The organism is Halomonas sp. GT (genome assembly GCF_002082565.1).
Lineage (GTDB): Bacteria > Pseudomonadota > Gammaproteobacteria > Pseudomonadales > Halomonadaceae > Vreelandella.
On the sequence record NZ_CP020562.1, the window covers coordinates 3,565,466 to 3,796,151 of the forward strand.

The 230,686-nt window shown below is 52.8% G+C and carries 199 protein-coding genes and 2 riboswitches (2 of these 201 cut by a window edge); of the genes, 86 read left to right on the plus strand and 113 right to left on the minus strand.

Going from position 1 to position 230,686, the window contains the following annotated elements; translation table 11 throughout:
• Both B6A39_RS16205 and B6A39_RS16210 read right to left on the minus strand, forming a co-directional pair.
• Positions 1-448, minus strand: the beginning of a protein-coding gene (locus B6A39_RS16205; RefSeq protein ID WP_083007280.1) for a CoA-acylating methylmalonate-semialdehyde dehydrogenase. The gene continues 1,049 nt to the left of window position 1, outside the view; only the first 448 of its 1,497 coding nucleotides appear in the window; its start codon is at positions 446-448; its stop codon lies off the left edge, out of view.
• Positions 449-479: 31 nt separating this feature from the next.
• Positions 480-1,847 (minus strand): aspartate aminotransferase family protein, encoded by a 1,368-nt coding sequence (locus tag B6A39_RS16210; protein WP_009722903.1) that lies wholly within the window; start codon positions 1,845-1,847, stop codon positions 480-482.
• A 197-nt stretch (positions 1,848-2,044) separates the two neighbouring features.
• Between B6A39_RS16210 and B6A39_RS16215 the strand changes: the two genes are divergently transcribed.
• Positions 2,045-3,310, plus strand: coding sequence for a Zn-dependent hydrolase (locus tag B6A39_RS16215; RefSeq protein WP_083007281.1), 1,266 nt, complete (start codon positions 2,045-2,047; stop codon positions 3,308-3,310).
• A gap of 47 nt (positions 3,311-3,357) precedes the next feature.
• On the opposite strand, the gene B6A39_RS16220 is transcribed toward B6A39_RS16215, so the two are convergent.
• On the minus strand, positions 3,358-3,660 hold the full coding sequence (locus B6A39_RS16220; RefSeq protein ID WP_083007283.1) for an antibiotic biosynthesis monooxygenase family protein: 303 nt from the start codon (positions 3,658-3,660) through the stop codon (positions 3,358-3,360).
• A 186-nt stretch (positions 3,661-3,846) separates the two neighbouring features.
• On the opposite strand from B6A39_RS16220, the gene B6A39_RS16225 reads away from it, so the two are divergent.
• Positions 3,847-5,427, plus strand: coding sequence for a cryptochrome/deoxyribodipyrimidine photo-lyase family protein (locus tag B6A39_RS16225; protein WP_083007285.1), 1,581 nt, complete (start codon positions 3,847-3,849; stop codon positions 5,425-5,427).
• A 9-nt stretch (positions 5,428-5,436) separates the two neighbouring features.
• Here B6A39_RS16225 and gabT read toward each other — a convergent pair whose 3' ends face one another.
• Genes gabT through B6A39_RS16240 form a run of 3 tightly spaced genes read right to left on the minus strand, consistent with a single transcriptional unit; the run spans position 5,437 to position 9,616 of the window.
• The gene (gene gabT / locus B6A39_RS16230; protein WP_083007286.1) at positions 5,437-6,708 is read right to left on the minus strand and encodes a 4-aminobutyrate--2-oxoglutarate transaminase; all 1,272 of its coding nucleotides are present in this window, start codon (positions 6,706-6,708) and stop codon (positions 5,437-5,439) included.
• 11 nt (positions 6,709-6,719) lie between these two features.
• The gene (locus B6A39_RS16235; protein ID WP_083007288.1) at positions 6,720-8,171 is read right to left on the minus strand and encodes an NAD-dependent succinate-semialdehyde dehydrogenase; all 1,452 of its coding nucleotides are present in this window, start codon (positions 8,169-8,171) and stop codon (positions 6,720-6,722) included.
• Between the two features lie 29 nt (positions 8,172-8,200).
• On the minus strand, positions 8,201-9,616 hold the full coding sequence (locus B6A39_RS16240; protein WP_083007290.1) for an APC family permease: 1,416 nt from the start codon (positions 9,614-9,616) through the stop codon (positions 8,201-8,203).
• A 235-nt stretch (positions 9,617-9,851) separates the two neighbouring features.
• Between B6A39_RS16240 and B6A39_RS16245 the strand changes: the two genes are divergently transcribed.
• Positions 9,852-11,267 carry an aminotransferase-like domain-containing protein gene (locus B6A39_RS16245; RefSeq protein ID WP_083007291.1) on the plus strand — a complete coding sequence of 472 codons (1,416 nt, stop codon included), beginning with the start codon at positions 9,852-9,854 and terminating at the stop codon, positions 11,265-11,267.
• A 75-nt stretch (positions 11,268-11,342) separates the two neighbouring features.
• Entirely contained in the window at positions 11,343-12,008 is a 666-nt protein-coding gene (locus B6A39_RS16250) for a transglycosylase SLT domain-containing protein (RefSeq protein ID WP_083007293.1), read from the plus strand.
• Between the two features lie 124 nt (positions 12,009-12,132).
• Here B6A39_RS16250 and B6A39_RS16255 read toward each other — a convergent pair whose 3' ends face one another.
• From B6A39_RS16255 to B6A39_RS16275, 5 genes are all read right to left on the minus strand, one after another.
• Positions 12,133-12,684 carry a cupin domain-containing protein gene (locus tag B6A39_RS16255; RefSeq protein WP_083007295.1) on the minus strand — a complete coding sequence of 184 codons (552 nt, stop codon included), beginning with the start codon at positions 12,682-12,684 and terminating at the stop codon, positions 12,133-12,135.
• Positions 12,685-12,876: 192 nt separating this feature from the next.
• A complete protein-coding gene (gene nhaC, locus B6A39_RS16260; protein ID WP_083007297.1) occupies positions 12,877-14,331 on the minus strand; it encodes a Na+/H+ antiporter NhaC in 1,455 nt (484 codons plus the stop codon).
• A 223-nt stretch (positions 14,332-14,554) separates the two neighbouring features.
• Entirely contained in the window at positions 14,555-16,054 is a 1,500-nt protein-coding gene (locus B6A39_RS16265; protein ID WP_083007299.1) for an aldehyde dehydrogenase, read from the minus strand.
• A complete protein-coding gene (locus B6A39_RS16270; RefSeq protein ID WP_083007301.1) occupies positions 16,054-17,430 on the minus strand; it encodes an aspartate aminotransferase family protein in 1,377 nt (458 codons plus the stop codon). Before B6A39_RS16270 ends, B6A39_RS16265 begins: the two co-directional genes overlap by 1 nt.
• Positions 17,431-17,465: 35 nt before the next feature.
• The gene (locus B6A39_RS16275) at positions 17,466-18,272 is read right to left on the minus strand and encodes a gamma-glutamyl-gamma-aminobutyrate hydrolase family protein (RefSeq protein ID WP_083007302.1); all 807 of its coding nucleotides are present in this window, start codon (positions 18,270-18,272) and stop codon (positions 17,466-17,468) included.
• A gap of 266 nt (positions 18,273-18,538) precedes the next feature.
• Here B6A39_RS16275 and B6A39_RS16280 point away from each other — a divergent pair, with 266 nt between their 5' ends.
• Positions 18,539-19,927, plus strand: a complete 1,389-nt coding sequence (locus B6A39_RS16280; RefSeq protein WP_083007304.1) for a glutamine synthetase family protein — start codon at positions 18,539-18,541, stop codon at positions 19,925-19,927.
• A 198-nt stretch (positions 19,928-20,125) separates the two neighbouring features.
• Here B6A39_RS16280 and B6A39_RS16285 read toward each other — a convergent pair whose 3' ends face one another.
• Positions 20,126-21,418 (minus strand): NAD(P)/FAD-dependent oxidoreductase, encoded by a 1,293-nt coding sequence (locus tag B6A39_RS16285; protein WP_083007306.1) that lies wholly within the window; start codon positions 21,416-21,418, stop codon positions 20,126-20,128.
• Between the two features lie 358 nt (positions 21,419-21,776).
• Between B6A39_RS16285 and B6A39_RS16290 the strand changes: the two genes are divergently transcribed.
• The 5 genes from B6A39_RS16290 (at position 21,777) to B6A39_RS16310 (ending at position 26,054) form a co-directional block, all read left to right on the plus strand.
• Positions 21,777-22,967 (plus strand): M24 family metallopeptidase, encoded by a 1,191-nt coding sequence (locus tag B6A39_RS16290; protein WP_083007307.1) that lies wholly within the window; start codon positions 21,777-21,779, stop codon positions 22,965-22,967.
• Positions 22,968-23,173: 206 nt separating this feature from the next.
• Positions 23,174-23,545, plus strand: a complete 372-nt coding sequence (locus B6A39_RS16295) for a hypothetical protein (protein WP_083007309.1) — start codon at positions 23,174-23,176, stop codon at positions 23,543-23,545.
• Between the two features lie 176 nt (positions 23,546-23,721).
• Positions 23,722-24,840: an alkene reductase gene (locus B6A39_RS16300; RefSeq protein ID WP_083007311.1), complete on the plus strand. Its 1,119-nt coding sequence runs from the start codon at positions 23,722-23,724 to the stop codon at positions 24,838-24,840.
• A 124-nt stretch (positions 24,841-24,964) separates the two neighbouring features.
• A complete protein-coding gene (locus B6A39_RS16305) occupies positions 24,965-25,435 on the plus strand; it encodes a TspO/MBR family protein (RefSeq protein WP_083007313.1) in 471 nt (156 codons plus the stop codon).
• A gap of 25 nt (positions 25,436-25,460) precedes the next feature.
• The gene (locus B6A39_RS16310; protein WP_083007315.1) at positions 25,461-26,054 is read left to right on the plus strand and encodes a cell division protein ZipA C-terminal FtsZ-binding domain-containing protein; all 594 of its coding nucleotides are present in this window, start codon (positions 25,461-25,463) and stop codon (positions 26,052-26,054) included.
• A gap of 12 nt (positions 26,055-26,066) precedes the next feature.
• Here the strand turns inward: B6A39_RS16310 and B6A39_RS16315 are convergent, their stop codons facing one another.
• The 3 genes from B6A39_RS16315 to B6A39_RS16325 all read right to left on the minus strand — a co-directional run bounded on the left by B6A39_RS16315 (position 26,067) and on the right by B6A39_RS16325 (position 29,545).
• Positions 26,067-27,656, minus strand: coding sequence for an ABC-F family ATPase (locus B6A39_RS16315; protein ID WP_083007316.1), 1,590 nt, complete (start codon positions 27,654-27,656; stop codon positions 26,067-26,069).
• Positions 27,657-27,739: 83 nt separating this feature from the next.
• Positions 27,740-28,606 (minus strand): sirohydrochlorin chelatase, encoded by an 867-nt coding sequence (locus tag B6A39_RS16320; protein WP_083007318.1) that lies wholly within the window; start codon positions 28,604-28,606, stop codon positions 27,740-27,742.
• A gap of 30 nt (positions 28,607-28,636) precedes the next feature.
• On the minus strand, positions 28,637-29,545 hold the full coding sequence (locus tag B6A39_RS16325) for a histone deacetylase family protein (RefSeq protein ID WP_083007319.1): 909 nt from the start codon (positions 29,543-29,545) through the stop codon (positions 28,637-28,639).
• A 51-nt stretch (positions 29,546-29,596) separates the two neighbouring features.
• On the opposite strand from B6A39_RS16325, the gene B6A39_RS16330 reads away from it, so the two are divergent.
• On the plus strand, positions 29,597-30,184 hold the full coding sequence (locus tag B6A39_RS16330; RefSeq protein WP_083007321.1) for a gamma-glutamylcyclotransferase: 588 nt from the start codon (positions 29,597-29,599) through the stop codon (positions 30,182-30,184).
• On the opposite strand, the gene B6A39_RS16335 is transcribed toward B6A39_RS16330, so the two are convergent.
• Positions 30,175-30,702 (minus strand): HPP family protein, encoded by a 528-nt coding sequence (locus tag B6A39_RS16335; RefSeq protein ID WP_083007323.1) that lies wholly within the window; start codon positions 30,700-30,702, stop codon positions 30,175-30,177. The genes B6A39_RS16330 and B6A39_RS16335 overlap by 10 nt on opposite strands.
• A gap of 169 nt (positions 30,703-30,871) precedes the next feature.
• Between B6A39_RS16335 and B6A39_RS16340 the strand changes: the two genes are divergently transcribed.
• Positions 30,872-31,786 (plus strand): DMT family transporter, encoded by a 915-nt coding sequence (locus tag B6A39_RS16340; RefSeq protein ID WP_083007325.1) that lies wholly within the window; start codon positions 30,872-30,874, stop codon positions 31,784-31,786.
• Here B6A39_RS16340 and B6A39_RS16345 read toward each other — a convergent pair.
• Complete coding sequence (locus B6A39_RS16345; RefSeq protein WP_083007331.1) at positions 31,761-32,054, minus strand: hypothetical protein; 294 nt, start codon at positions 32,052-32,054, stop codon at positions 31,761-31,763. The two genes, B6A39_RS16340 and B6A39_RS16345, sit on opposite strands and share 26 nt — an antisense overlap.
• Positions 32,055-32,206: 152 nt before the next feature.
• Positions 32,207-32,297: riboswitch (glycine riboswitch) on the plus strand.
• 23 nt (positions 32,298-32,320) lie between these two features.
• Positions 32,321-32,428: riboswitch (glycine riboswitch) on the plus strand.
• 55 nt (positions 32,429-32,483) lie between these two features.
• Between B6A39_RS16345 and B6A39_RS16350 the strand changes: the two genes are divergently transcribed.
• The 6 genes from B6A39_RS16350 (at position 32,484) to B6A39_RS16375 (ending at position 38,619) form a co-directional block, all read left to right on the plus strand.
• Entirely contained in the window at positions 32,484-33,734 is a 1,251-nt protein-coding gene (locus tag B6A39_RS16350) for a D-amino acid dehydrogenase (RefSeq protein ID WP_083007332.1), read from the plus strand.
• Between the two features lie 67 nt (positions 33,735-33,801).
• A complete protein-coding gene (locus B6A39_RS16355) occupies positions 33,802-34,728 on the plus strand; it encodes a LysR family transcriptional regulator (RefSeq protein WP_083007334.1) in 927 nt (308 codons plus the stop codon).
• A gap of 126 nt (positions 34,729-34,854) precedes the next feature.
• Positions 34,855-35,901, plus strand: coding sequence for a TRAP transporter substrate-binding protein DctP (gene dctP, locus B6A39_RS16360; protein ID WP_083007336.1), 1,047 nt, complete (start codon positions 34,855-34,857; stop codon positions 35,899-35,901).
• A 157-nt stretch (positions 35,902-36,058) separates the two neighbouring features.
• Positions 36,059-36,550 (plus strand): TRAP transporter small permease, encoded by a 492-nt coding sequence (locus tag B6A39_RS16365; protein ID WP_083007337.1) that lies wholly within the window; start codon positions 36,059-36,061, stop codon positions 36,548-36,550.
• Positions 36,547-37,824, plus strand: a complete 1,278-nt coding sequence (locus B6A39_RS16370; RefSeq protein ID WP_083007339.1) for a TRAP transporter large permease — start codon at positions 36,547-36,549, stop codon at positions 37,822-37,824. Before B6A39_RS16365 ends, B6A39_RS16370 begins: the two co-directional genes overlap by 4 nt.
• 33 nt (positions 37,825-37,857) lie before the next feature.
• Complete coding sequence (locus B6A39_RS16375; protein ID WP_198036729.1) at positions 37,858-38,619, plus strand: M15 family metallopeptidase; 762 nt, start codon at positions 37,858-37,860, stop codon at positions 38,617-38,619.
• Positions 38,620-38,691: 72 nt separating this feature from the next.
• Here the strand turns inward: B6A39_RS16375 and B6A39_RS16380 are convergent, their stop codons facing one another.
• Both B6A39_RS16380 and B6A39_RS16385 read right to left on the minus strand, forming a co-directional pair.
• The gene (locus B6A39_RS16380) at positions 38,692-41,790 is read right to left on the minus strand and encodes an efflux RND transporter permease subunit (protein ID WP_083007340.1); all 3,099 of its coding nucleotides are present in this window, start codon (positions 41,788-41,790) and stop codon (positions 38,692-38,694) included.
• The gene (locus B6A39_RS16385; RefSeq protein ID WP_083007342.1) at positions 41,777-42,937 is read right to left on the minus strand and encodes an efflux RND transporter periplasmic adaptor subunit; all 1,161 of its coding nucleotides are present in this window, start codon (positions 42,935-42,937) and stop codon (positions 41,777-41,779) included. The genes B6A39_RS16380 and B6A39_RS16385 overlap by 14 nt, the downstream gene beginning before the upstream one ends.
• 101 nt (positions 42,938-43,038) lie before the next feature.
• On the opposite strand from B6A39_RS16385, the gene B6A39_RS16390 reads away from it, so the two are divergent.
• Positions 43,039-43,689 (plus strand): TetR/AcrR family transcriptional regulator, encoded by a 651-nt coding sequence (locus B6A39_RS16390; RefSeq protein WP_083007344.1) that lies wholly within the window; start codon positions 43,039-43,041, stop codon positions 43,687-43,689.
• A gap of 64 nt (positions 43,690-43,753) precedes the next feature.
• Here B6A39_RS16390 and B6A39_RS16395 read toward each other — a convergent pair whose 3' ends face one another.
• Positions 43,754-45,886 carry a PhoX family protein gene (locus tag B6A39_RS16395; RefSeq protein ID WP_083007345.1) on the minus strand — a complete coding sequence of 711 codons (2,133 nt, stop codon included), beginning with the start codon at positions 45,884-45,886 and terminating at the stop codon, positions 43,754-43,756.
• 254 nt (positions 45,887-46,140) lie between these two features.
• On the opposite strand from B6A39_RS16395, the gene hemP reads away from it, so the two are divergent.
• The 8 genes from hemP (at position 46,141) to mgtE (ending at position 54,170) form a co-directional block, all read left to right on the plus strand.
• Positions 46,141-46,308: a hemin uptake protein HemP gene (gene hemP, locus B6A39_RS16400; protein WP_009722942.1), complete on the plus strand. Its 168-nt coding sequence runs from the start codon at positions 46,141-46,143 to the stop codon at positions 46,306-46,308.
• 111 nt (positions 46,309-46,419) lie between these two features.
• Positions 46,420-48,393 carry a TonB-dependent receptor domain-containing protein gene (locus B6A39_RS16405; RefSeq protein WP_083007347.1) on the plus strand — a complete coding sequence of 658 codons (1,974 nt, stop codon included), beginning with the start codon at positions 46,420-46,422 and terminating at the stop codon, positions 48,391-48,393.
• A gap of 31 nt (positions 48,394-48,424) precedes the next feature.
• Positions 48,425-49,513 carry a ChuX/HutX family heme-like substrate-binding protein gene (locus B6A39_RS16410; protein WP_083007348.1) on the plus strand — a complete coding sequence of 363 codons (1,089 nt, stop codon included), beginning with the start codon at positions 48,425-48,427 and terminating at the stop codon, positions 49,511-49,513.
• A complete protein-coding gene (locus tag B6A39_RS16415) occupies positions 49,510-50,379 on the plus strand; it encodes a heme/hemin ABC transporter substrate-binding protein (protein WP_083007350.1) in 870 nt (289 codons plus the stop codon). The genes B6A39_RS16410 and B6A39_RS16415 overlap by 4 nt, the downstream gene beginning before the upstream one ends.
• Positions 50,376-51,416: a FecCD family ABC transporter permease gene (locus B6A39_RS16420; protein WP_083007352.1), complete on the plus strand. Its 1,041-nt coding sequence runs from the start codon at positions 50,376-50,378 to the stop codon at positions 51,414-51,416. The genes B6A39_RS16415 and B6A39_RS16420 overlap by 4 nt, the downstream gene beginning before the upstream one ends.
• On the plus strand, positions 51,410-52,183 hold the full coding sequence (locus B6A39_RS16425) for an ATP-binding cassette domain-containing protein (RefSeq protein ID WP_083007353.1): 774 nt from the start codon (positions 51,410-51,412) through the stop codon (positions 52,181-52,183). The genes B6A39_RS16420 and B6A39_RS16425 overlap by 7 nt, the downstream gene beginning before the upstream one ends.
• Positions 52,184-52,310: 127 nt before the next feature.
• Entirely contained in the window at positions 52,311-52,658 is a 348-nt protein-coding gene (locus tag B6A39_RS16430) for a DUF6482 family protein (RefSeq protein ID WP_083007355.1), read from the plus strand.
• A 156-nt stretch (positions 52,659-52,814) separates the two neighbouring features.
• The gene (gene mgtE / locus B6A39_RS16435) at positions 52,815-54,170 is read left to right on the plus strand and encodes a magnesium transporter (protein WP_083007356.1); all 1,356 of its coding nucleotides are present in this window, start codon (positions 52,815-52,817) and stop codon (positions 54,168-54,170) included.
• An 81-nt stretch (positions 54,171-54,251) separates the two neighbouring features.
• Here the strand turns inward: mgtE and B6A39_RS16440 are convergent, their stop codons facing one another.
• The 13 genes from B6A39_RS16440 to B6A39_RS16495 all read right to left on the minus strand — a co-directional run bounded on the left by B6A39_RS16440 (position 54,252) and on the right by B6A39_RS16495 (position 70,112).
• Positions 54,252-55,970 (minus strand): purine-cytosine permease family protein, encoded by a 1,719-nt coding sequence (locus B6A39_RS16440; RefSeq protein ID WP_083007358.1) that lies wholly within the window; start codon positions 55,968-55,970, stop codon positions 54,252-54,254.
• Between the two features lie 137 nt (positions 55,971-56,107).
• Positions 56,108-57,100 carry a Gfo/Idh/MocA family protein gene (locus tag B6A39_RS16445; protein WP_083007360.1) on the minus strand — a complete coding sequence of 331 codons (993 nt, stop codon included), beginning with the start codon at positions 57,098-57,100 and terminating at the stop codon, positions 56,108-56,110.
• A 101-nt stretch (positions 57,101-57,201) separates the two neighbouring features.
• Complete coding sequence (locus tag B6A39_RS16450; RefSeq protein ID WP_083007361.1) at positions 57,202-58,359, minus strand: Gfo/Idh/MocA family protein; 1,158 nt, start codon at positions 58,357-58,359, stop codon at positions 57,202-57,204.
• A gap of 34 nt (positions 58,360-58,393) precedes the next feature.
• On the minus strand, positions 58,394-59,557 hold the full coding sequence (locus B6A39_RS16455; RefSeq protein WP_083007363.1) for a Gfo/Idh/MocA family protein: 1,164 nt from the start codon (positions 59,555-59,557) through the stop codon (positions 58,394-58,396).
• A 70-nt stretch (positions 59,558-59,627) separates the two neighbouring features.
• Entirely contained in the window at positions 59,628-59,933 is a 306-nt protein-coding gene (locus B6A39_RS19000) for a TIM barrel protein (protein ID WP_198036730.1), read from the minus strand.
• On the minus strand, positions 59,881-60,546 hold the full coding sequence (locus B6A39_RS16460; RefSeq protein ID WP_198036731.1) for a TIM barrel protein: 666 nt from the start codon (positions 60,544-60,546) through the stop codon (positions 59,881-59,883). The genes B6A39_RS19000 and B6A39_RS16460 overlap by 53 nt, the downstream gene beginning before the upstream one ends.
• Positions 60,547-60,754: 208 nt before the next feature.
• Positions 60,755-62,257, minus strand: a complete 1,503-nt coding sequence (locus tag B6A39_RS16465; protein ID WP_083007365.1) for a CoA-acylating methylmalonate-semialdehyde dehydrogenase — start codon at positions 62,255-62,257, stop codon at positions 60,755-60,757.
• A gap of 25 nt (positions 62,258-62,282) precedes the next feature.
• On the minus strand, positions 62,283-63,182 hold the full coding sequence (gene iolE / locus B6A39_RS16470) for a myo-inosose-2 dehydratase (RefSeq protein ID WP_083007366.1): 900 nt from the start codon (positions 63,180-63,182) through the stop codon (positions 62,283-62,285).
• A 55-nt stretch (positions 63,183-63,237) separates the two neighbouring features.
• Complete coding sequence (gene iolD, locus B6A39_RS16475; RefSeq protein WP_083007368.1) at positions 63,238-65,088, minus strand: 3D-(3,5/4)-trihydroxycyclohexane-1,2-dione acylhydrolase (decyclizing); 1,851 nt, start codon at positions 65,086-65,088, stop codon at positions 63,238-63,240.
• A gap of 51 nt (positions 65,089-65,139) precedes the next feature.
• Positions 65,140-67,059 carry a bifunctional 5-dehydro-2-deoxygluconokinase/5-dehydro-2-deoxyphosphogluconate aldolase gene (locus B6A39_RS16480; RefSeq protein ID WP_083007370.1) on the minus strand — a complete coding sequence of 640 codons (1,920 nt, stop codon included), beginning with the start codon at positions 67,057-67,059 and terminating at the stop codon, positions 65,140-65,142.
• A gap of 253 nt (positions 67,060-67,312) precedes the next feature.
• A complete protein-coding gene (locus B6A39_RS16485) occupies positions 67,313-68,323 on the minus strand; it encodes a Gfo/Idh/MocA family protein (protein ID WP_083007372.1) in 1,011 nt (336 codons plus the stop codon).
• 14 nt (positions 68,324-68,337) lie between these two features.
• Positions 68,338-69,234, minus strand: a complete 897-nt coding sequence (locus tag B6A39_RS16490) for a sugar phosphate isomerase/epimerase family protein (RefSeq protein ID WP_083007373.1) — start codon at positions 69,232-69,234, stop codon at positions 68,338-68,340.
• 53 nt (positions 69,235-69,287) lie between these two features.
• On the minus strand, positions 69,288-70,112 hold the full coding sequence (locus B6A39_RS16495) for a TIM barrel protein (protein WP_083007375.1): 825 nt from the start codon (positions 70,110-70,112) through the stop codon (positions 69,288-69,290).
• Between the two features lie 392 nt (positions 70,113-70,504).
• Here B6A39_RS16495 and B6A39_RS16500 point away from each other — a divergent pair, with 392 nt between their 5' ends.
• From B6A39_RS16500 to B6A39_RS16530, 7 genes are all read left to right on the plus strand, one after another.
• Positions 70,505-71,359 carry a MurR/RpiR family transcriptional regulator gene (locus B6A39_RS16500; RefSeq protein ID WP_083007377.1) on the plus strand — a complete coding sequence of 285 codons (855 nt, stop codon included), beginning with the start codon at positions 70,505-70,507 and terminating at the stop codon, positions 71,357-71,359.
• 338 nt (positions 71,360-71,697) lie between these two features.
• Entirely contained in the window at positions 71,698-72,615 is a 918-nt protein-coding gene (locus B6A39_RS16505) for a substrate-binding domain-containing protein (protein ID WP_083007378.1), read from the plus strand.
• A 54-nt stretch (positions 72,616-72,669) separates the two neighbouring features.
• Complete coding sequence (locus B6A39_RS16510) at positions 72,670-74,220, plus strand: sugar ABC transporter ATP-binding protein (RefSeq protein ID WP_083007380.1); 1,551 nt, start codon at positions 72,670-72,672, stop codon at positions 74,218-74,220.
• 36 nt (positions 74,221-74,256) lie between these two features.
• On the plus strand, positions 74,257-75,285 hold the full coding sequence (locus B6A39_RS16515) for an ABC transporter permease (protein WP_083007381.1): 1,029 nt from the start codon (positions 74,257-74,259) through the stop codon (positions 75,283-75,285).
• Positions 75,286-75,418: 133 nt separating this feature from the next.
• Positions 75,419-76,582: a carbohydrate porin gene (locus tag B6A39_RS16520; protein ID WP_083007383.1), complete on the plus strand. Its 1,164-nt coding sequence runs from the start codon at positions 75,419-75,421 to the stop codon at positions 76,580-76,582.
• Positions 76,583-76,844: 262 nt separating this feature from the next.
• Positions 76,845-77,648, plus strand: coding sequence for a 5-deoxy-glucuronate isomerase (gene iolB / locus B6A39_RS16525; protein ID WP_083007385.1), 804 nt, complete (start codon positions 76,845-76,847; stop codon positions 77,646-77,648).
• Between the two features lie 106 nt (positions 77,649-77,754).
• A complete protein-coding gene (locus tag B6A39_RS16530; RefSeq protein WP_083007386.1) occupies positions 77,755-78,498 on the plus strand; it encodes a sulfite exporter TauE/SafE family protein in 744 nt (247 codons plus the stop codon).
• A 7-nt stretch (positions 78,499-78,505) separates the two neighbouring features.
• Here B6A39_RS16530 and B6A39_RS16535 read toward each other — a convergent pair whose 3' ends face one another.
• The 9 genes from B6A39_RS16535 to B6A39_RS16575 form a co-directional block, all read right to left on the minus strand.
• On the minus strand, positions 78,506-79,399 hold the full coding sequence (locus tag B6A39_RS16535; RefSeq protein ID WP_009722964.1) for an EamA family transporter: 894 nt from the start codon (positions 79,397-79,399) through the stop codon (positions 78,506-78,508).
• On the minus strand, positions 79,396-80,214 hold the full coding sequence (phnX, locus tag B6A39_RS16540; protein WP_083007388.1) for a phosphonoacetaldehyde hydrolase: 819 nt from the start codon (positions 80,212-80,214) through the stop codon (positions 79,396-79,398). Before phnX ends, B6A39_RS16535 begins: the two co-directional genes overlap by 4 nt.
• On the minus strand, positions 80,214-81,350 hold the full coding sequence (locus tag B6A39_RS16545; RefSeq protein WP_083007390.1) for a 2-aminoethylphosphonate--pyruvate transaminase: 1,137 nt from the start codon (positions 81,348-81,350) through the stop codon (positions 80,214-80,216). Before B6A39_RS16545 ends, phnX begins: the two co-directional genes overlap by 1 nt.
• Before the next feature lie 53 nt (positions 81,351-81,403).
• On the minus strand, positions 81,404-83,098 hold the full coding sequence (locus tag B6A39_RS16550) for a putative 2-aminoethylphosphonate ABC transporter permease subunit (protein ID WP_083007391.1): 1,695 nt from the start codon (positions 83,096-83,098) through the stop codon (positions 81,404-81,406).
• Complete coding sequence (locus B6A39_RS16555) at positions 83,095-84,219, minus strand: putative 2-aminoethylphosphonate ABC transporter ATP-binding protein (protein WP_083007393.1); 1,125 nt, start codon at positions 84,217-84,219, stop codon at positions 83,095-83,097. Before B6A39_RS16555 ends, B6A39_RS16550 begins: the two co-directional genes overlap by 4 nt.
• Before the next feature lie 43 nt (positions 84,220-84,262).
• Positions 84,263-85,312, minus strand: a complete 1,050-nt coding sequence (locus B6A39_RS16560) for a putative 2-aminoethylphosphonate ABC transporter substrate-binding protein (protein WP_083007395.1) — start codon at positions 85,310-85,312, stop codon at positions 84,263-84,265.
• Between the two features lie 167 nt (positions 85,313-85,479).
• A complete protein-coding gene (locus tag B6A39_RS16565) occupies positions 85,480-86,190 on the minus strand; it encodes a UTRA domain-containing protein (protein WP_083007396.1) in 711 nt (236 codons plus the stop codon).
• On the minus strand, positions 86,183-86,911 hold the full coding sequence (locus B6A39_RS16570) for an HAD family hydrolase (protein WP_083007398.1): 729 nt from the start codon (positions 86,909-86,911) through the stop codon (positions 86,183-86,185). Before B6A39_RS16570 ends, B6A39_RS16565 begins: the two co-directional genes overlap by 8 nt.
• 117 nt (positions 86,912-87,028) lie before the next feature.
• The gene (locus B6A39_RS16575; protein WP_083007399.1) at positions 87,029-89,728 is read right to left on the minus strand and encodes a bifunctional diguanylate cyclase/phosphodiesterase; all 2,700 of its coding nucleotides are present in this window, start codon (positions 89,726-89,728) and stop codon (positions 87,029-87,031) included.
• A gap of 218 nt (positions 89,729-89,946) precedes the next feature.
• On the opposite strand from B6A39_RS16575, the gene B6A39_RS16580 reads away from it, so the two are divergent.
• Entirely contained in the window at positions 89,947-91,479 is a 1,533-nt protein-coding gene (locus B6A39_RS16580) for a GGDEF domain-containing protein (protein ID WP_083007401.1), read from the plus strand.
• Between the two features lie 15 nt (positions 91,480-91,494).
• Here B6A39_RS16580 and B6A39_RS16585 read toward each other — a convergent pair whose 3' ends face one another.
• The 4 genes from B6A39_RS16585 to B6A39_RS16600 form a co-directional block, all read right to left on the minus strand.
• The gene (locus B6A39_RS16585) at positions 91,495-92,799 is read right to left on the minus strand and encodes a TRAP transporter large permease (RefSeq protein ID WP_009722974.1); all 1,305 of its coding nucleotides are present in this window, start codon (positions 92,797-92,799) and stop codon (positions 91,495-91,497) included.
• A gap of 23 nt (positions 92,800-92,822) precedes the next feature.
• Positions 92,823-93,386 (minus strand): TRAP transporter small permease, encoded by a 564-nt coding sequence (locus tag B6A39_RS16590; protein WP_083007402.1) that lies wholly within the window; start codon positions 93,384-93,386, stop codon positions 92,823-92,825.
• 163 nt (positions 93,387-93,549) lie between these two features.
• Positions 93,550-94,539 (minus strand): TRAP transporter substrate-binding protein, encoded by a 990-nt coding sequence (locus B6A39_RS16595; RefSeq protein ID WP_083007404.1) that lies wholly within the window; start codon positions 94,537-94,539, stop codon positions 93,550-93,552.
• A 41-nt stretch (positions 94,540-94,580) separates the two neighbouring features.
• Positions 94,581-95,561 carry a LysR family transcriptional regulator gene (locus B6A39_RS16600; protein ID WP_083007405.1) on the minus strand — a complete coding sequence of 327 codons (981 nt, stop codon included), beginning with the start codon at positions 95,559-95,561 and terminating at the stop codon, positions 94,581-94,583.
• Positions 95,562-96,222: 661 nt separating this feature from the next.
• Here B6A39_RS16600 and B6A39_RS16605 point away from each other — a divergent pair.
• From B6A39_RS16605 to B6A39_RS16615, 3 genes are read left to right on the plus strand one after another with little or no spacing between them, the layout of a single operon-like run.
• The gene (locus tag B6A39_RS16605; protein ID WP_083007407.1) at positions 96,223-96,975 is read left to right on the plus strand and encodes a 5-oxoprolinase subunit PxpA; all 753 of its coding nucleotides are present in this window, start codon (positions 96,223-96,225) and stop codon (positions 96,973-96,975) included.
• A complete protein-coding gene (locus B6A39_RS16610) occupies positions 96,972-97,676 on the plus strand; it encodes a 5-oxoprolinase subunit B family protein (protein ID WP_083007409.1) in 705 nt (234 codons plus the stop codon). The genes B6A39_RS16605 and B6A39_RS16610 overlap by 4 nt, the downstream gene beginning before the upstream one ends.
• Positions 97,673-98,602, plus strand: a complete 930-nt coding sequence (locus B6A39_RS16615; RefSeq protein ID WP_083007410.1) for a biotin-dependent carboxyltransferase family protein — start codon at positions 97,673-97,675, stop codon at positions 98,600-98,602. Before B6A39_RS16610 ends, B6A39_RS16615 begins: the two co-directional genes overlap by 4 nt.
• 66 nt (positions 98,603-98,668) lie before the next feature.
• Here the strand turns inward: B6A39_RS16615 and katG are convergent, their stop codons facing one another.
• Positions 98,669-100,822, minus strand: a complete 2,154-nt coding sequence (gene katG, locus B6A39_RS16620; RefSeq protein WP_083007412.1) for a catalase/peroxidase HPI — start codon at positions 100,820-100,822, stop codon at positions 98,669-98,671.
• 441 nt (positions 100,823-101,263) lie between these two features.
• On the opposite strand from katG, the gene B6A39_RS16625 reads away from it, so the two are divergent.
• The 5 genes from B6A39_RS16625 (at position 101,264) to B6A39_RS16645 (ending at position 107,124) form a co-directional block, all read left to right on the plus strand.
• A complete protein-coding gene (locus B6A39_RS16625) occupies positions 101,264-101,734 on the plus strand; it encodes a GspH/FimT family pseudopilin (protein ID WP_083007414.1) in 471 nt (156 codons plus the stop codon).
• A gap of 19 nt (positions 101,735-101,753) precedes the next feature.
• Positions 101,754-102,161 carry a type IV pilus modification protein PilV gene (pilV, locus tag B6A39_RS16630; RefSeq protein WP_083007942.1) on the plus strand — a complete coding sequence of 136 codons (408 nt, stop codon included), beginning with the start codon at positions 101,754-101,756 and terminating at the stop codon, positions 102,159-102,161.
• Position 102,162: 1 nt separating this feature from the next.
• The gene (locus tag B6A39_RS16635; protein ID WP_083007415.1) at positions 102,163-103,179 is read left to right on the plus strand and encodes a PilW family protein; all 1,017 of its coding nucleotides are present in this window, start codon (positions 102,163-102,165) and stop codon (positions 103,177-103,179) included.
• Between the two features lies 1 nt (position 103,180).
• Positions 103,181-103,621 (plus strand): pilus assembly PilX family protein, encoded by a 441-nt coding sequence (locus tag B6A39_RS16640; protein WP_083007417.1) that lies wholly within the window; start codon positions 103,181-103,183, stop codon positions 103,619-103,621.
• A gap of 77 nt (positions 103,622-103,698) precedes the next feature.
• On the plus strand, positions 103,699-107,124 hold the full coding sequence (locus B6A39_RS16645) for a pilus assembly protein (RefSeq protein ID WP_083007943.1): 3,426 nt from the start codon (positions 103,699-103,701) through the stop codon (positions 107,122-107,124).
• Positions 107,125-107,199: 75 nt separating this feature from the next.
• On the opposite strand, the gene B6A39_RS16650 is transcribed toward B6A39_RS16645, so the two are convergent.
• On the minus strand, positions 107,200-108,642 hold the full coding sequence (locus B6A39_RS16650) for an NAD(P)(+) transhydrogenase (Re/Si-specific) subunit beta (RefSeq protein WP_083007418.1): 1,443 nt from the start codon (positions 108,640-108,642) through the stop codon (positions 107,200-107,202).
• A gap of 16 nt (positions 108,643-108,658) precedes the next feature.
• Positions 108,659-110,230 (minus strand): Re/Si-specific NAD(P)(+) transhydrogenase subunit alpha, encoded by a 1,572-nt coding sequence (locus tag B6A39_RS16655; RefSeq protein ID WP_083007420.1) that lies wholly within the window; start codon positions 110,228-110,230, stop codon positions 108,659-108,661.
• A 393-nt stretch (positions 110,231-110,623) separates the two neighbouring features.
• On the opposite strand from B6A39_RS16655, the gene pqqA reads away from it, so the two are divergent.
• The 5 genes from pqqA (at position 110,624) to pqqE (ending at position 114,466) form a co-directional block, all read left to right on the plus strand.
• Positions 110,624-110,695 (plus strand): pyrroloquinoline quinone precursor peptide PqqA, encoded by a 72-nt coding sequence (pqqA, locus tag B6A39_RS16660; protein WP_009722990.1) that lies wholly within the window; start codon positions 110,624-110,626, stop codon positions 110,693-110,695.
• Positions 110,696-110,806: 111 nt separating this feature from the next.
• Positions 110,807-111,730, plus strand: coding sequence for a pyrroloquinoline quinone biosynthesis protein PqqB (gene pqqB, locus B6A39_RS16665; protein ID WP_083007422.1), 924 nt, complete (start codon positions 110,807-110,809; stop codon positions 111,728-111,730).
• A gap of 343 nt (positions 111,731-112,073) precedes the next feature.
• The gene (gene pqqC / locus B6A39_RS16670) at positions 112,074-112,862 is read left to right on the plus strand and encodes a pyrroloquinoline-quinone synthase PqqC (RefSeq protein WP_083007424.1); all 789 of its coding nucleotides are present in this window, start codon (positions 112,074-112,076) and stop codon (positions 112,860-112,862) included.
• A 31-nt stretch (positions 112,863-112,893) separates the two neighbouring features.
• Complete coding sequence (pqqD, locus tag B6A39_RS16675) at positions 112,894-113,196, plus strand: pyrroloquinoline quinone biosynthesis peptide chaperone PqqD (RefSeq protein ID WP_083007426.1); 303 nt, start codon at positions 112,894-112,896, stop codon at positions 113,194-113,196.
• Positions 113,189-114,466 carry a pyrroloquinoline quinone biosynthesis protein PqqE gene (gene pqqE / locus B6A39_RS16680; protein WP_442906260.1) on the plus strand — a complete coding sequence of 426 codons (1,278 nt, stop codon included), beginning with the start codon at positions 113,189-113,191 and terminating at the stop codon, positions 114,464-114,466. The genes pqqD and pqqE overlap by 8 nt, the downstream gene beginning before the upstream one ends.
• A 43-nt stretch (positions 114,467-114,509) precedes the next feature.
• Here the strand turns inward: pqqE and B6A39_RS16685 are convergent, their stop codons facing one another.
• The 3 genes from B6A39_RS16685 to B6A39_RS16695 all read right to left on the minus strand — a co-directional run bounded on the left by B6A39_RS16685 (position 114,510) and on the right by B6A39_RS16695 (position 117,657).
• Positions 114,510-115,106, minus strand: a complete 597-nt coding sequence (locus tag B6A39_RS16685; RefSeq protein ID WP_083007427.1) for a rhodanese-like domain-containing protein — start codon at positions 115,104-115,106, stop codon at positions 114,510-114,512.
• Positions 115,107-115,113: 7 nt separating this feature from the next.
• Entirely contained in the window at positions 115,114-115,800 is a 687-nt protein-coding gene (locus B6A39_RS16690) for a pentapeptide repeat-containing protein (protein WP_009722996.1), read from the minus strand.
• Positions 115,801-115,872: 72 nt separating this feature from the next.
• Positions 115,873-117,657 carry a methanol/ethanol family PQQ-dependent dehydrogenase gene (locus B6A39_RS16695; RefSeq protein ID WP_232318779.1) on the minus strand — a complete coding sequence of 595 codons (1,785 nt, stop codon included), beginning with the start codon at positions 117,655-117,657 and terminating at the stop codon, positions 115,873-115,875.
• A 378-nt stretch (positions 117,658-118,035) separates the two neighbouring features.
• Here B6A39_RS16695 and pedF point away from each other — a divergent pair, with 378 nt between their 5' ends.
• From pedF to B6A39_RS16730, 7 genes are read left to right on the plus strand one after another with little or no spacing between them, the layout of a single operon-like run.
• On the plus strand, positions 118,036-118,527 hold the full coding sequence (pedF, locus tag B6A39_RS16700) for a cytochrome c-550 PedF (protein ID WP_009722999.1): 492 nt from the start codon (positions 118,036-118,038) through the stop codon (positions 118,525-118,527).
• Positions 118,528-118,547: 20 nt separating this feature from the next.
• The gene (locus tag B6A39_RS16705) at positions 118,548-119,387 is read left to right on the plus strand and encodes a quinoprotein dehydrogenase-associated SoxYZ-like carrier (RefSeq protein WP_009723000.1); all 840 of its coding nucleotides are present in this window, start codon (positions 118,548-118,550) and stop codon (positions 119,385-119,387) included.
• Positions 119,384-120,328, plus strand: coding sequence for a quinoprotein relay system zinc metallohydrolase 1 (locus tag B6A39_RS16710; protein WP_083007429.1), 945 nt, complete (start codon positions 119,384-119,386; stop codon positions 120,326-120,328). The genes B6A39_RS16705 and B6A39_RS16710 overlap by 4 nt, the downstream gene beginning before the upstream one ends.
• A gap of 11 nt (positions 120,329-120,339) precedes the next feature.
• Positions 120,340-122,160 carry an alpha/beta hydrolase family protein gene (locus B6A39_RS16715; RefSeq protein ID WP_083007431.1) on the plus strand — a complete coding sequence of 607 codons (1,821 nt, stop codon included), beginning with the start codon at positions 120,340-120,342 and terminating at the stop codon, positions 122,158-122,160.
• Between the two features lie 59 nt (positions 122,161-122,219).
• Entirely contained in the window at positions 122,220-123,383 is a 1,164-nt protein-coding gene (gene ercA, locus B6A39_RS16720) for an alcohol dehydrogenase-like regulatory protein ErcA (RefSeq protein ID WP_083007945.1), read from the plus strand.
• Complete coding sequence (locus B6A39_RS16725) at positions 123,380-125,077, plus strand: PAS domain-containing hybrid sensor histidine kinase/response regulator (protein WP_083007432.1); 1,698 nt, start codon at positions 123,380-123,382, stop codon at positions 125,075-125,077. The genes ercA and B6A39_RS16725 overlap by 4 nt, the downstream gene beginning before the upstream one ends.
• Positions 125,078-125,126: 49 nt before the next feature.
• The gene (locus B6A39_RS16730) at positions 125,127-127,283 is read left to right on the plus strand and encodes an insulinase family protein (RefSeq protein WP_232318727.1); all 2,157 of its coding nucleotides are present in this window, start codon (positions 125,127-125,129) and stop codon (positions 127,281-127,283) included.
• 23 nt (positions 127,284-127,306) lie between these two features.
• Here B6A39_RS16730 and B6A39_RS16735 read toward each other — a convergent pair whose 3' ends face one another.
• On the minus strand, positions 127,307-127,978 hold the full coding sequence (locus B6A39_RS16735) for a response regulator (RefSeq protein ID WP_083007435.1): 672 nt from the start codon (positions 127,976-127,978) through the stop codon (positions 127,307-127,309).
• A 179-nt stretch (positions 127,979-128,157) separates the two neighbouring features.
• A complete protein-coding gene (locus B6A39_RS16740; RefSeq protein WP_083007437.1) occupies positions 128,158-129,096 on the minus strand; it encodes a LysR family transcriptional regulator in 939 nt (312 codons plus the stop codon).
• Between the two features lie 158 nt (positions 129,097-129,254).
• Between B6A39_RS16740 and speB the strand changes: the two genes are divergently transcribed.
• The 3 genes from speB (at position 129,255) to B6A39_RS16755 (ending at position 132,083) form a co-directional block, all read left to right on the plus strand.
• Positions 129,255-130,151: an agmatinase gene (speB, locus tag B6A39_RS16745; protein WP_083007438.1), complete on the plus strand. Its 897-nt coding sequence runs from the start codon at positions 129,255-129,257 to the stop codon at positions 130,149-130,151.
• Positions 130,152-130,347: 196 nt separating this feature from the next.
• Positions 130,348-131,730: an NAD(P)/FAD-dependent oxidoreductase gene (locus B6A39_RS16750; RefSeq protein ID WP_083007440.1), complete on the plus strand. Its 1,383-nt coding sequence runs from the start codon at positions 130,348-130,350 to the stop codon at positions 131,728-131,730.
• An 11-nt stretch (positions 131,731-131,741) separates the two neighbouring features.
• Positions 131,742-132,083, plus strand: a complete 342-nt coding sequence (locus B6A39_RS16755) for a hypothetical protein (protein ID WP_083007441.1) — start codon at positions 131,742-131,744, stop codon at positions 132,081-132,083.
• A gap of 80 nt (positions 132,084-132,163) precedes the next feature.
• Here B6A39_RS16755 and B6A39_RS16760 read toward each other — a convergent pair whose 3' ends face one another.
• From B6A39_RS16760 to B6A39_RS18930, 4 genes are all read right to left on the minus strand, one after another.
• Complete coding sequence (locus tag B6A39_RS16760) at positions 132,164-132,670, minus strand: hypothetical protein (RefSeq protein ID WP_083007443.1); 507 nt, start codon at positions 132,668-132,670, stop codon at positions 132,164-132,166.
• A 139-nt stretch (positions 132,671-132,809) separates the two neighbouring features.
• On the minus strand, positions 132,810-133,787 hold the full coding sequence (locus B6A39_RS16765) for a hypothetical protein (protein ID WP_083007444.1): 978 nt from the start codon (positions 133,785-133,787) through the stop codon (positions 132,810-132,812).
• A gap of 36 nt (positions 133,788-133,823) precedes the next feature.
• Positions 133,824-134,471, minus strand: coding sequence for a hypothetical protein (locus tag B6A39_RS16770; RefSeq protein ID WP_083007446.1), 648 nt, complete (start codon positions 134,469-134,471; stop codon positions 133,824-133,826).
• 39 nt (positions 134,472-134,510) lie between these two features.
• Entirely contained in the window at positions 134,511-134,675 is a 165-nt protein-coding gene (locus B6A39_RS18930) for a hypothetical protein (protein WP_156886234.1), read from the minus strand.
• A gap of 102 nt (positions 134,676-134,777) precedes the next feature.
• On the opposite strand from B6A39_RS18930, the gene B6A39_RS16775 reads away from it, so the two are divergent.
• Genes B6A39_RS16775 through B6A39_RS16785 form a run of 3 tightly spaced genes read left to right on the plus strand, consistent with a single transcriptional unit; the run spans position 134,778 to position 138,165 of the window.
• Positions 134,778-135,308 carry a molybdopterin-dependent oxidoreductase gene (locus B6A39_RS16775; protein ID WP_198036732.1) on the plus strand — a complete coding sequence of 177 codons (531 nt, stop codon included), beginning with the start codon at positions 134,778-134,780 and terminating at the stop codon, positions 135,306-135,308.
• A complete protein-coding gene (locus B6A39_RS16780) occupies positions 135,305-137,104 on the plus strand; it encodes a sensor histidine kinase (protein WP_083007447.1) in 1,800 nt (599 codons plus the stop codon). Before B6A39_RS16775 ends, B6A39_RS16780 begins: the two co-directional genes overlap by 4 nt.
• A complete protein-coding gene (locus B6A39_RS16785) occupies positions 137,104-138,165 on the plus strand; it encodes a response regulator (protein ID WP_083007449.1) in 1,062 nt (353 codons plus the stop codon). Before B6A39_RS16780 ends, B6A39_RS16785 begins: the two co-directional genes overlap by 1 nt.
• A gap of 96 nt (positions 138,166-138,261) precedes the next feature.
• On the opposite strand, the gene B6A39_RS16790 is transcribed toward B6A39_RS16785, so the two are convergent.
• Complete coding sequence (locus B6A39_RS16790) at positions 138,262-139,536, minus strand: O-acetylhomoserine aminocarboxypropyltransferase/cysteine synthase family protein (protein WP_083007451.1); 1,275 nt, start codon at positions 139,534-139,536, stop codon at positions 138,262-138,264.
• 223 nt (positions 139,537-139,759) lie between these two features.
• Between B6A39_RS16790 and B6A39_RS16795 the strand changes: the two genes are divergently transcribed.
• Entirely contained in the window at positions 139,760-140,521 is a 762-nt protein-coding gene (locus tag B6A39_RS16795) for a M48 family metalloprotease (RefSeq protein WP_083007453.1), read from the plus strand.
• A gap of 274 nt (positions 140,522-140,795) precedes the next feature.
• On the opposite strand, the gene B6A39_RS16800 is transcribed toward B6A39_RS16795, so the two are convergent.
• A complete protein-coding gene (locus tag B6A39_RS16800; protein WP_083007455.1) occupies positions 140,796-141,239 on the minus strand; it encodes a universal stress protein in 444 nt (147 codons plus the stop codon).
• Between the two features lie 274 nt (positions 141,240-141,513).
• On the opposite strand from B6A39_RS16800, the gene B6A39_RS16805 reads away from it, so the two are divergent.
• On the plus strand, positions 141,514-142,416 hold the full coding sequence (locus tag B6A39_RS16805; protein ID WP_083007456.1) for a LysR family transcriptional regulator: 903 nt from the start codon (positions 141,514-141,516) through the stop codon (positions 142,414-142,416).
• A 153-nt stretch (positions 142,417-142,569) separates the two neighbouring features.
• Here B6A39_RS16805 and B6A39_RS16810 read toward each other — a convergent pair whose 3' ends face one another.
• The 8 genes from B6A39_RS16810 to B6A39_RS16845 all read right to left on the minus strand — a co-directional run bounded on the left by B6A39_RS16810 (position 142,570) and on the right by B6A39_RS16845 (position 150,246).
• Positions 142,570-143,814 (minus strand): benzoate/H(+) symporter BenE family transporter, encoded by a 1,245-nt coding sequence (locus tag B6A39_RS16810; protein ID WP_083007458.1) that lies wholly within the window; start codon positions 143,812-143,814, stop codon positions 142,570-142,572.
• 58 nt (positions 143,815-143,872) lie between these two features.
• Positions 143,873-144,673, minus strand: coding sequence for a benzoate diol dehydrogenase BenD (gene benD, locus B6A39_RS16815; RefSeq protein WP_083007459.1), 801 nt, complete (start codon positions 144,671-144,673; stop codon positions 143,873-143,875).
• Positions 144,670-145,695 carry a benzoate 1,2-dioxygenase electron transfer component BenC gene (benC, locus tag B6A39_RS16820; protein WP_083007461.1) on the minus strand — a complete coding sequence of 342 codons (1,026 nt, stop codon included), beginning with the start codon at positions 145,693-145,695 and terminating at the stop codon, positions 144,670-144,672. Before benC ends, benD begins: the two co-directional genes overlap by 4 nt.
• A 24-nt stretch (positions 145,696-145,719) precedes the next feature.
• Positions 145,720-146,208: a benzoate 1,2-dioxygenase small subunit gene (gene benB / locus B6A39_RS16825; protein ID WP_083007463.1), complete on the minus strand. Its 489-nt coding sequence runs from the start codon at positions 146,206-146,208 to the stop codon at positions 145,720-145,722.
• A gap of 44 nt (positions 146,209-146,252) precedes the next feature.
• Positions 146,253-147,620 carry a Rieske 2Fe-2S domain-containing protein gene (locus B6A39_RS16830; protein WP_083007464.1) on the minus strand — a complete coding sequence of 456 codons (1,368 nt, stop codon included), beginning with the start codon at positions 147,618-147,620 and terminating at the stop codon, positions 146,253-146,255.
• A gap of 73 nt (positions 147,621-147,693) precedes the next feature.
• Positions 147,694-148,668, minus strand: coding sequence for a catechol 1,2-dioxygenase (gene catA / locus B6A39_RS16835; protein WP_083007466.1), 975 nt, complete (start codon positions 148,666-148,668; stop codon positions 147,694-147,696).
• Between the two features lie 66 nt (positions 148,669-148,734).
• Positions 148,735-149,025, minus strand: a complete 291-nt coding sequence (catC, locus tag B6A39_RS16840; protein WP_083007467.1) for a muconolactone Delta-isomerase — start codon at positions 149,023-149,025, stop codon at positions 148,735-148,737.
• A gap of 102 nt (positions 149,026-149,127) precedes the next feature.
• A complete protein-coding gene (locus B6A39_RS16845; RefSeq protein ID WP_083007469.1) occupies positions 149,128-150,246 on the minus strand; it encodes a muconate/chloromuconate family cycloisomerase in 1,119 nt (372 codons plus the stop codon).
• A gap of 642 nt (positions 150,247-150,888) precedes the next feature.
• Here B6A39_RS16845 and B6A39_RS19005 point away from each other — a divergent pair.
• Positions 150,889-151,065, plus strand: coding sequence for a hypothetical protein (locus B6A39_RS19005; protein ID WP_198036733.1), 177 nt, complete (start codon positions 150,889-150,891; stop codon positions 151,063-151,065).
• A gap of 92 nt (positions 151,066-151,157) precedes the next feature.
• On the opposite strand, the gene B6A39_RS16850 is transcribed toward B6A39_RS19005, so the two are convergent.
• Positions 151,158-152,048, minus strand: a complete 891-nt coding sequence (locus tag B6A39_RS16850; protein WP_083007470.1) for a LysR family transcriptional regulator — start codon at positions 152,046-152,048, stop codon at positions 151,158-151,160.
• Between the two features lie 198 nt (positions 152,049-152,246).
• Here B6A39_RS16850 and B6A39_RS16855 point away from each other — a divergent pair, with 198 nt between their 5' ends.
• Genes B6A39_RS16855 through B6A39_RS16865 form a run of 3 tightly spaced genes read left to right on the plus strand, consistent with a single transcriptional unit; the run spans position 152,247 to position 155,254 of the window.
• A complete protein-coding gene (locus B6A39_RS16855) occupies positions 152,247-152,459 on the plus strand; it encodes a hypothetical protein (protein ID WP_083007472.1) in 213 nt (70 codons plus the stop codon).
• A complete protein-coding gene (locus B6A39_RS16860) occupies positions 152,452-153,936 on the plus strand; it encodes a sodium:solute symporter family protein (protein WP_083007473.1) in 1,485 nt (494 codons plus the stop codon). Before B6A39_RS16855 ends, B6A39_RS16860 begins: the two co-directional genes overlap by 8 nt.
• Before the next feature lie 16 nt (positions 153,937-153,952).
• The gene (locus B6A39_RS16865) at positions 153,953-155,254 is read left to right on the plus strand and encodes an amidohydrolase (protein WP_083007474.1); all 1,302 of its coding nucleotides are present in this window, start codon (positions 153,953-153,955) and stop codon (positions 155,252-155,254) included.
• A 112-nt stretch (positions 155,255-155,366) separates the two neighbouring features.
• Here B6A39_RS16865 and B6A39_RS16870 read toward each other — a convergent pair whose 3' ends face one another.
• Genes B6A39_RS16870 through B6A39_RS16890 form a run of 5 tightly spaced genes read right to left on the minus strand, consistent with a single transcriptional unit; the run spans position 155,367 to position 159,889 of the window.
• The gene (locus tag B6A39_RS16870) at positions 155,367-156,200 is read right to left on the minus strand and encodes a 3-keto-5-aminohexanoate cleavage protein (RefSeq protein WP_156886235.1); all 834 of its coding nucleotides are present in this window, start codon (positions 156,198-156,200) and stop codon (positions 155,367-155,369) included.
• Positions 156,201-156,258: 58 nt separating this feature from the next.
• The gene (locus tag B6A39_RS16875) at positions 156,259-157,065 is read right to left on the minus strand and encodes an alpha/beta fold hydrolase (RefSeq protein WP_156886236.1); all 807 of its coding nucleotides are present in this window, start codon (positions 157,063-157,065) and stop codon (positions 156,259-156,261) included.
• Positions 157,066-157,075: 10 nt separating this feature from the next.
• Complete coding sequence (gene pcaF / locus B6A39_RS16880; RefSeq protein WP_083007476.1) at positions 157,076-158,278, minus strand: 3-oxoadipyl-CoA thiolase; 1,203 nt, start codon at positions 158,276-158,278, stop codon at positions 157,076-157,078.
• 10 nt (positions 158,279-158,288) lie between these two features.
• Positions 158,289-159,056, minus strand: a complete 768-nt coding sequence (locus tag B6A39_RS16885; protein WP_083007477.1) for a CoA-transferase subunit beta — start codon at positions 159,054-159,056, stop codon at positions 158,289-158,291.
• The gene (locus tag B6A39_RS16890) at positions 159,056-159,889 is read right to left on the minus strand and encodes a CoA transferase subunit A (protein ID WP_083007947.1); all 834 of its coding nucleotides are present in this window, start codon (positions 159,887-159,889) and stop codon (positions 159,056-159,058) included. Before B6A39_RS16890 ends, B6A39_RS16885 begins: the two co-directional genes overlap by 1 nt.
• A 295-nt stretch (positions 159,890-160,184) precedes the next feature.
• Between B6A39_RS16890 and B6A39_RS16895 the strand changes: the two genes are divergently transcribed.
• Both B6A39_RS16895 and B6A39_RS16900 read left to right on the plus strand, forming a co-directional pair.
• Complete coding sequence (locus B6A39_RS16895; protein ID WP_083007478.1) at positions 160,185-160,979, plus strand: IclR family transcriptional regulator domain-containing protein; 795 nt, start codon at positions 160,185-160,187, stop codon at positions 160,977-160,979.
• Between the two features lie 333 nt (positions 160,980-161,312).
• Positions 161,313-162,116: an SDR family NAD(P)-dependent oxidoreductase gene (locus B6A39_RS16900; RefSeq protein ID WP_083007479.1), complete on the plus strand. Its 804-nt coding sequence runs from the start codon at positions 161,313-161,315 to the stop codon at positions 162,114-162,116.
• Between the two features lie 130 nt (positions 162,117-162,246).
• Here B6A39_RS16900 and B6A39_RS16905 read toward each other — a convergent pair whose 3' ends face one another.
• From B6A39_RS16905 to B6A39_RS16965, 14 genes are all read right to left on the minus strand, one after another.
• Positions 162,247-164,028: an ABC transporter substrate-binding protein gene (locus B6A39_RS16905; RefSeq protein ID WP_083007480.1), complete on the minus strand. Its 1,782-nt coding sequence runs from the start codon at positions 164,026-164,028 to the stop codon at positions 162,247-162,249.
• An 89-nt stretch (positions 164,029-164,117) separates the two neighbouring features.
• The gene (locus tag B6A39_RS16910) at positions 164,118-164,855 is read right to left on the minus strand and encodes a sulfite exporter TauE/SafE family protein (RefSeq protein WP_083007481.1); all 738 of its coding nucleotides are present in this window, start codon (positions 164,853-164,855) and stop codon (positions 164,118-164,120) included.
• A gap of 153 nt (positions 164,856-165,008) precedes the next feature.
• On the minus strand, positions 165,009-165,599 hold the full coding sequence (locus tag B6A39_RS16915) for a malonic semialdehyde reductase (protein ID WP_083007482.1): 591 nt from the start codon (positions 165,597-165,599) through the stop codon (positions 165,009-165,011).
• A 59-nt stretch (positions 165,600-165,658) separates the two neighbouring features.
• Complete coding sequence (locus B6A39_RS16920) at positions 165,659-166,522, minus strand: intradiol ring-cleavage dioxygenase (protein ID WP_083007483.1); 864 nt, start codon at positions 166,520-166,522, stop codon at positions 165,659-165,661.
• Positions 166,515-167,462 (minus strand): NAD(P)-dependent oxidoreductase, encoded by a 948-nt coding sequence (locus B6A39_RS16925; RefSeq protein ID WP_083007484.1) that lies wholly within the window; start codon positions 167,460-167,462, stop codon positions 166,515-166,517. The genes B6A39_RS16920 and B6A39_RS16925 overlap by 8 nt, the downstream gene beginning before the upstream one ends.
• On the minus strand, positions 167,459-168,844 hold the full coding sequence (locus tag B6A39_RS16930; protein ID WP_083007485.1) for an amidohydrolase family protein: 1,386 nt from the start codon (positions 168,842-168,844) through the stop codon (positions 167,459-167,461). The genes B6A39_RS16925 and B6A39_RS16930 overlap by 4 nt, the downstream gene beginning before the upstream one ends.
• Positions 168,841-169,920 carry a maleylacetate reductase gene (locus tag B6A39_RS16935; protein ID WP_083007486.1) on the minus strand — a complete coding sequence of 360 codons (1,080 nt, stop codon included), beginning with the start codon at positions 169,918-169,920 and terminating at the stop codon, positions 168,841-168,843. The genes B6A39_RS16930 and B6A39_RS16935 overlap by 4 nt, the downstream gene beginning before the upstream one ends.
• 72 nt (positions 169,921-169,992) lie before the next feature.
• Positions 169,993-171,534 carry a sugar ABC transporter ATP-binding protein gene (locus B6A39_RS16940; protein ID WP_083007487.1) on the minus strand — a complete coding sequence of 514 codons (1,542 nt, stop codon included), beginning with the start codon at positions 171,532-171,534 and terminating at the stop codon, positions 169,993-169,995.
• On the minus strand, positions 171,531-172,490 hold the full coding sequence (locus B6A39_RS16945; protein ID WP_083007488.1) for an ABC transporter permease: 960 nt from the start codon (positions 172,488-172,490) through the stop codon (positions 171,531-171,533). The genes B6A39_RS16940 and B6A39_RS16945 overlap by 4 nt, the downstream gene beginning before the upstream one ends.
• A gap of 16 nt (positions 172,491-172,506) precedes the next feature.
• Positions 172,507-173,580: an ABC transporter permease gene (locus B6A39_RS16950; protein WP_232318728.1), complete on the minus strand. Its 1,074-nt coding sequence runs from the start codon at positions 173,578-173,580 to the stop codon at positions 172,507-172,509.
• A gap of 108 nt (positions 173,581-173,688) precedes the next feature.
• Entirely contained in the window at positions 173,689-174,627 is a 939-nt protein-coding gene (locus B6A39_RS16955) for a sugar ABC transporter substrate-binding protein (RefSeq protein ID WP_083007489.1), read from the minus strand.
• Between the two features lie 316 nt (positions 174,628-174,943).
• Positions 174,944-175,120 (minus strand): hypothetical protein, encoded by a 177-nt coding sequence (locus tag B6A39_RS19010; protein WP_198036734.1) that lies wholly within the window; start codon positions 175,118-175,120, stop codon positions 174,944-174,946.
• A 134-nt stretch (positions 175,121-175,254) separates the two neighbouring features.
• Positions 175,255-175,665: a hydroxyisourate hydrolase gene (gene uraH, locus B6A39_RS16960; RefSeq protein WP_083007490.1), complete on the minus strand. Its 411-nt coding sequence runs from the start codon at positions 175,663-175,665 to the stop codon at positions 175,255-175,257.
• Positions 175,666-175,712: 47 nt separating this feature from the next.
• Positions 175,713-176,204, minus strand: a complete 492-nt coding sequence (locus B6A39_RS16965) for a GlcG/HbpS family heme-binding protein (RefSeq protein ID WP_083007491.1) — start codon at positions 176,202-176,204, stop codon at positions 175,713-175,715.
• Positions 176,205-176,339: 135 nt separating this feature from the next.
• Here B6A39_RS16965 and B6A39_RS16970 point away from each other — a divergent pair, with 135 nt between their 5' ends.
• The 3 genes from B6A39_RS16970 (at position 176,340) to B6A39_RS16980 (ending at position 179,721) form a co-directional block, all read left to right on the plus strand.
• The gene (locus tag B6A39_RS16970; protein ID WP_083007492.1) at positions 176,340-177,011 is read left to right on the plus strand and encodes a heavy metal response regulator transcription factor; all 672 of its coding nucleotides are present in this window, start codon (positions 176,340-176,342) and stop codon (positions 177,009-177,011) included.
• A complete protein-coding gene (locus B6A39_RS16975; RefSeq protein WP_083007493.1) occupies positions 177,011-178,384 on the plus strand; it encodes a heavy metal sensor histidine kinase in 1,374 nt (457 codons plus the stop codon). Before B6A39_RS16970 ends, B6A39_RS16975 begins: the two co-directional genes overlap by 1 nt.
• A gap of 179 nt (positions 178,385-178,563) precedes the next feature.
• Positions 178,564-179,721, plus strand: coding sequence for a linear amide C-N hydrolase (locus B6A39_RS16980; RefSeq protein WP_232318729.1), 1,158 nt, complete (start codon positions 178,564-178,566; stop codon positions 179,719-179,721).
• Between the two features lie 158 nt (positions 179,722-179,879).
• On the opposite strand, the gene B6A39_RS16985 is transcribed toward B6A39_RS16980, so the two are convergent.
• The 3 genes from B6A39_RS16985 to ccoG form a co-directional block, all read right to left on the minus strand.
• Positions 179,880-180,695: an alpha/beta fold hydrolase gene (locus B6A39_RS16985; protein ID WP_156886237.1), complete on the minus strand. Its 816-nt coding sequence runs from the start codon at positions 180,693-180,695 to the stop codon at positions 179,880-179,882.
• Between the two features lie 47 nt (positions 180,696-180,742).
• Complete coding sequence (locus tag B6A39_RS16990; RefSeq protein WP_083007494.1) at positions 180,743-182,482, minus strand: sensor domain-containing protein; 1,740 nt, start codon at positions 182,480-182,482, stop codon at positions 180,743-180,745.
• Between the two features lie 321 nt (positions 182,483-182,803).
• Positions 182,804-184,264 carry a cytochrome c oxidase accessory protein CcoG gene (gene ccoG, locus B6A39_RS16995; protein WP_083007495.1) on the minus strand — a complete coding sequence of 487 codons (1,461 nt, stop codon included), beginning with the start codon at positions 184,262-184,264 and terminating at the stop codon, positions 182,804-182,806.
• 309 nt (positions 184,265-184,573) lie between these two features.
• Between ccoG and mapR the strand changes: the two genes are divergently transcribed.
• From mapR to B6A39_RS17010, 3 genes are all read left to right on the plus strand, one after another.
• Complete coding sequence (gene mapR, locus B6A39_RS17000) at positions 184,574-185,983, plus strand: GntR family transcriptional regulator MpaR (protein WP_083007951.1); 1,410 nt, start codon at positions 184,574-184,576, stop codon at positions 185,981-185,983.
• 111 nt (positions 185,984-186,094) lie between these two features.
• The gene (locus B6A39_RS17005) at positions 186,095-186,217 is read left to right on the plus strand and encodes a DUF2474 family protein (RefSeq protein WP_083007496.1); all 123 of its coding nucleotides are present in this window, start codon (positions 186,095-186,097) and stop codon (positions 186,215-186,217) included.
• 102 nt (positions 186,218-186,319) lie between these two features.
• Positions 186,320-187,171: a sensor domain-containing protein gene (locus tag B6A39_RS17010; protein ID WP_083007497.1), complete on the plus strand. Its 852-nt coding sequence runs from the start codon at positions 186,320-186,322 to the stop codon at positions 187,169-187,171.
• A 44-nt stretch (positions 187,172-187,215) separates the two neighbouring features.
• Here the strand turns inward: B6A39_RS17010 and B6A39_RS17015 are convergent, their stop codons facing one another.
• From B6A39_RS17015 to B6A39_RS17050, 8 genes are all read right to left on the minus strand, one after another.
• Positions 187,216-188,532 carry an MFS transporter gene (locus B6A39_RS17015; RefSeq protein WP_083007498.1) on the minus strand — a complete coding sequence of 439 codons (1,317 nt, stop codon included), beginning with the start codon at positions 188,530-188,532 and terminating at the stop codon, positions 187,216-187,218.
• A 356-nt stretch (positions 188,533-188,888) separates the two neighbouring features.
• Positions 188,889-189,095: a cold-shock protein gene (locus B6A39_RS17020; RefSeq protein WP_009723033.1), complete on the minus strand. Its 207-nt coding sequence runs from the start codon at positions 189,093-189,095 to the stop codon at positions 188,889-188,891.
• A gap of 352 nt (positions 189,096-189,447) precedes the next feature.
• The gene (locus B6A39_RS17025) at positions 189,448-189,975 is read right to left on the minus strand and encodes a hypothetical protein (RefSeq protein WP_083007499.1); all 528 of its coding nucleotides are present in this window, start codon (positions 189,973-189,975) and stop codon (positions 189,448-189,450) included.
• 23 nt (positions 189,976-189,998) lie between these two features.
• Positions 189,999-190,838, minus strand: coding sequence for a hypothetical protein (locus B6A39_RS17030; protein ID WP_083007500.1), 840 nt, complete (start codon positions 190,836-190,838; stop codon positions 189,999-190,001).
• Positions 190,839-191,771, minus strand: a complete 933-nt coding sequence (locus tag B6A39_RS17035) for a hypothetical protein (protein ID WP_083007501.1) — start codon at positions 191,769-191,771, stop codon at positions 190,839-190,841.
• Positions 191,768-194,653, minus strand: a complete 2,886-nt coding sequence (locus B6A39_RS17040) for a DUF1761 domain-containing protein (RefSeq protein ID WP_083007502.1) — start codon at positions 194,651-194,653, stop codon at positions 191,768-191,770. Before B6A39_RS17040 ends, B6A39_RS17035 begins: the two co-directional genes overlap by 4 nt.
• Positions 194,653-194,979, minus strand: coding sequence for a hypothetical protein (locus tag B6A39_RS17045; RefSeq protein ID WP_156886238.1), 327 nt, complete (start codon positions 194,977-194,979; stop codon positions 194,653-194,655). Before B6A39_RS17045 ends, B6A39_RS17040 begins: the two co-directional genes overlap by 1 nt.
• A gap of 282 nt (positions 194,980-195,261) precedes the next feature.
• A complete protein-coding gene (locus B6A39_RS17050; protein ID WP_083007504.1) occupies positions 195,262-198,366 on the minus strand; it encodes a sensor domain-containing phosphodiesterase in 3,105 nt (1,034 codons plus the stop codon).
• A gap of 294 nt (positions 198,367-198,660) precedes the next feature.
• Here B6A39_RS17050 and B6A39_RS19160 point away from each other — a divergent pair, with 294 nt between their 5' ends.
• Entirely contained in the window at positions 198,661-201,258 is a 2,598-nt protein-coding gene (locus B6A39_RS19160) for a bifunctional diguanylate cyclase/phosphodiesterase (RefSeq protein WP_083007505.1), read from the plus strand.
• 39 nt (positions 201,259-201,297) lie between these two features.
• Here the strand turns inward: B6A39_RS19160 and B6A39_RS17060 are convergent, their stop codons facing one another.
• Positions 201,298-202,185, minus strand: a complete 888-nt coding sequence (locus tag B6A39_RS17060; protein ID WP_083007506.1) for a LysR substrate-binding domain-containing protein — start codon at positions 202,183-202,185, stop codon at positions 201,298-201,300.
• Between the two features lie 124 nt (positions 202,186-202,309).
• On the opposite strand from B6A39_RS17060, the gene amaB reads away from it, so the two are divergent.
• From amaB to amaA, 3 genes are all read left to right on the plus strand, one after another.
• On the plus strand, positions 202,310-203,803 hold the full coding sequence (amaB, locus tag B6A39_RS17065) for an L-piperidine-6-carboxylate dehydrogenase (RefSeq protein WP_083007507.1): 1,494 nt from the start codon (positions 202,310-202,312) through the stop codon (positions 203,801-203,803).
• 69 nt (positions 203,804-203,872) lie between these two features.
• Entirely contained in the window at positions 203,873-205,330 is a 1,458-nt protein-coding gene (nhaC, locus tag B6A39_RS17070) for a Na+/H+ antiporter NhaC (protein WP_083007508.1), read from the plus strand.
• A 55-nt stretch (positions 205,331-205,385) separates the two neighbouring features.
• Complete coding sequence (gene amaA, locus B6A39_RS17075; RefSeq protein ID WP_083007509.1) at positions 205,386-206,678, plus strand: L-pipecolate oxidase; 1,293 nt, start codon at positions 205,386-205,388, stop codon at positions 206,676-206,678.
• 63 nt (positions 206,679-206,741) lie between these two features.
• Here the strand turns inward: amaA and hglS are convergent, their stop codons facing one another.
• From hglS to B6A39_RS17090, 3 genes are read right to left on the minus strand one after another with little or no spacing between them, the layout of a single operon-like run.
• Complete coding sequence (hglS, locus tag B6A39_RS17080; protein ID WP_083007510.1) at positions 206,742-208,103, minus strand: 2-oxoadipate dioxygenase/decarboxylase HglS; 1,362 nt, start codon at positions 208,101-208,103, stop codon at positions 206,742-206,744.
• Complete coding sequence (ydiJ, locus tag B6A39_RS17085) at positions 208,100-211,228, minus strand: D-2-hydroxyglutarate dehydrogenase YdiJ (protein WP_083007511.1); 3,129 nt, start codon at positions 211,226-211,228, stop codon at positions 208,100-208,102. The genes hglS and ydiJ overlap by 4 nt, the downstream gene beginning before the upstream one ends.
• Complete coding sequence (locus tag B6A39_RS17090; RefSeq protein WP_232318731.1) at positions 211,225-212,505, minus strand: 2-aminoadipate transaminase; 1,281 nt, start codon at positions 212,503-212,505, stop codon at positions 211,225-211,227. Before B6A39_RS17090 ends, ydiJ begins: the two co-directional genes overlap by 4 nt.
• A gap of 424 nt (positions 212,506-212,929) precedes the next feature.
• Between B6A39_RS17090 and B6A39_RS17095 the strand changes: the two genes are divergently transcribed.
• The 3 genes from B6A39_RS17095 to B6A39_RS17105 all read left to right on the plus strand — a co-directional run bounded on the left by B6A39_RS17095 (position 212,930) and on the right by B6A39_RS17105 (position 216,945).
• The gene (locus B6A39_RS17095; RefSeq protein ID WP_083007513.1) at positions 212,930-213,970 is read left to right on the plus strand and encodes a TAXI family TRAP transporter solute-binding subunit; all 1,041 of its coding nucleotides are present in this window, start codon (positions 212,930-212,932) and stop codon (positions 213,968-213,970) included.
• Between the two features lie 156 nt (positions 213,971-214,126).
• Complete coding sequence (locus B6A39_RS17100) at positions 214,127-215,980, plus strand: TRAP transporter permease (RefSeq protein WP_269747997.1); 1,854 nt, start codon at positions 214,127-214,129, stop codon at positions 215,978-215,980.
• 77 nt (positions 215,981-216,057) lie between these two features.
• Entirely contained in the window at positions 216,058-216,945 is an 888-nt protein-coding gene (locus B6A39_RS17105; RefSeq protein ID WP_083007515.1) for a LysR substrate-binding domain-containing protein, read from the plus strand.
• A 224-nt stretch (positions 216,946-217,169) separates the two neighbouring features.
• Here the strand turns inward: B6A39_RS17105 and B6A39_RS17110 are convergent, their stop codons facing one another.
• From B6A39_RS17110 to B6A39_RS17120, 3 genes are read right to left on the minus strand one after another with little or no spacing between them, the layout of a single operon-like run.
• Complete coding sequence (locus B6A39_RS17110) at positions 217,170-218,276, minus strand: mandelate racemase/muconate lactonizing enzyme family protein (protein ID WP_198036736.1); 1,107 nt, start codon at positions 218,274-218,276, stop codon at positions 217,170-217,172.
• Positions 218,277-218,290: 14 nt separating this feature from the next.
• A complete protein-coding gene (locus B6A39_RS17115; protein ID WP_083007517.1) occupies positions 218,291-219,715 on the minus strand; it encodes a YfcC family protein in 1,425 nt (474 codons plus the stop codon).
• Positions 219,716-219,729: 14 nt separating this feature from the next.
• Complete coding sequence (locus B6A39_RS17120) at positions 219,730-220,893, minus strand: M20 metallopeptidase family protein (protein WP_083007518.1); 1,164 nt, start codon at positions 220,891-220,893, stop codon at positions 219,730-219,732.
• Positions 220,894-221,147: 254 nt separating this feature from the next.
• Between B6A39_RS17120 and B6A39_RS17125 the strand changes: the two genes are divergently transcribed.
• The gene (locus B6A39_RS17125; protein ID WP_083007519.1) at positions 221,148-222,029 is read left to right on the plus strand and encodes a LysR family transcriptional regulator; all 882 of its coding nucleotides are present in this window, start codon (positions 221,148-221,150) and stop codon (positions 222,027-222,029) included.
• A 33-nt stretch (positions 222,030-222,062) separates the two neighbouring features.
• Complete coding sequence (locus B6A39_RS17130) at positions 222,063-222,539, plus strand: NYN domain-containing protein (RefSeq protein WP_083007520.1); 477 nt, start codon at positions 222,063-222,065, stop codon at positions 222,537-222,539.
• Positions 222,540-222,569: 30 nt separating this feature from the next.
• On the opposite strand, the gene B6A39_RS17135 is transcribed toward B6A39_RS17130, so the two are convergent.
• Positions 222,570-222,923, minus strand: a complete 354-nt coding sequence (locus B6A39_RS17135) for a hypothetical protein (RefSeq protein WP_083007521.1) — start codon at positions 222,921-222,923, stop codon at positions 222,570-222,572.
• Between the two features lie 213 nt (positions 222,924-223,136).
• Here B6A39_RS17135 and B6A39_RS17140 point away from each other — a divergent pair, with 213 nt between their 5' ends.
• Positions 223,137-224,216 carry an ADP-ribosylglycohydrolase family protein gene (locus B6A39_RS17140; RefSeq protein WP_083007522.1) on the plus strand — a complete coding sequence of 360 codons (1,080 nt, stop codon included), beginning with the start codon at positions 223,137-223,139 and terminating at the stop codon, positions 224,214-224,216.
• A gap of 6 nt (positions 224,217-224,222) precedes the next feature.
• Here the strand turns inward: B6A39_RS17140 and ovoA are convergent, their stop codons facing one another.
• The 4 genes from ovoA to B6A39_RS17160 all read right to left on the minus strand — a co-directional run bounded on the left by ovoA (position 224,223) and on the right by B6A39_RS17160 (position 228,501).
• Entirely contained in the window at positions 224,223-226,370 is a 2,148-nt protein-coding gene (gene ovoA, locus B6A39_RS17145; RefSeq protein WP_083007523.1) for a 5-histidylcysteine sulfoxide synthase, read from the minus strand.
• Between the two features lie 486 nt (positions 226,371-226,856).
• Positions 226,857-227,267, minus strand: coding sequence for a DUF1090 domain-containing protein (locus B6A39_RS17150; RefSeq protein WP_083007524.1), 411 nt, complete (start codon positions 227,265-227,267; stop codon positions 226,857-226,859).
• 138 nt (positions 227,268-227,405) lie between these two features.
• The gene (locus B6A39_RS17155; protein ID WP_083007525.1) at positions 227,406-227,789 is read right to left on the minus strand and encodes a histone-like nucleoid-structuring protein, MvaT/MvaU family; all 384 of its coding nucleotides are present in this window, start codon (positions 227,787-227,789) and stop codon (positions 227,406-227,408) included.
• A gap of 193 nt (positions 227,790-227,982) precedes the next feature.
• Positions 227,983-228,501: an AmiS/UreI family transporter gene (locus tag B6A39_RS17160; protein ID WP_083007526.1), complete on the minus strand. Its 519-nt coding sequence runs from the start codon at positions 228,499-228,501 to the stop codon at positions 227,983-227,985.
• 546 nt (positions 228,502-229,047) lie between these two features.
• Here B6A39_RS17160 and paaX point away from each other — a divergent pair.
• Positions 229,048-229,974, plus strand: a complete 927-nt coding sequence (paaX, locus tag B6A39_RS17165) for a phenylacetic acid degradation operon negative regulatory protein PaaX (RefSeq protein ID WP_083007527.1) — start codon at positions 229,048-229,050, stop codon at positions 229,972-229,974.
• A gap of 42 nt (positions 229,975-230,016) precedes the next feature.
• Here the strand turns inward: paaX and paaY are convergent, their stop codons facing one another.
• Together paaY and paaN are read right to left on the minus strand one after the other, a co-directional pair.
• Positions 230,017-230,631: a phenylacetic acid degradation protein PaaY gene (paaY, locus tag B6A39_RS17170; protein ID WP_083007528.1), complete on the minus strand. Its 615-nt coding sequence runs from the start codon at positions 230,629-230,631 to the stop codon at positions 230,017-230,019.
• Between the two features lie 11 nt (positions 230,632-230,642).
• Positions 230,643-230,686: the final stretch of a phenylacetic acid degradation protein PaaN gene (gene paaN / locus B6A39_RS17175; protein WP_083007529.1), read on the minus strand. It continues 1,633 nt past the right edge of the window; only the last 44 of its 1,677 coding nucleotides appear in the window; the start codon falls outside the window, past its right edge — the gene reads right to left on this strand; the stop codon is at positions 230,643-230,645.

Genomic DNA, 230,686 nt, shown 5'->3' on the forward strand with positions numbered 1-230,686 from the left:
GAAAGTTAAACGGCGTAATGCCCACCACTACGCCCAAGGGCTGGAAATTCGACCATGCATCAATGCCCGGCCCGACGTTGTGGGAATACTCACCTTTTAGTAGCTCTGGTACACCGCAGGCATACTCGACATTTTCGATTCCGCGCTTCAGTTCACCCATCGCATCTTCAGGGGTTTTACCGTGCTCTTCACTGACCAGTTGCACCAAGCGGTCGGCGTGTTCCTCAAGCAATTGCTTGAAGCGGTACATCACTTGGGCGCGCTTAGCTGGTGGCGTATCTCGCCAAGCGGGAAACGCAGCTTGGGCGGCGGCAATAGCCCGCTCTACGTCGGCGGCGCTGGCGTCCGCCACTTGGCGAATCACTTTACCCGTTGAGGGATTGGTCACGTCCAGCGTGCGCTGGCTGTCGATTAATTCACCGTTAATTAGATGGGAAACAACACTCATATTTAAACTCTCTGAAATTTAGGTCAGTCGGTTATGCCAACGAATCCAGGGTGGTGGCAACGGCATCAAACAGCCGCTCTAACTCAGCGTCTGTGGAGCCAAACGGAGGGCCGAACTGCAGCGTGTCGCCGCCATAGCGCACGTAAAACCCAGCTTCCCACAAGGCTAAATGGGCATCCCTAGGGCGAATGGTGGGGTCGCCATCTCGGGGCGCCAATTGAAGTGCACCCGCTAAGCCATAGTTACGAATATCAACAATGTGATTGCGGCCTTTTAGAGCGTGCAGCTTTTGCTCAAAAGCGGGCGCGATAGCACTTACCTGAGCGGGGAAGTTGTCACGCTCCATCATTTCGAGTGCCGCTAAGCCAGCCGCACAAGCGACAGGGTGGGCGCTGTAGGTGTAACCGTGAGGAAACTCAATAGCGTGTTGGGCGCCGCCAGCGTGCATAAAAGTGTCGAAAATTTCACTGGAAGCAATCACCGCGCCCATAGGAATAGCGCCGTTGGTGATCTGCTTGGCAACGTTCATGATATCCGGCGTAACACCAAACGCTTCTGCGCCGGTGGTTGCGCCACTGCGACCAAAAGCAGTGATTACCTCATCGAATATCAGCAAAATATCGTGGGCGGTACAGATTTCGCGCAGCCGATCCAGATAGCCTTTGGGCGGCACAATCACCCCAGCAGAGCCAGACATCGGCTCAACGATCACCGCCGCAATGGTGGATGCATCGTGCAGGGCGATTTGATCAAGCAGCGCATCAGCAAGTTCAGCGCCGGTTTCGGCTTGACCACGGGTGAAGGTGTGACCTGCCTGCAGCGTGTGCGGCAGATGCGTTACGTCCATCAATTGGCCGTAGTGTTTACGATTGCCACCGATACCACCCAGGCTGGTGCCACCAATGTTCACCCCGTGATAGCCCTTGGCACGGCCAATCATGCGTGTCTTCTCGGGCTTACCTTTTAGCCGCCAGTAGGCCTTGGCCATTTTGACAGAGGTATCAGCGGCTTCTGAACCAGAGTTAGTGAAAAACACATGATCCAAGCCAGCAGGTGTAAGGCTCGCCACTTTTTCCGCCAACTTAAACGCCAGCGGATGACCAATTTGAAAGCCTGGCGCAAAGTCGAGGGTACCCAACTGCGCCGCCACCGCTTTCTGGATCTCTTCACGATTGTGGCCCGCGCCGCAGGTCCATAAGCCAGAGAGTGAATCAAACAGCTTACGGCCCTGGTCATCGATGTAATAGCGCCCTTCCGCGCCAGTAATCATGCGCGGGTTGGCACGGAAATCACGGTTAGCGCTAAACGGCATCCAAAAGTGCTGATTAAGCACGCTGGGAGAAGCGTTTTCTTCGTCAATAAACGCCTGAGGGGTCGTGTTGTTTTGTAGGCCAAACATGGTGTCCAGCTCCATCGCTATGAGACATAGCCTCAGCATGCGCCACTGAACATGTTTATAAAATTACGCTTTTCTTGTGTTCACGTTAGAGAATTTATACGTAACAAGCAGACGTTTATCTCTACGCTGGCAGATAACAAATTAATAAAAACGGTCAGCCGCCAGCTTTATATGTGCTAACTCATAAAGGAATGCTCATGAACTCGCTTGTAGAACCGAATACTGTGCTAGCCACTTTACGCACCGACAGTGACCGTCTTTGGCAATCGTTGATGGAAATGGCAACGCTGGGCGCGACGGCTAAGGGCGGCGTTAATCGTCAGGCGCTGACGGACCTTGACCGACAGGGACGTGATCTATTTATCCAGTGGTGTCGTGCAGAAGGCTGCACCATCCGCATTGATAATATCGGTAATATTTTTGCCCGCCGGGAAGGCAGCGATCCAACAGCCAAAACCGTCATGGCGGGCAGCCACTTGGATAGCCAGCCAACTGGTGGCAAATACGACGGCTGTTTTGGGGTGCTTTCCGGTCTAGAAGTGATCCGAACGCTTAATGAACACAACATCACTACAAAATCGCCCATTGAAGTCGTTGCGTGGACTAACGAAGAGGGTTGTCGCTTCCCTCCCTGCATGATGGGTTCTGGGGTGTTTACTGGCGTGCTTGAATTTGACGCCATGATGGCGCGCACCGACGCTGATGGCGTCACAGTGAGTGATGCACTGGATGCCATTCACTATCGTGGTAGCGATGAGGTCTCGCCAAGTGAGATTAAAGCTTACTTTGAACCGCACATCGAACAGGGGCCGATTTTAGAAGATACCGACACCACCATCGGCGTGGTTATCGGTGGGCTTGGTCAAAAGTGGTTTGATTTAACCCTAACCGGGCTTGAAGCCCACGCGGGTCCCACGCCAATGAACCTGCGTCGCGACGCCATGATGGGCGCGGCAGAAGTCACCCAAGCACTTAACAAAATTGCCTTGGATCATCAGCCCCACGGGCGCGGTACTGTCGGCTGTATGACGCTTCATCCTGGTTCGCGTAACGTTATTCCCGGCCAAGTCAAAATGACCCTGGATATGCGCCACTGGGAGCCAGAAGCTCTAATCTCGATGAGCCAATCCTTAGCGAAGGCGGTCGAAGAAATTTGCCAACGTCATGGGCTGGAATATGAATTAACGCCCACCGCAGATTTTGCCCCTGAGCACTTTAATAAAGCCTGTGTTGATGCAGTGCGCGAAGGGGCCGAGCAACTCAACCTATCGCACATGGATATCATTAGCGGTGCTGGTCACGATGCCATGTTCGTCGGTCGTGTCGCCCCCGCTGCAATGATCTTTGTTCCCTGCAAGGACGGCATTAGCCACAACGAGATTGAAAGCGCCACTCCAGAGCATGTGCACGCTGGCTGTAACGTGCTGCTGCACGCAATGCTCAATGCCGCTGAGTTTTCCTAAATGGCTCTGCGCTACCGCACGGGGTTAAACGTGCGGTAGCCCTCTCTTTATAGCACGACGTCGTACCCTTCAAATTTAGGCGGACCAAGGTAGATACCTTCCGGTGCTTTGGCGTTAGCATGAGCCTTGCGGAACGCTTCTGACTTGGTCCAGGCGCGGAAGGCTTCTTCCGATTCCCATACACTGTGGGAGATAAACACGGTGTGATCTTCCTGACTTTCACCCTGCAGCATTTGGAATTGTTGAAAGCCCGGCACTTCATCCAAATGAGAATCGCGGTTGCGCCACACCTCTAAAAAATCCTCTTCGCGGCCCGGGGCAATCCGAAAACGGTTCATGGCGATATACATGCACTCTCTCCTATTGAGTTTGTCTAACACGCTAGCGTAGCGGCCTGCCGCTTACGACGTCTATCCCTTGATGGTAACGTCATGGTTTTATGACGAATAAGCGGTATGAAAAATAAGTTCTATGGCAAATAAGCTCTATGGGAAATAGGCGTTATGCCGAGCAAACCCCAACCATCAGGATACGGCATGGCTAAGGCACCCATCCAGGTCGTTTGGTTCAAACGCGATATGCGCATTCATGATCATGCGCCGCTTTCCAGTGCATCGGCGGCTGGCCCTGTGCTGCCTGTTTTTGCGATTGAACCTGGCCAGTGGCAAACGCCTGATAGCGCCCTGCGCCACTGGCAGTTTGCCGCTGACGCTCTAATCGACCTTTCCAACGCACTGGAGGCCATTGGCCTACCGCTATGTATTTGGCAAGGTGATATTGTCGATTTGCTGAACGCCCTAAAAGCTCACTACGGCCACATTGCCCTTCACTCTCATCAGGAAACGGGCAACGCCTGGAGCTTTGAGCGGGATAAACAGGTGCATGCTTGGTGCCAAACCAACGGTGTAGCTTGGCGGGAAGCCCGCCAGCACGGTGTAGTACGAGGACTTAGCAGCCGCTCTGGGCACCAAACCCGTTGGGAGAGCCACTGGGAAACGCTGATGTCTGCCCCGACCTGCCACGCGCCGCAAAGCGCCCAAGCAGCCCCAGGCTGGGAAGCCTTTCACCACCTTAACGTTGAGCAGCTACCTACCTTGACGCTGGGATTTGATACCACACCTTGCCCCCAGCGCCAGCGGGGCGGGCGCAACGAAGGCCGCGCACTGTGGCGTAGTTTTGTGCAAGCACGCGGGCGGCGTTATCGCGGCTCGCTGTCTAAGCCGCTGTTAGCGTGGGAGTTTGGCTCACGGATTTCACCGCATTTGGCCTGGGGCACGCTTTCCATGCGCGAAGTTGTCCAGTCGTTACGCCGTCAGCGGCAGAAGCATGCCGACGATACCGCCTGGGCCCGCTCACTACGCGCCTTCACCTCGCGACTTTACTGGCACTGCCACTTTATTCAAAAGTTAGAAAGTGAGCCAAACATCGAGCATCAAACGCTGCACCCGGCGCTGCGCGGCCTGCGGGAGCGCGATCCCAGCCACCCCAACCTCATTGCCTGGAAGAACGGCCAAACCGGCGTGCCGCTAGTCGATGCCTGTATGCGTAGTCTTATCGCTACCGGCTGGCTTAACTTTCGCATGCGCGCCATGCTGATCTCCCACGCCACCTTCGGCCTGGGGCTGCACTGGCATGAACCCGCGCTGCACTTGGCACGTCTGTTTACCGACTTCGAACCGGGCATTCACTACCCCCAGGTGCAGATGCAAGCAGGCGCCACAGGCACTAACGCGCTGCGGGTATATAACCCGATCAAGCAAGCGGAAGATAACGACCCCACAGGCGAGTTCGTCGCCCGCTGGGTGCCAGAACTAGCGCCCCTGCCCTTGGAATGGCGCGCTAAGCCCTGGGCACTACCCGAAAGCCTACGCCAGCGGTTCGGCTTTCAACCGGGCGTCGACTACCCCATCCCCAACGATTTTGAAGCCGAAGCGCGGTACTGGAAAAAGATGCTATACGAACTAAGACGCACGCCAGAGGCCAGGGAATCCAGCCAAGCCATTGTGGATAAGCTCGCCAGTCAGCGGCGGCCTCCTGCTAAGCGCGCTAAAAAAACAAAACCCGCCAATCGCCAACAGCTTTCACTGTTTGGCGATGACGGGCTGGGTGATGCCTAGAAGGACGGCTTAACTAAGTGCTTCCAGAGACTCCTCGATAATGCTCAAGCCCTCTTCCAATACTGCAGAAGAGACGGTTAACGGCACCAGAATGCGGATGCTGTTGCCGTAGAAACCACAGGAGAGCAGGATCAGGCCTTTCTCTCGGGCTTTGGCACAAAGGGCGCCGGTGAGCGCTGTATCAGGCTTACCTTCACTGTTGAGCAGTTCAAAGGCAGCCATAGCGCCTAGCTGGCGGCCGTGGGCAACGGCAGGGAAACGCGCTTCCCACACCGCAAAACGCTCGGCCAGCATTTTGCCCATCTGTTCGCTGCGCGCCAGGATATTTTCTTCTTCGATTACCTCAATCACCGCTAACGCCGCTGCGCAAGAGAGCGGGTTACCGCTGTAAGTGCCGCCCAGGGAGTTGGGGCCAGAGGCGTCCATCACTTTGGCACTACCCACAACCGCCGATAGCGGCATGCCGTTCGCCAGGCTCTTGGCGGTGGTGAGGATGTCCGCTTCAATACCGCTATGTTCGAGTGCAAACAGCTTGCCGGTACGGGCAAAGCCAGACTGCACTTCGTCGGCGATCAGCAGAATACCGTGCTCGTCACACAGCGCACGTAGCGCTTTCAGGTAATCCGGTGAGGCGATGTAGAAACCGCCTTCGCCCTGTACCGGCTCAATCACGATGGCCGCCGTACGATGCGGGGCAATATCGGTTTTGAACAGCGTGCGAATAGCGTCTAGCGATGCTTCTTCGCTGATGCCGTGCAGCGGGTTGGGGAACGGCGCGCGGAACACATCACCCGGCATGGGGCCGAAGTCGTTCTTATAGGGCAGTACCTTGCCGGTCATGGCCAGCGTCATCATGGTACGGCCGTGGAAAGCACCATCGAACGTGATAATGCCTGTACGACCAGTCGCCGCGCGGGCGATCTTCACGGCGTTTTCCAGCGCTTCCGCACCGGTATTAACCAGCATTGCTTTACGCTCGGGGCCACGCACCGGCGTCAGTTCACAAAGTTTTTGGCACAGCTGCACGTAAGGGGCGTAGGAGATCACCGCCGCGCTGGTGTGCATGACTTTTTTAAGCTGCGCTTCAACGGCGGCAACGATTTTCGGGTGGCGGTGGCCCAGGTTCAGCACGCCAATACCGCCCGCGAAGTCGATCCAGCGGTTGCCGTCGGCATCCCATAACTCGGCGTTTTCAGCGCGCTCGGCAAACTGGGTTGTCGGCGTGGCGGCACCGTTGGCCACGTAGCGATTTTTCAGTTCGTTCAATTCTTGGTTATTCATCATCGTTTTCCTTATAGACCGCCAACGCAGACGTATTTCAGTTCAGTAAACTCATCTAACCCGTGGTGGGAACCTTCACGCCCCAACCCAGACTCTTTCACGCCGCCAAACGGCGCCAGCTCGGTAGAAATCAACCCTTCATTGACACCAACCATGCCGTATTCCAACTGCTCCATGGTGTGCCAGATACGGCGGTAGCCCGTGGCGTAGAAGTAGGCCGCCAAGCCAAACGGGGTATCGTTGGCCATGGCAATCGCTTCTTCATCACGATGGAAACGGAACACTGGCGCGACGGGGCCGAAGGTTTCTTCATCGGCCACCGCCATCTGGGTGGTTACGTCAGCAAGCACCGTGGGGGTAAAGAAGCGCTCGCCTGCGGCGTGGGGCTTACCACCACAGAGCAGTCGCGCGCCATGATTTACCGCGTCGTCTACGTGGCGCTGCACTTTTTCTACCGCCGCTTGGTTAATCAGCGGGCCGATGGTGCTGCCTTCTGTTAAACCATCGCCGACCTTCAGCGCGCTAACACGCTCGGTCAGTTTGCTGACGAACGCGTCGTAAACACCGTCCTGTACCAGGAAGCGGTTGGTACACACGCAGGTTTGCCCGGCGTTACGGAATTTTGAGGCAATCGCCCCTTCTACAGCAGCGTCCACATCAGCGTCATCAAAGACGATAAACGGCGCGTTGCCGCCCAGTTCCATGGCGGTTTTCTTCACCGTGCTCGCGCACTGGGCGAGCAGGTGTTTACCCACTGGGGTCGAGCCAGTAAACGAGACTTTACGCACTCGAGCGTCGGTGGTGAGCACTTCACCCACCGCTGCCGGTTTTGAGGCGGTAATCACGTTAATGGTGCCGGCTGGCAGGCCTGCTTCAAGCGCCAAGTAAGCTGTCGCCAACGCGGTTAACGGCGTAGCTTCGGCGGGCTTAATCACCACGGTGCAGCCCGCGGCCAAGGCCGGGGCGCACTTGCGGGTAATCATCGCCAGCGGGAAGTTCCACGGGGTAATCGCTGCCACCACGCCGACCGGCTCGCGCAGCACCATTAAGCGCTTGTCCGCGCCGTGGCTAGGCAGGGTTTCCCCGGCCATACGCTTGGCTTCTTCAGCGAAAAACTCAATAAATGAGGCGCCGTAAGTCACTTCACCTTTGGCTTCCGCCAGCGGCTTGCCCTGCTCTAAGGTCATCAAGCGGGCGAGGTCGTCGGCGTGTTCATTGATCAGATCAAACCAGCGGCGCAGCAATGCCGAGCGCTGTTTCACTGGCGTTGCTCGCCAAGCTGGCCCGGCGGCATACGCCGCGGCCACTGCGTCGCGGGCGTCATCAGCGCCTAAGTCGGCAACCCGGGCAATCGTTTCGCCGGTTGCGGGGTTATCGACGGCAAAGGTCTGCTGGCCCTTGCGCCACTCGCCACCCACCAGGGTGGGTACTGCATCGTGTAACCACTTTTCGATAAAGCTCATCGCGTGCTCCTTAAAACGGTTTGAACGGCTTACAGGTCAGCCATCATGTGTTGATCGCTGTAGGCGCGGCCGTAGGTGCGCAGCGCATGGATATAGAGAGCGACGCCAAGCAATGACCAACCTGCAAAAATTGACCACTCAGCACCACTCAGTGCCGCTGGGCTTCCCGGCAGATAAAGGCACGCCATCCCGAACGAAAGTATAATCGCGAGCGTGCCGCACAATTTGCCGTTACGAATACGGAACGGACGCGGCATCTCCGGCTCACGAACGCGCAACACCACAAAGGAGATCGCAACAAACAGATAAGCAATCACGATACCTAGACCACCGGCATTAACGATCCATACCAGTGCCGGACGGCCGAAGAATGGCGCTATACTCGACAGGAAACCCATCAGGAAAATTGCGTTAGTGGGGGTTTTGTAGCGCGGGTGTAGCTTAGCGAACGGTGCTGGCAACATGCCTGCTTTAGCCAAGGCATAAATAGCGCGAGAGCCACCAATGTAGAAGGCGTTCCAGCTGGTGATAATGCCCGCGATACCGGCCAGTACCATTAAATTGCTGGCCCAAGGCGCATTAAACAAGCTGCCCATCGCATCAGGCACACTGAGCGTGCTAGCAGCCAGTTCAGTGTTGTTTAGCGCGAGGCTAGTGGCCAGAATAATCAGCGCATACCACACTACTGCCAGAATGACGGACATCATCAGCACTTTGCCGATAGCCTTGTAAGGCAAGTTGATCTCTTCGGCGGCTTGGGGAATAACATCGAAACCTACGAATAGGAACGGCACCATCACTAACACGGCAACAATACCGGCGACAACACCCGTGTCCGCTTGGGTAAACAGCGGCATCATGTTGATGGTTTCACCTTCAAACAGCGCGCCGGTGATAAATAGAACGCCTACTAGCAGAATTAAGCTAGTCACCACCTTTTGCAGCAAAGCGGCGGTGGTAACACCAAAGTAATTGATAATCATCATAGCGAGAGAGCCGCCCACACCAACGGCTACCCAGGTGGCCTTAACTTCCCACCCGGCGATGGTCCATAAGTGGCCTACCGCATAATTTGGTGCTAGGTGCTCAATCACTGTAGGCAGTGCTACCGCTTCAAAAGCGACGACACTCAAGTAGCCTAAAATAATCGCCCAGGTACACAGAAATGAGGGCAAATGGCCTAAGGCGCGATAGCTGTAAACATGCTCGCCGCCTACCTTAGGCATCGCCGACGCCAGCTCCGCATAGGTAAGACCGACGAGAACAATCGCTAAACCACCAATGATAAACGCTAAAATAGCACCGATGCTGCCAGCTGATTGAATGGCGGTACCGGTGAGTACAATCCAGCCCCAACCAATCATTGCACCAAAGGCAAGGGCTAGTACGTCGCCACGGGCTAGTACCCGGACGAGCTTATCCTGTTCAGAAGAGGGTGTGGTCATAGCACAGAGTCCTGCAAGTTATTGGATGTTGTCATTAACGCTCTGAGGAGCAGTATCCTGATCCCGGCTAACGGAATGGCGACACGCTAGCAGGCGACGTTAAGAATACGAATGCACCACTTTTATGTTCGACTAGACCACTTTTCAAACGCACCAATGAAGTGCGATTTTTATATACTACTTTCGTCCAGACACCCCGCAGTTGCGGACTTAGCGCAAAAGATAGAGGCCCGCCATGGATCGCAAGCAAGTCTTGCACCAATTTGTACAACTTTATGCACTCCAACCTGAGCGGCTGAGTAAACAGGTGCGAATTGAGCAGGCGTTACGCCAAGCCATCACCCACCAGTGGCCTACGGGATTTCGATTACCCTCCCACCGGGCGCTGGCAGAGTCGATCAACGTTGCGCGCCAAACCCTGGCCCTGGCGATAGGTACGTTACTTGACGAGCAGTTATTGAAAACGGCCCATGGACAAGGCACTTGGACGTCGAAGCCGATAGCCCCCAGTGTTGTCAAAACAGATATTCAGCTCTCTCGACGTGCCCAGCGAGTACTACAAGGACCTGGTGCCAGCACCGTGCAAAGCGGTGCTTTTGTACCTGGCATACCGGATATTGCCCAGTTTCCAATGCGCAAGTGGCGTCAGCTCTATGCCAGCGTCACCGTGCCGCAAAATGCCTTACTGCTCTCTTACTCTACCGGTGGCTATGGGCCGCTTAAGCGCGCAATCCGTGAGTTTCTGGCGCGCTGGCGCAATATTCATTGTGATATTGAGCAGATCATCATCACCGATGGTACCCATAACGGCATTGAGCTATGCGCCATGGCATTGGCTGATGTAGGCGATACCGTGGCGATGGAATCGCCCTGTTATTGGGGGGCGCGCAACGTATTCACTGCCACGGGGCTTTCGATTGAGATGCTGCCTTGGTTTTCCGATAGTGGGCATGTGTTTCCGCAGACGACCGGTAATATTGCGCTCGCGTATTTGACCGGCTCTCATCACTATCCGCTTAGCGTGCCCACACGCGCTGCTCATAAGCAGCAGTTCTGTGATGCTTTATCGCCCACCTATGTAGTAGAGGATGACTACGAATTCACCCGAGACGATCACACTAACCTCCTGTTTGATCCAAACTCGGAACGCCATTTACTGGTAGGCTCATTCTCTAAGATGATGTTTCCCGGCCTGCGGCTTGGCTATTTAGTGGTGCCACGCCATTTGGCAGGCCCAATGAACCGCCTACGCAGCGAGCTATTTCGCGAAGGCCGTATGCTTGATCAAGCAGTATTGGCGCAGTTTATTTTTGATGGTGACTTAGACGCCTGGTGTCGCCGCATCCAGCGCGACTATTTAGGCCGCCAGCAGGTGCTGCACGACCAGCTCAGCTCACTACCCAAAGTACGCAATGTGTCCCCCCCGACTAGCGCGATTAGCTTGTGCGTTGAGTTTGAACCTGGGGTTAATGATGTGGCACTTGCCCAAGCATTGCTCAAAGAACACTTGATAGTTCGTCCGCTCAGCCCGGTGTGCGCTGAAAAGGACTCACGAACAGGGTTGGTGATGGGCGTGGGCATGCTATCGGGAGAGACGTTAGTGCGTGAAGCCCAGCGGCTGCGCCGCTGTTTAGAGTTACTACTTCGCTAGGCGGGGTAGGCTTATAACGTGTTCAGCATCACACTGTATGCCTAGTTACAAAAACTTATTCACAAGGATTTTGCCATGCGCCACCCTGTTGATAATTCGGTGCCCCTCGTGACGCTTCGCCTATTGATAGCGCTGTGCGCTGTACTGGTTGTTTCAGGCTGTGCAACCTTTGCTCCTAACCCACCTGAAGATCAGAGCAATATTTGTGAAATCTTTCGTGAGCAGCCGAGCTGGTATGACTATGCCCAGGAATCAGAAGATAAATGGGGCACACCCATTGCCACACAGATGTCATTTATTCAGCAGGAATCTTCATTTCGCAGCCATGTGCGCCCAGACCGCAAATATTACCTAGGCTTTATCCCCGGCCCACGCCCCTCTTCCGCCAAAGGCTATGCCCAAGCCCAAGACCCCGTTTGGGAGGAGTATGAGGATCAAGCGGGCAGCCTGTTTGCCCGCCGAACCCATATGAAGCACGCCACGGATTTTATTGGCTGGTATAACCACCGCTCACAGCAGCAGGCAGGTATCTCGCTGAGTAACCCTGAACACCTTTACTACGCTTACCATGAGGGCGCAGGCGGCTATCAGCGAGGTTCCTATCGCAGTAAACCCCATGTGCTGCGTGCAGGCAGCCAAGTGGCAACCCGCGCTAACCGTTATCAAGCGCAGCTCAACGCTTGCGAAGCAGAGTTTCAGTGCCGCAAGTTTTATCAAGTCTGGCCATTTTGTCGTAGCTAAGATCCCCGCTCATGTCTCTAATGAGTGGGTTGGCAGGGGTGTTAGTGAGTGGTGTGTTTTAAATATCACTGCTGTCTGGCGTGTTTGGCATGGTCAAACAATAACGGTAGCCATGCCAATGATGTCAGAACGCCTTACCGGGCGTAGCACAGCTAATTATCTTACAGGGAGTATCCCCAATATTTCGGAAACGATGTGGAACGCTTGTCTTGAAATAATAAGACTCCCCCGGCCCTAAGCGCCTGGCGGTGCTGCCAACAATGATTTCGATCTCGCCTTCTACGACAAAGCCAGCCTCTTCACCGTAGTGAGTAATCATGGCTTGCCCAGTGTCAGCCCCAGGCAAATAACGCTCAACCATAAACGCCAGCGCACGGTTAGGCCGATTGGCCCCGACAAGCTTGAAGGAAATATCGCCGGATGCGATATCAACCAAGTCATCCGCCGAGTAGAAAATCTGCTCCTGACTATCAAGATCCATCGTAAAAAAATCACCGACGCTCATAGAGAATGCGTTTAGGATTTTCTTCAGGGAACTGACTGATGGGCTAACTTTTCCTTGCTCTATTAGCGAAAGACTTGAGTGAGTGACCCCACACAACTTTGCCAGTTCACGCTGCGAAATCCCTCGCTGCTTGCGCAAGGAGCGCAAGCTCGCACCCACGTCATCCGACATGCTTTTTTCACTCCCTATCAATAAGTAAATTAAATTACGTTGACGGTCTATTGACGGGCACATAATAGCGCAAAAAAAACCCCACGGCTGTGGGGCAAGCTCTCAATTAACGTGGCGTTATGAAAAAATAATCGTCTTAATCAGCCTCAGTCATCATGTTCCGTTCAGGCACTACGGTTCAGGCACTACGGTTCAGGCACTACGGGCACTTGCTAACCCAGTGGCACCTTCCACTGTCTGCGGTTCATCTTCATAGGCGATACGGAAGCCGGTAAAGCCATAAAAAATCGCGAACATCGGACTCAGCAGCGCCAAAAAGGCGTAGGGCGCGTAGCTAAAGGCACTGACCCCAAGGGTGGCAAACATAAAGGCACCGCAGGTGTTCCAGGGAACCAGGGGTGATGTCATGGTGCCTGCATCTTCTACCGTGCGAGATAGGTTTTTCAGCTTGAGCGAGCGACGCTTGTACTCGCTGGCATACATACGAGCAGGCAGAATAATACTCAGATATTGATCGCAACCCACGACGTTAGCGGCCATTGATGTTGCTACCGTGGTAGCAATCAGGCTGCCAGTGGTCTTGGCCAGTTTGAGCAGACTTTCCACGATGGTGCGAAAGAACCCTGCTGACTCAAGAATCCCGCCAAAGCTCATCGCGATAATAATCAGCGAAACCGTCCACATCATGGCGCTAACGCCACCGTTGGTCAGCAGGTCGTCCACCGTAACGTTTCCAGTGTCTACCGCGTAACCTTCCACGAAAATAGTAAAGCTATCGCCTAGTGGGACACCCTGAACCAAAATCGCACAGATAATCCCCATCAGCGAGCCAACAGAAAGCGCGGGAATGGCGGGTACTTTCTTGATCATCATCACGATGACGGCTGCTGGCACCAGTAGCAGCCAGGGGCTGATGATAAACAGCTCATTGAGGCTCTGTTGTAACTCGGCTACTTGTGCTGCGCCATCGCCGGAAGGCGTCATGTTCAGGCCGATAATGGTGTAAAGCACCAGAGCAACCGCTAACGCAGGAACCGTGGTGTAAAGCATATAGCGAATGTGTTCGAACAGATCAACACCAACCACACCGGGCGCCATATTAGTGGTTTCGGAAAGCGGAGAAATTTTGTCGCCAAAATACACGCCGGAGATCACGGCTCCCGCGACCATTGCGGGGTTAAGGCCTAGCCCTTCACCGACGCCCATTAAAGCGATACCAATAGTACCCGCCGCTGTCCAGGCATTGCCGCCAGCCAGCGATACCAAACAGCAGATTAAGCACGCCGCGACCAAAAAGTAATCCGGTGCCAGAATACTCAGGCCGTAATAGATCATCGTGGGCACAATCCCACCGGCAATCCAGTAGCCAATAATGGTGCCGATAATGATCAGAATGACGATCGCCTGAGTCGTCAGGCCAATAGAGCGCATGATGCCCGCTTCAAGCTTTTTCCAGCGGCTACCCGTCGCAATGGCCACCGCGGTCGCCACAATCGCACTTAAAAACAGCGGCAAGTGCGGATCTGTTTCAAAGTAGCCGATAAATACGCCCAAAGATGCTGCCATAAACACAATGGGGATCATGGTCGCTTTCAAACTTGGGCGGGGAGTTTCTTGGTCTTCCTTAGCAGTGTGGTCAGTCGACATAATGTTCTCACTTAATGTTTGATTATTGGTCGTCGTATTTCCGTTAGGAAATCATTGCAGTGATGGCGACTCTGATCATTGTTATGCTTGTTTTTATTGGTTTTTCAGGCACAAGTCCCCCTCAGCGAGGGGGCACGGCATTTGCCGTGACACCTAGCGCTATTGAATCGAGTTCAATAAAGGGTGAAGTACCCAGACGAAGCTCGTTAAGAACTTCGATGGCTCAAACGCTTAGCGACATCCATACCGTCTTCACTTCACAGTATTTCTCCTGCGCGTGAAGCGATTTATCGCGCCCATTGCCGGACTGCTTAACACCGCCGAAGGGAACGGTCTGATCGATACCGGCCCAGTTATTTACGTATACCTGTCCGGATTGCAGCCGCCGAGAGACCCGCATGATGCGGTCAATATCTTGACTCCAAACGCCGGCAGCTAGGCCGTAATCACTGTCATTAGCCAGTGCAATGGCTTGCTCTTCGCTGTCGAACCCAAACACACTCAGTACAGGGCCAAATATTTCTTCGCGGCCAATGCACATGTCGGGAGTCACATCATCGAAGACCGTCGGTGGCAGGAAATACCCATTAGAATCGCTAGGTTCGCCGCCCAGTTTCAGGGTGGCACCTTCGCTTTCGCCTTGGCGAATATACGCCAGTACGCGTTGATACTGCGCTTCATCCACCATAGCACCCATGAAACTACCCGGATCGAGCGGGTCTCCAGGCTGCATATGCTCAGCAGCTTTTACTACGCGGGCCACAAAATCCTTGCGAATACTGTTTTCCACCAACAGGCGCGAACCGGCAATACAGACTTCGCCTTGGTTGTGGAAAATAGCTTCCGCCGCGCTTTTAGCGACGGCATCAAGGTGTTGGCAGTCGGCGAAAACGATGTTGGGGCTTTTGCCGCCGCACTCCAGAAACACGCGTTTCAGGTTGGATTGTCCCGCGTACTGCATCAGCTGTTTGCCCACACCGGTGGAACCGGTAAACGCTAGGCCATCAACCTGCATGGAAAGCGCCAACGCCTTGCCCACCGTATGGCCGTAACCTGGCAGCACCTGAAAGACGCCATCGGGAATACCCGCTTCCTTAGCAAGGTGGGCCAAGCGCAGCGCTGACAAAGGTGATTTTTCCGACGGTTTGAGAATGACGCTGTTACCCGCCGCCAGTGCCGGAGCAATCTTCCACGACGTCATCATTAGTGGGAAATTCCACGGCACAATGGCAGCGATAACGCCCATTGGCTCACGCAGTACCAGCCCTAGCGCACGATCGCCAGTAGGTGCTACTTCGCCGTAAAGCTTGTCGATACATTCCGCCTGATAGCGTAGGCAAGCCACTGTGCCTGCCAAGTCACCTAGCGAACTGGAAATCGGCTTGCCCATGTCCAACGTGTCTAACAGCGCCAGTTCATCGCGATGTGTCTCTACCAGCTCGGCTAGACGCAGTAGCACCCGCTTGCGCTTACTTGGGTGGCAACGTGACCAGACACCACTGTCAAAGGATGCACGGGCTGCTTGCGTCGCAAGCTCAGCATCTTGAGCATCGCAGCTGGCCACTTCAGCAATAACATTGCCGGTGGCGGGGTTAATGCTGGTCAGCTTGCTGCCATCGGCGGCAGCGACAAACTCACCATTAATGAAAGCGCGCGTTTCAAAGCTCAGTGATGCGGCTTTTGATTGCCAGTCGGCGAGGGTTTTCGGTGTATCTGCCGCCATTATGCACTCTCCATAGGGTGTGTTATCGCCAACTTTTCAGCGGTTTTATCCAACGCCAAACGCGCCTTGTTGACTAATTCATCAATTTCATCGCGGGTGATAATTAGCGGCGGAGACATCACCATGGTGTCGCCAACCGAGCGCATCACCAAGCCACTCTCAAAGCACAAATCACGACATAAATTGCCAGCGGAAAGAGACTTATCGAAGCGTTCACCGGTGTTCTTGTCGGCGACTATTTCTAGTGCACCAATCAAGCCTAATGAACGGGCTTCGCCCACCAGCGGATGCTCAGCCAGTTCCTGCCAACGCTTAGCCAGATAGGGCCCCAGTTCATCGCGGACTTTCTCGATCACCTGTTCACTTTCCAGCAATTCGAGGTTTTTAAGCGCAACAGCCGCACAGACCGGGTGACCGGAATAAGTAAAGCCGTGGAAGAACTCACCGCCGTCTTCGATCAGCGTATCGGCCACGCGATCTCCCACCAGCACCGCGCCAATGGGCAGATAGCCCGACGATAGCCCCTTGGCAATCGGCATCAGGTCAGGTTTTAATCCATAGTGAGTACTGCCAAACCACTCGCCTAAACGCCCAAAGCCACAAATGACTTCATCGGCAATCAACAGAATGTCGTACTTGGCCAACACCTCTTTCACCGCAGGCCAATAGCTGTCCGGTGGAATAATCGCACCACCTGCGCCCTGCACCGGCTCAGCGATAAAAGCCGCCACTTTATCTTCACCCAACGCCAGAATTTGCTCCTCCAACGCTTGGGCACACTGCTTGCCAAAGGCTTCCTGGCTCATGTCGCGCCCTTCACCAAACCAGTAAGGCTGGCAAATATGGGTAATCCCCGGCACACATGGGCCACCTTGATCATGCATTGGCGCCATACCGCCAAGACTCATGCCCGCGACAGTAGAGCCGTGATAACCATTTTCACGCGAGATAACCCATTGCTTTTCCGGCTTGCCTTTAATCGCCCAATAGCGTCGCACCATACGCAGCACGGTATCGTTGGCTTCAGACCCGGAACCCGTAAAGAACACATGATTGATATGCTCGGGTGCCAGCTCACTCAGCTTGGCGGCCAGCTTCACTGCCGGTGGGTGGGTGGTTTTAAAGAAGTTGTTGTAATACGGCAGTTGCTGCATCTGCTCGGTGCCGGCATCAACCAACTCCTGACGCCCGTAACCGAGATTGACGCACCAAAGACCCGCCATACCATCAAGAATACGATTGCCTTGGCTGTCGTAAATGTATACCCCATCGGCGTGGGTGATGATGCGGCTACCCTCTTCGCCAAGTGATTTAAAGTCAGTGAATGGATGAAGGTGATGTTGGCGATCCAACGCCTGGTAGTCCTGGGTCTGCATAGGTCAGTTCCTGTTCAAGTCGTTGCAACAAGCGTTCAGCTAGCAGCAAGCTGGGCGGCGCGTTGGGTACGATGCTGACGGCAGGCCGCCGCAAACCCCTGAAACAGTGCGTCATAGAAAGGATGTTCTTTAGGACGCCACTCCGGATGCCACTGCACAGCTAGGGCAAACGCAGCAGCGTCGCGCACGGAAATCGCTTCAACTAAGCCATCAGGCGCCCAGGCTTCTGCATCCAGCGCTGGTGCTAACTGATCAATCCCCTGCTGGTGAAGTGAATTCACCTCGGTATGCTCGCTGCTATAGAGCGCCGCCAGGGCACCATCCGGGCGAATCTTTACCGTATGAGAGGGTGCATAATGGCCCGCCATGTCGTCAGCGGGCGGCTCACGATGATCGAGCATGTCTGGTAGCGTTTGAACTGCCTGATGAAGCGTGCCTCCTAAGGCGACATTCATTTCCTGAAAGCCGCGACAAATGCCAAACAGAGGCAACGCCTGACGTAACGCCTCGTGCACCCAGCAAAGTGCCGCTTCGTCGCGCCGTGCGTCAGCACGAGTATTCTCTGGGGCGCGTTCAGCACCATATCGGTCAGGAGCGACGTTGGTATAACTGCCCGTTAGAAGCAAGCCATCCAGGCTGCCCAACAGAGCAATGGCCTGTTCCGCACGCTGCTCGGGCGTCAACGTATCGGCGGCTAACACAGGAAGAATCACCGGCGTGATGCCGTAGTGGTAAAGCGCCTGCAGGAATTTATCGGTCACTATCTGCGCAGGATGGCCTTCCACTTCTCGACAGCAGGCGATAACACCCACCAGTGGGCGTGGGGAATGCGTTGCTTGCATAGTCAAACCACTTTGTCAGTTGTTATGTTTTATTCAACAGTCACTTCAACATAGCGTGGCTTGTTTTATTTTCCAATAGCAAAATAGAATTTTTATGAAAAAACACTATAACTAGCTGATAGAAAAGATATTAAAAAACAAAATTGTTATCAGCTAAAAATAATACAACCATTTTTGTTATTAAATATTTGACACGAACGGCTACCGAAGCAAGGATACTGTTAGCAGAAACACAACTAAAACGGCATAAAAATAAGGTACAACGTATGTCCTCTGCCAATAACACAGACGCTCAAAACGTAGCCTCGGACTTTCTTGACAGTCACCCAGAGATCACCAGCATTGACCTGTTAATCAGTGATCTTAACGGCGTCATTCGTGGTAAACGCATTCCTAGCGATAACCTTGGCAAAGTGTTTGAAAAAGGCATCTATTTGCCTGCTTCGGTATTTGCGTTGGACATCAATGGCAACACCGTTGAAGAGACCGGACTTGGACTTTCCAGCGGCGACGGCGACCGGGTATGTCGCGCCATTCCCGGCACGCTCAATCCGGTCACCTGGATGAATAACAGCCAGTATGGCCAGCTATTGATGACCATGGAGGAGATGGATGGCTCGCCATTTTTTGCCGACCCTCGCCAGATTCTGCGGCGCATTCTTGAGCAGTTCTCCGACCGTGGCTTAACCCCCGTTGTCGCCCTTGAACTAGAGTTTTATCTGGTTGATCGTTTACGCGACGAAGAAAACTTGATTCAGCCACCGCAATCGCCTTGCAGCGGTGAGCGCGCCACTCAAAGCCAGCTGTATTCGGTGCTGGAACTAGACGAGTACGCTGAGTTTATCAATGACTTGCAGAGTGCCGCCCAGGCGCAAGGCTTGCCGCTGGATACGGTATTAAAAGAGTGTGCGCCCGGCCAGTTTGAAGCCAACCTTATTCATACAGATGATGCGTTAAGCGCCTGCGACCATTCGGTACTACTCAAGCGACTGATCAAGGGCGTTGCATTAAAACACGGCTTTGAAGCTACCTTTATGGCCAAGCCTTACGGCTTAGAAGCAGGTAGTGGCACTCATGTTCACGTCAGCCTGGTAGATAGCAACGGACATAATATCTTTGCCGAAAACGGCGACGAGCCGCTGGAGAGCTCCGCACTGCAACACGCGGTAGGTGGGCTGTTGGAACTGATGCCAGACTCCATGGCACTGCTGGCCCCCAACCTCAATTCGTTCCGCCGCTTTCAGGAAGGGCTCTATGTGCCCATGGCACCTACCTGGGGATACGACAACCGCTCTGTGGCCATACGCGTCCCCGCTGGACCAAAAGAAGCGCGGCGCATAGAACACCGAGTGGCGGGTGCCGATGTTAATCCCTACCTGTTACTGGCCACCGTGCTGGCCTCTATCCACCATGGCCTAACTCAGCAGATTGCACCTGCGGAGCCAATCATCGGCAACGCCTATGACCAAATAGCACCTCAGTTGACTAACAGCTGGACCCAAGCGTTGCATCTGTTGAGCAACAACCGTGTACTTGGCGAACAACTTGGCGAAGACTTTATTGAAGTGTTCATTGCCAACCGTCAGGCAGAGCGCGCCGAAACTATGCGCGAAGTTAGCGCCATGGAGTATGACTGGTACCTGCGGCACGTATAAGCTGATAAACCACTAATAGAACAGAGAGAGGCGCTGCTCAGCGTCTCTCTCTTATTACTTCTGCCTATCTTATGCTGCTCCCCCATCCTTCTATTAGCTTTTTATTCCGTGTTATCTGTGAGCATCCGTGGCAAATAAAAACGGGCTAACGAACGTATTCGCCAGCCCGCTTCCAAGCAACCATCAAACTAATCAGCGCTAAACAGCCAGCCGGTCACGCATGGCGTAGAACCACGCCCCCATTGCGGAAAGCGGAACACGTAACAGCCGTCCGCCGGGCATTGGCAGATGGGAAATCTGAGCAAAAGCTTCAAAACGTGTTTCTTCACCACTGATCGTTTCTGCCACTAACTTGCCAGCCAAATGAGAACACGTCACCCCGTGGCCAGAGTACCCCTGAGCGTAGTAAACGTTGCTATTAATGCGGCCGAACTGGGGCAGGCGGTTGAGTGTCAGCAAAAAGTTTCCGCTCCAGGCGTAATCGACGCGGACATCGCCAAGTTCTGGAAAGGTAGACAGCATTTTCGGCCGAATAGCTGCCTCAATACTGGCGGACTCCTGCCCGCCATAGTTCACCCCGCCGCCATACAGCAAACGGTTATCAGCGGTCAGGCGATAGTAATCCAATAGATAATTACAATCCTCTACCGCTTTATCGTTAGGTAGTAATCGTGCAGCTAACTCTGCAGGCAACGGCTCAGTAGTAATAATCTGGGTGCCGCACGGCATCGCTTTGCTTTCCAGCTTGGGTAGCAACCCTTGCAAATAGGCATTGCCAGCCATGACAACCCGCTGAGCGGTCACGCGCCCCTTGGGCGTATGCAGCGTCACCGGCTCACCATGCTCTACACGAGTCACGGGGGAGTGCTCAAAAATCTTGCCACCCAACGACTCCAACGCCGCCGCCTGCCCCAGCACCAAATTGAGAGGGTGAAGATGCCCACCAGAGTGATCCACCAATGCCCCCACATAACGGTCGCTGCCTATTTCTCGTTTGACCTCTTCACCTTCCAACAGCTCAAGTTTCTGATGGCCATAGCGCTCCCATAAGGCTTTTTGCTCCTTTAAGCCTTCCCACTGCTTCTTGTTACAAGCGGCAAACAAGTTGCCTTCTTTTAGGTCGCAGTCGATCTGATACTTTTCAATGCGCTGACGGATAATCTGGTTACCCTCAAATGCCATCGCACCCAGCGCCCGAGCGGTTTCAGCGCCGTTTTGTTTCTCGATAACATCCATATCACGGCTATAGCTATTAACGATCTGGCCACCGTTGCGCCCGGACGCCCCAAAGCCAATCGCCACGCTTTCCAGCACCACCACACGGTGGCCACGCTCCGCCAAATGTAGTGCTGCAGAGATGCCCGTAAACCCAGCCCCCACGACACAGACGTCACATTCAACATCCCCCTCCAGCATGGGCCTTTGAGATGTGGAGTTTGACGATGCCGCGTAGTAAGACGCGACATGACCAGAAGACGCTTGAGGTTGCATTTGCCACCTTCCTTTTGTTGATTATTTTAACCAACTCGATCATATAGACCGACGTACGAATGCGCAAGCAACAGCATTCAATGGGCTTACAGAGGAGAACAACACCTTTTTCCATAAGATAAATGTTATTAAAAAAGCAACACTCGGACATAAAACACACGTTCATCACGCTGAAAATAATCACCGCACGTTTTTATGCACCGCTCCCATTGAGGGTGAGGCCACGTGCTTCCTGTTTGTGTCGTATTACCGGGTACGATTGAGGCACAACTCGCTGCTATTGCTAGCGTTGATAACCGCAGCAGCGTAACGCTAGAGCAGCTGCCTATACTCACCATAGCCCCCACCGGAGACCGCTATGGATTATCAACACTACCGCACCGCCCTTGCCGAGACGCTTGCCCAAAGTGAGCTGCCCTTTGCGCCTGCCGAATACCAAACGCGCCTAGAAAAAGTGCGCCATGCAATGACACAACGCGGGCTAGATGCATTACTGCTCACCGACCCTGCCGACATTAACTACTTAACCGGCTATCACACCTTCGAGGTATCGGTACACGCCTGCTTAGTGTGCACACCTACACAGTTGGTACTGCAGGTGGCATCCATTGAAACAGGGGCGGCAGTGGTCACCGTCCGTGTCGACGAAATCATTGGTTACCGATGGGAAAACCTGGATGAGATCATCACGCCGCTCGCGGACTTACTAACTTCTTGCAAGCAAATTGGCATTGATGGCTGGAGCAGCGGTTTACGAGTGGGCGTGATGGACGCGCTGGCCCGCTCAGTAGGTAAGGAGCGCTTCTGTGAAGCAGGCGACCTGCTCGATACGATTCGCATTGTTAAAAGTAGCGCCGAAATTGAAATGCTCAGCGAAAGTGCACGAATCACTGCGGCAGGTTTAGAGGCTGCGATGGCCGCTATTCGCCCAGGCATGACTGATAACGATATTGCGGCCATCGGCGCTAAAGCACTGCTAGAGAACGGTAGCGAGTTCATGAGTTTGCAACCTATCGTGACCAGCGGGCACCGTATCGGCGTGATTCACGTTAACCATAAGCGTCGCGTAATTCAGCCCAATGAACCGATATTTTTAGAATTCGGTGCCGCTTACCAACGCTATACCGCCCCGATGATGCGCACAGCGGTGACAGGAAAGCCTAATACCGAGTTAACCGCTACCCGCAACTTGTGTCGCTCGCTGTTCGAGACACTGTGCAGTCATATGAAACCAGGCAACACCTTTGATAATGCCGCGAAGGCAGCGGATGCATTGCTGGCACCTACCCGTGATCAACTGTTCTTCTCGGGGGTGTTTGGCTACGCGGTGGGTGCGCAGTTCCCTCCTAGTTGGGTTGAAGGCACCGGCTATATTGCCCAAGGCCTACATCGTCCCTTCGAAGAGAACATGGTCTTCCACTTACCGCTCTGCCTTCGCGTTCCTGGCCAGTGGGGCGTAGGGATCAGTGATACCGTGGTGGTCACTCAACACGGTGCTGAGCCACTGACCAACAACGATTGGCAGCTCTATCAGGCAATCGATAAATAGTGAATAGATAACCGCGCGAATAACCTAAGATTGACAGTATGGTTAACCAGCGCTATCTTCACCAAAGATGCAAATGAGAAACACTATCTTTTAAGTTATCTCATTTATCTGAGGTGACGATCAGTTGAGGTAACGATAAGTACTGTGATGTGAGCAAGTACTGTGATGCGAGTAAGTACGATGGAAAAGTCCTATGGAAAAGCACCATGACTAGTGAGCAGCGCCAGCTTCGTCAAACGTTGATTTTTTTACGCACCTCTTTCGAAGCAGTGCAACACTCGATTGCCGGTCGGCTAGACGACCCGCTGCCCTGCTGGCTAGACACCAGCATGCTCACCCTACTGTCACGGGAACTAACCCGCTGCAGCCAGCAAGCGAAGCCGCTCTTCGCCCCTCCCGTCACCGAGCAAATATTCATTGCCTCACAGCAGTGTGACTTACTCCTTAAGCAGTGCCCCGGCGTGCTGAACAGCGCCGTTTGCCACCGCCAGTTAAGCGCCATCATGCTGGCGCTGACCAACGCTATTGAACACATCAACACACCAGCCAAGCGCCGCTGGCCTTGGCAGAAAGCCTAAGCAACCATTTACCAAAACCCTGGTTTAATGCGTTGCCGGGGCTTTGTTTTGCCTTCAAAAACCTCATTCCATGACTGCTTCATAATAGTAGGCAATTACTGAGTTAGCATTTCCTAGTAAACTGGTCTATTCTGTTCGCCACGATGTAATTGACCGTTTCCAAAAGGAGTTTGCTCATGGCGTATGAAACGCTTTTCACCCCTCTTCAATTGGGTAGTTTATCGCTCCCTAACCGAGTCATCATGGCTCCTCTGACACGCTCGCGCACCCCAGACAGCGTGCCGGGCACCTTGCAGGAAGCCTATTACGGCCAGCGGGCAGGCGCAGGCCTGATTATTAGTGAAGCCACCAATATTTCCCCCACTGCCAAGGGTTATGTGTATACACCAGGCATCTGGACAGATGAACAAGAATCAGGCTGGAAAGGCGTAGTGGATGCGGTGCATGCCAAAGGCGGCCGTATCGCGCTGCAGCTGTGGCACGTTGGGCGCGTATCCCATGAAATGGTGCAACCAGATGGTCAACAGCCTGTTGCCCCTAGCGCGTTAAAAGGCGAAGGCGCTCAGTGCTTCGTTGAGTTTGAAGATGGCACGGCTGGCCAGCACCCTACCAGCACACCCCGCGCACTGGAAACCGATGAGATCCCCGGCATCGTCAATGACTACCGCCAAGCGGCGGTTCGCGCCAAACGCGCAGGCTTCGATATGGTGGAAGTTCACGCGGCTAACGCTTACCTGCTTAACCAGTTCCTGGCCACCGGTACCAACCAGCGAACTGATCAGTATGGCGGCTCGTTGGAAAACCGCGCCCGCTTCCCGTTGGAAGTGGTCGACGCGGTGGTTGAGGTATTCGGTGCAGAGCGTGTGGGCATTCGCTTGACGCCCTTTATCGAACTGTTTGGCCTAACGGATGATGAGCCTGAAGCCATGGCCTTCTATCTGGCAGATCAGCTGTCCAAACGCGGCTTGGCCTACCTGCATTTAAACGAGCCTAACTGGATCGGTGGCGACATCACCTTCCCTGATGGCTTTCGAGAGCAAATGCGCGAGCGCTTTAACGGCAGCCTGATTTACTGCGGCAACTACGACGCAGAACGCGCGGAAACGCGCATTAACCAAAAAACCGCGGATGCCGTGGCCTTTGGCCGCCCTTATATCGCCAACCCCGACTTGCCGGAACGCTTCCGAGTGAATGCCCCCCTTACCGAGCCGAACCATGAAACGTTCTACGGCGGTGATGAAAAGGGCTACACCGATTATCCGTTTATGGATAACGGCTACGATCGTATTGGCTAGATTTCTTGTTAAGCCGGAACCCTTATGAACGAAAAGCATCACTTAGGTGGTGCTTTTTTTATGTCTGAACGCGTCAAAACGCTGCTAGGCTATTGATTCTATCGTTTTAACATACTGGTGAGTCATGTTCGGTTCGCTAATCGCCCTGCTGGTGTCACTCCTGCTTGTTGGCCTTACTGCCACCACGGGAGCACGTTTCCGCCCTGATGGCTGGTATCGCGAGCTGCGCAAACCCAGCTGGACACCACCTGATATCGCCTTCCCGATCGCCTGGGGCATCCTTTATTTATTGATGGCCATTGCGGCGTGGCGCATTTATATGGCCGATGACTCTCCGTTTCGCACCGCTGGTCTGGTCGTATATGGCCTGCAATTACTGGCCAATGCGGCGTGGTCATGGCTGTTCTTTGGGCGAAAGCAGATCACCGCAGCGCTGGCAGATATCGTGCTCCTGTTGGGGTTCATTACACTAGCCATAGTGCTATTTGCTAATGTGAGCCTGTTGGCTGCTTGGTTGATGGTGCCTTACTGGCTTTGGGTGGCGCTTGCGTTAACGCTGAATGCCGCTATTTTACGATTAAATAATAGGGCCTAAGCGCCGACAGATAGGACTCAATGAGATGGATATCACTTCACTTCCGTTCTTGCTCGCTATTGCATCATTAGTGCTTGGGGTCGTGGCTGCGGCTATTTTCGTTTATGTGGTGATGCCCAAACAACGCCGCGCCAAAGCAAAGGCTGCCACGCCGCCGCCAACACCGAAAGCAGAGCCAAAGCCTCTTTCGGCTGAACCAGCAGACCCAGTGCCTGCAAAGCGCTCCGAGAAAGTAAAACAACACTCTCTATTTGTCATTTTTTCTCACCCCGATGCGACGACAGACGAACGCCTGGCCGAATGGCTACGGGGAAAAGAAGCCAGTTATGATGCAATCAAAAAGGTTTTCTTCATCAAAGGCAAACAACCCTCGAACCCGATCACGATCGCCAACGCCTTTCCACCTGGAGAAATGCCCGATCTACTGAAAGGGGAAACCCACGAACCCATTCGTGGGATTAGCTTGCTGGTTAAGCCGCCACTACATAAACGTCGCAATCAGCAGATGTACGTTTATGTAGAACTCGCTAAAGAGTTAAACGATGCCTTTAGCGGCAACTTACTCGATGCCGAGCAGCAGCCCGCCTCAGAGTCGACTTACGCACACATTATTGGTTGACCTGGTTAGCTATCAAACAACGCCTTGGCTACGTAGGTAGTCGTCGTAGCTACCGCTAAAGTCGACAAGACCTTCGGGCTGCATGTCGATAATGCGCGTGGCCAGCGACGAAACAAACTCGCGGTCGTGGCTGACAAATATCAGCGTACCTGGATAGTTCTCCAGCGCTAAGTTCAGCGCCTCAATTGATTCCATATCCAGGTGGTTGGTCGGCTCATCCATTAGCAGCACGTTAGGATTAGTGAGCGTTAGCTTGCCAAACAGCATACGCCCTTGCTCACCACCTGAAATCACTCTGACAGATTTATTAATGTCGTCGCTGGAAAACAGCATCCGTCCCAATGCACCGCGCACCACCTGCTCGCCGCCTTTGGTCCATTGGCTCATCCACTCAAAGAGCGTGGCATCGACAGGAAAGTCGTCGGTGTGGTCTTGGCCAAACATGCCAACTTCAGCGGCGTCGGTCCACTTCACTTCACCGGCATCGGGGTGCAAATCACCCGCCAGGGTTTTGAGCAGGGTGGTTTTACCAATGCCGTTGGGACCAATAATAGCAATGCGCTCACCCGCTTCTACGGTCATCGAGAAACGCTCGAAGAGCGGCTTCTCATCGTCGTAGCCTTTGGTAATTGCATCTACATTTACGGCATTGCGGTGAATCTTTTTATTCTGCTCAAAGCGGATAAACGGACTAACCCGACTCGAAGGCTTGATATCTTCCAGCTTGATTTTGTCGATCTGGCGCGCCCGTGAAGTGGCCTGTTTGGCTTTGGAGGCGTTGGCCGAGAAGCGGCTAACAAACTGCTGAAGCTCGGCAATTTGGGCTTTTTTCTTGGCGTTATCCGAGTGCTGGCGCTCACGGGCAGCAGTGGCGGCTGTCATGTAGTCGTCGTAGTTCCCGGGGAACAGGGTAATTTCCCCGTAATCCAGATCCGCCATGTGCGTGCACACGCTGTTCAGGAAGTGGCGGTCGTGGGAGATGATAATCATGGTACTGCTGCGCGCTTTGAGAATATCTTCCAGCCAGCGGATAGTATTGATATCCAGGTGGTTAGTCGGCTCATCGAGCAGCAGCACATCCGGGTCGGAAAACAGTGCCTGGGCCAGCAGCACACGCAGTTTCCAGCCGGGAGCAACTTCACTCATCGGGCCGGTGTGCTGTTCAATGGGAATACCTAGCCCCAACAGTAACTCCCCGGCGCGAGACTCAGCGGTATAGCCGTCAAGCTCAGCAAAGCGTACTTCCAAGTCGGCCACCGCCATGCCATCCGCTTCACTCATTTCTGCCAGGGAGTAGATCCGTTCGCGCTCGGCGGCCACTTTCCAAAGTTCAGCGTTCCCCATGATGACGGTGTCAATAACCCGCTCGTTCTCATAGGCAAACTGATCCTGTCGCAGCTTACCCAGCCGTGTGCTGCTATCCAGCATGACCTGCCCGGAAGAAGGCTCGAGCTCGCCACCCAAAATCTTCATAAAGGTGGACTTACCGCAACCATTGGCGCCAATCAAACCGTAGCGATTGCCGTTATTAAATTTGACGGAAACATTTTCAAACAGGGGCTTGGCCCCAAACTGCATGGTGATATTGGCGGTTGCGATCAAGATGTGAGCCCTGGTTAACAGTGTAATTACGCGTTCAAAAGCTCGCGATTCTACGCGCCTTTGAGCAGCGTTACACCTCCCACCTAGTGCGCGTTGTCTAGCGTCGCCGGAAGCTCGAGTAGAAAACGTTCACCATCAAGCGCTTGGCGCAGCCGTGCATGCAGTATCTCGACGATGCCAGGGTGTTCGCCAACCAGCGCGGTGGTTGTCACACTCAAACCTGGGTGGCGCTGTTCAGCGGCGGCACAAATCTCGGCGATATCGCCACCTTCCCCCGCATGACGCCCAGGCGAGAGAAACAGCATCGCTAAGATGACCGGGCCTGCTTGGAACTCCTGCGTATCCAGCAAATGTTCTAAAAGCGGCTCGTTAAAGCGATATTCGTCACCTTCACGGCGTTCCATGGAAGCCGCCGCTACGCAGCTAACCTCATCTGCCAGTAGCACGCTTAACTGCCCCGCTAAGCGGTTGCGCACGGCTGTCACTTCAGGAATCGGGCTACCGTGATCTACCAGCGCCACATGCGGCGTCGTTCCCGCCTGGTACTTGTCGCGCACGTTGTCGGCCAGCAACTTGGCTAAACGCAGGTCGTTATTACCCTGCTCATCTACTAGTGGCTGGGCGACACGCACGGTCACCTGGGGAAACCGCGCCTGCAGTGCTGCCATGCGCTCTGGCAAGTAGCCTGTCAGTGCTTTGCTTGGCCCAAAGAAGAACGGCAACACAATGATCTCTTTCGCCCCACTTTCGGCACTGCGTTCAGCAGCCGGCCCTAGAGTAATCGCAGGGATGCCGTCGACCTCGTCGGGAGGGATTTTATTGGAGTGCAGCAAGGAAGCCGCCTGAACGGTTTCTCCTAACCGCTGGCTGAGCGCAAACGCTACGCGGCGCAGGTTATGGGTTGCCTGAGGCCGTAATGAGCCGTTATCGACGAGAAAAATAGCACGCATCGTTTCCTATCCTTTTTCTGAATGAGGGCGTTACATCATCAGCACATCCGCAGCGGCCCGGTGCAGCTGGGCATGCCGTGTAGCGAGAGCGATAATATCGCGGTCGTAGCCGCCGCCAATCACCGCCGCCACGGGAATTTCAGCATCGCGACAGCAGCTAAGCACATAATGGTCGCGGGCATACAAACCTTCGCTGCTAAGCGCTAAATAACCCAGCCGATCATCTTGATGAACATCAACGCCCGCGTCATACAGCACTATGTCTGGCTGATAAGCTGCCAAAAGCCCAGGCAACCGGGAGGCAAGCTCGGCCAAATAAGCGTCATCACTCATACCATTAGGCAGCGCAATATCTAGGTCGCTTATGGCTTTGCGCGCTGGAAAATTACGCGCGGCGTGCATGGAAAAAGTAAATACCCCAGGCACTCCGGCAAACAACCGGGCAGTGCCATCGCCTTGGTGAACATCGCAGTCAACGATAAGAACTCGCTCAGCCCAGCCGCAAGCAAGGGCGTGGGCCGCAGCAACCGCTAGGTCATTAATTAAGCAATAACCGCTTGCAGCATCGGCATGAGCGTGATGAGTACCTCCAGCGGAATTACAGGCAAGTCCGCTGGTCAGCGCTGCCTCGAGGGTTAATAGCGTGCCTCCTGTTTCTAAGCGAACTCGATCAACTAACTCAGGCGACCATGTAAAACCGCTACGCCGTTGAGCGGCGCGCTCTAAACTGCCCTGCAAAAATGCATTAAGGTACTCTCGAGTATGCACTCTAGAAAGGGTATTGATAGGCGCAGGCTCAGGCGTTAGCCATTCAACGGGGCACGCTAGCGACTGCTCACCAAGTAGCTGCCTGAGCACCCGAAATTTTTCCATAGGAAAGGGGTGGTTGGCTGGTAAATCAATCGTATAACCAGGATGATGCACGATCTTTAACGCCATTGGTGCGTTGCCACGTTGTTAATTAACCTTGGTAATTGACATAGATGCCTTATGTTGCTTGATACCACCACTCTGAACCAGCAAAGAAACTTCTTCGATGGCCATACCGATATCTGGCTTTTTGGTTATGGCTCACTGATATGGAAAGCCGACTTTGCCTACCTAGAGCGTCAGCCCGCCTACATTACCGGCTGGGCGCGGCGTTTTTGGCAAGGCTCTCACGATCATCGTGGCACGCCTGACGCACCGGGTCGCGTCGCGACGCTGATTCGCGCCCAGGGGGAAGTGTGTCACGGCATGGCGTACCGCATTACACCCGACGTCCTGGCACCGCTGGATATACGTGAAAAGAACGGCTACCTGCGTGAAAAAGTCTCGCTCACTTTTCGAGGGCAACATGGCAATGCCCAGACAGCAAAGGCAGCAACGGAAGGGCTAATTTACTTAGCTACCGAAGATAATCCAGCCTTTCTGGGCGAGGCACCATTGGATGATATTGCCCACCAAATTGCTCATTCCCACGGTCCTAGCGGCTCGAATAAAGCTTATTTATTGAACTTAGCCCGGGCGTTACGCGAATTAGGCACAGACGATGCGCACGTTTTCGCCATTGAGAAGCAGCTACTTCGCTACCAATAGCGCGGGTATCGACGGTGGCGCGCTAAATTATTCACCAAAATGGCCACTACCAGCATGACCACGCACCCAGCACCAATAGGGATCAGCGGATACCACCAGCCCAGCTTGTGGACACTCGCCCCGCCCGCTACCGCAATCAGCGCAGCGGCAGCCCCAGGTGGATGTACGGTGTGTGTTAATTGCATCACCAGGATGGAGAGCGACACCGCTAGCGCCATCGAGATAGGCGTCGCACCCAATAGTTGGTAGCAACCTACTCCCACCAGCGCCGACAAAACACTGCCAAACAGTACATGGCTTGGCTGGGCAAACGGGCTTTCAGGTGCTGCATAAATCAACACCGACGTTGCCCCAAACGAGCCCACGATTAATAACTGCTGCGAGAGCCAAGCGGCGCTTAGCCAGCATATGACGGCCATACCAGTAAATGCGCCCAGCCATGACCAGCAGGCATCTTTCCAGCCGACGGGGCGGCGCGCCGTTGGCTCTCCTCGCATCTTGCCAAGATAAGCTTTCATTGCACTCTCTCTGCACAAAAAGAGTGCAGATGATGGCAAAATGCACCAGATAAGCAAATGACAATCCGTCATACGCTGATGAAGCACTTTCAAGAACGCGTTAAAAAACGTCCCTAAACGCACTTTCAAATACATTCTCAAACACACTTCCAGGATGATTAAGCAGCTAATGTCTAACGCCAGCAGTACCCCGTTAAACGTCACCCCCTCTAGTTTATTGCTTGCCGTGGTGGCAGCTATCGGCATGGCAACCATCGGCGTTATTTCGCGCATTACCGGGCTAAATGCCGAAAGCATTACGTTTTATCGTTTAGGCCTTGGGGCGGCGTTTCTGCTGGCGTATTTAGTGCTGACAAAACGCCACGCCGCACTCAACGCACTGCCTGGACGGCAGGTAGTCATTAGCGGCGTACTTCTGGCGTCATTTATCCTCTTTTACGTTCAGGCCATGAACTACACCCAGATGGCCAACGCTATTTTGATGATCTACCTAGCACCAATTATCGCCGCCGTGGCAGCTCACTCCCTCTATAGTGAACGCCTTACCACTGAACAAATTGGATTGATTGGCTTGGCGCTATTTGGGTTCGCGATGATGCAAGAGTTTCGTTTGAACCTTGATGATCACCAAGACATTATTGGGATGGGCTATGCCTTAGCCGCCATGTTTGCCTATAGCGGCTTTATGCTCACTAACCGTCGTTTGCCAAGTCATTTAGACGACAGGGTCTGCGCGTTTTGGCAGTTGCTAGTAGGTGCGCTGGTCATATTACCGTTTGCTCTTTGGCAGCCAGAAGGATTAACCGCCGCATCCTGGCAGTGGCCTTGGCTATTATTGGCTGGCTTAGTCCCTGGCTTTTTAGCATTGCTGTGTGCCGTGATGGCGATTAACCGACTGCCCACCGCCCTGTATGGAACCCTGGCTTACTGCGAGCCGGTGGCAGTGGTGATCTTTGGTTGGAGCCTATTTGGTGAAGCGTTGTCACCTCTGCAGCTAAGCGGATGCGCACTGATTGTTGTCTGCGGCATCATGCAAGCTTCGACGGGCGGGCGCCAACCTACATCATTAGCCACGACAGGATAAACAGCGCCAGCACAATACGCACGATGGCTCCTAGCAGGGAGCCTCGCAGCAGCGCCCGAAAGCCCCGCCATAACAGCCACAAGCCAATTACCAGCACCAGAAGGCTAAAGAACGACGCATTGATACCCAGGGAGCGAGTAAGGCCATCAATAAAGTCATCGAACGCGCCGAAAAAATTGGTGAAAAAGCCCAATAAAAACTCCACCACCACGCGAATAGCATCGCCAATGGCTTCGCCAATACCATCAAAAAATCCGTTTGCCTGCATGCGTCTCGTCCATCGCTAAAAGGTTTTCGATATTGTCAGTTAAAACTACACCATTGCAAAGCATGCCGATAAAGCAGCGTGCTCTTCCCTTTTACGCCCCTTAAGACGTTTACCCTATTTCACTTTTTCGACTGACGCGTTAAAACATTGTCAAAGCAATAGCGGGAGAGACTGGTGCTAGCCACCAGCGCCGAAGGAGCAACGACCCCGGAAACTCTCAGGCCACCGGACCGCTATTGTTATGGTATTTACTAGAACAGTAATTACTAACACTTTCCGAAGAGCGGTTGATGACTGCGTCACTCAGCCCACCGAAGGAGCAAGCGCCTCAATGGATGCGTGAATCTCTCAGGTTCCATGACGGAAGGGGTACGCCTAGCCAATGTTGCTAGGGGTATCGCTTGACGCTCATACAATCTGGAGAGACACATGCAACACATTGCTATTATTGGCGGTGGGATCACCGGTATTACAAGTGCTTATGCCCTGGCGAAGCGCGGCTTTGATGTGACAGTTTTTGAAAAACACCGCTATGCGGCAATGGAAACGTCTTTTGCCAACGGCGGACAGCTATCGGCCTCGAATGCTGAAGTCTGGAACCACTGGCCAACGGTGCTTAAAGGCCTGCGCTGGATGCTAAAAAACGATGCGCCGCTCTTGGTCAACCCTCGCCCTAGTTGGCACAAACTCAGCTGGTTTGCAGAGTTCATCGCCGCCATTCCCCGTTATGCTGACAACACCACAGAAACCACTCGGTTAGCGATTGCTGCCCGGGAACACTTATTCCAGTGGGCGAAAGACGAGCAGATTGATTTCGACCTCAAACAGCAGGGCATTTTACATATATACCGCGACAAAGCTGGCTTTGATCACGCAGCACGCGTGTCGCAGTTGCTAGCGAAAGGCGGCCTTGAACGCAGATCAGTAACCCCCGATGAAATGCGCACCATCGAGCCAACGCTGGCAGGTAGTTACTATGGCGGTTTCTATACCGAAAGCGACGCCACTGGCGATATCCACAAATACACTAACGGCCTCGCTAAAGCAGCCGCCAAACGTGGCGTACAGCTTAATTATGGCCACCACATTGACGATATTGGCGCTGACGATAATGGGGCTTGGGTAAGCGCCACGGTAGATAACAACAGCATGAGCCAACGCTTTGACAGCGTGGTCGTTTGCGCGGGGACTGGCAGCCGCGCCATTGCCGCCAAATTAGGCGATCGCGTTAATATCTACCCCGTAAAAGGTTACTCCATCACCGTACAGCTAGATGACGAGGCCTCTCAGCAAGCCGCGCCAACCGTCAGCCTGCTAGATGATGAAACCAAATTGGTGACCAGCCGGTTGGGGCTCAACCGCTTCCGCGTGGCTGGTACCGCTGAATTTAACGGCGCGAATCGCGATATACGCAACGACCGTATTCAACCGCTGGTTCGCTGGGTAGAAGAGTGCTTCCCTGGCGTGAGCACACAACGCGTTGTGCCCTGGGCTGGCCTGCGCCCAATGCTACCTAACATGCTGCCCAAAGTTGGGCCTGGCCGTTTGCCCACTGTTTTCTATAACACCGGCCACGGCCACCTAGGCTGGACACTGTCAGCCATTACCGCCGAAATGCTGGCGGACGCGGTGGAAGAGAAAAATATCCTCCGCGAGCCAGCCCCCCAACCGCTTAGCTAGTTCCAACCATGACAAGTCCGGGCTGGCTTCCGGTAAGATATAGAACACCCCAACATAGGCGTGTTTTATGCTTAACCAGCGTGCATTAACCTACCTCAATGAAGTGATTCGGCGCGGCTCGCTCAGGCGTGCCGCCGCCCACCTGAATGTCGATGCCTCTGCCGTTAGCCGCCAACTAAAAGCATTAGAAGAAGAACTGGATACCCAGCTATGCGAGCGGCACGGAAGAGGGATGCGTGCCACCGCAGCGGGCCAGCTACTGGTGCACCATTTTCATGCCCAGCGGGCTTCAGAAGAAGCGGTGCTCTCCCAACTAATGGCACTTCAAAGTCTAGCGAAAGGGGAAGTTCGCATTGCCGTGGGAGAAGGGTTTATTGCTGACCTGATCGCCGCACCGTTAGGCACTTTTATGTCAGCGTTTGACGGTATCAAAGTTGAAATCCGCATGGCGGGTGTCAACGAAGCGATGTCGTTACTCCAAGATCGCGAGGTGGATATAGCGCTACTTTATGCACCGCCGGTAGACCCGCAACTTTTCTGCCACGTGGAAACGCGCCAGCCGCTCGATGTCATTGTACCCCCCAATCACCCACTAAGTGATCTTAACCGCCCGGTAACACTGCATGACTTAAAGGAGTGGCCTCTGGCGTTAATGGACAATCCTTTTGGTATGCGGCAAATGGTTAATATGGTGGCTCACCAGGAGCGTATTCATCTTGAAGCACGCCTGCATACAAACTCTGTTTCGGTGTTAAAGAACTTCGTCCGCTCAGGCATCGGCGTTACGTTTATGCCCGAACTCACCGTAGCGGATGAGATTGAGCGCGGTGAGATCTTCACACTCCCCATGCAGTACCCGGTGATGAACGGTACGCGGGCACAAATTGTTAGCCTGAAAGGACAGGAACTCCCAGTCGCTTCAATCACTTGCATCAATCATTTGCACAAAGGCATGCGCTTTTTCTCCGCCGACGCACCACGACTGTTGCAATAAAAGCCACAGTTTAGGTATTGCATAGTCAACACCTCAATACATAGTCTTCTAGTAGGCACTCCTTATAAATCTAATAACGCGCCCATAGCGCCCCGTAGCTCACGACAATAAACCAGGAGACTGACTATGTACCCACCAAAATTGAGCCAATACTTTTCGCCTAAACAGCTTATTTCCGCGTGCCTAGTAGGCTCTGCTTTGATGGCAGGGAACGCGCTTGCAGCGACTACGATTAATCTAAGTTACAACGGTGCCCCAGACCCCGAAAAGAATGCTGTCCACGTCTTTGCAGAGAATCTTAAAGCGTTGGTAGACGAAAAAACTGACGGTGAGATCCAGCTCAAGCTCTATCCGAATAGCATGCTCGGCGAAGAAGAGGAGCGCATGGAACAAACCATGAATACGCCCATGCTCAATGTGGCGTCATTTGCGGGTGTCTCTCCTCTTGTTGATGAAATCTTCGTTAGCGCTATTCCGTTTCTGTTCGACGATTTTTCTGCAGCTCACACTTTCTTCGATGAGGGTGAGTATTGGCAGGAAGTCAGCAACGCTCTGCAGGAGCGTGCCGGTATCGATATGCTAGCCGTTGTGGAAGAGGGCGGCTTTTTGGCGTTCACCAATAACGAAAGGCCGATCAGCCACCCTGACGACTTCGAAGGACTCCGCTTCCGCGCCATGGACCCTAGCCAAGTCGCTCTGTATGAGGCCTTCGGCGCCTCCGGCACTCCCATCCCCTGGACAGAGACCTATATGGCACTGCGCACCGGGGTGGCAGACGGCCAAATGAACCCGCCGATGTATATCATCTTGGGCAGCCTTTACGAAGTGCAGGACTACCTGACCCTTGCCAATATCCAGTACTCCGACCAGTTCCTGGTAGGCAACAGCGACATGATCGCGGGTTGGGATGATGAGCTTCGCAGCGCCTTTATGGAAGCCGTCTCCGAAGCTAATCACAATGCCCGTGAGCACAATGAGGAGCAAGTAGAGGCGCGTATCGCCTATTTGGAAGAGCAAGGCATGGAAGTAATTCGCCCCTCTGAAGAAGAGCTGGCCGCTTTCCGCGAAATCGGCCAGCCTGCCTACCTTGAGTGGCTTGGTGAGCGTGATATCGAGCAGCGCTGGATCGATATGGCGTTGGAAGATGCAGGCATGAGCGAACTGCTCGACTAACGGCTGTTAACAACAGGGGCTGGCATCATGCTGGCCCCCTATTTCCAGTACTTAATACTCCAGTACTTAATACTCCAGTACTTAATACCCAAGTACTTAATACCCAAGTACTTAATGTTCAAGTGCTTAACGTTTCTGTGCTTCATGGAAGGCTGCCATGTTTAATACGCTTCGATCCCGTCTTTTAGCGATCAGCCGCCCTGTTACCTTAACCCTGGCGGGCGCACTGTTATCGCTCAATGTTGCGGCCATTCTGTTTGGGGTGTTTGCACGCTACATCGCTGGTGGCGCGCCTATCTGGACAGATGAGCTTTCACGTTTCTTAATCATCGCCACCGTGATGCTCGCGGCTGGCGCTGTCTGGTCTGAAGGAGAACATATGCGCGTTGGCCTGTTAGAGAAACGACTGCCCGCCCCCTTTGCTCGCTTGCTAAACGTGTACCAATGGTTACTCACCCTGCTAATTGCAGCGGGGGGTGCATGGGTTAGCTATCGCTATGCGCTATCGGTCAGCATGTTTACCACCTCTGGGCTCGGCATTAGCCGCACGGTGCCACTGCTCTCGCTACCTATTGGCTTTTTGCTACTAGCTTGGCATGTGCTTCTCTATGGCCCTGCGCCACTCAAGACCATCGAGGACGACCTATGATTGTCACTATGCTGGTTGTTTTCCTGGGCCACGTCTTGCTTGGGCTTCCTCTGTTTATCGCCCTGCTTACCACCGCAATAGTCGGCTTTTTGTTTGTCGACCCCTCAATGATTCCACGCATGCTGCCCCAGCAATTCTTTGGTGGTATCAATGTATTCTCCTTGATGGCGATTCCGTTATTTATCTTCGCTGGCAACCTGATGAACGTCAGCGGCTTAACCGAACGCTTGATGGGGCTCGCCCGCCTGATGGTAGGGCATTTGCGGGGCGGCATGGGTCACGTCAATGTGGTGTCGAGCGTATTCTTCGCGGGTGTTAATGGCTCAGCAGTGGCGGACACCTCGGCACTTGGGTCGCTGTTAGTGCCTGCCATGGAGAAAGAGGGCTACTCACGAGCCTTTGCCGCTGGGTTGACCGCAGGTAGCTCGTTGATCGGCCCGATTATTCCACCCAGTATCTTTATGATCCTCTACGCCTCACTGACCAACACCTCAGTCGGCGATCTATTTCTGGCGGGCGTTGTGCCAGGGCTACTGCTGGGGGTTGCCTTTATGGGCATGAACGCTTGGTATGCCTGGCGCCATCGGTTACCCAAAAGTGGCCAGTTGCCCCCGCTCAGCCAACTTGGCGTAGCCTTCGTAGCCGCTCTGCCTGCACTTATTGCCCCTTTTATTATTGTTGCTGGCATCGTGCTGGGCTTCGTGACGCCAACAGAGTCAGGCGCATTAACAGCGCTGTACGTCGCGTTGTGCGGGGTCGTGTTGGGAGGATTGCGTTTTAAAGAGTGCTGGAAAGCTATCGTCGATACGGCACGCTTAACCTCGGCGATTTTTCTGATTATGGCCGCCTCAGCGACAATTAGCTGGTTACTCTCCTATGCGCAAGTGCCCGCGCAATTTGTCTCGCTGTTATCTCCTTACATAGACAACGCAGTAGTGATTCTACTGTTACTGAGTGCCATTACCTTTATAACGGGCATGTTTATGGAAGAGGTGTCAGCGTTGATGCTACTGACGCCTATCTTTACGCCAGTGGCTATGATGGCGGGTATCGACCCCATTCACCTGGGCGTCATCATCACGCTTAACATTACCATCGCGTTAATCACTCCGCCGCTGGGTGCATGCGTGTTTGTCGCCGCCGCGGTCAGTCGGCTTGAGATAGTGTCGCTGTTCAGAACCATTTGGCCCTTTGTACTGACAGCGATTGCGGTGCTTATTCTACTCATCCTGTTTCCGCCACTAACGCTTTGGCTTCCTACACAGTTTAGATAGTGCTCTTCTTGAATAATCCTTTGCTTGGATAACATGATGCCTTTGAACACACTATTGAAGGCCTTGCCGCCTCTACCCAGCCACCTAGCTCCAAACTGGGAACAGCTACGCCGAACATCTATTGAAGATAACGGTGAGCGCTTGGTGCCAATGAGCCTCGCCCCCGCACCGATTAGCGTATTCCCCGCCTATGCTCGGCTGGGCATTCCCGGCGCGGTACCGGAGTGTTTCGTTCGGGAAAGCGTTTATCGGGCGCTACTCGCCGCAGCACGCAGCTTACCCGAAGGGATCGGTTTAATCGTACTCGACGGCTGGCGTCCATGGCGGGTGCAGCAGTACTTATTTGATACCCTGCACGAAGCTATCCAGCAGCATCAGCCCGGCCTCAGTGAAGCGGAGCTACTGGAGCGCACACGGGAGTTTGTCTCAGTCCCCAGCCGCGACCCATTAGCACCCAGCCCACATCTCACCGGTGGCGCCGTCGATGTCACGCTATGCGATGCCGATGGCCTGCCACTGGATATGGGGACGCTGTTTGATGAAGCGATACCTGCCTCTCATAGCGACTATTTCGAGCGCCTGGAAACGCTAACGCCGCAGCAAGTCAACGCCCGCGATCATCGCCGCCTGCTGTATCACACCATGCAACAGCAAGGCTTCACTAACCTGCCTAGCGAGTGGTGGCACTTCGATTACGGCGATCAATTATGGGCCTACTACGGGTCACATCAGCAGGCGCATTACGGCCCGGCAGAGTTGGACACCATTGAGAATCGCTGGCGCCGACAGCTGTAGTTGACTAGGCACGATGCCACTCCAGGTAAAGGGCATCGTCGCCTAGAACTCACACCACCTTATCAAGGATGCTCAGATTGCGTTTCCCGCTACCGCATGCTTGCTACCGATAGACGAGCTTGCTCTTGCTACCCAAAGCCGATAAAGCGCTGGGGTAAAGAAAAACGACACCAGCGTTGCCAAAAGCAGCCCAAACCCGACGGTTTGCGCAAAAGGTGGCCACAATCCACCTGCCGCCATCATCAATGGAATTAATCCGGCGAAAGTGGTGATCGTCGTTGAGACAATATGACGACTGGTGGGGCCGCTAATCACCGCTAACATGGCATCGATATCGCCTTGGCGTGCAGCCTCATCGTCGTCAAACGCAGCAATGATGATAATAGTGGCATTAATCGCCACGCCCACTAGCCCCATAATGCCGACAATAATGACAAAACCGAAGGCATGGCCGCTTAATAACAGCGCCACAATACCCATGCCCATCGCCTGAGCCCCAGCAATAAACACGATGGCTGCGCGGCGAAAGGAATTAAACGCCAGCACGACCGTTGCCACCATGGCAATTACCAGCAGTATCACCGAGGCCAGCAGGTTACCCACGGCTTCGTCACGTTCAGCGGCCTCCCCACCGGTTTCAATGCGATAACCAGAAGGGAGATGAATCTCTCCTGCTGCTAGCGCGTTTTGCAGAAAGTCTTCTAGCTGCGCCATGGAAACCGCCGGCAACGCATCGGCCACCAAGTAGCCTTGCACCAACTGTACCCGTTCAGCATTACGTCGAGTAATCACGCTCCAGGCTGGCGTTAGCGATACCTCCGCTACTGCCGCTAGCGGCAATCCCTCGGCGACGCGATCACTGACTAAGCGCAGCGCAGCAAGCTGTTCCGCATCGGTACGCCATTCACCAACATAACGCACTCGAACGGGTAACTGCTGGGTATCTTCCAGCAGCATGCCGGCAGACTGACCCGACAGTGCTGCGCCAACTTGTTCCGCTAGGCGTTGTGGCGTTAGGCCTGCATCGTTAAGCGCCGTTTGGTTGATATCTAACGTTAACCTGGGCAGGTCGCGCTGCATGCCTGCGCGCACATGGGTCACCTGAGGCAACTGGTGCATTAGATTCGCTAGTTCGAGCCCCAGCGATGACAGTACGTCCAAGTCATCACCGTAGACCCGTAGCTCAATCGGGGCTTTAAACGGAGGCCCCTGTTCATACTTACGCACCACGCTTTGCGCCTGCAGAAAGTGCTGATCAAGTACCTGCTGCAGCATTGGCACTCGCTGATTCGTCACCGCTAACGACTCGGCATCGACAATCAAGTGCAAAAACGCGGGGTTGTTATCCTCATTGGTCAATACGTTGTAGTACATCATGGGGGCACTTTCGCCGATAAATGCCGACACCCGCTTGATTCCCGGCAGCTCTCGGATAAGGGCCTCGGCTTCGTAGGCCAACGCTGCGGTATTGGCCATGCTGCTAGCCGGTGGCAAGCGTACTTCAATGTGGAATTGATCACGGTCTGCCGGTGGAAAAAACGCGACGTCTAGCGTTGGCATTAGCGCGATGCCGCCCACAGGCACGCATAACGTTATGATCATGGCAGCCACCGGATGACGCAGCGCGCTGCGTACGGTACGGCGAAAACCACGCTTGACCACGTTATCTTTTGACCCTGACAGCTTATTCGCCACATTGGCTAGCAACATCGGAGATAGCGCGGGCACTAACAACAGCGATACCAGGTAAGAGCTCACCAGCGCTACCATAACGGCCATGGCTAGCGGTCCGACGAACTCTCCGGCAGGCCCCGGCATTAGCACAATTGGCATAAACGCCAAGATTGTTGTCAACGTACTGGCAAGTAGCGGCACGGCTAAATGACGCAAGGCATCTCGGGTAGCAGCAATCACCGAATCCCCTTGCAATAAGCGCTCGCGAAGGGCATTGGTCATGACGATGGCGTTATCCACCATTAATCCCAGCGCCACAATAATGCCGGTAATGCTCATCTGGTGGATATCAATACCCAGTGGTTTGAAGAACGCCAACGTGAGCAGCGCCGTGGCGGGAATCGCTAGCCCCACGGTGATCGCCGAGCGCCAGCCCATGGTTAAAAATAGAATAGCCACGACCAGTACTAACCCCATCAGCAGGCTGCTAGCGACATCGCTTAAGCGCTGATTGGTATAACTGGCCTGTTCAAATACCTCCTCAACATCAAGGCCCACGGGCAATTCGTCAGCAAACGCCATAAGTTGTTGCTGAGCCCGTTCAACCCAAACATCGATACGCTGGCCGGGGGCCATACGGGCACCAACAAACACCGCTCGTTCGCCGTTAAGCAGTGCCATGGCGGCAGGCGGATCCTGAACGCCACGGCGCAGCTGTGCAATCTCACCTAGCCTAACCGTCTGGCCTTGCCGGATAGCCACGTCGATATCGCGCAATCTGTCCAACGTATCAAACTCACCGCTCAGCCCGACCGTTAGCCGATGGCCTTGAGTGACCACTTCGCCTGCCGTGCGTCGGCCATCACTTGCTTCAATAGCGGCGGCCAACTGGCCAACAGAGAGCCCCAACGCATTTAGCTCTAAGGGATCGACCATGACCTCGACCTGTTCCCCAGCGACACCAAACAGATGCGTGTACTCCGTGCCTGCAACACGCCTAAACTGGTCTTCTAGGCGTTCAGCATAGCGCTCCATCAGTTGCGGGTTGGGCGAAGAATCCAATGTCCAGCGCAGGGCGGCCACCATGCTAAAGGCGTAACCGCGGTCATCCAGCAGCTCTGGCGTTTGCACACCGGCTGGCAATGTTGGTGCGATATCGCCTAACTTATCTCGTACCCGGCTCCACACCGGAGTGACATCAAAAACCGCGTCTTCTAATTCAAGACTGATAACAGCGATGCCCTGGCGCGACGTAGACTCAAGCACTTGGATTTCTGAAATAGTGCGCAACTCGTTTTCAATGGGCCGCGCTACCAGCGCTTCAACCTGCTCAGGCGTAGCACCAGGAAACGGCGCGAGCACGGTAGCCATACGCGCAATCAAATGAGGGTCTTCTGCTCGAGGAAGCGTTTGAATAGCCGACAGCCCAGCAACGACCAGCAACCCCAAGGTTAATGCCACTAGACGTCGGTTAAACAACCATTCAATGCGCTGCATAAGCCACATCCTCGCTGAGGGTGACTTGCTGCCCTGGGGTGATGCGGTGAATACCGCTAGTTATTAACCTTATTCCTGGTTCGAGGGTTCCGCGCACGAAAGCTTGATCGCCCTCGGTATGCAACAACTCCACACTCGCCCTAGCCACACGAAAACGCCCCTCTTCTAGCGGCTCTGCCACCAGTACGTTCCACAACCCTCGGTCGGCAGCACGCAAAGCATCTAGCGGCACCCAATAGCCACTGGCAGACTCTGAAATTGCGTAGCGGAGTTCAGCGAGATCTCCTGGCACAACATTGCTTGAAGCGTCAAGCGATACCACCAGCGTCTGTGTACGGCTATCGCTGTCAATGTGAGGTAGCCGAGCGCGCACCTCACCGCCAATAGTATGCTGATTAACATTGAGTGTGACCGTCTCGCCTGGGGTAAACGTCGCCGCTAACCGAGCAGGCAAACCCAGGTGCGCTTCGAGCTGCTCAATATCGATAAGCTCAAACGCGGCGGTGCCGCTAGCCACTAAACTGCCAACACTGACATAACGTTCAATCACGCGTCCGGCGAAGGGCGCTTTTAACGTGCTATCTTCAAGATCTGCGGTAAGGCTGTCTCGTTCCGCCGCCAGTGCCGCAAGGCGGGCTTGAAGTGTTAGCCGATCTGTACGGGCCTGATCCAGCGTTGTGCGGCTAGCAAAGTTACTTTGATTAAGTTGCGCTTCACGCTCTTCTTGGCGCTGGGCAAAAGCAAGGCCAGCGCGGGCTTCTTCGCTGCGTGCAGCTACTTCTGCCAAACGGCTTTCAAGGCGTCGGGTATCCAGTGTCGCCAGCACATCGCCCTGTTCAACCGCATCCCCCCTATCAGCCAACACTTCGCTAACACGCCCAGCGGGCTCAAAGGCAAGCGACACAGACTGACGTGCAACCACTCGACCCGTTAAACGCACGTCCCGCTCCAGCTGTTCGGAGTGGGCAAGAGTCTGCGTAGCCACTTGCAACAAAGCGTTATCAGCCCCTTGCTGATCAGCCAGCTGGGCTCGACTGTGCTGGCTACTAAGCGTAACCACCGCGACTGCCGTAATGCTAATCATGATTAAGGCAGCCAGCGTGCCACGACGTCGGTGCCGCCAGGAAGTATTGAAGGGGGTGCCCATAATGGCCTCGAAATGGTTTATTCTTGAACGATACGGTTCACTATAATATGTGTACGCCAGCGTTCAATATTTATTTATTCGATAGGCACGGATTTTACCGAATGACTGACTCGCAACCTTTACTGCCTGACAAAAAACGCAGCGCCGGCCGCCCCAAAGATATGGCTAAGCGCAACGCGATGCTAGACGCGGCGGCCTGCCTATTCTTTCGCTTTGGACTCGAAGGGGTGACCATGGAAGCCGTTGCCCGTGAAGCGGGTGTTTCCAAAGTGACCGTGTACGGCCATTTTGCGACCAAAGAAGCGCTATTTGGCAGCGTCATTCAGCGTGAAACCGCCCTCATTCGTCATGGACTAGAACAGCTCCCCGACACTCACGAAGCCGTGCGTCAATCACTGATTGAAGTCGGCACAGGGCTCGTGCGCTTTTTGTTGGAGCCTCACGTATTAGCCGTTGAGCGTGTTATGAGTACACAGGGGAATCAGTACCCTGAACTGCTTCTGGCCTTTTTCGAAGCTGGCCCCTGGGCCACTAAAAAGTGGCTGCAGGAAAAGCTTGAGGGGCTAGCCTGCGCGGGGCATTTAACGCTTAACGCACCCACGCTAGCCGCTGACCAACTCTGTAGCATGTGGCAAGGCATGTTAGTTATGGAGGTGCGCATGGGGGTACGCCAGCCCCCAAGTGATGAAGAACTTCATCATCAGATTAGTCGCGCCGTAGATGTGTTTTTGGCGGCGTATGGAAACCATTGAGCGCACCACTAGTATGCAAAAAAGCCCCGTATCAACGGGGCTTTCGCAACGCTTAGGTTTTGATTTAAACGCCCACTGGCCCGCCATCGCGCTTCTGAATAACAACGGTAGATGCCCGAGGACGTACTTGGCCACTGGTCTCAGTGGTAGCATCTTGGGTCAGTGCGCCACCATCCGCGGGCCAGTTGCCGGGGTGCTGAATATTGATAAACAGCGCCGTTTTATCTGGCGTCGCAAAAATACCGGTCACTTCACAGCCGTTCGGCCCAACAGCGAAGCGTTTAAGTTGCTGTTGATTGCTGTTGTTAATCACCGGACCGGTACCCTGAAGCTCGTCTAGGCTGTTAGGTACCACGGCTAATAGCTGGTCGTTGGTGTGCTCGGTAATGCCTTCATAACCATTATCGGTCTGAATCCAGAGAATGCCCTGACCATCATCACGCTGGTCAAACCACAGACCATCGGGGCTGGCAAATTGGTTCATTTCAGTCAGGCCGGAATGATTGCCTTCATCATTAGTGGCGGCACCAAATACAAACACTTCCCAGCGAAAGGCATTCGGCAGGCGACTTTCACGCCAGCGGATAATGTGACCGGCTTCGTTATTAGCGCGTGGGTTAACGGCGTTGGCCGGGGCTGTCTCGTAGCCCACTCCTAGCTGAGCAATGTCATCGCCTTGATTGGTGAAAGTAGCCGCAACGGCATCTTCGCTACGCTTCGAATTATTGGTCAGCGTTAGATACACCTCGCCAGAGGAAGGATCCACGGTTGCCCACTCAGGGCGGTCCATCGGTGTCGCTCCCATTAGATCCGCTGCATCACAGGTGTTAATAATCACCCCAGCTAAATCATTCTCTGCCAACCCCAAAGCCGTTGCCAACGAGCGGCCATCGCGTGTTTGCGCGCTAGGCGTTAGTGGCAACCACTCACCGCTACCATCGGCATGGAAACGGGCCACATAGAGGGTGCCGTTATCCATATACTTACTACCAATAGCGAGACGGTCATACGCCTCGCCTGGGCGATTGGCATCGGCAGGATCCCAGGCAGCGTCAGAAACGTATTTATAGACGTACTCGTTACGTGCATCGTGACCAGAGTAATAAACCACCGGCTGACCGGCCTCTAGCTTGCCTAACCAACACCCTTCATGGCGGAAACGGCCTAGTGCTGTGCGCTTAACCGCGAGGGCATCACTATAGGGGTCGACTTCTACTTGGTAGCCAAAGGTGCGCGCTTCATTGCGGTAGTCATCTTCGGCACGCTCGCCCCGTGGCGTGATATCGAAACGGGCAAACTCATCATTTTCTTCAGAGGCATCACCCGCCGAGGTATCCCAACCATAGCGGCTTTTGTCGGTAGGAATACCTATCCGCGCGTCGTCCTGGAAAAGCTGGCCGTGATTAACAAACACATTGGGCCAGTTCTCTTCGCAGGCGATATAGGTGCCCCAGGGCGTTAACCCATTACCACAATTATTATTGGTGCCACGGGTTTGTGTACCCGCTGGTGAGAAGCGCGTTTTCACATAGTCACTGCCCGCCACTGGGCCTGCTATTTCCATTACCGTCGCGCTGGTAAGACGGCGGTTATAAGATGAACCTGGCACATGCGACCAATGGCCGTTAGCGTCTTTCTCAATTTCCACAATGGTAACGCCATGAGCATTGATTTCGGTGCGTGACTCCTCTGCCGGTCGTTTTCCCCTGGCATTTGTGGGGCCACCCTGGGGGGCCCAGAGCGCATCTTGTTCGATATATTCGTTGTTGAGTGCCAATAAAAATCGCCGCGAGGCGTTATCAGCATCCAAGGCAAAACCAGCCATTCCATCGTGGTTCATACCCACGCTAGCGGCTTGACGCTCGGCGGTCATTGGCTGGTCGGGCTGCCAGTTGTCACCAGCGCTCAACGGTGTTCCCCAAGGAACCAGCACTTGGGCAATATAGCCTTCAGGCACTACGACAGCATCCGTTAGCGATCCTTGAACCGCCTCAAACGCCAGCGTCAACGGCGTTTTTTGCGCCCCGTTTGAGGCCAATGCTTGAGCGGCACCGCCAAAGCCAAGCATTGAAGCAGCGGCCAAGCCTAGGCCGCCCCGCATTACCGCACGCCGCGAAACATGCTGCGCTAACACATCCGCAAAAGGCTGGTTGCTGCTCTGGTTAAACAGGCGATGATCTTCAATTTCCTTGCTCATAACGGTCCCCTTGTCACGGTTAACACGCGCTAGTTTTAAGTTAAGGAGACACTAATCAATTTAAATGACAGGGTAATGACGAGCACTCTACTGTTATATGAACGTTCATTAGCAAGCTTTCACCGACTATTAAACCTTTAGTGAAGCGTCTGCACGTTAGTTGAGAACGGTGGTTGAGAGTGATGGTTGTGAGCGAGGGGGAAGTCTGCTAAATTAATGCTAATAGTTATCATTACCACAGGACATAACCTCTCATGCAGCCTAGGAAAAAAGATGTTTCGCCAGAAGGCTCACCTAGCGCATCTCGCGAGGTGACAAGTCAGGCGCTGCTTGATCAAGACGGTCAGTTGGTTATTCACCATGAACAGCGACGCTATGTGCTGCGCCGCACGAAAAGCGGCAAGCTGATCCTAACAGCATAAACCTTTTAAAAATAACCACTTACCCACTACCACCCCTTTTAGCCAGCCAGGTAGCCCATCGCACCCAGCCAGCAACATTATCCATCACTTTCTGTTGGAACTGTCTGGCCCATGAAACCAACTCACACGTTAGGCTTTTGCCTTACCTTACTCCCTCTTCTACCTGCCCACGCCAATGAGTCGGACTTAGACCCCGTCACGGTCACAGGTACCCGAGCACCGACGGACCTGTCCCGCGCACCACTCATTATCGACATCATCGACCGCCAAGATGCAACGCTTGCCACCGCAAGCCGCGTTGAAGACGTGCTGAGTCGCCAGCCTGGCCTCCATGTGGCTGGCCAAGGACGCCGTAACGGCCAAACGCTGAGTATGCGTGGCTTCGGGAGAAATGGTGTACTGGTGCGTCTGGATGGCGTTCGCCAAGATATTTCTACCGGCCATGTGGGCAACTTTTTTCTAGACCCAGCGCTGATTCAAGAAGTGCAGATTGCCCGTGGCTCGCTTTCCAGTCTGTACGGTAGCAACGCCATGGGCGGCGTTGTTAGTTTTACCAGTGTAGAGGCCAGCGACTTATTAGCCCCAGGTGAAGATAGCGGTGCACGTCTTTCCCTAGGTGGGGCGACGGCTAACAACGAGCTACGCGGCAGCCTGACCGCGTTTGGCCGCCGCGACACAACTAATGGGCAAGTGGATGGGCTATTTTCTGTGGGCCGTAGCGAGTCAGGCGATATTCGTCGCGCGGGCGGTGATGAAGCAGTAGAAGATGCCAGCCTCAATAGCCTGCTTTTGAAAGGCGGCTGGAAACCAAGCGACGACCAACGGGTGTTTATTAGCTGGCAGCACTATGATGAGCGCGCCACCCAACCCGCTAATCCGCAGCAGCTATCAACCAGCGCTAGCAACCCATTACGCGACCGTGATGTTGAGAGCAATAACGTACAACTTGGCCACCGCTGGCAACCGAGTGGTGCCACTGAAATCACCTCGAAGCTTACCTTTAGCCAACAGGATATCGACGAGCCACAGGCTAGCCGTACCCTTGAGCGGATCGGCCTGCAGAGCGATGGCTATCACAGCATCGACCATGGCTGGCTTTCACAAACGCTAGTGTTTGGTGCAGAGCTGGAGCAGGCTCGCCAACGGCCTGACGGTGAAGCGAATGGTTTCCCTAAGGCTGATATCGATACCCAGTCGGCCTATCTTGATACCACGCTTACTGCGGGCCGCTATTTAGCAGAGGGCGGCGCGGGGCAGTTTGACGTCGGCATTGGCGCTCGCTATGACCGCTATGACGCCAGCGGTCAAAACGATGCCGACAGCGTGCACGACCAAGTGTCGCCGCGCTTCCGCCTTGCCTGGCGACCCGACGGCTCCTTGATGCTTTTCTCAGGCTACGCCGAAGCCTTCCGCGCGCCCAGCCTTTCCGAGCTTTACGCTAACGAGCGCCACTTTGCGGGGTTCTGTGCAGGACCGTTTTTCTGTACGCCCGACAACTACTGGATTCCCAACCCTAGCCTTTCCCCCGAAACCAGCCGCACATGGGAAAGCGGTGTGGTGTGGCATCAAGGCGACTGGCAGGCGCGCGCCAGCTACTTCGACACCCGTGCAGACGACTTCATCGACACTCAGGTCGATATCATGGCGGGCACAACTCAAGCCGTAAACGTGCAGCGTGCTCAGCTATGGGGTTATGACGCCCGACTTACTTGGCAACCTAACGCATTCCCTCTGTTGACAAGCTTTGTAGGTCTTTCAGAGGTATCTGGCAAGGATCGCGACAGCGGTGAGGCTCTGGGTAGCCAAACGCCCCTGGAAATGACACTGGGCAGTGACGTCGCGCTTTATAACAGCGCTGTACGGGTCGGCTGGCAAGGCCGTTTTGCTCAGGCGTTCGACAAACAGGGCGACGATGAACGCCTGCCAGGCTATGGGCTGCACGATATACACCTTGCCTGGCAAATCACCCCCGCTATTGATACCGCGCTGCGCCTCGCCAACCTCGGCGACAAAGTGTGGTATCGGCCTGATGGCAGCCTGGGCGACGGGCGCAGCCTGTTCGCCACCCTCAACTGGCAGTGGTAACCCGCTGCAATGTTAAGTCTAGAGGTGACGTATGATTGAGTCCCAGCAGATCGCAATTCTTGAAGCCTTTGACGCAGCACGAGCAGCACAGCCTCGCCTGCCAGCGATTGATATTGCCGAGCGCTTATCCATCAGTGAAGGCGAACTTCAGGCCGCGCGCTTAGGCCGCGACGTATGGACGCTGCCCCTAGCGCCGAAAGACCTTGCGGCTCGCCTCCCCCTGTTAGGCCGAGTCAAAGCACTCACTCGTTCTCTTTTAGCCGTGCTTGAGCAAACTGGCGATTACCCTGACCTCGATGGCGGGCCGCAAACCGGCTTGCTGCTTGACCCAGGTGGCTTAGATTTACGGCTGCTGTATTCCCATTGGCATTGGGCTTGCCTAATCCGCGACCCTATTCATGCTCCTATCCATGGCTCTAACCGCGCCCCCCTGCCAACGGAGAATGAACAAGGCCAGTGGCGCTGGAGCCTGCAAATTTTCAATCAGCATGGCTGTGCCATTCACAAAAGCTTTGCGCTGGAAAATCCGCTGCCCCGATCATGGGGCGCATTAGCCGCTCTAGGCACCCTAGATACCCCCGCGTTTACCCAAAGCGTGCCTCGCTTAAAGCGTGCGCTTCCTGAAGCGCCGACACTCGCCAGCGAGTGGGCGGCGATGCGTGATGTGCACCAATTCTTCGCCCTGCTTCAGCGCCACCATCTAGAACGCTTTGAAGCAAACCAGCTAATGGAAGGCCGATATACTCGCGTGTTGCCCGTCGATGCCCTAGAAAATCTGTTAACCAAAGCAAGTCAGCGCGCACTGCCTCTGATGCTGTTCGTGGCCAGTCCTGGCTGCGTGCAAATTCGCACTGGCACGCTACCTGAACCTCAGCGCGCCCGCGGCTGGCTGAACCTGTTTGGCGAGCAGTTCACGCTGCACCTTAATGACACCGCCATTGAGCAAGTGTGGCAGGTCAGCAAGCCTAACCGTGACGGTGGCGTCACCAGCGTAGAAGCCTTTGATGCAGAGGGTTCTTTGGTGCTGCAAATTTACGCTGAGCGCCAGGAAGGCCGCGTGGAGCGCCCAGAATGGCGACAGTTGCTAAATGAACTCGGCAGCCAAGAGGCCGTGGCATGAGCGCCACACGCTTCGCACGCCAGTCGCTTGCCGCGCTACTGATTGGCTGGTTAACCACTGGCGGGGCGCTAGCCAATGAACGCTGGGTCATTCTGGGCGGCGATATAGCTGAAACTATCGCCGCGCTTGGCGCGGATATCGAGGTCGTTGCCCGCGACGATACGGTGCTCCACCCGCTCGAAATGGCCGCACTGCCCTCGGTAGGCTACCTGCGCCAGCTGTCGGCAGAAAGCGTGCTCTCAGTGGCACCGGACCGTGTGCTGGCAGCAGGACACTCCGGCCCTAAAGAAGTGTTGGAACAGTTAGAGGCCGTGGGTGTAACGGTTGATGTGATTGATGCCCCTGCTGATCTTTCCTCGATTGCCGAAAAAGTCCGCACAGTGGCTCAGCACACGCAACGCCAACAAAGGGGTGACGAGTTGGCAACCTCACTCACCGCCACCCTTGAGCGCTTGGCAGCCCTGCCCCCGCTGCCTGATACGCGAGCGATGTTTATTCTTCACCACAGTGGGCTAACACCGCGAGTTGCCGGCAGCGACACCGCCGCTCATATAGCCTTGGATGCCGTTGGCCTCGACAATGCCTTTGGCGATATGGCGGGCTATCAAAGCGTTGCGGCAGAAGCACTGGCAAAAGAAGCACCCGCACTGGTGATTATGTCCCAACGGGGGTTAGACGCGTTGGGCGGTGAAAACGCGCTATGGCAGTTACCGGGGATGCGCTTAACGCCCGCAGGACGCGAACAGCGGCTTATTGTGATTGATGATCAGGCACTGCTCGGTTTTGGCCCCCGCACGCCTGACCAGCTATTTACCTTGCGTCAGGACATTGAAGCGCTGCTTGGCACAGAGCAGGTCAGCCGATGATCACCAGCGCTTCCCATGATCGTTATCGCCCCTTGTTACCGCTTAGTCGAACAGCACGAGTGTTAAGTGGTTTTACCCTGGCGTTATTGATCGCCCTTGGCTGGGGTGCTGCTTCAGGCGCGTTAGGTGTGTCGCCCTGGGCACTCATTAATGGCAGCGCAGATGAGCTCAGTGTCCAAGTGTGGTGGCAGCTACGCCTACCGCGCCTACTTCTGGGGGTTGCCGTGGGGGCGATGCTGGCGGGCAGTGGTGCCGCCATGCAGGGGCTATTTAGAAACCCATTGGCCGACCCAACGCTATTAGGCCTTGCCAGTGGTGCAGGGCTATTTGTAGCACTTTGGATTGTGCTATTTCAGGGCAGCGCTGCCGGTAGCCTCTATGGCCAGTTTGCGGCTGGGTTCCTAGGGGCACTTAGCGTTTGCTTAGTGGTATTTGGCATTGCCAAGCGCCAAGGGGGTGGCAGTGCCGCCGTCATGTCACTGCTACTAGCAGGCTTAGCAATCAACACGTTAGCAGGCGCTGGTGGCGGCGTACTGGCGTTTATTGCCAGCGACGATCAACTTCGTCAGCTCAGCTTATGGGGAATGGGCACGCTTACCAACGCTCTGTGGCGTACCACCGCCGTAGCCCTTGCCCTGATTGCTGTTGCCCTATGGCTGTTAATACGCAGCGCTCGTGAGCTTGACCTACTTCAGCTAGGCGAATCTACCGCCCATGCGGCAGGCCTGGATGCAACGTGCTTAAAACGCCGCGTGGTCGTTGCTACCTCGCTGGGTGTAGGGCTGTGCGTCGCGCTGACCGGTGTGATTGGCTTTCTTGGTTTGCTCGTACCCCACTGCCTACGACTTTGGCTCGGGCCTGGCCATCGCCTGCTGCTACCCGCTTCTATGCTAGGCGGTGCACTACTGCTAGTGGTGGCCGATACCCTGGCGCGCACCCTCGGCGCGCCCGCCGAAATCCCCGTCGGGCTGTTAACCAGCCTACTGGGTGGCCCCTATTTTCTTTACCTGCTAATGCGTCGGAACCGGGCATGCTAACCCTACATCAGGCGGGTTTGACCACCACGCCCTCAATTGCGCCTCTGGACGGCACCCTTCGCCCTGGTGAGCTACTCGCCATTGTTGGCCCCAACGGCGCGGGCAAAAGCACACTACTCAGCATGCTGTCAGGGTTTCGCCCCTGTGAACAGGGCGAGCTACATCTGGATGGCAAACGTCTAAGTGAGTGGCCAATCAGCGAACTTGCCAATCGCCGGGCGCTGGTCGCCCAGCAAGAATTGCCCGGCTTTGATTGGCAAACCTTTGAGCTGGTGAGCTTAGGCAGCAACCCCAGCAATGCACTGATTGCGGAACTGCTGCATGACCTAGACCTGATACATTTAGCCAAACGCAGCGTACTTTCACTCTCTGGCGGCGAACGCCAACGGGTAATGATTGCACGAGGTGCCTGCCAGCTACTCTCACGGCGCTCACCTACCGCCAAAGATGGCGGCCTTTTACTGCTGGATGAACCCACTAGCGCACTCGATATCGGTCAGCAGCAGCGCTTAATGCGTCAACTGCGCACCTGGGCAGAACGACATCATATGGCGATTGTCTGCGTGCTTCACGACCTCAACTTAGCTGGCACCTACGCCGACCGAGTGTGGCTGTTGCATCAAGGTCAGCGTATTGCTCACGGCTCGCCCGCTGAGGTACTTGATCCGCAACGCATAGCGGCTATCTATCATGCCGATATTACTGCACTGAGCCACCCCACATCACACCGTACGAACGGTACCCCCTGGCTAGCGCTAGAGCATTGATCAACAGGGCATCACAGCAGGCTAGCCTCATAGAGAGGCATACGAAGCAGTATAAAACAGCTGTACAAAAGCATCACAAACCTTAGACTTAAACGTATATAAGTTTATCGTCTAGTGAGGTGATGCCATGTCCTCAACGCTCCCTGCGCGTCTTACCCTTGAAGAACTCTCACAACGCACACACACCTCCTCGCCACTTCCAGAGGTAGAGCTGCTTGGGCTCGATATGGGCTGGTATATCGTGCGGTTGCATCACAATGATTCGGTTAGCCTACTGGTCGACACCCAGGGTGAAACCAAGCGCTTTAGCGGTACCCAATGGGTCAGCCGCGCACTGGCGCCACTTGGCTTTACCCACGGCGTTCTCACTTGGGCAGATGCCGTCGACGAAATGATCGGCAACGACACCCCGCCAGTTTCGGCTCAACAACGCATGGCTTACGGCGTTCGCGTTGCGTTTGAGACACGGCACTGATTGCTAACCCAACCACCGTTTCAGTGAAGCCAAAAGCCATGCTGGCATTAAATACCGACATGGCTTTCAACCCAGCCTATCGATAAGATTCATCATGAGCCATCAAGTGCTTTCTAGTAGTTGTGTTAAAAACTAATTTTCCAAAGGATGGACTCTATGCGCGATGAGGAAAAATACACCCATTCAGAGGAGCAACTGCTCTATCTTCAAAAACGGTTAGATGAGGAAGATACCGCCGCCCTGAGCGAGCTGTTTACTGAACTCGATATTTTATCGATTGCGCGCACGCTGGAGTCTTTCCCAACCAAAACTCGCGACCGATTGTGGGAGTACATTCCTGAAGCACTGCTCGGTGAAGTGCTTGCCGAAGTCGATGAAGATATTCGTGCCGACTATATTGAAGATCTTTCAGCCAGCGATGTAGAACAAATCGTTAAAGGCCTGGATGCCCAGGAAGTAGCTGAAGTTCTCGACGTCGCCGACGAAGAGATCAAAACAACCGTCTATGCCAGCTTGGATCAGGAGATCCGCGCCCAGGTTGAGAACCTGCACTCTTATGAAGATGACGTGGTCGGTCGTTACATGGACCCAGAGACGGTCAATGTAAAACAGGGGGTATCACTGGAGGCTGTACAGCGCTATATCCGCATTCATCACCTGCTAGATGATGAGTCACAGCAGATCATGATTACCGATAAGGATAAGCGACTGCTGGGCACGCTGACGCTCATTGATCTAATCAAACAGCCTCAGGAGAGCATCGTTGATGAGTATATGGATGACCCCTTCACGCTAAATGACCAGATGAAGGTAAGCGAGGCTGCCGCACTACTCCGCTCTAAAGAGCTGCCTTTTGTTCCCGTTTGCGATAGCGACGGTTTGTTAGTGGGCCAGTTGAACGCCGCTGATGTATTAGAAATCACCCAAGATGATGCTGATATGACGTTAAAACACATGTCAGGCGTCAGCGATGAGGAAGAAGTCTTCACTCCGATACTCCGCAGCGCAAAGAGCCGCGGCATTTGGCTGGGCATTAACCTGCTCACCGCTTTTTTAGCAGCCTTCGTGATTGGGCAGTTTGAGGAGGTACTGGATCAAATTGTAGCGCTGGCCATCCTGATGCCGGTAGTCGCGAGTATGGGCGGGATTGCGGGCAGCCAAACCCTCACCGTCGTCATACGTGGTTTAGCGCTCGGCCAACTGGCCGGTAATAACAAACAGTGGCTCTATAACAAAGAGCTGTGGGTAGGAATGAGTAACGGCTTGGTGTGGGCACTGGTCGTTGGCGGTATTTCTTATCTGTGGTTCAGCGACCCGCTGATTACGCTGGTAATTACGTTGGCCATCTTTGTGAATATGAGCCTAGCTAACTTATCGGGCGTGCTGATCCCCTTAGTGTTGAAAAGATTGCAAATAGATCCCGCATTATCAGGCGCCGTCATTTTAACCACCGTCACTGATGTGGTCGGCTTCCTGTCGTTCTTGGGACTCGCGACAGTGATTATTTTGTGATCTTGTATCGGGACTGATGTAGAGCGCCACATAACGCGGCGCTCTACCTATCCCCCTAGGGCGTCGTATCACTTCGTCCCTCTATCGAGTCCGAGGCGCTCGCCTTTTTTTCATCCACAGGGTCGCAGCAATAAAGTAGAGTACGGTTGGTACCACAATGAGTACTTGGAAAGTGTCTAAGTGCGCCGTGGCATCCACACCCTGGAACCAAGACCAGCCCGCTATTCCCAAAATAGCCACTAAACACGCCACCGCTATAAGGTACCAAGAATTGCGCCTCTGCACTGGAAAGCGTTCCGGCGTATCTGCACCCGGTTGCTCAGGTGGATTACGTGGCCCATATGCCGCCTGATAGAAATCGATCTCCTCTTTTACAATATCTCCCTGAAAACGGCACAGCAATGGATAGGCAATAAAGCTTGTCAGCCATACGGGGATAAAGAGCGTAAAAAGGTGTAGCGAGCCTTCAAACAAAAGTGCCACCCCAACCAGAATACCCATGCCCCAGGCCATAAACGCTGGCCGATTGTTGGCAAACCCCAGATGTTCACGCCAGAATGGGCGGATCTTCATTCGGGGCAGTAAAAAGTGCTCCGCCGCAATGATGGCACCCACCGGGGCAATCAGCATGATGAAGTAAGAGAGCACATTGAGCCACTGAGTAAACACAAAGGGGAAGCAGGCAATTAGTGTGGTTGCAACACCTGTAATAGCGGTAACCCGTACGCGTGAATGCTGAGTAAAAACCGCCTGAAAAGCGAGCCCCGCACGGTAGAGACTTGGGATCGACGTGGTCCAACCTGCGATCACTACCGCAATTAACCCCATGGCACCAAGAATTCTAAAAGAGACACCACCTGGATCCATTTGGGTAAGCTGAGAGCCTGCCAGAAGCGCCGCTGTTGCCCCCATTAAACCTGCGCATACCCACGCCATATAGTGACCAATATACATACCGGCGGCAGAGAAGTAGCCATACGAGGATTTGCGGGCAAAACGCAGGATAGACATATCACTCATCCCCAAGTGCATCGGCAGGTTAGCGCCCCAGGCCCAGGCCGCAATCACCCACACCGATATACCAGGGGCTCCCTCTGGCGTCTCTCCCGTCCAAACAAAAGTATCAACAACACCTGCCAGAGTGGTCAAACCGTCTAGCTCTCCCATGTGTAGCAGAACGGGAATCGTCACCACCCCACTGGCTAAAAACATGGTTGCCATCCAGGGAGAGCAGACGGTTGAAAAATTAGCTATTAGCTTGAACCCCTTAAGGGTCATCCACACGGTAATAGCGCCCACAAACAGCACCAGCGCTACGAAGCTAATGCTCTGGGGATACCAGGCGGTTTGTGGCGGTATCGTCGTTACCACTCGGAAAGCGGAGGCTGATACGGTAATCATCGCCCCCGAGACCACGGCAAAAATCAAACCATTCAGAAGGTTATAAATGAGAGAGAAGCGCTTGCCAGCCAACCGCTCAAGATACCAGTAGATGGTCATTCGTGAACGTACGGCTACCGGGCTACACACCCAAGCCCATGAGAGCACAGCCAAAAGATTACCAATTAGCAGCCCCCACAATAGATCACTGGTGCTAACACCCAGCGCAACTAAAGAAGCACCGATCACAAACTCAGTTCCCGCCACGTGCTCCCCTGCATAAGCGCCAAGAAAGTATTTACCACTCAGTTGGTGGCTAGCGGGAATTCGCTGATGTTCAAATTCGCCTGTTTGGCGTGATGTTGCCGGTGGGGCGCTGCCACTTTCTGCCGCCGACATTGCTGGCGTGTGGGTGCTCATGCGCATCTCCTCTTGTTGTTGGGGGCTATAAGCACTGAGAGTTTTGCAAAACGTAAACAATCAGATTTAATGGAATGTATATTCTATAATATTTAATATCAAATATTTAATTCCATACTTTGGTCGACCTCTAATCGTTAAACCCACCTCAGTGCGACTGGCATACAGGCCTGAAGCGATTCGGTGGCAGCATCAGCAATACGTTGGGCACGTAGTGCTGCATCGGCATTTGGGAAATCAACCAGTTCGCCATTAAGCCTTCGTAAAAAGGTGTCTAGCGCTTCGTAGAACGTAGATTCAATGCGCTTGAGCCAGTCAGCATGCAGACCATCATTGGTCTGCTTATCCCCTTTGTAGATTGAAAGATGGCGATGGGGCTGACGCCGCGATTCTGCCATTCCCTCAGCCCCAAACAGCTCTACGCGCTCGTCATAGCCGTAGCCAGTGCGCCGCGTGCAATCGATCTGTACCAGAGCACCGGAGGCCATGCGCAGTGTGGCAATGGAGGTGTCCACATCACCGGCTTCCCCTATGCGCGGGTCAGAAAGTGCCTCTCCCATAACATGCACCTCTACCGGCAAATCCTCGGTGAGCCAGCAGAGCAAGTCGAAAAAGTGAATGGCCTGATCACGCATCTGTCCGCCAGACGCTCCAATATAGGCCATCAGCGGGGTTTCCTGGGAGCGACAGGTCATCTGCACCAGCTCGATTTTGCCCAGCTCGCCTCTGGCCACCACTTCTTTTAGGGCTGCATGGCTGGGGTCAAAGCGACGGTTAAAGCCAATCATCAATAGTACGCCTGCCTCGCGAACGGCAGTAACCGCCTGCTCGGCCCTGCGAGTATCCAGGTCGATAGGCTTTTCACAATAGATTGCTTTGCCAGCCCGGGCTCCCTGCTCGACGAAGTCGGCATGAGTTGGGGTCGATGAGGCGATCAGCACGGCATCAATATCGGCGGTGAACACGTCTTCGATAGCGAAAGCCTGAGCGCCATACTCAGCCGCCAGTACCTGGGCTTTAGCTAAATCGATATCTGCCACAACATCGAGCGACACCTTAGGGTGACGAAACAGGTTGCGAGCATGCAGCGAGCCGATGAGCCCAGCACCAATAAGAGCAAAGCGTTGCATAAGTGTACCTCTTGTTTTTCAAGTTCAGGGATTTCAAGGCCAAGCTTTCCAAGGCTAGGGTCTTTTAGAATCTAAGCTTCCAAGTCTCTGTTTATACAAGGCTAGAACGCGATGGTGACCCACTGGCCTTGTATGTTGTGAGAGGTGTAAACGGCCTTAACAAAGCGTACGCCCAAGAGTCCATCACGGCTGTTTGGCAGCGGTCGATGTTGGCAGGCGGCCTGGCCGGTATCGCGATAGCGCTCGATAACATCGGCAATATCGCTATAAAGATTGACAAAGGACTCGATAAACCCTTCAGGGTGGCCCAGCCCTATCCGCGTCAACCGGGCTTGGTCATCGCTTTGGCTATCATGCCCCTGCACGCGGGTTTCACGCCGGCCATCGGGGTATTTCAAGATGAGGTAATGCGGATCCATCTGGCACCACTCCAGAGACGCTTTTTCACCGAACAGGCGGAAACGTAAACCGTGCTCGTGCCCCGTGGCGGCCATGCTGACCCACAGTGACCCACGTGCGCCATTGGCCAGACGTACCTGGATCTGCGCATCGTCGAAGACCCGCCGCCCCGGCACGCAGGTGCTAAGTTCTGCGGCCACCTCGGTGACTTCCTGACCGCTGACAAACCGTAGCAGTTGGTGGGCATGGGTACCCAGATCAGAAATCAGGCTGGTAGTGCCGGCCTGAGCCGGGTCGAGACGCCACGCTGCCTGCTTGTTACTTGCATCGTCCTCTACTTTTACCCATGCCCAGCCGGAGGCGTGCTCCACCATGGCGATACGCAACTCGCCAAGCACCCCTTCGCGTACCAAGTGTGCCGCTTCGCGCACCATGGCGTAGGCACTGTAGTTATGGGTTAAGGCGAAAACCAACCCGCTTGCTTCGGCCAGAGCGTGCAGGCGTTCCGCCTCACCCAGATCACCCGTCATGGGTTTATCGCAAATCACGTGAATGCCTGCTTCCAGAAAGGCGCGCGCCACCGGGTAGTGACTGTCGTTGGGCGTGACGATCACCACCGCCACGATGCCTTCTGCCCGAGCACTCTCTTTCTCCGCCATCTGCGCATAATCTTTATAGACACGATCAGGGTCGATCCCCAGCGTTGTCGCGGTCTGGTGAGACTTCTCCAGTGAACGTGAGAAAGCGCCGGCCACCAAGTCATAACGGTCGTCCATCCGCATGCCCATTCGGTGCGCTTTGGCAATACCCGCGCCAGGGCCACCGCCGATCATACCAACGCGTATTTTTGTTGATGCCATGTTGCTCTCCTTATCGCCAGGGCGTCTTTAGGGTTTAGATGCGTACCCACTGACGGCTATGGGCGGACTCATCCATGGCGGTGATGATGCGCTGATTGGCGCGGCCAAAGGCAAAGTTGGGAAAGCAGTCGTCGTGGTTCGCGATACCCTGGATCAAGTCGTGCACCTCGATCACTTTGGCGTCGAAAAAGCCGAGCCCTCCACCGGCGAAGTCAAAGCCAAAGAAGGCGCGGTACTGCGGCACCTGGGAACCGGCCAGCAGGGTTTTGAAACCGCGGTCATGCTTATCGTCATTAAAGCGGTATACCTGCAGCTCGTTAAACCGCTCACCATCCATATATAGCGTGCCCTCTGTACCGGAAATCTCCCAATACACGCCAAACACTCGGCCAGCCGCGAGGCGTGAACTTTCAATCACCCCGGCCGCGCCTGAAGTAAACTTAACCAGCGCCTGGGTCTGATCATCGTTTTCCACTCGGCGCATTTCTGCGTTTTTATCGACCTTGCTGGCATAACCAGCATCGCTGGTCGGCACTGGGCGCTCGGTAATTTGCGTCTGCGCTTGGCAGTTAACCTCTTGCAGATCGTCCATTAAAAACTGTGCCACGCTAATAATATGTGCGCCTAGATCCCCTAGCGCGCCGGTTCCCGCGCCTTCACGAGAGCAGCGCCACGACCAGGGCAGACCCAAATCATTAAAGAAGCCCTGATCAAACGTCCCTCTGAACCGAATGGGGCGGCCAATTTCACCGGCATCAATCAACTGCTTGGCCAACAGCGCGGCCGGTGTTTTGATGTTGTTAAAGGCCACCATGGTTTTCACACCCGCCCGCTCGGCCGCCTCGTGCATTTCGCGAGCCTGGTCATCACTCATGGAGAGCGGTTTCTCACAGTAGACATGCTTGCCTGCAACGATAGCGGCCAGCGCCATTTCATGGTGCAACGCGTTGGGGGAGGTAATATCGACCACATCCACATGGGGGTCATCAATGAGCTGGCGCCAATCTCCGTAACCTTTCTCGAAACCGAGACGTTCCCGTGCGGCTTCAGCCACGTCTGCCCCTTTATCAGCAATCGCATATAGCCGTGGCGTTAATGGAAGGTCACGGTAGAGCATCCCCGCGCGGTGATAGGCGTCTGCATGCGCTTGGCCCATAAAACCGCTGCCGATCAAGCCAATATTGAGCGTCTTAGCCATGATAAAGTCTCCTGAAGGTAGTCGTGAGCGCCGCTTTTTGCACTCCGCTAAGAGGTGGTGATGCACTGAGTCAGCGGTTTTCAAACAGCTGTGCCATATGGCGATAAGCAATACCGGCCATCTCTTTTGGGGGTGCTTTACGCGGGTCTTGCTCTGCCTCCACGATCAGCCAGCCTTGATAATCAGTGTTGGTGGCAAACTCAATCAGGGGCGAAAAATCCAGGTAGCCATCACCCGGCACGGTGAACATGCCATCGCGCACGCCTTGGTTGAAGCTGATGTCCTCGCGGCGCACTCGGGCCATGACATCACCCCGGATGTCTTTACAGTGCAGATGATTGATACGCTTGCCATGGCGTGCCAGCAGACCTGCCATATCCCCCCCCGGCTACCACATGGCCTGCATCGAACAGCAGCCCCACTGCCTCGCCCGTATGAGCCATTAGCAAGTCAATCTCGGCTTCATTTTCCACCACCATCATCAGATGGGCGTGATAACTCAGCGCAATGCCATGGCGCACTTTAAGCGCCTCGGCAAAGCGCGTCAGACGCTCGCCATAGGCCGACCAATCGTCTTTTGCTACGCTCGGCGTTTTCGACAGCGGCGCGTCGAATGGCGTATCACCCGGCATCAGGCCACACTCGCCATACACCATCACCTGGGCACCGCAAGCAGCCAGCAGCTCTGCATGCTCGGCCACCACCGCCAGTTCTGACTCGACATCGCGTTCGGCTAAAAACCCGGAGTACCAACCGCTCGCCAGAGCCAAGTCGTGCTCCGCCAATAACGGTTTGAGCACTGATGGGGCGCGGGGGAACTTGCGGCCCATTTCGACCCCTTGGTAACCGCAGGCAGCGGCCTCGTGCAGGAATGTCTCGACAGGGGTATCGTCACCAAACTCGGTGATCACATCGTTTGTCCAACTTAGCGGATTAATGCCTAACCGCAGCTGATGGGGTGCCAGTAGGTTAGCTGTCGTATTGGCCATGTTGACCTCTTTTCGCTGTTGTTTGAGCGCTTTAATTATCGACGGCACGCTCGGTAGACGGCCCACCCTGTCCCGCTGGGAACGGATCGAGCAAACGAGTGCTGCCGAGGAGGGTTGGCTTATGAGGGGTGAGAGGACTCGGTTCATTTGCAGGCACCGGCGCCCTAGCCGCCGGTGCTGTCAGAATAACGTCAGGTGTTATTGACGCTTAAAGCGTAGGCATCGTGAAGTGGTTAGTCTCTTCGCGAATACCGCTGGGCCAGCGCTGGGTAATTGTCTTCATGCGTGTATAGAAGCGGACGCCATCGGGGCCATGCATATGTAGCGGGCCAAACAGTGAGCGCTTCCAGCCACCAAAGCTATGAAACGCCATAGGAACCGGAATAGGCACGTTGACGCCGACCATCCCGACCTGAATTTGCTCACAGTACTGGCGGGCTGCATCGCCGTCACGGGTAAAGATCGCCGTGCCGTTACCATACTCATGGGCATTGATCATGCTCACCGCTTCATCGAAGCTGGCCACGCGAGCAATCGCCAGCACCGGACCAAAGATCTCTTCAGAGTGAATTCGCATGCTCGGTTTAACGTGATCAAACAGCGTACCGCCAATAAAGAAGCCGTCGCCAGCGCCATCCACCGCCGTTTCGCGGCCATCTACCACCAACTCAGCCCCTTCATCTACGCCGGCTTGGATATAACCTTTTACTTTCTCCAGATGCTCCCGGGTCACCAACGGGCCCATATCATTATCGGGGCCATCGACTAAACCAGGGCCGACTCTTAGGTTAGCCAGCTCTGCCTCAAGCTTTTCACGCAGCCGATTGGCGGTCTCTTCGCCAACGGGCACGGCCACCGAAATCGCCATGCAGCGCTCGCCCGCTGAGCCATAAGCAGCGCCCATTAACGCGCTAACCGCTTGGTCGAGATCCGCGTCAGGCATGATGACCATATGGTTTTTGGCACCACCCAGTGCCTGAACGCGCTTACCATGGGCGGAGGCGGTGGCATAGATATACTCGGCAATGGGCGTGGAGCCCACAAAACTTACTGCCTGGACACGCTCATCGGTCAGCAATACATCTACCGATTCTTTATCACCGTTTATCACATTGAAGACGCCATCTGGCAGGCCCGCTTCTTTCAGCAGTTCGGCTAAGCGCATGGGCGTTGAGGGATCTTTCTCCGAGGGCTTCATGATAAAGGTGTTGCCACACGCCAACGCGATGGGGAACATCCACATAGGCACCATCGCCGGAAAGTTAAACGGCGAAATACCGGCACACACCCCCAGCGACTGCATCATAGAGTAGCTATCGACGCCTGTGCCCACGTTCATGGAGTGTTCGCCCTTTTGCAGGTGGGGAATGCCACAGGCAAACTCAACCACTTCTAGGCCACGGGTCACTTCGCCTTTGGCATCCGAAAACACTTTGCCATGTTCGCTTGAGATCAGACGAGCCAGTTCATCGGTATGCTCTTCTACCAGGGCCTTGAACTTGAAAAGAATACGGGAACGTTTCAGCGGCGATATTTTTGACCAGGTGGCAAAGGCTTCATCCGCAATGCGCACGGCTTCCCGAGTTTCATCAGCGGATGAAAGCGCCACTTGCTGGCTCTGCTCTCCGGTCGCGGGATTATAGACAGTCGCAGTGCGTCCGCTTTGGCTCGCAACGGCTTGGCCATTGATAAAATTACCTAAGATACTCATTGATGCCTTCCTTTTGGTATTCGGGTTACGCGTCCACAGTCAAACGGGCTTCCGCTAAGAAGCGGCGTAAATTGTCATGCCCTAAGCAGGCGTAGGTTAGTGGATGCGACACTGCAGGATCTTGCTCTGCTTCCACCACCACCCAGCCTGAATAGTCACTCTCTCGAAGCCCTTCAAATAAGGTGGTGTAGTCGATATAGCCATCCCCTGGCACAGTGAACATGCCGTTCAAAACGCCATCAAGAAAACTGAGATCCCGATTACGCACATCCGCCAGTACGTCTTTGCGGATATCTTTGCAGTGCACATGATTGATGCGATCCGAGTACTTCCTCTGCAATAAAACCGGATCGCCGCCCGCCGCCACTAGGTGTCCAGTATCCAGTAGCAGCCCAACCGAGGGAGAGGCTTCGGCCATCAGCCGATCAATCTCATCAGGCGTTTCAATCACTGTGCCCAAGTGGTAGTGGTAGGCGATTTGCACCCCCTGCTCCAGGCAGTAATCAGCTACCTGATTAAGTCGTGGTATAAATGTCTTCCACCCTTCCTCACTCATGCGCGGCGAGTGAGAAAGAGGCGTTTCACGCTCGCCGTGTACGCAGTGGGTCACTTCACAGAACACCATGACGTTGGCACCCAGCGATTTGAGCAGGTGCAGGTGCGGCTTGAGCGCTTCAATCTCGTCCTCGGCACTGCGGGTTAATAATTCGCTGCTGTACCAGCCTGAGACTAACGAGAGACCGTGCTTCTCAAGAATGGGCCCAAGTTTTTCAGGCACCCGGGGGAACTTATGGCCTAGCTCGAAGCCCGAAAAACCTGCCTGCTTACCTTCGGCAAGGCATGTATCCAACGGCGTATCACCGCCTAGCGCGGGCATATCATCGTTAGTCCAGGTCAGTGGGTTAATACCGAGTCTTACGCTCATGGCGGTCTCCGTTACTGTTGTTATTTAAAGTTCAAAATAAGTAGGTGCTAAAGCCTTAAAGATTCTGGAATTGGCGCGCTTTGTACGTCTCATAGCGTTCGCGTGCCGTATTCACTTCGGCGCGTTCGGAAACCTCTGGCACCGCCACGTCCCACCAGGCACCACCGTCTTGGGTATCGGTCGAGCCATCGGTATCGATAGCAATCACGTAACTACGGTCAGCGGCCTTGGCACGCTCAAGTGCTTGTTCTAATTCCTGGATATTGCCGACCTGCTCGCTGAGTGCGCCCAGTGCGGCCGCATGCGCTGCGAAGTCTGTCTTGGGGGCGCCTTCGTCAACGCTCAAGCAATCCTCCAGCATGTTGTTAAAGCCGGGCCCACCGCAGAACTGCTGCAGACGATGGATACAGCCATAGCCGCGGTTATCCAGCACCACGGCGATGATCTTGTGACCCAACATGACGGAGGTGGCGATTTCCGAGTTGAGCATCAGGTAAGAGCCATCGCCCACCATCACAAACACTTCGGAGTCGGGTTTAGCCATCTTGACACCAACACCGCCAGCTAACTCGTAGCCCATGCAGGAGTAGCCGTACTCCATGTGATAACCGCGATCAAATCGCGTGCGCCAGAGTTTTTGCAGCTCACCCGGCAAGCCACCCGCCGCGCACACCACGATGTCGCGCTCGCCTGCCGCGCGGTTAACAGCGCCGACCACTTCTGCATCGCAGGGTAGATTGGTTCCTCGGTCGGTGGTCACCTTATCGACGGTCTGGTTCCAATCAGCGCGAAGTCCAGCGGCTTGCTCAATCCAGCTATCCTCTGGCTGCCAACCCTTGAGCTCAGTAATCAGCTCCTCAAGGGTCAGCTTGGCATCGCCTACCAGCGCCTGCCCCTTGTGCTTAACCGCATCGAAAGAGGCCACATTGATGCTTAGCAGCTTGGCATTCGGGTTAATCATGGCGCGCGAGCCAGAGGCGAAATCCCCCAGCCGGGTACCAACGGCAATAATCAGATCCGCCTCGGCCGCCAAGGCATTGGCAGCCGCGCCGCCGGTGACGCCAATTGTGCCGACGTTCTGGGTGTGATCCCACGGTAGCACCCCTTTGCCCGCCTGGGTCTCTCCGACAGGTAGCTGGTAGCGAGAAACCCACGCATCAAGGGCGGTTATAGCCCCTGAGTAGTGCACGCCGCCCCCTGCCACCACCAGTGGCTTTTTAGCCTGGCAGATAAGCTGAACCGCACTCTCCAACTCATGGCGATCTGCTGGCTGGCGACGCAGCCGGTGTACTTTCTCGGCAAAGAAGTGCTCGGGATAATCAAAGGCGAACGTTTGGATATCCTGAGGCAGCGCCAGCGTAACCGGCCCGCACTCTACCGGATCTGTTAGTACTCGCACCGCTTGGGGCAGGGATGTGAGCAACTGCTCGGGGCGGGTAATACGGTCAAAAAAGCGGCTGACCGGTTTGAAACAATCATTAGAGGTCAGCGTGTGATCGTGAAAGTTTTCCACCTGTTGAAGAACCGGGTCAGGCATGCGCGTGGCAAACGTATCTCCAGGCAGAAATAGCACCGGCAGGCGATTGACATGCGCCACCGCCGCCGCTGTCACCATATTGGTAGCGCCAGGGCCAGCAGAGGCAGTGCAGGCCATTACCTGCTGACGGTTTAGCGTCTTGGAGTAGGCAATGGCGGCGTGGGCCATCCCTTGCTCGTTATGAGCGCGATAGGTGGGGAGTTGCTCCCGCGCCTGATAGAGCGCTTCGCCCAACCCGGCGACATTACCGTGACCAAAAATGGCCCAAACTCCCGGAAAGAGCGGTTTAATCTCGCCCTCAATGTCTACTTTCTGGGCCAGCATATAGCGCACGACCGCTTGCGCCATGGTGAGTCGAATCGTGTTCATAGCCTTGTCACTCTTGTCATAAACTGGAATGCACTTGTCATAAAATGGACGCTAGGCTGCGCGCTGGCGCATCTGCCAGGCATCAACCAGGGTCATATAATTGGCCAGCACCGCTTCAATTAGCTGCTCATCGTTATAATCGCCACGCAACCAGCGGCGGCTTGGCTCACCAAAGATGGTGCGACCAACGGCAAAGCCTTTACACACATCGACGCCAGCACTATCCATTAACCCTTTTTTAAGCTCATCCAACGGTGCATCCAAGCCCAGCATCACGACACCGCGGCAGTAAGGGGCACGGGCTTTAAGTAGCCTGGCAATACGCTGCCAGCCGTCTGGCGTTTGCGGTGGGAGTTTCCACCAATCGGGCTGCACGCCCAGATTGTAAAAACGCTGCATCGCATTGATGAACATATCGTTATCAGCAGACAGGTCTCGCGGCGGGATAATTTCCAGCAATAATTCATTGCCCGACTCAGAACAGGCGCGGTAAAGCTCCATCACTTGTCTTTCCTGCGCGCGCCGCAAAGCGGCCTGATCTTCGGGATGATAGAAAACAAGGCACTTAACAATATGTTCCTTGGGCCACTGTTGAAGACGTGACCCAATACTGCGCCCGCCTTCCAGCTCGATGGGCCGGGAGCTAGGCAGCTCCACCGGTCGGGCGATCCACCAGCCTCGCCCGGTGACATCGTTAAGCGCATCCTGACCGTAGGTATCGTCGATCAATACCCCCACGTGGCTGTTGCCCAATTGCTCGCTACCACGCTCTGTCGCTTTCACCAGCAGCTGCTTCAAGTAGGGAATCCTTGCAACATCAGCTCCCTCTTCGCGAGCCATGTCGAAGAGCTGTTTGCGGTGATCGAACGCCATAATGCAGAGATCATCCCACTGCTGTGGGTTGCGCTGGGTGGTCACGCGGTGCAGATAGTTAAGCCGAGCATCCAGATCGGGGCGGGCAATGGACTCAGCTCTGGAGAGGTAATCGTCAAGCTCTTCGGCACTGGGGATCGCTGGCGCGCAGCCGTGGCGGGAGACCACCAGAGCACCACAAGCGTTGGCATATGCGCAGCTGCGTTCATGAGGCTCATTACGCAGCCAGCCTCGCAAGAAGCCGCTCATAAAGGCATCGCCTGCACCCAATACATTCAGTACATCGACGCGTACCCCAGTGTGCACCACGAAGTCTTCTTCGCTATCGGGGATAACCCCGTCGAGCACCGTACACCCCTGAGCCCCCAGTTTGAGCACGATGATGGCATCCGTGAGTTCGCGAATACGCTTCAGTGCGGTAAGAGTATCGGTACTGTTGCCCGCGATATGCACCTCTTCTTCGGTGCCTACCACTAAATCGAGGTCGGGAAGGATGGTCTGTAAATGGCGACTCACCCCTTCATCGGAAATAAACCGGGTTTCACCATCGCCCAGCGTAGTCAGCCCCCACAGCACCGGACGGTAGTCGATATCCAGAATGACCTTTGTACCTGCCGCTTTGGCGTACTCGATCGCCGTTTTGCTGGTCTTGTAGGTTTGTTCGGTAGAGAAGTGCGTGCCGGTAATCAGTAGCGCGTTACTAGAGGCTATAAATTCGGGCTCGAAGTCACCACTGTCGACGGCCATATCGGCACAGTCATTGCGATAGAAGATCAGCGGAAACGTATCGCGATCTTTAATACCGAGCACCACCATTCCCGTTAGCCGCTCTTTATCCGTGACCACGTGACTGGTATCAACGCCAGCACGGGCCAGCTCTTCACGTACGAAGCGGCCCATATGTTCATCACCCACGCGGGTCAGCATCGCTGTTTTCAGCCCCATGCGAGCCGTTCCATAGGCGATATTGCCCGAAGAGCCCCCCAGGTACTTGGCAAAACTGCTCATATCCTCCAAACGGCTACCCACTTGGTTGCCGTATAAATCAACAGCCGCTCGACCGAGGCAGATTAGATCCAGTGTCTTGGTCTTATTCATGGCATCACATCCTACGTGTAGCCAGTCCCTAACCCAGCGTCACTTGTAAAGAGAAGCAGCGTTGCCGTGGATTTTCAGGAATAGGCATTGTTATTAGCGTGTGTTCGACTCAATATAGAATTTATATTCCAAATAATCAACATTTGAAACTTTCAATCCGTAATGCTTTGGTTGTACATTCGACAAAATATGACGTCTCAAAAAAAATGGCTCCGTGCAGAGCAGCGGAGCCGTGTATGAGGAGATTGAACCGTTAGGCGTAGAACGCCGGTCGCTCTGGCATCTCAATTTGTTCGATACCGCCGCTTTCCTGTGCTTTCACACACACATCGCCCGCGATGGCGGCCGCATAGCCGTCCCAGGATGAGGGCCCCTTCAATTCACCAGTGGCTACGCCATCAATGAAGGCTTGCAACTCGACATCAAATGCCTCACCGAAACGTTTTTTCCAATCCATGAGAATCTCATTGGAGCGCTGGCCAGCCTGGCGCAGCTGCAGTGATTGAGGTTCTGGCAGTCGGGCAATACCCTCTTCACCCACAACGTCACATTGAATGTCATAACCGTACTTGCAGTTCACAAACACTTCGACGTCAATTCGCACGCCTTTGACGGTCTCAAGCAGCACGATCTGAGGGTCTTCAACCTTGCTGTGAGCATGGCGCGTCTTGCGGGGGAAGAGTACCTGAGCACTTTTGTAATCATCGTCCAGCAACCAGCGGAACGTATCCAATTCATGAATCAGCGTATCGTGAATCGCCATGGGGGTAATGTAACGCTCCGGCACGTCCGGGTTGCGATGTGCAGCATGAACAATCAGAGGCTCACCTAGACGATTGCTATCAATTGCATCCTTCATCAACCGGTAACCGCTGTCGTAGCGGCGCATAAACCCGACTTGAACAAGTCGCTTATCGGCCTTTATTTCCGCAGCAATGATATGGCGACAGCCCTCAGCGGTGGTCGCCAAAGGTTTCTCGCAAAAGACCGGCTTACCAGCTTTAATAGCGGCCAACACATACTCTTCGTGGGTAGGGCCCCATGAAGTAACCATCACCGCATCAACATTGTCGGCGCTAATCAGCGCCTGACCATCTTCATAAACCTGCGCTTCGACGCACAACTGTTCCACCACTGCACGGGCTTGATCGAGGTTAACGTCAGTGACCGCGACAATCTGGCCGCCGGTCAGCTGCTGGGTAATACGGCGTGCATGCTCTTCACCAATCATGCCGGTGCCAATAATTCCAATGTTGACAGACATTGTTGTTTTCCTTGTTATTTCCAGTATTTGTCGACGTAGCGCTGAATCTCGCCACGCATAAAACGATTGGAGGCTTCAGCTCGCTCTTCCCAACCGAATACACAGCTGGAGAGCACACCATCAAAGCCAATTTCGTGCAGGGTTTTGAAGAAAACGTCCCAGTCTATTTCTCCCTCCCCCATATCCAGGTGCTGATGGACTCGGGCAGTAGAACCAGGGGGGTTAACGATATAGCGCAACTCCGAAGAAGCTTTGTGGTTAAACGTATCAGCGACACGGGCGTGAACTAACTCACCCTTGGTGGCACGGATGGTGGTCGCCAAGTCGTCACCGTAAAAAAAGCTATGGGGGGCAATATAGGAGCTTTTAATAGCAGGTGAGTTAATGGTTTTAATGATTTCCACCGCCGGCTCCATTGTCTCAATCCAGTCTTCAGGATGAGGCTCAATGCTCAGCGTTAATCCTTCGCGCTCAAGAATGGGTACCAATACATCCATCGAGCGCCAAAAGGCGTTTTCGCACGCTTCCGGAGTATGGAGCCCTGCTCGGTCTGCCTGAGAACGCTCCACTGAACCGCCGCGCCCAAATTCGGAAATCAGCAGTGGATTATCAAGCTCTACCGCCACTTCGATAATTCTTTTCCAGTTATCCATGGCCATTTCCCATTCATCGCGATAGGGGCTAGACCATCGATACATCGGCTGCATGGTGGCAAGGCCAACATCATGCTCTTTCATGGCTTTTTTAAATGACCTAATAGCATCAGGATAAGCACGTGGCCGGGTCCACCACACCATGAAATCGGGGCGGGGAGACAGTTCTATATAGTCGTAACCAAGCTCTTTAGTGAGCCGACAAATTTCTGGCAGTGAGAGGTGCCGGTGCATGTGCGGATCGAGGGCGATTTTCATTAAATTCTCCTTGTCTTTATTATTGCGCTTGCAGCGCGATAACAGAGCCAGCGCTAGCCCAGCTGATGCTGAATAAATGCCATACTGTCTCGCAGTGCTGCCACTGGATTTTTCTGCTGATGTACCGATGCGGCAAAAGGCTCAAAAGAGACATACCCGTTGTAGCCACCGCTTAACAAACGCTTAAGTTGTCCTACGTTATCGAGACGATCTTGAGTGCTTACTAGCACGCGATGCTCATCTAACATACCTTCAAAGGTGACATCGGGATCTTCAAGTCCAGAGATATGTACCAACCCTGTCATATCAGCAAAAACATCAGACTCACTGGCGCCTTGATGATGGAAAGTGTCGTGTACTAGTGAAAAACGCGATGACAGGTTAAGTGCATGGATGACCTCTATCGCTTCGCCTTTAGCCCGCAACGAGGAGATGGGGAATCCAAGGGGCTCAACAAACCCCTGTAGGTCGTAACGACCCAATACTTTATCCAATGCCGTTAGCGCTTGCTCCAGGCAAGCCTTACGCTCTTCGGCACTGGCTCGGCTCTCGGCGTCTACTAGCGGACAGAGTACAAGCCCTCGCCCACCCGCCGCATGAACCCACTGAGCCAGCGTTTCTGCCTGCCTCTCCCTCTCTTCATTCCAGATATTGAAGGGGTAAAGCGCGTTAATGCTCAAAACCTCAATGCCTAATTCTCGTGCTCGCTGACCAGCACTGCTTGCAGTATCAAGATCAACGATACTGTTGCCACCCACGTCGTTGCGCAATTCTACTGCACCTACGCCCATTTCAGCGGCGGATTCGATAAGCTGCTGAGGCGTCCAGCGCGGGTTAACCATATGATTCAGCGCGAATTTAATAGAGTTTTGCGCCATGAAAATCTCCAATAGAATGGTTTGGTTGTTTTTCTTAAATAGGACAAAAACGAGCTCAGCTGTAGGACTAGCCAAGCAATGATGACCAACGTTAAAACGAGGATAGAACATACATTCCAAACAAACAACATACAGAATATTCGATTCTTTTATTGTTTGGCATCAACTCAAGCCATTGGTAATAAAATCAATAGTTTATTGTTTTTATTACGCTAATCCTAGACCACACATTCGACCAAAGCAGTACCGTTAAGCTCAAAAATTCTCTTATATGAATTTGTGATGATTTACTTGGTGCTATCGAAAAGCATTTATAGAATTTATATTCCCATTTAACTACGCTATGAATCACATATACGATGACAACATTAAATGTGACTAGCAGGCGCCCTATGAGCCAAGTACCACAAAGTTTTACAACACTAGAAGAGCAGATCACCGCTGATTACCCTACTCTTAGCCGACGTTTGCAGCAGACAGCTCGGTTTCTTTTAGATCATCCTCAAGAGGTGGCTTTCGCGACGGTTGCTCAGTTGGCTCAACAAGCTGGGGTGACGCCCTCAACGCTCATTCGGTTTTCTAATAGCTTTGGGTTTTCAGGCTTCTCAGAGATGCAGCAGCTGTTTCGTGCCCGTCTGTTTGATGAATTACCCAATTACAACGAACGCATCCGAGCAGTACGCACAGCCACAGGTGAAACACCGGACAGCACTCAACTGCTATGGGAATTTGCCAGTGCCAATCAAGAAGTACTCCAACAGCTCCCTGATCGGATCAACCCTGATCACCTGGAGAATGCGTTGGATATTTTCGAAAAAGCTCAAGCCATTCATTTAATGGGCGCACGCCGCAGTTTTGTGGTCGCTAGCTATATGACCTATGCCCTTCACCACATAGAGAAACCCGCATTTCTTATGAACGGTATTGGCGGTATGTACAGCGAGCAGGTAAAAGCGGTGGCTACTCATGACGCACTGCTAGTTATCAGCTTCGCCCCTTATGCTCAAGAATCCCGCGATGTCGCGGAGGAGGCTCACCGAAGAGGCATCCCACTAGTGGTTTTGACAGACTCAAGTCTCAGCCCACTAGTGCGCTTGTCTGACGTAGCACTGATAGTGCACGAAGCGGAAGTAAAGAGTTTTCGCGGACTGACCGCCTCGCTTTGTCTTACTCAGACACTTGCTATTTCACTCGGCGTTCGCCAGGACAAAGCGTTGGATCTGAAAAAAAAGCCGCAATCAACCTGACCCGCCTTAATCACTACCGCTATCGATACCGACCACTCCCCGTTCTCCCACTTTAAGAGTGCCTGCTTAGCCAGATGCAGCAGGCCTGTCAGTCCTCGAAGCTCTCTCTTCCTTGGCTTTTTCACCACGGCTACACAGCGGAAATATTTAGCTTTTTTAGGATTCGATCACTCTCTTGGCGAAAGAAACAAGTATTCCATTTATACCAAAGTATGGAATTAATATTTTGCTTTTGTCGAAAATAGAATCTAAATTCCATACATAGGGTATGCGCACTCTTAATTGCCGCATCCGAAATGGTGATCACAATCACAACAATAATACTCAGGAGAATACCTATGAAACGCCTTCTACTTGGCGCCGCTCTCGCAGCCACTTGCACCACTGCTATGGCTCAATCTATCGGCGTCTCCGTCGCTTGGTTCGATGACAATTTTCTAACCTCCATGCGCCAAGCGATGGCAGCTGAAGCTGAAGCCCAGGGTTACGAGATTCAGTTTTTAGATGCTCAAGGCGATATTGGCCGTCAACTTAGCCAAGTACAAAGCCTTGCCGCTCAAGGAGTGGATGCCATCATTATTAACCCCGTCGATACTGCAGCCACATCGCGCATGACTGGAGAAGCCGTACTGCAGAGCATTCCACTAGTGTATGTAAACCGCGAGCCGGAAGGAAACGACTTGGAACAGGACGGTGTCGTCTTCGTCGGTTCGGATCAGAAGGTGTCTGGTGAGATGCAGATGAGAGCGCTGGCCGAGCAACTCAACGGAGAAGGCAACGTTGCCATCATGCTGGGAGAACTTTCTTCAGGTGCCACTCACCAACGGACCGAAGGGGTCAAGGAAGTCGCAGCAGAGTACCCTGGCATCGAGATCATCGCCGAGCAACCCGCCGATTATCAGCGCACTAAAGCCATTGACCTGATGACCAACTGGGTAGTGGGTGGCCAAGAGATCAATGCCATTGCTGCCAATAATGACGAAATGGCCATTGGTGCCCTCAACGCCATGCGTCAATTGGGCATCAGCCCTGACGACATCATCGTCGGCGGCATCGATGCAACTCGCGATGCGATTGAGTCCATGCAAAGCGGTGAACTGGCCGTCACCGTCTTCCAGGATCCGGTCGGCCAGGGCGGCGGGGCGGTGAAAGCAGCCATCGATCTAGCCGAAGGCAATGAGGTCGAGAAAACCACCATGGTGCCTTTCCAACTGGTTACCCCCGAAACGCTTGAAGAATTTCTTGCCAATCAATAAGGCGTTCGGCTCGCCTAACGGCGAGCCAGCCTTGATGTTTCAGGAGAAACCAGCATGGCGTCAATGACCGCAGAAGACCTGACTCCCGATAGCGCCGAATTCATTCTTGAAGTAGCCGATGTCCGCAAGGCATTTCCCGGGGTAGTAGCACTGGATAACGTCCAACTGAAAGTTCGTCCGGGTAGCGTTCATGCCCTAATGGGTGAAAATGGTGCAGGCAAGTCGACCCTGATGAAGATCATCGCCGGCGTCTATATTCCCGACCAAGGCGAAGTTCGCTTAAAGGGCCAGCCGTTGGCGCTACAGGGCCCGTTGGACGCACTGGAAGCCGGGATTGCCATGATCCATCAGGAACTTAACCTGATGCCATTTATGACCATCGCCGAAAACATTTGGATTCGTCGTGAGCCTCTCAGTGCGTTTGGCATGATTAACCACGACAAAATGAACCAGATGACCGAGGCGCTTTTTGAGCGCCTTGGCATCGACATGGATCCAGAAATGGAGGTGCGAAAGCTCACCGTCGCGGGCCGCCAGATGATTGAGATTGCTAAGGCAGTCTCCTTCGACTCCGAAGTGTTGATCATGGACGAGCCCACCTCGTCTCTTGCCGACAGGGAGGTGGAACACCTGTTCCGGATTATTAACGACCTGCGCGCCCAGGGCAAAGGCATCATTTACATCACTCACAAGATGGATGAGGTGTTCGAGATTGCCGATGATATTTCGATTTTTCGTGATGGCCAGTTTATCCACTCCGCTGCGGCAAGCGACATAACATCTAATGAAATTATTAAGCTGATGGTCGGACGTGAAGTCACTCAAATGTTTCCCAAAGAAGAGGTGCCGATCGGTGATGTAGTGCTATCGGTAGAAAGCCTTTGCTTGGAAGGCGTATTTGAGAATATTAGTTTTGAGGTGCGTGCAGGCGAAATTCTCGGCTTCGCAGGCCTGGTGGGATCAGGTCGCACTAATATCGCCGAAACGCTATTTGGAGTAACGCCTCCCACATCAGGCAGCATTTCCATTGATGGTAAAAAAGAAATTATCAGTTCTCCCCATCAGGCCATGCTTCGCGGACTAGCGCTACTTACCGAGGATCGCAAGGAAACCGGCTTATTCCTCGGCCTTTCGGTCATCGAAAACATGGAACTGGCGGTGCTGCGTGATGGCTATACCCGAGCCACCTTCGTTGAACAGAATCGCCTCGACCATGAGTGTGATTCGATGAAGGAGAGCTTGCGAGTCAAAACCCCTTCTATGGAAGAGCGTATCGGCAATCTTTCTGGAGGCAACCAGCAGAAAGTACTGATTGGCCGCTGGCTTTTGACTAAGCCACGTATCCTCATTCTCGACGAACCTACTCGTGGTATCGACGTAGGAGCCAAGGCTGAAATTCACAAGCTGATCACCGAACTGGTCAAGCAAGGCGTAGCAGTCATCATGATCTCTTCCGAACTGCCGGAGGTGCTGGGTATGAGTGACCGAATCATGGTGATGCATCAAGGCAGAGTGACAGGGTTTCTGAATCGAAGTGAAGCTAATCAAATCAATATCATGGAGCTTGCCTCATCACCGGTGGAAATGCCGGTTATCGAGGACTGACCTTCCCGGTTACGGGCATTAATGAGGTAGAAAACAATGAACAATACAGTTGAAACCACCGATCAACTGGAGGTGGTCAAGAAGCGTAAAAAGAAGATTCCTACCGAGGTGAGCATCTTCTTAGTGTTGGTCGGCATCGCACTTCTTTTCGAGGTTCTGGGATGGGTCGTGCGCGGTGACTCCTTCTTGATGAATCCGCAACGCTTACTAATCATGATTCTACAGATGTCGATTATCGGCATCATCGCCATCGGTGTTACCCAAGTGATTATCACCGGCGGCATCGATCTCTCATCGGGGTCAGTACTCGCCCTAACGGCGATGGTAACCGCCAGTTTTGCTCAACAGTCAGACTATCTCCGCGCTGTCTACCCAGCACTCACCGATCTACCATGGATATTACCCTTATTGGCCGGGCTCTTGATCGGTGCATTGGCAGGCTTGATCAATGGCGCCTTAATAGCTTTTGCCATGATTCCCCCCTTCATCGCCACCTTGGGCATGATGGTGAGTGCACGGGGTATGGCTCGCGCTTATACCGATGGCCAGCCGGTGAGCATGCTTACCGATCAATTCACTTGGATTGGCTCAGGGGCCAACCCTGTGATCATCTTCCTGGCGGTAGCAGTGCTCTTCCATATCGCGCTGAAGTACACCCGCTATGGCAAATACACTTACGCCATCGGTGCCAACCCTCAGGCAGCTCGCGTCTCTGGCATCAATGTTCGTCGGCACCTCATTATGGTCTATGCCATTGCTGGCCTACTGGCGGGCCTGGCCGGGGTTGTGGCATCTGCTCGTGCAGGTACAGGCCAAGCGGGTATGGGCCTAATGTACGAGCTAGATGCCATAGCCGCAGCAGTGATCGGAGGGACGAGTTTAGCGGGTGGTGTCGGGCGTATTGCAGGCACTGTGATAGGTGCACTGATTCTTGGGGTAATGCTCAGTGGCTTCACCTTTTTGGGGGTCGATGCTTACTACCAGGACATCGTCAAGGGAGCCATCATCATTGCAGCCGTGGTCATCGATCAATATCGCCAACGCCGTCGCTTAAAAACCGCCTGAGAGCAGCCCACCATTGCATTTAAGGGGTATCAAAGATGCCCCATCTCATCCTTGCATCAGCGTTATTCAAGAACTTCAGCTCATTATTAGTGATAAACATAAAATACAACAACCATAAAAAGGAAAACTTAACATGCCTGTAGCCCAATATAAAAAACTCTTGCTAATAGCGGCTATCTCAATGGGAATGACTACATCGACGATGGCAGCTGTAACTTATGAAGATGAGCGAGGCTCGCTAAGTTTTGGGGGCGATGTAGAGCTAGATATTAATGCCTATAACGAGCATGAAGGGGGCGTTTCTCTTTTTCGAAGCCAATTAGGTGAGCCCCTCGATCGCGATGATCGCTTCAATCAAGATGGGCGAATACTGTTAGATATTAGTGGTGAGCGCCATCACCAAGGAAACTTTGCACGGTTCAAGTTACAGCCGCTCTGGGGTACCAGTGGTAATGCAGGTTTGGATGACGCTTGGCTAGCGGTTGGTAGTGAGCGAGGAACCGAGATTAAAGTGGGTCGCTTCGAAGCCTTTGATTTATTCCCGCTGGGGCATGATATTTTTATTCAGTACAGCGGAACGACTTCGGATAGCCTCTACAGTGACGGCCAGAGCTATGTCTATCAGGCCCGTGAAGGGCGAGGGCGCGGTGATTCAGGGCAGATTGTGCTCAGCCATCGTTTTGGTAATGACTTCTACGCTGAAGTCGCCACACTGATGGGCGATCGGTCGGGCCTTTTTGATGGCGATACGTACCATGGCTACCGCATTGATGATGATACTAAGAGTGCCGCTATCGTTCGCCCGGTCATTGCTTGGCAGCCTGGCGACTGGTCATTTGCGCTGGGTATGGAGACCAATGTGGTCAGCGACTCGGTAGTTGACGAGCGGGGAGCCGATATTGGCGACCGTACGGGTTATGGTGCCACAGCCTCTTACAATGGAGGTGGTTTAATCGTCAATTTCAGTTTGGCCCATCTAGAGGCTCACGAAGAGAGCAATAGCTCCATTGGAGTAAATACCATCTGGAACAATATTGGTCTGGGATATATTTATGCGCGCAACCAGATTGATAAGGTAAATCCCAACATCGACGTCGACCAAGACATGTTAACCCCCGCAGGGCGCAATGAGTCGAATACGGTTTATACGTCCTACCGCTTTGCCAATGTGCTGGGGTTGAATGACTTCGATACTTATATCGGGGCTTACTACAGCTACGTTGATCATGAGAATGATATGAATAGCAGCGATACTGATCGCTACGGTGCTCGAATCCGCTTGAAATACTTCTTCTAACCAGTTCGAACGTTCGCTCTGTTCTGATCTTCGCGCCCAGCTATTGGGCGCTTTTTACTTTTTACACTGATGATTGAATGGCTAATGGTTTACCTCACCATATAAAACTAAAAATTCCAAAATTAAGTATCTGTGGAATTTTAATTCCACAGGTATTAAACTCTTGAGTATTGTTACTAAGATCCGTGCCGGATGCTCTTTTGAGCAGTGTCATCCCGGCAACATCAAACGCAGTGGATTACCCTAAAAGAGGAGTGCAGGCATGTCATCACTACTGGTACGCCCTACCGCCCCAGATGCCCAAGGCACCGTGATTGACGTTACCCCAGAATCCGCTGGCTGGACGCATGTTGGCTTTCGGGTGCATAAACTCGCCAAGGGCCAGCGCCTGGAGGCCAGCAGTGATAACCAGGAAGTCTGCTTGGTGCTGCTCACCGGGCAGGCCACAGTGACCTGCGGCGAGCACCGCTTTGAAGACATCGGCAAACGCATGGATATCTTTGAGCAGATCCCTCCCTACGCGGTTTATCTGCCTGACCATGTTAGCTACGCGGTGGAAGCGACCACGGACTTAGAGCTAGCGGTGTGCGCTGCCCCTGGGCATGGCAATCACGCCCCAAGGCTGATTTCCCCCGACGACATCAAGCAGAGCACCCGTGGCCAGGGCACTAATACCCGCCATGTTCACGATATTTTGCCGGAAACCGAGCCCGCCGATAGCCTGCTAGTGGTTGAGGTATTCACACCTGCGGGTAACTGGTCTAGCTACCCGCCACATAAACACGATGTGGATAACTTACCCCACGAATCATACCTGGAAGAGACCTACTACCACCGGATTAACCCTGAACAAGGGTTCGCATTTCAGCGGGTTTACACGGATGACCGAAGCCTTGATGAAACCATGGCGGTGGAAAATGGTTGCTGTGTGTTGGTTCCCAAAGGCTACCACCCTGTGGGCGCCTCTCATGGCTACTCGCTCTACTACTTAAATGTCATGGCGGGGCCTAAGCGGGTGTGGAAATTTCAAAACGACCCCGACCATGAGTGGTTAATGAACGCTTAACAGGGCAATACTTCGCCCGCTAACATTTAACCAATGCTATGATATTGCGCCCCGCCTGTGCGGGGCTTTTTTATGTTGCCCGTTCCCCCTATTGATAGAGGTCCACATGCTCCCCGATTACTCTGTCATCGCGTGGGTGTTGATCGTATTTTCTGTTTACCTGACCGGCGTTTCAAAAGGCGGCTTTGCAGGCGGTTTTGGTACGCTTTCGGTACCGCTGATGGCACTGGCGATTAGCCCTACCCAAGCAGCAGGCTTGTTACTGCCCCTCTTGCTAGTCATGGATGTATTTGCGCTAAAAGCATGGTGGGGAAAGCAGGCAAACGCCGAGGTGTGGCGGTTTGTGCCGGGGTTAGTCATTGGCGTGACGGTTGGCACACTGCTGTTTGGAAGTTTAAGTGATGAAGGCGTGCGATTGGTGCTAGGCGTGATCTCTGTGGTGTTTGCGGTGTATATGTTGCTGAAGCCTGTCGCGAAGAAGCCGATTTCCACCCGCTGGGCGCTGCCTGCCGCCAGCGTTTGTGGGTTTACCAGCTTTATTGCCCATGCAGGTGCACCGCCGCTGAACATTTACTTGATGCCACGCAAACTCTCTAAAGAGACCTTTATAGCCACCTGCACGGTCATTTATGCGGTAGTGAATGTCATCAAGCTCGGCCCGTATATGTGGCTTGGCGAAGTCAACGTAACAAGCGCTTGGGCCTCGCTGCTGTTGGTACCGGTAGCCTGGATCGGCGTGCGCAACGGGCTGTGGCTGCAAAGCCGCGTCAACGAAGCACTGTTTTACCGACTTGTGATTCTGGCCATGTTCTTGGTGGGAATCAACTTAGTTTGGCAAGCGGTAGGTTAGTGCGTGCTTACAGTGCTACCAGCAGAAGCCCACTCAACATGATCAGTGTGCCAGCGGCTTTTGCCGTAGAAGCGGGCTCTTTTAGCCACAGCACGCCCATTAATACACCTACAGGAATGGAGAGCTGGCGTAGCGCCACGACGTAACTCACTTCGTCGGTTAGTGCGAGGGCCATTAGTACCAAGCCATAAGTGCAGGTCATCATCAGCCCTGTGACGACCAGCATCACTAGCCCTTGCTGGCGGATGGCGGGCAACCGGCGACGTTCCGTGGGTAGCAGCATCAGCAGCGGAATCGCCCAGGTTAAGGTCATCAATGCCTGTAGCACCATAAACACCGCGCCTGCGGTTAAACTGCTATGGCCTACTATCTGCATCAACGCCAATGCCTGCTTATCTATCAGCGAATAGCCCACGGTGCCAGCTGCTGCCAATAGTGCAAACCCCATGGCTGGTGTTAAATAGGTAGCTAGCCTACGCGCCTCTGGGTGGCTTAGCGGCAGGCAGAGCGCCCCCGCCACCACCAAGGCCATGCCAATGCCATCCCCCACATCCAGCGCGCGGTTACCGAGCAGCGCAATGGATACGAGCGGTACAAGCACCACCGGCAGCGCCCGTGCGATGGGATAAAGAACGCTGACCTCCCCACGCGCATAAGCCCAGGCTAAGCCACCCATATAGAGCATTTGGCACAATCCAGAAAGCGCCAACCATCCCCAGAATGTGTTGGGTAGCGCCGCCAACGATGGCCCAAGCCACACCAACGGCAACAACAGCACACCGCCAGCCCCGTAAGCCAAGGCAAAAAAAGCCAGCGACGGTGCATTACGCTTACCCAACACGTTCCACCCAGCATGCATACACACCGAAAACAGCACTAACGCTAAGGCGGCTGGGCTCAAGGCCGCTCTCCTCGCTGTAATCGGGCATTAATGGCATCCACAACGCTTGGCAGTTCGGCGATGGTGGCAATGCTGTAGTGTGGTTTTGAGGGGGCAAATTGAGCGGCTACGCGCTCGTGGGCTGCACGGCGTTCGCTATCGCTCAGTACTTGATACTGATCATAACGAAGCCCCAAGGCATTGCCTGAACAGGTGAGGGCGACCGTCCACATTCCAGCACGGCGCCCTTCTAGAATGCCGGGTGTGGTGTCATCTACTTTGATGCAGGCAGCGACATCGCTAATACCTAAGGCAATCACATTGGCTAGCGCCTGGGCGGGGTGCGGTCGGCCATTGGGCACCTCATCGGTGGCTACCACGTGATCCACCTTCAGACCATTATCGACGGCTAGCGCCACCACCTTTTCCATCACCACGGCTGGATAGCCAGAGCAGGAACCTATTTTCAGCCCCTGCCCTCGCAACCAAGTGAGCGTATCAAGCGCCCCAGGAATCACCGCCGAGTGATCGGCAATTTTGGCGATCTGCAGTGGCATAAAGCGTTCATAAAGCGCCGTCACATCGGCATCAGTCGGCAGGTGGCCAACTGCCAGGAGAAAGCGCTCGGCTATCTCAGCCTGATTGCACAGCGTGCGGATATGATCCCATTTACCCATGCCCATCGGGCCGCGGGCTTCTTCTAGGCTGATCGCTATACCCAGTTCGGCAAAGGCTTCGACAAATATCTGCGTCGGTGCGAAGGAGCCAAAATCGACCAGCGTGCCCGCCCAGTCACAAATCACTGCCTGAAGGCATTGAGGAGATTGATAGTGCATCAGGCACTCCTTGATTCAGTGAAGAGAGAAACACCCATATTCGTTAGGGTGTCTTGAATAACGCTGAGTAATTGTTCAATCACCGCCGCATCCAATTGGCCAATGCAGCCGATGCGAAAGCTTTCAACGTCGGTTAATTTGCCCGGGTAGATCAAAAAGCCACGAGCCTTCAGCGCCGCATAGAACGTCTTAAATTCAAACGCAGGGTCGGTAGGGCTCAAAAAGGTGGTGATGATCGGCGATAACCATTTATCTTCTAAAAGCGTGCTGAAGCCTAACGCTCGCATGCCTTTTACCAGCATATCACGATTGTGGGTATAACGTGCGCAGCGCCCCGGTACGCCGCCCTCTTCCCGGTGCTGAGCAAGCGCCGCTTGGAAGGCCACCACCGTATGCGTGGGCGGGGTAAAGCGCCACTGGCCAGTGCGTTCCATGTAGTCCCACTGGGCGTGTAAATCCAGGCTCAGCGAGTGGGCACACCCCTTACCAGCAGCAAGTAGCGTCTGGCGAATGATCACAAAACCAAAGCCCGGTACGCCTTCGATGCACTTATTGGCTGATGAAATCAGCACATCAATAGGCGTTTTTGTCAGACTGATCGGTATGCCTCCAAACGAGCTCATGGCGTCCACGATCAGCGTTTTCCCGTGGGCACGCACCACCTCAGCGATGGCTTCTAGCGGGTTCAAAATGCCAGAGCTGGTTTCGCAGTGAACTAGAAACACCGCGGTAATGTCAGCATCTTGCTGTAGCAGTTCCTCCACTTCGTCGGGGTGCGGCGGTAAGTAGTCCCCTTTGTCCAACGTCACATAACGGCGGCCCATCATATCGAGCAGTTGAGCAGCCCGCTTGCCGTAAGCGCCATTCATTAACACCAACACCTTGCCGTTGGGGTTGGTTGCGCAGGCCAGCGCACTTTCAACGGCGAACGTGCCGCTGCCTTGCATCGGCACGCAGGCATAGGCGTCGCTTGCCGCCTCGGCCATGGCAAGCAGTTGCGCACGCACGTCCGCAGTCACACGGTTAAAGTCGTCATCCCAGGAGCCCCAGTCACGCAACATGGCTGCTTTGGTCGCGTGGGAGGTGGTTAGTGGCCCTGGGGTTAAGAGGTAAGGCACTTGTGAATGATTCATCATTTTGGTCTATACCAGATTATAAGCACACATTGGCCGCTGGCGTAGCGGGCTGTTTAGCCCGCCTGGCGCCAACGCTGAGCGTTGTTTAAGAGAACGTGGGTAAGCGCAGTGTGGAGCAGTTTAACCACCAGCGAGGTCAGGAAAATCAGCACAGCCATGGCCGCGGCGCTAGCAAAATAGCCCGCCTCATCCAGATGCAGCACCGCCACTGAAGCAAGCCGCGTATCGCTGTTATAGAGGAACACCACCGCAGACACTGTCGTCATCGCATTGACGAACAGGTAGACAGAAATATCCAGCACGGCAGGTAGAGATACCGGCAATGTCACGCGGCTAAATGTGGTCCAGAACGGTACTTTTAACGAGGCCCCCACGGCTTCAAACTCCGGATCGAGCTGTTTCAGCGCGGTGACAGAAGTAAGGTGACACACCGTATAAAAATGCACTAGCGTGTTGAGAACCAGAATCGCCATAGTCCCGTAAAGCCAGTTAAGGGGGTTACCTGCCTGGTTGAAAAAGAAGATATAAGCCAGGCCCAGCACCATACCCGGCACCGCCATGGGGAGCATGGCCATAAAATGCAGGCCTTGGCGCAGTGGGCGATAGCCTTCACTTTTTTCAATCAGCCACGCATTAAAGAAAATAACCAGTGTACCCACTAACGCGACGCTAAATGCCAGTTTGAGGGAGTTAAACCAAGCACCCCAGCCACCGCCTGCTAAGCCTTGGAAGGTGTAATGCTGCAGTGTGAACGACAGGTTATAAGGCCAAAACTGTATGAGCGAGGCATACACCGCGGTACCAATGACCAGCAGAATAACGCCCGCGACCGAATAACACAGCAGCGCAAACGTCCAGTCTCTCAGCGGGTTAGGCGTTGGTCGCCATGGCACTGCTCGGGCCGAAAGCTGAGCCACTTGGCGTTTCTGTATCCAACGGTCGACGATAAACGATAGCACTGCAGGCATCAGTAGAATAACGCTAACCACCGCGCCCATTTGGAAGTTCTGCTGCCCCACCACTTGGCGATACACATCGGTGGCGAGCACGCTGAATTGGCCGCCAATAATTTTCGGCACACCAAAGTCGGTAATGGCCAGCGTAAAGACCACGAACAGGCATGAAATCAGCCCGTAGCGCACCCCGGGCAGCGTAATCGTCAAAAACGTACGCCACTTCGGCGTGCCCAGTGCTTCTGCTGCTTCATAGAGGCGTGCATCGCTATTGGTCAGCGCAGTGGTTAGCAGCATGAGCGCATGGGGGAAAATCCAGAAACTCATGCCCATCACAATGCCAATCGGCCCATAAATCGAATGTCCAGCCAGCACGTCGTTCAGAAACCCCTGGTTACCAAACAGATACACCAAGCTAATGGCGGGTAGCAACGAAGGCGCCAAAATGGGCAAAATCGCCAACATTCGAAAGAGCCGCTTACCTGGCATACAGGTACGGGTAATGCCGTAGGCGCATAAAAAGGCGAGCCCAGCGACGACCACCGTCGTGGTGAACGCAACGCGCAATGAATTGGCAATCGAATTGACCAGCGCTGGCGTTTGAAAATACTGCACAAAGTTAGCTAGCCCAATAAAGTCGCCACTGCGGTCTTGCAGGCTTTTTACCAACATCGCAAATAGCGGAAACAGCAGGCCGAACACTAGCAGCGCCACGCCCGCTAGCAGCACGATCAGGCGTATCAATGCTTCCAGCGAAGGCGTTGATGCAGGCGCTGAAAATATATTCGCCTTCATGACTGGTTGCTCCCTGCCGGATATAAACGGGCAGCATCGGCAGGCAAATGGATACCCAAGGTTTGCCCTAGCCGTAATCCTAGCGTGGCGCTATCACGGCTGGGAACATCAGCCAGTAACCATTGCTCGGTACTGTTAAGTCGCAGTGATACCCGCTGAAACGCACCCAAAAACTCAATACCTATGACATCACCCCTCAGCCCAGTGGTGCTGGCACTAAGCGCGACTGCTTCGGGGCGAATGGCTAGTTGAGCTGCTTGGTCTTTCGCGTAAGTATGCGGCAAACAAGGGCATGAAATAGTGCCTAGCAGCGCGTGGTTATTCGCCTGGGCGGTCACCTCTAGAAAATTCATGGTGCCGATAAATGACGCCACAAAAGCGCTGGCGGGCTGGTGGTAAATCTCGGCAGGCGTACCCACTTGTTCGATCACCCCGTGATTCATCACCACGATACGATCAGCCATGGTGAGCGCTTCTTCTTGATCGTGGGTCACCATAATGGTGGTCACGCCAAGGCGCGCCTGTAGGGCTTTGATCTGATGTCGCAAATGGCCGCGCACCCTCGCATCCAGCGCGGAGAGGGGTTCATCCAGCAGTAACAAGCCGGGTTCAGTCGCCAGCGCTCGTGCCAACGCAACCCGCTGCTGCTGCCCGCCAGAAAGCGCGGCAGGATACTTATGTTCGCTACCGCTAAGATCCACCAGTGCAAGCAACTCCGCCACGCGGGCATCAATCGTCGCTCGATCACTGCGACGGTTGCGTAACCCGTAGGCAACGTTATCGAACACGGTCAGATTGGGAAACAGCGCATAAGATTGGAACACGATGCCAAAATCCCGCGCCTGCGGGGGCAGTGTGGAAATATCTTTGCCACGCTGAATTAAGCTACCTGCTGTTTGCTGAGCTAGGCCTGCAATAGTGCGCAACAGGGTTGTTTTGCCACAGCCAGAAGGCCCTAAAAAGCATACAAACTCGCCTTCCTGTATCTGTAGCGCAATATTGTCCAGAGCGGTAAAGCTACCGAAGCGCTTGGTGACGCCATCGATGCTTAGGTGCGCAGAGGGTAAGTGGGGTTTCGCCGCCGAGTGAGCCGTCAGCGGCGATGTCAGTGTGGTCTGCATAACATCTCCAAGCCCCGGCCATGGCCGGGGCAGCTGTTCGTGCTTACTGTTCGGTTTTACCGTCGTAGCGGCGCTGCCACTCTGCCAGCACGCGCTCGCGATTAACCGCCGCCCACTGGAAATCGGCATCAATCATGCGATCCGCAATGTCAGCGGGGTAGTTTTCAATCGGCTGTGCCACACCTGGGTAAGCCACGACGGCGTAGCCTTCGTTATAGAGTTCGTTAGCCTCGCGGGAAACAGCCCAATCCATCAGCGTTTGTGCAGCTTCCTGTTTAGCTGTACCCGCAACGATGGCGGCAGCTTCCATATCCCAGCCAAGCCCCTCTTCTGGGAAGATCACTTCAATTGGTGCGCCTTGGGATTTTAACCGTGCACCACGGAAGGCAAACGACACACCGACTGCCGCTTCACCGGTGGCCGCTAAACTGCAAGGAGCAGAGCCTGAGTGGGTATAACGGGAAATGTTGTTATGCAGACGGTCCATATAGTCCCAACCTTGCTCTTCGCCCCACAGCTGCATCCAGCTGGCTACATCCAGATAGCCGGTACCGGAGGAGTTGGGATTAGGCATGATCACATGCCCCTCAAACTCAGGCTGGGTCAGGTCTTCCCAGGAGGTCGGCATGGGCACACCCTGTCGCTCGCCTTCAATGGTGTTGTAGCAAATGGCTGCTACCCAGGCGTCCATGCCTACCCACGCGGGGTCTTCACCGTTACGGTAAGCAGCATCAATAAATTTTGGATCGAGGTTTTCAACGCCAGCAGGGGCGTAGCGTTCCAGCATGCCTTCTTCTTCAAGCACCAGCAGGCTAGTGGCTGCTAAGCCCCAGATAACGTCTGCCTGGGGATTATCTTTTTCCGCCAGCAGGCGCGCAGTAATTACGCCCGTCGAATCTCGCACCCAGTTAATGGTGATATCTGGGTGGGCAGCATTGAAGCGTTCGGCGTATTTTTGCAGATCATCTGACTCAACGGCGGTGTACACCGTCAGCTCAGTGGCGCTAGCCACAGAAGTGAAGGCAACGGCAGCCGTTGCAAGCAGAGCAGTTGCAATCTGATTAGGTTGGAACAAACGGCGAAGTTTCGACATGGTAGGCTCCCAGCGTTTTGGTATAGACCAGGAGTTTGCCGCCGTTAAATGACAGTGCGATGACGCTTGTTTGACCGATTTTTTAAGTTGTTGTGTACGCTCAAGCGTAGGTTCTTGTGAGGGATCTTGTGAGGATTCTCTCGAGCGTCCCTGTCTTCGTAACCTTGTTACTGCTGGCCCGATAGCTCAACACGGATGCATAACGAATCGTGCAACCAGTGCTCTTCGTCATATTCGATGGGACGTTGTTGACCATCAAAAATGGCGCGGCAAATGTTTAACCCTGCTGCACCTGGGGCAACGAGTAATTCTTCTGCATCTAATGGCGACAGCGCTTCGGACACCATGCGTATCGAGCGATTGGCCAAATGATGCCCCCACCGCCCTCTTAACAACCCCCAGAGTGATTGTCCGCTGTAGATGTCTAGCAGCTCTGGCGCACGCTCTGGCACCACCCAAAGCGATTCCACCAGCACAGCGCGATCATCTACGTAACGGCGACGGCGAATGTGGTGAAACGGCTGGTCATCAGGCAGCTGCAGGGCACGGGCAGCCGCCAGATGTGAGCGAGTTTCCAGCTTAAGAACCGCCGTGCGTGGTTGCCGCCCCTGAGCGCGCACATAGTCGTTAAAACCTGCGTCCCGGGTGGGGTCATACACCAGCCTAGCCGGTGAAATAAACCAACCACGCCGATTACTGCGGTGAATAAGCCCCTCCCCCTCCAGTTGCGCCAAGGCTTGGCGCAACGTAACGCGGGTCGTACAGAAGCGCTCTGCTAACGCTCGCTCCGCGGGTAACTTGCCTTCCCACTGCGTGGCATGCTGAGTGATTAAATAACGAAGCTGTTCAGTTAACTGTAAATAGTAAGCATCAGGCATGCGCCGATTTTCCTGATAGATCGTTGGCCAATGAAGCGTCTGAGGACGCTGCCATCCGCCAGTCTAAGCGCCGCCATCCTTCTACACTAGCGACCTCCGCCAGCACGGGGTCAGGGTTAACCGCCACCGGGCAGTCAACATACTGAAGCAGCGGGATATCGTTGCGGGAATCTGAGTAGAACGTGGTATGACTGGGGATGATTTTTTGCTCAGTTAGCCACTGCTGAAAACGCACTACTTTACCCCCTCGGTAAGAGAGCACGCCTCTGCTATGGCCAGTGTAGCTTGCCCCACTTCCCGCTTGTTCGACACTTAGCTCTACCGCCAACACATGCTCAATCCCTAGCATCGTTGCAATCGGCGCGACCAAGTGATGCGATGATGCAGAAATGAGGACTAGGATATCGCCTGACTGACGGTGTGCTTCCAAGCAGCGCCAGGCTTGATCAAAAATACGGGGCTGCAAATGGGTAGCGACAAAGCGATCAACTTCTTTTTGTACATCCACCACCCGGCGGCCCCGCAGCGGCGCCAAGGTCATTGCCAAGTACTCCTCTAGCTTTAACTTACCGGCGTGATAAGCCTGCTGCATCTGCTCGGCACGGGCTATAAATATTTCGGGGTCACTGATCCAACCCTGCTCGATCATCCATAAATTCCAGCGGTCGCTGCAGTCTCCGTCCAGGAGGGTGTCATCAAGGTCAAACAGAGCGAGGCGCATGAGGCACTCCTTTTTTCGCGAGTTCGGCGGCGCGTAGGGTATGCCAACGTTGATGACAGGACGATGACGCCATTACTGAGAATGGATATTGCTCGCCTTACCTATCCATAAAATGGCTTAAGGGGTTAACCACATTGAGGCAAACTCATCGGCGGGTAGCGGGCGGCCAAACCAGTATCCCTGAGCTTCGCTGCAACCCATTTTTGCAAGCAAATCGGCCTGGGCAGGGCTTTCAACTCCTTCTGCAAGGGTTTTCATATCAAGCGTGTCAGCCATGGCGATAATGGTTTGCACAATCGCCCGATCATGGTGGTTATCAAGCATGTCTCGCACAAACGAAATGTCTATTTTTAACGCGTCCGCAGCAAAGCGCCGTAAATACGAGAGCGATGAGTAACCCGTACCAAAGTCATCAATAAACAGCGCGTAACCAGCCTGACGCATAGCCTGGGTAATTGTGACCGCCTGATCGGGATCACGCATAAAATCACTTTCAGTGAGTTCAAGCGCAATGGTGCCCGGAGGTACACAGGCGGTTAGCTTAGCCACATGCGCGGTTAGCTGAGGGTCGGCAAATTGTTGAGCTGAAATATTGATTGAGAGCCTACCTGGCAGTGGCGTATTGCTGGCCTGCCAAACACTTAACTGACGTGCCGCTTCTTCTAGCACCCAGTCTCCCAGCATACGGATCAAGCCACGCTCTTCCGCCAAAGCAATAAACTCGCCAGGGCTTACCCAGCCCCACTCAGAGTCAAACCAGCGGCACAGCGCCTCAGCACCCGTCAATGTTTTGCTCGTAAGACTGAACTGCGGTTGAAAATAAAGCTGTAAGCGCCGCTCAGTAATGGCTTGATGCAGGCGCTCGGTCATCCATTGCCGACGCTCCAGCGTCTGACGCATCGCTTGTGTATAGGGGCATACGCTGTTATCACGGCGTTTTGCGTGATGGAGTGCGATACTGGCCGCGTTAAACAGCTCACCAGCCTCCGATACATCGCTTGGATAGCTAGCAATCCCGATACTGACATCGAGATTAAAAATACGATGCCCCAGCTGGATGGGCCGTTTGATAATTTCGCATAATTGAAACACCACCTCTTGAAGGCAAACATCCTCAATGCTGGGCAACAGTATTGTAAATTCATCACCGGAAAGTCGTGCGACAGCGCTTTTAGATAGACTAGTTTTCCGCAAGCGCTCAGCTACGGTTGCGAGTAACTGATCTCCTACCTCGTGACCATGTAAATCATTTACCTCTTTAAAGCGCCGAATATCCAGCAGTAGAAGTGAAAGTGAGTCATCCCGACTAGATGCCTCTTTTCCCATACTGGCCAACAGCTCAATAAAGCGCGCACGATTAGGCAATCCTGTTGTGTTGTCTGTGTAAGCAAGACGTTGCATGTAACGATGATCACGGCGACGTTCAAGCTCACCGGCAGCGCCAGTAGAGAGAATTTTCAGCACGGAAGTAGCAAACGCATTGGTCGTCAGTGGTGTTTGGTAAAACACCATCATCACGCCAATGGCATCGCCCTTAGCATTATCCAAGCGGCGGCCTATCCACGCCTGGGTGCTGAACGAGGTTCCTGGCAGCGTAAATGCATGGCCATTTTGCACAACGCTCTCGCCTTCAAACACGACTCGTTCAGCAGGCGTTCCCTGCAGCATAAACGTTTGGTTATCTATTAACTGACCGTTCGCAACTAAACTAACGGTATGAGCTGCTGTGGCGGGTAGCAGCGCGTTTTTCTTATTAGATGTTCCCAAACGCTGTGGAACGGGCTGATCCAGTAACGCGATAAACCCGGCATCTGCTTCTAATAACGTGGCTAACGTGACGATCAACTGGTGAAAATAATCGTCTCCTACACGTGAGGTAACTGTCGAGGCGACTTGTACCACCGCATCTTGTACGCGTTGTGATTCGTGCTGATCAGTCACATCTGAGATAAAGCCCTCAAGATAGGCCACCTGACCATCATCATCGATAACAGCTTGCCCTTGCTCCCACATCCAACGGTAGCTGCCGTCCCGGTGGCGTAATCGGTACACCACGCGATATGGCTGACGCTGTTGAATTGCCTGCTGTGCTGCTAGATGAAGGCGGTCTTGATCGGCTTCGTGTATGAGAGAGGCAAAGCTTATGAGTCGATTATCTTGTAATTCGTCTGGATGATAGCCCGTGAGCGCTTCAGCCCCTTGGCTGACCAGCTGCATCGTCCAGTGTTGATCATTCAGGCAACGGTAGGCCATGCCAGGAAGGTGATTAAGCAACGTGTTTAAACGCCGCTCACTCTCTCGAGCCAGTTCTTCACTTTGACGAAGCGCTTGTTCGGCTTGGCAGCGGCCTAGCTCTGCCCCCGCTTGAGCGGCCACAATGCGCAAGATTTCGTTTTCAAGTCCATCGAGCTGCATCGGTTTATTGCTTAACACCGCTAAGATGCCAATGGCCGAACCATCGGATGAAAACAGAGGCAACCCCATGTAACTCTCTGCACCCAGTTGGCCGAGCAGCTCGTCTTTAGGAAAGCGCGCCTGAACATCGCAGGCATACAAGCAAGGCTCTCTACCTAAAACGGTTTCACAAGGCGTTCCAGTGAGAGAGTAAGCAATATTATCCTGATGACAATTATTTGACCAAACGGCCAACGTTGTGGCCATATGAGGCTCGGTGACCACAGCGATCAACGCATGATCAATCCCAAGCAGATGGGCAAGTTGCTCAACAAGCGTCGTATAAAAGTCGGGTCTTCCGCTGCGTCCTAAACCTTCCGCCAACTGACGGAAAATCTCCGACGCTTCGTTTCTGGTGTGCATTGGCGCACTCTCTTTTGTCATCGTAGAGCAGCTGCCCACAGAGCACTGTTGCAATAAGCTGTTGCAATAAAATGCAGCGGGCTACAGCATAAACAGCTATTTTACTGATTTACAATGCCTACATATGACACTGCTAACACACGCAGACGCTGTGATGAATCATTTAGCATATAACTTAGTGGCTGCTCGCTACGCTGGACAGCACGTTGGGAGATAACATGACGAGCCTTTCAGCCGTAGACGAAACACTTTATGCCTCGCTTACTAATGAGCTTCCCAGTTTTCTTAGTAATACGTTATTACAGACGGCTAACCTGCCTTCGCTACCTACTGTCGCCATGCAAGTGCTTGAAGTGGCGCGTTCCCCCCAGGCTCTTCTCAGTGACTATGCTCGCGTAATTGAACGCGATCCAGGGTTAACAGCCCGCCTTATTGCTGCCGCCAATAGCGTGCACTATCTTCGTTCAGCCCACCCTGCACAAACGAGCTTAGAAGCAACCCAGCGACTGGGGCTGGACGCAACGCTCGCCACCGCCTTGAGCTTCACGCTGTTTCCCTGGCCTCCCGCAGAGGATGTCGCTCTACAAACATGGCGACGCGCCATTATTGCCGCCGTGGTAGCAAGCAAGCTGGCTCACCAACTCTGTCCCGCACAAGTTGGCAGCGCATTCACGCTTGCCCTACTACAAGATATTGGCATTTTGGCAATTCTCACCACCTACCCAGACGAGGCTGAAACGCTATACGCTGAACGCCAAATGTCTCACGCACAGTTGGTCAACGCTGAACGTGCCCGCTTTGGCAGTGACCATACACTGATTGGCGCTTGGTTAGCCGCCAAATGGGGGCTACCGTCACCAATCGTGCATGCTATTTACCAAAGCCATGATGGCTTTTTCACAGATGACATGGCGACACTCTGCCTGCGTTTATCCGGTCCAATCGCCGATGCTTGGCTCAGCCCTGAACCAAGCACCACGTTAGCAATGTTGCTTAGGCAATTAGCCGTCACAGAAACACTACCTACGAATATCATTGAAGCACTTTTCCATCAGTTGCCTGAACAAATCGATTTACTGACAGATATTCTGGATCTCACCGCACCAGCGCCTGTGGATAGTCAAACACTGCTGGCGGACGCACAGCAGTTGCTCTATCAACATGCTTTAACGCTTACAGCACGATTAGATGCCCAGCAACAGCAGTTGGATACACTACAGCTGTATAATTCTGCATTAGAAGAACGCAGCCGTATTGACCCACTAACTCAATTGGCTAACCGTGCGTGGTTAGAGCAGCAACTCCAGGAACGTTTTGCACTTTGCAATGAACAAGGCCGCACGATGTCAGTGGTGTTTATCGATTTAGATCACTTCAAAGTGCTTAACGACCGATATGGCCATCAAGCAGGCGACTTAATTCTGGAACGTTTTGGTAAAACGCTAGCGTCATTAACTCGCTCAGGCGATTTAGCAGGTCGCTATGGCGGTGAAGAGTTTTTAATTATCTTGCCCGATGAGACGGCTCACACCGCGAGACAGTTAGCCGAACGCATTGCACTGTATTTAAATGAGCAACCTATGCTGAAAATCGACCAAGAAGCCCTATATGTAACCGCTTCTATGGGCATTGCGTGTTTAAGCGATGGTAATTTCAGCAATGAACGAGAACTGATAGATGCCGCCGACCAGAGCATGTACATCATCAAGCGCTCTGGCCGCCGGGGCATCTCCGTACATGGCCAAGATTGACCATTAACCCTTTTACTATCTGTTCATTGCCTGAGGCAGGTATAAAGCGATCTCAGGGAAGAGGTGCATAAAGGCAATCGCCAGCAGCATCAGCAGGAAGAACGGCAGTGTGGCTTTCGTGATAGTGACAATATCTTTACCAGTAAGCCCTTGAATGACAAAAAGGTTAAAGCCCACTGGCGGCGTAATTTGCGACATCTCAACCACAATCACCAGATAGATACCAAACCAGATCAGGTCAAATCCAGCAGCGCTAACCACAGGCATAATAATGGCTGTTACTAGCAGAATCAGTGAAATACCATCCAAAAAACAGCCCATGATTAACAGCAGTACCGTTAAAGCCACTAACAGCATCGTGGGGGATAGCCCCATTTCGCCAATCGTGCGGGCTAGCTGCATAGGCACTTGAGTAAAGCCCATCGCAGAGGTCAGAAATGAAGCGCCAGCAATAATAAAGGCGATCATGCACGCGGTACGCACTGCAGCAAATAACGAGCTGGTAAAGATGTCTCGATTAAAGTGGCCATTAAAATGCGCAATGACCATCGACAGCACAACGCCCACCGCCGCAGCTTCTGTAGGTGATGCAAGGCCCCCATAAATCGATACGATAATACCGCCAATCAGCAGCAGAATTGGCACCAGCGACCAGGTATTGCGTAGCTTTTCAACAAAGCTCATACCCGACTCATCAGCACCGGTTAAGCCGTTTCGATTACCTTTCAACAGGGCCCACAGCACCAAATAGGTCATAAACATGGCTAAAATCATCAGCCCTGGCCCAATCCCTGCCATAAATAGCCGGGTAATGGACTGCTCAGTCACCACGCCATAAACAATCAGCACGATGGAAGGTGGAATCAGCAAGCCCAGCGTTGATGCGCTGGCCAATGTACCAATCGCCATGTTGCTGTCATAGCCACGGCGCTCGAGTTCCGGCAGGGTCATTTTACCCACCGTTGCACAGGTCGCCGCTGAAGAGCCACATACGGCGGCAAACATGCCGCTGCCAATGATATTGGTGTGGAGCAAACGTCCCGGCAGGCGATTTAACCAGGGCGATAAGCCACGAAACATATTGTCGGCAAGACCTGAACGAAACAGAATCTCCCCCATCCAGATAAACATCGGCAACGCCGTTAAATCCCAGCCATAGCTTGCTCCCCAAAAATCCGAGGCAAGAATAGGGCCGGGGTCGAAGGGACTAAAAAACTGAAGGGCAACCCAAGCCGTTCCAATTAGGGCAAAGGCAATCCAGACGCCACTGCCTAACAGCACCACAAGGGTAAAGATGGTAGCCAAACTGAGTAATAGCACGAGGGTGTCTCCCGGGTAGCGTCTTAATGCGCTTCGTTGTCGTCGATGGCGGTTGCTTCACGGAAGCTCGCAGGGTCCTGGATAGCGATACGCAGCGCTATCCACAAGGCTTCCAAAAGTGCCAATGCCAAGAGCCCTACACCAACGACCAGTACCGATTGAGGTATCCACAAGGGAATAGATAAAAAGCCTGACGATACATCGTTATATTGAAGGCTTTCTCTTGCCAGCCCAATCAAGCCATAGGCCAGCAAAAGGCTGATCACTACTGCAATGAGTAACCCAAACACCTCAAACCAGACGCGGATGGCAGAAGGTAGGCGCGAGATAAGCAGTGTTACCCGAATATGCGCATGGTGAACAAAGGTGTAGGCAAGCCCAAGAAACGTTGCCCCAACTAACAGATACGACGCCATCTCAGAAACGCCGGTGATGCTCACGCCGAGTCGGCTAAGGCCAACCAAAATAAGCAGTGCATCTACTAACCGAAACGTAACCTGCAGTGCGATAAGTGCACAAATAGCCACCATACACGCGGCTGCACCCCAGGCACCGAGGCGGTAGAGTTTGTCGAATTTAAACATCATGTTCGCAGTCTCATTGAGCGCGTGAGTGGTAAGGGCGGCCCGAACAGCCGCCCTTAAAGCCAGCATTAGTTATTAAGACTCAGTTATTAAGATCTAGCTATTAAGACTTAGCTATTAATAACCAATTATTAAGGACTAGTTATTAATGATTAGTCATTAATACTCAGTTACCGCGTTGTTCGCGATAGCTCTCTAAGGCTTGTTTTGCATCGTCGTCAGCACGGGATTCCCAGTCGGCAAATAGCTCATCACCTGCCGCTTGCAGGGCAGCAGAAACCGCTTCATTAGGCTCAGAAACCGAAATACCATTTTCCTTCAGTGCTTCCAGGCTAGCCTCATTATTCTCGCGACTCATTTGCCAACCACGCTCTTCGGCACGAGCCGCGGCTTCCATCAGGGCATCTTGGGTAGCTTCATCTAAACGATCAAAGCTGCGCTGGCTCATAAACACAATGTTCTTAGGTAGCCACAAGTTGGCATCGGTGTAGTCGGTCACATAGTCCCAGGCTGCCATTGAGTTACCGGTAGAACTAGAAGTAATCATGGCATCCACACGTCCGGTGCTAAACGCGGTAGGAATGTCAGACTCTTCGGTTTCCGTTGGGCTGCCACCTAAATTATCAACGAAACGCTGAGTATTAATATTCGGCGCACGCACCCGCAAGCCATCGAACTGCTCGGGATCCGTTAACGGCTCCGCGGTGTAAATGCCCTGCGCTGGCCAAGCTACAGCATACAAAGGCACCATTCCTTCATAGGCAAATAGCTCAGTAATCATCGGCTTAGTGGCTTCCCACAAGGCATAGGCATCTTCATAGCTACCGGCTACCCCGGGCAGTGTATCGACTTCGAAAATAGGATCGTCATTTGAAAGAATGGAGAGGAACACTTCGCCAGCATCAATCGTGCCGCGGCGCACCGACGGTTTAATTTCACCATGAGAGACCAGAGAACCACCGCTGTGCACCGTAATGGTTAAGTCACCGTTTGTGGCCTCAGCCACATCCTCTGCAAACTGTTTATTGTTCTGAGTATGGAAGCTTGCATCGCCATAAGGCGTTGCCATGGTCCATTCAGCCGCATGAGCGGTCGCCGCAGCAGCAAGGCTGCAAGCGGTCACTAACAGTAGCGGCGTTGTTATACGTTTATGCATGGGGACGTCCTCTTATTCATATTAATGGAAGTTCATGTTGATCAAGATGCTGCTTCGGGAGTGGCAGGGGTTGCACTAGGGCGCACCCAGCGGCCGGTAAAACATGTATTTGCCATATCAGCGCGCCGCTCTCTGGCATAGTTAACTGCACATTCTTGGGCGATCCGGCCCACACTGCGACAAAAACGAGGATGATTTGCACTGCGCCATATCACATCATAGTTCATAGGCGGCAAAGGAACGGGTAGCGCTAAACGGTATAAATCACCCCGTCGCCACTCATCTACTACAGTAGCGACCGGAAGCGCACCGATTCCCAACCCTTCCATCGTCATCCGTGCAATGGTCATCAATGTGCTTACGCTATGGATACGAGGCTGACGAACGCCCACGTCAGAAAGGTAACGGACTAGTTCTTCGTAGGGGCGAGCCTGCCTGCCAAAAGAAATAAACGGCAACGACTGGCACCAAGCGTTGGGGTGTTCGTTTAGCAACGCAGCATGACGAGGTGAAACAAACATACCCATCTCATAAGGGCTTAACGTATCGCACTCAATCTGCTCTGGGGCCAAGTAACCATTCATTGCCAGCAAAATATCAAGCTCGTTGCGCTTAAGCCGATCATTAAGGACCGGCGAGTAATCGACTGTTAGTTCAATGATGAGCTCTGGAAAGCGCTCAGTAAGCTGCTGAATAAACGCGGGAAACCAGCTATGTGCAATGGTTTCAATGGTGCCGAGCCTAAGGGGCGCAGAAAAGGTCTCGGCGCTATCAAACAACTTCAGCGCCTCATCACGCTGGTGCAGTATGCGCTCAGCATGCAAAAAGAATTCGCGGCCACGCATAGTTGGCTGAATCGGACGTGCTGAGCGCTCAAGCAATAGTTCACCTACGGTGCTTTCCAGGCGCGAGATACGCTCAGAAACGGAAGGCTGCGTAATATGTAGGCGTACCGCCGCTTTACGAAAAGAACCCAGCTTTACCGCCCAAACAAAGGCGTCTAGCTCTTTGAAATCAAGCATACATTTGCCTAACCAACGGTTGCAGTAACATCGACAGGGACTCCTACACCGCACAGGTAACGTCGCGCGCAGTGCCGCTCCCGAACACAATGTATCACTGGGTGAAATGGTCGCATTGCTGTGTAATGCAATCTTGGGGCCAGCATAGTGAAGTTATCCACGATAACAGGCTGAACGCTGACAAGCTGACCCATGGCCGACATTTGCATGCTTCACTCCTCAAAACCACTCACTGTCCGCCGATTATTGTTGAAACTGCAGGTATTCGTTAGGGCTGGCGTGAGCGTTTTTTTATAATCTTTTATCGAGTCGCTTTATTTATTTGATAATCGTATTCCCCCCTAGCGTCAACCATTTTCCCAATAAATAACAGCATGATAGGAAGCACCGATACTAAGTATCGCTAAAAACGATTGGAACTTAACAAGATAGGTTCATATATTGGTTTTAAGACGTCACAGTGATAACCAAGCTAATTATTTAAAACAGACATTCATAACAAGCACTGACAACCACAACGTCACAAGAGACTTTCACAAGAGACCCTTTAATATTAGCACTCCATTATTAAATTAAGCGTTCTTTGCCAACGCTGTTAACTAATAACCCACTGTTAACGAACACGTTATTCTAATAAATTAAAAACAGGCTAGGAGACAACATGGCAATCCCACTGCTGAACTGCGATATGGGCGAAAGCTTCGGTAATTGGTCCATTGGCTTAGATGCCGACGTAATGCCTTATGTCGATTGTGCCAATATCGCCTGTGGCTATCATGCCTCAGACCCCCATGTAATGCGGCGCACGGTCGCCTTAGCCAGTCAGCATGGCGTTCGTATTGGCGCCCACCCCGGCTACCCTGACTTAATGGGATTTGGTCGTCGCTCCATGGCCTGCTCGCCCGCCGAAGTAGAAGATATGGTGCTCTATCAAGTCGGCGCGCTGGCTGGGATTTGCCAAGCAGAAGGCGCAAGACTCAGCTATATCAAGCCCCATGGAGCGATGTATAACGACATGGCGGCGAATCTCGAATTATTGGAAGGTGCTATGCGCGCGGTACGTGCTTATGATGCCAGCCTTCCGCTAATGGTCATGGCAACTGCCGATCCAGAGCCTCACCGCCAGTTGGCGAAAAAAATGGGCATTACCCTGTGGTTTGAAACATTTGCTGACCGCGCTTATGAAGCAACCGGCCACCTCGCTTCTCGCCGCCTGACAGGTGCTGTCCATCATGATCAAACCACTATCGTTGCGCAAGCCGTGGCGCTCGCCAAGGGCGAGGCGCTGACCGCCCGTGACGGTAGCGCGCTGCACCTGCCTTGCGACACCCTGTGCGTGCACGGCGACAACCCTGAGTCAGTCGCTGCCGTGCGCGCTATTCGTGATGCCTTTACGGCGCTGGAGTCAGTGTGAAACTGCGTTTAGAAACGGCGGCGATGGACGCCCTTACGATACGGTTGTTTGACACTATCGATGAATCCAATATGGCGTGGATCATCGCGGCCGATCAAACCCTACGCAAGGCGCTGGGCGAGGCACTCATTGACCTTATTCCCTCCTACACCACGCTGCTGGTGCACTACGACAGCCAACAATTGACATTTAGCCAGGCCACTACGCTGATTCGCAATTCCCTATGCCACTTAACACCCGTTGAATCTCAGGACGGCCAACTGCATGAACTCCCCGTGTGGTACGACGAAAGCGTTGGCCCTGAGCTTCCGTTGGTGGCAAAACGTGCGGGGCTCAGCGTTGATTCTCTGATCGAGCGTCACTGCAGCCATGATTATTGCGTATTCGCGTTGGGCTTCGCCCCCGGCTACGGCTTTATGGGTTTAGTAGACGAAGGCATCGCCACGCCTCGCTTGAAAACACCCCGTCGCAAAGTCGCGGCAGGCAGTGTGGGCATTGCCGATCGACAAACGGCTATCTACCCGCTCCTTTCCCCAGGAGGATGGAATATTTTAGGTCGCACCGCCGTGCCGCTATTTGAATACGCTAAGCGGGGTGAACCGCTGCTGCGCCCAGGTGACAAAGTCCGCTTTAAAGCGATTAGCAAGAAGGAATTCGAAGCAGCAGGAGGCGATACAACGCCGATGGAGGAGCGGTCATGAACCAAGCAATGCTGACCGTTAAGCAGGCCGGGCCGCTGGCACTCATTCAAGATACCGGTCGGTTTGGTGTGGGACATTTGGGCGTTACCCAAGGAGGCCCCGCCGACTGGATTTCATTTCGCTGGGCAAACTGGCTCCTTGGTAATGCACCTGATAGCGCGGCGCTAGAAATTGTCATGGGTGGTAACCTCACCCTGGTCGCTACTATCGAGGTGCGCCTAGCACTCACAGGGGCCGACCTGGGTGCTACCATTGATGGTCAGCCATTAGCCACCAACACAAGCTTTCTGCTGCGTTCCGGTCAAACACTCATTTTCAGCCAGCCTCGGCGTGGCCTACGGGCCTATCTGGCGTTTCCTGGCGGATTAAACGCACCAACGATTCTGGGCAGCCGTTCCTGCACTGCCCGCGAGCAAATTGGCGGGCTCCGTGACGACGGCAAACCGCTACAAACCGGCGACCAGCTCACCTGGCAGGGTAGCTCACCCGGCGAGCGCAGCTTGCCTGAAGGAGTAGCCCCCGCCATGCCGGAGAAAAGCTGCCAACTCAGCATGGTGCTTGGCTCGCAAGCTTCACATTTCGCCGGACGTAGCCTGTACAACGCTTTTAACCAGACTTGGACGGTAGATAACCGCGCTGATCGCATGGGTATTCGTCTCACCGGTCAGCCTCTGCATTGCACGCTCGGAGGCATTATTTCTGAAGGAATTCCCCTTGGCGCCGTGCAAATCCCACCCGACGGCCAGCCGATTGTGTTAATGAATGACCGCCAAACCATTGGCGGCTATCCACGCCTAGGTGCACTTACCCCGATGGCTTGTGCGCTGCTTGCTCAATGCGTACCGGGGACCGAAGTGCGTTTGAGCCCTGTCAGTGCCAGCCAAGCGCAAATTGCCTATCGGAAACAATTAAGCCATTGGCATTAAAAAACCCGCATCTATCGATGCGGGTTAGAACAGGGAAGTTACTTAGAGCAAGCGTTGCTTTGACGTTTATGCAACGTCGAAGCGGTCCGCGTTCATCACTTTTGCCCAGGCAGCGACGAAGTCTTTGACAAACTTCTCGCCGTTATCATCCTGGGCATACACCTCTGCATAAGAGCGTAGCAGTGAGTTAGAACCAAACACTAGATCAACGCGAGAGGCTGTCCACTTAACCGCGCCCGTTTGACGGTCGCAAATCTCGTAAACATTATTGCCCACCGGCTTCCAGCTGTTGCCCATATCGGTCAGGTTGACAAAGAAGTCGTTGGTCAACTGACCTTCTCGGTTAGTGAACACACCGTGCTTGGTACCACCATAGTTGGTGCCCAGCACACGCATTCCACCTAACAGCACGGTCATCTCCGGTGCAGTGAGCCCCATTAACTGGGCACGATCCAGCAACATTTCCTCGGGTTTGACGATGTAGTCTTTCTTCTGCCAATTACGGAAGCCATCGGCCAGTGGCTCTAAAGGCTCAAAAGAATCTACGTCAGTCATCTCATCAGTAGCATCACCACGGCCTTTAAGGAACGGCACACGCACCTCATAGCCCGCTGCTTTGGCCGCTTTTTCAATACCAACACTACCCGCTAAGACAATCACATCGGCAATGCTGGCACCCGTATCAGCAGAGATCTGCTCGTATACGTTAAGCACATCGGCAAGACGCGCTGGCTCATTGCCTTGCCAATCTTTCTGAGGAGCCAAACGAATGCGTGCACCGTTGGCGCCACCGCGCATATCGGAACCACGGTAAGTGCGCGCGCTATCCCACGCGGTGCTTACCATGTCGCTAATGCTTAAGCCGCTCTCAGCAATTTTCTGCTTGACCACTTCTTCGCAGTAATCAGTGCTACCTGCGGGCACTGGATCTTGCCAGATTAGGTCTTCAGCCGGTGCTTCTGGACCGATATAGCGTGCTTTCGGGCCTAGATCACGGTGGGTTAGCTTAAACCACGCTTTAGCGAAGGTTTGCTTGAAGTACTCGGGATCGGCCATGAATTTTTCGCAAATGGCGCGATACGATGGGTCCATCTTCATCGCCATATCCGCATCGGTCATGATGGGATTGTGACGAACAGAGGGGTCGGTTGCATCAACCGGCTTATCCTCTTCTCTAATATCGATAGGCTCCCACTGATGGGCACCAGCAGGGCTTTTTCTCAGCTCCCACTCGTAACCGAACAGCAGATCGAAGTAGCCCATATCGAACTTGGTTGGATTGGTAGTCCAAGCGCCTTCGATACCTGAAGTCACGGCATTGCTCGCTTTTCCATCCATGGTCGGGTTGCCCCAACCAAAACCCTGGTTCTCAACGTCAGAGGCTTCGGGTTCAGCGCTCAACGCACCGGCATCACCATTACCATGACACTTACCCACGGTATGGCCGCCCGCTGTTAGTGCGGCTGTTTCTTCATCGTTCATCGCCATACGGGCAAACGTCAAACGTACGTGCTCTGCCGTCTTCAGCGGATCTGGCTGGCCGTTTACCCCTTCCGGGTTAACGTAAATAAGCCCCATTTGTACCGCTGCGAGCGGGTTTTCCATGGTGTCCGGCTTGTTAACATCAGCGTAGCGCTCATCAGAAGGCGCTAACCACTCTTTCTCAGCCCCCCAGTAAATATCTTTTTCGGGGTGCCAAATATCTTCACGACCAAACGAGAAACCGTAGGCAGGCAGCCCCATAGATTCATAGGCTACGGTGCCGGCCAATATCATCAGGTCAGCCCAGCTAATTTTATTGCCGTACTTTTTCTTAATTGGCCACAGCAGACGACGCGCCTTGTCCAGGCTGACGTTGTCCGGCCAGGAGTTCAACGGTGCAAAACGCTGGCTACCCGTACCACCGCCGCCACGGCCATCGGCAATACGATATGTTCCCGCAGAATGCCACGCCATGCGGATCATTAGGCCACCGTAGTGCCCCCAGTCGGCTGGCCACCATGCTTGGCTGTCAGTCATCAAGGCATGAACATCGTGCTTGAGGGCGTCAAAATCGAGTTTTTTGACCTCTTCCCGATAGTCAAAATCCGAGTCCATCGGGTTAGTTTTGCGATCATGCTGATGCAGGATGTCTAGGTTCAATGCCTCTGGCCACCAATCTTTGTTGGAGGTACCAGTTGAGGTATTACCACCATGCATTACAGGACATTTACCACTCATATTTCTCTCCCCTTCTTGCTCTTTGCCTTGGACTTGCCAAGGAAACAGATGGCCAGCACTCTTACTCATTTTGCTGCATTGAATGCAGTCAAGCGTGCGTCATCGACATATCACTGTTTTAAAGCACCTAATCGATAGCTACAATTTGCTTTTTACGACCAAATTTATAGCTTTTAGCTATCTGTCAGCATGGGTGCTTAAGTAATGTCTCTCAGAATGGCCTCCAGCGGTCTGCAAGGACGATTGTTAAAACCCAGCTTGGCACACATATCCGCTAGCGACCTCTTTCTTAAATATCGCCCGTCAAAATAGCGCTTATTTGTGACGATTATTTTTAGTTGGACGCATGCCACATTATGATATTTTGTTAAATCAAAGTAGCTTATTTAGGTAATTCTAGCGGCAGATTCCAACAGAGAAATACTATATGTTGACGGCAAAATGTTGACGACAAAGCACTCCGCCCAGGGCTTTACCTTGTTAGAGCTGCTTGTTGCGCTGGCACTGTTTGCCACCCTCGCCACTATCGCCATTCCTAATTTTGCACGCATTATTCAAGAAAATCGGGTTATTACCACGGCAAACGACTACAAACTCGCCTTAAGCTTCGCACGCAGCGAAGCCGTTAGGCGCAACCAATCTATTCGCCTACAGCCTGTTAGCAACGGCTGGAGCGCTGGCTGGGAGGTCGTCGATGACACAACACCACTGCGCATATGGCCACAGTCCCAGCGCGATATTTCAGTGAGCGGTGCGCCTGCGTCTTTTACTTTTAATAGCCAAGGCCGCTTGGTAACAGCAAGTTTTGCCTCGCAAGACGTATCGGTCACGCTGGACGAGCGAGGCCGCTGCATTCGAGTGGAACCAAGCGGTATTTCCCGCGTATTAACGCGTCGTCAAGCCTGTGATTGATTCAATGTTGGGCCTTGCTATGCCTAAACCACAACGCGGGATTTCTCTGCTGGAGTCGTTGATAGCGCTACTGGTGCTATCCATCGGTTTATTAGGGGTTGTTGGATTACAAACACAGTCGCTCGTACATAACCGTGCCGCCTATTTTGAAACTCAGGCAACCAATATGGCCCAAGATATGCTGGACCGAGTGCGCGCCAACCCCGATCAAGCAGCCGCATACGAACTGAGTATCGGTAGTACGGTGCTTGGCAGTGGGCTTCCCGCCAACGACCAATCCGAGTGGGTGGATGACCTTGCTAGCGCGCTGCCTAATGGTGAAGGGGGAGTTGCGATCAACAACCGGCGTGTCAATGTCACGGTGCGCTGGGCAGACGCCTCTGCCCCTGAAAATACGCGTCAGATTCAGCTTGTGTCGGAGCTGTGATATGGATGACCAAACGCCTACAACTCGCCGCTGCCCTAGGCCCCAGTCAGGGTTTACCTTGGTAGAATTGCTTGTTGCGATGGTTATCGGTTTGCTGGTAATGGCAGGCGCCACACAGCTATTTATCTCGTCTCAGCAAAGCTATCGATTTCAAACCGCACTGGCGAACATGCAGGATGCTGGCCGGTTCGCGTTGGATACGGTAGCTCAAGAGCTTCGCCAAGCAGACTTCAGCGGCGGCTGCGCGTCGTCTCAAACGACCAATCATTTACGCAATATTGACGGTACTGAAAACGCCCATAACGCTATCCAAGCATGGAGTGATACAAGCAGCACCAACTTTGCATCGCGATTACTCAACCCTGTGGAAAGTCAGCACAGCGTCTTGTTTCGTGGTGGACTCATTGCGCGCACCGGCTTTGCCAATAACTCCCTGACCATTAGCAATACGTCCCCCCTCACTCTTAATCGAAGCGTAGACGGCCTGTATCGCAATCAGTTGGTGCTTCTTCAAGGCCTGCAAACCTGCGATGTGTTTTATAACGTCTCAAACAGCGACAGCGTGCTTCAAAAAGCGGTAGGCGCGGGATGGCTGGGCAATAGCGAGGCTGGCAGCCTCTCTTACAGCGTGGGCCAGAACGTTTCGCTTAGTGCACTTAACAGCGCGCTTTACTATGTTGGCCAAGACCCAGAGAACGATGTCCCCCCTTCGTTGATGCGTTTAAATCTCAGCCAAAGGACACCGCGCAACGAAATAGTTGCCAGTAACGTTGTCGCCTTGCGTACCGCTTTCTTAATCGATGGCGCCTACCTTGCCCCCGACCAGCTCAATGAAGCTCAGTGGGCGGAAGTACGTGCGCTGAGAATCAGCATAATCGTACAAAGTGATCACGCCAATTTACGTCGCACGCCGACAACGATTGCTACGGGGAACTTTCGCGACGATAACGTTTTCAACGCAGATGATGGACGCATTTATCAAGCATTTACCACCACTATCTCGTTGAGGAACCGTTAGCATGGAAGGTCCTGGCGTTTCTCAGCAACGTGGCATGGCGCTTGTTCTAAGCCTTATTTTTCTCGCCATCATCACGATTCTCAGCCTCTCCTCTATGCAAGGGGCGATTACACAAGACCGCATGGCAGCCAACCAGCGAGACTACACTGTCGCTTTTCAAGCGGCGGAAGCCGCCCTGCGTAACGCTGAAAATCAGCTTCAGAACGATATAGTTTTTAGTAATGGCTGGCGTACTCATCAAATGAATATTGATGAATTGTCTCGAAACCCGCGCTATCGCGTGCAGCCAATGACACCGTTGGGCTCACGCCCCAACAACGCAGGCGTAGAACTGGTTGAAATGCTCTATCGCATTGAAGCGCAGGGCTTTGGTCTAGGAGAAGATACCAGCGTTACGCTGGAAGCTCTCTATGTTCGCCAGCAGCAAGTGGAAGCGCCATGAAAACAAAATCCATCAAAGCTAGTTCTATAAAAACCAGGTTTATAAAAACCAGGTCTATAAAAATTGAGCTCTTCCGCTTGTCGACCGCCGCGTTGGCACTCGTGCTATCGCTTGGCTATACCACCCCAGCGTCATTAGGTGCTGGTATTTTCCCGCCTGACCCGCCACCTGAAGAGCCGTCTCCAGACCCTCCTGGAGAGCCTGATCCAGATCCGGAACCTGAGCCTGAACCAGAGCCTGAACCACCGATTGGTGGAGGTGGAGATGGCCCCATTGACGAAGACTATGAGATACCCGAAGAGCAAACCGGGATCTCATCAGCGCCGTTAAACGTGGTTAGCCGTGTTCCACCTAACGTGCTGCTGATCTTGGATAACTCAGAAAGTGGTCAGGAAGGCTTAGATGGCCGCGTGGCTGTGGGTCGTGAGCTAGGTGATAGAGAAACATCCCTCTGTCAGGGAAGCAGTTTGAATCCAACTAACTGCCCTGCAGGGGCACGCTCGCCTCTCAGTAAATCGAGCATTATGAAGCGCGTCGGCGATGATCTAATTGAGCGCTATCGCGGCGATATCAATATGGGCCTGATGGCCTATCAGCAGAACCCCGCCTCTAGAACACGAGACAACGCCTTTAGTGGTAGCACCGTTGTATGGCGCCTGACTGAGCGAGCACTTGAGCCACGGTACTCTACCAATGCTAACCCCAGTTGGTATAACCCTGACTTTGAAGGCGCGTGGAATGCGACCACGAAACGCTATCGAGCACGCTTACCAGGACTCAACATTTACGCCTTTTTTAATGTTGGCGTACCCGGCTATATGTTTGAAGAGAGCTTCAGCACCGGCCTACCTACTAACGATATCACCGAATACTGGCGGCGTATTTCCAACCCAACAGCAACGTCTGATCAATTATCAGAGCGTTACCGTAGCCTTACTAGCGGGTCTTCAGGCTCACCCTTTATTGGCGACGGTATTTCCTATAGCTCCCCCGTCAGGTCTAACTTCACCTTACCGCTGGTCGACAGCTTACGCCAACGGGGGATTCCTAACTGGGGGTCGCATACTGCATCAATACAGCTGAACCAGTGGGAATGGCGAACCACCTCTTCGCCGGGCTTAGGCTATTTACACGTACCGATTGGTGGATTAAACGCCGATGGGACGGTTAACGACGCGCACTGGGAGGCGATCGAAACAAAACTGGGCGCTCAGCGACATGAGTGGAATGGCTCAGGCAACCCCATGACAGACCCGAACTGGCCGCTGATCGCGACGGGCTTAACGCCTATCGAAGGCACCATGTATACCGCTCGAGATTACTTTTTAAATAATACGGGGAGAAATAGCGCGTTTCGTAGCGATCAAGGACAGCGTTCAAACATCGCCATTCCTAATATCAATAACCCCGATGCCCAGCAGTGTTTGGTCAACGCCAACATTTGGCTAACCGATGGTCTACCTTCGGTTGATCGTAATGGTAATTCGCTGGGCAATAATGTGAGCGTTGCGCTGGCCAGTGCTGAGGCAGCTATTCAGCGTCTTTACGACGACACTAATGCGCAGCTGTCCAACCCCGTCAAAACCTACGTTGTTGGTTTTAACTTACCGCCAGATATCGCCAACCTACCCAACGTATCTGACGACCCGCTGGGGGATCTAGCCCGCGCAGGTGGAACCGAGCGCGCCTATTTTGCTAACAACGAAGCGTCGCTTAACCAAGTAATGCAGCAGGTATTGGGTAATATTATTGCTGCCTCTCAGTCCAACACCTCTGCGGCAGTCAACAGCGATGCGTTTGGGCTTGAAGGCGGTAATTTACTGTTTACCGCTGGCTTTAGAAGCGACGATTGGTCAGGCCGCCTAGCGGCATCGGTGATTCAGCCAGATGGCAGCCGCAGCGAACGTTGGAATGCACAAACCACACTTGCTCAGCAGGTGGGTAACCGTCGCCTATTAACGTCTAAACGCTTAGACGATGGTCAACGCGTGGGCGCTCTGTTAAGGCCTGAAAATAGTGGCTTCACTAGCGCCGAAATCAGTTGGTTACAGGGTGTCAATGTTCAGGGACTTCGTCCTCGCACCAACGCGCTATTGGGCGATGTTATCAACGCCAGCCCGGTGGTTTTGCAGGGTAACGAAACACGTGCATCGCTACTGCTGGTGGCGGCCAACGACGGAATGCTGCATGGTTTTAACGCTTCCAACGGCCGTGAGCTATTTGCTTACCTGCCTGCCGAGCTTACCCAAGGTGATACGCCCGCCCTACGTCCACTAACCCGCGAGGACTATAACCACCGCTACTTTGTAGATGGCACGCCTGCCGTGCGTGAGGTCAATATCCAGGGCGGCCCGGATGCCGTGGCCGTGGGCACTATGGGAGCTGGGGGCCGCACGGTATTTGCCTTAGATGTTAGTGAGCCCAGCAACATGAGCACAACCGACGTACTGTGGGAGTTTCGTCACCCAGAACTGGGTACCGGGGTTAGCGAGCCCACTATTACGCAGCTGACTGATGGCACCTGGGTCGCCATTTTTGGCAACGGCTACAACAGCACCGGTTATCAGGCGTCGCTATTTGTGGTGCGTCTCACCGACGGTAAACTCATTGCTCATTTAAAAACCAATACGGGCAGTGGAGAGACACCTAATGGTTTGGCCACACCAACAGTAACTGCTTGGCCGAGTTTTTCAGGTGCCCGCTTCGCCTACGCAGGTGATTTAGCAGGTAATTTGTGGCGTTTCCCGCTTACCAACACCGGTAGCGTGAACGCGCTATATACCGGCCAGCCTGATCAGCCAATTACCTCGGCTCCTGCCGTGACGCTAAGTAACAACTCGCCTGATACGCTGATGGTACTATTCGGCACCGGCAGCTACTTCCGCAGTAGCGATATTGGCGACAGCTCAACGCAGCAGCTCATTGGTTTACAGGACCGTGTTGACCGTAGCCTCTCATTGACATCGGCCAACTTAGCCACACAGCGCATCACCGGAAACGCGACGCGGGATGGCTTCAATTTACGCGCTAGCACAAACGCGGCCCCCACCAGCAGCCAGCGGGGCTGGCGTTTGGAGCTGCCCTCTGGTGAGCGGGTGATTGCCGGGCCTTCTATCTCAAGCACCCTGCCCCGACGGGTGCGGTTTTCAACACTGTTACCCGATGAATCCGACCCCTGCGGCGGTGGGCGTAGTGGTTTCTTTATGTCACTTCAGGCCGACACGGGTGGCAGCGGTGGCAAGACCACCTTTGACTTTAACGGGGATGGTAAAGAAGACAGCGATGAAACCATAAACGGCGATGCTATTACCGGTTTACAAGCAGGTACTGGCGAACGCCTAGTCGGCGTTAACGATGGCAATGTCGAGCAGCTATTTGTGGGTAACCCAGATGACCCAAATGCTTCACCCAACGGCGACGGCTCAATCACCATTGGCTTTAGCAACGATCATCTAGGTCGCCGTTCCTGGCGGCAACTGAGTGGCGAAGAAAACACCAATTAAGCTAGTTGTAAAAAAAGGGGCGGAGCGCTTTGCGCTCCGCCCCTTTATGACAACAAGGCTATCGCTGTCTAAACGTTAATCGATTAACGGCAACAGCGCATTTAAGCTATCTCTTGCATCGCCGTAGAACATCCGCGTGTTATCTTTGAAGAACAGCGGGTTCTCAATGCCAGAGTAGCCAGTGCCTTGGCCGCGTTTGCTGACAAAGACCTGCTTGGCTTCCCACACCTTCAACACCGGCATACCGGCGATAGGGCTATTGGGATCTTCCTCGGCCGCTGGGTTTACGATGTCATTGGAACCGATCACGATCACCACGTCAGTGCTTGGGAAGTCGTCGTTGATTTCATCCATTTCCAGCACGATATCGTAGGGCACTTTAGCTTCAGCGAGCAGCACGTTCATGTGCCCAGGCAGACGCCCGGCCACCGGGTGAATACCAAAGCGTACGGTTTTACCGGCTGCACGCAGCTTACGTACTAAGTCACTTACCGCACTCTGTGCTTGCGCTACCGCCATGCCGTAACCCGGCACGATAATCACGCTATCGGCATCGTTTAAAGCGCTCGCTACACCGCCTGCATCAATGGCGACCTGCTCGCCTTCAATTTCAGCTGCTGGCCCTTGAGCACCACCGAAACCGCCCAAAATCACGTTAACGAAGTTGCGGTTCATCGCCTTACACATAATGTAAGACAGGATCGCCCCTGAAGAACCTACCAGGGCGCCGGTGACAATCAACAGATCGTTGGAAAGTGTGAAACCAATCGCTGCTGCGGCCCAGCCGGAATAGCTGTTCAGCATCGACACCACCACCGGCATATCTGCACCGCCAATGCCCATAATCAGGTGATAGCCAATGAAGAACGACAGCGCTGCCAGAACGATGAGTGTCCAGAAGCCTGCTCCATTGAGGTACATAATCGCAAGCAGCAAAGAAATCGCCGCGGCACCGGCATTGAGCATATGCCCACCCGGCAGTTGGCGTGGCTTGCCATCCACCTTACCCGCCAGCTTACCGAACGCAATCACAGAGCCGGTAAAGGTCACCGCACCGATGAAAATCGCAAACACCACCTCAATCTGCAAAAAGGTCAGCTCATCAGGGGCTTTCGTAGCCACCAACGCAGCAAACGCAGAAAACTCTTGCATCACGCCATCGGCTGCTTGTGCTGCCAGCACTCGGCGACGCTCCAGATCTGCGCTCCAGGCAACAAAAACTGCTGCCAAACCCACAAAACTATGTAGTGCCGCTACCAGCTGAGGCATTTCGGTCATTTCGACCTTGCCTGCCACATAGACACCAATTCCAGCACCGATCAACATCGCCGGAATCAGCCACCAGTAGCCACCAATACCGGGCCCGAAGGAGGTAAAGAACACGGCTACGGCCATACCCACGATGCCGTACCATACGGCGCGCTTGGCTTTTTCCTGATTGCTCAGGCCACCTAGCGATAAAATAAATAGCACACTTGCCGCAATTGCCGCGGCAGATACGAACCCTTGTCCTAACATATCGTTTCTCCGCCGCTTAGGATTTTTGGAACATGGCAAGCATCCGGCGTGTCACCAGGAAGCCACCCACGATATTAATCGATGCAATCAGTACCGAAATGGCCGCCAGCACGATAACGACGCCACTGCCTGAGCCGATTTGCAAAATTGCCCCTAAAATAATGATGCCTGAGATGGCGTTAGTGACCGCCATTAACGGCGTGTGCAGCGAATGACTCACCTTCCAAATCACCTGGAAGCCAATGAAACACGCCAACACAAACACGATGAAGTGCTGCATAAATGAGGCAGGGGCTATTTGACCCAGCAACAGCATCAACGCGCCACCAACGGCGAGTAAGCCAACTTGCCGCTTGGTTTGCGCTTTGAAGGCGGCCAGTTCAGTAGCCTTCTTCTCTTCAGGCGTCGGTTCTTTCTCTTTTTTCTTTGGCTTCGCCGCAGCAATGGCCTTTACTTTGGGCGGCGGTGGCGGGAAGGTAACTTCGCCCTGGTGCGTGACCGTAGCGCCGCGAATGACATCGTCTTCCATGTTGTGATGAATGACGCCGTCTTTCTCAGGCGTGAGATCGGTCAGCATATGGCGAATGTTAGTGGCGTAAAGCAGCGACGCCTGGGTGGCCATGCGTGAGGGAAAGTCGGTATAGCCAACCACCACTACGCCGTTATCAGATACCACACGCTCATCTGGCTTGGTTAAATCACAGTTACCGCCTTTTTCAGCGGCTAGATCAATAATCACTGAGCCAGGCTTCATGGCTGCGACCATATCTTCCAGCCACAGCTTCGGCGCGGGCCTGCCAGGAATCAGCGCTGTAGTGATAACAATGTCGACATCCGGCGCTTGTTCGCGGAAACATTCCAGCTGCTTCTCACGAAATTCTGGGCTGGAGGGTGAGGCATAGCCACCGCTTTCTGAACCGTCCTGACTGTCTTCAAAATCGAGGAACAGGAATTCAGCGCCCATAGATTCAATTTGCTCAGACACCTCTGGGCGCACATCAAACGCACGCACCACAGCGCCAAGACTAGTAGCGGTACCGATTGCCGCCAAGCCTGCAACACCCGCGCCGATCACCAATACCTTGGCAGGAGGCACTTTACCCGCAGCCGTTACTTGGCCAGTAAAGAAGCGACCAAAGTTATTGCCCGCCTCAATGACCGCACGGTAGCCCGCAATATTGGCCATTGAGGAGAGCGCATCCATTTTCTGCGCTCTGGAAATACGCGGCACCATGTCCATCGCAATAACTGACGCGCCTTGAGCCTTACAGGTTTCCAGCAGCGCTTCGTTTTGTGCCGGCCAGAAGAACGCAATTAGCGTCTGGCCTTCGCGCAAATAGTGAGCCTCTGTTTCCGAAGGTTCACGGACTTTAATCACCACGTCCGCATCACGCCACAGCGCTTCCGCACTTTCTACAACGCTAACACCCGCGTCGCGATACGTGTCGTCATTAAAGCCCGCGGCAGCCCCTGCGCCGGCTTCCACCAAGCACTCATGGCCTAGCTTTTGAAGCTGTTTCGCGCTCTCAGGAGTAAGCGCTACACGCGCTTCTCCTTGAGCTGTCTCTTTCGGTGCGCCTATTTTCACACGCTTTCTCCCTTGGTTAGCCCATTTCCAGCGCCCTTTCCAAAACAATCACGTTTTCACTCTTGGTTATTGGACGCTGGGCATTATTACTGACACGCGTCGCCGCGCCAGATAGCAGTTTAGGATCTAACGCGGCGACTGCCAGTTACTATTCAACCTTCGATTCAACTCGGTTGTTTAACTACAACACTACCCTTTTTAACAACGATTCCCCACCAAAAGTTAGAGAAAACTACTTCCAAAGTACCGCATTCAATTCGCCCTACCAGTGATTAACTGAAGTAGTGGGCATGGCAATAATGATTAACCGCCAAAAACGACCACAGCAGTACTTGTAACGACATTTGTAACAACATTCTCAACAACAAGCTTAACAACGCAGGAGAGTCACTTATGTGGACTAAACCGACGTATCAAGACATGCGCCTTGGCTTTGAAGTAACGCTGTATATCTCTACTCGCTAATCTCTAGCTACGGAGCCACGGCCCCTGCCTGCCTTATTGGGTTGATATCAGGTAGGGGCTTTCAGCCAGGATTCATAGCACACCCACAGCACTAACGTAGGAGGCCAGTCTATGCATATTTTAGTTCTTGGGGCTGCCGCAGGTGGCGGTTTTCCCCAATGGAATTGCAACTGTCCAAACTGCTATAACGCCCGCCAGGGCAGTGCCGATCATCAACCCCGCACTCAATCATCGATTGCATTAAGCGTGGATGGCAAGCAATGGTTGCTGTGCAATGCGTCCCCTGACATACGCGCTCAGCTCAATGCCAATCCAGAATTATGGCCAAGTGAACTGCGTGGCAGCGGTATTCGTGGCGTGCTACTGGTGGATGCCCAAATCGACCATGTCACCGGGCTACTCTCCCTCAGAGAGGGCTGCCCATTAGAGGTATGGTGCACACCCAACGTGCATCGCGATTTATCGACTGGTTTTCCGTTATTCCCGATGCTGGAACACTGGGGCGGACTACGCTGGCAGCCGATTGGCTTGGAAGACCAGCAGGAGGTTGTCGAATTTTCGATTCCCTTCCTGCCGGATATAGCGCTCACCGCCTTTGCGTTACACAGTAACGCCCCACCTTACTCACCGCGGCGCGGCGCGCCTTCCTGCGGCGATAATTTAGGCCTGTACATTGTTGACCGTCACAGCGGACAGTCGCTGTGTTACGCCCCAGGGCTTGGCAACCCGACACCGCTTGCCACGCGTTTTTTAAACGCCGCTGATGTGGTGATGGTGGATGGCACCCTGTGGGAAGACGACGAAATGCAGGCACTGGGCGTTGGTAACTCCACAGGCCAACAGATGGGTCACCTCGCGCTCAATGGCAGCGGCGGTATGTGTGCACTACTAAACGAACTGCCCCGCAGTACGCGGCGCATTTTGATTCACATCAACAACACAAACCCGATTTTGGACGGCGCAAGCGACGCAGCGAAAACATTACAAACCTCAGGTATTGAAACAGCTTACGACGGGATGAAACTTACGCTTTAAATCTACTTTTAAAGACCTTGTAAACTAATTTAACTTAGATATCTTATGACTTACGTTAAGAGCGCATTCGTTTATTAGCGTTCAAACAAGAGAAGCTTAGGTTAAAAAAGCACGAGGTTAGTAGAATCTAAAAGATAGTAGATCGGTAAAAAATGAATCAACAAAACCTGAAAATTTAAACTTAGATAAGCATATAACTTAATAAAATAACGCAAGCAAAGAGAGCTGCACAAAAAATATTTTTTATTAAACAACCCTATTCATAAAAGACGGATGAAAATAAAAGCCGTATATATCATAAAAAACTATATTAGACACTACAAAAATAAATAGGAGATCGATCATGGCGCTAACAGCGATAACGCCCTGCGCTTCTGCCACTCCGCTCAGTCGGGAGGCGTTCCGTGAAGCGCTAATGAGTAAAGGGCAGTACTACCATCTTAATCATCCCTTTCAACAGGCGATGGCTAGCGGCGAGCTTACCCAGGAACAACTGCAAGGCTGGGTGGCTAACCGTTTTTACTACCAGTTAATGATTCCCCAAAAAGATGCAGCGCTGCTGGCCAACTGCCCAGATACCGCCACCCGCAGGCGATGGGTGCAACGCCTGCTTGACCACGACGGCCACGACGGAGATGAAGGCGGGATTGAAGCCTGGCTAGCCCTAGGTGAAGCCGTAGGATTGCCGCGTCATACACTGCTTTCCCAGGAGCGTGTGCTACCCGGCGTGCGCTTTGCAGTAGATGCTTACCGTCACTTTGTCGCCCGTGCCCCCTGGCAGGAAGCTGCGATCTCATCGCTTACCGAGCTGTTTGCTCCTCTTGCCCACCAAAACCGCCTGGACACTTGGCCCCAGCACTACCCGTGGATTAACGAGCAAGGCTATCGCTACTTTCGTAAGCGGCTCAGCGAAGCCCGCCGAGACGTCGAGCATGGCCTGGAAATCGCCTTAGGCGTGTGTACGACGGTGGCGCTGCAGCAGCGCGCGCTGGACATTTTGCAATTTAAGCTCGATGTGCTGTGGAGCATGTTGGATGCCATGACCATGGCTTATCAGTTAGACCGCCCGCCTTACCACACCGTCACCCGCGAAGCGGTGTATCACCGTGGACTTGAGCACTCACATTACTAGGCAATGATCGACTAGCGTTGGGGAAATCACCATGTCACAGCAACTCGTCATATCACATCACGATATTTACCAGCTGCGACGCGGTTGGCGCTTACAGTGGGAAGCCATTCAGGGCTGCCACGTTATTCTTTATCCCGAAGGCATGGTCAAGCTCAGCACGACTGCCGGTGCGATTCTTGAGCAGGTTGATGGCCACCACTCCATCGCCGATATTATCGCCACCCTACAGCAGCGCTACCCAGGCGCGGACACCTTAGCAGACGATGTCATGCAGTTTATCGATGAAGCCCGTGGCAACGGCTGGCTAGCCGTGAAGGAGATTAATCGTGGCTAATAAAAACAGGGTTAATAACAACAAGATCAATCAAAACTCGGATAGTCAAGCCGCTGAAGCGGCCTCACCGCCTTTATGGCTGCTGGCGGAACTCACCTACCGCTGCCCGCTGCAGTGCGCTTACTGCTCTAACCCGTTGGCATTTACCCGTTACCAAAACGAGCTGGATACCGACGCGTGGTTTAGCGTGCTACGCCAAGCCAGGGCCATGGGGGCGGCACAGCTAGGGTTTTCCGGTGGCGAGCCGCTGATTCGCCAAGACCTGGAAGCGCTGGTAAGCGAAGCACGCCGGCTTGGCTTTTATACTAACCTGCTGACCTCCGGCGTGGGCCTTACTGCCCAGCGGGTAGTCGCCTTGGCGGAGGCGGGTCTGGATCATATCCAGATTAGCCTGCAAGCCGCCGACCCCGAACTGGCTCAGGCGCTGGCAGGCTCTGCTAAGGCCCATGCCAACAAGTTGGCAATGGCCAAAGCGGTCAAAGCTGCTGGCTACCCGATGGTATTAAACGTGGTGCTACATCGGCACAATATCGATCAAATTGGCGACCTGATTGCCCTTTGCGATGAGCTAGGCGCGGATGCGGTTGAACTCGCCAACTGCCAGTATTACGGCTGGGCGTTTTTGAACCGACAGGCGTTAATGCCTACCCGTGAACAGCTGGTACGTGCCGAAGCAGAAACCAATCGCTGGCGTGAAACACTCGCAGCACGTGGCCGCGATATGTCATTACTATTTGTGGTGCCAGACTACTTTGAGCAAGCGCCTAAAGCGTGCATGGGTGGTTGGGGCAGTATCTTTATGACCGTTGCCCCAGATGGCGCCGTGTTGCCCTGCCACAGCGCCAGGGAGCTTCCAATGGCGTTTCCGAACGTCAAAGAGACGTCGCTGCAAGACATTTGGTACCAAAGCGATGCTTTCAACCGTTTTCGCGGCACCCAGTGGATGCCTACGCTTTGCCAGCAGTGCGACGATCGCGATAAAGACCATGGCGGCTGCCGCTGCCAAGCCTATTTATTAACCGGCGATATGAACGCCACAGACCCTGTATGCCAGCACTCTCCCCAGCATGGGTTGTTAGAGAGCCTGATTACAGAAAATGCCACAATCACTTCTGATCAAGCGACCCTGATTCCCCGCAATGCTCGCCAGTCAAAGCAGTTGCAAACAAAGCAGTTGCAGGGTCAGGCTGAAAGTCAGAGTGGCTTGAGCCAGAGCGGCTTGGCAGCGCCTTCGCCCCGGCAACCACTCGAGCTGATTTATCGGCAGTAAATCTATTTATCCGTAACAAACCTGGTTAATAGTTACAAACCAATTAAGGCTCGCAGGTGGCTCGCTCAGCATGAGCGGGCAGCTGCGGGCAAACGGCTGCTAACGAATGTCCGCTCGCTTGCCAGCCATCCACCCCATTTGGGTACCAATAGAGCTCGTCATAACCCATTGCCTCGGCGCGCCGGGCAGCGTTCCAGGAAAGCCAGCAGTCAGCCCGGCAGAAGAATACTAGCGGCGCGGCTTCAGCGCGCTCACGCTGCGCATTCAGTGCTGTCGTGAAATAATCAACCCACTCCTCTTCCAAACTAGCCGCGCCTACGTTGGGCAGCCACATGCTGCCTGGGATCGTTAAATGGGCACTCTCTTGCAGAAAAAGGCCGTTATGCCAGGGCAGCGCGTAGACATCCACCAGAATCACTGGCGGTGACGCCAGCAGCGCTTGAAAAGCATGGTCATCTAACGTGGTCACCCCTGGTAGCGGTGCAGTAACCGGCGCTTTAAAAGGCGGCAAGCGGTAGCCTTCTTGATTAAATGCCGCTGAGGGCGCTTCAGCGATTGCCGCTCCGCTGACTACACCAGATGCCCACGCCAAACAGAGGATATAGCGGCGCACAATGTGCGCCGAAGGTTGTGTCAACATGGTGACATTACTCCCAATCAAACGGGCAGGCAGTACAGCCCTCCATTTGGGCCATTTGGAAGTTTCCATAGTGGATGCGAGCACCCGTCATATCCGCATCATTGAGGCGCGCGATGTTCATTTTGGCTTCTTGCAGATTAGCATCGCGCAGGTCCGCTCCGATCAGGTTGACCTTATTCATCCAGGCCATTTCCAGATTACTGCCCATCAGCGTCGTTCCCTGCATGCTGGCGCCAGAAAGCCGGGCAAACTCCAGGTTAGCGCCAGTCAAATCAGCATGGTCAAACGTCGCGCCCTGGGCATAGATACTCCAGCTATCCAACCCAATCAAACTGGCATGGGAAAGATCGGCACCACGTAAATGAGTGCTAGGCATACGCGCGCGATTGAGGTTGGCATGTCGCAACGATGCGCCTTCAAAATCCACGCTGCGTAGGTTGCTGTGGCGGAAATCAGCGCCCTCTAGATTGCTGCCCGCAAAGTTAGCGCCTTGTAAGTCAAGATTGGAAAAGTCGCCACCGGATAAATCCATATTGGCGCATTGAGTACCTGGCACCAGCTCACAGCCGTTATGCACAGGCGGTTGATACTCTTCAACATAATCGTCGGCAACGACGCTGCCTATCGCGCTAAGGCAGAGAAAAATCGCCGTCGTTTGGCGGCTTAATACAGGTAGAGCATTACGCGTTATCATTATTGTTCTCTCCATTACCGTTAATGTTATTCAAAAAAGGGCGGCAAAGGCCGCCCAAGAGGGGTCAATAACTTAACGGTTAGCCAGATCTTGAACGAAAGATGGCAGCTTGAAGACCCAGAACGAGCCGCCCTGAGCAATCGGCCGCGTCAGTTCAGCCATATCACCGCCCCAGAGAGGAACCGCGCCGCCATAACCGGCAGTAACACCAATGTACTGTTCACCATCCATTTCCCAAGTTACCGGTGGTGAAATGATGCCGGTGCCTACCTGGAACTTCCAAAGCTCTTCACCGGTTTCAGCGTGGAAGGCTTTGAAGTAGCCATCACCCGTACCGGTAAATACCAGATCACCGTGGGTCGCTAACACGCCTGCCCATAGCGGCATGGGTTCTTTATGCTCCCAAGCGTACTCACCAGTGACTGGATCAACAGCGCGTAGAATACCGACGTGGTCGTCGTACATACGCTTAATGCGGAAGCCCATACCTAGGTAGGCCGCGCCTTCCACGTACTCGACTTCCTCGGTCCAGTAATCTTCTTTCCAGTGGTTACCCGGCACGTAGAACAGTCCCGTATCTTCACTGTAAGCCATGGGGTTCCAGTTTTTACCGCCTAGGAACGGTGGTGAAACCTCAACCGATTCGGAGCGGGTTTGCCCTTCTTCCAAGCGCGGAGGACGCTGGCCTTCAGCCTCAACCGGGCGACCGGTTTCTAGATCAATGTGGGTGGCCCAAGTGATGTTATCGACAAAGGGGAAGGCGTTGATGAGCTCGCCGTTGGTCCGATCAGTGACATAGAAGAAGCCATTACGGTCAGCGTGGGCACCTGCATTCACCGTTTGGCCATTCTCATCTTCGTACTCAAACAATACGATCTCGTTATTGCCCGAGAAGTCCCAGGTGTCGTTGGGCGTGTGCTGATAGAACCACTTCACTTCACCGGTCGAAGGGTCGATACCCAACTGACCCGAAGTATAGAGGCTGTCGTAGTCCGACGGATCGCCGTCTTCTGAAGTGCGTGCCCAACCGTTCCAGGGGGCCGGGTTACCCGCGCCAATGATGATGGTATTGGTGTCAGGGTCGAAACTGGCGCTCTGCCATGGCGCGCCACCACCTTGGCTCCAGGCTTGTACTTTGCCGGTTTCGCTATCGGGGTCATCGGGCCAGGAAGGCGCGTTGGCATCACCTGTCGGAGTGCTCTCTTCACCGTTCAAACGTCCCATGTGGCCTTCAACAAAGGGCCGCATCCAAATCTCTTCGCCGGTTTCCGGATCGCGGGCATACAGCTTACCCACAATGCCGAACTCATCCCCCGAAGAGCCATGAATCAGCAACACGCGACCTGTTTCGCTATCTTCTACAATCGTTGGCGCACCGGTCATGGTGTAGCCCGCGCGGTGGTCACCAAAGCGTTCGCGCCACACCACGTCACCGGTATCTTTATTCAGCGCCACGATGCCAGCATCCAACGTACCGAAGAATACTTTATCACCATAGATGGCCGCACCGCGGTTCACCACGTCACAGCAGGGGCGGATATCGCTGGGCAGGCGATGGTTGTAAGACCACAGCCGCTGGCCAGTGCGCGCATCAATAGCAAAAATACGTGAGTAGGAGCCGGTAACATAAATGACGCCTTCATGGATCAGCGCCTGAGATTCTTGGCCACGCTGCATTTCATCGCCAAACGAGTGGGACCACGCAGGGGTCAGCATTTCGACGTTATCTGCGTTAATTTGATTAAGCGGGCTATAGCGCTGTGCTTTCACGCCCATGCCGTACATCAACACCGTTTCAGTGTTGTTATGGTCATTGAGAATATCGTCCCAGGTCACCTCGCTGGCGTGGGCTGTCATCGCAACACCCCCAACGCCTAGGGCAGAGGCGTAAGCAACGGCGGCGGTGAGTGTACGCAGGCGAAAGGGCCACGAAATTTTGCGGGCTGACGTGTTGTTATTGATAGCGTATGTCATGGGTTTTCCATCCGAGTAATGATCACAATGCAATGGCTGCAAAGCGGCCAAGCTGCTGCTTGCGTGGTGCCAGCAAGACTAAGTCCAGCTTAGAAGCTCGGATAACAAACCAATCTACCCCTCCAGTCGCGTTCTCATCCTGATTTAGCACTACTTCCAAAGGAGGAGCCTAGCGATGCCTAAGGTGCTATAGGTTCCAAAGGCCTGCCTGCCTAAGCTCACTCAAGTGACGATACATTGATCCCCTGAGGAGCATTTCCCATGACCATTACAAAAACCGTACTGACAAAAACAAGCTCAGCAAAACTGCCCTTACGCCTCAGCAGCCAAGTGGGTGCTATCGCCCTTGCCGCTTTGCTGGCTTCGCCGCTGGCCTGGTCTCACGGCAGCGTGACCCCTCAAGCCGTTGACATTAAAGACCTCGAACGCTTAGGCGACGAATGGCGGGAAGAGAACCCCTACCGGGATCATCCCCAGCAAGAACTCGCCATTGATATTGGTGCTCGCGCTTACAACAGCAACTGTGCCGCTTGCCACGGACTAGAAGCGAAATCCGGCGGCATCGCCCCGGACCTGCGCGAGTTGGAGAACGGCGCATGGGGCGATGAGTGGTTCAAAGAGCTGGTCACCAATGGCGCCGAGCGCAACGGCCGTGTACTAATGCCGCGCATGTCCGATTACGTTAGCCAAGAAGGGCTGTGGGCCATTCGCACGTGGTTGGAAACGGTCAGTATGGAAACGACTGGACAATAATTCCAACGCTGGGAGGCACCATGGCAACCCTAACCCCTTTCATCACGTTACAACGGCTCGCCGCGGCGATCGCCGCATCCTTTACCCCCGCACTCGTCGTGCTTTTCTGGCTACTGCTCGCGCTGCCGACCACCGCGTTGGCCACAGCGAGCACGGCTGAGCAGGATCCGCTTAACTCCTTTATGTGGCCTGTGTACCGCGAACGCTTTCTGGGCGACGCCCCCGTGGTGTTTGATGAGCGCGTCATCGTTAGCGCGCCAGGATTCGCCGAAGACTCAGGACAAGTACCCATTGAGCTAGACGCCAGCGCCTTAGAAACCAGCGGCGAGCCAATCACCGACATGATTGCTTGGGTGGATCTCAACCCGATTCCCCGCCTGTTCCGCTACTCCCCGATGAGCCATGGCTTAGCCAAGCTATCGTTAAACATTCGCTTGGAACAAGCCTCCGCGGTGCGCGTAGCGGTGAAACAGGGGGATACTTGGCATGTGGGCGGCACCTATATTGAAGCGGAAGGCGGCGGTTGCACCACACCCGGTATTGCCAGTGCTGACACCGACTGGGAAAACACCTTCGGTGAGCTGCAGGGACGGCTGTTTGCCAATAAAGACGAACAGCGGCTGCGGGTGCGCCTTTCTCACCCCATGGACAGCGGCTTAATCCCCAGCCAGCCAGCCTTTTATGTGCAGTCGTTTGAACTGTTGGATCAGCAGGGCGAGCAAGTGGCCGCCCTGGATATCGACGCATCGGTGAGCGCCAACCCCACCCTGGGGCTGCATATGCGCCCCTCTCCAGGCGGTTATGTGATTGGCGCGCGGGATAACAACGGCAACCGCTTTTCTATCGGCCTGCAGCCATGAAGGCGTGTTTTCTAGCCGCCTTCAGTACCTTGCTGATCACGCCGCTGGCGGCCAGCGAAGCGGTGATGTTCTGCGAACGCCCGCTCACCGCCCAGTCGGTCGCGGAAAACACCTGGATGGTGGAAGGCTTAAGAGAAGAACTCTCCACCAACAACTGCGGCCATATTGGCAACCAAGCGTTTATAACGACGCCCAGTGGTGTCATCCTTATCGACAGCGGCAGCAGTCCACACTTTGGCGAAGCCCTCAAAACACTAATTGCCCAGCACACCTCTCACCCCGTACGCTGGGTCTTGAATACCCATCACCACCCCGACCACTTTTTTGGTAATGCCGCCTTTGACGAGGCACAACACCTCACCTTAGCCAGCACTCGTGCGTTGATGGCCCGCGACCAGGACGCATTGATCGATAACGTAGAGCGACTAACCGGGCGCAGCTTGGAGCGCTTGCCTATTGCCCTACCCAACGTGATCGAGGCCGGCGAGATAACCCTTGGAAACTACCCGCTCACGCTTTTCGCCATGAGCGGCCATAGCGGTGGAGACCTAGTGATTATGGATCATGCCACCGACGTGCTGTTTTTGGGCGACATGGGGTTCTACCAACGTGCTGCTGCCACTGCTCACAGCCCAAGCCTGCAACAGTGGCGGGAAGAACTGAATGAACTGCGCGCGCTCAACGCCAGCATCGCAGTACCGGGTCATGGCCCCAGTGCGCCGCCCGAAACGATCATTGGCCAAACCACGCATTACCTGGAATGGCTGGACCAACGTCTCAGTGATGTGGCTAGCGAAGGGCTAGGTGCCAATCATGCCTTGGCCGTTGAAATTCCCAGCATGTTTAGCACCATGGCACTCAGCGAATATGAGTTCACCCGCAGCGTAATGCAGCTTTACCCACACTACGAAGCACGGTTGCTGTGGGGCGCCCCACACTAAGGAGCACGCCTATGCTGCTTACCCTGGCAGATGCCGCCGAGCCCACTGACACCTTGGCCGAGTTACACAGCGACGCCCAAGCTGTTTACTGGCTGGCTCGCTGCCCGCAAAAGGGCGACATGCAGCTTTGGCAGTGGCGCGCCGACAGCAACGATCCGCCGCACTGTGTAATAGAAGAGGCGGTGGGTAGCCGCGTGAACCAGTACGGCGGTGGCAGCTACACGCCATTACTAGGAGGCGTCGTATGGGTGCGCCAGCATGACCAAGCCATCATGCAGCTCGACCGCCACGGTGCAAGCTACTGCTGGCAACAGCGCCCGCAAACAGCCTACGGTGGGCTGTGCGCCGACCCTAAGCGCCAGCGGGTGATTGCGGTAGAAGAGGATCATCAAGGTCAACGGCTGGTCGCCATTACTGACACCAGCAGAACTTACAAGAACAGGCAAGTGCTGGTTGAAGGCGCTGACTTCTACGGCGCAGCGGTATTAAGCGATGACGGCAACTATTTAGCCTGGGTGAGCTGGTCACTGCCTTATATGCCCTGGCAGCGTAGTCAGTTGAACCTCGCAAACATCGCAGCCGACGGTACGCTTCAATCCTTTGAAAGCTGGGACTTCGGCGCGGCGATTAGCCAGCCACAGTTTGACCCTCACAACGCGCTAATTTGCATGAGCGATCACACTGGCTGGTGGCAACCCTGGCAGGTTAACTTAGCCACCCCCGTTTGCCTGAGCAGCACCCCGGTAGATCACATCACCACACCGTGGCAGTTGGGTGAGCGCCAGCACGTATGGCGAGATAAACGGCAGGTTTACTGCCAACTGCACCAGGGGGCAGCTCATCTGTATCGCCGTTGCGGCGAGCAGGTGGAAGCACTGCTAACAGACCCTGGCCGCGTGGCAAGCACTACGCTGGCAGATCACGGTGATTACGCCATAGTGCAAAGCGCTACCTGCGGCGCACAGCTTATTCGTTTCAACGAAAATGGCTCACGCAGATGCTTAGTGGGTAACGTCGTGGGTAACGTAACGCAAAACCTAGTGACTGAAAATTCCGCCACTGCACAATGGCTGGAAACCCCCGTTGGCAACAAAGGCGAAACGGTACACGGTTTTTTCTACTCAGCCTTAGCCAACCGCGCTGCACCGCTGATTGTGCGCGTTCATGGTGGTCCTACCGCCGCCGCCTACCCTATTTATGACCCGCTAGTAGCCTACTGGCAGCAACAGGGCTTTCACGTTTTAGATATCAACCCACGGGGCAGTGGCAATTTTGGCCGCCGCTATCGAGAATGTTTAGCCAGCCAGTGGGGGATAAGCGATACTGAGGATGTCATCGCACTGGTTAACGCCGCCTGCACACACTTTGCGATCGATACAGCGCGCTGCTTTATTCGTGGCCAAAGCGCTGGCGGGTTTACCGCCCTCAATGCCTTGGCGGCCACGCCGCTATTTGCAGCGGCCACCAGCCTGTACGGGGTAACCGATGCGTTGACGCTGTCGGCAAAAACACACCGCTTTGAATCCGGTTACCTGGGCTGGCTAATCGGAGACGAAACCCAGCTCGCCCAACGCAGCCCCACCTACCACGTCACCCGTTGCCAGCGCCCATTAAGGGCACTGTTTATCCAGGGTGGCAAAGACGCCGTCGTGGTGCCAGAGCAAACTCATGCCATGGCGCGGCATATCGAACTCCACGGTGGTGAGGCACAAACACTGCTGTTTGATAACGAATACCACGGTATTCAACACCCCAAAGCTCGCCACACCATGCTGGACCGAGAGCTAGCCTTTTATCACTCTAGCCACATAACGACAGCACCAAGGTCGTAGCGCAACAATCCCTTAAGGTGCTTAAGATAATGGTTAACAACTATAAACGAGACCGCCCCATGACTTCGCCGCTCACACAACTTCGTAAGTTTGTCGCTCCTGAAATTATTTTTGGCGACGGAGCACGCCACGCGGCAGGCAACTACGTCACTACGTTCGGGGCAGAAAAAGTGCTCCTGGTCTCCGACCCTGGCGTGCTTCTGGCGGGTTGGGTCGCCGATATTGAAGCCAAGCTACTGGAAGCCAACATTGCCGTTGTGCGCTTTACCGCCGTATCACCTAATCCACGTGTCGATGAGATTATGGCCGGTGCCGAGCTCTACCGAGAAACCGGCTGCAAGGCGATCGTGGCCGTGGGCGGCGGCAGCCCCATGGACTGTGCCAAAGGGATTGGCATCATCACCGCCCACGGCGGACACATTCTTGATTTCGAAGGTGTGGATACGATTCGCGTGCCCATTCCGCCGCTAATTTTCATTCCCTCAACAGCGGGAACGTCGGCAGACATTTCTCAGTTTGCGATTATTTCCGACCAGCAGCGGCGCATGAAATTTTCGATTATCAGCAAGGCGGTGGTTCCTGACGTATCGCTGATCGACCCAGAAGTCACTATGACCATGTCACCCTACCTGACCGCATGTACGGGGGTCGACGCGCTGGTACATGCCATCGAAGCGTTTGTTTCAACCGGTAGTGGCCCGCTTACTGATGCCCATGCCTTAGAAGCCATGCGCTTAATCAGTAGCCATCTTGAAGCACTGGTGGCGAACCCAGCCGACGGCGAGCTGCGTGCCCAGGTAATGCTGGGCAGTATGCAAGCGGGTCTGGCGTTTTCAAACGCCATTTTGGGCGCTGTACACGCGATGTCCCATAGTTTGGGTGGCTTCTTGGATTTACCCCACGGCCTATGCAACGCCATGCTGCTAGAACACGTGGTGGCTTATAACTATGAAGCTGCCCCTGACCGTTTTAAGCGGGTTGCCGACGCCGTGGGTATCGACTGTCGGGGGTTATCACAGCAGCAAATCAAAAAGGCGCTGTTTCAGTACTTAGTCGATTTAAAACATGCCGTTGGCCTGGGCGGAACCCTTGGCGTGATGGGCGTCTCGCGTAGCGACGTGCCTTTTCTCACTAACCATGCGTTGGGTGATCCCTGCATTCTGACTAACCCACGCCGTTCCAGCTCAAGAGACGTGGCGGTGGTTTACGAAGAGGCGCTATGAAAAAAGCCAACGATCCCTCGGGCTTTTCGGTCAGCGACCTGCTCGGGCTTGGCCAGCAGTCGGCGCGTAAAAGCTACTATCGCGAGCTTTCCGTACGTTTAGAAGAGCTTGAAGTGGAGCGCAACCGCTACAAATGGCTGTTCGAAAACGCGCTACACGGTATTTTTCAGGCATCACTCTCCGGCAAACTCCGCGCCGCTAACCCAGCACTTGCCGCTATGCTTGATGATAGTAGCGTGTTGCATACACTCGAGCGCTGCGCGCGTTTTGACGCGCTCTTTGTTAACACGTCTACAGGGCAACAGCTGCGCGATCTGCTGCTCGCACAAGGTCACGTAACAGGTCAAACCACCTGGCTGCAAGGCGCATCCGGGCATCAGGTTCCCGTGGCAATTACACTAATACGTAAGCCCGCCGAACTTGCCGGGGACGAAGACCTAATCGAAGGGTTTGTGGCGGATATTACCGAGCGTGAGCGCGCACGACAGCATTTAGAAACCCTCAACGCCCACTTGGAAGCACGGGTAGCTGACCGTACCCAAGCGCTTGAACGGCTCAACGAGGAGCTTAGAAGTGCTCGTGATGCCGCAGAGTTTGCTAACCAAAGCAAAGACCGCTACCTAGCCGCCGCTAGCCATGACCTGCTGCAACCCATGAACGCTGCACGTTTATTGGTGGCCTCGCTACAGGAGCGACTGACCGACAGCGAGAATCTGGCGTTGATTGAAAGTGTGCAAAATTCACTGGAAGGCGCTGAAGCGATTCTTTCCGACCTGTTGGATATTTCACGGCTGGATCATGGCCAGGTACAACCACAACTACGGCACTTTAAACTCGACGACATCCTCGGCAATCTGGCTGATGAATTTTCCCCAGTGGCGCAACGTAAAGGGCTAACGCTGCGCTACGTGTCTTCTCATCAAGCGGTGACCAGCGACCCGTATTTACTCAGCCGCATTGTGCGCAACTTTCTTGCTAACGCCTGCCGCTATACCCATCGGGGCGGTATCTGCCTGGGTGTCCGCCATCATGGCGACGACAGCCTGGCCGTTCAGGTTGTCGATAGCGGTATTGGTATTCCCGAAAGTGACTACCAGCTTATTTTTCGCGAATTTCACCAACTTAATGCTACCCGTGCGCGGGATCGCCAGGGCGTCGGCCTGGGGCTTGCCATTGTGGAACGGATTAGCCAGCGCCTTGAGCATCCGCTCTCTGTGCGCTCAGCACCCGGCCAAGGCTCCTGCTTTGCTGTTACGGTGCCCCGTGCCAGCGGAATTTCCTTTAGCCAAGCCCCCTCTCCCAGCGCACCGCCCTCCGCTGACGATGAGTTTGAAGGTCTTCGCGTGCTGATCCTGGATAATGAGCCAACAATTTTGCAAGGCATGGCGCTGCTGTTAACTGAATGGAAAATCAGTTGCGATACTGCCCTGGATGTCGATACCGCTAAAGCCTGCCAGGAAGCACCGGATATGCTGCTCGTCGACCTTCACTTAGATGACAATATGACTGGCTTGGAAGCTATTCGCCAACTTCGCCAGCACTGGCACGACCCGCATCTGCCAGCCGCTATTCTCAGCGCCGACCGCTCTGACCACTGGCAGAGACGGTTGCGCCATGCTGGCGTGCCGCAGTTAAACAAACCCGTTCGCCCCGGCAAACTACGTGCGCTGCTGCGTAGCCTGCTTAATGGCTAGCCTGAGTTTCCAACAAACCTGTATCTCCCTGCCTAACGGGGCGCAGGGAGTGCTGGCCTACGCGCCCCACTTAACCCGCGCTCACGTCAGCATCGCCATTGTGGCGGGCTATTTGGATGAGCCGCGCGCCCTGCCAGGGCTGGCCCATTTACTCGAGCACGTGCTCACTACTGCGCCGCTGGAAGCGTCCTCTAACATCAGCCTTCTTACTTGGTTTTCCCAACACCAAGGTAGTCTGAACGCCCATACCGATGACTACGTCACCGATGTACATTTCTCGATACCAGCAAACAAACTAGAAGTAGCGGCGCTCACCGTTGCCAGCCAGCTCGCCACGCCTGCGTTTTCGCCATCAGTCATTGGCGCTGAAGTCGCTGCTATTGACGCCGAGTGGCAGGCCCGCCAGCACAGTTCGGCGATGCAACGATTGTCGACCATCGCCACGCTCAGCGATTCACAGCATATTGGTGCAGGCTGCCGTCACGGTAACGCGCAAACCCTAGGTAGCGACATGAGGCTATTGTTTGAAGCGCTCACCGCGTTTCATCGCGCCTATTACCATGGCGGCCGCGTTAATATCGCCATTATCAGCCCGTGGGCAGCGGAAGCGATGAACCGCCTGATTAAACGCATGGCAACGCTGTTTAGCCCACCAACACCTTGCGCTCCTTCGCTTTCCATTGCGCCTCGTTGGAGCCGCCAGCTCAGCGCGAAGTTAGCCAGTACGGGCAATACCGTTGAGCTACTGTGGCCGTTGCCCTCGGCCATTGCTCGTCATCAGTTTATCGCCCTTGGCGACACTGCTGATCGGTTAAATCAAGGTCTCCTAGTGGAGCAGTTGCCTGATTCGATTACCGACTACCGCGCAACGCTGGCCCCTAGCGGGGCGACAGACGCCTTTAGCTTGACGCTAAGCGGCACTGCGACACAGGAGCAGGTGAAAGCCCTTGCGGCTGCCCTAAGTGAGCGCTTAGCAGCCTTCTTCGCAACCCTGTCCGGAACAGGACCTAACGATCATGACAACCGTTGGCAGCCACCCGCTGATACGATGCAGTTAGCCCCGGCTTGGTTTGCACACGCCCGCCGCCAAGCGCTTACTCGTCGCTTTGCTACGCCGTCCTCTGAGCATCAGCCAGTCACAAGCACGTTTGCGGCTAGTAATGCCCGTTGCCTACTGGGTAATACGCCTCCACCGCCCTCACCACACGCTTTTGATAGACAACCACCGGCTTACCCCGCCGTGCAGTATTGGTGCGGTCAGTACGGTGTTAGCGATGATTTCGCGGTACTTGCCACTACCGCCTGGGCGGCCTGCTTTGTGCCCGGCGCAGTGGTTGTACCCAGCCCGCTCACCGCTCAGCGGCTCGCTCGCCAGGCTATTGTCTTCAAGCAGGAGAACTCCCCCCACGGCAGTTGGGTGATAGCGATGGGTAGTCAAGCCAACCACGCTATGGTGGCACTGTTGGAAGACGCCGTATTAGCTGCCTCTAAGGCTCAAGAAGGGATGCTGGCTCAGCAGTTGATACAGCGCTTAACACCATTGCCTGCCGCGCCTGTGGTATGGGTTTCCCATAGAACAGGCGCCGCTGCCGTTTGCAACGCGCTAGCGAACTTGGCAAGCCGCGTCGCAATACGTGCTGAACAGCCTCCCCCTACCAACCTACCGACCAGCACCGCCATCATGCGGACACTGAGCCTACCGGGCACACCCAGCCAGCGATTACTATTGGCACTTGCGGAGCAGCATCACAGCGGGGCTTTTTTTCAGCAGGCACGCTATGACCACCACTTGGGCTATGTGGCAGCGGTTCGCAGTGGCGACGGCGCACCTTGCTCACTTGGCTATGTCGTGCAAACTAGTAAGGCAGGGGAAATCAGCAAGGACACGGGCTCGGCAGGGGGGAAGCCGATAGAGGAAAAATGGCTAGCGGAAAAGCTACAATCGATCACCGATGCCCTCTGGAAAACGTCGGATAGCGTTCTGCAGGCGCAACTGCCAACACTAACACCGCCTGAAACGCCCCTCGCGGCGCTGGTTCTCCAGTGGCAAAGCCTCTTAACAGGTGCCCATCAGCCACTGCATCGCCTTGGACAACAACGCATCGATTCACAGGCACTTACCAATTTACTCACTCAGATAAACACCTTGGGCCATTGGCAAACCCACTGGCTGGATAGCGCTGGCCATTATGAAGTCAATCGCTGAGACAAACCGACAGCTGCGGCAAGTCAACGATTGAGGAACTGGGAGAAATCGATATCGTTGGCGGATAAAATCGCCTGTACTCGGCTGGTCACCCCCAGCTTGCGCAAGATCGCTGACACGTGGGCTTTCACCGTGGTTTCTGCAATATTAAGGTGATAGGCAATCATCTTGTTAGATTCACCGCGCGTCATATGCTCCAACACTTGTAGCTGCTTGCGGGTCAGCAGGCGCAGTTGTTCCGCGGTAAATCCCTGATCCTGATGGCGACGTTTGCGGATACTGTCCGGCGCGCGCATGGCATCGGCAGGTAGAAAGATATTGCCTTCCAACACCTGGGCAATCGCGTGGCGCATCTGATCACGGGGCAGTGATTTGGTGATAAACCCCGCCGCACCACAGGAGACTGCCTGCAGAATAATCTGCTTATCCTCTTCCGCAGATACAATCACCACCGGAATCGTAGGCTGCTCGTTACGCAACTGCAAAAGCCCTGTTAACCCGTTCATGCCGGGCATATTTAAATCTAGCAATATCAAATCAAGATCAGGATCTTGCTGGGCATGGGCGAGGGCCGCATCAAAGTCTTCTACCTCGATAACCTCAGCATCTTCGTAAGCTTCACGGATCACTCGCGCCATGGCATCGCGTACCAGGGGATGATCGTCGGCAATCAGGAGTTTATATGTCGCTGTCATTATTATGGTTGCCTGTGGTTTAGCCAAATCCCGCTTACTGTGTCTTTTATAACACTCTACTAAGTCATCTCTACTAAGTCACCACTACGGCGTCACCACTACGGCGTCACCACTACGGAGTCACCACTACGGAGTCACCCACCTTTATTGAAGCAATTTCCCACCACTAAGCAAATTAGCTATTGTTCAGCGGCTTTCTGCTTAAAGGTGCTAGCGAATTCGATCAGCGATTGCGTCAACCAAATGAGGGCGGGATCGTTGGCATACAGCCCATGCTGAATCAGCGTCATATTAAGTGCAGGCAATTCTTTAGGTGGCACGACGATGCGCACCGGCAGCATCGTGATAAATCGTTCGGCCATTTGGCGTGGCAACGTCATGATCGCATCAGTGAGCGCAACGACCCGCGCTGCCGCAATATAATTTAAGTTCTTTGAAATCACCCGGCGGCTTAAGCCGTGCTGTACTAAACAATTATCGATATTACTGGGTCTTAAACCGCTGATATCAGACAGTGCTACATGCGGCTCACGGGCAAACTGCCTAAGATCCAGTGCATCACCTACCTCGATATTGTCAGTCGCTGCCAAACAAACCAACTCTTCATCCATCCAAAGATGCTGTATGACACCACTGGGCAGCGCGCTTTGGCTATCCAGCCCGACCACCATATCTACTTGTCGCTGTTCCAGCCCTTCACTCAGTACGTTGGGGGTGATCAGCTCAATGGAAAAGCTGATATCCGGCGCGTACGTCATCAATTGGCTAAGAAAGGCCGGGTACATGACCTCTTCAAAATAATCCGTGGTGGCCAAGGTAAAATGCCGCGCGCTAGTGGATGGGAAAAAGCTAGCCGGAGGGGCAAGACCTTCTTGCAACATGGCCAGCGCCTGCTGCACGACTGGCAACAGTGCCAGCGCACGGGGTGTTGGCTGGAGACCATTGTTGGTACGTATTAATAATGGATCGTCCAACGCATCCCGCAGCCGTTTTAACGCATGGCTAAGGGCTGGCTGGCTTAAATGCAGCTTTTCCGCTGCTCTTGTCACGTGACGCTCACGCATTAGCACTTCAAATACCAGCAGAAGATTCAAATCAAAATGACGAAGCGAACGCATAGCGCCCCACTATTTATGCAACGAATGGTTTCATTCTAAACATTCATTTCATTCATCGCTAAAAATTCCTTATCGTCGCGCTTCTTTGAGCCCAATCCTTCTGATTTATTTCTACTGCGCCCCATAGGAGTACACGCTAGGTGACCCCATCACAGATCATGCCAAGCCTGTTTGGTGATGTTATTTCTACCTTTATGGGCGTGCCGAAGGCCACCGATCCTAATACGACCGATGCTGAGGTAGTGGTGAGCGGTGTGCCCTTTGATCTAGCGTGTTCAGGACGATCAGGCACCCGCATGGGGCCAAACGCCATCCGTCAAAGCACTGCTAACCTGATCTGGGAAGGCAAACGCTGGCCTTGGGACTTCGCCCTGGAAGAGCGACTGCGGGTATGTGACGCAGGCAACCTGGACTACGCCTACGGTGAGCCGGAAAGCTTGGTCGATAACCTTGAGACCCACGCATTGCGTTGGCTAAAAGCCAATAAAAAAATGCTGACACTGGGTGGTGACCACTATATCAGCCTGCCCCTGCTACGCGCTCATGCTCGGGTGCATGGCCCACTGGCACTGATCCATTTTGATGCCCATACCGACACCTACGAGCAAGGCACGCGTTTTGACCATGGCACTATTTTCCACCATGCCTTAAAAGAAGGATTGGTAGTGCCGGAGCACTCGCTACAAATTGGTATTCGCACCAGCTATGACCGCCATAACCACCCTTATGAAGTGCTAGATGCCGACTGGGTAAATGATCACGGCCCTGCCGCTGTACTGGAACGCATCCGTGCTCGTGTTGGCTATCATCCAGCTTATATCAGCCTGGACATTGATGGCTTAGATCCTGCCTACGCGCCAGGGACTGGGACACCGGTATGTGGCGGCATGTCTACCGACCTGATGCTAAAAGTGATCCGCGGCATGGTGGGCATGGAGCTGATAGGTATGGATGTTGTTGAGGTCAACCCCGCTTACGACCATGGCGATATCACGTCACTCGCCGCAGCCACGTTGGGGCTAGAGTTTTTATACACGCTGGCTGCATCTAAATAGCCTTTTAGCTCTTGTCAGTACCCGCCCATTACTGAGCAAAACTTAACTACCCCAGCAAGGCGTAACATTTTGGTTACGCCTTGAGACGAAGTGTTAATGGCCAAAGTGATAATGGCGATCTTCTGCGCAGCACATAATATATAGAATAACAATATAACTAAAAAATATATATTAGACTTCTCTTCAGGAGTTAGCCATGCATAAGCCATTATTGCTAAACCGCCGAGAGCTGCTGAAATTAGGCACTGGATTAGGGGTCAGCAGCCTTATTCCTCTTAGCGCAGTCTCTGCTAATACACTACAAACCCAGGCTCACATCGTCATTCTTGGCGGCGGCGCGGCGGGCATGGCAATGGCTAATCGACTAGCCACACGGCTCGAAGGAGGAACGATCACATTAGTGGAACCACGAGAAACGCATCATTACCAGCCAGGCTGGACATTAGTGGCATCAGGCGTTTGGCAGCCCGATAAAACCATGCGTCCTAACGCTCAGTTTGTGCCAAGGGGAGTGAAGTGGGTGCGCGAATACGCAGCAAGTATTGATGCCGATAATAAGCGAATCAGCCTTGCCAATGGTGCAACACTAAACTACGACTACCTAGTAGTGGCCACAGGCATTCAACTCAACTATCACCTGATCGAAGGTATGTCACCCACATTGGTAGGGCAGCACGGGATTGGCAGTGTGTACGCTAGCCTCGATGGCGCAATACGAACTAACCAAGCCATTCAAACATGGCTGGATCACGGCCAGGGAAAAGGGATATTCACGGCCGCCCCAACACCAGTAAAGTGCGCTGGCGCTCCGATGAAAATGACGTTTACTACATTAAGTCGTCTAGAAGCATCTGGGCGACGAGACGCCTTCGATGTGGAATATATGGCGCCTGGCACCAGCCTCTTTTCCCAGCCCTGGGTCAACGAATTTGTTAAACAGCGTTTTGATGAACAAGGTGTCACCCGTCGTCATCACTATCGCCTTTCTGCCATTGACCCTCAGGCTAAGCAAGCTGAATTTACCTTTATTGGCCCTGAGAGCGAATTTACCTCGCATCACCAGCTTCGCGAAGCCGAATTTAGGCGCGAAAATCAGCCAACGGTGATTGCGGACTACGACTTTATTCACGTAGTGCCACCAATGAGTGCCCACGACTTCATCAAACAGAGCGCACTTATTGCTCAGGATGGCCCTTTCAGAGGCGAGTGGTTAGATGTGGATATTTACACCATGCAGCACAACCGCTATCCCGACGTGTTTGGTATTGGCGATGTAATCGGCGCTCCGATTAATAAAACGGCTGCCAGCGTTAAGGCCCAGGCACCCGTTGTAGAAGCCAACCTGCTTGCTGTCATGCAAGGAAACCCTCTCCCCGCCCGCCATACTGGTTACACTTCGTGCCCAATGATTACTGGCATTGGCAAGGCCATGCTGGTGGAGTTTGGCTATGAAGACAACTTCGCCTTTATGCCATCTTTCTCGTTTATTGATCCTACCGATGAATCTTGGGTTACATGGGTAATGAAAGATCGCATGCTACAGCCCGCCTACTACGCCGTACTTGCAGGACAAGCCTAGGGAGCATCGCCATGACTATTACCGGCATCGTTACTATTTTAATGTTCGTTCTAGCTCCTTATATTTGGTTCATCATTGCGGGCCTCGTTATTATCGTTGCGCTCCATTTTTCTGCCTATCTACGTGGTTACCAAATCACCCGTCACCATAGTGTGATTGCTCTATTATTAGCCGGGTTAGTCGGGCTAACAGCTTACGTTTGGATACCCTGGTTAACTCACTCTAAGCTGGATTACGTAGCGACAGTTTTTGACTGGGTGGCGTTGACAGGCGCTGCAATCGCAGCCTTTATCGTGGCGCTAATTGTGCTTCACCCTTTAAGCTATTTAATCAGTGATCGACGTATCCATTGAGAATCCATACGCCACTAAGCCCACGCTAACGTGGGCTTAGACGACGTCGCCAGTGACACCATTCATAATGTGAGTGCAGGTTAATACTCTTCTCGCACCAATGTCACATCAAAAGACACGTCAAGGTCCATCGTATTGCTGTGATCATAGTCCTCTGACATAGACGCCAAATAGGCAAGCGACGTTGCAACACGCCCTTCTACTCGGCCAGTGTCGCCATCGACATCCAGCAGCTCTATATCAATGGGCACATCTTGTTCTGTGCCGTAATGGGGCATCATTCCGCTTTCTGGAAAGTAGCTCACCGAGGCATCACCCGCGTTGCCGTTCATGACTATAAAGCTAATGCTAAGCGTGCCCTGGGTTTCAAATCTCGGTTCTCTATGCCCTTGGACAGTGACATTCATCATACCCGGCATCAGCTCAGAAAAATTAGCCGTTGAACCTTCCGAGTGAGTAACAACATGCCACTCCTTAGGCTCTCCATCTAGCGTGCCGCTGATCTCGTCGGCAACGGCGTGCCCTGCCCCCCACATAAGCCCACCCAGTAACAGTGCACCGCTAAAGCATCGTTGTGGATTTATCATTTATTTTTCTCCTGTTTCATCACCTGTCTAATCCGTCGTCACTGATTTTCTCGTTGCTTATTACGCTGCTGAAACGGGGTGAGTTCGCTTTAGTGCGCAGCTACCGTATAGCTTTTTTTATTAAAAAAAGTTCAGCAGCTTACTGATCTTGTCTCGGCCAGGGCTGTTGATCACTGGTAGAAAACATTAGCGCGCTATCGCCTGGGCCGAGGACAATCAGCCGCTCCCAGAGCGCACGAGTATGATCATCCATCAACTGGTCATGGTGAATGACGAGGTCTAACGCGTCGTCCTGCCCCAGCCCCCTTTCTATATAAACGTCAATAAAGGGCTCCCCTGCTGCAACACTTTCCGGCCACTCTGGGATACGCCAACCAGTGTGGCCCGGCTCATCGTGTAGGCCCAGCTTCTCTAGGCCTACCTGTAGCACCGATAGCTCCAGCGGCCCCTGGTCAAACAGAGGCTCGATCGGCTCGAATTCTGGCCAATCACGTACGGCCTCGTTGAGCGAGTTGACGTCACGACAAGAAAACTCGAGGCAGTCAGCAGCGTGCTTTTGTGACAGCTCGCGCCTGGCCACATGAACGAGACCTGCAACCTGCCCCATAATAGGTCGAGTAACTAACCGCCAAGCAACGTCCGGCGCCTGACCAAATTCTGCAGCAGGGGCCACCTGCTTCTCGCCATATATCTCGATAAGCTCGGCGCGGCGCGACGGCCCAAGGTTAAAACGCGAAATCTCGACCAGTTCAACTATCAGTGGCGAACTCAACTCGGAGGCCACATTAGCCTGTGCATAGCGTAGCCGGTAGCGAACGTGCGGAATCGCAGGCTCTTCGTTGAGCACCGCCAGCAGCGCCTTGCCCAATGGGCCCATATCAGCGTCTGCCAAGAACACACTGTCGCTGCCGCCATTATCGGTTAGCGCCTCACGCAGCTGCTCCTCTAGCGCCGTCGCCTTCTGGCGCTGCCATGTGTCTTCTGGAATAAAAACCGCCGCGACATCCTCCAGCGAAGCGGCTTCTTCCAGTCGTTGATCTGCAGCCATTTCACCGCCAAAAACAACACCGCAGGCACCAAATGCAACACAAAAAGCCAAAGGACGCAGACTCAACATTCAGCTCTCCTCACTCAATCGTTCAGCACGGCGTCGTTAACGAGCACTTTGCTCACGCACAGCAGCAAGATCCCAGTCACGCATTAGGTCGACAGCGACATCCTGGGATTCCAGGTTTTCACCCTTCACCTGCATCATAATTCGACCATCGAGTAATAGCGTCACTTCTGCACGGGAGCGTTCAGGCTCCCACTTCACCACTGCTGCTTCACGACCCAAACGAACACGCTCCATATTAGGCTGCGCGGCGATCATTGCCGGATTGTTAAACATTGCCCCCATGCTTTGTATCAGCGGGCTATCAAGCATCATGCTAGCGGTCATCTGACCATCGCCGTCATCTTGTTGATAGGAGCGCTCAAGCGACGTACCACCAGCACCAAACATGGCGGCGGCTCCACCACCTGCGCTACCGGAGGACGCTTCATGCGCCGTCCAACCATCGGGTGCATCAGGGAACGTTTGGGCAATCAGGCCTGACATCATCTTGCGCATGTCTTCAATGGCAAATTCCAACTCGGTAATTGCCGCGCCGTACTCTTGCTCTTGATAGAGCTCCAGACCTAGCTCGATCTGTTCAACGACCTCATCCGCTAATACGCTTTGTGCGGCAGGAAAAAGTAATACGCTAGCCACTACCGCCGCCTTGAGACGATGAGTCGACAAGATGTTATTCAACTCCATGACAGTTCCCTCTTTGATAGGTTTTGTTAGTTATTTCGATCACACTCGGTGGGAAAGCGCCTGTATCGCTGCTCGCGCTGACAGCATCGACAAACTTGAAGTGTTACCTAACGATAAGCCATGCTTCACTGTGCTGCCCCGTTTAAACGGATAGGTATTGGTGAACAGATAGGTATTGGTGAACAGATAGCTAGTAGTCAACATGTTGTGATAACGGGATGTTATCCAGAGAAACACTTTGCTAGAGTGATTTCATCAGGCGGATATCTACCTCGCACTCTCAATCAAGCAATAGCGAACAATGACATGCCATTAGTTCACCTTTTGTTTAGCTTGTTTGCCACCGCTGGTTTTTCCACCCAATTGCTTGCGGATAGCGCTGCACAACGCGGTGAACGCTCATTACTAGAGCCTTCGGAACCTATCATTCTGGTGATCGATGGCAGCATCAGTCACACCAATGCGGGCGATAGTGCGCAGTTTGATGCACAAATGCTTACCTCCCTAGAAACTCATACCTTGGTCACTGAGACGTCTGTCACCGATGGCGTTAATCACTTTGAAGGATTTTTACTGCGTGACCTATTGGAATGGGTAGGAGCCGACGGTGAACAGGTCATTGCTACAGCACTGAATAACTACATCGTTGCTATCCCGCTCGACGACTTTTATCAATACGATGTGTTGGTAGCGACTCATATGGATGGCGAGGCGCTAACGCCACGTGATAAAGGGCCGCTTTGGATTGTTTACCCCCGCAGCGATCACACAGAGCTGCAAGATATTCGCTACGACTACCGCTGGGTGTGGCAACTTACCGGGCTAACCGTGGAATGATCCGCCTTCCTTCTCGTGCACGTATTTACTGGTTGCCGCTAGTAGCCATTGGCCTGTTCATCATTCTTTTATTTTTCTCTCTGCTGCGTCTTTCCGAGGTCGAGAAAGATATGCGCAGCAACGTTGATGAGAACATGCTGTGGGTCATCACCCAAGCCCAATTAGCAAGCCATCGTCTACAGGAAGCGGCACATCGCCATGCCATGGGGCACACTGATGCTCAGCCAGAACAACACCTTGATGTGCTCTTCAGCCGTCTAGCCCTAATGGATCAAGGCCCTCAGCGTCGTTATATTCAAGCCTTAGGGTTTGAACCGCTACTGGATAACACCCTTGAGCAGTTAGCGCAGATTGATAGGTTGATGACACAGTTCTTGCTGGGCGAACTAACCTCGGATGACATGTACCGCAACATTCAGCCGCTGCTGGCCACATTAAACCGCATGGCAAATGCGATCATGATGGAAGAGTGGGAAGTCACTGGTGAGCGGCTGGACGACTATCGCGATAGCCTAATGCAGGTAATTTATTCAGCCGTGGGCATACTGGTCACTGGCCTACTGTTAGCCCTTTTATTGCTATGGGCGCTTAACAAACGCCGACAGGCACAAGAAGCGCTTACCCAGCACCTTGATCATCTGGAAGACCTCGTCAGCGCTCGCACTCAGGATCTAGAAGATCAACGTCGCAGGCTGGCAGATTCAATTAATACAGCGCCTGATGGCTTCGCGGCTTTTGATGCCACCGGGCAACTACAGTTAATCAATGCGCGTTTAGCACAGCTACTTCCCGAGACACAATGCATCTTCTCACCCGGCACTCCCTTGCATGATGTTGTAACGAAACTCTGCCAAACCTGCGTTAGCACGTCGGCAGTACTCCCCCTTCACCAAGCCAGCGCACAATGCGATATTGAACTTGCTGGCGGCGAGTGGAGACAGTTGACGTTGCGCAGAACGCAGGCTGGCGGGCACGTCATGCGCCTTGCTGACATTACCCCTTATAAAAAAACGGCTATTGCCTTGGAAAATGCCCTAGAGCGTGAGCGGGGCATAAGTGATTTCTACCGTAGCTTCGCCGCCATGGTGTCCCACCAGTTCCGCACCTCACTGGCGGTAATTGATTCAGGCCTGCAGCGCATGATGCGCCGCCACTCGGGCTACTCGGCAGAAGAGCGGGCTGACCGCTATCAGCGTCTGCGCGATACCGTCGCTCATATGACTGAACTGGTTGATGCCTCGCTGCTGACCGCACAGCTAGACGCGGGGCAGGTAAGCAGCCATCAGCAGCCCCACGACATGATTAAACTGGTCAGAAAGGCGTGCCTCTTACATCAGGAAGTGCCCGGCAATACTCGGCTGCTCATTAACGTGGTGATTCCGCCAGAATTGAAAACGTTGCAGATAAGCTGCGATAAAGCACTAACCGAGCACATTATTGATAACCTGCTGACCAACGCCCGCAAATATTCTCGTCAGGGAAGCCCTATCACTGTCGAGCTATCACATGATGCACACTGGGCTTACTGTCGCATCAGTAATCAGGGGGATGTCATACCCGACGTCGAGCAGTTGCATCTCTTTGAACGTTTCTATCGCGGTGCTAACAGCGCCGGCCAGCAGGGACTTGGGCTAGGACTCAACATTGCCCGCACGCTGGCCCAACTTCAGCACGGTGAGCTGGTATTGCTCAGCTCAACTCCTGAAGCAACTACCTTCCAGCTCATCCTGCCCCAAGCCCCTCAAGCAGGCCAACACGCCACTCAAACGCAGGCGGGTGGTAAGGAATCAACATAATGAATGAACGCCCGCCTTTAGTGCTATGTGCTGAAGATCATCAAGAATTGCGCCGAGATTTATGCGACGAGCTGCGCGAGGCGGGCTACCGCGTAGTGGAAGCCAGCGATGGAGAGGAGGCGCTGGCACACTTGAAGTCGATGCCAGATGTGATTCTGTGCGATATCACCATGCCGCGCCTAAACGGCTATGCCTTACTAGAGCAGGTGCGCAATGGCTTTCCAGAGCTTGCGGACACACCGTTTATCTTCCTGACCGCACTTTCAGACCGCGTTGACATTATCGAAGGCAAGCGCCTGGGTGCCGACGATTATCTCGTTAAACCAATTGACTACGACCTGCTATTGGCCACGCTAGAAGCGCGCCTGCGTCAGGTAAGCCGTATGCGGGCCAAAAGCACACAAGAACTCGACCATTTGCGCCAAGGTATCCACCATTTACGTAGTGAAATCAGTGAACACGCCTTTGCCGCAGCCAAGAGCGCACTCGACCTGATGGCCGCCGGTGTGGTGCTGTTGGATAACCTCGGCCAGCCACTGTTGACCAACCGAGCGGCCTTAAGGCTAAACCTCGACAAGCCGCCATTAAGGGGCGTTCCTAGCCTGGAAGGCATTAGCGACACGTCCAGCCAACAGCTATATCAAGCCGTGCGAAGAAGCTTAGTCGCCAATCGGCTTAGTGCTGAAAGCACTGACTGTCTACGCCTTTCCCGCTTGGGGGGACACAGTGACCTGATGCTATTTATCTGTTCACTTGCCAACGGTGCAGCAAACGCTAATAGCCCAGCGGTAGCTGTCATGCTGATTGACCCGAATCAACGCGTCCAACTACCAGCACCACTGCTTGCCGAGCTATTCGGATTCACCCCCACCGAAGCGACTATCGCCACACACTTGGCCGAGGGGCAACGCAAGGAAGATATTGCCGAGCTGTTGGGCGTTTCCGCGACAACGGTGGCCTTCCACTTACGCAACCTGTTCCAAAAAACCGACACTCGGCGGCAGGCGGAATTGATCGCGGTAATTCTGGCTGGCTCAATGAGTCTATCTATTCAGAGCTAATGCCAACGTATCAGAACTAATGCAAACGTCATAACGCTAGGCACCTCAGCACCTAGCGTTAGAGAAAATGCGAACAGCATCTGAGGCAGAGGTGTTCTACCCTTGAGAAGCCGTTAGCGCTTGATTAATATCTGCTAGTAGGTCGTCGATATGCTCAATGCCAATCGATAAGCGCACCATATCCGGTGTAACGCCTGCGGCCTTTAACTCCTGCTCATTTAACTGGCGGTGGGTGGTAGACGCTGGAATCGAAGAGCAGCTCTTGGCATCGCCGATATTAACTAAACGCAGAATCAGCGACAGGGCATCGTAGAAGCGCTCACCGGCGGCCTGGCCGCCCTCAATGCCAAAGCTTAGAATTCCCGACGCATGGCCATTCATATAGCGCTCGGCTAACGCATGGTCAGGATGGCTTTCCAAGCCTGCATAGTGCACCCAAGTGACCAGTGGATGGTTTTCCAAATGCTTGGCAACGGCTAACGCATTGGCACAAATACGTTCGATGCGCAGCGACAGCGTTTCCAGCCCCTGAAGCAGGTTCCAGGCCGCTTGGGCAGAAAGCGCCGCGCCCATGTTGCGTAGCGGTACCACGCGAGCACGGGCAATAAAGGCGGCGTCGCCCACATCGCGGGTATAGCTAACGCCATGATAGGAGATATCTGGCTCGTTAAGCAGCGGGAAGCGGCTGGCATTTTCCGCCCAGGGGAATGTGCCTGAATCAACAATCACGCCGCCCACCGTAGTGCCGTGGCCACCGATATATTTCGTGGCCGAGTGAACGACAATATCCGCTCCGTGCTCAATCGGCCGACATAAAAACGGCGTTGCAGTGGTGTTATCAACAATCACTGGCACCCCATGACGGTGCGCTGCATCAGCCAGTTTTTGCAGATCTACCACGCCACCGGATGGATTACCGATGCTCTCGCAAAACACCGCTTTGGTACGCTCATCAATTAACGCTTCGATGCCGTCGATATCATCTTTATCGGCAAACCTGACTTGAATGCCTTGGCGTGGCAAGGTGTGGGCAAACAAGTTGTAAGTGCCGCCATACAGCTCGCTAATCGAAACGATATTATCGCCTGCTTCAGCGATAGTTTGGATCGCATAGGTAATCGCGGCCATGCCAGACGCCACCGCCAACCCCGCAATGCCGCCTTCTAGCGCGGCCACCCGTTGCTCCAGCACGGAGCAGGTTGGGTTCATAATGCGCGAGTAAATATTTCCTTCCACTTTCAGATCGAACAAGTCCGCCGCGTGCTGGGCGTTATCAAATGAAAACGACGTGGTCTGATGGATCGGCACGGCAACAGCGTTTTGTGAATCAGGCGCATAACCATGGTGGAGGGCTATCGTTTCAGGCTTCATAAGAATGGCTCGCTAGTTGATGAAGGATCACCCTTGATCCTAAACAAGCGACACTCTGAAGGCCAACGTCGTTTAGTCGCGTTAGCACTTGTTCACCCCTACACCTTGTTAGCGTATAGAGCCACCTATTTGAACTACAGTATAATTAACCTGTTTAAATAAGCGTCATGTTAGACTCACGACTTCTATCATTTATTCATATCTATCGACAAAGGAACTGGCGATGCAAACAACGCCCCTAGCACGTAAAACATCCTACACCTTAGGTTTAGCTGCCGTACTCACCCTCAGCGGCTGTCAATCAGGTGCAGATATAGGCGGCATGATCTCTGCTGGCACCGGCTTAGCGGGCGCTGCCACTATGAGTGACGAACAGATGCAACAACTAGGCGACCAGACAATTGCCCAGCTTGATGCCGACAACCAGCTTGTCGCCAGCGACAGTCAATATGCCGAGCGGCTGGCAAATCTGACCCAGGGCTGGGAAAATATCGACGGACACGACCTTGAGTACAATGTCTATCAGTTGGATGACATCAACGCTTTTGCGGTACCCAACGGTTCTATTCGGCTGCATACCGGCCTAATGGACGCAATGACAGACGATGAAGTACGTTACGTTATCGCTCATGAGATTGGCCACGTGGCGCTGGGACACTCCAAGCGTGCTTTCCAGGTTGCTTACGCAGCATCGGCTGCGCGTGAAGCCGCCGCTGCCAGCGGGAGTGCTACTGCTGCGGCACTTTCAAGTTCTGAACTTGGTGAGCTGGGCGAAAAGCTGGTGAATGCTCAGTTTTCCCAACGTCAGGAAAATGAAGCTGATGACTACGCTGTTGAGTTGATGCAGCAATACAACCTGAATGCAGAAGCCTCTGTGTCTGCGCTACGCAAATTGGAAGCAGAATACGGCAACAACAGCAGCTTTTTCTCCAGCCACCCCGCTCCGGGTGAACGGGCAGAGCGCCTTGAAGCTACGCTAAACTAAGCGCAGCGTACTACTTCACCGCATTACTTCACCGTTCTCTACTTCATTGCCTTGCCAAGTCAGCGCCTCTCGGTCTTACTTGGCAACGGCGTTCGTCATTGCCGATGGCAGCTGGTGCCCTCACCTTGGTTACGTAGTGTAGAACCAGCACCAACATTCATAACGAAACATTAATGATTAATAGCCTACTAATAATGGCGTATAAAGTAGTTAATATTATAAATTGCGCATCTTTAAAAATAAGCACTGGCATTATTAAACGGAAAGCAGGATATTAATTTCTAACCGTAATAACGGGACACTTTGCGGCATGACTCACGTTGTGTGAAACACTTCCAACCATCACGCTCCCCAGATTGCTAAGACCTCGACTTCCCATTACGATAGCATCAACCCTACTAACATTTGCCTCCTCTAAAATCACGCTGGTGGGATCTCCGCTAACCAGCTTTCGCTCCACCTGATAAGCACCCGCTTGAGTGGCAAATTCGGCGGCTTTTTCTAACAACTTTTCTCCCGCTTTTTCAAGCTCTTCCAGGGTCGACTCAGGGTTTACACCCCCTAAGCCCCACACCATTGTCGTTTTATAACCAAGGACTTCAGGAACATGTAGCAAACACACCTTTGACGCTCCTTTATTGAGTAGACGGCATGCAATTTTAATGGCTTGCTTAGCATGTTCAGAACCATCAACCGGCACCAAAATTGAATCAAACACGACGTAATACTCCATTAATTTTTATAAATAGACAAAAGTCTTGGATAAATGCCGACAATGCAATGCTTTGAAGGGCGTCAATACATCATGTGGTATCATATTCAGATAACCACACACACTAAAATGCTCTATTTATGCAGTGCTCATCTCACTGTATAGGATATAACGACACAACCTATTGCTAGTCACCATTTTAAATCTCTGTCTCATTTTGCTAGTCAAACCACAATAAAACGACTATTGATTAAGTTACTGTCCATACCCAGGAGGTATTATGGAACTGCGTCACTTACGCTACTTCTGCGTCGTCGCTGAAGAGCTGAACCTCACCTGTGCCGCGGAACGCCTGCACATGTCGCAGCCTCCTTTATCTCGCCAAATTAAACAGCTAGAGCAAGAAGTCGGCACTGAGCTTTTTAAACGCAGTTCCCGTGGATTACGCTTAACCCCCGCCGGTATTTTTTTTCAGCAACATGCACTGCAAATATTAGAAAAAGTGGAAGTTACTATTGACGCCACGAGGCGGATGGCGCGCAGCCAACGGACTCTTTTCGGCGTAGGTTTTGTTCCTTCTGTGTTTTACGGGCAGCTCCCGATGCTGGTTCGTGATCTACGAAAGCGAGATAATATCGAGCTATCACTTTCAGAAATGACAACAATTCAGCAAATACAAGCACTTAAAGCAGGGCGCATTGATATTGGCTTTGGAAGGCTACGCATTGATGATCCTGATGTTGAGCAAGAGATCCTGTTTAACGAGCCTTTAATAGCAGCACTCCCAACGGGCCACCCTTTAGAAGGCTCGTCGCCTACCTGTGAAGAGTTGGCTCGCTACCCACTGATTATTTTTCCTGCAAAGCCTCGCCCTAGTATGGCTGATGTGGTGCTGGGTATATTTCGTCGTCAGCGGTTAAAAATCGATGTCGTGCAAGAAGCCAATGAGCTGCAAACGGCGCTGAGCCTCGTAGCCTCGGGGATTGGTATTACGTTAGTGCCTGAACAGGTTAAACGGGTTCAACGTGAAGGTGTTTCTTACGTAACGCTTGCCGATAAAACCATCACGATCCCCGTTGTATGTAGCCGCCGAGGGGGCGACAAACCATCACCCATCATGGAAGAGGCAAACGCAATTCTAAAGGTGCTGGTGGACAATCGTCGCTCAGGGCGTTACCCCTAATTGACTAAACCTAATCAACTAAAGAGGTACATTGAATCGCAAACTGCATGCCCAAATGCAAAAAAATCCCGCTTTGCGAAAGCAATAACGGGACAAGGAGAATATCGAGCAAAAAAGGCTAAAAAGGAACAACAAACAAGAAGTGACCGAGCTTTAGCCTGTCTTTTCCAACACGTTGCGAGCGAAGATAAACTCGAAGTCTTTTGTTTCAAAAACAGCTGAAACAATGACACCTAACACCAGCGCCCAGAACGTGGCACCAATCCCCAGAATTTGCAGGCCGGACGCTGCTATCAGAAAGGCAAACAACGCCCCTATTTCATGTTTTTTACCGGCAAAGGCAATCGACATTGAGGAGGTGATCACGCGCATCAGCGCAAGCCCGGCAATAATAGCGATAAAGTAGCGTGGCGTGGCCTCCAACAGGCTAACGACATAGCCGTAAAAAGGTGCTGCCACCACAAAGATGGCGCCGGCAACTACCGCCGCCACCCAGCGCTTGTCATGGGTACCTGCTTCAGGAGACGAGCAGATTCCGGTCATCGGCGCGGCAATGCAAGTGCTATGCAGGTTAAAAAACGCCGACACCATGGTGCCAAAGCCGCCCACGGCGGTAATGCCATTGGCAGGCACCTCTTTGTAGCCCATCCCTTTCACCAAGCCTACGCCCGCCGGGGTTTCCATCCCTACCAGAATAATTGCCAGTGGCAGGCCGTAAGTAAGAAAAGCATTTAGGGTGAACTGGGGAACAATAAACTCCGGAAAACGGATCGTCGCTTCGATGCCTGATAGGTCAACGCCTGTCGCTATCAGGTAAAGAATACCTGCGAGCATGGCAACAATCAGTGGGGGAACTTTGCGGAACAGCCGTGCGGAAATGAAAAAAGCCAGAAGCATAATCGAGGCGGGCACGATCGCGTTTTCCAGCGGGCGTACCATATTGAGTCCAAAGCTCAGCAGCATGCCTGCCACCATACCCATCACGATGGGCATGGGAATCAAGCGCATCACAATCCCCATCACACCCGTTAGGCCTGCAACCAAGGCGATGGCTCCAGCAATCAGGCTAGCGCCTAATGCCGCCTCTAACCCAACCACCGGAATGACCGCAGCAAACATTAGCGCCCCCGGGATGGAGTTGGCCATCGGTATTGGCAGCCGATAGTAAGCGGGCATAAACAAACCAAAAAGGCCGTTGATCATCAGGTAGCTGATCACCCAGATCATAATGAACGAAGAGTCTAGCCCAGCGGCAGTGCCCGCACTGATATGAACGACGCCAACGCTAAGGCCTAAAATACCGGCTACCAAACCAGTGCTGGCATTATCAACATTAAGATCACGCAGGAAATCACGAGGCGCGTGCCTGAGGCTAACGCCTTTCTCTATATGTTTCACGGTGTAACTCCAGGGTATTGTTATGATTAGCGTTGAAGTGACTATAGCGATAGATGGGTTACCCGAGATCACCGCCTGCAACGGGTAATACGCTGCCAGTGATGTAGCTGGCGTCGTCAGAAGCAAGGAACAAAATAGGGGCGGTCATTTCATCTAACGTGCCATAACGCCCCATTAGGCAACTCTGCTTGGTTTGGTCAATGTGTGCTTGAAACCAAGCCTTTTCTGTATCGTTGGACGGTTCTGGTGTGCCCCGTGAAATACGCCGTGGCGGCGCTTCAGTGCCGCCAGGTGCTGTCGCAACAACGCGAATGCCATGCTCGGCGTACTCAAATGCCAGCGAAGCGGTCATCGCGTTAACACCGCCTTTCGCCGCCGAATAGGGGATGCGGTGTATGCCACGGGTGGCGGCGGAGGAGACATTAACAATCACGCCGCCGCCCTGCTCAACCATCGCTGGCAGCGCCGCACGGCAGCACCATAGCGTAGGCATTAGCGAGCGGTTGATTTCGGCGGCAATTTCCCCATCAGTAAATTCAGTGAACGGCTTAAAATTAATCGCACCGCCCACGTTATTGATTAAGATATCAATACGACCGAACTGATCACCCGCTACCTGCATTGTTTGCTCGGCACCCGCCCATGTCTCTAGGTCCGTTTGCACACCAATAACCTGATGCCCCTGCCCGCTTAGCTGATCAACAACCTCGTGGATAAGGTTAGCGCGGTCTACCAAGACTAACCGCGCACCTTCCACAGCGGCTCGCTCAGCAAGGCGCCGCCCTATTCCCTGAGCTGCGCCGGTGATCACCATGACGCGATCTTGAAAGCGTAATCGGTTAAGACGCTGGCTACTCATGCGCGCTCTCCCACTTGATTCGGGGTGAACTTCTCGTAGTGGAAGCTCTGCGGCGTAATGCCTTCAGCATCAAAATGTTTAAGCACCGCATCCACCATGGGAGGCGGACCGCAAAGGTAGACATCGATATCACCATCATGCAGGACGCCCGCATCCATGTGGTGCGTCACATACCCCTTCCGCGGATGCTCGCTGGCGTCGTCAACCACGACCGTTGAGTAGCTAAAATTCGGCAACGCTTCCTTAAAAGCATCGAGCGCATCGGTTTTAACTAGGTGATCATCTTTATTGACGCCATAGATCATGTGGATTGGTGTGTCGCAGTTTTTATCTATCAACTGTGCCAGCATCGATAAAAACGGCGCTAACCCAGTGCCACCTGCCAACATCAGCACCGGACGGGACACCTCGCGCAGATAGAAACTACCCAGTGGGCCGGTCAGCATAAGTCGGTCTCCTACGGCTGCCCGTTCGGTTAAATAACCGCTCATCACCCCGTTAGGAATATTGCGAATAAGGAAAGCCGCCCGTTTACCGCCAGGCAATGAGCTAAACGAGTAGGAGCGATGCACCTCGGTGCCCGGTACATCAATATGAACATATTGACCGGGCAGGAACGTCAGCCCGTCTGAGCCATCCAGATCAACGATAAGTTCAATGCTATCTTCAGAGAGCATTTCGACTGCTGCGACTGTACCCTCAACGTTGCCTACCTGGGTTTTACATAGCGTCGAGGCTACTGGCACTTGAATAACGCAGTCCGTAGAAGGCACCATTTGGCATGTCAGCACCTGTCCTTCAGCCACTTCCTCGTCTGAAAGTGCTTCCTCTAGGTACTCGTCGCCCATGTCGAATTCGCCCTGCTCGCAGTGACCTTTGCAAGTGCCACAGACGCCATCAGAGCAGTCCATCGGCAGGTTAACTTTTTGCCGATAAGCGGCGTCAAGAACGGTTTCCCCTTCTTTACAGCCAATAAAACGGGTCACCCCGTCTTCAAAGTTGAGGGCAATGGTATAGCTCATGATTGAAACTCCTCCCGCATCAGGTCAAATGTGGTAAACGTCGATGACCTGCTGGATATAGTCGTTGTTCAGTTGAACGACTTTTCTTGTGATTAGCGGTGTCTCGCCCGAGACATCCAGGGTATAAAATGACGCTCCGAAAAAGCTGTCTGACTGCTTGTAACGGTGGCTAAGCGTGTGCCAGTTAAAGCGCAGCTCAACCTTATCGCCCTCTTGGGAGAGTACTTCGAGGTTGCTAATTTGGTGGGTGGTGCGTGGCTCCGGTGTGCTTGCACCGCTGCGCTCGGTCTTAATCCGATAAACCCGGTCTTCCAACCCTTCGCGATTGGCGTAGTAGATCAGTGAAATTTCACTGTGCGGGTCACGGGTCAGTTGATCGTCGTCATCCCAAGCGGGCATCCAAAACTCAACGTCTTGGTGGTAGCAAGCCAGCCATTCGTCCCACTCGCGGTCGTCCAATAAACGGGCTTCGCGGTACAGGAAGGATTGAATGTCGTAATAGGTAATGCTCATAGTGGTTTCTCCCCTGGTCACTCGGCGCCTAGGTGTTTAAACGCTTAGGCGGATGCGGTAGCGATGAACTGGCTGCGCTCTTTATCGATCGCGCGCAACATTTCCTCGACCCAGTGTTTGTGGTGCAACACATAGAGGCCTTCATCTTCGGGAGAAGCGCCACTCAGCAGAGGTTTCATATCGATTGCTTGGGCATTTTCGTCAGCCCCTTCGATCCACTGTTTAGCGCCGCGAGAGAGGTCATTCCATTCCGCTAACGCACCGTTGTAGCCTTCTTGGCAAGCGCGGAACTCTTCAAGATCATCCGGAGTGCCCATACCAGAGACATTAAAGAAGTCTTCATACTGGCGGATGCGCACGGCGCGGTTTTCAGCCGACTCACCCTTAGGCGCAAAGCAGTAAATAGTGACTTCTGTTTTGTTCACATCAATAGGACGCAACACGCGAATTTGCGTGGAGAATTGATCCATCAAGTAGGCGTTAGGGTAGAGACAAAGATTGCGCGTTTGATTCACGATTGAATCGGCTCTAGCGTCCCCCAGTTGCTCCCGGATCCGCTCTTTTTGCTGATAGACCGGACGCACTTCAGGGTTAAGCAGACGTGTCCACAGCATCATGTGGCCATTTTCGTAAGAGTAAAAACCGCCTTTACTCTTAGACCAGCCATCAGCGTCAACCGCTTTGGTACCGCCAGCATCGTAGTTACGACGCTCCATGGTGGAGGCATAGTTCCAGTGCACTGAGCTGACGTGGTAGCCATCAGCACCGTTTTCAGCCTGGAGTTTCCAGTTGCCTGAGTAGGTGTAAGAGGACGTGCCACGTAGAATTTCCAAACCTTCCGGTGCTTGATCTACGATATTATCGATAACCTTGGTGGTTTCGCCCAGGTGCTGCTCAAGGGGCTGAACATCCGCACTCAAACTGCCGAACAGGAAGCCTTTGTAGTTTTCAAAACGTGGCAGCCGCTTCAGATCATGTGAACCATCTTCTTTGAAAGAATCGGGGTAGGCACCGACTTTCTCATTTTTAGCTTTCAGTAACTTGCCGTCGTTCTTGAACGTCCAACCATGGAACGGACAGGTAAAGGTGCCTTTATTACCGCGCTTGCGGCGACATAGCGTCGCGCCACGGTGAGCACAGGCATTAATCACCCCATGTAACTCGCCCTGTTTGTCGCGAGTGATTATTACCGGCTGGCGGCCCATGGTCACGGTCATGTAGTCGCCCGGATCAGCGATTTGACTTTCGTGGGCCAAGAACAGCCAGTTGCCTTCAAAGATATGCTTTAGCTCAAGTTCAAAGAACTCAGGGTCAGTAAACATGCTGCGATGGCAGCGAAAAACACCTTTCTCTGGTTCGTCTTGTACAGCACCGCGCACGCGGGCTTCGAGCTGATCAAGTTTCGTGGTCATGATCTCTCTCCTGGTCGTTATCAGTCTTATCGCAGCGGGCCTAAAGGCTGGCCCGCGTTCATCAGGATGGGGGCTATACCTTGGCGGTACCGGCCAACTGACTGGCTTGATCAGCGTCGTTTTCTTTAGCGCGTGGGCGGGCGTGCCGTGTTTGCAGCTCGGCGGCGTCGGTCTTGTGGAGCTCAATGTCGAACACAACTTCTGAGAACGGGCCGTCCAGCTCGCGCTGGGCGATGGCGTTTTTATCGTCGATCTTGTTCGCGGGAACCACTAGCTCTTCACGCGTGGCGAAAGCGAAGTCATCAAAGGTGTAGGGATCACCAGCGAGATTGATCTGAGTAGTCAGGTGCTGATGGCCTGGTGCAGAGACAAAGTAATGGATATGAGCAGGACGCTCACCATGACGGCCGAGCGACTTCAACACGATATCCGTCGGTGCGCCTTCGGGCACGCCATAGCCAGAAGGGATAATGCTACGCGCGGCATAACGTCCTTGTGTGTCGGTATAGATGGTGCGGCGCAGGTTGTACTGACTCTGCGTCTCATCAAAGAAGGAGTAGCCGCCCTTGGAGTTAGCGTGCCAGATTTCGACCTTAGCCCCCTTGACTGGCTGGCCGTCGACATCACGTACCTGGCCGGTTAACCACATGGTCTCACCATCTTTATCCTGGCCGTCGTCCATGCGCGCAAAACCTTCTTCTTCCGGAGCGCCAGCCACGTAAAGCGGCCCTTCTATAGTGCGCGGCGTGCCACCAGTTCGCTTGGCTTCAGCGTCGATGGCGTCTTGGCGCATATCAAGGAAGTGGTCAAAACCTAACCCAGGTGATAGCAAACCAAATTGCGTTTGGTGGCCTAAGGCGTTAAGCAGATTGACAGCAGCCCAGTACTCTTCTTCAGTGACGTTGAAATCGTCAATCAGCTTGAACAGATCGGACACCAAGCGATGAACAATCTGTTTGGCGCGATCATTGCCACCCGTTTGGTCGACACCAGCAATGGTCTTTAAAAAGCTTTGTACGTCTGGTGTGTCAAAAATCTTCACGGTCATGGTGACATCCTCAGTTTGTTATAGGCTATTGTTTTATCAATAAGAACTGGCGTATTACTTGGGTAATCAGCGGTCGTCTTCATGTACGGAAGAGGGGTGACGACACAGCGGTTTGACGTTAATTTCCATATAAGGAAACAGCGGCAAATTGCTGATCAGTTCTTGCAGCTCAGCGTTGTCTTCCACATCAAAAATGCTGATATTCGAGTAGCTACCCGCCACCCGCCACAGGTGACGCCATTTGCCTTGGCGCTGTAGATTTTGGGCATACGCCTTTTCAGTGGCCTTAATATCCGCTGCCTGCTCTGCTGGCATATCGGTCGGCAGCTTGACGGTCATCTCTACCTGAAACAGCATAAATTTCTCCTCTTCAGCCGCGCGCAGATGCCAACATCGACTGGCAAATTTTTACTTATGCGGCGTGTAGTTGCGACGGATAGTTGCGTGGCTTTAATCGGGTTACTGACGTGAGTAGTAAGCCAATTTCTCTTCATCCAAGGTGATGCCCAACCCTGGTCCTTGGGTCAACGTCACCCCAAACTCGGTGTAGTTAAGTGGCTTAACGACAATGTCGTCTTTAAGCAGCAGCGGCCCGAACATTTCAGTGCCCCACACCATTTCTGGCAGCGTGGCCCATGCGTGTAACGAAGCAGCCGTTCCAATGGTGCCCTCTAGCAGGGTGCCGCCGTATAAGCCCACGCCCGCGGCTTGTGCCACATGCGCCAACTCCAAAACGCCGTGGATTCCGCCGGATTTGGCAATCTTTAATGCGAAGGCACCGCTGAAACCGCCGCTCACAAGATCGAGACCGTCGCGGGCATCTTGCACGGCTTCATCCGCCAACATCGGTACATTGAAACGGTTCGCTAAACGAATAAGCCCTGCATGCTCTCGGGCAGGAATAGGCTGCTCAATTAACTCGATCCCGGCATCCTGCAGCGCCTGGATACCGCGCACTGCGGTGGATTCGTCCCACGCTTGGTTCACGTCAACGCGTACGCTGGCGCGATTACCTAATGCTTGCTTAATAGCAGCGACATGACCTACGTCTTGGGCGAGTGAATTAGCACCAATTTTCAATTTAAAATCGCAGTGTCGTCGCTGCTCTAAACGCAGCTGCGCTTCATCGATATCCTTAACGGTATCGCCGCTGGCAAGTGTCCAAAGCACAGGCAAATGTTCTTGCCGAGCACCGCCAAGCAATTCAGCAACACTTAAGCCCAAGCGCTTGCCTTGTGCATCCATGAGTGCCGTTTCCAACGCTGACTTAGCAATCATGTTGCCGCGTGCATGGCGGTTCAGGCGGGAGCGCAGCTGGTGGATATTGCTAGATGGCTGGCCGATAAGAAGCGGCGCCAAATAGGTATCGATATTGCGCTTAATGCTTTCTGGACTTTCTGGGCCGTAGGCCAAGCCACCAATAGTGGTGCCTTCACCAATGCCCTCAATACCATCAGAGTGGCGCATGCGCACAATCACCATGGTTTGGCAGGCCATAGTGGTCATTGAGAGCTTATGCGGACGGATCGTCGGCAAATCGACTAACAGCGTCTCAATGTGTTGGATGACGGTTGACATGGCAGCTCCAGCGTCTGGCGTTGTTTAACTAGGGGCAGTTTGGTGGCCGCCAGTTGTTAAAACCAATATTGTTTGAGTGCCTTGCCATACCGAGAAGGTATTGCTACCAGACGGCTAAATGCGCCTTTTTGTGCTGCTCAACGCTGTCTGTCTCGCCCTATGCGTGTGATAAAGCGCCACAGAGATAGACGTTTTTCAATGCGTTATCACCGTGCCGCCGAGCTAACCCTGCCAAAATAAAAAACGGCGCAGCGTTGCACTGCACCGTTGTCGGTGTTTGGCCTTTGACAATCCTATTACTAACGCCAGTCACGCCGGCTGCTGTCATCAGTACGCTGTAACCTGTCTCTTCTGTTGTCTGATGTCAGCCGGTTGTTTTGCGACAAAAGCATAATGGTAGGCAGTCCTCGAGAACGTTGGGAGTTACCCATTTTCTACTTCTCCGCTTCTCCATTTCTCTAGTTCACCTTCTTTCCCTTGCTACTCTCTCCTCTCAAACCGTTCTAAATAGTAGAATGGTCTATGTACTTTTAATCAATTTTATTATTATGTTAGCCTGCTTACAATATCTCTCGTCGTCCAATAGCGATGAATAGTCATCGCAAATTTAGAGACGCTTTATTTAACGTGAGGTTAAAAGTTATGAAGTTAATCAATACAGTAGCAGCCACCGCCCTAATTCTATTCTCTGGTGCAGCACTTGCCGAACGCGGCTCTGGTGAAGACAATCAAATCGCTTACCCTGACTCGTCAGCGCAACATCAAACAGATGCCACGACGTTCACTGCCTCTGAGTTACCGATTAGAAATTCGAAGTAAGTGGAGGGGTTCATTATTCACTGAACGTAAACAGTTGGCGGGCCTTTTGGCCCGCCAACTGTTTATATAGGCAATTTTTATATAAGAAATGTTTATATAAACAGCGTTGTTGCTAAATCGATAAAATTCTTGAGTACGGGAGGCTCTTCTCCCGAACGCCATGCAAGCCATAGCGGCATGTCACAGGATGATAGTTCCTCTAACTCAATAAAAACGATGCCAGACATCGGGTGACAACAACTGGCGGCAGGAACAATTGCCAATCCCAGCCCTGCGGCCACCATACTGAGAATGGTCAGGTTATCAGCCCCATACTGCACCACAAGAGGCTCAAAATTTAGGCGTGAAAAGTGCGCGACTACACGGTCGAAATAAACTGGTGAAATACTGCGGTAACCCCATACAAACTCCTCTTCAGAAAGCTCGGCTAAGCTTGCTGGCGGCGACTCTGCCCATGATGATGAGGCGGGTACCGCAAGAACCAGATGATCGTGCTGCAATAGCTGCGCATCAATACCTGACGGCATGTCATCATCAAGATAGAGAATACCGACATCGAGGCTGCCCTGCTGCAGCTTCTCCAGCTGCGGCCCAGAAAGCAGCGGAAAGACATCCAACGCCACCTTTGGGTAGCATTCCCGATAACCGCCCATTAGCTTGGCAACTTCCGGCAACCATAGGTGTGTGACGGTCACCCCAAGACTCAGCTTGCCGGTTTGCCCACTCCCCAATGCTAATAGCCGCGCTTTAATATCCGAGCGCTCATCAAGTAATCGCGTGGCATCGCCATACAGCGCTTTGCCCGCTACGGTTAGGTGAATACCGCGGGCGTGGCGATCTAGCAGCTGTGTACCAACGCTCTCTTCTAACAGGCGCATCTGCCGCGTTAACGCCGGTTGGGCGATATGCACGCGTCGACTAGCCGCCGATATCGACCCAGTTTCTACCACCGCGATAAAGTACTCCAGTTGACGAAACTCCATCGGCGCACTTAGACCTCGTTTAAACTCTTAATTTTTAGGCAACAACTGCCTGTCTTTGCTTTTCTTCAATAGCCACCTTAAAGGCCATATCAATATGATATAGCTAACATCTAAAATCTATATTTCTGGTATTGGTCTGCTTATTTCATAGTGAAGGGACAATCCATAACAAGACTCGTATGACGAGCAGGATCTCCCATGAACAAAACCTACCACCTTCTCACCGGGCTGCACTTTACCCTGTGCACCCTAGCAATGATTTGGCCTGGCGCATTAATCGCCAACCGCATCGAACCCATCGTACTAGGGCTGCCTTTTTTGTTCTTCTGGTACATTTTATGGATGCTGGTGCTGTTTATCGGCATGTGGATTGCCTTCGTGATTCGCCACGGAGGTAACCGTCATGAATGATTCACTAATTGTGGTTGGCATCACCCTCACCTATCTTGCCCTGGTTCTTTGGGTAGGGCTGCGTGCTCGGGGTCAACAAAATTCGAGTTTGGAAGGTTATGTGGCCGGTGGCCGCCACGTTGGTGTGGTCATACTGTTCTTCATTTTGGGGGCGGAAATTTTTTCAGCCTTTGCGTTTCTTGGCGCACCGGGCTGGGCTTACCAACATGGCGCTCCTGGCTTCTATATTCTTGCCTACCTGTCGCTGGTGCCAATCACCATTTGGGCCATGGGGCCACGTGTGGCGAAGCTGGGTCGCGAACGCGGCTATCTCACCCAGGGCGATATGATTGCCGATCACTACCAAAGCAAATCGCTTGGCTTGCTAGCCGGGGTGATTGGTGTATTGGCCCTGGTGCCCTACCTGACGATTCAGATTGCCGGTGCTGGGTTACTGTTTCAGGCAGCAACCGACGGCCTGATCCCATTCTGGCTTGGCGCACTCCTCGCCTTTGTGGTCGTCGCTACCTATGTTTTTTGCAGCGGCCTAAATGGTATTGGTTGGACCAACCTGATCCAGGGCATCATGATGATCGCGATTGCCTGGTTCTTGGGGCTTAGCATCTCAGAACGTCTATACGGCGGCGTAGGCGAAATGTTCAGCCAAATCCAGTTGACCATGCCTGAATATCTGACGATGCCAGGCGCTACCGGCATGAATTGGGGTTACTTCAGCACCGCTGTATTGGTCAGCGCGTTTGGCGGTGCCATGTGGCCGCATCTATTTATGAAGTTCTACTCTGCTGACAGTGGCAGAACGCTGCGCAAGGTTAGCGTTTTCTACCCGCTTTACGCCTATTTATTGGTGCCGCTGCTATTTATCGGCTTTGCGGGCATTCTGGCCTTTGCCGACTCTCCTTTAGTGCGCTCCGATACAGTCCTGCTGCGCATGGTGATGGACGTGGCCAATTTCTCTCCCTGGGTGATCGGCCTGATGCTTTCTGGCGCGCTGGCCGCAGCCATGTCGACCGGTTCCAACTTGGCGCACACCGCCGCAGTAGTGTTAGTACGCGATGTGGTCGGCCCAACCATAATGAAAGGGGCTAGCGAGAAGGCGATGGTCAGCGCTACCCGTTGGAGCGTGCTTGGCCTATCGCTAATTGCTTACCTATGCGCCCTCGTCAACCCTTCATCGCTGGTGCTGCTCTTGTTGGGTGCCTATGGCCTTATCGTGCAGCTCTTCCCCATGGTGATTGGCGCACTGTTTCTACCAAAGCTAAGACGCAACAGCGTTATGGCAGGCGCGCTTGTGGGCAGTATTGCTTACCTGCTCATGGACTTTGTGTGGAGTTCCCCCCTCAATTGGCACGCGGGCGTTTGGGCAATGCTGCTCAACATCGTTGTGGTTGGGGTATGCCAGTGGCTCATTAAACCTGCTATGCCGCCGGCAATTGCCGCTCAACCTAGTGCTTCAACAACGTCTACCAATGCCCACTAAGTGCCTGGAGAACAGCATGTCCACTCAGCTCGACTGTTTTACATTAAAAAGCGCTATCCATGCCCAGCTAGCAGCAATCATAGAGGATGTGAAAACGCTGTATCGGCAGTTGCACCAACATCCTGAACTGCCTTTCCAGGAGCATAACACCAGTGCGCGGCTCGCAGAGTCCCTGGAACGCCTTGGCTATCACGTAACTCGCAACGTTGGCGGTACTGGCGTTGTGGCACTGCTAACGAATGGTGAAGGCCCAACGGTCATGCTGCGCGGTGATATGGACGCGCTACCTATTAAAGAAGAAACTGGGCTGGCGTTTGCCAGCCAGGTCACCGCCATTACGGAAAATGGCGCAGACGTACCGCTAATGCATGCTTGCGGACACGATCTGCACAGCAGCTGCATTGTCGGCACAGCCGCTGTAATGGCAGGCCTGAAAGAACACTGGTCAGGTACGTTGATGCTAATTTGCCAGCCCGCCGAGGAAATTTTTGGTGGCGCTAAAGCGATGCTTGAAGATGGGCTTTATACGCGCTTCCCCCGGCCAGATATCATTCTTGGCCAGCACAACATGCCGGCCCTTGCAGGCACCGTTGGCCATATCTCGGGTAGCGCCATGGCGGCGTGTACCAACTTAGCGGTTACTATTCACGGCGCGGGCGGACATGGTTCCATGCCCGCTCAAACGGTAGATCCTGTGGTGATTTCTGCCCATGTCGTTACCCGCCTACAGAGCATTGTCTCCCGAGAAGTGCCACCGGAAGAAACCGTGGTGGTCACCGTTGGCAAGCTCCATGCAGGCACTCAGGCCAATATCATTCCGCACATTGCTGAGCTTGAGATCAATATTAGAAGCTTTGATAACGCACTGCACCGTCAGGTAGTGGCATCTATTGAGCGTATTATACGCGCTGAGTGTGAGGCAGGACGCACGCCTAAACCGCCAACCTTCCAAGTGCTCAACGAGACCATCGCTCTGCATAACGACCCGATGGCCGTTGAGCATGTGCGCCACGCTCACACCGCGCATTTTGGTGATGCTAATCTCTACGCTATGCCACGCCTTAACGGCAGTGAGGATTTCCCACTGCTCGGCAACGCACAAGCAGGCGGCTTTAGCGGCGATGATATTCCCTATGTTTATTGGTTTATCGGTGCGACGCCTGCGGAACGCTGGGCCAACACGCCAGGCGAAGATGTCTCACAGAAAATGCGCCACCTTGAGATGCCACACTCCCCCTACTACTTTCCTGGCAATGACGTAACGCTACGCACCGGCATTGAAGCGATGACAACCGGCGCGCTGGCCTATTTATCCTAGAGCTAGTTATCTTAGAGCTAGTTATCCTAGCGCTATTTTCCCAAACGTCGTCGCGGTAGTGGCAGTGCCGCTACCGCGACTGACGATGGTGACAAACGGCTAAGACGATTTTTTAATACGATTGTTTCAATCCAAGAATGTGCCGCGCCTGCTGCCAAGTGGCCACCGGGCGCTGATACTTTTCACACAACGCGACAGCACGTTCGACCAACGCTGCATTAGAGGGTGCTAGCGTATCGCGATCAAGACGCACATTGTCTTCAAGGCCAGTACGGGTATGCCCACCGGCAGCAATCGCCCACTCATTGACCACGTATTGATTAGCACCGATACCTGCGCCACACCACTGGGCATCCGGTGCTAAGCGTTTGAGCGTTTCAATATAAAAATCAAACGTAGGCTTGTCCGCTGGCATGGAGTTTTTAACCCCCATTACAAACTGAACATAGAGCGGAGACGTGATGCTGCCTTGCTCTGCAAGTGCCACCGCCTGATGAATATGGGATAAATCGAACGCCTCGATTTCAGGCTTAACTGCGTAGGTGCGCATCTCGTCAGCGAGCCACTGCACCAGCTGTGGTGGATTCTCATAGACACGCGTGGGGAAGTTATTCGACCCCACCGAGAGGCTGGCCATATCCGGCGCCAATGGCAGCATGCCACCACGGGCTTCTCCTGCGCCAGAGCGCCCACCGGTAGAAAGCTGAATAATCATACCGGGGCAATGCTTCTTAAGCCCTTCCATTAGGCGGCCAAACTTCTCAGGGTCTGAGGAGGGCGTTTGATCATCATTGCGCACATGGCAGTGGGCAATGCTCGCCCCAGCCTCAAAGGCTGCTTGAGTGCTTTCAATCTGCTCTGCAACGGTGATGGGCACTGCCGGGTTATCCTCTTTACGAGGCAAGCTGCCAGTGATGGCGACGCAGATAATACAGGGGTTAGACATGAGCCCCTCCTTGCTGAATCGGTAGCTGAGCGCTGACGCCGCTCGTTAACCGGAAAGATTAGTTAGAAACAGCGTGAGCAGGCGTAGCAAACAGTGCCAGCAGCTTTTCCGCCAGTAACCCCGGTACCTCGACTGAGGGCACGTGACCGACTCCCTCAAGAATTGTTAGCGCTGCACTATCGAGTTCGGCCGATAGTGCTTCCAGCGTTGATGGCGGCGTGGCCATATCTTCGCTGCCGCCAAGTAACTGCACCTTCACGCTCTTGTTGCTCAGCTTTCCGCAGAAGGTATCGCGGCCCAGCATTTCACATAGCTGTGCGTAGGACTCATCGTCACCACGGCCCATCTGGGTGCACCAGCCTGTTTTCAACGCCGGACTTCCCTCAAACGCCGCAGGGGCAAACCAACGTGGCACAATTTCTTGAGACATCGCCGCCAGGCCTTCATGACGAACCCGGTCCGCGCGGGTATTCCACAAGTCCGCATTGCCAATCACTGCGCCGGTATTGGTCAGCGTAATGGTCAGCAAACGATCGCTGTGTTCAGCGATTAGCTGTTGACCAACCACGCCACCAATAGACGTACCAACAAAGTGGAATTGTTGTGTGCCTGCCAATGCCACCAACGCCAGCGCCTCAGCGGCGAGATCCGCGGGCGAAAGTTGCTTACCGCTGACCGCCTGGCTGGCCCCATGGCCGGGTAAATCCCAGGTTAAAATACGGTAGCGCGGCAGCAGTGCGGGGATAATGTCGTCCCACACGGCTTGGCTCATGCCTAACGGATGTGCCAATACCACCAGTGGCTTCATTTCATCGCCAAGCAGCCGATAGGCGACGCTGCGATCATTCATCATTTGAAATGCCATACGGCCTCCGTTAAACGCGCTCAATCAACGTGGCAATACCTTGCCCAACACCCACACACATGGTGCACAGCGCATAGCGCTTACCTGTATTTTGAAGCTCGTGGGCAGCGGTCATTAGTAGCCGAGCGCCCGACATTCCCAAAGGGTGGCCCAATGCAATGGCACCGCCGTTTGGATTCACCCGCGGGTCATCGTCGTTAAGCCCAAGATCGCGCATGCAGGCAAGCGCCTGAGCGGCAAACGCCTCGTTAAACTCGAACACATCGATCTCGTCTATCGTGATTCCCGTACGCTTGAGCAACTTCTGTACGGCGGGCACTGGGCCGTACCCCATAATCCGCGGTTCAACCCCTGCCGTGGCCATACCGATAATTTTGGCCATCGGCGTCAGGCCGTGCTGTTTTACCGCCGCTTGGCTTGCCACTAGCATCGCCGCTGCGCCGTCGTTAACGCCGGAGGCATTGCCTGCGGTCACGCTGCCGCCATCACGAAAGGGCGTCGGTAAAGCCGCCAATTTTGCCAAGGTAGTTTCGCGCAGGTGCTCATCCTGATCGAAGATCAGCGGTGCCTGCTTGCGGCGGGGTATGTCAATGGCGGTGATCTCTTGGGCGAAGCGACCCACTTGCTGAGCGCTCGCCGCTTTCTGCTGGGAACGCAGCGCGAAAGCATCCTGATCCTCCCGGGAGATGCTGAATTGCTCTGCGACGTTTTCCGCCGTTTCTGGCATCGAATCGACGCCGTAGGCTTTTTTCATTAGTGGGTTTATAAAGCGCCAGCCAATGGTGGTGTCTTCAAGTTTTTGGCCGCGCGAGAAAGCGCTGTCGGCCTTGCCCATCACGAAGGGGGCCCTGGACATAGACTCGACGCCACCGGCCAGCGCCAGCTCCATCTCGCCTGCTTTAATAGCGCGAAATGCTGTACCTACCGCATCCATGCCTGATCCGCATAGGCGGTTCATGGTCGTGCCGGGTACGGAAGTCGGGATGCCCGCCAGCAGCGACGACATGCGTGCCACGTTGCGATTATCCTCCCCCGCCTGATTGGCACAGCCCATAAACACTTCATCAATGGCGACAGGGTCGAGAGCCGGCGCTTGTGCCAACACCGCTTTAAAAATCGTTGCGGCGAAATCATCGGGGCGTACGCTGGCCAAAGTGCCACCGAAGCGACCAATGGCAGTGCGGCGCGGGTGGCATAAATAGACATCACTCATATAAAGCTCCTTATTCGCCCGCGTGGGCCCGCTCGGTGCGTGCTTTCAGTTCGCGCAATATGTCAAGCTCATTGGCGTTCGGTTCCGGTGTGCTCTCCAGCTGTTCGACAAAGCGAATATCCCAGCCGGTCGCATCGATCACTTGTTCACGTGTAACGCCAGGATGCAGCGACACCACCACCAGCTCTTTGGTATCCGGGTCGGGCTTCATCACGCACAGGTCGGTAATGACCCGCGTGGGACCCTTGCCAATATTGGGAACGTTGTCACGCCCTTTGCCGTCACGGCCAAACCCAAGCGTGGTGACGAAGTCGACATCTTTCACAAAAGCACGCTTGGAGTGCTTGAGAGTAATAAAGACTTCACCGGCATTGGTGGCAATTTCAGGCGCACCGCCGCCGCCTGGCAGGCGAACCTTGGGCGCTTTGTAATCGCCAATCAGCGTGGTGTTGAGGTTGGCAAAACGATCAATTTGCGCGGTGCCTAAAAAGCCCACATTGACTTTCCCACCCTGCAGCCAATAGCGGAACATTTCCGGTACGGCCACCGTGGTTAGCGCTGATTCACACAGCTCGCCGTCACCAATCGAGAGCGGCAGAATGTCAGGCTTGGTTTGCAGGGTGCCAGACTCATAAATCAGCACTACCTCAGGCGCATGCGTTAAGCGCGCCAGGTTAGCGGCTTCAGATGGTAGACCAATACCCACAAAGCAGGTCATGCCATTTTCCAACGCACGGGCTGCCGTCACGGTCATCATTTCAGAAGAGGTGTAACTCATCAGGCTTGGCCTCCCGCAGGGTTGTTGTCAGCGCGGTATACGTTGTCGTCGAGCCACTGGGTGAACGTATCGCGATCACGCGCAATGGCATCCCACTCTTTATAGAAGCGGTTGCTGCGACCGTAGTAGCCATGGGTATACGAAGGCAGCGCGCCCTTTTCTGCCACGGCAACGGCACTAATTGCCCAGCCAGGAATAACGCAAGCATTGGGATGAGCGTTCAGGTCATCGACAATTTCTTCCACGGTGACAATGCTGTGCTTAGCAGCCAACACGGCCTCTTTCTGTACGCCCACAATACCTTCCACCAGCACATTACCCTGGCGGTCTGCCCGCTGTGCGTGAATGATCGACACATCTGGCCGCACCGAGGGCACAGCCGCTAGGCGTTCGCCGGTAAACGGGCACTCAATAAATTTGATTTGATCATTCACGCTCGGTAGCTCGCTACCCACATAGCCACGCAGCACAGCCAGGGGCAAGCCAGCAGCCCCAGCCTCAAACGCGCAGGCCATCGCCGCATGGCTGTGCTCTAAAATTTCAATTTTTTGCGGCCAGCCTTTCTCAACTGCATCACGCAGGCGGTGAAGTGAGCCAACCCCTGGGTTACCACCCCAGGAAAAAATCACTTTCTTAGCGCAGCCCGCGCCGATCAATTGGTCATAAATGATATCGGGGGTCATGCGAATAAGCGTCAGATCGCGCTTTTTCTGGCGAATAACTTCGTGACCCGCAGCAAACGGAATCAGGTGGGTAAAGCCTTCCATGGCAACGGTAGCGCCGTCTTCGACGTAGTGTGCTACCGCGTCATGCAAGCTGAGAAACTCGGCCATGATAGGTGCCTCTTCGCTGGTGAGTACCTTGCTGACGTGTCTGGCTGGCGTGCCTTGAAGACGCATCATGCTGAAGGCGTTTTATTCGCATAGCGAACATTGATTCTCTTTGCGAACAAATTAATCCTCAAGCGCCCACAAGTCAACTCCGTTTTGTTACTGGTCTCTAGCAACAGGCTTTCTCAACCGGTTTTCTCAAGGGCTTTTATCGATCGACAATGCCGCTTATTGTTCGCCATTCGAACAAAGTGTTATTTTCACGCCTCGCTTCCCCATCGACGCTGCTGAGATACCCATGAGCAATGCCCTACCAGAAGATGTTTTGAAACCAACGGATCGTGATTTTGTTGCGGCGCTGGCCAGCGGGCTGGAAGTCGTGATGGCGTTTGATGAGATGCACACGCGAATGACACTCAGCGAAGTTGCCGAGCGAACAGGGATGAATCGAGCCAAAGCTCGGCGGTTTTTACTGACGCTCCACGCCCTTGGCTATGTGCGTAAACAGCAGCGCTACTTCGAGCTAACCCCTAAGGTACTGCAGCTGGGGTACTCGTATTTAGCGTCTAATAATTACCGTGGGGTCATACAGCAGTATCTGGAGGAGATTACCCGCCAGTGCGGTGAATCCTCATCGCTGGGGGTACTCGACGGTGACGACGTGATCTACCTGGCCCGCTCAGCCGCACCGCATCGCTTGATGGCGATCACCCTTTCCGTCGGTACTCGCCTGCCCGCCGCCTACACATCCATGGGCAGAGTGCTACTTGCCCAGTTGCCGGATAGTGAGTTGGATAGCTACCTGAGCCAGCTCACCTTGATGCGCTATACCGACAAGACCATTACCGATCCCGCAGCACTGAAAGCAGCGATACAAAAAGCGCGGGAAGAGGGTTACGCGATTACCGATCAAGAGCTAGATTCTGGCCTGCGTTCGATTGCAGTGCCGGTGTTTGATACCCATGAAAAGCTGATTGGCGCGATTAACATCAGCACCAATGCCGCCCGTGTGGATATGCCAACACTGTTGGAAACGTATCGACCGTTATTGTTGGAAAAAGCACAGCTCATTCGCCAGTCGGTAAGTGTGTAACCCCGTTAAATTATTGAGTTTGTTCAAGCTATGCTCAAACGACGAGTCCTCTACTCTTTCGGGAGTCTCGGCGGACTTGTCTACTGGCTACCACCTAATAGCGCTTGCGTTCCTGTAGAAACGTCCAATCTGGTCATATTAGCGACAGGCCAACCTGTCATTGCCCGTATGACCTGCCGAGAATATGCCAACACAAGGAAACAAAATCTGTCATTCGCAGTGATGAGTAAACGACGGATGCCCTTGTTAATGCAGACTCCCTACGCCTAACAACAAAGACTATTTACTGTGATGGCGTGGAGTGGCCCACAACAAAACTTACAAGGTAACCTCATGGACAACACTCGACTCAAAGGTAAAAACTGCCTCATTACAGGCGCAGCTCGCGGCATGGGCGCTGCCGTAGCTGAACACTATGCTGCCCAAGGGGCAAAGGTTTGCGTAGCAGATATCAATATTGAAGGGTGCGAAGAAGTCGCGGCACGTATCAAAGCAAACGGCGGCGATGCTATTGCAGTCAAACTTAACGTTACCGACCGTGCTGAAGTGCAGGCTGCAGTGAAGGCCACTGTCGACGCTTTTGGCAGTTTGAACGTGATGGTCAATAATGCGGGCATCAACAAGCCATTGATGTTCCTTGATATCACTGAGGAAAACTGGCATCAGATAATGGATGTTAACGCGCTGGGCTGTCTACTCGGGATGCAGGAAGCAGCCAAGCAGATGATTGACCAGGGCAAAGAAAACGGTCCCTATAAAATCATTAACGTTGGGTCAATTCTGTCTCGCCAGGCCTTTGACGACGTTGTGCCCTACTCATGCAGCAAACATGCTGTGCTGGCCATGATTAACGGCGGTGCCAAGGCACTGGTCGACCACAATATTACGGTCAATGGTTATGGCCCTGGCGTCGTGCGCACTGAACTGTGGGAGCAGCTTGATAAAGATTTGGTCAGTATCGGAAAATTCGATAAGCAGGGCCAGTCTATGGACGAGCTTGCTGAGAAAATGATCCTAATGAAGCGCTACTCCTACCCGGAAGATGTGGTCGGCACCGCCTCTTTCCTAGCCAGCGCTGAATCTGATTACATGACCGGGCAGTTACTGATGATTGATGGCGGCATGATCATGCAGTAAGTCAGTCTCCGCCCCATGCCTGCGATTCAGACATGGGGCTAGTTACCTCACAACGGGCTCCCCCCTTCGGGAGTGCTTTTTTATCTTTGTGGTTTTCGTCCGTGTGATCCGTGAGTGTCCGTGGCCGGCCTCAATAATGCCCCTTTTCTCGCATCACCTTATCGGCACGCTCTTGAGCAATAGAGAGTGCTTTCTTGATAGAGCGCCGTCCATCCAGTACTTCAAAAATCTCGTTTCCCGCAATGCTGATGACCTCCGTTACCCCAGGCACGGGCGGGCGTGGCCATGCCTGTAAAATATCCTTCTTTGCCATATCATCGACAATCTTAATCAGCGGCGATAATGCCGACACCTCAGGGTCCTGACTAACACTGAAGCGAGGCGTTACCAAGCTACCGTTCATGATGTAAAGCTTGGACATATTGGCTGATGTCAGGTGTCTTAGCGCTGTCCATACCGCCTCAACACGCTCTGGTGCTAAGTTCGCGGGAATAGCGAGGGCATAACCACCAATCGGAGTAATGGCGCGACCATGATTTCCAACCGGATGGGGCAGATAGCCAGTATTGCCATATGCAGGAGAGTGTCGATCTAATTCAAACAACGGGGCGAGTAACGTATAACAGTAGGCCATACAGGCCTCGCCCGATGCGTACGACTGAGCACGTTCGTACCAGGACATACTGAGAATGTTCGGCGGTGAATATTTCAAAATATCCAGCATATATTCACAGGCCCTATAAGCGGCATCTGACTGAAACATTGGGCGCAATTGCTCGCCCGCGGCTTGCTGAAAGTCATAACCACCCTTGCCGTTGGGGAGGTTAAGCAGCGGCTGACCGAACTTTGCCATTAAAAAACTAAACGTATGACCAAGGGGCGTGCCTCTTGCCGCATTCCAGGCAATGCCATAACGCCCTTTAGCTGGATCATGTAACTGCCTAGCGACTTTAACCAGTGCTTCTGTGGTGGTGGGCGGCGTTAACTGCGCCGCCTCGAAAACATCCTGACGATAACAAAGTAATTCCGGTGTGGTTTGAACAGGAATACCGTACTGGCTACCCGTATACCCCGAGCTCTGAATCGCCATGGGGTGGAAATCAGAAAGATCGTAATTATCGCGTTTAATTAGCGTATCGAGAGGCATGAGAATCCCTCTTGCCGCTAATTCACCAAACCAGGGCAGGTCACAGGCCACGACGTCATAGCGCGACTTCGCCAAACGGGCATTATCGAGGATCTCATCTAGCAGATTATCGATTGACCGTGCTTTGTTGCGAATTTCTAGGCCAAAGATTGACTCTAGCTGACGCTTAAGATTGTGCATGGCCATAAACGTGGGGTCAGCGTGGGCTAACACGCGTAACCCACCCTTCAGTTCAAGCCGTGCAGACAGGACTGCTGGGGTTGATATCACCCGCTCTGAGGACGACGCCCCCAAGAAGATCTTACTGGCCGTTTCCGATGAAGGGTCGATTCCGAACAATGGGCCGAGGAGCCCTTTAATTCGCTCAGCGTAGCTTTCCCACTCCTGAATCATTTGAGAAGAAGGATGCAGCGAAACCGTTTTACCCGACTTGGTTCGTGGGCGTGAGATAAGAAGACCTCGCTGCATAATACTGTCAATACCGCGCTTTGCCGTCCCATAAGTCAATCCAGACGCATCGGCCAGCGACGTTGGGGTGGTTAATCGACCTGCAAGATGGTTGCGCATGACGTGCAACAACATACGCATTTCGCGATAGCCGAGCGCCATGGAGAGCGTGCCTTCAGTTTCATCTTCAAATTTTTCAATGAAGTCGATAAAGCGAGCGAACTCTGTATTAGAAATTTTCGAGGAGGGCATTTGCGACAGCTTATCGTAAGGCCCCTCTGGATTAGCCTCATTTATCTCAGCAAGATCGTCTCTCATGACAACCCCCAGCCATGGTAAAGCCATAAGACTAACAAAGTAGTGATAAGTGCTTTTAACGATCAGCCGTTGTTTAAAGCATTCAAACGTCAGTTGATACCGTCCATGATTAACCGGATGCCCAGTAAGATCAGTAGACAAAGAATGACACGGAAAAACACTTCACCATCAATGCGTTTCTGAATAACCAAGCCCAGCCTGACACCCAACCACGCAACGGGCATCAGTAGTAACGCTATCGTCAGGTTATCGATATTCACCAAGCCCAGCAGGGTATAGGGCACCAGCTTTACCAAGTTGGTAATCGCCAGAAACACCACTGCCGTGCCTAGAAACTGCTGTTTCGTCAGTTGACATTGCAACAAGTAAAAATTCAGCGGCGGGCCACCTGCATGGGCAATAAAGCTGGTAAACCCTGCTATCCCACCACACAGTCGTCCAACCCAGCTAGGCATCAACTTGCCACGTAGCGGCTTGAATAGCCCCCATAGACCAAACAGCACTGAGAAAATCCCCAGCAGCAGTTTCAGGAGCGCTTCATCAAACCAGCCATAGGTTAAATAACCTACTCCAACACCTAATATCGCAGGTGGAAACATCAGCCACAATAAACGATCAACCCGCTGTCGCCACCACGCTTTTAGGCTAAAGATATCCATCACTATTAGCAGCGGTAGCATCACTGCCACTGCAAATGTTGGGCTCGCTTTTAGCGAGATTAACGGCACGGCAACCACCCCCACACCACCGGCAAAGCCTGACTTGGAAATACCGGTCAGCAGCACGGCGACCACCATCAAAATAACAAAAACCCAATCAACACCCATGACACACCTCATCAGTCTTCGAGCAGCAAACGGCTATTCGCAGATGAAAAAAGGGGCCATGACATGCACGGCCCCTTTTGCTCGGGTAATTTACCCCTACAAACTGCCCAGATGCTTTATCTGTCGGGTTTAAAGTACCTGTTATCGCACTTGTTATAGCACCTGGCATACTTCATCGAAGGAGAAGCGATCACCACGGGGGAACAATGCGCTGGCATCGCCATAGCCTAAGTTACACAGGAAGTTGCTCTTCACTTTGCCGTCCGGGAAGAACTCTTCATCCACGGCTGCATTGTTGAAGCCGGACATGGGGCCTGCATCCAAGCCGAGTGCGCGCGCCGCTAAGATAAGATAGCCACCCTGAATGGAACTATTGCGGAAGGCTGTGGAGTGAATAAAGTCCGGCTTACCTTCGAACAACGACTTGGCATCTTTATTATGGGCAAACATGCGCGGCAAGTGCTCATAAAACTCGGTATCAAAGCCAACCACAGCCACCACTGGGGCTTTCATGGTCTTCTCCTGGTTGCCTGGTAACAGCGCAGGCTTCAAGCGCTCTTTTGCAGCATCGGTGGTTAGAAAAATAATCCGCGACGGCTGGCAGTTCATGGATGTGGGGCCGAAATGCATTAGGTTATACAGTTCGCGTAGGGTTTCTTTACTTACCTCACGGTCCTGCCAAACGTTGTGAGTACGTGCTTCAGTAAACAGTGTTGCGATAGCTTTTTGATCAATCGTTGTCATGTCATTTCCTCTTTCGGTTTAACCAGCTCAGTTCGAGCCGGGCGTTCAGGGTAAGACGCTCAGGCCGTCTTTAAGCCGAAGTCGTAATGAAAGTAGCGGTAAGGTGTTTTCATCTGCCGGCCATCGGGTGCCTGCCCCGCTGGCTGCTGAGAAAACTCCTTGACCAGTGAGTCTTTCACGCCAAATACCGCATCAGAATCGAGGTAGGGATCATTCTCAGCGAAGATTTGCGTGACCAAGGTTTCGTACCCCGGCGCCATCAACATGAAATGCACATGGGCAGGCCGATAAGGATGGCGCCCAGTAATTTCGAGCATTTTGCCGACCGGCCCATCCGTCGGAATCGGATAAGGCGAGGGCGTCACCGTCCAGAAGGCGTAATGGCCCTGACTGTCCGTGTGAAAGCGAGCGCGCAGCGAGGCATTTTCAAGCTCAGGCTTTTGGACGTCGTAAAACCCTTCGCTGTCGGACTGCCAAACATCAATAGTGACATTTGCCAAAGGCTTGCCCTGGGCATCGTGCACGTTTCCCTCGATGAATAACGGCTCACCTTCCACGCCCCAGTTAATGGCGTCGCCTTGGTTTGCTTGGGGAGGGTTTTCAACATAAAAAGGGCCCAACACCGTGCTTTCGGTAATCTTGGGATCACTGCTTGCGTGGTTAATCGCATCCACTAGCATGGTCACGCCAAGGGTGTCAGATAGCAGGATGAACTCCTGACGTTCGTCGTCACACATTTGCCCCGCTCGGGTGAGAAACTCAATCGCCTGGGTCCACTCTTTCTCGGTGGGCTTCACCTCGCGCAAATAGGCATGCAAGTGTTTTACTAAGCCATTAAGCAGCGTTTTAAGCCGTTCATCATCACAGCTGGAAAATTCATCAATCACTGCCGCGGTAATGTTGTCGGTGGTTAAGTTACGCATGTGTTTGCCCTCCCTGCTGTGCAGGCATTGGCTCACCTAGTCCTGAAAGGCGCTCGGTATGATGTACGGTGGCGATGTAGTCATCATCGCCGTGCCCTGTTGCGATAAGCGCTGTATAGGCTTCACGCATTTGTGCGGCCAGTGGTGTTGATACCCCTGTGCCATGGGCACAATCGAGAATGAGATCAAGATCTTTGGCCATCTGGGCGGCTGAGAACGTCGACGTAAAATCGCGCTGGGAAAGCGGCGGCACCTTGTACTTCACCATCGGAGACCCCACCGCACTGTCGGAAATCAGTTCCAGCATAGCGTCCCATTCAATGTTGCCTTTACGCGCTAGCGTCAGTGCTTCACTCATCATTCCGGCACTCACGGCGATCATCAGGTTGATCGCCAATTTGGCCACTCGGGCCTGCTCTTCATCGCCCAGCCAATATTGTGCTTTAGTAAAAGCGTCAAATACGGGCTTCGCCGTTGCCAGTGCTTCGCGCGGGCCAGACACCATCGCCGACAGCGTGCCAGCCTCTGCTGCCACTGGATTGCCTGATACGGGGCTGCGCAGATATTCAAGACCCTGAGCCTTTGCCGCTTCAGCGACACGTGCTGAGGCTTCAACACTCACCGTACTCGTCTCAATCAAGATACTGCCAGGCATCATGTGGCGCACCAGCCCTCCGGATTCAAGACACAGATTGATCAAGGCGCGGTCATCAGGAATGGAGACAAACACCAAGCCGCAGTCAGCCACCGCACTGGCAAGCTGTTGATGGGGCGTGATGCCTATTTTTTCAGCGAGAACAAGGCGTTCAGCCGAAAGGTCAAACCCTTGAACGGCAGTGCCTGATTGAATAATCCTGGCGGCCATAGGTAAACCCAACTTACCCAAACCAACCCAAGCCACTTTTGAGGGCGAAGGGTGCGTGGTAGGAACGGTTGTCATGAGGTTGCCTCCTGTGTCGATTGCACTTCACGCGCCAGCAATTCGGCGTGAATTCGGTGGCCAGACTTGGCAAGCTCAACAATTCCCTGTTCGGTCTCTATCAATAGACGGCCGCCACGTTTTTTGAACTGCCCTGCCACCATGACGCTGTCGACGTTGGCAAGGCTTGTTTGCATAACGACCGTAGAAACGGGATCGTTAACTGGCTGCATATTGAGCTGGTTGCTATCCAACAGCACCAAGTCAGCCTGTTTGCCTGGAGTCAGGCTGCCAATGCGGTCGTCAAGCCCGAGGGCTTTTGCCCCATCCAGTGTGATCCAGCCCAGCGCTTCACGGGTGGTAATGGTCGAGGTGTCGGGTATCTTGCCCTGCTCACGGCGAGAGGCATCGTTATCCAGGGCGCGCTGCATCCCTAGAGCAGCTCGGGCTACGCTGAACATGTCGCCGGAAAGCACGGACTCAAGATCCACTCCCAAGGACACCACGCCGCCGTGCTGGCGAACCAGTCCGGTCACTGGAAAGCCATGGCCTTGTGTCATTTCATTTTCCGGTGCCACCGAAAATGTGACGCCACTGGCGCAGAACCGAGACATCTGGCCCTCATCCAGGCTCTGGCCATGAACAATGTTGATGTCTTGACCCAGCAGACCGCGTGCTTCTACTTCGTCCCAGGCACCGGGCGCCACAGCCTCGCCGCCGCCCTGATGCATCGAGGCAACCAGACCAAACTCCTTGGCCAGGGCAAAATCCTGCAACGTGACATCCAGGGTGGAGTAATGTGGCCCCAGAATGGCCATCCCCAAGGTGACCAGTCCGTCAGGGTCAGACAACTCACCGCCAAGCAGCCGCTCGATTTCATGGCGCGGGTGGGGAATTTCACTAAAGTGCGGTTGGCCAGGTTTGGGGTCGGGCTTGGGAGAGCCGTGCATAAACAGCGCCCGAATGCCTGACTCCTTTAGTCCCCAAACAGCAGCGTCTGTATGCTCGGGGGTGGGGTTGTTATGGCACCAGTCACCCAGCGTGGTGGTGCCGCAGTTAAGCTGATTAATCGCGCCCATGCGGGTAGCGATGTAAATATCATTCGGCGTGAAGAGTGCGGCCAACCCACGATGCACATGGCGGAAATACTCAAGCAGCGTCCAGTTAGCGGCAACGCCGCGTAGGCCGGTCTGCCAGGTATGCATATGGGCATTCACCAGCCCAGGAATAAGGATGCCGCCGCCACAGTCAATGATCTCGGCATTTTGTGCCTTGGAGTCTTCGGTCAGGTCATGGCCCACCGCGGCAATCCGATCATCCTCAACCAGTACTTGGCCGCTGCTTAGCTCACCTAGCTGCGGATCCATTGTGATAATAGTGGCGTTAATAAACAGGGTGTTCATTGCTCACCCCCACTATCCGCTTGCGGCCGATGACCCGACTGGGCATCACTTAACAAGCGATGGATCCCTTTGGCCTCGACGTTCCGAGGATTCCAATAAGGGTTGCGGGTAGCTATATCCGTGGCCCGCTCAACATCTTCCACGCTAAATCCTAGTTCGGAAAGCGCGCTCGGCGCGCCGACGGCTCGTCCCAGGTCGTAAAGACCAGCAGCCGCATCGTCACACCCTAGCGCACGACTAATGCGGGCTATCGCATCTGGCACCGCTGGCGCGTTATAAGCCAGCGCATGAGGTAGCACAATGGTGTGCGTCTCTGCATGAGGAAGGTTAAAGGAGCCACCTAAGGTATGACAAAGCTTGTGGTGCAACGACATGCCCACCGACCCAAGACAAGTACCGCACAGCCAAGCGCCATACAGCGCATCAGAGCGGGCGTCAGTATTGGTAGGGTCGCTGGCAATCACAGGCAGGCTTCTCGCCAACGCCGCAATGCCTTCCTCTGCCATTAGCGCAATCACCGGATTACAGTCACGGGCATAAAGCGCTTCTACCGCATGGGCAATTGCGTTTATACCACTCGTCCCCGACATCACCGCGGGCAGCGTTAAGGTAAGGTCAACGTCATAAATCACCGTTTCCGGCAATACATCCAGGGTGCGCTGAGTGGTCTTGATACCATCTCGGGTTTCACCCAGGATCGGCGTCATCTCGGAACCAGCATACGTGGTGGGAATAGCGATCTGTGGCAAGCCAGTGCGCAATGCAATGGCTTTACCTAACCCAATGGTCGAGCCTCCGCCAATGGCAACCGTGCAATCCACGTTAAGCTCTTCCACCACCTGCAAGGCACGCTCGGTCACCTCGGCAGGCGTATGCATAACGGCGTCAGCATAAAGGCCAACCCCCTTCTCACCTAGTTGCTTTAGTACACGGTTTGCCTGCTCGTGCTGCTGGGGCGTTGCTAGCACCAAAGCGCGCGAGCAACCGAGATGCTCAAGCTCTTCACTTAGTTGCGAGAGAGTGCCCCGTCCGAACACTACGCGGGATGGCAGGCCATCATAAACAAAAGGTTGCATGGAACATTCCTTATACGTTTGAAGTGGTCTGTATGCGCTCTTTGCAGAGCGCACCAGTCGCTATGTGGCGAGCTAGCTCGCCTGCGCCTGCTTACCCATGCCGGTAATCGCTTGCACTAGCTCGTCTTCGCTGACGTTGTCACCATCAAACTCAGCGGTAACACGGCCGTCATACATGGCAATAATCCGATTACTCAGGCCAAGCACTTCTGGCATCTCGGAAGAAATCACCAATACGGCATAGCCAGATTTGGCTAAGTCTTTAACCAAGGTGTGAATTTCAGATTTAGAGCCGACATCAATGCCCCGGGTAGGCTCATCCAAGATGAGTAATTTAGGATGCGTGTGCAGCCACTTGCCGATGACGATCTTCTGCTGGTTCCCGCCGCTTAAATTGCCTACCTTCTGGCGCCAGCTGGGCGTTTTGATTTTCATTGCTTGGTGATATTTGTCGTAAACTTCGCGCTCTTTAGAACTGGTCATAAAACCCAGTGACGACACGCTAGAAAGACTTGCCAGCGTCATGTTGTCTCGACAGTTCATCCCCAATATCAGCCCTTGGTCCTTGCGATCTTCTGGCACTAAAGCAACACCATTGACGACTGCATCGTGGGAGTTACGAAAACTCACCACCTCGCCATCCAGCACGACCTCGCCAGCAGAAGGCGTTCGCAAACCGAAGATCGTCTCTGCCACTTCAGAGCGTCCCGCGCCGACCAGGCCATACATGCCGACAATCTCACCCTTGCGAACGTTAAAGCTGACATCTTCAAACACTCGCTTCACTGAGAGATTGCGTACTTCCAGTAGGTTGTCGCCGAAGTCACTGGGTTTACTGGCATGATCGAGCTCCAAACTGCGGCCGATCATCATGCGGGTAATCTCGTCTTCGTTGGTATCCGCTGTATTGACGGTGCCGGTGTACTCACCGTCTCGCAGCACGGAAATACGATGAGAGAGGTGGAAAATCTCGTCCATGCGGTGGGAGATATAAACAATCCCTACACCTTGCTCACACAATGAATTGATCACGTCGTAAAGCACTGGTTTTTCATGGTCGGTGAGCGACGCCGTCGGCTCATCAAACACCACGACGCGTGGGGTAAACGCCAGCGCTCGACCAATCTCCACCATCTGTTTCTTAGCAATCGATAGCGACCCAACCAAGTCATCGTGCTGAAAACCGCACTTGAGCGTTTCAAGAATTTTATTGGTATCCTCGCGCAGCTTACGCCAGTCAACACGGTTGAACGGCTTTCTTGGCAGGCTGCCTAGAAAGATGTTTTCGGCCACCGTCATTTCAGATACCAACGACTGCTCCTGATGGATCAGAACGACCCCTGCACGCTTGGCATGCTTAGGGTTTTCAAAGGCCATCTCCTCACCACCGAGAATGATCTTGCCCTCATTCGCCTGGTGCTTACCGGCCAATACTTTCATCAAGGTCGATTTTCCAGCGCCGTTCTCACCCAGCAAGGCATGCACCTCGCCGGGGCGAACGTCGAAATCCACGTTGTTGAGTGCCACCACTCCGGGGAAGCGCTTGGTAATACCTTTAAGCTCAAGTATCGGCGCAGCATCAATCGGCCGACGAGACTGGATAGGAGAATTCATATCCGCACCTCCTTGGTTGAGGGTGCATTGAGTTTCTTGTCGATAATCAATACCGATATGAGGATCGCGCCTAGAATCACCAGTACATAAAAAGCAGGCACCTGCATTAAATTCATGCCGTTACGTAGAATGCCGATGGCAAGAACACCACCTAGGGTGCCGACAATACTGCCGTAGCCACCGGTCAGCTTGGTGCCACCTAAAACAACTGCGGTAATCACCCAAAGCTCGTAGTCACGCCCCAAATTCGGTGTCGCAGCACCCATCTGACTCGCTAGCATCACGCCCGCCAGTGCAGCAAAGAAGCCAACAATAATGAAATTGATCATCATGTGGCGCCCCAACCGAATCCCTGCATCTATCGAGGCTTCTGGGTTTCCGCCTACCGCAAAAGTGTTACGGCCATGGCCGGTTCGCGTTAGCACTAGATGCATGATCAATGTGCAAATCAGGAAGATAATGGCCAATACTGGAAAAGGTCCGATGGTGCTGGTACCAAAATCAGAGAAGGCAAAATTCATCGCATAAAACGACTGCTCGCCGGTATATAGAAAAATCAGTCCCCTGATGCCCAACATGGCTCCTAGCGTCACGATGAAAGCATTTACACCGGTTTTCCATACAATTAGGCCATTGATCGCGCCCAGCAATATACCCGACCCAAGTGCCGCAAGAATTGCCAGCGTCATACTGATCTCTTGCAAACCTACCGCAAGCGAAGCGGCTAGCCCCAATATCGCGCCCACGGATAAATCGATGTTGCCGTTGATCATGACTAAGGTCATGCCCAATGCAATCAAGCCGATGGTGGAGGTCTGCACCAAAATGTTGGTGATATTGCCGAACGACAGGAAGTACTCCGACATAAAGCTGAAGAAAATAAAGAGAGCGATAACAAACACCCAGATTGGCTGGATTTTTGTCCTGCCACGGAAGAACCCTTTAATTGACGTCATAGTGCATTCCTCCGCGTTATGAGTGGGTCGTGAACAAGCTCTTACGCTTGTTAGCGAGATCCAGCCATACGGCCAGAATGATAATTACCCAGGTTACGATCCACTGGATGTAATAGGGATAACCCATCAACAGCAGCCCATTCTGGATAAAGCCCAAAATCAGCACGCCCACTACGGTTTTCCAGATACTGCCAGCGCCGCCCAATAAACTAGTGCCACCAAGAATGATGCCGGCCAGTACTAGCAGCTCATAACCTTGGCCAACATTGTTTTGGGAGCCCATGACTCGGGAGCCAAGTACTAGTGCCGCACATGCCACGCAGAACGCTGAAATCAGATAAGTACTGAACACACACCAGTTCTTACGAATACCGGAGTAAACAGCGGCCATCGGATTACCACCTACAGCAAAGATGCGTCGCCCGTATCCTGTGTAGCTCATCACCACTTGCACCAGAATGGCCAGCAAACCAAACAGCAGAATTGGAACGGCGATTCCTCCTAAATAGCCACGTCCAAAGAAGGCGAACCACGTCCCCTCTTGGTCGGCAATGTCAACGTTCTGACCACCGCTATAAATCAGCACAAACCCCTGAATCGCTGACAGCATAGCCAACGTCACAATGAGCGAATTAAGACGTAAAAAGCCGATCAAAATGCCATTCACGGCACCGATCATAAGCGTTAATGCAAACATCATGAGAATCGCATTGGTGGGGCCAACCTTGTCGTGTAAATCCACCACCAATACTGTCGAGAACGACAGCATCGACCCCACGGAAAGATCCAAATTGCCGCCAATGATCACCACCGTGACACCGACTGCGATGATGCCAATAATGGATGCCTGACGGATCACGGTCATGATGTTCGACTGGGAGAGAAACTGCTCAGAAAAGAACGAAAAAACGAACATGCCGAGCAGGAAAAAAATAAGAATCCCCTGAGCCGATAGAAAGCTCATTACGCCTGCCTTGCTAAGCTTTCCTGTCGGCAGCCTGGATTTTGATTGTTCTGCGGAAGCCATGCTAATCACCTGTATAAAATCACCTTGGAAAGCACCGGTTAGCGCAATGGACAAGCGTGTCATCCATTGACGCTTACCGAGCACTCCGGCGCAGGAACCCTGCCTTCAGGCGCATGCTGGTTCCCAGAGTCGACAAACTAAGCGCCTATCGCCCCAGGAGCATGCGTGATCTCAGAAAACGGGACGGTCAAATTCACTGACGTTGTCAGCGGTGATTTTGGGGGTCTCAAAGAAGTTCATCTTCGGCACTTCTTCGCCAGCTAATACGTCCAGGGCCGTTTGTAGTGCAGCTTCCGCATCATCTACAGGTGACTGATAGATAGAACCGTAATATTCACCACGCTCGATCGCGTCGTAACCAACGGCGAAATTAGTGGCGCCAATGAACACAATGTCATCGGCTCGGTCAGCACCTTTTGCAGCATTCAGTGCACCGACACCCATGTTGTCATCGCCAGAATAGACACCATCAATACGATCATATTTGGTTAGAAAATCTTCCATAACCCGCTGAGCTCGCTCACGATTCCAGTTACCAGGCTGCGTTTCCAGCAGCTCAACACCAGGGCAAGCTTCTGCAAGACGGTCCTCGAAACCGGTCGCACGCTCCATAGCAGTGGTATAACCCGGCTGACCAGCAATCTGAACGATCTGCCCTTCTCCTCCCAAGGCATCACACATCATTTCCGCAGACGAAATACCTTGCTGGACATTATCTGGGCCAGAGAAGGCAGCGATGAACTCGAGCCCTGCTTCAGCAATTTTAGAGTTAGTGACGACCACCGGAATGCCAGCATTATGTGCTTGGCGTATAGCCGGAATAACGGCCTGCCCATTGGTTGGCCAGATAATAATGGCGTCGACACGCTGCTGAATAAGATCCTGCATCTGACCAATCTGACGAGCGACATCACCACCGGCATCTAACACCACGATATCGACGTTGCCAGCCTTTTCAGCGGCGGCTTCAAACGCACTTTCATAAGTCGTTTGATAACTATCAACACCGACGTTGTTTTGGGTAATACCAATGCGATAAGTATCTTCAGCCTGCGCTGTCGTGATCGACATCATAATGACCGACGCGGCAATAGCGGTTTTCTTGAACATTGCGTTTCTCCTAGCGTTTTTTAGTAATTGTTTTTTAGCCTGCAGGCTATGCAAGCCTGGGTTTGGAGCTTACTGCCGAGCTTTGTTCCGGCACAACGTGACCGAAGTATAGAAATGACCAAACTGGTTATTTTGTTTTGTTACTTGAGCACGACGATAAGCAAGTCATTCATCAGCAAGGTCTTAGCAGAAAGGAAAGGAAGGAAGGAAGGAAGGAAGGAGAAAGATTACTAAACAGAACGACAACGGCCTCTATCAAAGAGGCCGCTGGGCATACACCTACTCTAAACGTTTAATAAAACCACGCCATAGCGGCTTAACGATTTCGGACAGGCAGATCAGCCAAGGCATTGTGCCCAATAGCACCGCTGTGCTGCTGAGACGTTGATTCTGGATAAGCGATTTGATTATCTTCACCCGAACCGCGCTCTGCTAATGCAACACCAGAGACCAGTGCAAGAGCGATGGCAGCGACGATGTTAATTACTTTCATGATTCATTCTCACTCGTTTTAATTGGTTAACTAATAAATTGATTTATTAATAAATAGAGCAGTTAAGAGATAGCGTGGTTAATAAATAGAGTGCTTAATAAATAGAACAACTCATCAATGATTGCTCCGTAACCTTAATTCCCACGGTACGTTGAGTAGCCGTAGGGGCTAAGTAGTAGCGGAATGTGGTAGTGCTGATCGGCCTCTTCCACGACGAAAGGTACTGGCACATTGGGAAAAAACGTCGCGGTGTCATTCGCTTCAAACCATTCACCGGTTTCAAACGTGACACGGTAAGTGCCAGGCAAGAACGCTTCACCAGCGGGATAAAGGGCTGATACACGGCCTGCATCGTCGGTAGTTGCCGTTGCCAGCAATTCCCAGCCCGTATCGGTATGGCGCTCAAGCCCCACATCAACGCCAGGAGAGGGCTGGCCGTTCTGAATATTGAGGACATGAACACTCAGCGGGTTATCAGCCGCCAGTGCTGTGGCAGCAACACTGCTAAGAGCAATACCGGCAAAAAAAGCAGACAATCGTTTCATAACAACATCCTTTTAGGGTGATAGGAGTAAAGTGGTCTTTGTGGGATTTACTGCGGTATCACGCTGTTGATAGCCGTTAGGGCACAGCCTTCGTCGATGGCAGAACCACCCGCCCCGGCAACACCAAGGGCGCCAATTAGTTCACCCTCGATTCGGAGCGGCACACCGCCCCCCAACAGCAGCAATTCATCCAACGTGTTTAGGTTTGCCGACTCAGGGTCTTGGCGAGCATGTTCAGATAACGCGCGACTGGTACTGCCCGTCGACAACGATGTAAATGCTTTGCGTTGGGCGGCCAACGTGTTGTGGGGGCCGATGTTGTCATCGCGTTGCAGAGCAACCAGATTGCCACCACGATCTACTGCGGCGACTACCGCAGTGCGGCCATCGGCATGACACGCTTCCAAGGTGGCATTCACTAAGCGATTAGCCAGATCCAGTGACAGTGTCTGCTGCTGGAGCGGCCCGGTATCGGCAAGTACGCTACCGGCCAACAAGACAGCGCCAAGCAGAGGCAGGCGAGCACGTCGTGATGTCATGAAAGTCTCCTTATCAAGTGATGGCATCATCCTGACAGCTCGACCTCGTCAAACACCTGACGGCAGCATTACAGATTTGTAATGTGAAAAAGCGTCCGATCCGGCTACTCTGTGTCGATTTCGCGGGGTGACTGTATGCGTATCCTGATAGTAGAAGACGAGCAAAAAACCGCTGATTACCTGAGCAGAGGGCTTGGTGAATCGGGCTATGCTGTTGAGGTAGCTCGCGATGGATACGATGCACAGCACTACATTGAAGAGTGCGAATTCGACTTGATCATCCTTGATGTCATGCTGCCCGGCCTTGACGGCTGGCAGTTGCTACAACTGGTCCGCCAGCGAAGTCAGGTACCGGTGCTTTTTCTGACCGCGCGCGATGCCGTAGAGTATCGCGTCAAGGGGCTGGAACTGGGCGCAGACGATTACTTAGTCAAGCCCTTCTCGTTTGTCGAACTATTAGCCCGAGTACGTACGCTGTTACGCCGCAGCCCGCCTCGAGAGAGAGAGCATTTTCGCGTAGCCGATTTAGCAATGGATGTTTTGCGCCGCAGAGTCACCCGCCAGGGCGAGCGACTTGCACTCACCAACAAAGAATTTGCGCTTTTAGAGCTGTTTCTCGACCGGGAAGGCGAAGTGCTATCACGTACCTATATTGCTTCTCGGGTTTGGCAGATGAACTTTGACAGCGATACCAACGTCGTCGAAGTAGCTGTGCGGCGACTTCGCGCTAAAGTCGACGACCCCTTTCCCACTAAACTAATCCACACCGAGCGTGGCATGGGCTATGTGCTTGAGGATCGTTCCTAATGCCAGCATTAAACTCTCTAGCAACGCGCCTATCGCTACTTTTTGCCCTTGTCAGCACACTACTGCTGGGAAGTATCGGCACCTATCTCTACCATTCGTTAACCCGTGAAATAGCATGGCGTGATGACCAAATGCTGCATGGACGCCTGGAGCGTATGGAGGCGCTGCTTGACGATAGCGAAAGTATCGCGATGCTTCACCAGCGCCCTCAGCTCTATGCCAACATGCTAGGCAATCGCGACAGCCTGCTGTGGGTACTTGATAGCGAAGGAAAGGTGCTCATTGAGGTTAATCCCAGCAATGTGCCCGTGCCGACACTGCCAATGACGCCATCCGTTCGCTTTAGTGATATGCCTGAATCAATCCAGGCGAGACTGGCATGGCACACTCTTGAACAAAATGGCCAGCCATTAACCCTGGTCGCAGGCAAGCTGTTAAATGAGCGAAATCAGATGCTCGCTGCCTATCGGCTCAAACTATGGGTGGCATTAGTGACTGGCGCATTCCTGGCTTTTTTGCTTGGCTGGGGGGTCAGCCGACAGGGACTTCAACCGCTGCGCCGTCTGGCAGAACAGACCAATCGCATTGACATCCGCCAATTGGATCGACGCTTGAACGTGACTGGGGAAACGGAAGAGATCAACCGTCTTAGCCAAGGCCTGAACCGTATGCTGGGTCGATTAGAAGAAGGCTTCTCACAACTCTCTCGCCACTCAGCCGATATGGCTCATGAGTTGCGCACCCCCTTAACCAATTTATTAGGGCAAACACAACATACGTTGCGCCGGGAAAGAAGTAATTTGGAATATCGCCAGGTACTTGAATCGAATATCGAAGAGTATGAGCGCTTATCAAGAATGATCGACAGCCTGCTATTCCTAGCCCGTACTGAAAGCCCATCAAGTGATATTTCCAAGGAGCGCGTCGATATCAGTGAGCTAGTCACCCAGCTATGTGATTACTTCGAGGGCATGGCGGAAGACGACAACCGCACGTTGATAAATCACACTAGTGGTAGCGTACTTGCCAACTGCGATCTATTGCGCACGGCATTAGCCAATCTAATCGCTAATGCCCTACGCCATGGACGTTCAGGAACACCTATCCGTATTTATACCAAAAACGTTGAAAACCAAATTGAGTTACACATTCATAATCATGGGCCTGTCATCTCACCAGACGATCTGTCAAGAGTGTTTGAACGGTTCTATCGCTGCGATCCAGCACGAAGCGGAGTGGCAGGCTCAGGCGGCTTAGGACTAGCCATTGTTCGCTCAATTGCTCAGTGGCATAAAGGTGACGTGCGGGTCGAAAGCGATGTCGAAAAAGGCACTACCTTTACGCTCTTACTCAGCATTAACGACACGCACTGATACGGTTACGGATTTCTTACTTAACACACTCACTTATTTTTGTGATCGCTTAGTATTATCTAAAAAATAACAACTATCAGCCTCACACAAACTAACGTTTGCTTAAGTTACTTTTTAATAAATTACGCTATAGTTTGCTGTAGTGCTTGATAACTCCTATCTGATTTGAGAGAGAATATATGATGCTACGTCTTTCTAAACCTCGTTTAGCGCCGCTATGTATCGCCGTTGCCAGTATCGCCATAGCACCCACCGTATCTGCTTGCACTTCCCTTCTCTATAGCGACGCAAATGATCACTACTATGCGGGCCGCACCATGGAATTGCCCATGGAATTACCTTACAAGGTATCTTACTTTCCTGAAGGCACTACCTTTGGTTCGCAAGCTGACAAACATCATGCACTGGACTTTACTGGTCAAAACGCATTTGTAGCGATTAGCGTACCTGACCCAGTTTCAGGAGACGTAAAAGTAGCAGAAGGACTTAATGACAAAGGCCTAACATTTAGCGTGCTGGCATTCGCGAGTACAGAAGGTCCCGTAGATATGGTCGACAACACACAAGCAGTGCTAGCCGCTATCGACTTAGGTGCCTGGACGCTTTCTCAGTTTGATACAGTTGACGAAGTCAAACAGGCATTAGAAGAACAGCCTGTATTAGTCACTTCATTACTACCCCATGGGTTACTAAAAACACCGTTCCATTACACCCTGCACGACGCTACGGGTAATTCAATTGTGATCGAGTTTGCTAACGGTGAACAAAATATTATTGATAACCCGCTAGGTGTTATGACGAATGGGCCAGAATTTTCCTGGCATATGACTAACCTGAACAACTACACATTTTTAAGCAACATTGATCAATCAAAATTGGAGCTTAATGGGGTCACACTCACCCAACCTGATTCAGGCATCGCCACTGCTGGGCTCCCCGCTTCAAACACATCAGTTGGCCGCTTTGTACGCGCCGTTTACTATTCTCAGTTTTCCGAAAAAGCGGAAGATGCTGATAATGCAATCACCACGCTGGCGCATGTAATGAATAATTTTGACCGTCCGCGCGGCATTACTATCGACAACCGTTTCCATGATTCTATTGAAAACATTGCGGCCCCAGGCGTTAACAATAATCGCATCTACACGTCTGAGTACACCTCCTGGACGTCATTGATTGACCTCCAGCAACGGCACTTCCACATACGCTCTTACGACAGCCTTAACTATATTCATTTCGATTTAGATGAGCTAACTGATATTGATGAAATACGGCACGTCGAACTTAAAGATGTTGTTCATGGCCCACAAGATGCCACCGCATCCTTACGTCAATAAGCAATTCTTTGAAAAACTTAATTCGATAAAAATACGTTTATAAACAAAAGACTAGATAATAAAAACATACTAAGCCGTTATGCTAATCGTCCAGGGCAAGAGCTAGCACCTCTTGCCCTGCAAGCTCTAACTAACCTGCGACATGTTCTACTCAAACGTTAACGCCTACCCTCTAACCAGGCGTTAATTTCCCGAGCGACAAGCTCTGGATGCGTCATGTGGATACAGTGCCCCTCGCTTGCCATAACACGCAGTGTGCTATGAGGCATTTGCGTATGGATATAACGCCCTACTTCAGGGCTAGCAAGGGAGTCTACTTCGCTTTGAAGCACTAGCGCTGGTTGTTTCGCTTGAGGTAGTAAATGTCGGTAATCCGAAAAGAAAGTAGCTCGCGCAAAGGTTTTCGCCACTAACGGATCGGTTGAACAGAAACTGCTGGAGAGCTCTCCAATTAACGCCTGAGACGTCCCAGACCCTATAATCAGTGGTGCCAGATAATTAGCCCATCCGATATAATTTCGATCCATTAAGCCAATTAGTTCTTCCAGATCACCACGCTCAAAGCCACCGTAATAGTTGGGTGGCATATTGAGAAAACAAGGCGAGGGACAAATCATAATATGACTAGCGAATCGCTCGGGGCTGGCAATAGCCGCTAAGAGGCCAATATTGCAACTAACAGAATGCCCAACAAAATGCACCTCGCTCAAATTGAGAGCATCGCAAATATCGGTAATATCCTGAGCATAACCTTCCAGCGTATTATAGCGTGACTCGCTGAAGGCAGAAATTGTTGATTGACCTGATCCTACATAGTCAAACAAGACCAGCGTGTAGTGCTCTTCAAGCTGGGGGATAAGGTACTGCCACATATGTTGGTCACAGCCAAAACCGTGAGCGAGCATCAGGATTTTATTGCCTGATCCAACAACGGTTACATTATTACGAGCTATGACTCGCTCTTTCGTCAACACGTTTGCTTTGCTCCCTTAGCTTAACGGTTTTATATACCAAACATTAACTATCGATGACGTTTGAATTGCTTTTTAAACGCGTACTGATGCCACTCTTCAACCCAGGGTTTGAAAGCATGAGCGGGCATTGGGCGGGCAATAAAATATCCTTGCCCACATTCGCAGCCAAGCTCAATAAGCTGTTGGCTATGTTGAAGCGTTTCAACGCCTTCAGCGACCAAATCACATTCGAATGCGCCTGCAAAACCAATAACACCTTTAAGAATCGCTAAATCTCCAGCGCTAGACAGCATATTTTGAACGAAACTACGATCAATTTTTAGTGTATCAACTGATAGATCTCTAAGATGGCTTAAAGAGGAGTACCCGGTACCAAAGTCATCTAATGAGATGCGGATTCCCATCATACGGCAAGCATTGAGCACCGAGTAAACATGGCTAACATCCTCAATAGTGCTTGTTTCCAACACCTCAAGCTCAAGTCGCTGTTTTGGTAAATCAGGAAAATCCGCAAGTATGTGGCTTAAATCGCAGAGAAATTGGGAATGCTGCAAGTGATATCCATCGATATTGACACTGACATGTAAATCCAGGCCTTGCTGAAGCCACTCCTGAAGCTGGCGAAGTGCGCTAGTGATAACCCATCGCCCCAGTTCCACGCCGGTCGACGTATTATTCAGCACAGGTAAAAAAGTGGCGGGTTCTTTTAATCCTTCACTAGGGTGGTTCCAGCGTATGAGTGCTTCAGCCCCAATCACCCTCCCCGTGAGCATATTAATTTTGGGCTGGAAATAAAGTTCAAACTGATCAGCACTCATCGCAGCTCTAATAGCATTTAACTCTGATTGTTTGCCTTTTTGGACTTGTTCATTACCCACATTAAATAAACAAATCTGATTTTTGCCTGACACCTTTGCTTGATACATCGCCTGATCGGCCTGACGAATCAACTGGTCAGGCTCTACCTCTTCCGATTGCGGATAGAGGGTAACGCCTATGCTGGCAGAGAGCTTTAACAACACAGAATCTATATCAAAGGGTTCTGAAAGTTTATTAATCAGTCGAGAAAGTGACTCTTCGACTAAACCGGCACTGAAGCGTCCATTTAAAAAAATAACAAACTCATCACCACCAAAACGCGCAATTAAATCGTCGCTTCTTAAATTGCTAGCCAAGCGTTTGGCTACTAATTGAAGAATTTTATCGCCCATATGGTGACCATAGCGATCATTCACCTCTTTAAAGCCATCCAGGTCAACAAATGCAAGCGCAAACGCCATATCATTTTTCTGTAAATCAATGATTTTCTGATCAAGGTGCTTGGTCAAAGCGGCGCGGTTAGGCAAACCGGTCAACTGATCGGTATCTGATAAAGTACGTAGCAAAGAGACCTTCTGCTCAAGAAGCTTTTTAGTTTCCGTCAACTCCTGAAATAACTGGTCAGACCGGCTAGAACTACTAACACTCCAGAAAATACGCTCATTAGCACTATCATCGCAAAGCACACTCACCACGATTGGTAGGGTACTTGTAGAACGAGTCACCATTGAAAGCCGTATTTCGTCGCACTGCTTTTCCCGAACTAAAATAGGCACTATATAAGTGTCATACATAATCTGTGACGCTTTGCTCAACAAAACGAACAAATCGGCGCCTAACAAATCGTTCGTTGAATAACCGTGATATTGTTCAAGATAGCGATTACTATAGAGAATCCGACGCTTATAGTCGGTAACCATGCACCCTATTGGGAAATCATCAAGCGAAAATAAGTTAGATGTCACCATGCTCTACCTTGAAATATACCGCGATGATTCATGCGTAAGCGTTTTTTACATTTACATATGATCTCTGATAATTAGCAAAGTTGCTATTTTTATAACGTAACCAATTGATGTCAGCTCAAAAAAACCAATATAAAGAATTCTATAAGTGGTATCGCCCGCTAGAGGCGATATATCTCATGTTTGTAAGTTGCGCGGTACAACAGTGAAGCGTATTAACGCAAGTATGCAGAAAGTACTAAAAACAACCGATGCTGCCCACTAGATTTTTCTAAAAGGCAGCATCGCTAGGCAACGTCATCATCTTGACCAAGAAAAAGACGGTTATCTCGACGGCCCCAGGAAACGCGTTTCACTAACACGCGTTACCGATGGTTCTTCCTGCGATGTAAAGCGCAGCTCAATGGGGTGGCTGGGTTGAGTCAAAACACGCTCATCGGCGCTGAGAGCAACTCGTAAGCGACGAGTCTCGTTAGCCTCTACGTCAATGGTTTCCATGCCTTGTAAGCGCAGCCCTGGCAAGCCTGATGCCGTTAACACATAGCGGTGAGGATCAGTATCTTGATTGCGCAACGTTACATTGTAGTAGTTGACGATGCGCCCACCTTCGGTAGTTTCAAACAACGCTTGGCGGTCTCGCGCAACATCCACATCAATGGGCACTCGAGTATTCAAGAAGCCAACTAACAGCACCACCATGGAGAGCAGCGCCACTGCGTAAGCGATTAGCTGAGGACGCCAGAAACGAGTCTCTTTCCCCTCCAATGCACGCTCCGTGGTATATCGCACGAGGCCAAGCGGTTTATTAATGCGTGCCATGACGCTGTCACAGGCATCAATACACGCGGCACAGCCAATGCATTCGTACTGCAGTCCATCACGAATATCGATACCTGTTGGGCATACTTGAACACACAGCTCACAATCGATGCAGTCACCAACACTGGAGGCCTCAACACCCTTTTGATGATGATTACGACGAGGTTCACCACGCGCAGCATCATAAGAAACAATCAGTGTATTAGCATCGAACATTGCCGATTGAAAACGCGAGTAAGGACACATATGGAGGCATACTTGGTGGCGTAGCCAACCCGCATTCAAATACGTAAAAACCGTGAAGAAGCCGATCCAAAATAGCGCCCAGGGATGCGCATTCAAGCTGACAAAATCTACCACCAACGCTCTAATCGGCGTGAAGTAACCGACAAAGGCGATCCCCGTTGCCAGTGCGATCAGCAGCCAAGCCGTATGTTTAGCGGTTTTGCGCAAAAACGTGTCAAAGGTGCGCGGCGCGTTATCACGACGTATGCGACGGTGCCGAGGCCCTTCCAAGCGATGCTCAAACCAGATAAACAGAAAGGTCCAAACGCTTTGCGGGCAGCTGTAGCCACACCACACGCGACCCGCCGCTACCGTGATCAAAAACAGGCCAAACGCGCACAATACCAAGATCCAGGTGAGCAAGATAAAGTCTTGTGGGTAAAACGTCGCCGCAAAAATATGGAACTCTTGCGCAGAAAGATCAAACCATATCAGCGGCCGGTTCCCCCAATTAATCCATGGCAAGACAAAATACAGCGCCATTAACAACCAGTTTGAGCAGCGCCGGATGCGTTGAAAAAAACCACCAATTTCTCGCACATAAATATGCCCAAGCTTGGGTGGCTTATTATTGGACGGATTGTTACTAGAAGGCTGATGACGGGCATCATTAGATGAAGGCGAGTGGTGTTCAACCGCTGCCTCAGCGGTTAGGTTTTGCAATGGAATGCGTTGCGTCATACCGATATCCAGAAAAGAGGGAATGGAGGTCATACGGTCGAGGGGCGTCGCCGATTATTAACCACCACTATCCCCACTACGCTGACTAACAAACAGGTGCAGTTTTAGATAAATATTGCGTATCAGTTGAGTCTAAACAGCTTATAAATTCACCTTCTGATATGCTTTTTATTAATGGATTTGAGCCTGTTTTAAATTGCCCACATGCGTCACAGTGGCATTTCCCTCTAGCAGAGAGTCTCACCTGTGCCGCCTAAAACTGTGATGGAGTATCCTGGTGCTATCCTCAACGCACCGACGGTTTATCCCATGAAACGTTACGAACGATTTGCCGATGAGATAGCCACGCTGATTCGTCAGGGCGTGCTTGGTCCTGGGGAGCGGATTCCGTCTGTTCGCCAGGCCAGCCGCCACCATGGGATCAGCCCATCCACGGTGTTTCAGGCGTACTACCTACTCGAAAATCGCGGCCTTATCACAGCACGAGCACGCTCAGGCTATTTTGTTCGTGAACATGCTCGGCGCTTGCTGGGCGAGCCACGTGTGACGCTGCAACCCACCGATCCAGCGGAAGTAGAAGTCAGTGAGCTAGTGTTCTCGGTACTCGACTCACTGCAGGATGATCGAACGGTGCCCTTTGGGTCCGCCTTCCCAAGCCCTGAGCTTTTCCCGCTTTCGCGGCTGAGCACCAGCATGACACGTGGTCTGCGCGAGCTTTCTCCTCAGCAGGTAGTGGCCGACATGACCACCGGGCATGTCGACCTGTGCCGACAAATCGCTCTCCGCTACATGCTGGGAGGAATTCAGCTACCAATGGAAGAGCTAGTGATTACCAATGGCGCGATGGAAGCGCTCAACTTAGCCCTTCAATGCGTGACCCAACCTGGCGACTTAGTGGCGGTTGAGTCCCCGGCGTTTTATGCCAGCCTGCAAGTATTGGAGCGGCTAAAACTGCGTGCAGTGGAGATTCCAGTGCATCCACGCGAGGGTATCGACCTTGATGTGTTAGCAGAGCGGTTGACGTCGCTACCTATCAAAGCCTGCTGGTTTATGAGCCATCTGCAAAACCCGCTCGGCGCCAGCCTAAGCAATGAACGAAAACAGACCCTTTATCAACTATTAAAGCAGCACCAAGTCCCCATGCTAGAGGATGATGTGTATGCCGAGCTGTACTTTGGCAGCACACCGCCTACCCCAGTGAAAGCGTTTGATGATGAGGGGTTAGTCATTCATTGCAGCTCTTTCTCGAAATGCTTGGCGCCTGGTTATCGCGTTGGCTGGGTAGCGGGGGGACGCTACGCCGACGCTATTTCACGACTGAAGTTAATGACGACTATTTCGCCTTCCATTCCCTCGCAGGCAGCCATTGCCGACTATTTACAGCACGGCGGCTATGACCGTCACTTACGTAAACTCCGCCACGCTCTAGAAGCCCAACAAGGCAGTATGCTGGCGTCTGCAGATCGCTACTTCCCCACCCAAACACGTATCACTCGCCCTGATGGCGGCTACTTTTTGTGGGTAGAGTTTCCTGAAAAAGTGGATTCACTACGCTTATTTAACCTAGCGCTCGACCATGGTGTTAGCTTGGCGCCAGGCCCCATTTTTTCCGCAACTCAGCAGTTCCGGCATTGCGTACGCTTAAGCTATGGCCACCCGTGGACAGCACGCAGCGAGCGGGGCATGGAAACCCTGGGGCAGCTATTAACTCTTTTTTAAATCCCTGCTGCTCTGTAGCTCACCCCTCTTCCTAACTGATATGGTTTTTTGGTTAATCACTAACCTGCTATGAAGCACATCTACTAATAAAGTAATTTAGCAAATAGCCAGATAGAACCACTCGCGAAGCGCTTAGGCTGGTTAATGACCATTTGGTTTTCGAGCGTTTGTGTTCTATTACTGCTTTCACTAGGAATTAAGTTCATGATGGAGCTAGTGGGCTTAACCAGCTAAAAGGCTTACGTTGTCTGGTCAACGTATTAGGCATTGAGTCATAGGTTATGATCGCTCTTTGGCAACTTGCCTGTCATTGAACAATGTTAACCGGATTAGCCTATGCCCGTTGACCTGCAAGCGCTCTATCCCAAACTAGTGCACCTGATGCTGGACACTGTCTTCGTGGTCGATAAAGACAGTCGGATACTCTTTGTGAGTGATGCCTGTGAGTCACTACTTGGTTACCGTGCCGATGAACTGAACAGCACGTTAATCACCAACTACATGCATCCTGACGACCTCGCGCTTACACAAGCATCCATTGTGCGGGTCATGAGCGGTCAGCACCATGTTGATTTCCGCAACCGCTACCTCCGCAAGGATGGTAGCACTGTGCACATATTATGGTCAGCTCGCTGGTATGAAGACGAGGAAGTTCGCATCGGCGTTGCCCGAGACGTGACAGCCCTGATGCAAGCCGAAGAAGAATTACGCTTCCTTGCCCATCACGATCCACTGACGAAACTAACGAATAGGGTACTTTTCTACGATCGGCTACTGTCAGGTTTAAGCGCGGCTCGTCGCCATAAGAGCTGCCTCGCGCTGCTCTTTCTGGATATTAATGACTTCAAGCTGATTAACGATACCTATGGGCATGCCATAGGCGATGGGGTGCTCTGCACGGTGGCTCGACGACTGGAAAGTTGCCTGCGTGAAACGGATACCGTCGCGCGGATGGGTGGTGATGAATTCACTGTTTTGCTGACAGACATCCAATCGATGGAAGCTGTCACACGCAAGATAGATCAAATTCTCACCGTCATGGCCGAGCCGCTGGGCGCAGAATTCGGTGAAATCAGCATGCCGTCTTGCAGTATCGGTGTGGCTTGCTATCCCGCCGATGGGGACGATGCTGATACGCTGCTTCGGCATGCTGATAGTGCAATGTACAGAGTCAAAAAGCTTCGTTAACAACATGGCCACTTCGACTATTCGTTTATCTCATTAGTAAACGATCATGAGACATTAGACTCTTCAGTTACAGGCTCTTCAATGGGCTCACCATTCTCATCCAGCAGTTGATGGTCATATGCTGCCTGAAGACCAGTCTCTTCAGCAGAGGGTTGCTCCTCTTGCCCTAGTTCTTCCTCTGCACTCTCTTCCGTCCAGTCTGCCCAGTAATCAATATGACCAGGATACGCTGGCGATATAATCGCCACCACAATGCCGATAACCGAAAATATCGAAAACGCATAGGCGTAACCAAACCCATCCACCAATATACCAACAACCGGAGACCCTGCTGCCTGCCCAAGCGCACAGGCCATGAAAGGCAGTACGGGCCCCATGGAAAGCCGCCCCGGCAATAGCCGAATGCCTGTCATCAGATATAGTCCCGTTAAGCTCATGTAAGCCAGGCCAAATACCATAGCGGAAAACATCGCCAACACTAACTGACTAGGACTGGCAGCAAGCAGCACCAAGCTTGAAGACAGCATCATCAGCATTAATGCTTGCGTAATAGGAGGGTTATTGCGGTCAGCCAAATCACTCACTACGGCTCCTCCAAGCCCAGCAAGTCCTACGGCAAACCAAAGCCAACCGGTTTGATGGGGAGGCAACCCGCCAAGGGTAACGGCCAAATCAGGGGCAAAAAGCCAGAACGGCGATGACACAAACCCCATAGCGAAAGCAAAGAGCGAAAGCCGGATAAGGCGCGACCACTGTAGCCGCGTGATTGGCGGCGGCGGCGCTGCATTCGCTGGCACCACCCGAGAGACCGAAGGGATAAAGTACCAGGCTGCAACGACACCCAAGCCTGCAAGAACAGCAAAGCTAGTGTAGGTAAAGCGCCAAGCATCCGCCAAGAACACAACCGTCGGCACTGCTACAATAATGCCAATACTGGTGCCTGCATTCATAATAGAGCTAACGCGACCATGCATTGTTCGGCTCACCAACGCCTGCATAGCAGCAGTCAGAGCGGGCATCATCAGACCAGTGCAAATCCCGCAGATAAACACACCCACACCGAGCGATAAGGCGCCAGACGACTGACTTATCAAGACAAGGCCGGCCACACCGAACCCACCCGATAGCACCGCCAAATTACGCGCACCGAGCCGATCTGCTGCAAGTGGTGCAAACAGCGTGGCCAATACAAAACTAATAAACGGCAGCGCCCCGATAATACCAACCAAGTACGCGGTCAGCTCTAGTTCAGCGCCAATAGAAGGTACAAATAAGCCAAACGCAAAGCGCGCAAGCCCATAACTAATCGCCACCAGCGCTGCACCAAATAGGGCAAACCCTATATTCGACAAGGTCCTCATATCGGGTACTCCACGGCTATCTATTGTATGTGTACACGTCTACTTGGTTCATTGTCGTAGCAACATCCGAGATGAGCAATGAAGATGTGTTATTGCCTAAGAAAATAGCAGTGACTAAGTGGCAACGAAGTAATTAAAAGTTAGCTATTATAGTTTTATCAGACCATGCCGAAAAATAAACAATACAACTTGTAAAATTATCTTATTTTACCAAGCTAAGGATGGTCACGAATGAGAGCGTAAAAAAAGAAACATTCAAATAATCACTAGAAAATAAACAAACGCAAAAAACCCCGCACATGGCGGGGTTTCTAAGCTTACCGAGCTAGTCGGTAGCTAATATCACAGTATGGAGTTTATTCCACAACCTTGATATTAGAAGCTTGAAGGCCTTTTTGGCCCTGAGTGACGTCAAAAGAAACCTTCTGACCGTCTTGCAGGGATTTAAAGCCATCAGCTTGAATTTCGGAGAAGTGTGCGAACAGATCGTCGCCGCTAACTTCAGGAGAAATAAAGCCGAAGCCTTTAGTGTCGTTAAACCACTTTACGGTACCAGTTGCCATGATCGAAGTCCTCGATTTAGCGAAATTAATGCCGGGGAAATACCCGAGTTACAGAGGGCAGAACAAGAAACTTTCACCAGGCTCAACGCTAAAATGCTTCGATACTGCTGACAACGTTCGACTTGCTAACCAACTGCAATCAGTCTGCGCTTCTATATTACTTACGTCAACAGCTAATACGAAAAAGAGCTAAATAAGGTAACAGCAGCATCTATATTGAGGTGTTTATCCTGAACATAAAATAAAGCTTAATAATATATTGAGAATTTAAAACATGCATTACAGCAACTTACAAATTTATTGGCTGGCATATAGCCAGCCATTCTTTTAAAACAATTTTAAAAAATCTTCTTCAAACGCTTAAATCGCACATCAGCATGGCTTTTCCCGCTTCTTCGTCAGTAATCAACTGCGCCTGATAGGGGCCGCTATCATGGTTCACCAGGGAATAATCAACGCTTGAAAGCCTTTCCTGCACGTCGGCAATAGGCGCTGAAAACTCAACCAAAAGCACGCTAATGCCATTTGAGTTTCCAAGATAAAAAACGAAGCTTTCAACTGGCAGGCCATAGTACTCACCGTTTTTTGCTGCTAAACGGTAGCCGCTATAATCTCGATTGCGCTCAAAGAAATCTATTTCTCCAAGAGCTTCTTTATAAACAGTCGGCAGAACAATCTCGTTAACGTCTGGGTAGAGCGAATCCTCTGAGTAGGTAACCAGGTTTCGACGCAAATCTCCCCACTCCTCAGACTGGTCACAGCCGTCTTCCCACGACTCAAGCAAGGGTGTCCAATCGACTGTTGAGCCTGCCGCAGTGCCGCCGTAAAAAAGCGCGCACCCTAGAACTGTTGCAAGCAGTGGCTTATAGGTACGTTTCATTCGGTTCCCTTTTTAATTTATATTTAATCGAACAGGCTGGCAGGTACGGCGTCGGGGGCTCCTAGTTCAAGCCACTCTTGATGCTTTTGAATGAAGTGACTACCGCGTGCACTTAAGATATCTTGACTGTGAGTGCCAATATCGAACGTTATCGCACCAGCAGCTTCAGCCACTGACAGAACAGAATTTTTTGATACTTTACAATAACTTCCTTTCAGCGGTGTAAAAATCTGAGATAGTTCAGTATCTACAGATGAGATTAGTCCTCTACCTCCAGAAACAAACCACGCTTTGCCATGTTCGCCGTAAACGCTTCCACCAAAACGTACAAACAGATCAGCGAAGTGCAGGTACTTTGTTTCAGCGTCACAAGAAGCCGTATGAATATTAATTCCCGCACTTCTTGCCAAGCGCTCCATTAACTCGTCGTTGCCGCTATCAATTACCGTAAAGTAACTAATGAACTCCATAGGATCGACAGGCTCAGCACGAAAGCTATTGAGCAGGATTTGCTGTGTTCTTTCATCCCCTCTTAGGACAGCATCGTAAAAGCCCATATACAGCGTTGAGAAAGGCATTTCGATGCGAAATGGCGGCTCACCTTGGCTGACTTGCATTGGGCGACACTCACTATCGAGTAAGCGTAGATTGTCACCGATCACGTCCCTCGCCCTTGGCGTCAGGTTTAGAAACGTTGCCACGGTTAACTGCAAAGGCTCAGACGTGCCTGCCTGCCGTTGATCGATATAGTCAGCAAATGAATAGAGCCGCTCATCGTCTTGGCAAGCTGCCTGGGCGAATGCACTGGTGGGCAGTGAAAACAGTGATATTACCCCGGCGGTAAATAGGGCCTTAAGATACATTTACTGGCACTCCTGTGGCTGTATAGTGACGCGGCGACTGACATTAAAATAGGGATTGATGGGGTCTTCGATGGCGGTTGATTCAGCCAATTGATAGCCATCTCCCTCTTGCTGAACGACTGGCCGCCAACTGCCCCGGCTTGAAATACCTTCTTCTCGGTAAAAGGCTTCAACCATTTCCCAGGCAATGTTTTTATCAACCACAATGTTGGCATTAGGCTCGGCCTGCTCACCTTGGCACTCGTTGGTATTTTCAACGTAGATACCCTGGCTAAACACATTGTCGTATATCAACCAAAACGCATTTTCTTCCATCACGTTGCCTAAGCTGCCGACAAACATGCGCGCGACTTGTTGAATAGTGTCAACGTTCTGGCCTAATAACCGATAGTGGTCACCATCTAATAGATAAAACGCCCAGAACCAACGCGCATCAATCGCCGCTGCTTTGGTACCACGCAAAAATTCCATGTGCGCGCTTAACTCTGGTGTTTGCCTTAACTTAGAAAGCAAGATGTCGAGATGCTCTTCAAAGGGCAGTACCGGATGGCCAATTAGCTCCCCATCAAAGTAATAGACAGGGTTACATTCCATGCTAGCAATCACCATATTGCGTGCTAACAGCGTTTGAACGTTCTCACCGGCAAATAGAAATGTGCGTAATGTCACCTGGAGAGGATCCATATCGTCGCCATTGGCTAATGCCTGCAAGGTCCCCCGGGGGTCTTCCTGTAAGCGAATATCATCGCCGTATTGGCAACCAAATTGGGCACTTTCCTGAGCAATGTAATAGTGCCAGGCTTGCTTTTGCTCTTCCGTTAATGCTGATTGTGCGAAGGGCTCGACCACCAAATCGTTAGCATGCGCAGCAGAGAGTGTTGTAACTCCGACCGCGATGGCTCCTGCCCATGTCAGCGCTTTTTTCATGATCATTCATGGTTCCTTGTCACTATCACGTCTAGCGTTTGGCCCGCCGTACTGGCTGGCAATTGTCCCGCTCCAAAAACGCCATAGCGTAAGTCGTGAGTTTGTGAAAAGGTGGATACGTCGGTATTGGTATGGCTGTGATGAACCACTAGCCAGTCTCCCGGTGTCAGCACACCTTGAATGCCCTCTAACGCAGCTTCCGATAGCGTTAAGGCTTGAGGACGATAGCCAACCCCCCTGGCGCGCTCACGCAGGCGCTGAACGTCTGCCAAGCTCATACGACGAAGCTGGCGGTCTCCTTCTGCTTGGGGCTCACCATACTCAGGTCCAAAGTAAGCAAGACCATACTGACGTTCATGCCGCGCAAAACAGCTAAGTACCTGTGGCGTACTGGCGGCAGCGGTAAAGCGGTGAGCCCCTAACACATCAGCAATTTGGTCGGCTTCACGACGTACTGCATGACAATTAACTTCGCCCAAGAGCGTCGGTTGGAAATGCACCCATAACGCGACACCCTCTTCATTGCGCTGAATAACACGAGCGAAATCGGCCGCAAGCGGAATACTAACGGGGCGTTTCGCAATCGCGTCGCTACCACAGTCACCATGCCTAGCTGCGCGCCACTGCAAACTATTTACTCGGCTAATATCCATCGCTCTTGAGAAGTTGGTAAGGCAAGTACCTTCGCCTGTGATAACCGGAGACCGATGGATTGCCCAATTGCCGTCATTGAGCTGCTGAACATCAATAAGTGCCGCGTGATGGGGCGTGTTGTCGCGTAGTGTTGATAGCTGGCTCTCTAGCGATGTGGAGACGTCTAGATGCATCACACCTAACGGCCTTCCGTCCTCTGGCAACGCCACATGAGTGCTGTTGTCTTCGGTGGCAGAGGGAGAATTGGGAGAGGGAGAATAAGGAGAAGCCGATGGCTCAGCTGGCCTCTCTACCGCAGCTTGTTCAACAGAGCCAGATGTTGTTGCTTCACTTTCCTGGTTATCACTTTCAAGACGCTCTATCGCGTTGGAATGCCCGCTTACCAATGGAGGCGCAATGTAGGAAGCGAAGCGCCCTAACGAATAGATCACCGGCTGAGTGTGGATTACCCATGTGGCAAATAACGCGCCCCCTGTGGTCATTGAGCGCTGAAATTCTTCGTTAAAATAACGGTACGTTGGGGTTTGCGTCACCGCCGCACTACTCAACATGGGCACCGTTACAACAATCACCAACCCACCCACTTTGATCGCGTGGGGTAACCAGCGATGTCTGGAACCCATGAGAACAGGAATACTTGCGGCCAAACCAATCGCATTCACTAACGCAAAAAACAGTGAAAAGCCCATCGCAATCGGTGGCACAATAAGTGCTCGAACGTACTGTTTACCCTCTTCTTCTCTAGGCTGACCATTCGCGAGCCGTTGAGCGTCATCATATAACCGCCGACGCTCGTCTTCGGCATACGCTAAATAGTGCGGTAACAGCACCTGGTCTCTGAACTGCTCTGGCGTCAGGTCTAACGTGATGACCATCTGCTCATCACGCGGTTGTAACACCTCGTGTAGTTGATCTTGAATTGGCTGAGAGGCAATAAAGGCGTCGGCATTCAAATCAAGTGGTAGCGATGCACCTAAATGTTGCTGCATGGACTGATCTGCTTGCTCGCCTATCTCGTGAGACTGCTCTGCAATAATCGCCTCAAGAAATCCCTCCCGGTCATTCGCGCGCCAATCACTGGGTAGCTCAATACCCTGCGCCAGCATTGCTTGCCTTACCTGAGCAGCAACCTCATCACTCGCCACAAAGTGTTCGTAAGAAGCGGGCGCACCTAAAACGGCGGCTAACTTCCCATTCAAATGCTCGTAAGAGAGGTCTTCACAGCGCTGAACGGTTCGCTGCTCAGTAACGAAACGATTGCCACGACGGACATTTTGGGTCACTACTTCGGGGGCATAGCACCAATCGGTGGGGGCAATATAGTGTCCTAAGTTGTCGACGACTTCTTCACGATAAATCTCTTCAACTCGAACAACACATTCATTTCTAAAACGACCACTTTCACATCGTTGTCGGGCATTAAAATAGGTTGCCAAACTGCGCTGTAGGGTCAGCACCTGGCGAGTGAAAGCCTCTTCGCTTCCTTCTACTTGGTTATTTCGCCATTGGCTTAACAGGTCTTCTTGCACGTCTAGCCACGCTTGCTCAGCGTAGCTAGAGATCTCTTGCTGGGCCGCCCAATAATTATCCGAAATCGTTTTATACGCGCCCCATGCACCACGAGTAGACTCTTGTAGCGTTTCATAGCCTTGGTAGCTTTCAGGTAGCTCCTTACTCGCTTCATTTGTCGCTACTTGATGGATAATACGCTCTGCCTCTGCCTTGAGATCATCAACAAAGGCTGGAGAGACAAATGTCATAAGCCCTAATACTGAAAGAAAGCTGCGCGTATGAGGTGAATCGAGATCCTCTTCATCAAACGCGATGCCTTCCAATTGCAGCGAGTTAGTGGCAAGCCCTCGTTTCATCAGCAGAAGATGCTGAGCATCCATACGCTGCTCAGCAGAAGTGCGATCAATCAAAACATCAACTAAGATGCGCTGGCCAAAAAACATGACAGGGAAGCCGACAGCGATCGCCAACGCTACCTGCTTTATAAACACCTTGGCTTGCTTATTTTTTAATGTAATTAGCCGTAGTAATAACAGGCTAAGACCAATACCCGACAGTATCCGTCCCTCTAGCTCTAACGCTCTAATGTCGCCGTTCGATAAGCGGGCCACCGATGCATCTACCAGGCGGCTGTTAAACGCTAATTCATAAACTAAATAGGCAATATTGAGTGTGAAGAGCAGCCAAAGCCAAGCCCTCCCATTTTTTAAGTAATGACGCATTATTCTCTTTGTTCGCTTGGTATCGTGATAATGACGGGGGCTGTTCGAGGCGCTGTTACCACGGTCGTTCCGCTACCTGTTTTTAATTGGCCACGCTCTGGCAGCGTTACAACGATAGCACTGCCTTCAAGCGATACCAGGGCGCCCGTTTGATTCAAATAAGCGCCCTGTTGAATAAAAAAGGCCTGTTCTTCATCAACGCCACGGGCAGCATCATCAGGCAGAACGGTGCCTTCGATGACTAAGGGGTTGCGAGGTGCTGCGCCTTGCGAGGAGGGACAATCAGCTTCATCACGACATAACAGCTGTGCAGCGAAATCATCCAAGCTATCTGCATAAACTGGCTGGCTATAGCTTTGAACGCAGAAAAAACTGGCTAATATGCCGAAAATGACGGCTGTATTCCGGCATGAAAACACGCTCACTCCCGCTATCGAGTTTTTTGAAATGTTAAGTATCTTTTATAATCACAGACCCGCCCTGCATAAGTCAACGCTACTTTTCAGTTAAATTAGCTTTTAATTTTGCTTTGCTAATTCATTCTGTTATGGCGTTTACATCCTGTCGTAGCGCTACTTTCTCGCCACCCAAGGAATTAGCCAGCAGCGTCAGGTAAGGTTGAGCTCTTTGAGCATTTTTGAGGGGTGTTCGTACCACGACTGCAACGCCTTTGCTGGCATGGGTCGGGCGATACCGAAGCCTTGCAGCAAGTGGCAACCCATGGCGGTCAGCCGCTCAATATGGGCGTTACTTTCCACCCCTTCAGCGACGACTTTTTTGTTGAATCGCTTGGCTAGATACACAACGCTCTCAACAATGGCCAGGTCATGCTCGCTCTCCAGCATGTTGATGACGAAACTGCGGTCTACCTTGACCACGTCCACGGGTAGATCACGAAGATAGGTCAGTGACGAATAACCCGTCCCAAAATCATCCAAGGCAACGTTCACCCCCAATGAACGACAGGCACGCATGACTTGTGTTGCGGCTTGAAGGTCGTCCAGGGCAGCAGACTCCAGCACCTCAAGGCATAGCAGTGCTGGCGACACCTCTGAATGTGCGGCTAATGCGCCTTGCAGGGTATCGAAGAAATCAGCTCGAGTGAGAGACTGGGGGCTCAGGTTAATGCATACCTCAAGCATGATATCACTGGCATGCCACTCCTCCATCTGCTGCAGCGCCGTTTCGAGTACCCAGGCATCGAAGTTCAGTTCTAGTTCGCTGCCAGCAATCGCGGGTAGAAACTGACCGGGGGCCAGCAGCCCTCGCTCAGGGTGCTGCCAGCGGATCAACGCCTCCACACCGGTAACCTGCTGAAGGACTGGATCAAACTGCGGCTGGTAAAAAAGCACAAACTCACCTGCGTCAAGTGCACGTGAAATTTGTCCACGCCGAACCTGAAGATCTTTAAGCTCTTGTTCACGTTCAGGGTCGAAAAGAACAAAACGATTGCCGCCAACCATTTTAGCGCGATACATCGCTTGGTCGGCGTGACGTAACAGAGTGTCAGGATCGTTGTGATCAGCAGGAAAGAGAGTAACGCCTAGGCTGCCAGTGAGTCTCAAAGGTGTCTCATCAGTAATACCTAGTTCAGGTATCTGCAGTGGCTTCGTCACCTGTTCAAGTATGAGCTCCAAACGCTCGGGACTTCCCTCGAATCGCTGTAATAGAAAAGCAAACTCATCCCCCCCAATACGAGCAACAAGGTCACCAGAACCTAGCGTATTAACCAACTGTCCGGCCAAGGCCACCAGAATACGATCAGCCCCTGCTCGACCAAATCTCGAATTAAGCTCCTGAAACCCGTCTAAGTCGAGTACCGCGACTGCCTGGATTTCATCTGGTTTGCAGCTATCAAGGGCTTCATGCATAAGCTCAATCATGTGGCGGCGATTGGGCAGCGCGGTGAGGCGATCTACATACCCCGCTCGAAACAGCTCATCTGCATGCTGTTTGATGCCGGTCAGATCGGAGAAAACAGCGACATGATGCGTCGTTTCACCAACTTCATTGCGCACCAACGAAATTGACAGCATCTCTGGTAGTGGCTCGCCGTTTTTGCGTCGATTAAGCACTTCCCCTTGCCAATAGCCTTTCTCGTTCAGTGACGCCCATAGCGACTTAAAAAAGCCCGGCGTTTGGCGCCCTGACGATAAGAGTTTGGGGTTCTTACCAAGCACTTCGTCACGGGTATAGCCGGTAATTCGCTCAAAGGCTTCATTAACCTCAATAATGCGATTATTGCTATCCGAGATCATGATCGCCTCACGGCTACTGGAGAACACCTTGGAGGATAGCTCCAGGCGCTTCCAGGCTTCGTCGTTCTGACGGCGCAGGCGCAAACCGTGAATCAGTTGGCCAAGCGGCCTGAGCAATGGCTCAAGCAACGTAAGCGTTTCTTCGCTATACCCTTTAGCGCAGTTGGCAAGTCCCAGCATGGCCACCATCTCGCCTTCCACCGAGACAGGCAGACACAACAATGCATCAAGGGAAGGATGCCCTTTAGGCAGTCCGCCACGCCTTGGATCATGGGAAGGTTGATTGCTAATCAGTGACTCGCCAGTGCGCAGTACATGGCCATAGAGTGAATCTAACTGAGAGAACACTAAACCATCTGCTTTCGCCTGACCGTAAAGCGCCCGCGAGGCGTCGTCCCAACTAATATCAGTAATGGCATGGGTCTTAAGGAACGGCTCTCCACTCTCATCCTTAAATACCTCACCAATAAACCCGTATTCACTCTCCGTTAGCGACAGCAGCGCCTCTAGCGCGCCTGAAAACGTAGCGGAGATATTATCTCCAGCAATAATGCTCGCTTGCAGGCGAGTGATCAGATCGTCGATACGGTGACGCCACTCAAGTTCGTGTTTGTTCTGCTGAAGGAGCGTAATGTCCTGTAGGGTGCCAGCAATATAGCGGGCAGGCACCGCATCATCGATAGAGGCACCCGTTAACTGAACCCAGGTAACCGTTGTTTCGCCGGGGACCTTCAAACGTAAGCTGGCGTCAAAAGGGGTGCCCTGTTGGATGATTTTTCTAAGCCCGCTTTCCAGTGTGTCTCGATCTTCGGGTAAATAGTGGCTAGCAAGCTCAAGGCGGTGACTAGGAACCAACGGAGCAACACCATGCAGGCGCTGGAACTCACTGTTACCCCACACCGCATTGGAGCGCACATCAAGCTCCCAGACCCCTAGCCCAGCGTGATTAATAAGTTGCTCAAGTCGTTGAAGTCGATGCAACTCGAGATGGCTCATAACTTGGTGGGCTAGGGTCTGCAAATGACGTTTATGCTCGTCACCTATTGCCCTTGGGCGGTGATCTATCAGGCACAGCGTGCCAATAGAAAACCCGTCGGGCGTCACTAGTGGCGCTCCCAGGTAATAACGAATATAAGGTGGGCCGGTGACTAAGGGGTTATCCTGAAAACGGGCGTCCAGGGTGGCATCTGCCACCTCCAGAAGCTCACTTTCCAAAATGGCATAAGCGCAAAATGAGATGTCACGGGGGGTAGTGGCAATATCGAGCCCTACTTGACTCTTAAACCACTGACTGTCCTCTTCAACCAAGCTAATCAGCACAATTGGAACGTCAAAAAACTTGGCGGCAGAACGAGTAATAGCATCTAAAACAGCGTCAGGAGCCTGGTTATGACGGATATAGCGCCACATCGCACGCAAGCGATCTGTTTCATTCGAAGGCAATGGTGCAACCATTAACATTCCTCAATGAAACAGAGCTGAAGGCTTGCCAAGGGACAAAATAACGGCGGATTTGGCTCAAGACACATGGGAGACTTCCTTACATTATTTTTCTGGGCATCTTTTAGTATCGGCAAACAATGAAATAGCTTTAGTCGGATATCGCGAGAATTAGCATAAAGGAGGAGCACTTTTACGTTGCTATCACTTATGTTTAGTTACATGGTACGTGTTGAACAACCACGCGTCAGAATTAAACAAAAATACAGTCATACGGCTCTTGAGCCTTATGCATGAAAGGGGCACGTTATGCACCATGAATTTCCGCTACTAGAAGCCCAGCAGGAAATCCACGAGCTGACTGCCGCTGGAGCACCACTCACCACAACACTGGTCGCGCTAATTGAATGGGCAGAATTGATGCTGCCTGACGCCCTGGTTTCCATTATGCGCTTCGATCCGGCGCAAAACACGCTAAGCCTTGTTCCTAGCCCACGCTTTTCGGCTGGCTACATCGCTCAAATGCAAAACATCGAGATCGGTCCCGCTATTGGAACCTGCGGGAGAGCTGCCTTTAAAAAGCAACTGGTGGTCACTGGCGATATTGACACTGACCCTAACTGGAAGGATTTTCGTGAATTAGCACGCGCAGAAGGGCTACGTGCTTGCTGGTCAATGCCCATCCTTTCCGCTAAAGATGAAGTGCTTGGCACCTTCGCCACGTATTACCGCCATCCAGCAACGCCCTCGCAAAATGCGCAGAACTGTCTAGCCCGTAGCGCCAGTCTCGCCGCCCTGGTGCTTTTGCGACACCGTGATAAGCAGCATCATCGCACCCTTTCTGAGTGGCACCGCTCCCTGTTTGTGAATCACCCTGACGGTGTTTATGAATTTGACCTTAACGGACACTTTCAACGCTGCAATAAAGCACTTGAAAGCATCACAGGATATCCAGCATCTCATTTAATAGGGGCACATTTTAACCAGTTTATTGCTCCCTCCTTTCAGGAACTTACCCAGCAAGCGTTTGATAATGCTTGCCGTGGCGAAGCCATTACCTACGAAACTATTGGCAAGCATGCCAACGGCCATCACTACCATTTAGAGATTACCAATTTCCCTGTGGTAGTAGACGACGTGATCGTAGGGGTTTATGGAATATGCCGCGACGTTACCGAGCGCAAGCAACAGACCGAAGAAATGCGCTTGCTAAAACGGGGGATGGAAGCCAGTCCCAGCGGCATTATCATGGTGGATGCGCAACAGGCTGGCATGCCGATTGTATTCGCTAACCCTGCTTTTTCGCGCATTACCGGCTACGCGCATGGTGAAATCATCGGTAATAACAGCCGCTTTCTGCACGGCCCCGACACTGCCCCTGAGGCGATTGACGCCATTCGCGCCGCAATGTGTGAACAGCGTGACGTGAGCATTACGCTGCTTAACTATCGTAAAGATGGCGAACCTTTTTGGAATCATCTAGTGGTCAGCCCAGTATTTGATCAAAGTGATCTTTGTACCCACTTTATAGGTATTCATCAGGATATCACCCATGAAAAAGCCCAAGAGGCCAAACTAGCCTATCAGGCTACTCATGATTTGCTCACCGGTTTGCCCAACTACTCTGCTTTCACCGAACGATTAGCCAGCCGCTTTCAGCTTCACGCCTTAGGGCCACACCTTGGCACACTGGTAGTCATGCAGATTGACCTGGATGGCTTTAAAGCCATTAACGACGGCCTGGGCCACCATGCGGCTAACCGTGTTCTAATTACTGTCGCCCAACGCCTAGAGGGGCTGGTTAGCGCATCTGCCATGGCAGCTAGGTTAGTGGGAGATGAATTTGCCCTGCTGTTGAGTGTAAAAGATGACCTCGACGCTACGATCAACCTATTAGCCGAGCGCATTCTCACCACCCTTGCCGAACCTATAGAGCTTGAGGGCCAGTTGGTTCACCTTAGCGCCAGCATTGGCATTGCCTGTGACACCACTACCGTTGTAGCGCCTTACAGCCTGCTCCAGCATGCTGACTTAGCGCTAGAACAAGCCAAGCGCCAAGGGCGCAACACCTGGCAATGGTACCGTGGGCGAAAAGCGGAGAGCATTAAACACAGCGTCGCCATGCGACACGATTTGCACACTGCGCTTATCGAAGGGCATTTTGAACTGCACTATCAGCCCTTGGTTGATGCCATGAGCAGCCGTATACGTAGCGTTGAGGCTTTAGTGCGTTGGCGCCACCCTACGCTTGGCTTAATCGCACCAGGTGATTTCATTCCACTTGCTGAGCAAACAGGGCAAATTATCCCACTGGGACGCTGGGTACTTCTCCAAGCCTGCCGAGAAATTGCGGCACTGAACGAGCAAAGTGACCGAGTGCTCTCAGTGGCAGTGAATATTTCCTCGCTGCAGTTCTGCCGAGATGGCTTTCTTGATGAGGTAAAATACGCGTTAAAAGCAACTGGCTTACCACCAGAACGCCTCGAACTAGAAGTGACAGAAAGCGTCTTGCTGGATGGCACAGACCCCATTATTGAGCTAATGCAGACGCTTAAAACCATGGGGGTGCGCGTCGCCCTGGACGATTTTGGCACCGGCTTTTCAAGCCTCAGTTACCTGTGCGACTTACCCACCCATAAGGTCAAACTAGACCGACGTTTTGTGCAAAAGACGCTAGAAAATCGGCGTATGGCTGCCATTGTCCAAGGTGTGATCACTATGGCACATCATATGGATATGCAAGTTGTCGCGGAAGGAATTGAAACCCGCGCACAGCAAGAAGATCTCACCCGTCGCCACTGCGATCTACTCCAGGGATACCTGTTCGCACGCCCCATGCCCTTAGAAGAACTAAAGCGTCTACCCGACCATTTACCCGCCTCCCTAACAGTCGATAAAGCAGAGTAATCACCCACCGCGTGACCGGATAGATTCAGCCACTCACAGCTAGTCTAAGCGCGCTCGTATCCAGTCAATAAAAACGCGCAGCTTATAAACGTCGACCATATGTTCTGGGTAGGCCATGTAGTAAGCGTCTTGGCTTTTAAGTGAGAACTGCCAAGGAATGACTAATTTCCCTTCATCAAGCTCTTCTTGGGCCAGAAATCTTGGCACTAGGGCGACGCCGCAGCCCGCCCGGGCAGACCTTAACGCCATATAGAACGTATCGAATCTTGGCCCATGGTAGCTGTGCTCCGTATATAGATCTTGTGCTTCAAACCAGTCATGCCACCCCTCGGGCCGAGTAGAAACCTGCAGCAACACCATGTCGGTTAAATCCAATGGGTCGCGTACAGTCGTCTGCTCCATAGTGGAGGGCGCGCAGACAGGCACCACGTCTTCATCCAGTAGCTTAATGCATTCAGCCCGCGGCCATACACCATGGCCAAAAAAGAAAGCCGCTTCTATGCGCTCTTTTTGCATATCAAACGGCTCGGTACGGTTAGAAATATTGAGATTAATATTGGGATGTTTAAAGCGGAATCCGTTGAGTCTTGGGATAAGCCAACGCGCCCCAAAGGTGGGTAACGTGGCAATATTCAGTACATCTGCCTCTACGCCATAAGACTGCATATAACGCGTAGACATTTCGACCTGGGCGAGTATTTTACGCGCTTCGCCAAGATAGACCGCCCCCTCTGGCGTCAGGTGCAGGCGCTTTCTCACCCTCCTAAACAACGGATGTTGCAGCGTTACTTCCAATTGTGACACCTGCTTGCTCACCGCACTTTGCGTCAGGCTCAACTCATCCGCGGCCCGCGTAAAACTGAGATGCCTCGCCGCTGCCTCAAAGCAATTCAAGCTGGTCAAAGAAGGTAAGTTTCGACGACGCATGGCAATCCCACTTGGTGAAATTAAGGAATGATGTTTTTCACAAACATCGTTTGATGAGCTACCGCAAGCTTGGCAATACTGGCCCTGTAACCAATTTACTCACAACTTAATATTTGGTGAAGCAATGATTCATTCCCTGATGGAAAAAATGGGCGTCGCAAAAGAACAGTATCAAGGCGGCGACCTGATTGTTACTACGCCGATTGATGGTAGCGAAATTGGTCGTCTTACAACGGCTTCTAGCAGCGATATTGAAACGGCTATTGCGAACTCAGAAAAAGCCTTTCAAGCCTGGAAAAGCGTGCCTGCCCCCCGTCGTGGTGAACTGGTGCGTTTGTTTGGCGATCAACTGCGCCAGCACAAGGAATCACTCGGCGAGCTGGTCACCTGGGAGTGTGGCAAGATTCTCCAGGAAGGGCTTGGCGAAGTTCAGGAAATGATCGACATTTGCGACCTTGCCGTTGGTCAATCTCGCCAGCTTTTTGGACTGACCATCGCTTCCGAGCGCCCTGGTCACCACATGCGTGAAAGCTGGCACCCGTTAGGCCCGATTGGCCTAATTACGGCATTTAACTTTCCCGTTGCCCCTTGGGCATGGAATTCAGCCTTAGCGCTGGTATGCGGCAATAGCTTGCTGTGGAAACCTTCAGAAAAAACACCGTTAACAGCGCTGGCATGCCAAGCACTGTTAGAGCGTGCAATTGAAGAGTTCGGCGATGAGGCACCCAAGCACCTGAGCCAGGTGATAATTGGTGAGCGTGCCGCCGGTGAACAGTTGGTCAATGACGCTCGCGTTGCCCTGATCAGCGCTACCGGCAGCACCCGCATGGGTCGCGAAGTTGGCCCACAAGTGGCAGCGCGCTTCGGTCGCAGCATTCTTGAACTGGGTGGCAACAACGCCATGATCTTAGCGCCAAGCGCAGATCTTGATATGGCGACTCGCGCCATTCTCTTCTCTGCGGTAGGTACGGCTGGGCAACGCTGCACGACACTGCGCCGCTTAGTCGTTCATGAATCCATTAAAGACGAAATCTTAGCGCGTCTTAAGAAGTCCTATAGCGCGGTGTCTATCGGCAACCCGCTTGAAGGTAACTTGGTTGGTCCGCTAATTGACCACCAAGCCTTTGATGCGATGCAAAGCGTGCTGGCTAAAGCGCGTGAACAAGGTGCGAATGTGTTCGGTGGCAACCGTGTAGAGATCGCCAACAGCAACGAAGGCTACTACGTCGAGCCTGCCATTGTTGAAGTGACCGAGCAAAACGATCTGGTCAAGCACGAAACCTTTGCGCCCATTCTCTATGTCCTCACCTACAAAGAGCTGGATGAGGCCATTGCTACCAATAATGACGTTCCCCAGGGCCTGTCATCTTGTATTTTCACCACCGATGTTCGCGAAGCCGAAACCTTCATCTCCGCGGTTGGCAGTGACTGCGGCATCGCCAACGTCAACATCGGCCCTAGCGGTGCTGAAATCGGCGGTGCGTTTGGGGGCGAGAAGGAAACCGGTGGCGGTCGCGAGTCTGGCTCCGACGTTTGGAAGAGCTATATGCGTCGCCAAACTAACACCGTGAACTACTCTCGTGAACTCCCACTGGCCCAAGGCATTAAGTTCGACTAACCCTTCCCCTCTATAAGGGCCCTTCCCTGCAGGGCCCTTACTAAAAACATAAAAAAATTAAGGTGATGTATGCGTGACGATGTCCAAATCGGCCCGACGCCGGGCCTCGCGATGGCGCTATTACCGCTGCTGGCCACTACCGCCATTCTAATTCTGCAATTTTTTATCTTCTCTGACTTTACCCCACATATTCCTTTAGCCTTCGGGATAATGATTTGTGCCCTGTGCGGACGCATCCGTGGCGTACCCTGGCAAAAAATGGAAGCCTCCATGCTTGAGGTGGTTAAGCTGGGGATGCCCGCTATTTTTATTCTATTAGCGGTCGGTATGGTGATTGGCACCTGGATTCTTTCCGGCACCGTTCCCACGCTGATGTATTACGGTTTTCAGCTGGTTTCACCCTCTTACTTCCTTGTCGCGACGTGCGTCATTAGTGCTTTGGTATCCCTTGCCACAGGCACATCCTGGGGCACAGTAGGAACACTCGGGCTTGCCCTAATGGGCATCGGGGAAGGGCTGGGCATTCCCATGTATCTAACGGGCGGGGCGCTGGTATCCGGTGCGTTCTTTGGCGATAAAATGTCGCCCTTATCAGAGACTACCAACTTAACCCCTGCCGTATGTGAAACCGATTTATGGAGCCATATACGCAGCATGATGGCCACCACGGTGCCCGCCATGATCGTCGCGCTGGTGCTTTATTTATGGCTCGGGACTAGCTATGGCGGCCAGCTTGAACGAAGTACCGATATTGCAACGTTCCGTCAGGCACTTGATGACACCTTTACGCTCTCCTGGGTAACGTTGATCCCGCCTTTTGTTGTGATCGGTTTAGCGCTTGCCAAATTCCCACCTTTCCCAACTATTTTCACTGGCGCTGCGATAGGCGGCTTAGTGGCCATCGGCGTTCAGGGCGAGACCGTACATGCCGTGTTTGATGCCATGCAAAATGGCTTTAGCAGCGATACCGGTAATCCGGCGATTGATGCTCTGCTCAGCAGTGGCGGTGTGCTCTCCATGACCTGGGTCGTAACGCTTACGTTCTTCGCGCTGGGTTTTGCTGGCATGCTGGAAGCCTATGGCACCGTTGATGCGATTATTAAGCAGCTCATGCGGCTCATTAAAGGTCGCTTCAGCTTAGTGGCAACAAGCGCCGGCACAACACTGGCGGTAAGCACTATTATTGGCGATGTTTATACAACGCTGGTGCTGCCCGGTCGCTTGCTGAAAGGCCAGTATCAAGCTATGGGCTATAAGACTTCGACGCTGTCACGCACCATTGAAGACAATGGCACGCTCTCTTCTCCATTAATTCCCTGGAACATGGGCGGTGGGTTTGTGTCCTCGACGATTGGCGTACCCACGCTAGCGTATGCGCCCTTCGCCTTCGCTTGCTGGTTATCCCCTTTATTCGGCTTGCTGTGGGCGCTAACCGGACGTTTTATTCCTCGTGAATCCTCCGAGGACGAGGCTGAAAACTCGCCCCATACGCCTCAAACCACCTACTCCTCCCAACCTACTTCATAGCCATACAAGGTCGGCCATAGGCCGACCTGCGCTTCTTTTCAGGAGGTACTATAAGATGCAAACGACCCTCTCCGAGCGCTGCCTTTGGCTGCAAACGAGCGCGGAAGCCCCAGTACAATACCCTGCGTTAGCGAACCAGGAAGAGGCCGAGGTCTGTGTTGTTGGTGGCGGTATTACAGGTCTGTCCACCGCGTTACATTTGGCCGAAAAAGGCATCAAGGTCATCTTGCTGGAGGCGGGAGATATCCCCACGGGGGGTTCAGGCCGCAATGTTGGTCTGGTTAATGCTGGGCTTTGGATTCCACCCGATGACATCGTGGCCGCGCTAGGTGAAGAAAAAGGTGAGCGCGTTAATACTATTTTGGGCAGCGCGCCATCAAAGGTATTCGACATTATTGAGCGCTATGCCATTAAATGCGATGCAACGCGCACAGGCACCCTGCACCTTGGCCATAACACCAAAGGCTGCCAAGAGCTCACACGCCGCCGCGACCAGTTACAAAACCGTGGGGCGCCGGTGACCTTATTGGAAGGCGAAGAGTGCGAGCGTATGACAGGAACCGCTCAGATACATACCGCGCTGCTTGATAAGCGCGCGGGTACTATCAACCCCTGTGCCTATACGCGAGGTCTCGCTCGCGCTGCTGCAAACCTAGGGGCCACTCTCTACTGCCAAAGCCCCGTAACAGGCATCGAGCGACAAGAAGACCGCTGGCGGGTGTTAACTCAAGACGGCAGCGTGACCGCGAACAAAGTCGTCATGGCGACCAATGCGTATACCGAAGACCACTGGAATCAAGTTCGCCAACACTTCTTTACCGGCCACTATTACCAACTGGCGTCAGAACCCCTGACGGGCGAAGCCGCCGATGCGATACTGCCAGAGAAGCAAGGCGCTTGGGACACTCGGACGGTACTTAGCAGCATTCGGCGGGATAAGGCAGGCCGCTTACTGTTGGGCAGCCTGGGAAAAGGTGAAGGCAAGCCGCTGGCTTACTTAACTCGCTGGGCCGATACCATAAAAAATCATTACTTCCCTGAGCTTGGCAACGTTCGCTGGGAATACACCTGGACAGGTAAGGTCGCGTTCACACCGGACCATACCTTACGTATTTTTGAACCGGCCCCTGGAATATTGTCAGCCACTGGCTATAACGGACGCGGCATTACTACCGGCACGGTGGTCGGCCAAGGTTTTGCCCATTACATTGCAAACGATGATGACAGCCTGCTTCCGCTGCCGCTGTCGCAGCCCAAACCCATCAAAGCACGCCCGCTGTGGAGCTGTGCCTATGAAGGCGGTTTCTCGCTATATCATGCAGGTCAGTGTCTACGGGTGCTGATCTAGGAGCATTACTACGTAACAAAATGGCAGCACATTCCTGTGCTGCCGTTCTTTATAAACGACTGATTAGCTTTTCAAACTTGCCAGCACCTTCGCTTTAGAGGCATTTTCGCGCTCTGCATAGAGCGATAGCTCATCTGTCACCTGGGCACCCAATGCTTCTTCAAAGGCATCGCGATTGGCATTACCCGCGTAAGCTTCGCTCTCTGCTCCGCCTAGGTTCGACTGGAAAATACCCGCCGCACTGACCGGCAGAAAGTCTTCATAGGTAATCGGCTGTGCTTCTACCAAGCCCTGGGCGATTAACGCCTCAATATCAGCACTACCAGCGTCGTTAGCGGCCTGACCTTTTTCGGTCAGATGATAGTGAAAATACGCTAGCCCCGCACGGCGCATGGCTTCGTCGTTATCAGGGAGCTTGGCAAAGACGTTTTGCATAACCGTTTGGTGTGCGTCGTTATCCAAGCCTGCGGTTTGCTTGCGGCCTTCAGTAAGCAACTGGTCGTAAAGCGCACGGCCTTTCGGTGTTAGCGCCACTCCACGCTGCTCAATTTCACCAAAGCGAGCGGTGTGAGTACCTTGCGCGTCACCGGCAAAGCGGATTGATTCTTCCAACGCTTTAAAGCTGGTTTGGCGCAGCAAAATGGGGCATTCACGACGCGGCGGCCCTTCAATGACGGCTTTGGGGTTCATGCCCATCTCCGGCATGCGGCGCTGTACTTCGTCGATATCCAGGGTGCGTGGCGTCAGGTGATTAATATGCGGCCCACGGAAGCACACTACATCGGCAATCAAACGGTGCTCATCATGTAGCGCCTGATAAGTCTCCAGATCGACCGTCGCATCCTGATGCCAACGGAAGGTTTCCAGTGCTTCTTTGACGAACTGGTCGGTCTCTTCGCTGGTGAGTCCCCCCTGGGTTTCATGGCGCTCAATAAGTTCGCGCGCCCCTGGGGTAAAGATATCGCGCTTAGCCAGAATTTCTTCCGAACGCTGGCGCAGCGCCTCGCTTTCAATAAGCTCTAAACGCAGTAGCGAGGTAAAAACGCGGAAAGGGTTCATCGCCAACGCGTCATCGTCGATGGGCCGGAAGGCGGTTGAGTGAACCGGCACGCCTGCTTCAGAAAGGTCGTAATAACCGACCGGATACATGCCCATCACGGCAAACAGGCGGCGCAGCATGGAAAGCTCTGTAGCGGTTCCTACGCGTATGGCTCCGTGGCGCTCTACGCTCAAACGCGCCAACTCACCCTGTGCCTCCAAGCGGCGATGAAGTTCGGGCTGCTGACTAAGCGTTTCTTGATTAACGCGCTCGACAAGTTCAAGCAGCGTGCCGTACTGCGGCACTTCAGCTTGATACATGGCCGACATCGCCTTAGAGAAACGGTCGCGAACATCATTGGTTGAAAGAAGGTTCGGTTGAGTCATTTCGTTGCTCTCTCTTGCATATTGTTGGGATAAGGATGAGATACCGACGTCAATTGCGCCAATAGCGCCTGAAGCGGGTGGTGCAATGTTTGTGCTGAGTAGCGCTTCACCTGGCTGCGGCAGGAGTAGCCGGTGGCGAGCAGCTTGCCCGCGTTTTCCTCGGCTTCCACCTGGGGCTGCCAGGATTGGGCGTAGATCGTCTTCGACGTTTCGACATTGCGGGTTTCATGCCCGTAAGTGCCGGACATACCGCAGCAGCCGGTCGCCATCAGCTCAAGCTCTAAGCCAAACGCCGCAAACACCTGCTGCCAGGCCTTGGGGCTGCCCGGTGCGTTGGTTTTTTCGGTGCAGTGGGACAGCAGCTTAAAGCCAGGATCGGTTAAGTTCAGCTGGCTAGGCGCTAGCGTGTTAATGCGGGTGGCCAGCCACTCTTGCAGCATCAACACCTCGGGGACCTGCTCGGCCCCCAGGGCTTTGACGTATTCTTGGCGGTAGGTCAGCGTCATGGCGGGGTCGATCCCTACCATCGGTACGTCGAACTCTGCCAACGCCCGCAGGCGCTTGGCCTGTTTTTCCGCTGTGCGCTCAAAGGCGCCTAAAAAGCCCTGCACCTGCAGCGGTTTGCCGTTGGCAGAAAATGGCATCACAAACACTCGCAGATTCAGCCGCGACAGCAGTTCCACCACGTCCATCACCAGCTTGGCTTCAAAGTGGCTGGTGAACGCATCCTGGACAATAATCACGCTGTTAGCGCGCTGCTGCTCGGTAAGCAGTACCAGCGAGGTGGGCGTGGCTTCCGCAACGCCCCAGGCGCGCAACTGCTTTTTCACGCTGGCACGGGATAGCTGTGGGGAGTCACTCATTCCAAGCCCTTTACGCATCAGGCTATCTACCCAGCGCTGGTTGAGTAGGGCGTTATACAGCGGCGCAACCTTGGCAAGGGTTGGCAACATGAATTCGGTGCCACCGATGATGTAATCGCGCAGCGGGCGTAAATAGCGGCCGTGGTAGACCTCTAAAAACTGCGAACGGAACTGCGGCACATTGACCTTAATCGGACACTGGCCTGCACAGGATTTACACGCCAAGCAACCCGCCATGGCATCGTAAACTTGGTGAGAATAGTCGTGGTGTTGCTTACGGCTGAGCGTATTGGCAACGCGCAGTGGAAAGCGTTTAATAAAGCCCCAGCCGTTTTCGGTTTTCTTTTTGCGCGACTCTTCCACCACATCGATCCCTGCCTGGGACTGCAGACGCAGCCACTCACGCATCAAGCTGGCACGGCCTTTGGGCGAATGCACACGGTCACGGGTAGCCTTCCAGGAAGGGCACATGGGGTCATCAAGGTCGTAGTTGTAACAGGCACCGTTGCCGTTGCAATACACCGCCGCGTCATAGGCCTGCCAAGCACGTTCATCAATGGTGCGATCTAACTGGCCGCGCAGGGTGACGCCATCAATCGTTAACAGTTCAGGGTCGCTGTCTTTGGCAATCAGGTTATTGCTTTCGGCGGGAGACGCGATTTTGCCGGGGTTTAGCTGGTTATGCGGATCAAACGCGGCTTTGACGCGCTGCAGGCTGGGGTAGAGTTCACCAAAAAATCTGGGGCCGTACTCTGAGCGCACGCCTTTGCCGTGTTCCCCCCATAACAACCCGCCATACTTCTGGGTCAGGGCTGCCACTTCATCGGAAATCTCACGAATCAGTTTTTCCTGCTCGGGATCTTTCATATCCAGTGCCGGGCGCACGTGCAGCACCCCCGCATCGACATGGCCAAACATCCCGTAGGAGAGCTTTCGGGCATCCAGCGCGGCGCGAAACTCAGTAATAAAATCAGCCAAGTGCTCCGGTGGTACGGCGGTGTCTTCTACAAAGGCAATCGGGCGTTTCTCGCCCTGCACATTGCCCAGCAAACCCACTGAGCGTTTGCGCATGGCGTAGACTTTTTGGATCTGCGGACGACCTTCCGCCAGGGTGTAGCCTAAGCGCTCAACGGTAGCGTCTTGGCTCAAATGGTCAGTGAACGCCTGTACCCGTTCCGCCAAGCGCTCAGGATCATCGTCATTAAACTCGATCAGGTTAATGCCACAAATCGGCGTACTGCCGGTGGCGGGGAAAAACTCAGCTACGCTGTCCCAGACAAAGTCTTCCATGGCCAGCTGCAACACGGTGTCGTCGATGGTTTCAATCGAGGTGGGCCGAGCGCTGCTGGCCATCAATGCCTTGGCATCGCGCAGCGCGTCCATAAAGCTGGAGTAACGCACATTGATCAAAGTGGCGTGCTGGGGAATCGGCAGCACGTTCAATACCGCTTCATTCAAAAAGCCCAACGAGCCTTCCGAACCACACAGCAAGCTGTTCAGGTTCAGCTGGCCTTGCGCTTCCCGCAGGTGCGCCAGATCGTAGCCGGTTAAGCAGCGGTTGAGCGGCGGAAATTTCGCCTCAATCAGCTCACGCTGCTGGTCGATAATCTCAGCGGCGGTGGAGTGCACGCGACCAAGGATGCCTTCTTGTTGGCACTCAGCCTGTTCTTCTTCAGCGCTAAGCGCGCGGCTATGCAGATGCTGCCCCCCCAGCAGAACCGTGTCCAGTTCCAGCACATGGTCACGGGTTTTGCCGTACTCGCAGCTGCCCTGGCCGCTGGCATCGGTGGAGATCATGCCGCCGATGGTGGCACGGTTAGAAGTAGACAGCTCCGGGGCAAAAAACAACCCATGGGGCTTCAGCGCCGCGTTGAGTTGATCCTTCACCACGCCCGCCTGAACGCGCACCCGCCGTGCCTCTACATCAATCGATAGGATCTGGTTCATATGGCGGGAAACGTCCACCACGATGCCGTCGGTCAACGACTGGCCGTTGGTACCGGTGCCGCCGCCCCGAGGCGTGAGCACGATATCGCGGTGGGGCAGCTCAGCAGCCAGCTTGGCAAGGCGTTCCAGGTCTTCCGCGTGCTTAGGAAACACCGCCGCCTGAGGCAGACGCTGGTAAATAGAGTTATCCGTTGCCAGCACCGTGCGGTTGGCATAGTCAGGGGCAATCTCGCCTTCAAAGCCACGGGCGCGCAAGGCGTCGAGAAACGCCACATAGCCACGTCGCACTGCCACTTCGCTGACCATTGCGATCATGCTTTGAGCGTCTCCAGCGCGTGCTCGATGAGCCCTAGCCCTTCTGCCATGACGTCTGGTTCAGTGGTCAATGGCGGTAATAAGCGTAAGACATTACGTTTGCGGCCACTGGGCATTAATAAGACACCGGCATCACGACCGGCTACCAACAGGTTAGCTAAGTGCTCCGCACCCGTGGCGTTTTCGGTGTCTTCAAAGACGATGCCGCGCATAGCGCCAACACCAGTCATAGCGCCTACCATCGGGAAACGCTCGCTGGCCTTCCAGCGCTGATAAGCATTTACAATCGCCGCTTCTTGGGCATTACCCCATTCACTTAGCGCCTCGTCTTGCATGACATCCATCACTGCCAATGCAGCTGCACACGCGACCGCATTGCCTGAATAGGTGCCTCCCAACGCGCCTTTGGGTAAGGCATCCATTAACGCTTTACGCCCTACCAAGGCCGCAAGAGGGAGGCCCGAGGCAATACTTTTCCCCAACAGAAGCAGGTCGGGCTCGATACCGAGGTGACTGAAACCAAAACGTTTACCGGTTCGCCCGAAGCCCGATTGAATTTCGTCACAAATCAATAAAATGCCGTGCTGATCGCAGATTGCCCGCAGCGCTTTGGCAAACTGGGGGCAAAGTAAGCGAAAACCGCCTTCCCCTTGAATGGGCTCAACGACGACACAAGCCACTTCACTGGGAGCAATTTCCACGTCAAATACGCGCTCTAGGGCAGCCAGCGACTGCTCAGCGGATACCCCACTGTCCTGACTAGGAAACGGCACGTGATAAACCGGGCCAGGCAGCGCGCCCAAGCCTGCTTTATAGGGCTTAACTTTACCGTTCAAATTGAGTGCTGCCAGCGTGCGTCCATGGAAAGCATCGTCAAAGGCAATTACGCCTTGGCGACCCGTAACGCCACGGGCCACTTTCAGAGCATTTTCGGTCGCTTCCGCTCCACTGTTTGTCAGCATGCATCCCAGCGGATAAGAAACGGGCACAAACTGGTCAAGACGCTCGACAACTGAGAGGTAGCCACGATGAGGCACGGCATTAAACGCTGAATGCATAAGGGTATCGATCTGGGCTTTAACGGCTTCGACCACCGCTGGATGGCAGTGCCCCAAGTTAAGCACGCCAATACCGCCAATAAAGTCGATATAACGCTGCCCCGCCTCATCCCATACCTCTGCATTACGCCCTTTGGTAATACAAACGGGATGAAGGATGCCTAATGCACTACTGACGTTGGGAAGATCCATCGTCGAAAACGCTCCTGAAATGACCATGTGTTCCCTTATCAAACAGGTTCATATGGCAGATCACAAACGAAAAAAAACGCTAAATACATGCCAAGCAGGAATGCATTGGGTGTGAACACTTGATCAGAAGCATAATCATCCGCCGCCCAGCATAGCCCACTCATTGCTAGCACATATTCCAATAGGCAGACTATAAAAAGAAAACGTCGTGCTGGCCATGCAGATAATAAGCACAAATTATTGATTACTTAAGGGATTTCTTAAAAGCCTTTGGCATGACAAAATGGAATGCGTACGCAACTTAATTTCTTTTGTCTGTCGAGCTGCATACGTGAACAATAGCCAGCTATCTTTTTCGCGACATTTTTCACTGATCGATCCCCAGACAGTCGGATTGCGAAAATTGCTAAGCATAATTTTATTATAAATAATTTAATTAGCAGGAGTTAATATGAAAAACATTCCCTCTAACGTGTTTCCAACAAAAGTGCTATCCACAAAAGTGCTATCACCAAAAATGCTATGCGGCGTAGGCGCTACTCTTCTGCTGGCGGGCTGTGGTGGCGAGAGCAAACCTAATATCGCTATTGGCCCTCCTGCCAGCACCACTCAAAGCGTTTCTCAACTACTTTTTGATGCCTATGGTATTGGTAGCGACAAGTACAATACCTATCAAGAAGGGTTTGGTGCTGCACTCGATGGCGTACAAGATGGCAACATTGATATTTCTATCGGCATTCTTGGTTTGCCTTCTGGCAGCATTGAGAACTTACAAGCCTCGAGTGGCGATGCACGTCTGATCAGTTTAAGCGATGACGCTATTGACTATATTGAAGAGAATAGTGCCTATCAGCGCTTTACGATTCCTGCTAATAGCTATGCTTTTCAAAATGAAGATGTAAATACTATTACGGCTTATGCCATTTTAGTTGGCAACACGAATACGATTGATGAAGACCTAGGTTATGAACTAGCGCGCTTAATGCATGAGCATGCTGAAGAAAACACGCATTCTCAATCTGCGTTTATTACCCTTGAAAATGCACTGAATGGCTCAGAAGGTTTGCCCATTCACCCCGGTGCTAAAAAATATTACGAAGAGCAAGGCCTAACCGTAGATAACCCGGTCGCTGAGCTTGGCGAAACTGAAGACAAAGAAGAATTTATTTTAGGTACCGGTAGCCAAGGCGGCACTTACTACCCACTGGGCGGTGAGATGGCCACTATTTGGAACCGTTACCTGGAAAACCATAACTTCACCAATATTGAAACTGGCGCTTCAATCGAAAACTTAGTGAGCATCCGTGATAACGGTATGGATCTCGGAATGACCGTACACGCACCCGCACAAGATGCCATAGCAGGCAGCGGTGAGTTCGAAAGTGGTGCTATTGATAACGTTGCCTTTATCGGACACATCTACCCTGAAGTCATTCAGATCGTCACCCGTGAACGCTCCAACATTGAGAGCCTAAGTGACCTAACCGATTGATGTTCCCTTTTCGCCGCTGGCTGAGCCAGCGGCGTTATATGCATGAGGTTTAATCGTGGATAAAAAAAAACTCCTGACGAAGCGGCGCTGTTAGAAAAGTATGATCGTGAGTCACAAGTACGTTCCGCACTACAGCTAGGCAAGTGGGGATGGCTGATCACCCTAATGGGTGTATCACTGACGTGTTTTCATCTCTATACCGCTTATTTTGGTACGCTACCGTCACAGCAGCAAGGCGCCGTCCACTTAGGGCTTGCTTTGGGGATGATCTTTATTCTATTCCCTGCAACGCGAGGCGCAGGCAGGCGCAATGGAGTGCCGTGGTACGACGTACTACTCGCCTTCGCAGCAACTTTTGCTGCCTACTATAAAATCCTGTTTTATGAAGAAGTCCTGCGTGCAAGGGTCACGGGCTATTCAGCTTTTGATCTAACGATTGCCGCACTCGGCGTGCTGTTTGTACTAGAAGCAACTCGCCGTACCGTTGGTATGCCAATCGTTGTCATGGCCACGCTGGCAATTCTTTATGCGCTGTTTGGCAACCTGATCCCAAGCCCTTTGCTTTCCCATCCTGGCTTCTCTCTTGAGCAGGTGTCTCCTTACCTATGGTTTAGGGAAAGCGGCGTTTTTGGCACGCCCTTGCAAATATCAGCGCGCTTTATCTTCTTATTCTTGTTTTTCGGTGTTGTTCTGATGCATACCGGCGTCGGGCGATTCTTTAATGACTTAGCCTTTGCATTAACCGGACGCTTTACGGGTGGTGCTGGCAAAGCCGCCGTTATAGCAAGTTCGCTTCAGGGTATGATTTCGGGAAGCTCTATCGGCAACACTGTGGCTTCTGGCTCTTTCACCATTCCTATGATGAAAAATGCCCGCTTCAAGCCCGAAGTAGCAGGAGCCGTCGAAGCGTCAGCCTCTACCGGCGGTCAGATCATGCCCCCCTTAATGGGCGCGGCGGCTTTTATCATGGTGGAATACGTGGGCGTCTCTTACCGCGAAATCATGTTCTCGGCACTGATTCCCGCCATTCTCTATTTTGCGGGTATTTTTATCGGGGTTCATTTCGAAGCCAAGCGTCATCGCATTCTCGGCCTTCCCAAAGATCAATTGCCCAGCAAACGTAAGCTCATACTGTCAAAAGGCTACATGTTGCTGCCTTTGCTCGTCATTATTACGACTATTAGCGTTGGCTTTACCGCTCAGCGAGCAGCGCTACTGGGTATCGCATGTGCGTTTGCTGTCAGTTTGGCGCGCAAAGAAACACGCCCTTCGTTAAAAGATATAGTGGTTATTTTTGAAAAAGGCGCGCGCGTGGCACTGCCAGTGATCGCTGCAGTTGCTTGCGCTGGCATTATCGCTGGCGTGGTAGGCATGACAGGAATGGGGTCAAAATTTGCTGCTGGTATTATTAGTCTGGCTGATGGCGTTTTGATACTTGCGCTGTTGTTCACGATGATTGCTTGTATTGTTTTGGGCATGGGGTTACCCACAACGGCAAACTATGTGGTTACTGCTACGATTGCCGCACCAGCGCTTATTAATGAGTTCGGCCTTCCGCCAATGGCAGTGCACTTGTTTGTCTTTTATTTCGGCATTATCGCCGATATTACACCTCCCGTTTGTTTAGCCGCGTTCGCAGGTGCGGGCATTGCACAAGCCAACCCGATGAAGACCGGCTTTACGGCGGTTAAATTGGCGATTGGTGCGTTTATTATTCCTTATGCCTTCATTTATAATCCTGTGCTGGTATTAGTCGAACCTACGCTGCTAGGTCTTTTAAGCGCGTTGTTCTTTTCACTCGTAGGGATTATGGGCGTCAGCAGTGCACTACTCGGCTACTTTGTGCGCGATTCCTTCTTCTGGGAGCGTCTGGTACTGTTAGTCGCAGGGCTTGCCATGGTGGTTCCTGAGCTGCTAACCAGCGGTTTGGGCTTACTTGCCATGGTGACAGTGGGCTGGCTTCAATCGCGTCGACCTGATAAATATCAGGAGGCCACGACGCTCGCCTAATGAGCCATTATAAAAGCCTAGCTTCCCCCCGGCGCTTAGTCGCCGGGGCGGCTTTCAGGTCATCAGGAGCGCCAGGTTTGGCATCACGTAATCTTCCTTCTACGGCGGCTATGCAATGCTTTGAAGCAGCCGCACGCCATATGAGTTTTACTCGAGCAGCAGACGAGCTAAACCTCACACAAAGTGCTGTCAGTAAACAAGTCGCGCACCTCGAAACCACCTTGCAACACAAGCTATTTCGTCGCGTGCGACGCAGCCTACTGCTAACCCCTGAAGGTGCCATTTTTTTAAGTGACGTTCGTAAAGTGCTCACTCAAATTGAGATGTCGACACAAGCGATAATGACCTACAGCGGTAATAGCGAGGTTCTTAAAATCGCCACATTACCTAGCTTCGGTAGCCGTTGGCTAGCCAATAAGTTACCTACCTTTCTGGCCGCCAATCCCGGCATTAGTTTGGAGTTTCATGACCGCGTAAAAGATTTCGATCTTGAGCAGCAAGATATCGATATTGCTCTGTTTTATGGACATGGAAGTTGGCCAAGCCTTGCTTGCCATAAGCTTATTGATGAGGATATGGTCGCTGTTGCCTCCCCTGAATTACTCGCTCGGCACCCCATCCAGTCAGTGGATGACTTAACACAACTACCGCTACTTCACCTCTCGACACGCCCTGACGCATGGCACCATTGGTTTGCAAACCAAGAGATCATCACTGACCGTAGCTATCATGGCACCCGCTTCGAGACCTTTCCTATGCTGGTGCGAACGGCAATGGCAGGCGGTGGGGTCGCGCTAGTACCTCACTTTACCGTCGATGAAGAGTTGGAAGGTGGCCGACTGACCGTCGCTTGGCCATATCGGTTGCTCAGCGAGAGTGCTTATTATCTTGTTTACCCTGAACACTTGGGGGAACTCGCCAAAGTGCGGCGCTTTGTAGAGCATGTTACCCAGTTTAGTGATTGATACTGGCACAGTACTACGCTCTGCTATGTTTGAGCTAAACAACTAGCCATTGCTTTGTGCCAAACAATTACCTCATTTAATCCCTATTAAAAGCTTAGCGCTATTAATATGTTTATATGTTCATACGCTTGAGATTTTATAACAGCATTGATAACTATCGGGCAGAAGCACCAAAGAAGAAAACATCTTTTTTACGTCACTCCCACCCGAGAGTACACCTTAGGTCAGTCAATGGTGTCGACAAATTCGCTGAGATCCCGCACTCGACTCTTGTCGATAGTCACGCCAAGTCCAGGTGAATCATCCAACACAATATGCGTTTCATCTCCCGGCATCTGGGCAACATCTTCGCCAATCATGGCAGGCCCCACCAAGTCATTCGCAATAATATTGGGATGCGCCAGCGCTAAGTGGGCACCCGCGAGCGTCGCGATCGAGGACTCCACCATAGAGCCTATCTGGCAGGGTATATCAGCCGCCATCCCGACCTCTGCCATCGCCATAGCAGGACGTAGGCCAGAGGATTTCATTAACTTGATGTTAACCATGTCAGCAGCGTTTAGTTGAATCACATCCAACATCTCTTTAACACCATGAATAGGCTCATCAGCCATAATCATGGCATCAGTTGACTGAGTCACACGGGCCATGGCGGCGAGATTCTCCATAGCGACGGGTTGCTCAAACCAATCCACTTGATAGGGCGCTGCATGCCGAATGACCTGAAGCGCTTGCTTAGCACTCCATCCTTGATTGGCATCCACACGCAACGCAATCGATCGATCTAGCGCCTCTCTAACACGTGCAATCCGCTCAATATCATGTTCCGGCGTATCTCCCAGTTTGATTTTGATGGACTGATAACCGCGTCGAGCAGCCTCTTTCGCCTGACGCGCCATCTCCTCCGGCGCTAACATGCTGATAACGTATGGAAGTTCCAATCTAGCATGGCTACGCCCACCTAGCAGCGCATAAAGCGGCTTTCCGCACTCACGCGCCACCAAGTCGTGAAGCGCAATATCGAGAGCTGCTTTCGCTGAGGGGTTATGGCGAATTTTAAGGTTGGCAGCATGATGGAATTGCGCAATATCACTGGCGTCGGCGCCCATTAGCAAGGGCGCTAGCTCACGGGTTATGATTTCTCGTGCGCCAAGATACGTCTCTCCAGACACATGCTGGTCTACCACGGCTTCACCCCAGCCAACCTGGCCAGAAGCAGTTTCGATGCTGACAATCAGGCTGGCGATATCGTGATAAGTGTCATAGGCAATCTTAAATGGTTGTTTAAGCGGAAGACGCACACCATATACCGTGATTTTGTTAATACGCATTATTGATGCCTTATTTATGTCCAGGAAAAGATCTGCGCCAGAGTAATCATGAGACTTGCCATACCCAGCTGAAGAATCGCTAATGGCAGTATCCATTTGATCCACTTACTCCACGACACACCTGCCACCGCAAGCCCTGCCATGAAATATCCCGACGTTGGGGTAAGAATATTCGAGATGCCATCACCAAACTGAAACGCAAGAACAGCCGTCTGACGGGTGACTCCCACAAGATCTGCAAGAGGCACCATCAAAGGCATGGTTAGTGCTGCTTGGCCACTGCCAGAAGGGACTAAGAAGTTCAGGATGAGTTGAACGAAAAACATACATACAGCAGTAATCACCGCGGGCATTCCGCTCAGAAGTCCTTCGAGATGATAAAGAATAGTATCTAGAATATTCCCGTTTCTCAGAATCACCAGGATGCCAAAGGCAAAGCCTACTACCAGCGCGCCCATCGCAATCTCCTGAATGCCCTCAACAAAGTGGTCGGCAATTTTATTCGGATTCATACGCGCAAATGCGCCGATCAAAATAGCCATCAAGAGAAAGGCGCCGGACATCTCACCGATATACCAGCCATGGCGTATCACTCCATAGGCAATAACGAGAATAGTGCCTACGAAAGCAGCGAGGACGAGTTTATCGGCTGCCGATAACGCGCCTGGATCTTCATTGGCTTGCGGTTTGCCAAATTGACGGCGATCACTATTAAAGACAGGGCTCGCTTCGGGGTGAGCTTTCACTTTGGCCGCATAACGCGTTACGAAAGCAATACTGACACTGACGAATATTAGCCAGTAACAGGCTCTAAGGGTCATTCCAGAAAAAATAGGGAGTTCAGCGATATCCTGGGCAACGCCGACGGTAAAAGGATTCATAAACGCTGCAGAGAAACCGGCACCAGCACCTACCAGCGGTACCGCTGCGGCCGTAATAGAGTCATATCCCAGCATACGAAGTAACGGTGCGAGAATAATAATAAAGGCTATTGTTTCTTCTGCGAGCCCGAAAGTTGCTCCCCCCATTGCAAATAAAAGCATCAGTAAAGGTATAAGAATGAGATCACGTCCAGTAAGCGCATTACTGATACTGGCAACAACTTTTTGTAATACCCCGGTTGCTTTAAGAACGCCAAACGCGCCACCCGAGATAAAAATAAAGAAGATAATGCTACTGCCTTCTCCCATCCCCTCAAAGACCGCCATGAACGGACTTAACCAGCTAGCTTCTTGCGCTTCCACCGCCGCATAACTGTCTGGTACTACAACCGTACGCCCTTGCTCATTGGTTACACGCTCATAGCTACCCGCCTGAAGAAAGTGGGTTGATAAAGCAGCGAGACAGATAAAGCTAAATAACACGACAAAAATATGCGGGAAGCGAAATGTTGATCGTGAACTCTTCTCGTGTGTCATTGTTTTTTCGAGAGGTGTCATGGGGTATCCCCAGTTTATTGATGGTTATCGAGAAACTGCATTGCCACACTTGTCAGAAAGTCGCTTCCAATCGACAGAATGGCATCGTTAAAGTCATAGTCAGGCTGGTGAAGTTTTGGTGTTTGTGGCCCGGAACCATTACCAATCCATGCATAGGCACCAGGAATATGCGCAAGAAAAGCCCCCATATCATCAGCTCCCATGCTGGCTGGGTGCTCAACCAGCTGTTCATGCCCCCAACGCTGCACCACTACATCGCGGCACAGTTGGGCACAACCGCTGTCGTTGGAAACCGCCGGTGTTGAAGGAACGTAGTCGAGTGTGACGTCGCATCCTGTTGTCTTGGAAATCCCTTCTGCAACGTCGTTAATCCGCCTCTCAAGACGTTTACGTAGCTCAGGTTTAAAGCAGCGCGCAGTACCCGTCAGCCGAGCAGTCGCCGGAATAATGTTGCTAGCATGGCCGCTTTGCAGGCTGCCGAGACTGATAACAGCAATGTCCTGGGGATCAACATTACGACTGACAATATGTTGAATGGCAGTTGTAAATAGGCTAGCCGCGACGATGGGGTCTGTCGTGAGGTGAGGCATCGCTCCATGCCCCCCTGTGGAGTGGAATGTCACCTCAAAATCATCGCTTGATGCCATGTGAGGGACGTCATGGATGACAAAACGCCCGGCGTCCACACCTGGCCAATTGTGCAGTCCAAATATCGCGTCGATGGAAAATCGCTCCTGGAGTCCCTCCGCAAGCATCGCTTCAGCACCAGTACCAATTTCCTCGGCAGGTTGAAAAATCAACACGACAGTTCCCTGAGCTGGGCGCTGGTTAACCAATTGTGCAGCAGCAGCCATCAGCATTGCCGTATGTCCGTCATGCCCACATGCATGCATTACATTTGACTGGCTGGAGCGATGCGAAAACTGATTAGCTTCCTCGAGTGGCAAGGCATCGAAGTCGGCTCGAAGCCCAACGGTTGCACCCGTGATAGCGCTTTTGATAACGCCGACCACACCGTAGCCTCCTATCCCCTCATGCACCTCATCTACCCCCAGGTCACGTAGCGTCATTGCAATACGCTCAGCTGTCATAAACTCCTGGCCAGATAACTCTGGGTGCTGGTGAAGATCCCTACGAAACGTGATCATTTTCTCAAGCTCAATGGCTGATAACGTCATGAGAGGTAAAACCTTGTTGTAAAGTGGTAAATCCTGGAAGTAATGAGCCGTCTGGCGTCCGCGGTAACGCAGGCTTATGCAACATGAGTTGCGTACGCCGTTATACGCTTAGCCAGATTGTTTTTGAGTATGTTGTAACGCTTAGCACGAATAAAATACTTCTTCCCGATAGCGTCATACCTTTATGAGATGAGGCTTTAGTTGTATTTTCTGTACGAAATGAGACGCGCATCGTGACGTCATCGGGAGCGGACATGAACACAAAAAAACTAAGGTACTTTATGGCGGTGGTCGAAGCGGGTTCGATATCGTCTGCAGCCAAGCAGATACCGATCGCTCAACCCGCCTTGACGCGACAGATACATCAACTTGAAGCCGATATCGGGGCAGTCCTGTTTTATCGTGACCGCAAAGGGGTATCTCTGACCCAAGCGGGGCATTACCTATATGCCAACGGGCAGCGTCTACTGTCAGAACTCGAAAGTGTCGCGAAAAAAACACGCGATATTGCCAATGGCTACCGCGAAAGCCTCTCGCTCGGGATTAGCACCATACATCCCTATATTCCTAGCATCACAGCACTTATCAGCAGATTTCGCTCACGCTATCCATCAACGCAGTTAACACTGGAGTCAATGTTGTCGGGGCCTCAGGCAGAGGCGATTCTGGCGGGTAGGCTCGATGCAGGCATTCTATTCATTGAACGAGAAGATGAACCACGGCTAGATTACTATCCGTTAGCCAGTTTTCGTATGGCGGTCTTCACCAGTAGATGCCACCCTCTCATAGCGACTGCTCCGACCTCGCTTAAGGATTTTCACGATGCGCCATTCATTCGATTTAGCCGAACCTCAACGCCTGGCAGCTTCGACCGATTAGATAGGTGCTTTAAGAACGTAGGCTTCGTACCCAATACTGTTCAGGAGTGCCGCGATGACATCACTATTCGCAGTTTGGTCGCAACAGGAATGGGGTATGCGATTATGCCAAGCATCATGGCACTAGGGGATGAAGACATTGTCGCCTATGAATTAGACGACTTGCCAATAGCCACAGACCTCATGCTTGCTTGGCAAAAAGGTCGCCAGCCAGAGGCAGTAAAAACACTATGCCAGCTCGCCGAAGAATCACACTAACTCCATCACTAACGACGAAAAAGATTATATCTAATGACAAAAGTTGCGATATTTATTGATATTCAAAACGTATATTACACCGTGCGAGAAGCGTATGGTAAAAACTTTGATTACAACAAATTCTGGGCAAAAGTAACCAATAACAGGGACGTTGTGGCTGCTTTTTGCTATGCCATCGACAGAGGTGACCAAAAGCAACAGGAGTTTCAAAATATACTCAGAGCAATTGGTTTTCATGTAAAGCTGAAACCTTTTATCCAACGTTCAGACGGTTCTGCGAAAGGCGACTGGGATGTTGGCATTGCTCTCGATGCAATGGAATACGCAGAACAAGCAGATATTATTGTATTAGTGTCAGGCGATGGGGACTTTGATCTTTTAGTCAACAAAATACGCGTTAAGCATGATAAAAAAGTTGAGGTTTATGGCGTCCCCCAACTTACGGCAGCCTCATTAATAAATGAGGCCAGCGAGTTTATAGCGATAGATCGTTCACTCTTGCTACGTTAGGTTTCTAATAGCGTCGCTTAGCTGCAGACGCTAGGCGCGTGGCAACTGATCGACCCGCGTTAGGATAAGCCGCCGTCCCGCATTCGGGGAGAAGTGAAACTGGCCTTCTACCTCCACACTTTCATCTAAATAGGGCGCTATTTCCTGAGGGGGGAATATCTCAACCCGATTGAGCTCTTCGTCTTCAATCCAATAATGAAGAGGGTCATCGAAATGCCTTACGACGCCCTGAGTAATAATTTGCCTGTCGTCAAAAGCAGCTGGATTGTTCACCAATATGCTCAATGGCACCGTTACTGTTAGTTGCCCGCGACATCCGCTGATAAGAGTTACCATCAGCAGCATAGCTACCATAAGGCCAAGGCGTTTTTGAAGTGATTTCATTGCGACGCTCCCTTCACTGTTGTTTGTCTTTTTGATCTCTATAGGCGTGGCCAGTATTAGCTTCGCAGGCGGACTGTACTCCCGCCATTCCCTCTATTTCTTGTACATACTTTATATTCGTGATGGCTCGCGGTAATGTTAACGCTCAATTTATGTCTTGCGTTGCTTAATACTGCATTTTCACAGCGAAACATAACGCTAAAGAGCCAGCCCATGACCCACACTGTGTTAGCAAGAGCGACTGCCGCGCTTAAAAACCTATTTATTGGCGATGCACTGGCCATGCCCGTGCACTGGTTCTATAACGTTCACGATATCGATAGTGCTTTTCCAGGTGGGATAAAAACATTTGAAGCGCCTCCCAAATTCCACCCTTCCTCGATTATGTCGATGCACTCTACCAGTGGCGGTGGTCGCAAACGTACAGCGATTAGTCAACAGCCTGAGATTGTTGGCGGTGTCATTCTGAAAGGAAAGCAGTCGTACTGGGATCGTCCAAATGTACATTATCACCAGGGCATGGCTCCTGGAGATAACACGCTCAATGCACACTGTGCGTTAGCGCTAATGAAAACCATGGCGGCGCCAGAGCAACACTATAATAGTGACACCTTCCTTCAAGCTTATATCCGCATAATGACAGCAGAGACACCAGCCCACCCGGATACCTACGCCGAATCTTACCACCGCGGCTTTTTTGCAAATCTTGATAAGGGGTTGCCGCCCAAACAGTGTGGTGCGGTGACTCACGATACGCCTTCCATTGGAGGCTTAGTGACAATTGCCCCGCTGGTAATTGGCGAACGTATGAAGGGCACCTCTCTGACAGATACACGTAAGCTTTGCCGACAGCATCTCGCTCTGACACACCCGGACAACTTTCTCGCCGAGGTTTGCGACGCCTACGTTGAACTGATCGACGGTTTACTATTCCGCGAACACGAAAGCTCGGTTCAGGAAATGCTACTACAGGGCACACGTGGCTTATCGAAACGTGATCTGAAAAAACTCGTTGCTAGCCAATATAGCGAACGCGAAGTCGTCGGAAGCATTTTATCCACAGCCTGTTACATTACTGACGCCTGGCCTGCGGTGCTATATCTTACCTGCAAACACCAACAGAACCCCCTTAAGGCCTTACAAATCAATGCAGAAATTGGCGGTGACAACGTGCACAGAGGTGCCGTGCTAGGTGTATTACTGGGGCTGATCAACGGCGAAGCCGACGAAGATTTATTTGCCCGGTTAACCGAACATGCGTCGATTAACCGGGCCATTGAGGGTCTTTTTTAAACCTCGCTAGGCACGACGCTCCCATAGCGTGACTTCCGAGAGGCTGTGCTGGTATTTATGCATGGTCTCACGAATCACAAAGGGCACTTTTTCAGGGGCGCTAATCATCCGGAAATTGGGTTCAAGCAGCGCTTTAAGGCCATCCAACGTGCTAACGTTTTCACCATCTTTCTTGAACCCACCAATCCACTCTTCCTTGGGCGTGTACTCTTCCAGCCAAGTATAAGGCGAGGCGATCATCAAAATGCCGCCTACATTGATGCGCTGATGGATCGTTTGCAGAAACTGTGCAGGCTTGTAAAGTCGGTCGATCAGGTTGGCGGCCAGTACAAGATCATAATTGCTGAACTGTGGCTTGAGATTGCATGCATCACCTTGATGAAAGCTAACGCGGCTCGCCGACTCTTCCAGCCCCAGACTCGCTAACGTACGCTCCTGGTAGCTGACTAGTTCGCCCTCTTCCACACGGGTATAACGCAACACTTTTTGCTCGGCCATCTCCACGCCCTGGCGAATAAAGTTAGCCGAGAAGTCCACGCCATCAACGTGTTCAAACTCGCGGGCCAGCTCAAAACTGGAGCGCCCACTGGCACACCCTAGATCGAGGGCGCGCTTCTTCTGCTTGCCCGACAGGCTGTCCAACGCCCGGTTGGCCAATGCTTGTGGGAAGTTAGCAACGCCAAACCAGTCATCGCCGTAATGAAACTCTGCATACTCAGCCATGCGAGCATCGCTTTCATAATAGGCGCTGGGCAGCGTAACCTCTGCATCCGACACCACATAGCGGAAACCTGCATGCTGGAAAAAATGACGCCGAAACGCATAGCGGGCACTAAGACGCGTTTCGTTACCACACGATATCCATGAGCCGCCCTTAATCAGATTATGCTGATTGTCGAAAGTCGGTGTTGTGAAATCATCGTACAGCGGATGAACATCAAACCCTGGGAATGGATAGGTCGGGGTCTCCACCCATTGCCAGACGTTGCCCACGACATCAAACCACTGACCGTGCTGAAAACGAGTCACTGGGCAGGAGGAAGCGCCATGATCCAGATGCAGGTTGGCATTGGCGGGCGAACCACTATTTAGCTCGGTGACACCGGCTTCTTCAACCAAGCGATGCCATTCATCCTCTGTTGGCATACGAACAGGCTGGCCGATCTGCTCACTTTTCCAGTTGCAGAAGGCTTTGGCTTCATGGAAGTTGACTTCAACAGGCCAATCCCAAGGCATCTCTACTTCCTCTGTCATCAAGCGTAGACACCATTCGTTTTTCCACACCCAAAAAGTGGGGTGCGTCGCTTTAGCAAATTTGCGCCAGCTCAACCCTTCTTCAGACCAAAACGTATCGCTCAAATAGCCGCCAGCTTCTACAAACTCAAGAAACTCACTGTTACTCACCAAGAACTGGCTAGCCTTGAACTCATCCACATCAGCCTTGTGATGGCCGTACTCGTTATCCCAGCCGTACCAAGGGTCGTCAAAGGACTTGCCTAAGGTTACCCCTCCCCCTGGCACTGTGATCAGGCTGTTTTCCGGTGGCTCTCCGCTAATGCTCACCGGCTCCCATTCTCTCTGGGGAGTCACCAGATGAAGCTGCTGTTGACGGATTAATACTGACGACGTTTCCAGGTGAATCCGCTCGTGCTCAATGCCCATGACAATGGGCCAAAATGGGCTGTCCCAACCAACTGGCAGCGTAAGCGGTAGCTCTCGAATCAATGTGAGTACCGCCGCACGAACCTTGTCGCGGTAGCTCATGACATCACTGACTGACGGCCACTCATAGTGGTCATCATTCAGGTCATCCCAACTCATCTCATCGACGCCAACAGCAAAAATAGACTCCATGTTGGGATCGATACGAGTGGGCAGGAGTTTAGCCAGCACTAGCTTGTTGACGAAAAACGTCGCGGTATGCCCGAGGTAGAAAATCAGTGGATGCCTAAGAGGGATGGACTTCCGAACGTACGCTTCCTCGCTCACTAATGTAGTAAAAAGCGACTCATAGCGGTCAAACGTCGCGGTAAAACAGGTCTCAATATCCCGACGTGTCGCGTCAGGATCATTACCAGCCAGCATCACAGTGCGGGGGAAAAGGCCGAATGATGTCGATTCCTTCAGCCCAGCTTGGGAATTGGTGGAAGTCATCTCTTGGAGCACCTTTTTATCTTTAAAAACATGAGTTTTCTCGCACCCCGCCCAGGTATGGCGGCCTCTCTATCACCACCGCTGAATTGCATTTGCACGAGGCAGATACCTATGATCATTAAAAACCATAAACTTGTACAAAAGCTAGCCTAGCTATACAAAAAGTTAGCCATGGTGCATTTTTTACATTTACGTTTCAATAAAAAGAAGGCTTTACACTGGATGGCGACACACCTATTAATGAAGCATCACTGCCTTCAACACATGCTTGTTTAAGAATGCGAAGAGCAATGAAAAGGTCTGATCCAGCATCGATATGCAGAGATCTGAGCCATTGATGCAGAATTCAAAACGCAGGGAGAGAAGGAGGGATAAATACAAGATAATGTTACAGATGAAAAAACGTTAGCCGCCTTTCATCGGTAGTAAAAAGAGGCTGCTTGGAATAAGCGCATCACTGCAGCTTATACTAAAGCCTGGTGCAGATTATTCGTTAATACGTTGCCGCAGCAAATTCAGTTCCTGTGTGTGCTCTTCAAGCTCACGTACTTCTTCTGCTAATTTTTCACGCCGTTTCTGAATATCGTCTTCGTCGCCCTCTCTGAGAGCTTCCTCAAGTGCTAACTCACGTTCACGTACCTCTTCCTGGCTCTCCAGAACCTCTTCGGCAGCCTCTATAATCACTTGCTCATTTGTGCAGTTCTCTTCGATGGAGTGCAATGCACGCTGCAACCCTCTAACACGATGCTGATTATCGTGTGCTTGAGCGTATTCCAGCTGTTGTCTTAAGACAGTCGCTTTATCTTCACACAACCTTTCTGCTGCGTGCGCTGCTGGCAGCAGTAAAACGCCTGCAGTTGCAGCTAAACTTAAACAACAAAGCCATGTTTTTTTCATTACTCGCTCCTAGCGCTCTACGTGCTTTACAAGGTAAGCGTAAAAAAATATATCGACCTTATAAAGATATAGGGACCATTTCCAGCTAGTAAATATCCGCCGCTCGCGGAGGAACCATGCGAGCGACGAATGAACAGATTAGGCGCGTTCTTCTACCACCCAACTAACCACTTCTTCATTGCCGAATTCAGCTTTCCACTCTTTAATGACGTTATGGTTGCCACCACGCGTTTCAACGACTTCCCCAGTGTGTGGGTTCTTGTACACTTTTAAAGGGCGCTTCTTGCGGCCATCGGTACTGCTTGTTTTGGTGCCTTTAACAGATGCGGAGCGATAGGATGGGTCGAGCATTTCGCATACATCGCGGGCTAGCTTGCCATGCTCTGTCATAAGCGCTTGCAATTTCTCGTTGAACTCCAGCTCTTTTTTCAATTCACTATTGTTTTCAAGCGCTTGCAACTCTTCCTGTAGCTGCTTTAACATCTGCTCTTTCTTGATGTAGTCGCTTAATACTGATGCCATGTATTCATCTCCTTAATTTTTAATTTCTTTGCCATATACTGATAGCACAGTAAAACATGTTAAGAGTGCTACTTCAGCATGGCAGGCGTACTCACGAACAGGTGTAATTATTAAACGATTATATACCGTGTGATTTCATAATGTGGGTGTTCTCAAAAAATTTTAAGTATTGTTTACGTTTAGTAACGAACCGCTATGTATTGATGATTCCTAATAATATCAGAACGCCAGGAATCCAACCCGTAAAAACTGCGCAAAAGAGTGTATAAATTGCAACTGAATGCTGTATTTTTTTCGCTAATGCTAGCAAGCAAAAGAAGCTGAACCACAAAGCAGACCATGCAAACCAGCTAAATGTATTCCACAGCTCAAAGTTAATTCCTATATCGGCGATAGAGCTTGCTCCAACAAACGCTGCTGTAATACTAACAAAAAAGCAGAACCATCCAAGACCTGTTCCATCCGCCTTTAAAAACTGGTTAGCTCCAACCCAAAGATAAGTAAAAGCGAATAACAAGGTAAATGCCCCCGTGCTAATTGCAGCAGAATTATCCGGTTCTCGGAAAATCAAATAGACAGCAATAATGAAGCTCAACACACCAACCATGATGTTGATAACAGATACTTCTTTGTCACCAATTTTTCCCAGCAGCCATATTCCGTTCACAAACAGTACTGCTCCGACATATAGCAAGGTAAGCCCTAAAATCATCACAACCATTCCTGTAGTTATTTTTTAATTTTTTCTGGCGTTTTTAGTTTTCTTTTTCTACTGCTCCACTGCATATTTGATAAATGCTACCTCCTCTCTATACATACCTCCTCTCTAGATACCTCAGCGTTTTAAAAAAGAAAGTAACTTCCAATTAACATGGTCGTCGACGTGTAAACCTGTAACTGCTTATTTTTATTTTATTTTCATGGAACGATTCATTTTATTCAAACGACAGCCAAGGCATAGCAGCACATCATGCGGGCTAAGAAAGACCGAGATGGCACCAAGAAACCCTATTTAAAAGCCGGGAGAGTATAACAGGGGTTGCATAACCAACCATTGAAATTAGTGTTATATCTTCATAAGAAGTCGCAACGAAATGCTAGCGTCAACGACCTTTGCGATACTGAATCATTCTTCATAATTCACTGGTAGCCCTGCAGGCCAAATCACAAAAAAACGTGATACGATAATCCTCTATAAAAGCTATATTTTCTGTCGTTTTTTGCGACAACTTCATCGTAAAGGGAATCAACGTTCACCATGTCGTCAGCTACAGACTGCGTCGCTACGCTTATTGATGACTTCCAGAAGCGTCGGCCTATTCGCGCCGGCTCACTGATTATTACTGTCTATGGCGACTCTATCGTTCCACGGGGCGGTACTGTGTGGTTGGGCAGTCTGTCGAAACTGGTGGAGCCCATCGGAATCAATGAGCGTCTGGTGCGTACATCGGTTTACCGACTGACCCATGAAACCTGGCTACGCGGTGAGAAGGTCGGTCGTCGCAGCTACTATCGGTTAAGTGGCCCTGGGCGGCGTCGTTTTGAACAAGCTTTCAAGCGTGTCTATCACGGTGCCCAGCCTCCTTGGTCGGGCCAGTGGACATTGGCGCTGCTGACGCAGCTGCCAGCCGACCGTCGCCAGCAGATTCGCGATGAACTTGAATGGCTCGGCTTCGGTAGTTTTGCTCAGGGCGTGCTGGCACATCCCACGCTGTCATGCGCGGAAACCATGGTGGCCTTGCAAGAGCTTGATGCGGCAGACGATACGATCGTAATGCAGACACAGACCATGGAGCCCATGACCAGTAAGCCGCTGCGCCTGCAGGTCAGAGATAGCTGGAATCTCGACGAACTCGCCGAGCTGTATCAGCGGTTTCTGGTTAAGTTTCGCCCACTGTGGAATGCGCTCAACGCAGAGAACCATTTAGGGCAGGAAGAGTGCTTCATTGCTCGCACCTTGCTGATTCACGAGTATCGTAAGGTTCAGTTACGTGACCCCCTACTGCCTGACGAACTGCTCCCTACTGCGTGGGAAGGCCGCTATGCCCATCAGCTCTGTCGCAACCTCTATCGGTTGCTCTACGAGCGCGCAGAGCACTGGCTAGACAGGCACCTAGAAACTGCCGAGGGCCCATTACCAGCCCCCGGCCCCAGCTTCTACCAGCGCTTCGGCGGACTGGAATGAGTGCCTAAGGAGGCCACTGAATTAGTCGCCACATACCACCGCTCATGGCTGTGGCGACTTATCCAGCGTCTGCTGCTTAGGTTGTGTATCACCGGCCAGCAAGGTTGGCCGGTCAGCATCAAGTTCTGCCAGCGGTTCACAAGGTTCCAAGCTGTCACGGCAACGGGTCACTAAACGCTGATACTCTTGGGTACCCTGCTGCTTCCAAGCAAACTCTTCATCGCTCAGCGGCCGTTTAACCTTTGCAGGAGCCCCCATCACCAGAGACTGTGGCTCGCACTCAAATCCCGCTTTGACGAACGCGGCCGCCGCAACAATAGAGCGCTCAGCAATGTGAGCACCGTCCATCACTACAGCGTTCATGCCGACCATGGCATCACGCCCAATCACGCAGCCATGCAAAACCGCGCCGTGGCCGATATGGCCATCCTTTTCGACCTTAGTGACGCACCCCGGAAAGCCGTGCATGACGCAGGTATCCTGTAGGTTCGCGCCCTCTTCCAGCACCAGGCGTCCGAAGTCACCGCGCATCACCGCGCCGGGGCCAACGTAACAATTGGGGCCAACAATCACATCCCCGATCAACACTGCGGTTGGGTGGACATAAGCCGTCGGGTGCACTACCGGCGTCACCCCTTCAAGACGATAGTAAGGCATCACGTTCTCCGTTAGTTCGATTGGCAGTGGCGGCGGCTTTGCACCACCACAAAGC

What these genes read in the sequence shown, in the direction of transcription:
- B6A39_RS16690 (WP_009722996.1), bottom strand. Translation starts at nt 115,800, where the DNA reads ATGATAACGCGTAATGCTCTACCTGTATTAAGCCGCCAAACGACGGCG.
- B6A39_RS16870 (WP_156886235.1), bottom strand. Translation starts at nt 156,200, where the DNA reads ATGTCTAACCCCTGTATTATCTGCGTCGCCATCACTGGCAGCTTGCCT.
- B6A39_RS16760 (WP_083007443.1), bottom strand. Translation starts at nt 132,670, where the DNA reads ATGATAAATCCACAACGATGCTTTAGCGGTGCACTGTTACTGGGTGGG.
- pqqD (WP_083007426.1), top strand. Translation starts at nt 112,894, where the DNA reads ATGTCACAGCAACTCGTCATATCACATCACGATATTTACCAGCTGCGA.
- B6A39_RS16945 (WP_083007488.1), bottom strand. Translation starts at nt 172,490, where the DNA reads ATGACGTCAATTAAAGGGTTCTTCCGTGGCAGGACAAAAATCCAGCCA.
- B6A39_RS16855 (WP_083007472.1), top strand. Translation starts at nt 152,247, where the DNA reads ATGAACAAAACCTACCACCTTCTCACCGGGCTGCACTTTACCCTGTGC.
- phnX (WP_083007388.1), bottom strand. Translation starts at nt 80,214, where the DNA reads ATGCACTATCAATCTCCTCAATGCCTTCAGGCAGTGATTTGTGACTGG.
- B6A39_RS16250 (WP_083007293.1), top strand. Translation starts at nt 11,343, where the DNA reads ATGCGCCACCCTGTTGATAATTCGGTGCCCCTCGTGACGCTTCGCCTA.
- B6A39_RS16405 (WP_083007347.1), top strand. Translation starts at nt 46,420, where the DNA reads ATGAAACCAACTCACACGTTAGGCTTTTGCCTTACCTTACTCCCTCTT.
- B6A39_RS16635 (WP_083007415.1), top strand. Translation starts at nt 102,163, where the DNA reads ATGGATGACCAAACGCCTACAACTCGCCGCTGCCCTAGGCCCCAGTCA.
- B6A39_RS16925 (WP_083007484.1), bottom strand. Translation starts at nt 167,462, where the DNA reads ATGACAACCGTTCCTACCACGCACCCTTCGCCCTCAAAAGTGGCTTGG.
- B6A39_RS16555 (WP_083007393.1), bottom strand. Translation starts at nt 84,219, where the DNA reads ATGCAGACCACACTGACATCGCCGCTGACGGCTCACTCGGCGGCGAAA.
- B6A39_RS16425 (WP_083007353.1), top strand. Translation starts at nt 51,410, where the DNA reads ATGCTAACCCTACATCAGGCGGGTTTGACCACCACGCCCTCAATTGCG.
- B6A39_RS16695 (WP_232318779.1), bottom strand. Translation starts at nt 117,657, where the DNA reads ATGACAGCCCACGCCAGCGAGGTGACCTGGGACGATATTCTCAATGAC.
- B6A39_RS19000 (WP_198036730.1), bottom strand. Translation starts at nt 59,933, where the DNA reads ATGGCAGGTCTGCTGGCACGCCATGGCAAGCGTATCAATCATCTGCAC.
- B6A39_RS16350 (WP_083007332.1), top strand. Translation starts at nt 32,484, where the DNA reads ATGCAACACATTGCTATTATTGGCGGTGGGATCACCGGTATTACAAGT.
- B6A39_RS16845 (WP_083007469.1), bottom strand. Translation starts at nt 150,246, where the DNA reads ATGTCAACCGTCATCCAACACATTGAGACGCTGTTAGTCGATTTGCCG.
- B6A39_RS16455 (WP_083007363.1), bottom strand. Translation starts at nt 59,557, where the DNA reads ATGGCTAAGACGCTCAATATTGGCTTGATCGGCAGCGGTTTTATGGGC.
- B6A39_RS16255 (WP_083007295.1), bottom strand. Translation starts at nt 12,684, where the DNA reads ATGTCGGATGACGTGGGTGCGAGCTTGCGCTCCTTGCGCAAGCAGCGA.
- B6A39_RS16975 (WP_083007493.1), top strand. Translation starts at nt 177,011, where the DNA reads ATGCCAGCATTAAACTCTCTAGCAACGCGCCTATCGCTACTTTTTGCC.
- B6A39_RS17050 (WP_083007504.1), bottom strand. Translation starts at nt 198,366, where the DNA reads ATGGTTGCACCATTGCCTTCGAATGAAACAGATCGCTTGCGTGCGATG.
- B6A39_RS16770 (WP_083007446.1), bottom strand. Translation starts at nt 134,471, where the DNA reads ATGGAGTTGAATAACATCTTGTCGACTCATCGTCTCAAGGCGGCGGTA.
- B6A39_RS16335 (WP_083007323.1), bottom strand. Translation starts at nt 30,702, where the DNA reads ATGAAAGCTTATCTTGGCAAGATGCGAGGAGAGCCAACGGCGCGCCGC.
- benD (WP_083007459.1), bottom strand. Translation starts at nt 144,673, where the DNA reads ATGAGTAGCCAGCGTCTTAACCGATTACGCTTTCAAGATCGCGTCATG.
- pilV (WP_083007942.1), top strand. Translation starts at nt 101,754, where the DNA reads ATGCCTAAACCACAACGCGGGATTTCTCTGCTGGAGTCGTTGATAGCG.
- iolB (WP_083007385.1), top strand. Translation starts at nt 76,845, where the DNA reads ATGTCATCACTACTGGTACGCCCTACCGCCCCAGATGCCCAAGGCACC.
- B6A39_RS16595 (WP_083007404.1), bottom strand. Translation starts at nt 94,539, where the DNA reads ATGCATAAACGTATAACAACGCCGCTACTGTTAGTGACCGCTTGCAGC.
- B6A39_RS16575 (WP_083007399.1), bottom strand. Translation starts at nt 89,728, where the DNA reads ATGCACACCAGAAACGAAGCGTCGGAGATTTTCCGTCAGTTGGCGGAA.
- B6A39_RS16900 (WP_083007479.1), top strand. Translation starts at nt 161,313, where the DNA reads ATGGACAACACTCGACTCAAAGGTAAAAACTGCCTCATTACAGGCGCA.
- B6A39_RS16440 (WP_083007358.1), bottom strand. Translation starts at nt 55,970, where the DNA reads ATGAGCACCCACACGCCAGCAATGTCGGCGGCAGAAAGTGGCAGCGCC.
- B6A39_RS16505 (WP_083007378.1), top strand. Translation starts at nt 71,698, where the DNA reads ATGAAACGCCTTCTACTTGGCGCCGCTCTCGCAGCCACTTGCACCACT.
- B6A39_RS16885 (WP_083007477.1), bottom strand. Translation starts at nt 159,056, where the DNA reads ATGAGTTACACCTCTTCTGAAATGATGACCGTGACGGCAGCCCGTGCG.
- B6A39_RS16930 (WP_083007485.1), bottom strand. Translation starts at nt 168,844, where the DNA reads ATGAACACCCTGTTTATTAACGCCACTATTATCACAATGGATCCGCAG.
- ovoA (WP_083007523.1), bottom strand. Translation starts at nt 226,370, where the DNA reads ATGACTTCCACCAATTCCCAAGCTGGGCTGAAGGAATCGACATCATTC.
- B6A39_RS16385 (WP_083007342.1), bottom strand. Translation starts at nt 42,937, where the DNA reads ATGGGCACCCCCTTCAATACTTCCTGGCGGCACCGACGTCGTGGCACG.
- B6A39_RS18930 (WP_156886234.1), bottom strand. Translation starts at nt 134,675, where the DNA reads ATGTTGACTACTAGCTATCTGTTCACCAATACCTATCTGTTCACCAAT.
- B6A39_RS16765 (WP_083007444.1), bottom strand. Translation starts at nt 133,787, where the DNA reads ATGTTGAGTCTGCGTCCTTTGGCTTTTTGTGTTGCATTTGGTGCCTGC.
- ydiJ (WP_083007511.1), bottom strand. Translation starts at nt 211,228, where the DNA reads ATGATCGCAATGGTCAGCGAAGTGGCAGTGCGACGTGGCTATGTGGCG.
- B6A39_RS16715 (WP_083007431.1), top strand. Translation starts at nt 120,340, where the DNA reads ATGCTGCTTACCCTGGCAGATGCCGCCGAGCCCACTGACACCTTGGCC.
- amaA (WP_083007509.1), top strand. Translation starts at nt 205,386, where the DNA reads ATGCAAACGACCCTCTCCGAGCGCTGCCTTTGGCTGCAAACGAGCGCG.
- B6A39_RS17140 (WP_083007522.1), top strand. Translation starts at nt 223,137, where the DNA reads ATGACCCACACTGTGTTAGCAAGAGCGACTGCCGCGCTTAAAAACCTA.
- B6A39_RS16935 (WP_083007486.1), bottom strand. Translation starts at nt 169,920, where the DNA reads ATGCAACCTTTTGTTTATGATGGCCTGCCATCCCGCGTAGTGTTCGGA.
- B6A39_RS17150 (WP_083007524.1), bottom strand. Translation starts at nt 227,267, where the DNA reads ATGAAAAAAACATGGCTTTGTTGTTTAAGTTTAGCTGCAACTGCAGGC.
- B6A39_RS16380 (WP_083007340.1), bottom strand. Translation starts at nt 41,790, where the DNA reads ATGCAGCGCATTGAATGGTTGTTTAACCGACGTCTAGTGGCATTAACC.
- B6A39_RS16910 (WP_083007481.1), bottom strand. Translation starts at nt 164,855, where the DNA reads ATGGGTGTTGATTGGGTTTTTGTTATTTTGATGGTGGTCGCCGTGCTG.
- B6A39_RS16550 (WP_083007391.1), bottom strand. Translation starts at nt 83,098, where the DNA reads ATGAAGGCGAATATATTTTCAGCGCCTGCATCAACGCCTTCGCTGGAA.
- B6A39_RS16320 (WP_083007318.1), bottom strand. Translation starts at nt 28,606, where the DNA reads ATGCGTGCTATTTTTCTCGTCGATAACGGCTCATTACGGCCTCAGGCA.
- B6A39_RS17010 (WP_083007497.1), top strand. Translation starts at nt 186,320, where the DNA reads ATGCCCGTTGACCTGCAAGCGCTCTATCCCAAACTAGTGCACCTGATG.
- paaY (WP_083007528.1), bottom strand. Translation starts at nt 230,631, where the DNA reads ATGCCTTACTATCGTCTTGAAGGGGTGACGCCGGTAGTGCACCCGACG.
- B6A39_RS17020 (WP_009723033.1), bottom strand. Translation starts at nt 189,095, where the DNA reads ATGGCAACTGGTACCGTAAAGTGGTTTAACGACACTAAAGGCTTCGGC.
- B6A39_RS17060 (WP_083007506.1), bottom strand. Translation starts at nt 202,185, where the DNA reads ATGCGTCGTCGAAACTTACCTTCTTTGACCAGCTTGAATTGCTTTGAG.
- B6A39_RS16940 (WP_083007487.1), bottom strand. Translation starts at nt 171,534, where the DNA reads ATGAATTCTCCTATCCAGTCTCGTCGGCCGATTGATGCTGCGCCGATA.
- B6A39_RS16345 (WP_083007331.1), bottom strand. Translation starts at nt 32,054, where the DNA reads ATGCAGGCAAACGGATTTTTTGATGGTATTGGCGAAGCCATTGGCGAT.
- B6A39_RS16245 (WP_083007291.1), top strand. Translation starts at nt 9,852, where the DNA reads ATGGATCGCAAGCAAGTCTTGCACCAATTTGTACAACTTTATGCACTC.
- B6A39_RS16725 (WP_083007432.1), top strand. Translation starts at nt 123,380, where the DNA reads ATGAAAAAAGCCAACGATCCCTCGGGCTTTTCGGTCAGCGACCTGCTC.
- B6A39_RS17130 (WP_083007520.1), top strand. Translation starts at nt 222,063, where the DNA reads ATGACAAAAGTTGCGATATTTATTGATATTCAAAACGTATATTACACC.
- B6A39_RS16325 (WP_083007319.1), bottom strand. Translation starts at nt 29,545, where the DNA reads ATGGCGTTAAAGATCGTGCATCATCCTGGTTATACGATTGATTTACCA.
- nhaC (WP_083007297.1), bottom strand. Translation starts at nt 14,331, where the DNA reads ATGTCGACTGACCACACTGCTAAGGAAGACCAAGAAACTCCCCGCCCA.
- B6A39_RS16545 (WP_083007390.1), bottom strand. Translation starts at nt 81,350, where the DNA reads ATGATGAATCATTCACAAGTGCCTTACCTCTTAACCCCAGGGCCACTA.
- B6A39_RS19005 (WP_198036733.1), top strand. Translation starts at nt 150,889, where the DNA reads ATGAAGTTAATCAATACAGTAGCAGCCACCGCCCTAATTCTATTCTCT.
- B6A39_RS16890 (WP_083007947.1), bottom strand. Translation starts at nt 159,889, where the DNA reads ATGGCCGAGTTTCTCAGCTTGCATGACGCGGTAGCACACTACGTCGAA.
- B6A39_RS16515 (WP_083007381.1), top strand. Translation starts at nt 74,257, where the DNA reads ATGAACAATACAGTTGAAACCACCGATCAACTGGAGGTGGTCAAGAAG.
- B6A39_RS16915 (WP_083007482.1), bottom strand. Translation starts at nt 165,599, where the DNA reads ATGACAACGATTGATCAAAAAGCTATCGCAACACTGTTTACTGAAGCA.
- B6A39_RS16480 (WP_083007370.1), bottom strand. Translation starts at nt 67,059, where the DNA reads ATGAATAAGACCAAGACACTGGATCTAATCTGCCTCGGTCGAGCGGCT.
- B6A39_RS16270 (WP_083007301.1), bottom strand. Translation starts at nt 17,430, where the DNA reads ATGCAGACCCAGGACTACCAGGCGTTGGATCGCCAACATCACCTTCAT.
- B6A39_RS16395 (WP_083007345.1), bottom strand. Translation starts at nt 45,886, where the DNA reads ATGAGCAAGGAAATTGAAGATCATCGCCTGTTTAACCAGAGCAGCAAC.
- uraH (WP_083007490.1), bottom strand. Translation starts at nt 175,665, where the DNA reads ATGAAACGATTGTCTGCTTTTTTTGCCGGTATTGCTCTTAGCAGTGTT.
- B6A39_RS16685 (WP_083007427.1), bottom strand. Translation starts at nt 115,106, where the DNA reads ATGTTGACACAACCTTCGGCGCACATTGTGCGCCGCTATATCCTCTGT.
- B6A39_RS16330 (WP_083007321.1), top strand. Translation starts at nt 29,597, where the DNA reads ATGTTGCTTGATACCACCACTCTGAACCAGCAAAGAAACTTCTTCGAT.
- B6A39_RS17120 (WP_083007518.1), bottom strand. Translation starts at nt 220,893, where the DNA reads ATGACGTTATCAGCCATTGAGCTTGAGAAAATGATCACGTTTCGTAGG.
- B6A39_RS16650 (WP_083007418.1), bottom strand. Translation starts at nt 108,642, where the DNA reads ATGTTAGGACAAGGGTTCGTATCTGCCGCGGCAATTGCGGCAAGTGTG.
- B6A39_RS16865 (WP_083007474.1), top strand. Translation starts at nt 153,953, where the DNA reads ATGTCCACTCAGCTCGACTGTTTTACATTAAAAAGCGCTATCCATGCC.
- ercA (WP_083007945.1), top strand. Translation starts at nt 122,220, where the DNA reads ATGACTTCGCCGCTCACACAACTTCGTAAGTTTGTCGCTCCTGAAATT.
- B6A39_RS16280 (WP_083007304.1), top strand. Translation starts at nt 18,539, where the DNA reads ATGTCCTCTGCCAATAACACAGACGCTCAAAACGTAGCCTCGGACTTT.
- B6A39_RS16970 (WP_083007492.1), top strand. Translation starts at nt 176,340, where the DNA reads ATGCGTATCCTGATAGTAGAAGACGAGCAAAAAACCGCTGATTACCTG.
- B6A39_RS16285 (WP_083007306.1), bottom strand. Translation starts at nt 21,418, where the DNA reads ATGCAACCTCAAGCGTCTTCTGGTCATGTCGCGTCTTACTACGCGGCA.
- B6A39_RS16790 (WP_083007451.1), bottom strand. Translation starts at nt 139,536, where the DNA reads ATGAAGCCTGAAACGATAGCCCTCCACCATGGTTATGCGCCTGATTCA.
- B6A39_RS16225 (WP_083007285.1), top strand. Translation starts at nt 3,847, where the DNA reads ATGGCTAAGGCACCCATCCAGGTCGTTTGGTTCAAACGCGATATGCGC.
- B6A39_RS16510 (WP_083007380.1), top strand. Translation starts at nt 72,670, where the DNA reads ATGGCGTCAATGACCGCAGAAGACCTGACTCCCGATAGCGCCGAATTC.
- B6A39_RS16950 (WP_232318728.1), bottom strand. Translation starts at nt 173,580, where the DNA reads ATGACACGCTTGTCCATTGCGCTAACCGGTGCTTTCCAAGGTGATTTT.
- amaB (WP_083007507.1), top strand. Translation starts at nt 202,310, where the DNA reads ATGATTCATTCCCTGATGGAAAAAATGGGCGTCGCAAAAGAACAGTAT.
- B6A39_RS16275 (WP_083007302.1), bottom strand. Translation starts at nt 18,272, where the DNA reads ATGCAAGCAACGCATTCCCCACGCCCACTGGTGGGTGTTATCGCCTGC.
- benB (WP_083007463.1), bottom strand. Translation starts at nt 146,208, where the DNA reads ATGAGCATTACCTATTACGACATTCAATCCTTCCTGTACCGCGAAGCC.
- B6A39_RS16485 (WP_083007372.1), bottom strand. Translation starts at nt 68,323, where the DNA reads ATGTCTGTCAACATTGGAATTATTGGCACCGGCATGATTGGTGAAGAG.
- B6A39_RS16460 (WP_198036731.1), bottom strand. Translation starts at nt 60,546, where the DNA reads ATGGCCAATACGACAGCTAACCTACTGGCACCCCATCAGCTGCGGTTA.
- B6A39_RS16410 (WP_083007348.1), top strand. Translation starts at nt 48,425, where the DNA reads ATGATTGAGTCCCAGCAGATCGCAATTCTTGAAGCCTTTGACGCAGCA.
- iolE (WP_083007366.1), bottom strand. Translation starts at nt 63,182, where the DNA reads ATGAGCGTAAGACTCGGTATTAACCCACTGACCTGGACTAACGATGAT.
- B6A39_RS16235 (WP_083007288.1), bottom strand. Translation starts at nt 8,171, where the DNA reads ATGAGCTTTATCGAAAAGTGGTTACACGATGCAGTACCCACCCTGGTG.
- B6A39_RS17125 (WP_083007519.1), top strand. Translation starts at nt 221,148, where the DNA reads ATGAACACAAAAAAACTAAGGTACTTTATGGCGGTGGTCGAAGCGGGT.
- B6A39_RS16565 (WP_083007396.1), bottom strand. Translation starts at nt 86,190, where the DNA reads ATGCCTGATGCTTACTATTTACAGTTAACTGAACAGCTTCGTTATTTA.
- B6A39_RS16710 (WP_083007429.1), top strand. Translation starts at nt 119,384, where the DNA reads ATGAAGGCGTGTTTTCTAGCCGCCTTCAGTACCTTGCTGATCACGCCG.
- B6A39_RS16420 (WP_083007352.1), top strand. Translation starts at nt 50,376, where the DNA reads ATGATCACCAGCGCTTCCCATGATCGTTATCGCCCCTTGTTACCGCTT.
- dctP (WP_083007336.1), top strand. Translation starts at nt 34,855, where the DNA reads ATGTACCCACCAAAATTGAGCCAATACTTTTCGCCTAAACAGCTTATT.
- ccoG (WP_083007495.1), bottom strand. Translation starts at nt 184,264, where the DNA reads ATGACGCAACGCATTCCATTGCAAAACCTAACCGCTGAGGCAGCGGTT.
- B6A39_RS16895 (WP_083007478.1), top strand. Translation starts at nt 160,185, where the DNA reads ATGAGCAATGCCCTACCAGAAGATGTTTTGAAACCAACGGATCGTGAT.
- B6A39_RS16780 (WP_083007447.1), top strand. Translation starts at nt 135,305, where the DNA reads ATGATCCGCCTTCCTTCTCGTGCACGTATTTACTGGTTGCCGCTAGTA.
- B6A39_RS17035 (WP_083007501.1), bottom strand. Translation starts at nt 191,771, where the DNA reads ATGATCATGAAAAAAGCGCTGACATGGGCAGGAGCCATCGCGGTCGGA.
- B6A39_RS16605 (WP_083007407.1), top strand. Translation starts at nt 96,223, where the DNA reads ATGGCAATCCCACTGCTGAACTGCGATATGGGCGAAAGCTTCGGTAAT.
- B6A39_RS16220 (WP_083007283.1), bottom strand. Translation starts at nt 3,660, where the DNA reads ATGTATATCGCCATGAACCGTTTTCGGATTGCCCCGGGCCGCGAAGAG.
- B6A39_RS16210 (WP_009722903.1), bottom strand. Translation starts at nt 1,847, where the DNA reads ATGTTTGGCCTACAAAACAACACGACCCCTCAGGCGTTTATTGACGAA.
- B6A39_RS17135 (WP_083007521.1), bottom strand. Translation starts at nt 222,923, where the DNA reads ATGAAATCACTTCAAAAACGCCTTGGCCTTATGGTAGCTATGCTGCTG.
- B6A39_RS16850 (WP_083007470.1), bottom strand. Translation starts at nt 152,048, where the DNA reads ATGGAGTTTCGTCAACTGGAGTACTTTATCGCGGTGGTAGAAACTGGG.
- B6A39_RS16370 (WP_083007339.1), top strand. Translation starts at nt 36,547, where the DNA reads ATGATTGTCACTATGCTGGTTGTTTTCCTGGGCCACGTCTTGCTTGGG.
- B6A39_RS16340 (WP_083007325.1), top strand. Translation starts at nt 30,872, where the DNA reads ATGTCTAACGCCAGCAGTACCCCGTTAAACGTCACCCCCTCTAGTTTA.
- B6A39_RS16860 (WP_083007473.1), top strand. Translation starts at nt 152,452, where the DNA reads ATGAATGATTCACTAATTGTGGTTGGCATCACCCTCACCTATCTTGCC.
- B6A39_RS16310 (WP_083007315.1), top strand. Translation starts at nt 25,461, where the DNA reads ATGGATATCACTTCACTTCCGTTCTTGCTCGCTATTGCATCATTAGTG.
- B6A39_RS16490 (WP_083007373.1), bottom strand. Translation starts at nt 69,234, where the DNA reads ATGAAAATCGCCCTCGATCCGCACATGCACCGGCACCTCTCACTGCCA.
- B6A39_RS16445 (WP_083007360.1), bottom strand. Translation starts at nt 57,100, where the DNA reads ATGCAACGCTTTGCTCTTATTGGTGCTGGGCTCATCGGCTCGCTGCAT.
- B6A39_RS16265 (WP_083007299.1), bottom strand. Translation starts at nt 16,054, where the DNA reads ATGGCGGCAGATACACCGAAAACCCTCGCCGACTGGCAATCAAAAGCC.
- B6A39_RS16640 (WP_083007417.1), top strand. Translation starts at nt 103,181, where the DNA reads ATGGAAGGTCCTGGCGTTTCTCAGCAACGTGGCATGGCGCTTGTTCTA.
- B6A39_RS16355 (WP_083007334.1), top strand. Translation starts at nt 33,802, where the DNA reads ATGCTTAACCAGCGTGCATTAACCTACCTCAATGAAGTGATTCGGCGC.
- B6A39_RS16560 (WP_083007395.1), bottom strand. Translation starts at nt 85,312, where the DNA reads ATGTCGAAACTTCGCCGTTTGTTCCAACCTAATCAGATTGCAACTGCT.
- B6A39_RS16795 (WP_083007453.1), top strand. Translation starts at nt 139,760, where the DNA reads ATGCAAACAACGCCCCTAGCACGTAAAACATCCTACACCTTAGGTTTA.
- B6A39_RS16735 (WP_083007435.1), bottom strand. Translation starts at nt 127,978, where the DNA reads ATGACAGCGACATATAAACTCCTGATTGCCGACGATCATCCCCTGGTA.
- B6A39_RS16965 (WP_083007491.1), bottom strand. Translation starts at nt 176,204, where the DNA reads ATGACATCACGACGTGCTCGCCTGCCTCTGCTTGGCGCTGTCTTGTTG.
- B6A39_RS17025 (WP_083007499.1), bottom strand. Translation starts at nt 189,975, where the DNA reads ATGAAACGTACCTATAAGCCACTGCTTGCAACAGTTCTAGGGTGCGCG.
- B6A39_RS16920 (WP_083007483.1), bottom strand. Translation starts at nt 166,522, where the DNA reads ATGCGTAACTTAACCACCGACAACATTACCGCGGCAGTGATTGATGAA.
- catA (WP_083007466.1), bottom strand. Translation starts at nt 148,668, where the DNA reads ATGACCGTGAAGATTTTTGACACACCAGACGTACAAAGCTTTTTAAAG.
- B6A39_RS16390 (WP_083007344.1), top strand. Translation starts at nt 43,039, where the DNA reads ATGACTGACTCGCAACCTTTACTGCCTGACAAAAAACGCAGCGCCGGC.
- B6A39_RS16625 (WP_083007414.1), top strand. Translation starts at nt 101,264, where the DNA reads ATGTTGACGACAAAGCACTCCGCCCAGGGCTTTACCTTGTTAGAGCTG.
- B6A39_RS16495 (WP_083007375.1), bottom strand. Translation starts at nt 70,112, where the DNA reads ATGGCGCAAAACTCTATTAAATTCGCGCTGAATCATATGGTTAACCCG.
- B6A39_RS16755 (WP_083007441.1), top strand. Translation starts at nt 131,742, where the DNA reads ATGACTATTACCGGCATCGTTACTATTTTAATGTTCGTTCTAGCTCCT.
- B6A39_RS16305 (WP_083007313.1), top strand. Translation starts at nt 24,965, where the DNA reads ATGTTCGGTTCGCTAATCGCCCTGCTGGTGTCACTCCTGCTTGTTGGC.
- B6A39_RS16570 (WP_083007398.1), bottom strand. Translation starts at nt 86,911, where the DNA reads ATGCGCCTCGCTCTGTTTGACCTTGATGACACCCTCCTGGACGGAGAC.
- pqqB (WP_083007422.1), top strand. Translation starts at nt 110,807, where the DNA reads ATGCATATTTTAGTTCTTGGGGCTGCCGCAGGTGGCGGTTTTCCCCAA.
- hglS (WP_083007510.1), bottom strand. Translation starts at nt 208,103, where the DNA reads ATGACTCAACCGAACCTTCTTTCAACCAATGATGTTCGCGACCGTTTC.
- paaX (WP_083007527.1), top strand. Translation starts at nt 229,048, where the DNA reads ATGTCGTCAGCTACAGACTGCGTCGCTACGCTTATTGATGACTTCCAG.
- B6A39_RS16240 (WP_083007290.1), bottom strand. Translation starts at nt 9,616, where the DNA reads ATGACCACACCCTCTTCTGAACAGGATAAGCTCGTCCGGGTACTAGCC.
- mapR (WP_083007951.1), top strand. Translation starts at nt 184,574, where the DNA reads ATGAAACGTTACGAACGATTTGCCGATGAGATAGCCACGCTGATTCGT.
- B6A39_RS17095 (WP_083007513.1), top strand. Translation starts at nt 212,930, where the DNA reads ATGAAAAACATTCCCTCTAACGTGTTTCCAACAAAAGTGCTATCCACA.
- iolD (WP_083007368.1), bottom strand. Translation starts at nt 65,088, where the DNA reads ATGAACACGATTCGACTCACCATGGCGCAAGCGGTCGTGCGCTATATG.
- B6A39_RS17155 (WP_083007525.1), bottom strand. Translation starts at nt 227,789, where the DNA reads ATGGCATCAGTATTAAGCGACTACATCAAGAAAGAGCAGATGTTAAAG.
- B6A39_RS16430 (WP_083007355.1), top strand. Translation starts at nt 52,311, where the DNA reads ATGTCCTCAACGCTCCCTGCGCGTCTTACCCTTGAAGAACTCTCACAA.
- B6A39_RS16500 (WP_083007377.1), top strand. Translation starts at nt 70,505, where the DNA reads ATGAGCCAAGTACCACAAAGTTTTACAACACTAGAAGAGCAGATCACC.
- B6A39_RS16375 (WP_198036729.1), top strand. Translation starts at nt 37,858, where the DNA reads ATGATGCCTTTGAACACACTATTGAAGGCCTTGCCGCCTCTACCCAGC.
- mgtE (WP_083007356.1), top strand. Translation starts at nt 52,815, where the DNA reads ATGCGCGATGAGGAAAAATACACCCATTCAGAGGAGCAACTGCTCTAT.
- hemP (WP_009722942.1), top strand. Translation starts at nt 46,141, where the DNA reads ATGCAGCCTAGGAAAAAAGATGTTTCGCCAGAAGGCTCACCTAGCGCA.
- B6A39_RS16955 (WP_083007489.1), bottom strand. Translation starts at nt 174,627, where the DNA reads ATGTTCAAGAAAACCGCTATTGCCGCGTCGGTCATTATGATGTCGATC.
- B6A39_RS16775 (WP_198036732.1), top strand. Translation starts at nt 134,778, where the DNA reads ATGCCATTAGTTCACCTTTTGTTTAGCTTGTTTGCCACCGCTGGTTTT.
- B6A39_RS17015 (WP_083007498.1), bottom strand. Translation starts at nt 188,532, where the DNA reads ATGAGGACCTTGTCGAATATAGGGTTTGCCCTATTTGGTGCAGCGCTG.
- B6A39_RS16785 (WP_083007449.1), top strand. Translation starts at nt 137,104, where the DNA reads ATGAATGAACGCCCGCCTTTAGTGCTATGTGCTGAAGATCATCAAGAA.
- benC (WP_083007461.1), bottom strand. Translation starts at nt 145,695, where the DNA reads ATGAGCTATACCATTGCCCTCAACTTTGAAGACGGGGTGACCCGTTTT.
- pcaF (WP_083007476.1), bottom strand. Translation starts at nt 158,278, where the DNA reads ATGAGTGATGTCTATTTATGCCACCCGCGCCGCACTGCCATTGGTCGC.
- B6A39_RS17040 (WP_083007502.1), bottom strand. Translation starts at nt 194,653, where the DNA reads ATGCGTCATTACTTAAAAAATGGGAGGGCTTGGCTTTGGCTGCTCTTC.
- B6A39_RS16875 (WP_156886236.1), bottom strand. Translation starts at nt 157,065, where the DNA reads ATGGCATTTCAAATGATGAATGATCGCAGCGTCGCCTATCGGCTGCTT.
- B6A39_RS17115 (WP_083007517.1), bottom strand. Translation starts at nt 219,715, where the DNA reads ATGACACCTCTCGAAAAAACAATGACACACGAGAAGAGTTCACGATCA.
- B6A39_RS19160 (WP_083007505.1), top strand. Translation starts at nt 198,661, where the DNA reads ATGCACCATGAATTTCCGCTACTAGAAGCCCAGCAGGAAATCCACGAG.
- B6A39_RS16290 (WP_083007307.1), top strand. Translation starts at nt 21,777, where the DNA reads ATGGATTATCAACACTACCGCACCGCCCTTGCCGAGACGCTTGCCCAA.
- B6A39_RS16415 (WP_083007350.1), top strand. Translation starts at nt 49,510, where the DNA reads ATGAGCGCCACACGCTTCGCACGCCAGTCGCTTGCCGCGCTACTGATT.
- B6A39_RS16295 (WP_083007309.1), top strand. Translation starts at nt 23,174, where the DNA reads ATGACTAGTGAGCAGCGCCAGCTTCGTCAAACGTTGATTTTTTTACGC.
- B6A39_RS16215 (WP_083007281.1), top strand. Translation starts at nt 2,045, where the DNA reads ATGAACTCGCTTGTAGAACCGAATACTGTGCTAGCCACTTTACGCACC.
- B6A39_RS16990 (WP_083007494.1), bottom strand. Translation starts at nt 182,482, where the DNA reads ATGGTGACATCTAACTTATTTTCGCTTGATGATTTCCCAATAGGGTGC.
- B6A39_RS16615 (WP_083007410.1), top strand. Translation starts at nt 97,673, where the DNA reads ATGAACCAAGCAATGCTGACCGTTAAGCAGGCCGGGCCGCTGGCACTC.
- B6A39_RS16450 (WP_083007361.1), bottom strand. Translation starts at nt 58,359, where the DNA reads ATGGCATCAACAAAAATACGCGTTGGTATGATCGGCGGTGGCCCTGGC.
- B6A39_RS16300 (WP_083007311.1), top strand. Translation starts at nt 23,722, where the DNA reads ATGGCGTATGAAACGCTTTTCACCCCTCTTCAATTGGGTAGTTTATCG.
- pedF (WP_009722999.1), top strand. Translation starts at nt 118,036, where the DNA reads ATGACCATTACAAAAACCGTACTGACAAAAACAAGCTCAGCAAAACTG.
- B6A39_RS17030 (WP_083007500.1), bottom strand. Translation starts at nt 190,838, where the DNA reads ATGTATCTTAAGGCCCTATTTACCGCCGGGGTAATATCACTGTTTTCA.
- B6A39_RS16520 (WP_083007383.1), top strand. Translation starts at nt 75,419, where the DNA reads ATGCCTGTAGCCCAATATAAAAAACTCTTGCTAATAGCGGCTATCTCA.
- B6A39_RS16705 (WP_009723000.1), top strand. Translation starts at nt 118,548, where the DNA reads ATGGCAACCCTAACCCCTTTCATCACGTTACAACGGCTCGCCGCGGCG.
- B6A39_RS17090 (WP_232318731.1), bottom strand. Translation starts at nt 212,505, where the DNA reads ATGGTCATTTCAGGAGCGTTTTCGACGATGGATCTTCCCAACGTCAGT.
- B6A39_RS16465 (WP_083007365.1), bottom strand. Translation starts at nt 62,257, where the DNA reads ATGAGTATCTTAGGTAATTTTATCAATGGCCAAGCCGTTGCGAGCCAA.
- gabT (WP_083007286.1), bottom strand. Translation starts at nt 6,708, where the DNA reads ATGAATAACCAAGAATTGAACGAACTGAAAAATCGCTACGTGGCCAAC.
- B6A39_RS16805 (WP_083007456.1), top strand. Translation starts at nt 141,514, where the DNA reads ATGGAACTGCGTCACTTACGCTACTTCTGCGTCGTCGCTGAAGAGCTG.
- B6A39_RS16905 (WP_083007480.1), bottom strand. Translation starts at nt 164,028, where the DNA reads ATGAGAGACGATCTTGCTGAGATAAATGAGGCTAATCCAGAGGGGCCT.
- B6A39_RS16365 (WP_083007337.1), top strand. Translation starts at nt 36,059, where the DNA reads ATGTTTAATACGCTTCGATCCCGTCTTTTAGCGATCAGCCGCCCTGTT.
- B6A39_RS19010 (WP_198036734.1), bottom strand. Translation starts at nt 175,120, where the DNA reads ATGAAAGTAATTAACATCGTCGCTGCCATCGCTCTTGCACTGGTCTCT.
- speB (WP_083007438.1), top strand. Translation starts at nt 129,255, where the DNA reads ATGCCAAGCCTGTTTGGTGATGTTATTTCTACCTTTATGGGCGTGCCG.
- B6A39_RS17110 (WP_198036736.1), bottom strand. Translation starts at nt 218,276, where the DNA reads ATGCGTATTAACAAAATCACGGTATATGGTGTGCGTCTTCCGCTTAAA.
- B6A39_RS17160 (WP_083007526.1), bottom strand. Translation starts at nt 228,501, where the DNA reads ATGATTTTAGGGCTTACCTTGCTATATGTCGGAGCAGTACTGTTTGTG.
- B6A39_RS16590 (WP_083007402.1), bottom strand. Translation starts at nt 93,386, where the DNA reads ATGATGTTTAAATTCGACAAACTCTACCGCCTCGGTGCCTGGGGTGCA.
- B6A39_RS16740 (WP_083007437.1), bottom strand. Translation starts at nt 129,096, where the DNA reads ATGCGTTCGCTTCGTCATTTTGATTTGAATCTTCTGCTGGTATTTGAA.
- B6A39_RS16600 (WP_083007405.1), bottom strand. Translation starts at nt 95,561, where the DNA reads ATGCTTGATTTCAAAGAGCTAGACGCCTTTGTTTGGGCGGTAAAGCTG.
- B6A39_RS16750 (WP_083007440.1), top strand. Translation starts at nt 130,348, where the DNA reads ATGCATAAGCCATTATTGCTAAACCGCCGAGAGCTGCTGAAATTAGGC.
- B6A39_RS16530 (WP_083007386.1), top strand. Translation starts at nt 77,755, where the DNA reads ATGCTCCCCGATTACTCTGTCATCGCGTGGGTGTTGATCGTATTTTCT.
- B6A39_RS16980 (WP_232318729.1), top strand. Translation starts at nt 178,564, where the DNA reads ATGATGCTACGTCTTTCTAAACCTCGTTTAGCGCCGCTATGTATCGCC.
- nhaC (WP_083007508.1), top strand. Translation starts at nt 203,873, where the DNA reads ATGCGTGACGATGTCCAAATCGGCCCGACGCCGGGCCTCGCGATGGCG.
- B6A39_RS16830 (WP_083007464.1), bottom strand. Translation starts at nt 147,620, where the DNA reads ATGACCACGAAACTTGATCAGCTCGAAGCCCGCGTGCGCGGTGCTGTA.
- katG (WP_083007412.1), bottom strand. Translation starts at nt 100,822, where the DNA reads ATGAGTGGTAAATGTCCTGTAATGCATGGTGGTAATACCTCAACTGGT.
- pqqC (WP_083007424.1), top strand. Translation starts at nt 112,074, where the DNA reads ATGGCGCTAACAGCGATAACGCCCTGCGCTTCTGCCACTCCGCTCAGT.
- catC (WP_083007467.1), bottom strand. Translation starts at nt 149,025, where the DNA reads ATGCTGTTTCAGGTAGAGATGACCGTCAAGCTGCCGACCGATATGCCA.
- B6A39_RS16580 (WP_083007401.1), top strand. Translation starts at nt 89,947, where the DNA reads ATGACGAGCCTTTCAGCCGTAGACGAAACACTTTATGCCTCGCTTACT.